Consider the following 223,951-nt stretch of genomic DNA (forward strand, 5'->3'; position numbering starts at 1 on the left):
AAGCCGAGCTTCCGGAAGCCGGCGGACAGCAGGTACATGGACATCACGGGCCCGCCCGCGTTGGCGACCATGGTGGTGAAGCCGCCGAGCACCCCGTACGAGCCCGCCTTGACGCGGGCCGCGCGGGTGGGCGTCGCCTCCACCTCCGGGGTGGCGGCGACCTTGCGACGCCAGACCGTCACGCCCGCCATGACGAGCAGGATCGCGCCGATCGACATCCGTACGGCGCCGTCCCCCGCGAAGCCGAGGAAGACGGTGCCGAGGACCACTCCGGCGCCGACGGCGGGGAACAGCCGCCACAGCGTGGGCCAGTGGGCGTGCCGGCGGTAGGTGAGGACGGCGAGGATGTCGCCGCAGATGAGGATCGGCAGCAGCACCCCCGTGGAAGCGCGTGCGGGCAGGATCGCGGCGAACACCGCGAGGCTGACCGTGTTGGCGCCGCTGACGGCGGTCTTGGAGAACCCCACCACCATGGCCGCGGCGGCCAGGGCGGCGAACTCCCAGGGCGTGATCCCGAATATGTCGTGCATGGCGAGGACAGATGCTAGACCCAACTATCTGGCCTGCGTCAGCGGCGCCACATGGTGATACGCGTGGCGCGCTTCATCCCCGCTTCAGCCCGCATAGGTGTCGCGCAGTTCGCGCTTGAGGACCTTCATGCTGGGGCCGAGCGGGAGTTGGTCGGTGAACTCCACGCGGCGCGGGTACTTGTGCTTGCCGAGGTTCTCCTTGGACCAGGAGGTGAGTTCGGCGGCGTCGAGGGTGGCGCCGGGCTTGGGGACGACGACCGCGCAGACCTCCTCGCCGTGCACGTCGTCGGGCAGGCCGATGACGGCGACGTGGTCGATGCCGGGGTGGCGCATCAGCACCTCCTCGACCTCGCGCGGGTAGACGTTGTAGCCGCCGCGGATGATGACATCCTTCTTGCGGTCGACGATGCGCAAGTAGCCGTCCTCGTCCTTGGTGCCGAGGTCGCCGGTGCGGAACCAGCCGTCGACGAGGGCCTCCGCGGTCTGTTCGGGGCGGCCCAGGTAGCCGGAGAACACGCAGTGGCCGCGCACGACGATCTCGCCGAGCTCGCCGGTGGGCAGCAGTTCGATGCGGTCGTCGAGTTCGGCGCGGGCGACCTCGACGTCGACGCCCCAGATGGAGTGGCCGATGGTGCCCGCCTTGGCGCCGTACCAGGGCTGGTTGACGGCGGCGACGGGCGAGGTCTCGCTCAGTCCGTATCCCTCGTGGACGGGGGCGCCGAAGAGCTCCTGGAAGCGTTCGAGGACGGCGACGGGCAGCGAGGCGCCGCCGGACACCGCGACGCGCAGGCGCGGCAGTTCGGTGCCCTGCTCGAGGGCCTGCGCGGCGGCCGTGAGCAGGTGCACGTACATGGTGGGCACGCCCTGGAAGACGGTGACGCCCTCGCGGACCATCAGCTCGACGGCCTTGGCGGCGTCGAAGCGCGGCATCAGGACGAGCGTCTTACCGGCGCGCCAGGTGGCGTGCATGGAGGCGGTCTGGCCGAAGGCGTGGAAGAGCGGGAGGGCGCCGAGGACGATGTCGTTCGGGCTGTGCTCGTTGCAGTCGAAGGCCTCCACGGTCGCGTTCATCACCAGGTTGAGGTGGCTGAGCACGGCGCCCTTGGGGACACCGGTGGTGCCGCTGGTGTAGAAGACGACGGCCGCGTCGTCGGCGTCGCGCGTGGCGTACGTGGCGATGGGCTCGGCGGCGTCGGTGAGCTTCTCCAGTTCGCCGTCGGCGCCGAGGACGACGGTGCGCACGCCGACGGCGTCGGCGGCGGCCCGGCCCGTCTCGGCCTGCGCGGGGTGGCACAGCAGGAGCGTGGAGCCGCTGTCCTCGAGGACGTGCTCCACCTCGTGCGCCGACAGGAGCAGGTGGACGGGGACGACGGTGGCGCCGGCGGCGATGGCCGCGTAGTAGGCGCGCGGGAACTCGGCGGTGTTGGGCGCCATGAGGGCGACCTTGTCGCCGGGGCGTACGCCGAGTTCGGCGAGGGCGGCGGCCTGCTTGCGGACCTCGAGCCACAGCTGCGCGAAGGTGAGGCGCCGCTCGCCCGCGACGAGTCCGGTCTTGTCGGGGTGCCGACGGGCGTTGTCGGCGAGGATCGCGGCGAGCGAGAGGGTGGCCATCGGGGTGCGCTCCGTTCCGTACTGACTGCTGGTGCGTCGGTGGACCAGGTCGGGAGGGCACAACAGCGGTCACCACAGCGGTAAATTAGCGCCGCTAGTTTTGCCGTCCTGGGGTGACTCTACGCCTCGTCCCCTACCGAGCGGTATGTGCCCTGGCTCACTTCCGGATCTCAGGGCTCACCCTGATGTCCCCGCCGGTCGGCCCGCCTACTGTGGAGGTCCGGCACCGCTCCGCGGACGACGTACGGGGGAGCACGGGGGCTACGGGGGAAGCACGTCGTCCGCCGGAGCGGGTAGCCGGGATCTTTGCCCCACCACGGGATGTGTCCCGCCACGGGATGTGTCCCGCCACGGGATGTGTCCCGCCACGGGATCCGCGCGTCACCACGCGCGCGGGAGGCGCGGTTCAGCCGCGCAGGAAGCGAAGCACCGCCATGACGCGACGGTGCTCGGCGGGGTCCGACTCCAGGCCGAGCTTGGCGAAGACATTGCGGACGTGGGTCTCGACCGTCTTGCCGCCGATGACCAGCTTCCGCGCGATGGCCTCGTTCGAGCGCCCCTCGGCCATCAACGCCAGCACATCGCGCTCGCGCCCCGTGAGGTCGTCGAGCGGCCCCGAGGCGCGCGGCGCGTCCATCAGGCGGGCCACCACCAGCGGATCCACCACGGTCTCCCCCGCGGCCACCCGCTTCAGCGCCCCGCTCAGCTCCTCGGCGTCGGCGACGCGCTCCTTGAGGAGGTAGCCGAAGCCCTCGGGCCGCTCGGCGAGCGCCCGCACCGACGCGTTCGTCTCCACGTACTGGGACAGCAGCAGCACCCCGGTGCCGGGGTGCGCGGCGCGCACGGCCGCCGCCGCGATCAGGCCCTCGTCGGTGTGCGTGGGCGGCATGCGGATGTCGAGCAGCACGGCGTCCGGCTCGTGCTCGGCGACCAGAGCGAGCAGCGGCGCGGTGTCCGCGCACTCGGCGGCCACCTCGATGCCCTCGTCCGTGAGCAGTCGTACGATCCCGAGCCGAAGGAGTGCCGAGTCCTCGGCGACGATCACCCGCACGGCAGCTCCGCCCTGATTCTGGTTCCGCCCCCGGCGGGGCTGTGGATGTGCAGTACGCCGTCGACGGCGGCGAGCCGGTCGGCGAGTCCGCGCAGCCCCGTGCCGCGCGCGAGGTCGACGCCGCCGACGCCGTCGTCGACGGTCTCCACCACCAGGCGCCCTTCGTGGTGCCGTGCGGAGACGCTGACGGCGCGGGCCTCCGCGTGCTTGGCCGCGTTGCTGAGGGCCTCGCAGACGGTGAAGTAGGCGGTGGACTCGACCAGGGGGTCGTAGCGGCGCGGTTCGGCCGCGACGACGACCGGGACGGTGGCCTCCTCGGCGAGCGCGCTCAGCGCGGCGGCGAGGCCCTCGCGGGTGAGGACGGCGGGGTGGATGCCGTGGGCGATGCCGCGCAGCTCCTCGATGGCCAGGCGCAGGCTGGACTCGGCCTCGTCGGCGGCCTCGCGCAGCGTCGCGTCCGGGTGCTCGGCGAGGCCCTTCTGCACACGGCGCACCGACATCAGGGCGAACACGAGGCGGGTCTGCGCGCCGTCGTGCAGATCGCGCTCCAGGCGTCCGCGCTCGGCGTCGGCGGCCTGCACGATGCGGGTGGCGACGTCCTTCGCGCGCGTACGGAGCCAGACGTTCTCCAGGGCGAGGCGCAGGGCGGCCGCCACGGAGGCGAGCAGGTCGGGGTCCTCGTCGAGCGCCGGGTCGTGGTGCAGCAGGGCGAGCGGGCGGCCGTCGGCGGCGGCGACCGGGGTGCGCCCGGCGCCGCCCTCGGCGACCTCGCGGCCCGAGCCGTCGACGTACCGGCCGCGCTCCTCGTCCCACAGGCCGAGCCGCAGCGTCGGATCGCCGAGGACGCGGACGAGGGCCTCGCGCAGCCGGGCCGGGTCGGAGTCGGTGCCGATGTCGATGACGAGGCCGCTGACCTCGGCGCGCTGGAGCCGCATGCGCAGCAGTCCGCCCAGGAAGGCGAACGGGACGGCGACCTGGGCGAGGTCCGAAAGGAGGTACACGGCCTGTTCGGCGATCGAGCCGACGCCGCCGAACCACGGCACCACGTAGAACAGCATGTCCCACATGAGGAAGACCGTGGCGACGCCGATGCCGATCCAGGCGGGCAGCAGGGCGCGCCTGCGGGCGGCGGACGCCTGCCGCCAGCGCTGCACGATCGCGACGGCGGCGACGGCCGAGATCACCCAGCCCGCCGCGTGATAGGCGGCGTCGAAGGGACCGAAAAGGTCGTCCCAGGCGGGCACGTGCAGCAGATTGGGGCCGCAGTCGCGGCAGTCCAGGTACGTCGCCCCGGTCGCGGTCGCCGGGTCGAACAGGAGCGTGCGCACGAATCCGCCGACGGCGACGAGCCCGTACGCGATCTGCACCAGGCGGCGAGTGAGGACCGTGGTGAGGCGGCCTTCGGGGAACGACAGGATGAGGTGCAGCAGGATCGCCATGTTCAGCGCCTCCCACCAGGCGCCGAAGGCGAACAGGGCGGGCACCGCGGTGCCCTGGAGGTTGCCGAAGAACCAGGTGATGCCCTCGAGCACCATCAGGCGGCCGGTGTGGTTGGCGGGCCTGCGGCGCCAGGCGAGGAGGCCGGCGACCGCGTACGCCCAGCCCACGGCGAGGTCCCGTACGAGATCCCCCGCGGAGGCGCCGCTGCGCGCGTACGCCCATGCTCCCGCCCCGCCCGATACTGCGGCGAGGACCGCGGCCCCGGTCAGGCGCAGCCGAACCGCCCGCTCACCCTGACTGTCCACGGCCACACGGTAAGGCATTTCGGGGTCGTCGCGGGACTCGGGCCGGGAGCGCACCGGCACTGATTGTGGTCATGGAGGCGTGGGCCTAGGCTCGCTCGAAGCCGGTGACCGCGGTTCGTGATCGCGTCGCCCCGACGGCTGGAGGCCGTGCCATGTCCCGTGTGAGGGTCCACAATTTCTCCGTCTCCGTGGATGGCTTCGCCACCGGCGAGGGCCAGAGCCTCGAAGCGCCGTTCGGTCACGCCGGCGAGCGGCTCCACGAGTGGTTCTTCCCGACGCGGACCTTCCAGCGGATGATCGGCAAGACCGGCGGGAGCACGGGGGTCGACGACGCCGTCGCCGGCACCTGGGCGGACGGCATCGGGGCCGAGATCATGGGGCGGAACAAGTTCGGTCCCCAGCGCGGGCCTTGGGAGGACGAGGACTGGACCGGCTGGTGGGGGCCGAATCCGCCGTTCCACACACCGGTGTTCGTCCTGACCCATCATCCGCGGCCTTCGGTGGAGATGGAGGGCGGCACCACGTTCCACTTCGTGGACGCGACGCCGCAGGAGGCACTGCGGCAGGCGCGGGAAGCCGCGGGCGGGCTCGACGTACGGATCGGCGGCGGCCCCTCCACGGTCCGCGCGTTCCTCGCTGAGGACCTCGTCGATCATCTTCACGTCGCCGTCGTGCCGATCGTCCTGGGTCGGGGCGAGCGCCTGTGGGACGGCCTGGAGGATCTCGAGAAGCGCTTCCGAATCGAGTCCGTGAGCACGCCCGGCGGGGTCACGCACATGACGTTCACCCGGCCGTAGCGGATTTCGTCGGCGCCTCCGCTTCGTGAACCACGCGTGCGCGGCTCTCCGTCTCCATCAGCGGGCAAGGGTGTTGGCGCGATTCACAGCGCACTCTTTGCTTGCACGGCACGTGGGACGTGTCCCGGCCTGCCGTGGGGCGAGTGTTGCGATGATGACTGATGAGACAGTCAGAGGCTCAATGGCCTGCGTCTTCACGCTATCCATGACCGCGATGTTGAGTTCTTCTCAACGCATGGTTAGGGTCGTGCCCCGTGGAATCCAGCAACGAGGCATCCCCTGCCGACACCGCCGCCCGCGTCCGTGAGGTCATCACGGCGGCCGGTGTCAGCCAGCGCGAGTTCGCGCGCCGCATCGTCATGGATCCGTCGAAGCTCTCCCGCTCGCTGAGCGGGACCCGCCGGTTCACGGTGGCCGAGCTGGCGCGGATCGCCGACGAGGGGCGCGTCGACGCGGGCTGGCTGCTCGGCGCGCGCCCGCTGGAGGCCGAGGCCGAGCCGCCCGCGCCCGTCGAGGGCGGCAGGCCGCTCCAGATCGTGCAGGCGACGGTCCGGCTGATCGCCGAGCACGGGTTCCACGCGGTGCGGGTCTCCGACATCGCCCGCGCCTGCGCCACCAGCACCGCCGCGATCCACTACCACTTCCCCGGTCGCGCGGACCTCCTGGAGGCCGCGGTGCGCTGGTGCATGGACGAGGACACGCAGCACCGCGCCGCGCGCCTCGCCGAGGCGGACGACGCGGCGGCTGAGCTGCGGCAGCTCATCGAGTTGCAGACGCCGCGCACGGAGCAGCAGCGACGCCAGTGGAAGGTGTGGCTCGACCTGTGGGCCGAGGCAGCGCGCTCCACGACGGTGGGGCGGCTGCACACCGACTACTACCGGCAGTGGCGGTCGACCGTGGCGGACGTCCTGCGGCGCGGGGTCGACCAAGGGGTGTTCCGGTCGAGCGTTGATCCGGAATCCGTCGCGTATGCGCTGACCGCGCTGATCGACGGACTCGCCACGCAAGTCCTGGCGTCCCGGCCTGGGGACGGCGGGGCCGATGCGATGCATGCGGCTCTGCTGTCCTACGTCGAGCGCACCGTGCTGGTCCCCTGACCCCAGGCCTCGGGGCTCCGCCGGCCCTCGTCCCGGAACCGGGGCTCACAAGTACCCGCCCCACCCGCTCAAAACAGCCCGTCACATGCCCGTCACCTGGGAGGTCCCCCTATGCCCACCGAGAACGTCATCATCACCGCCGCGCTCACCGGTGCCGGTGACACCGTGCGGAAGAGCCCGCACGTTCCCGTCACCCCGGAGCAGATCGCCAAGAACGCCGTGGAGGCCGCGGAGGCCGGTGCTGCGGTCGTCCACATCCACGTACGGAACCCGGAGACCGGTGACCCGTCGCGCGACCCGAAGCTGTACCGGGAGGTCGTCGAGCGGATCAAGGAGACCGGCACCGACGTCGTCATCAACCTGACCGCAGGCATGGGCGGCGACCTGGTGATCGACCCGGACGACCCCACCACCCACCTGCCCGGCACCGACCTCGTGAGCGGCCTCGAGCGGCTGCCGCACGTCGAGGACCTGCTGCCCGACATCTGCACGCTCGACTGCGGTTCGCTGAACTTCGGCGACGGCTCGAACCTGTACGTGTCGACGCCCGACATGCTGCGCCAGGGCGCCAAGCGCATCCAGGAGCTGGGCGTGCGGCCCGAGCTGGAGATCTTCGACACCGGCCAGCTGTGGTTCGCCAAGCAGCTCCTCGCGGAGGGGCTGCTCGACGACCCGACCGTGTTCCAGCTGTGCATGGGCATTCCGTGGGGCGCCCCCGCCGACCCGGGCGTGCTCCAGTCGATGGTCAACATGCTGCCGGAGGGTGCCCGCTTCGCGAGCTTCGCGCTCGGCCGGATGCAGATGCCGTGGGTCGCACAGTCCATCCTGCTCGGCGGCCACGCCCGCGTCGGCCTGGAGGACAACCTGTACCTCGGCAAGGGCAACAAGGCGACCAACGCCCAGCTCGTCGAGCGCGCCGTGACCATCACGGAGTCCATCGGCTCGCGCGTCGCGACGCCGGACGAGGCCCGCGAGATCCTCGGCCTCAAGCCGCGCTCCTGACGCCCCGTCCCCCGCAACATCCGCCCCACCGGAAGGCAACACCACCCTCATGACCTCCCCCCTCACCGCTCCCGAGGACGTCCGCCGGGTCGCCTGCGTCGGAGCCGGCGTCATCGGCGGCGGCTGGGTCGCCCACTTCCTGGCCCGCGGCTACGACGTGACGGCCTGGGACCCGGCCCCCGACGCCGAGCAGAAGCTGCGCCGCCTCGTCGACGCCGCCTGGCCCGCGCTCACCGAGATGGGCCTCGCCGACGGCGCCTCGCGCGACCGCCTCACCGTCGCCCCGACGCTCGAAGAGGCCGTCGCCGACGCCCAGTTCGTACAGGAGAGCGCCCCCGAGGACCTCGACCTCAAGCGCGACCTGCTGTCCCGCCTGGACGCGGCGGCCCCGGAGGGCGTCGTCATCGCCTCGTCGACGTCCGGCTACCCGATGACCGACATGCAGACCACGGCCGCGAACCCGGCGCGCCTGGTCGTCGGCCACCCGTTCAACCCGCCGTACCTGATCCCGCTCGTCGAGGTCGTCGGCGGCGAGAAGACCGACGCGGACGCCACCGCGTGGGCCTCCCGCTTCTACGAGGTCGCCGGCAAGTCCGTGATCACGATGGACCGCGAGGTGCCCGGCTTCATCGCCAACCGCCTCCAGGAGGCCCTGTGGCGCGAGGCGCTGCACATGGTCGCCAACGGCGAGGCCACGGTGAAGGAGATCGACGACTCGATCACCGAGGGCCCCGGCCTGCGCTGGGCGTTCATGGGCCCGATGCTGACGTTCGCGCTCGCGGGCGGCGAGGGCGGCATGGCGCACATGCTCGACCACTTCGGCCCGTCCCTGAAGTCGCCGTGGACGCGTCTCGAGGCCCCGGAGCTGGACAAGCAGCTGTACGACTCCGTGGTCGCGGGCTGCGACGTCGCCGCCGACGGCCGTTCCATCGCCGACCTCGTGGCCGAGCGCGACCAGGGCGTCATCGATGTGCTGCGTGCCACAGGCCGGTTGAACAAGAACGGCAGTGGGAAGGCGGATCCGCGATGAGTACCGCAATCACCGCACTGCCCCTGCTGCACCGCACGGTGCGCCCCGAGTGGATCGACTACAACGGCCACATGAGCGAGGCGTTCTACGTGCTCGCCTTCGGGCACGCCACGGACGCCATGATGATCGAGACGGGCCTGGACTCCACGTACCGGGAGACCACGCACTGCTCGCTCTACACGGTCGAGTCGCACATCCGCTATCTGCGGGACGTGCCCGAGGGCGCCCATCTCGCCATCCGTACGCGGGTGTTGGGTGTGGCGTCGAAGAAGGCGCGGTTCACGCACGAGATGTTCGTGGTGGACGACGAGGCCGGTGAGCCGGCGCCGAACGCGGCTCCGGTGGCGACCACCGAGCTGCTGGCGATCCACGTCGACCAGGAGGCGGGGAAGGCGGCCGAGTTCCCGGCCGCGGTCCGCGACCGCTTCACCGAGCTGACGGAGCCCGCTCCCGAGTGGGCGGGCCGGTCGATCGCCGTCGTCTGACGACGCGCTCGTCCGCCTGACGTACGAGGGCCCCGGACCGTGTGTCCGGGGCCCTCGTCGGCGTACGACGCGGCACAGGGATGTCGAGGCGGCGGCGTCAGCCCAGGAACGAGATCGGCGATCCCTCCGAACTGATCGTGCCGGTCTTCAAGACCTTCGCCGGGTCGATGCCCTCGTCCGCGTCGGAGGAGTCGCCCGCGGTGGGGGCGGCGGGCGGGGGCGCGGACTTCGCGGAGATCGCGTCCGGGCTCGGGACGCCTTCAGTCGCTCCGTCGGCCACGGCCGGAGTGGCGAGGGACGCCGCCGAAGCGGCCAGGAACAGAGCAGCGGCGATGCGCTTCGTGGTGCTGTGCATGCCCCGCCCAACGATCATGATTCGGCGAGGGCACGGTCGTCACGGCTGACGTGGTGTCATCAACGGTTCCGTCGGTGCCGCTTCCTCCTCTCGCAGGCCGATCCGCTCGTGCAGCCCGCGCAGGGCGCGGGGTGCCCACCACGCGCGCGTGCCGAGCAGCGCCATCGTCGCGGGGACGAGCAGCATCCGGACGAGCGTCGCGTCGATGACGACCGCCAGGGTGAGGCCGAGGCCGATCTCCAGGATGGGCGCGAAACCGCCGGTCATGAAGGCGCCGAAGACGACGGCGAGCAGCAGCGCGGCGCAGCTCACGACGCGTCCGGAGCGTCGCAGGCCGGTCACGACGGCCTCCCGCGCGTCCCCCGTGGCGAGCCACGACTCGCGCATCCGGGCGAGGATGAACAGCTCGTAGTCCATGGCGAGCCCGAAGGCGATCGCGACGATGAGCGGGGGCGCGGTCAGGCTCAGCGCGCCGAGCCCTTCGCCGCCGAGCCAGGACGCGAGGTGGCCGTCCTGGAAGACGAGGACGACGATGCCGAGCGCGGCGCCCAGGCTGAGCAGGGTCGTCAGGACCGTGCGCAGTGGGATGAGGACGGAGCCGGTGAACGCGAAGAGCAGGGCGAGGATGCCGCCGAGGACGGTGAGCGCGGCCCACGGGGCGCGGTCGGCGAGCATCTGCCGGAAGTCGACGAGCCGGGCGGCGACGCCCGCGACGGTCACCGGGTCGCCGTCCCTCAACTCCCTTACGTTCTCGACGAGTCGGGTCGCGGTGGCGCCGTCGACCGGGCCCGACGGGGTGAGGTGGAGGACGCGGGTGCCGTCGTCGAGGGTGGTCGCCTCGGTCGACGCGACGCCGTCGAGGCGCCGCACGCGGGTCTCGAACGTCGGGTCGGTGCCGGGGCGCGCCACGACGACGACCGGGTCGACGCCGACGCCCTGCGGGTAGTGCGCGCGCACGGTGTCGTAGAGCTGTCGGGCCTCGGTGGAGGCGGGGAGCTGGCGGGCGTCGCCGATGTCGATGCGCAGGTTCGTGACGGGCAGGGCGAGCGCGAGCAGGGCGAGGACGCCGACCGTCATGACGGCGACGGGGCGGCGGATCGCGAACCGGGCGATGCGGGCGAAGACGCGGCCTTCGGCGCCGGGTTCGCGGCTCTTGGCCGGGGCGATGCGCCCGCCGAAGCGGGTGAGCAGCGCGGGCAGCAGAGTCAGCGCGGCGAGCATGTCGACGACCACGACGGCGGCGACGGCGAGGCCCATGCTGCGCAGGAACGGGCTCGGGAAGACGAGCAGTCCGCTGAGGCTGACGGCGACGGTGAGTCCGGAGAAGAGGATGGTGCGGCCCGCGCGTTCGACGGTGCGGTGCACGGCCTCGGTGACGTCCGCGCTGGTCCTGCGCTCCTCCCGGAACCGCATCACCATCAGCAGTGCGTAGTCGACGGCGAGGCCGAGGCCGAGCATGGTCGTCACCTGGATCACGTACACGGAGATCTCGGTGATCTGGCTGAAGCCGAACAGGGCGAGGAACGCGCCCGCGACCCCGCTGACCGCGACGAGCAGCGGCAGTCCGGCGGCGCGCAGCCCGCCGAAGATCAGCAGGAGCAGCCCGAGGACGACGGGCAGGGAGATCAGCTCGGCGCGCTGCACGTCCTCCTGGGCCCGCTCGCCGAGCTGCTTGCCGAGCAGGGGGCCGCCGCTGACGTGTACGCCGGCGCCGTCGATCTCCTTGGCCCGCTCGGCGACCGCGTCGACGGTCCGCTCCTCGGCGTCGTCGTCGAGGCCGCCCTTCAGGGTGACGGGCACGATGAGCGCGCGTCCGTCGCCGGAGGCCAGGCCACGGGTGGTGTACGGGTCGGGGACGGCGGCGACGCCGGGGACGCGGCGCAGCTCGTCGACGGTCCGCTCGACGCGCTCGCGCAGGGCGGGGTCGGTGACGCGGGGCGCCTCGACGACGGCGCTGAGGGACTCGCCGCGCGGGTCGATGTCGTCGAGGAGTTCGGCGGTGCGGTCGGACTCGGTGCCCGGTACGTCGGGGACGGAGTCGGAGAGCCGGCCGAAGACGCCGGTGCCGAGCCCGAAACCGAGCACGATCAGGGCGAGCCAGGTGAGGATCACGGTACGGGGACGGCGGGTGGCCGTCCGGGCGAGTGCGCTGAGCACGGCGCCTCCTCGGAGGATTCCGATGGGTCCCCGTCAGCGTCGTCGCCTACCGGGTTCGGCGGATCGCCGGTGCGGGTGGTTCGCGGCTCGCGCGCGGGAGGGAGGCGGGGCGGCCGGCATGGGTCGCGGGGGTGAGGGCCGGACACCGGCCGCCCCGGCACACCGGCGGGCCCGAGGGGAATTGATCAAGGGCGACGGCTCCGCATAGGGTCTCCGGAATGCCGCTCGTCGAAGTGACCCACGCGCCCACCGTCCCCGAGGCCCGGCTGCGCGAGCTCGGCTCCGTTCTGCCGCACCTGGTGTCGCTGGCCGTGGAGTGCCCCGAGGAGCCGTACGACGGGGACCTTCAGCCAGGGGACGTCGAGATCCGCTTCCGGGCGTTGGGCCCGCTGGACCGCAGCGGGCTCGCGGTGGTGATCGAGGTCAAGTCGAAGTGGACGGCCACCAGGGAGGCCGACCGTCAGGAGCGCGTGGACGCGCTGCATGCGGCCGTCCGCGCCGCGACGGGGCTCGACGACGTCGGCGTCTACCTGTCGCTGCCGTGCGCCGCCTGGTCCCAGGGCGACTGATCCCCCGCGTCACTCCCCCGGCGCCACCAGCCCCGACTCGTACGCGCGGATGACCGCCTGGACCCGGTCGCGCAGATGCAGCTTGCTCAGGACGTTGCTGACGTGGGTCTTGACGGTGTGTTCGCTGACGTGGAGGGTCGCGGCGATCTCCGCGTTGGTGAGGCCGCGGGCGAGGTGGCGCAGGGTTTCCGTCTCGCGGGCCGTGAGGGCCTCGAGGGTGGACGGCTGCGGGGGCCTGGGCCTGCGCCGGGCGATGTCGGCGACGAGGCGGCGGGTCACGGACGGGGCGAGGAGCGAGTCGCCGGCCGCCACGACGCGGACCGCGTGCACGAGGTCGTCGCGGCGCACGTCCTTCAGGAGGAACCCGGACGCGCCCGCGTACAGCGCCTCGTAGACGTACTCGTCGAGGTCGAAGGTGGTGAGCATGACGACGCGGCAGCCGGACTGTTCGCAGACGCGGCGGGCCGCCTCGATGCCGTCCATGTGCGGCATGCGGATGTCGAGCAGGAGGACGTCGGGGGCGTGCCGGCGCACGGCGGTGACGGCCTCGGCGCCGTCGGCCGCCTCGGCGACGACCTCGATGTCGGGCTGCGCTTCGAGGATCATGGCGAAGCCGCTGCGCACGAGTTCCTGGTCGTCGGCGACGACGACGCGGATGCTCATGGCGCGTGCTCGGCGGCCGGTCTGCGCGCGGCGGGAAGCCGGGCGGTGACGCGGAACCCGCCGTCGGGCGCCGGGCCGCTGTCGGCGCTGCCGCCGCAGGCCGCGGCGCGCTCGCGAATGCCGATGAGGCCGCGGCCCGCACCGGCTCCTGGCGCGGCAGGGCCGGCCCCGTCGTCGGTCACGGTGATCGCCAACTCCGTGTCCCCCCAGTCGAGTTGTACGTCCGCTCGGGCAGCGTACGCGTGCTTGACGGTGTTGGTCAGGGCTTCCTGGACGATGCGGTAGGCGGCGGTCTCCGTTTCGGTGCCGATGGGGCGGGGGTGGCCGGTGGTGCGCAGGGTGACGGTCACGTCGGTGGTGGCGGTGACCTGCCGTACGAGGTCGGGGAGGCGGTCGAGGCCGGGGACGGGCGCCGCGGGGGCGGTCCCGCCGTTGCCGGTGTCGGTCAACACGCCGAGGATCAGCCGGAGTTGCTGCATGGCCTCGCGTCCGGCGCCCGCGATGGCATCGAAGGCGGCCTCGGCGCGTGCGGGGTTGCTGCGGACCACGACGGGGCCCGCTTCGGCCTGGACGACCATCAGGCTGACGGCGTGGCCGACGACGTCGTGCATGTCGCGGGCGATGCGGGCGCGTTCACCGGCGACGACCCGCGCGCGATCGATCTCGCGCTCGCGCTCCAGGGCGCGGGCGCGCTCCTCCAGGGCGGTGGTGTACGCGCGCTGCGTGCGGGCCAACAGCCCGAACCCGTAGGCACTCAGGAGGCTGAGCAGATGGAAGGCGTACTCGAAGGGTTCGGCGTGCTCCTTCATCGACATGGTCGCCGACGCGCCGATCAGCCAGCCGACGAACATGATGCGGCGCGGCACCCGCTCCGCGTACGCGGCCATCGTGTAGAGCACGACGAGCCCGCCGTACACGACGTCGGGCGGCGGCGCGTGGTACAGCGCCATCGCGGGCGTCGCGCAGGAGACGGCGGCCGCGGACAGGATCGGCGCGCGCCGCCGCCACACGAGCGGCACCGCCGTGCCCGCGCCCAGCAGGAAGCCCTGCCAGGAGAGCGGGTCGCCGCCCTCGTCGGGGAACAGGAACTGCAGGGACACGGCGAACAGGACGAGCGCGGCGAGCGCCCCGTCGACGAGGTACGGGCTGGTGCGGCGCGGCAGACGCATGGTGCGGCTCCTCGTGGCCTGGTCCCTGAGCGGAGCGGCACGGCTCCGCGGGGCCAGTATCGAGGGGCGGCCCGGCCAACACCTCGCCGGTGCGAGGGATTTCGGGCCGCCCGCACCGGTGCCTCAGAAGGGGCGGTCCCCCGCGATGGCGACGCGCTCGGCGACCCGGCGTGCGTCGCCGTAGTCGGCGACCGCGTAGTGCTGGGTGGCGCGGTTGTCCCAGAACGCGATGTCGCCGGCCTGCCAGTGGAACCGCACCTGGAACTCCGGCACATGGGCCTGCTGGTACAGCAGCCGCAGCAGCCGGTCGCTCTCGGCGCGCTCCATGCCGAGGATGCGGGTGGTGAACGACGTGTTCACGAAGAGCATGCGGCGCCCGGTCTCGGGGTGACGGCGCACCACGGGGTGGACGACCGGCGGGAACAACTCCTGCCACTGGGCGAGGCGTTCGGGCCCGTAGAAGCGGCGGAAACCGGGCAGGAAGTCGTGCTCGGCCTCGGCACCCTCGATCCGCTCCTTCACCTCGTCGGACAGGTTGTCGTACGCGGCGGCCATGTCGGCCCACATGGTGTCACCGCCGAACGGCGGGACCTCGCGCAGCTGGAGCACGGCGCCCAGGGCGGGGCGCTCGCGGAAGGTGACATCGGTGTGCCACACGTTCTCGAAGCTGGGGACGCCACCCGCACCCTTGTCGAAGCGGACGACGTCGGCGCTGTCACCGCGCTCCAGGATCGGATTGGTCTCCAGCTCGCCCCAGTTGAGGGCGAACGCGCGCTGGCGTTCGCTCGTGAGGTGCTGGCCGCGGAAGAACAGAACCTTCCATTCGAGCAGCGCCCGGTTCAGCTCCTCGCGCAGTTCCGGGGAGAGCGGGAGGTTCAGGTCGACGCCGCGGATCTCGGCACCGATGGTGGCGGCCTGCGGGACGAGGTCGAAGAGTTCGTAGGGGCGGTCCTGCCAGCCGTCGGGGGTGCGGCGCAGGACGCGGCGCCCCTCGTAGAGGCCGTCGGCGGGGATGTGGGCGGGGCGCAGCGAGAGAGCAGGGGGCATTTCGGTCACGGACAAGGGGAGCCTCCACAGGCACGCGGGTGACGAGGGGAACGCGAACGCGCTGAACGCGAGGGGATCCGTACGTGCGCGGCCGACGCCCTACGGGGCGGCGGCTGGTGCTACGGGAGCTGCGGGACGTACGGGAGAGTGCGGCGAGGGGTCTGGAGGCCCACTACAAGCCGCTGCGCGCGCAACCACATCGATCCGGAACGGGGGCCGTTCCGAGAGCGTGGGCGCGATGAGTGAGCATGGCCCCATCCTGCTCCCCCGTTGATCAACTCGTCAAGTGCCGTGTCACGTGCCGAGATGTGCCGAGAGGCCGGCCCCGCCTGCTGCGGGACCGGCCTCTGGACATGTGTCGTACGTCGGTGTCGTACGCCAGGTGTGGTGCGTCACGCGGAGGGCGCCGGGAACGTCGGGTACTCGACGCCGGAGATGTGCTGGACGACGCGGACCACCTGGCACGAGTAGCCGAACTCGTTGTCGTACCAGAGGTAGAGGATCGCGTTGTCGCCGTCGACCTTGGTGGGGCCGGCGTCGACGATCGAGGCGTGCCGGGAGCCGACGAAGTCGCTGGAGACGGCGTCGGGCGAGTCCGTGAAGTCGATCTGGCGGCGCAGCGGCGAGTTCAGCGACACGTCGCGCAGGTAGTCGAGGACCTCGTCGCGGTTGGTCTCGCGGCCCAGGCGCAGGCTGAGGATCGCGATGGAGACGTCCGGGACGGGCACGCGGATCGAGGAGCCGGTGATGGGCGCCTTGAGGTCCGGCAGGGCCTTCGCGACGGCGGAGGCGGCGCCGGTCTCGGTGATGACCATGTTGAGCGGCGCGGAGCGGCCGCGGCGGTCGGCCTTGTGGTAGTTGTCCAGCAGGTTCTGGTCGTTCGTGAACGAGTGGACGGTCTCCACGTGACCGCGCTCCACACCGTACTCGTCGGCCATCGCCTTGAGCGGTGGCACGATCGCGTTGGTGGTGCAGGAGGCGCAGGACAGGATCTGCTCGTCGGGCTTGATCGTGTCGTGGTTCACGCCGTGCACGATGTTCGGCACGTCGCCCTTGCCGGGCGCGGTGAGGACGACCTTGTCGATGCCGGGGCGCAGGTGCTGCGACAGGCCCTCGCGGTCGCGCCACTTGCCGGTGTTGTCGATCAGGATCGCGTCCTTGATCCCGTACACCGTGTAGTCGACCTCGGACGGGTCGTTGGCGTAGATCACCTTGATCACGTTGCCGTTGGCGTTGATCGTGCTGTTCGCCTCGTCAACGGTGATCGTGCCCTGGAACTGGCCGTGGATGGAGTCACGGCGCAGCAGGGATGCGCGCTTGACGAGGTCCTGCTCGCCGCCGCCGCGCACGACGATGGCGCGCAGCCGCAGCCCGTTGCCGGAGCCGGCCTTCTCGATGAGGAGGCGGGCGACGAGGCGGCCGATGCGGCCGAAGCCGTAGAGGACGACGTCGCGGCCCTCGCCGCGCTCCAGCTTGAGGGCGCCGGTGGCACCGGCGACGGCCTCGGCGGTGAACTCCTCGACGCTCAGGCCCCGGTCGTCGGCCTTGTACGTCATGGCGAGGATGCCGAGGTCGATCTGCGAGGGCCCGAGGTCGAGGTCGGCGAGGGCCTTGAGGAACGGCATGGTCTCGGTGACCGAGAGCTCCTCGCCGGCGATCTGGCGGGCGAATCGGTGGGCCTTGAGCAGGCTGACCACCGACTTGTTCACCAAGGAGCGGCTGTGCAGCAGGACGTTCACGTCCCGCTCGCGGTGCAGCTTCCCGATGATCGGGATCATTGCCTCCGCGGTCTCCTCGCGGTGCTTCCAGTTGGTGAACGAGTCGTCGTTGACAGTCACGTGCGTCTCTTTCGAGCTAGGCGGCGCTCATATGCTAACCCGCCCGTTCGGCTGATCGATCAGGGGGCCGATCCCGAGCTCCGCGAAGCGCTTCCCGATGCGGCGGTGGGCGGTGGCGTCGGGGTGCAGGGAGTCCGGGAGCGGCAGCTCCTCGTGGTCCTGCTCGCCGTACAGCTCCCGGCCGTCGAGGTAGTGCAGGTGCGGGTCGTCGGCGGCGCGCTCGGCGACGATGCGGGCCAGCTCGGCGCGGATGGTCCGGAGCGTGAGCTTGCCCTGGGCGACCTCGTCCGGGTTGCCCATCGCCATGAAGCGCAGCTGTCCGCTCGCGAGGCTGCTGAAGTCGGGGACGCCGGGGCCGGGCGTCTCCTCGTGGATCGGGCACAGGATCGGCGAGACGACGAGGAGCGGGGTGGTCGGGTGCCCCTCGCGGATCGTGTCGAGGAAGCCGTGCACGGCGGGGGTGAACGCCCGCATGCGCATCAGGTCGGCATTGACGAGGTTGATCCCCATCTTGACGCTGATCATGTCGGCCGGGGTGTCGCGCAGGGTGCGTGCGGTGAACGGGTCGAGCAGGGCGCCGCCGCCGAAGCCCAGGTTGATCAGGTCCACGTCCGCGTGGGACGCGGCGAGGGCGGGCCAGATGGCCGTGGGGCTCGCGGCGTCGGAGCCATGGCTGATGGAGCTGCCGTGGTGCAGCCACACCTTGCGGCCCGAGCCGCGGCCGGGGCCGGGTGCGGGCTCGACGGGCGCGTCCGTGCGCAGGGCGACCAGTTCGGTGGTCTCGGTGTGCGGCAGCCAGATCTCGACTGTCTTCGGGCCGTCGGGCAGGTTCTCGAAGCGGAGCGTGCCGGGTTCGCCAGGCGTGTGCTCGAAGGTGCCCTTGGACATGTCGATGGTCAGGGTGTCGCCGCCGGTGACGCTGCCCTGCGCGGTGAGCCGACCGTCGACGAGCAGGTCGTACAGGCCGTCCGGGCGCGGGGGCACGCCCACGTAGGCGCGCTTGGTCGGCACGGTGTCGAGTTCGACGACGGTGGCGCGGGTGCGCAGGGCCAGGCGCACGCCGGAGGGCTGCGACTCGGCCATGGCCAGCTGGCCGTCCGTGTTCTGGGCGCGGGCCCAGGCGGGCAGGCGGTGCGGGAGGAGGCCGCGGGCGGTGTGCTCAATGTCGATCGCGCCATGGACGAGTTCGTCCGTCAACGGGACGTCGATCAAGCCGTGGCCGGAATCAACGGAGTCAGAGGTGCTCATGATGAAGTCAATCTGTTGATCAAAGGGTGGATGGCTGTCTCGCTGGATGCGGCGACGACGCCTCTGGATCAGCCTTGAGCGGGCCAGTTCCGCAGCAGCGCGTCGAGCGCGTCGAGGCTGCGCGCCCAGCTCTCGTCGGAGGCGGGCGCGCTGTGGCTGAAGCCCCCGGCCGCCTCGAGGCTGACGTAGCCGTGGAAGACGCTGCCGAGGAGCCGCACGGCGTGGGTCTGGTCGGGTTCGGTGAGGTCGTAGCCGCGCAGCACGGCTCGGGTCATCTGCGCATGCCGCGGGCCCGCGCTCGCGGCGGCCGCCTCGGGGTCGAGCCGGTACTGGCCCGCGGCGTAGCGGCCGGGGTGTTCGCGGGCGTAGTCGCGGAAGACGTTGCCGAGCGCGACGAGCGCGTCCTTCCCCGACCGCCCCGCGAGGGCGTCGGCGGCCCGGTCGGCCATCTCCTGGAGGGCGATGAGGGCGATCCGCGTCTTGAGGTCGTGCGAGTTCTTGACGTGCGAGTACAGGCTGGCGACCTTGACGTCGAAGTGCCGGGCGAGGGCCGAGACGGTCACCTGCTCGAACCCGACCTCGTCGGCGAGCTCCGCCCCGGCCCTGGCCAGTCGCTCCGCGGTCAACCCGGCACGTGCCATGACCGTGCGTCCTCTCCTTCGACCCCCGTCACTCTTACGAAACCGATTCTGCACCTGCCTAACACCTTTAGGCAAATCTGCGAACGCCTTAGCTTCTCAGTTTCGCGCCGTGAGCATGTTCAGCGAGATCGAGTCGGCGATCGCCTGCTGGCCGGCGATGTTCGCGTGGACGCCGTCCCCGTTGTCGTAGGAGGGCTCGATGCTGTTGGGGTGCAGCGGGTCCTTCAGGACCTCGTCGAAGTCCATGACGCTGTCACAGGTTCCGGCGCAGGAACTGGCCTTCTTCGTAAAGAGGTTGACCGTGTGGCGGTCCACGTTGTTGCGGTCCGTGTAGCCGGGACGGGGTGTGATGGGCGTGACGTACACGCGGACGCCGGCGTCGCGCAGGCGCTCGAAGACCTTCTTGTAGCTGGCGAGGATCTGTTCGCCGTCGCAGCCGAAAGCGAGGTCGTTGGTGCCGTAGTAGTACAGGACCGAGGTGACGCCGTGCAGGGCGAGGACGTCCCGCTCCAGGCGGGTGGCGGCGTCGAGGCCCTGGACGTTCGTCGGTGTGCCGGGGCAGTCGGCGGCGCTCGTCGTACCGCTGATCCCCGCGTTGGCGACGGCGACCTGCCGGGTGCGCGGGAGTTCCGCGTGCACGCGGCGCGCGAGGTCGTCGGTCCAGCGGCGGTTGGTGCCGGTCTCCGTGCAGCCGGGGCCGCAGTTGGTGCTGCCGACGCCGTCCACGACGGAGCTGCCGTAGGCGACCGCCGTGCCGCGCAGGCTCGGGTTGTGCACGTCGACCGCGCTGACCAGGTACGTGGCGTCGACGGTCTTCGTGTACGCGGCGCCGCCCGTGTCCCCGGTGTGGTCGCCGCTGCCCTCGGGGGTGAGGTAGTTGGTGCGCAGCGCGGTGCGGTGCTGCCCCGGCGTGGCGGTGCCCTTGACCGCGACGGAGACCGCCACGTCGGCCTGGGCCTTCGTGGTGAGGCCGGTGGGGTCGCTCCAGACCTCGCCGCCCGCGGGGACGGTCACGTGGGTCTTTCCGTCGAAGCGGACGGGGTGCGCCGCGCCCTTGAGCCCCGGTCCGCCGTCGCTCAGGCCCGCGGATGCGGCGGTGACGGGGAGGGGCGTGGTGCCGAAGGTGTTCTGGATGCGGACGCGGACGGCGTCCCCGCCCTGGCTGAGGTGGGTGACGGTGCGGACCGACTGGTCGCGCAGGGGCTGGGCCGCCGCGTCCTGCTGGGACTGCGCCCAGGACGTGAACCATGCGTCGCCGCCGCCCTGCCCGGCTCTCGCCTCGGCGCGGTGCGGGGCCCCGGCGAGGCCGCCTCCCGCGAGGGCGAGGACGGCGGCTGCGACGGTCGTGATCGTACGAAGTCGGGGCATGGGCACAACCTCTGCTTCCGGTGAACGGGAGTGTGGATGGTGCTGTGCTGAGGACCGCGCGTCGATCTTGCGGAAAAGAAGTGAGGGGCCGGGTGGGGCAGGACCGCACCGGCCCCACCCCACCCCCTGTAGGCCACCTCTGTCAGCCGCCGACCACCGCCCGCAGCGAAACGTAGAACAGCGAGGGGCCGAGGAGGCAGCCGACGCCCGTGTAGAAGGTCGCGGTCATCGCGCCGTACGGGACGAGGCGCTTGTCGGTGGCGGCCAGGCCGCCCGCGACGCCGGACGTGGTGCCGAGGAGGCCGCCGAAGGCCATCGCCGACTTGGCGTTGTTCAGGCCGATCAGGCGGGCCACCAGCGGCGTACCCACCATCACCACCACCGACTTGACCAGGCCCGCCGCGACCGACAGCGCGATGACGTCCGAACTGGCGCCCACCGCGGTGCCGGTGACGGGGCCCACGATGTACGTCGCCGCGCCCGCGCCGATGGTCGCGAGCGAGGCCGCGTCCCGGTAACCGAACAGGGCGGCGATGAGCGCGCCCGCGACGAAGGAGACGACGACGCCGAGCAGGATCGACAGGGCTCCGGCGGGGCCCGCCCGCTTGATCTCCTTCAGGTCGACGCCGTACGCGGTGGAGACGATCGCGAAGTCGCGGAGCATCGCCCCGCCCATGAGGCTCATGCCGGACAGCGCCGTGATGTCGGCGAGGCCCGCCTCTCCCCCGGTCGCCGAGCCGCCCCAGTAGGCGAGGGCCAGGCCGAGCACGATGGCGATGGCCGAGCCCTGGAGCCGCCCGCGGGTCAGCTTCTTCGACAGCCACGCCGAGACCAGCATCAACGTGCCGACCAGGGCGAAGGCGACTATGAGCCCGTTGTCCTTGCAGACGGAGACGAACGTATCCACGTCAGGCCCCCTGCTTCTGAGTGGCGGTCTCGGTGGCGGCCTCGGCCTCGTCCGGTTCGGGCAGCGGCTCCCCCGGCCCGCCGATCCGCGCGACGGCCGGCACCAGGGCGAACCCGGCGACGAGCGCGAGCAACCCGGCCAGAAGTGCCATCGGTCCGCCGGTGACGGCCTTGTACACGTTCTGCGTCGACGCCATCGCGATCACGATGGGGATGTACATCGCGCTCCAGAAGAGCACGCCCTGCTCGCTGGCCTCGGGGAACTTCCCCTTCTGCCGCAGCCAGTGGGTCACGAACACGAGCATGATCATGGCGAAGCCGACGCCGCCGACATTGGCGTCGACGCCGAGCGCCTCGCCCAGGTATTCACCGACGAGCGTGCCCGTGAGCATGCACACCGCCAGCGCTGCCACTCCATAGAGGACCATCGTCTTCTCCACATTGAGAGACCGGATTGAGGAAGCAAGAAACCAAGAACGTGCGGGGGGTTGGATCGAGGGATTGAGACCGGAGGGGGCCGGGATGGGTCAGGAGGTCGTGAACAAGTCCGCGTAGGTCTTGCGGAGTTCGGCCTTCTGGACCTTGCCCATGACGTTGCGGGGCAGCGCCTCCACGACGCGCACCGCGCGCGGGTGCTTGAAGCGGGCGAGGTCGCCGGAGATGGAGTCGATGAGGTCGCGCTCGCGCGGCTCCTGGCCGGGTGCGGGGACGACGACGGCGACGACCGTCTCGCCGAAGTCCGGGTGCGGCACGCCGATCACGGCGGATTCGAGCACCGTGGGGTGGGCGTCGAGGAGCGTCTCGATCTCCTTGGGGTACACGTTGTAGCCGCCGGAGATGATGAGGTCCTTGCCGCGTCCGGAGATGCAGAGGTATCCGTCCTCGTCGATCAGGCCGAGGTCGCCGGTGATGAAGAAGCCGTCCTCGCGGAACTCGGCCGCGGTCTTCTCCGGCATCCGCCAGTAGCCGGCGAAGACGTTCGGGCCGCGCACCTCGACGCTGCCGACCTCGCCGTCGGGCAGCGGCTTCCCGGTCTCGGGGTCGACGACACGGATCTCGGTGCCGGGCAGCGCCTTGCCGACGGTGCCAGGCTTGCGGGGCCCGCCCTCGTACGGGTTGGTGGTGTTCATGCCGGTCTCGGTCATGCCGTAGCGCTCGAGGATGGCGTGGCCCGTGCGGGCCTCGAACGCCTCGTGGTCGCTGGCGAGCAGCGGCGCGGAACCGGAGACGAACAGGCGCATGGAGGCGCAGGTCTCGGGGGTGACCTTCTCGTGCTTGAGCAGGCGCGTGTAGAAGGTGGGCACGCCCATGAGCACGGTGGCGCGCGGCAGGAGTTCGGCGATCGCGTCGGCGTCGAACTTCGGCAGGTAGTACATGGAGGCGCCCGAGGTGAGCACCATGTTGGCGGCGACGAACAGTCCGTGGACATGGAAGATCGGCAGCGCGTGGATCAGCCGATCGTCGGAGGTGAACCGCCAACTGTCGATCAGCGCGGCGCAGTTGGAGGCGAGGTTCTCGTGCGTGAGGACGGCGCCCTTGGAGCGTCCGGTGGTGCCGGAGGTGTAGAGGATGGCGGCCGGGTCGTCCGCGGCGGCCTCGTGCACGTCGTCGTGGCGGGTGTCGCCTTCGAGGAGGCTGCCGTCGCCTTCGGTGCCGAGGGTCTCGACGACGAGGTCGGGGCCCTCGCGGTGGGCGTGGTCGGCGCGCCGCCGCGGCGGGCAGACAAGGACGCGCGGTTCGGCGTCGCCGATGAAGTAGTCGATCTCGGCGCCGGTGTAGGCGGTGTTGAGCGGCAGGAAGACGCCGCCGATCTGCAGGGTCGCGAGGTAGAGGGCGATGGCCTCGACCGACTTGTCGACCTGCATGGCGACGCGGTCGCCGGGCCGCACGCCGTCGGCGACGAGGCGGGCCGCGATCCGCCGCACGAGGTCGGCGGTCTCGCGGTAGGTCACGGGCCGCCCGTCGGGCAGCTCGAAGAGCGCCTTGTCCGGCCGGAGCTCCGCCTGCTCGACGAAGGTCCTGTGGATGGTGCGGAAGGGCGCGGTCGAGGGGCTCGGCTGCGTGCTCATCGGGGGTGTTCCTTTCTGGTTTCCTGCCGGGGCCTTGTCGTACGGGGCCTCGTGCTGCGGGAAGTCTGCTGCGAGCGGGCCGCCGACCGCGACGGCTCCGCGGCGCACGAAGTCCTCGTGGCGGCGCTCCAACTCGTCCGGTTCGTAGCGGTAGTTGATCATCGCTCCGTAGGACTGGCGCCAGGCGTCGGGCGAGGCGTTGGCGGGCCAGTCGAGCTGCCAGGCGGCGGCGCCGTTGCCGAGGTGGAAGCGGGCGACGGGGTCGAGGGGCCGCCCGTCGGGGCGTCGTTCGGCGGTGATGTAGCGAGCGAGGACGGGCAGGAAGCGGGGCCGGATCCGCTCGGCGTCGTCGAGCGCGCCGGGAGTGTTCAACTCCGCCACGAGGTCGGCGAGTTCGGTCTCGTGCTCGGCCCGCTTGTCCAGCCAGGCGCGGAAGCCGGGGATCGGCGAGAGGGTCGCGAACTGCGTGAGGTGCGGGAGCTGTTCGCCGACCTGCTCGATGACCTGCTTGATGAGGAAGCTGCCGAAGGAGACCCCGGCGAGGCCGTCGAGTGCGTTGTTGATGGAGTACAGCGCCGCCGTGTCCGCGTCGGCCGGGCTGAGCGCGGGCCCGGGGTCGAGCAGCGGAGCGATGCTGTCGGGCAGCCCGCGGACGAGCGCGACCTCCACGAAGATGAGCGGTACGTCGCCGGTGGCCGGGTGGAAGAAGGCGTAGACGCGGCGGTCCTCGGGTTCGATGCGGCGCCGCAGCTCGGCATCGGACGCCATGGGGTGCACCTGTTCGCCGCGCAGCAGGTGGTGGTGCAGCTCGGGCGGCGAGTCGGCGGTGACCTCCTGCATGCGCAGGAACCCGCGGTTGAACCAGGACGTCAGCAGGTGGTGGAAGTCGTGGTCGAGCGGGCGAAGTTCGGGGTGGGCGGGCAGCAGGCGGCGCAGGTCGGCGCGCATGTGGACCAGGGCGAGGGTGGCGTCGGGCGCGTGGTTCATGCGGCGCAGGAGCTGCTGGCGGGCCGGCTCGACGACGTCGAAGAGGCCCACGAGCTCGGACTCACCCTGTGAGCCGGCGGCGCGTGCCTCCTCCCAGCGGCGGTACGCGGCACGGACCTGCTCGGCGTCGGCGTCGTACGTCCTGGTGATGTGGGCGAAGAACGCGAGTCGCCCGTCGTCGTCGAGGGCGTCGTAGGCGGCGAGGGCGCGGGCCGCGACGGCGCGCATGGACGCCTCGCCGACGTCGCTCATCAGGACCTCGCAGGCCACGAGCAGCTGGTCGAGCGGCGCGTCGGACTCCGGGTCGTGGTGGCCGGTGCGCCGCTCTCCGAGCGCCCGGTACAGGTCGGACAGCAGCCAGCCGTCGTGCCGTTCCATCCGCGCACCTCTCCGTTCCGTCGCCATGCCCGTGTTCGTCCCCATGCCACGTACCGCGTGAGGCTTGATATGCATCGTGGGCCGTGATGTATATAACAGCGCACCGTAGAGGACGGGAAGCACCCGCGCCACCCCCTGGAGCGTGCGGATAACCTGGGGTTTCGGAGGTGGAGATGGCGCGAGTCCCGGAGGCCAGGCGTGTCCGCGACGCCCTGGAGAACGCTGTGGTGGACGGCCGGTACCGGCCGGGGGAGCGGCTCGACCCGGCGGAGCTCGAGCGCGAGTTCGGCTGCTCGCGCACGCCGGTCCGCGAGGCGTTGCAGGCCCTGGAGCGGTCGGGCCTCGTGCAGATCCGCCCCAAGCAGGGCACGTACGTCACCGAGCTGAGCGTGTCCGAGCTGGCGGAGCGCTTCGAGGTGATGGCCGAGCTGGAGGGGATGGCCGCGCGGCTCTCGGCGCGACGCATCGAACGGGACGCACTGGCCGAGCTGGAAGACGCCCTGCGGGAGTGCGAGCAGCACGCGCTCGCGGGCGACGCGGACCCCTATTACTACGCCAACGCGCGCTTCCACGGGGTCGTCTACGACTCGTGCGGCAACGAGTATCTGCGGCAGCAGGCGCACGCCCTGAAGCGAGCGCTTCAGCCGTACCGGCGGTTGCAGTTGCGGGTGCCCGACCGGATGCGGCGGTCGCTCGCGGAGCATCGGGAGATCGCCGACGCGATCGCCTCCGGCGCGGGCGAGCGGGCGGAGGAGGCGGCGCGTGAGCATGTGCTGGTGCAGGTGAAGGAGTTCTCGCAGCTGGTGCGGACGTGGCGGCATGTGACGGAGCCGGCGGCGGGGTGAGGGCCACGGGCGCTCACATGGCTCCCAGCAGCCTCCGCGCCCGGTTCGCCAGGCCGTCCGCGCCGCACGTTTCCGCCAGGGTGAGGGCGCGGCGGGCCTGGGTGGGGTCGCTGGTCGCCTCGGCCAGGTCGAGGCGGGCCGCCGCCTCCTCGTACGCCGCCGGGGACGCGGCGAGTTCGTGCACCGCCCGTGCCAGCAGGGTGCGGGCCCGTTCCGGTGGGGCCGTGGCCGCCGCCCGGCGCAGGGACTCGCCGACGGCGCTGTGGGTGCCGAGGACGCCCGCCCAGTGGCGTGCGTCGGCGATCAGCTCCGCGGCGCGTACCGGATCCTCGTCGGCGACGAGGTCCGCGAGGTCGTAGGGCCAGGGCGCCCACTGCACGTTGTGGCGGCCGCGCCTGATGGTGGACGCGGCCGTGGCCTCCAGTTCGGCCCTGGCGTCCTTGGTGCGGCCGAGCGCGAGCAGCAGGCGGGCGCGCACCGAGCGGGCGTCGGGGAGGATCAGCGCGTCCGGGTAGGGGGCGCCGAAGCCGTGGCCGTCGGCGAGCCGGTGGGCCTCGTCGACGTGGCCGCGGGCGAGCAGCGTGTCGAGGAGGAGGCAGACGGCGTCCCACCGGACGGTGGAGCGTCCGCCGACGCGTTCGGCGAGCCGCAGTCCTTCGCGCAGGTAGGCCTCGGCCTCCACGAGCCGCCCGCGCCTGCGCTCGACGGCCCCGCACAGGATGTGCGCGAAGGCGAGGTGGGCGCCGCTCCAGCCGCCGAGTTCGAAGGTGCGCAGCGCATCCGTGAACAGGCTCTCCGCTTCGCGCAGCCGGTCGATGTAGGCGAGCGTGATGCCGAGCAGGGCGGGGATCTCGAAGCCCCATTCGGTGTCGGTCCAGCCGAGCCCCGGCGCGAGTCGGCCGTCGAGGAGGGCGCGGTCGCACAGGTCGCCGATGTGTTCGGCGGGTTCGCCGCGCAGCATGGCGTCGAAGGCGCGGAGGGTGAGCAGGGCTCGTTCGGCGTTCTCGGAGCCGGGCAGCGTGTCGGCGAGCAGCACGAGCTGTTCGGAGCGGGCGGGCCCGTCGTCCTCCTCGGCGAGAAACGACTCGTACATGAACCGGGCGGCAAGCAGCCGCAGTTGCTGGATGCCGGGCGGGGTGACGACGGCGGCGTCGGCGACGACGCGGGCGGCGTCCCGCATCTCGTTGCCGTGCGCGAGGGCCTGGGCCAGGCGAAGGGTGGCGTCGATGCGCAACTGCTCGGTGAGGCCCGGCAGTCGGAGGGCGGCGCGCAGGTGGCGGACCGTGGTGGCGGGCGAGGAGAGCAGGCAGGCGCAGCCGAGTTCGTGGAGGACCTGGGCGCGGTCGACGACGGACGGCGGTTCGCGCAGGGCCCGCTCCAGGCAGCGCCGGGCCGCCTCGGGTGCTCCTACGGCGAGGTGTTCGGCGGCGGCCGCGCGCAGCAGGCGGACCGCCTCGTGGTCGTCGTCGGGGTGGATCTCCAGGAGGTGCCGGGAGATCGCGGCGGGGCCGTGGCCCTGGCGGGTGAGCGTCCAGGCGGCCTGGCCGTGCAGGGCGGTGCGGGTGGCGGGCGGGACGGCGCGGTAGACGGCGGTGCCGACGAGGGGGTGCTGGAAGTCGAGGGGCTCGTCGAGACTTTTGGCGGTTCCAGGGCCCGTCGCTCCGGCGGTGCCGCACGGCGCCAGAATGCGGGCCTCACGCAGCCGTTCGACGCACCAGGTGGCCCGTTCCGGCGGCAGGCCCGCCAGCGCGGCCGCCGCGGCGAACGTGATGTCGGTGCCGAGGACGGCCGCGGCCCACGCCAACCGGTTGCAGTCCGGGTCCAGTTCACCGAGCCGGGCCACGATGCCGCCGCCGCGCGCGGTGGTGCCGAAGGCGCGCAGCACCGGGGCGGCGTCCTGCGTGGGGGCGACGCCGCGCGCGGTGCACTTGGCGAGCAGTTCCACGGCCTCGTACGGGTTTCCGGTGGTGACCGCCCACACCTCGCGGCAGAAAACGTCGTCGGCGAGGTCGCCGAGCACGCTCCGCACCAGGTCGCCTGTGGCCTCGCGGGTCAGGGCCTGGAGGGTGACGTGCAGGCGGGAGGCGTCGGCGAGCACGGCCAGGTCGCGGGCTGAGTCGGGCGCCGTGTCGGTGAGTTCCGCGGGGCGGTGCGCGACGACGAGCAGGACGGGCAGCGCGGCCAGACGCGGGGCGAGGGAGGCGAGCCAGGCGAGGCTCTCTCCGTCGGCCCAGTGGGCGTCGTCGGCGAGCAGCACGAGGGGCTTCGGCCCTTCCGGCGCGGTGATCCGCTCGCGGGCGTGGGCGACGAGGAGGGCGTCGAGCGCGTCGCGGACGCCCTGCGGGTCGGCAGGGAGGGCGCCGGGGGCCGTGAGCCCGAGGGCGGGTCCCGCCACGTCGAGGGCCGGTCCGGGCGCGGCGGACTCGACGGCGGGGCCGAGCAGGTGCCGCGCCAGGTGGAAGGGCTGGTGGGTGGTGGACTCGCCGGACCGGGCCGTGTGCACGGTGCAGCGAGGGCGCGCGGCGTCGGCGATCCGGTCGAGCAGCGCGGTCTTCCCGACGCCCGCCTCGCCGCGGTAGACGACCACTCCCCCGGCGTGCCGCGCGCCGCACAGCGCGTCCAGAGCCCGGGTCGCCGCGGCCATTTCGAGGTCGCGTTCGAGGAGGCGCTGTCCTGGAGGTGGCGCAGCCATGCCGGTCCCTGTGGTCGCCCTGTATTGCCTTGTCCGGTCCGCGGTACGTGCTGCTGGAAACGGTTCGCGGAATGTGCCCACGGCACACGTGGGCGTTTTGAACGGACTTCGAGGCTAGTACCGGTCCCGTACGGCATGGGAGCGGTTCGACCGAGATTCCTCCTCGTTGGGGGCGCGCGAATACCGGTTGGACGCCGGGCCGTTCCGTCGGAGGATGGGGCGCGTGACGGAGACGAAGGACGCCGCGGGCATGAGGGCCTTCCACGACGCGGTCGGCGCGTGGGCCGCCGGTGGCCCCGGCGAGTCCGCGCGGGAGCTGGCCGGGCGCCTCGGGGTGACCGGGGCCGTGCTCCTCGAAGGGCTGAGCGATGTCGCGGCGCTCGACGCGCTCGCCGGGCGGCGCGGCCGGAACCTCGCGGCCGAGGGCGTGTGCGTCGTCAGCATGGGCGGCGCGATGAACGTGGGCCGCTATGCGCGCCTGCTCGGTCCCGAGGGGCTCGGGCTGCGGCTGACCGGGCTGTGCGACGAGCGGGAGCGTCGCTACTACGACCGGGCGCTCGGCGCGGACAGCGACGGCGACGACGCCGCCGTGTTCGTGTGCGTCGCGGACCTGGAGGACGAGTTCCTCCGCGCGCTCGGCACGGCACGGGTCGAGGAGATCGTGCGGGAGGCGGGCGAGCTGCATCCGTGGGAGACGTTCGCACGCCAGCCGGCCCAGCGGGGCAGGTCGGCGCACCAGCGCCTGCGCCGCTTCCTCGGCACCAAGGCGGGCCGCAAGATCCGCTACGGGCGGCTGCTGACGGAGGCGGCCTGCGACGCGGGGCGGGTGCCGGAGCCGCTCGAGGCGCTGTTCGCGCACGCGTAGCCGTACGCGCGCGCAAGGGCCCTTCGGTCGATCTTCGCGAGGTGGCCGGAAGTTATCTTGGCGCCATGCAGTCCTACACAATCGGCCAGGCCGCGCGGCTGCTCGGCGTCAGCCCCGACACCGCGCGGCGGTGGGCGGACGCCGGGCGGATCACCACGACCCGCGACGCGAGTGGGCGCCGGGTCGTCCAGGGCACGGATCTCGCCGCCTTCTCCGTGGAGTTGGCCGCGGGCGACGACGCCGACGACCACCCCTCGTACACCTCGGTGCGCAACGCGTTCCCCGGGATCGTCACCGCCGTGAAGCTCGGGGACGTCGCCGCGCAGGTGGAGATCCAGGCCGGACCGCACCGGCTGGTCTCGCTGCTCACGCGGGAGGCGGTGGAGGAGCTGGGGCTCGAGGTCGGGATGGAGGCCACGGCGCGCGTGAAGTCGACGAATGTCCATGTCGACCGCACCTGACGCCCCCACGCATCGCCTGAGACCCGTGTCCGTACGAACGCACATGCGCACCTGCACCGTCCACCTGCCGGGATCATGCGAACCCACAGGGGACTTCCGCCTGGCAGATGCGGCAGTATGGTCGCCGTACACGTTCCAGGACACGCAGGGGAGCCGCACCGTGACCACCCGTTCCGCGCGCAGCACGACGACCCGTCGGACGCTCCAGGTGACCGGCGTCGGGGCGGTGGCGGTGCTGGCGCTCAGCGCCTGCGGCTCCGGCAGTGACTCGTCGTCCGGGTCCGCGTCCGCCGGCTCCTCCTCCGGTGACAAGAAGATCTCCGGGACGGTGAACGTGTTCGCGGCTGCCTCCCTCAAGGAGAGCTTCACGAAACTGGGCAAGCAGTTCGAGAAGGAGCACCCCGGCACCAAGGTCACCTTCAACTTCGGCGGCAGCGACAGCCTCGCCGCGGGCATCACGGGCGGCGCGCCCGCCGATGTGTTCGCGGCGGCGAGCCCCAAGACGATGAAGACGGTTACGGACGCCGGGGACGCGGACGGCGAGCCGAGCACGTTCGTGCGCAACCAGCTGGAGATCGCCACCCTCCCGGGCAACCCGCACAAGGTGTCGTCCCTGAAGGACCTCACGAAGCCCGGCCAGAAGGTCGTGCTGTGCGCAAAGGAGGTGCCGTGCGGGGCGGCGGCTCAGACGGCGCTGGACGCGAGCAAGCTGAAGCTCACCCCGGTCTCGTACGAGCAGGACGTCAAGAGCGCCCTGACGAAGGTCGAGCTGAAGGAGGCCGACGCGGCGGTCGTGTACAAGACGGATGTGCACGCGGCGGGTGACAAGGTGGAGGGCGTGGAGTTCCCCGAGTCCAAGGACGCCATCAACGACTACCCGATCGCCCCGCTGAAGAAGGCGCCGAACGCCGCCGGGGCGAAGGCCTTCATCGAGCTGGTCAAGTCCGCCGACGGGCAGAAGGCGCTGACCGAGGCCGGGTTCCTCAAGCCGTGACCGTGGTCGACGACACCGTGGAGGGAGGTGTGCGGAAGCGGCGCGGCCGCATTCCGCCGCTTCCGCTCCTCGTGCCCGCGCTCGTGGGTCTCGCGTTCCTGGTGGTGCCGCTGGTGGCGCTGCTCGTACGGGCGCCGTGGACGCAGCTGCCCGAGCAGCTGACGAGTCCCGAGGTGTGGCAGGCGCTGCAACTGTCGCTGGTGTGCGCGACGTTGGCGACGCTGGTGAGCCTGGTGCTCGGGGTGCCGCTGGCGTGGCTGCTGGCGCGTACGGAGTTCCCGGGGCGCGGTCTCGTACGGGCCCTTGTGACGCTGCCGCTGGTGCTGCCGCCCGTGGTGGGCGGTGTCGCGCTGCTCACGGCGCTCGGCAGGAACGGGGTCGTCGGCCAGTACCTGGACCAGTGGTTCGGGATCACGCTGCCGTTCACCACGACGGGGGTCGTGATCGCGGAGGCGTTCGTGGCGATGCCGTTCCTGGTGATCAGCGTGGAGGGCACGCTGCGGGCGGCCGATCCGCGCTACGAGGAGGCGGCGACGACGCTCGGCGCCTCCCGGTTCACCGCGTTCCGGCGGGTGACGCTGCCGCTGGTCGCGCCCGGGATCGCGGCGGGCGCGGTGCTCGCGTGGGCGCGGGCGCTCGGCGAGTTCGGCGCGACGATCACCTTCGCCGGGAACTTTCCCGGCCGCACCCAGACCATGCCGCTCGCCGTGTACCTCGCCATGCAGAGCGATCCGGCGGCGGCGATCTCCCTCAGCCTGGTGCTGCTCGCCGTGTCGATCACGGTGCTCGCGGGGCTGCGCGACCGTTGGATGACCGCGTCATGACCGACCTCCAGAAGACGGCGCCGTACGAAGACGTGGCGGAGGCCGGGCTCGACGCGCGGCTCGTCGTGGACCGGGGGGCCTTCCGGCTCGACGTGTCCCTCACGGCGCGGCCCGGTGACGTCGTGGCGCTGCTCGGTCCGAACGGGGCGGGCAAGACGACGGCGCTGCGGGCGCTCGCGGGCCTGGCGCCGCTGGACGGCGGGCACCTGCGGCTCGACGGGGCTGCCCTCGACGGCACGCCTCCGGAGTCCCGCCCGGTGGGCGTGGTGTTCCAGGACTACCTGCTGTTCCCGCATCTGACCGCGCTCGACAACGTGGCGTTCGGGCCGCGCTGCCAGGGCGCCACCAAGGCGGAGGCCCGGACGCGGGCGCAGGCGTGGCTCGACCGGATGGGGCTTGCGGCGCACGCGGGCGCGAAGCCGCGCCGCCTGTCCGGCGGCCAGGCGCAACGGGTCGCCCTGGCCCGCGCCCTCGCCACCCACCCGCGCCTCCTGCTGCTCGACGAACCCCTCGCGGCCCTCGACGCCCGCACCCGCCTCGACGTGCGGGCGCAGCTCCGCCGCCACCTGGCCGAGTTCGAGGCGGTCGCGGTCCTGGTCACGCACGATCCGCTGGACGCGATGGTGCTGGCCGACCGGCTCGTGGTCGTCGAGCACGGCCGCGTCGTCCAGGAGGGCGCCCCCTCCGACGTGGCCCGCCGCCCCCGCACCGACTACATCGCCCAACTCGTCGGCCTCAACCTGTACCGGGGCCACGCCGACGGACACACCGTCCACATCGCGGACGACGGTCCCGCGATCACGACGAGCGAGGAGCTGCACGGCCCCGTGTTCGTCGCCTTCCCGCCGAGCGCGGTCACCCTCCACCGCGAACGCCCCACCGGCTCCAGCGCCCGCAACCTGTGGCGCTGCGAGGTCACCGGCATGGAGACCCACGCCGACCAGATCCGCGCCGCCCTCTCCGGCGCCCTCCCCCTGGCCGCGGACCTCACGACGGTCGCCGCGGCCGAACTGGGCCTGCACCCCGGCGCGGAGGTCTGGGCCACGGTGAAGGCGACGCAGACGCATGCGTATCCGGCGTGACGGAGCCCCCACCGCTCGCCTAACGTTCCGCCCATGACCACCCCGGAATTGGGCACCGACACACCCGGCCTGACGGTCCGCTGCCAGGAGAACAGGGCCGTCAGCGTGCGCTTCCGAGACCGATTCAGCTTCGATGCGGACTCCGTCCACTACGCGGTCGAACTCGAAGCCCCGGGGCTGACCGCCCGGAACGACGAGATCGTCGCCTGGATCTGGGACCGCGACCTGCCCTCCTTCCTGGAAGAGCTCACCGCCGAATTCCGGAGGTGGGACGGCGAACGGGTGTGGCACACCGACAACCACGACCTCACCGTGGCGGCGGTCTTCCGTGCCGGCGGCCACATCGGACTCACCTGGACCCTGCGGCCGTGGGTCCGGGCCAGTGGCGGTTGGAGCGCCTCGGTGACCACCGTGCTCGAGGCCGGAGAACAGTTGTCGTCCCTGGCGGCGGATCTGCGCCACTTCCTTGCCGCCGAGGCGCGGTGACCACGGGCGCAGCCACCAGGTGGACGGTTCCACGCTCGCGATGTGAGACGCCGTCTCACGCATGTCCGGACGCGGCCTAAAGTGGCGCGTATGTTCGGACCCGCTCGGCTACTGGCTCTCGCGCTCTTCGCGGCCACGACGTGGAGTGTCGACGACGCGCTCTGTCGTCGTTGACGTCCCCCACCGCGCCCGAACGTTTCCCACTCCACCTGCCGGAGATCTGCCGTGACCACCGCTCCCCCCGCCGGGGCGCCGCCGCGCGTCGCCCTGCTCAGTCCGTCTCCCACCTCGTCGCCCGCCCCGGTCGCCGAAGCCGCGCCGCCCACCCGGTGGGGGCCGCTCGTCGGCGCGGGGGTCGTCGGGGCGGCGCTCGCCGTCTATGTGTTCGCTCAGCACGGCGCCAAGCCGGGTGTGCTGTTGCTGCTCGGGCTCGGGCTCGGATTCGCGCTGTTCCACTCGCGGTTCGGGTTCACGTCCGCGTGGCGGCAGCTCGTCGCCGTCGGCAACGGCACCGGGCTGCGCGCCCACACGTTGCTGCTCGGCACCACCGCGACGCTCTTCGCCCTGATCATCGGCACCGGCAGCGGGCTTTTCGGTTCCGTGCCCGCGCCGAGCGCCGGGCCGATCGGCTTCGGGCTCATCATCGGCTCGTTCCTGTTCGCGATCGGCATGCAGCTCGGCGGCGCCTGCGCCTCCGGCACCCTGTTCGCCGTCGGTTCGGGGCAGACCTCGATCGTCCTCACCCTCTTCGGGTTCATCGTCGGCTCCACCCTCGCCGCCTGGCAGTTCGGCCTCTGGAGCGATCTGCCGGCGCTCGACCCGTACCTGCTGTCCGACCACGTCGGCTGGTTCGGCTCCTGGGCCATCACGATCGTGGCGCTCGCCGCGATCTGGTTCGTCGCGCGCGCCGTGCAGGCCCGCCGCAATCCCCCGCCGGTCGGCACCCCGCCGTCGGCGAAGGGCGCCCTGCTCCGTACGGTCCGTGGCTCCTGGCCGCTGGCGGCGGGCGCGATCGTGCTCGCCGTGCTCGGCGCGGGCGTGCTGCTCGTGTCCGGCGGCGCGTGGGGCGTCACCAGCGCGTTCGCCCTGTGGGGCTCGAAGGTGGTGGGCGCGCTCGGCGGCTCCCCCGAGACCTGGGCGTTCTGGCAGCAGCCGGGCAGTGCCGCCCAATTGTCGGGCCCGGTGCTCGCCGACAAGACCAGCCTCACCGACATCGGCATCATGGTCGGCGCCGCGGTGGCCGCGGCGGCGGGCGGCGTGTGGAAGCTGCACCGCGGCATCCCGGCCCGTACGGCGATCGCCGCGGTCGTCGGCGGCATCCTGATGGGCATCGGCGCGCGCCTCGCGGGCGGCTGCAACATCGGCGCGTACCTCGCCGGCATCGTCTCCGGTTCGCTGCACGGCTGGATCTGGGGCGCGGTCGCCATCCTCGGCACGTGGGCCGGTCTGCGGCTGCGCCCGCTGTTCGGCCTCGGCAACCCGAAGCCGTCGGACAGCGTCTGCTGATCCCCGTACGCACAAGGGAAAGCGGGTCCGGGAGCGTGCTCCCGGACCCGCCGTCGTTCTCGGCGCCGGGGTGTCAGCGCGCCATCAGCGCGAACACTCCCCAGCCGAGCAGCTCCCGCTGGTACCGCGTGTAGCTCGCGGGCTCCGTGGTCAGCTCGGCCCGTACCTCGGCGGCCAGTTCGTCGTCGGGGTGGGCGTCGAGCCAGCGGCGGAGGTTGAGCCACTGGGCCGCCCGGTAGCGGTCCCAGCTGTCCTGGTCGGCGTGGACCATCTCGACGACGTCGTAGCCGAGGTCGCCGAACCGTTCGACCAGCTCCGGCAGCGGCAGGAAGTCGTCGCTGCCGCCCGCGCCGCAGTGCCGCGCGGTCTCGTCGTCGGGGACGTCGCGGCGCCAGTACGGTTCGCCGATCAGCATCAGGCCGCCGGGGCGCAGGCTCTTGGCGAGGAGGTCGACGGTTCCCGCCACCCCGCCTCCGATCCAGGTGGCGCCCACGCACGCGGCGACGTCGACGGGTTCCGGCGCGACATGCCCAGCGGCGTCGCCGTGTACGAACGCGACCCGGTCGGCGACGCCGAGTTCGGCGGCGCGGGCGCGGGCCCGCTCGGTGAAGACGGTGCTGATGTCGACGCCGGTCCCGGTGATCCCGTGGTCACGGGCCCAGGTGCACAGCAACTCGCCGGAGCCGCTGGCGAGGTCGAGCACCCGCGCGCCGGGCGCCATGCGCAGCGCCCGCCCCAGGTCGGCGAGCTTGCCGGCGCTGAGCGGATTGTGGATGCGGTGGCTACTTTCGCGAACGGTGAAGATGCGTGGCAGATCCACGAGTGTTGTCCTTCGGATTCGATGAGGTCAGGGCCTTCGCGGGGGACGGACGAACGGAGTCGACCGCCGTGACACGGACCGTCATCGAGCACACCTGCTTCTGAACGCGTTTCAACAAGGAACGCGCCCAACCTAGGCGTTCGTGTCCCGGGACTCCACCGAATTACGCGCCAGGACCACACGCGCCCGGACTACGCTCCCGGCCCCTCGCCGAGCAGCCCTTCGAGCGCCACCACCGCGTGCTCCCTGTGCCCGTCGAGGAGCGCCACCGCGTCCTCCGTGCGGCCGTCGCGCAGCGCCACGAGCACGGCCCGGTGCTCGGCGACGACGTGCTCGCGGCTCGCCCCGTCGGCGTAGTAGAGCGACCGGTACGCGTCCGTGGCGTCCCACAGCGTCGCGATCAGGCTCACCAGGCGGTGCATTCCGGACGCCTCGAAGAGGACGAAGTGGAATCTGCGGTTGGCGGACGCCATCGCCGCGACGTCCCCGGCGACGGCCTGCGCCTCGACCTCCGCCTGCGCCTCCTCCAGGACGTCGAGCACGGCGCCGCCCGCGCGCACCGCCTCCCGTACGGCCTCGGCCTCGAGGATCTCCCGGATGCGGTACACCTCGCGCAGCTCCGCGAGCGAGAGTTCGGCGACGAAGTAGCCGCGGTGCGCGTGGTGCACGACGAGGGACTGGCCCTCCAGGGTCTTGAGGGCCTCGCGCAGCGGGACACGACTGACGCCGAGCTGCTCGGCGAGCGCGTCCTGCCGGATGGGCATGCCGGGCCGCAGCTCCCCGCTGGTGATGGCCCGGCGCAGCTCCTCGAGCACGAACTGCTGCGCCGTGGGGGGCCGCCGCCTGCTCGCGGGGGTCGTCATGGCGGCTCCTCTTCCTCTCTGCCGGGCGTCGGCAGCACGTCGTGAATGGCGTCCATCCTACGGAGCGTCACTGACATCGCCCGCCTCACCTGCGGCGGAATTCCCCGAGAGCCCCAGCTCGGCGAGGATCTGCTCGGTGTGCTCCCCGAGCCGCGGCGGCGCCGTGACGTACGCGGCGGGGGCGGCGCTCAGCCTGATCGGGTTGGCGACCTGGGCGGCGGGAGTCTCGCGGTTCGGGTCGTCGATGTGCACGCGCGGGTCGAGGCCGAGCCGCTCGGCGAAGGCGAAGGCCTCCCCGAGGTCGTTGATGGGGCCGCAGGGCACACCGACGGCGGTCAGGGTCTCGAACCACTCGTCGGCGCCGCGCTCGCGCAGCCGCGCGGTGAGTTCGGCGAGGAGTTCCTCGCGGTGGGCGACGCGCGCGGTGTTCGTGGCAAAACGGGCGTCCTTGGCGAGGCCCGGCACGCCGAGCTCCGCGCACAGCGCCCCGAACTGCCGGTCGTTGCCGACGGCGAGCGCCAGCGGCCGGTCCTTGGCGTCGAGCACCTCGTACGGGGCGATGCTGGGGTGCTTGTTGCCCATGGCGCGCGGCACCACTCCCCCGGCGACGTGCGCCGACGCCTGGTTGGTGAGGGCGGAGAGCAGCGAGGTGAGCAGGGAAACCTCGACCTTCTGGCCCTCGCCGGTGCGCTCGCGGTGCCGCAGCGCCGCCATGACGCCGAGCCCGGCGTGCATCCCGGTGATCACGTCGACCAGCGCGACACCGGCCTTCGTGCCCTGGCCGCCGGGTTCCCCGGTGACGCTCATGAGGCCGCCCATGGCCTGCACGAGGAGGTCGTAGCCGGGCAGCGCGGCGCCCTCTGCGGTGCCGAATCCGGTGACCGAGCAGTACACGAGGCCGGGGTTGAGGGCCCGCAACTCCTCGTAGCCGAGGCCGAGTCGCTCCATCGTGCCGGGCCGGAAGTTCTCGACGAGGACGTCGGCGCGGGCGGCGATGGCGCGGGCGGCCTCGCGGCCCGAATCCTCGCCCAGGTCGAGGGCGACGGAGCGCTTGTTGCGGTTGACACCGAGGAAGTAGGTGGCCTCGCCGTCGGCGAACGGCGGGCCCCAGGAGCGGGTCTCGTCGCCGACGCCCGGACGCTCGACCTTGATGACCTCCGCGCCGAGGTCGGCGAGGAGCATCGTGAGGTACGGGGCGGCGAGCACCCGGCCGAAGTCGGCGACGACGAGCCCCGACAGGGCTCCCTGGACGACAGGGGCGGCGGACGCGGCGGACGCGGCGGATTCGCCCGGCGCGGCGGACTCGACGGGCCTTGTGGCCGGCATACGGCTCTCCTTGTGGAACCTTGGCAAGCGGTGGGCGTGCGGCTACGATCCGAGACGTAAAAGTTGGATCCAAAATCCGATATCCGTGACCGCACCCTAGTGTGCTTTCGCGTATCTGTCAGCAGTCAGCAGTCAAGGAGCCAGCAATGCCGTCGTCCTCAACTCCCCTCCACCCCTTCGACCTTGTCGACATCGACGGCATGTTGAGCGACGAGGAGCGCGCCATCCGCGACACCGTGCGCACCATGGGCGAGCGCGAGCTGCGCCCGAACATCGCGGAGTGGTTCGAGAACGGCTCGATCCCGGCCCGCGAGCTCGCCCGTGAACTGGGCAAGCTCGGCGTGCTCGGCATGCACCTGGAGGGCTACGGCTGCGCGGGCACCAGCGCCGTCTCGTACGGTCTGGCCTGCATGGAGCTGGAGGCGGTCGACTCGGGGCTGCGCAGCCTGGTCTCCGTACAGGGGTCGCTGGCGATGTACGCGATCTGGAAGTACGGCTCCGAGGAGCAGAAGCAGCAGTGGCTGCCTGGTATGGCGGCGGGCGAGAAGATCGGCTGCTTCGGCCTGACGGAGCCGGACGCGGGCTCCGACCCCGGTTCGATGCGCACGAACGCCAAGAAGGACGGCGCGGACTGGGTCCTGAACGGCGCCAAGATGTGGATCACGAACGGTTCGGTGGCGGACGTCGCCGTCGTGTGGGCCCGCACCGAGGAGGGCGTGCGGGGCTTCCTCGTACCGGCGGGCACGCCCGGTTTCTCGGCGCCCGAGATCAAGCGCAAGCTGTCGCTGCGGGCCAGTGTCACCAGCGAGCTGGTCCTGGAGGACGTCCGGCTGCCCGCCGACGCGATGCTGCCGAACGCGCGCGGCCTGTCGGGGCCGCTCGGCTGCCTGAACGAGGCCCGGTTCGGCATCGTGTTCGGCGCGCTCGGCGCCGCCCGCGACTGCCTGGAGGCGGCGATCTCCTACGCCGGTGACCGTACGGTCTTCGAGCGTCCGCTGTCCTCGTACCAGCTCACCCAGCAGAAGCTCGCCGACATGACGCTCGAGCTCGACAAGGGCATGCTGCTCGCGCTGCGGCTCGGCCGCCTCAAGGACGAGGGGCGCGGCACGCCGGAGCAGATCAGCGTCGGCAAGCTGAACAACGTGCGCGAGGCCATCCAGATCGCGCGCGAGTGCCGCACGATCCTCGGAGCGAACGGCATCACGCTGGAGTACCCGGTGCTGCGGCACGCCAACAACCTGGAGTCGGTGCTGACCTACGAGGGGACGAGCGAGGTCCACACGCTGGTCATCGGCAAGACCCTGACGGGCCAGCCGGCCTTCCGCTGAGCCCCCGCCCCCACTCCACCTCGCCGTCGTGCCACCGCCCCGTGGGCCGGAGCCCGCAGGCGGCGGCGACGGCGGCCGAGGCGCGGTGCTCGGGGTGGATGTGTGCGCGCAGCGCCCCGACGCCCCGCTCCCCGAGCCACGCGACGAGCCCTCGCGCGGCCTCGGTGGCGATGCCGCGGCCCTGCCACGGGGCACCCACCACCCATGCGAGTTCCGCGACACCGTCGCCGACGGTCGCCTGCACGGTGCCCACCAGGCGTGTGTCGGCGCGGAGTTGGACGACCCAGTTGAGCCAGTCGACGCCCGGCTCCGGTGAGCCCGCGAGCATCCGCCGGTAGCGGGCCCGCAGTTCCTCGATCGTGTCGGGCGCGCCGCCGATGTAGGTGTGCAGGGCCGGATCGTCGAGCACACCGGCCATCTCGTCGGCGTGCTCGACGCGCAAGGGCAGCATGGCGAGGCGTTCGGTGGTGAAGCGCGTCGGTGTGATCACGCGCGCGACCGTAGCCCAAGGCGCGCGCGAGCGGTCCCGTCGCGCCCCGTACCATCCAGTCGCATGTCTGCATCGCACACCTTGCCCGCCGGGGACCCGTACGCCGACGACACGGAGAGCTGGGTGGCGCCCACGCACGTCGAGAGCGCGCTGTTCGCGGCCAAGTCGCGCGGGGACTGGTGGACTTACGTCAAGGTCCTGCTCACCGAGGACGTGTTCACGGTCCTCGACAAGGAGGAGTACGACCGGCGGGGCGACAAGGCCGCGATGCTCGTCATGGACAACCCGGCGGGCGGTCGGTCGGTGCCGCTCTATACGCGCGGGATGCTGCCGCGCAGGGACGGCCTGGTGCTGTGCAAGCTGCCGTTCCCCATCGCCAGGACCAAGGCCGACGACGGCAATTGGGCGGGCGTGTACGTCAATCCGCACAGCCCCTGTTCGCTCAGCCTCGGCTTCGACGACAAGCGGTACGCGGAGTGGCGCAAGCTGGGCCGCCGCGTCGAGCAGCGCGGGCATGACGACGACGAGCTGCTCACCAAGCGCACCGGACCGCTGTCGGGCCCGCTCGCCCACGGCCTGGCCTGCGGAGGCCATCTCGCGGTGCACAACCAGACGCTGTGGAACGAGGTCGGCGAGGTGTACGCCGACTACGCGCAGGACGTCCGGGTCCTCCGCTCGTCCTGGGGCGTGCGGGACCGCGCGGGCTGGCAGGAGCAGCTCACGTATCTGCTGCGCGGCGAGAACAGCCCGCCGCACCCCGAACTCGCCCTGCGCGTCCGCCGCGAGCTGCTCGAAGTCCGACCGGGCCATCACGACCTCGACCCTCGGGAGTGGGCCGACGCCGCGCTCTCCGCGGTGCGCGGCTTCAGCGGCGACGTACGGGACGAGCGGGCCGTCCTCGACGCCGTCGACCGCATCCCGCGCTACGAGGCGCGCTTCCGGGCCGACGGGCTCCTCGACGCCGAGGGCCCCGGCTCGATCGTGACGTCCGCGGTCGGCTACGACTACGGGCGCGCGGTCAACTTCGCCCGCTGGGGCCTCGGCGCGCGCTACGCGGGGCAACAGGAGACGGAAGAGGCGATCGTGCGGGCGGGCGAACTCTGCCGCGCCGCCTACCCGTCCTGGCAGTCCTTCTCGGCGGGCTACACCCTCGGCCGCGCCCTCCGCTTCGACGACGACGGCTTCGGGCACATGTACACCTCGGCGCTGCGCCCGCACACCATCCTGACGACACACCCCGAAAGCCCGTGGCGCACCATCCCGTTCACCACCGCCTGACACCCCCGGCTAGAAGAGCTGCTCCACCAGCAGGAAGCCACCGATCGCGATCATCATGACGCCGGAGACCCGCGTCACCGCGCGGGCCGCCGTCGGTCGCGTCTTCAGGACCGTGCGGGCCAGCACGCCGACCGTCAGGTAGACGACGGCGCAGGCGGTCATGTGGACGGTGCCGAGCACTCCGGTCTGGACGGCGACCGGCCAGCCCGTCGCCGGGTGGATGAACTGCGGGAAGAGGGACAGGTACAGCAGCAGCGCCTTGGGGTTGAGACCGCTGATGCCGATGCCCTTGAGCATGACCTGGCGGCGGGACGCGCCGACGGGCTCCTCGTCGGCGGTGAGCGTGGCGGGCTGCCGCAGCACGTTGCAGCCGAGCCACACCAGGTAGCCCGCGCCCGCGACCGTCAGGGCCGCGAGGAGGGTCGCCGAGCTCGCCACGAGCACGGCCAGGCCCGCGACGGCGAGCAGCGTGTATCCCACGTATCCGGTGATCAGCCCGGCCACCGCCGGGACGACCGAACGGTCCCGCAGACCCGCCGCGATCGCATAGGCCCAGTCCGCCCCCGGCGTGAACACCAGAAGAAGGTCCACGGCCAGGAATGCCGCCAGCGTGGTCGTGTCCATGTGTGTCGTTCCCTCTCACGTGCAGTTGTACGCGAGGAAGGCTAGGTCGGATTCGCCCGTAAGTGTTCCCTTCTTTACTTCATGATCGCGCGATGTGAGGGAGAATCTTCTCCATGGACGCCATGGATCGGAAAATTCTTACCGAGCTGCAGCTGGACGGCCGCCTGACCATCACGGAGCTGGCAGCGCGGGTGCAGCTGAGCGTGTCGCCGTGCCACCGCAGGCTGCGTGACCTGGAGCGTTCCGGTGCGATCCGCGGCTACCGCGCGGACGTCGATCCGTCGGCGCTCGGCCTGGACTTCGAGGCGCTCGTGTTCGTCACGCTGGGCTGGGAGGACCGGGACACCGTCGCCTCGTTCGAGGAGGCGGTGGCGGCGGTGCCGCACGTGCTCCAGGCGCAGCGCCTGTTCGGCGACCCGGACTATCTGCTGCGGGTGGCCGCCGCCGATCTGACCGCGTTCCAGCAGCTGTACGACCAGCAGTTGGCCCGGCTCCCCGGGGTGCAGCGCCTGAACTCGACGCTGGTGATGAAGAACGTGGTGACGCACCGCCCGCTGCCGGACTGATGTTGTGCACTTTATTGACCACAGTCACGCTCGCGCATACATTCACGGGCACCCTTCCCCTGCCCAAGGGAGCCCGCGATGTCCCAACACACCAAGCAACTTCGAAGAGTTGCCCTCTCGGGGCTGCTCGGCACCGCTGTCGAGTTCTACGACTTCCTCGTCTACGGGACGGTCGCCGCCGTCGCCTTCGGTGAGCTGTTCTTCCCTGGCGCCGAACCGGCCGTCGGCACCATCGCCGCGTTCGGCACCTTCGCCGCCGGCTACGTCGCCCGCCCGCTCGGCGGCATCGTCTTCGGACACTTCGGCGACCGGCTCGGCCGCAAGTCGATGCTGCTGCTCACGATGGGCCTGATGGGCGGCGCCAGCTTCCTCATCGGGCTGCTGCCGACCTACGACACCGTGGGCGTCTGGGCGCCGCTGCTGCTGATCACGCTGCGCGTGGTGCAGGGCGTCGCCATCGGAGGCGAGTGGGGCGGCGCGACCCTGATGGTCGTCGAGCACGCGGGGGCGCGGCGGCGCGGACTGTGGTCCTCCTTCACGCAGTTGGGCGCGCCGCTCGGCTCCCTCCTGTCCGCCGCCGTGGTCGCCCTCGTCGTCACGCTTCCCAAGGAAGAGTTCCTGACGTGGGGCTGGCGGGTGCCGTTCCTGCTGAGCGTCGTGCTGCTCGGCGTCGGCCTCTTCGTCCGCCTCAAGGTCGTGGAGAGCCCGCTGTTCACCGAGGCGAAGCAGGAGCAGGGCACCGCGCGCCTGCCGATCCTCGACGTGTTGCGACGCCCGCGCCCGGTCCTGCTGGCCGCGTGCGTCGGCATCGGCGCCTTCACCGCGCAGTCCCTGCTGACCAGTTACCTCATCTCGTACGCCACCGACATCGGCTACGCACGCCCGCAGGCCCTCACCGCGCTCACGGTGTCGTCGTCGGTCGCGCTGGTCGTGCTGCCCTGCGCCTCCGTGCTCTCCGACCGGGTCGGCCGCCGTCCCGTCGTCCTCGCGGGCGCCCTCGTCTCCGCGGCGCTCGCCTTCCCGGTGCTCGCGCTCGTCGACTCCCGGAAGCCAGGCCTGCTGATCCTGGCCGTGGTGCTGGGACACGGTTTCGCGCAGTCGCTCATGTACGGCCCGCTGGGCGCCCTGTTCAGCGAGATGTTCGGCACGCGCGTGCGCTACACGGGCGCCTCGCTCGGCTACCAGGGCGCCACCCTCATCGGCGCCGGCTTCTCCCCCATGATCGCCGGTGCGCTCGTGGCGGGCAGCGGCGACGGCACACCCGTCGCGCTGCTGCTGTGCGGCGGCTCGCTCATCACCGCGCTGTCCCTGTGGTTCGTCCGCGAGACCGGCAAGGACGCGCTCGACCACATCCCGGAACCCACCGCCGCCCGCGCCAAGGAGGCCTCCGCATGAGGACATCCCGATCCCGTACGCGTGTCGCCTGCGCCGCAGCCGTCGTCGCGCTGGCCACCACCGCGCTGCCCGCGCCCGCCGTCGCCGCCGGTTCGGACACCGGGCACGTGGAGGGCAGCCTGCCCTCCGGTGCCGCGTACGTGATGGACGTACCCGCCGACTGGAACGGCACGGTCCTCCTCTTCAGCCACGGCTACAACGACGTCGGCACGCCGAACCCGGCCGAGAACGCCCCGGACGACGCCACCAAGTCGCTGCTCCTGAAGCGGGGTTACGCGCTGATCGGCTCCTCGTACGCGACCACCGGCTGGGCCCTTCCGGGGGCTGTCGACGATCAGCTCGCCACGCTGTCGGCGTTCACGGACCGATTCGGCGCCGCCCGGCGCACCGTCGCCTGGGGGCTCAGCTACGGCGGGATGGTCACCACCGCGATCGCCGAGCGGCACCCCGGGCGCATCGACGGTTCGCTGTCCCTGTGCGGGCTCGTGCACGGCGGCGTCGCCAACTGGAACAACACGCTCGACCCCGTCTTCGCCCTCAAGACGCTCCTCGCGCCCGGCTCCGACGTGCCCCTGGTCGACCTTCCGGACCAGCAGGCGGCCACGCGCGCGGCGGACACCATGGTCGCGGCCGTCGACAAGGCACAGGCCTCGCCCGAGGGCCGGGCCCGTATCGCGCTGGCGGCCGCCCTGCACAACATCCCCGGGTGGAACCAGGAGTCGCAGGCCCGGCCCGCGCCGGACGACTGGGACGCCCAACAGGCCAACCAGTACACGGCGGTCAAGGGCCTCCTGAAGGTCGCGGCGTTCAACCGGCGGCAGGACTCCGAGGCGCGCTCCGGCGGCAACACCTCGTGGAACACCGGTGTCGACTACGCCCGGCTGCTCGCCCGGTCCTCCGTGCGCAAGGAGGTCACCGAGCTGTACCGCGAGGCCGGGCTCTCGCTGCGCTCCGACCTCGCCGCGCTCGACCGGGCACCGCGCGTTTCCGCGGACCCGGACGCGGTGGCGTGGCTGCGCCGCACCAGCACGTTCACGGGAAAGCTCGAGAAGCCGCAGTTCGACGTGCACACCATCGGCGATCCGCTCGTGCCGGTGCAGACCGAGAGCGCGCTGCGCCGCGCCGTCACCGCCGCCGGTTCCGCCTCCCGGCTGCGGCAGGCGTACACCGACAACGCGGGGCACTGCACGTTCAGCGCCGCCGAGCAGGTCGCCGCGCTGCACACCTTGGAGGACCGCATCGACACGGGCGCGTGGCACGGCACGGACCCGGACGCCCTCAACGCGCGCGCCGCGCAGGTCGATCCGTCCGGGCCCGCGCGTTACGTCGACTACCGGCCCGCCGTGTATCCGCGCCCGTACGACCGGGCGCATCCCGCCGATGGGCGGTGAACAGGCGTGGTCGCCCGCCGCGTTGTCGGTGGGCGACCGTACTCTTGCCCCTGTGGACGACACCGGCATCGACGACGCGACGCAGGACGCGGCGGACTCCCCGCAGCCGCGCCCGCAGTCGCTGCTGCTCGCCTTCTTCGGCAACCATGTGTTGGACGAGGAGGGCGACCTGTGCGTGTACTCGGGCAGCATCATCGAGGTGCTCGGCCGGGTCGGCGTCGGTGAGCAGGCGGTGCGCTCGACGCTGACGCGGATGGTCAACAGGGGCCTGCTGCACCGCAGACGCGAGGGCCGCCGCATGCACTTCGGGCTCACCGAGCAGGCCGAGCGGGTCCTCGAGGACGGCCGGTTCCGGATCTGGAAGCAGGGCGCGGTCAACGACGAGTGGGACGGCAGCTGGACGCTGCTGGCGTTCTCGCTGCCCGACGCCTGGAAGCGCAGACGGCACGAGCTGCGCTCCCGGCTCGTCTGGTCCGGCTTCGGCACGCTCTACAGCGGCCTGTGGATCGCGCCGGGGCACGTCGACGTGTCGGACGCCGTCGCGGAGCTCGACCTCAGCGAGTACGTGAAGGTGTTCCACGGCGCGGCCGGAGTGGCCACGGACATCGAGCGGATGATCCGCGAGACGTGGGACCTGGAGAGCATCGCGGGCCGCTACCGCGCCTTCGAGGAGCGGTGGAGCGCGGGGACGGCACCGGACGACCCGCTCGGCGCCCGGCTGCGTCTGGTCAGCGAGTGGCTCGACACGATCCGCGCCGACCCGCGGCTGCCGGCCTGCCATCTTCCGCTCGACTGGCCGGCCCGCTCCGCCCAGGAGACGTTCCGGCGCATCGCCGAGCGGACCGAGGCGCCCGCGCGTGCCATGGCCCGCGAGCTGCTCCAGACGACGACGGTGCGATGACGCCGCGATGACGGGGGCGTCCTGAGGAGGGGCCGGTGTTCGGAGGACGGGGCAGACGGTGGTGGGCCGCCGTCGTGGCGGCGGTGTGCGTGGTGCTGGTCGGACCGAGCGCGCCCAGCGGCGCCCTCGTGCCCGAGCCACTGCCCCTCCCCGTGGACGCCGCCAAGGACATCGTGCCGAACCGGGTGATGACGTGGAACCTGTGCAACCCCTGCGGCAGCTCCCAGAACCTCGGCAGGGCGGCGGACATCGCGACGTACGCGCCCCAGGTCGTCGGCCTCCAGGAGGCGTGCGTCCGTGACGTGGAGGAGATCCGCGCCTACCTCAAAACTTTCTACGGTCTGACGTACCACGTCGAGTACGGCTCGGTGCTGCGCAAATGGAGCCGCTGCGGGGGCCTTCCCTGGCACGCGGGCGGTTACGGCCAGGCGATCCTGTCCGCGACCCCGATGACAGACCCGGTCACCGTCGAGTACCCGGACGGCGGCTCCGAGGACCGCGGCTACCTGGCCGTCACGACGACACTGGCAGGCGGCCCGGTCCGCGTCTTCAACACCCACCTCGCCCAACGCCAACAGGAGTCGTACCGCACCCGCCAGGTCCGGTTCTTCGCCAAGGCCCTGGCCCGCCACGACCGCGCGCTCGCCCTCGGCGACTTCAACGCCACCCCGGACACCCCCGAACTCCGCCCCCTGTGGCCCCTCGCCACCGACGCCGACCCCGCCTGCCGCCCACCGTCCGACCTGGACTGCGCTCCGACGACGGACTGGCAGAGCAAGTTCGACTACATCTTCCTCCGCGACCTCACCGCCCGCGCCCAGTCCGTCCACCCCAGCCAGTTCTCGGACCACCACCCCTTCCGGGCCGACCTGGAGCCGACATAAGGGCTCGGGTGCGGTTACCGGTGCGCGGCCAGGAACGGCAGGAGCACGTCGGCCATCTCGTCGGGTACTTCCTCCGCGAGGTCGTGACCGGCGTCGAAGACATGCCCGGTGACATCGTCAGCCATGAGCCGCATCTGGGACTCGTTGCGGTCGCCGATGAACGCGGATCCGCCGAGCGCCAGAACGGGTATGTCCAGCTTCTTCTGCGCGGCCTGCCGGTTCTGTTCGGCGTCGACGAGCATCGCCCGGTAGATGGAGAGCATCGCGCGGATGCCGCCGGGCATGGAGTAGCAGCGGACGTATTCGTCGACCGCGTCGGGGGTGGCGGAGTCGGGCCTGCTGCGCTCGGACTTGATCATGTAGGTGATCAGTTCGCGCTCGTGCCCTGCGATCAGCATCTCGGGGACGTCGGGCTGGAAGTAGAAGCCCAGATGCCACAGGTGCATGCCGCTGGACACGTTCTCGGGCGTCAGGGCCGTGTGGTCCTCGAAGCCGAATCCGGGGAACAGCGCCTCGGCGAACACGAGAGCGCTGACGTGGTCGCGGTGGCGGGCGGCGAGCTGGTAGCCGATCACCGCTCCCCAGTCCTCACCCACCACGGCGTACGTCCGGTGTCCGAGGTGGGTCATCAGCTCGGCGATGTCGTCGCTCATCGTCGCGGAGTCATAGCCGTCCGACGGGCGGGCGGAATCGCCCAGCCCGCGCAGGTCCGGCACGACGACCGTGTAGCGGGACGTCAGCCGGGGAACGAGGTGGCGCCAGTGATAGCCGGTCTTGGGCACGCCGTGCAGGAGCACCACCGCCGGGCCCGATCCGGCTGTGCGGTAGTGCAGGCTCGTTCCGTTCACGGCGGCTCGGCCCGTGCGGACGGGCGTTCCTTCATGGTCGAGCATCACGATTTCCACCTTCTCGATGTGCGTCGATTTTCTGGATCAACTGATACAGATTCGGGGCATGAAGAAATCAGTCGAGGGCGGCCAGCACGACCTCCACAAGGGGTTCGAGGGCGCGGACATCCGGCGTGATCTTCGCGGACACCAGCAGCCCGTTGAGGAAGGTGACGAGGAAAGCGGCGAGGGTGTCCGGGTCGTGCCGCTTCGCGATCTCGCCCCGCTCCGCCGCGACCCGCAGCACGTCGGCGAGCGCGTCCCGGCCGGCGTCCTGCATGTCGCGCACGGCGCGCCGGGTCGCCGCGTCCTCCGGCAGGCGCTCGCAGGCGGCATTGACCACGAGGCACCCTCGGCCGTCGTCCTCCACGGCGATCCGGACCCGCTCGACCAGCATCGTTCGGATCGCCGACCGGGCGTCCGCCCCCTCTTCCAGGCTGCACAGGGCGGCCTCCGCGAGGGTGGTGCGGTAGTGCTCCAGCGCCGCCCGGTACAGGCCGTCCTTGCCGCCGAACGCGGCGTACAAGGACCCCTGCCCGATTCCCAGGTGCGCGGTCAGGTCGCGCACCGAGGTGGCCTCGTAGCCGCGCGTCCAGAACAGCTCCATCGCGCGGCTCACCGCCGCTTCCGTGTCGAACTCCCGCGTCCTCGCCATGACGCCACCGTAACCTATCTGGATCGTACGATCCAGAAATGGAGGCACCCCTGGCAGGTCAGCCCTTCGTGCGGAGGACCTCCCCCATGCTCTCCTCGCGCCACACCCGCAGGAGTTCATGGAACGCCACCGCCCCGTGCGGGTACGCGTTCGGGCCGTTGGGGCGGCCGCGGCCCTCGCGGTTGTAGTAGCCGGGGGTGCACTCGGCGTGGAACCACTCGTGGTCGGCGGCGCCGTCCGCGCAGGTGGCGCGCCAGGCGGCGACCGCCTCGGGGGTCGGTTCGAGGAGCGCGTCGTCGGACTCGGCCGCGGCGACGAGGGCCGCGGCGTGGACGGCCTGTTCGTCGAGGATGTGGCTGAAGTTGACGCTGGAGGCGTTCTGCATCGGGCCCAGCTGGATCAGGTTGGGGAAGTTCGGGGTGGTGAAGCCGTGCAGGGTGCGGGGGCCGAACTCGGCGAGGGAGTCGAGGAGTTGGATGCCGTCGCGGCCGGTCACCGGGAGCCTTCCGGACGTGACGCCGGAGACGCCGACGGAGAAACCGGTCGCGAAGATCAGGCAGTCGATCTCGTACTCGACGCCGCCGACGACCACGCCCCGCGGAGTCATCCGCTCGATGCCGTGGGTGTCGGCGGTGTCGACGAGCGTGACGTTCGGCCGGTTGAAGGCGGGCAGGTACAGGTCGGAGAACGTCGGGCGCTTGCAGGCGTAGCGGTACCACGGCTTGAGGGCCTCGGCGGTCGCCGGGTCGGTGACCTCGGCGGCGACGCGGTCCCTGATCCGGTTCATGGTGGCGTGGTCGGCGGCCTCGTACGCGGCCTCGAAGTCCGGTTCGCCGTCGCGGCGGAAGCTCGGGAGGAGCTTCTCGAGGAGGGCCGCCGACTCCGTCCAGCCGTCGGCGACCAGGTCGTGTTCCGCGTCCTCACCCGACACGATCCGCAGGAAGTTCTCGCGGCGCTCGGCCGCCCAGCCGGGCCGGCCCGCGCCCACCTCCTCCGGCGTCGTGCGCCGCTGCCCGCGGACGTCGACGGCGGACGGCGTGCGCTGGAAGACGTACAACTGCCGGGCGTCCTCGGCGAGTTTGGGGATGGCCTGGACGCCGGTGGCTCCCGTACCGACGACGCCGACGCGCTGGTCGGCAAGTCCCGTCATGCCGCCGTCGGGGCCACCCCCGGTGTAGCCGTAGTCCCAGCGCGAGGTGTGGAAGGTGTGCCCTTCGAAGTCCTCGATGCCGGGGATGCCGGGCAGCTTGGGCTCGGAGAGGGTGCCGGTCGCGGTGACGACGTACGTGGCCCGGAACTCGTCGCCGCGGTCCGTCGTAACCAGCCAGCGATGGGCGCGCTCGTCCCAGGTCAGGCCGGTGACGGCGGTCGAGAAGAGGGCGTCCTCGTAGAGGTCGAAGCGTTCCGCGATGCGCACCGCGTGGCGGCGGATCTCGTCGCCCGGCGCGTACTTCCACTCGGGTACGTAGCCGGTCTCGTCCAGCATCGGCAGATAGACGTGCGACTCGATGTCGCAGTGGATGCCGGGGTAGCGGTTCCAGTACCAGGTGCCGCCGAAGTCGCCGCCCTGCTCGACGATCCGGACCCGCGCCACGCCCCGCTGCCGCAGCCGCGCGCCCGCGAGGATGCCGCCGAAACCGCCGCCGACGACCGCGACGTCGACCTCGTCGCGCAGCGGTTCGCGCTCGACGACCGCCGTGTACGGGTCGGCGGCGAAGTAGCCGAACTCCGCGGTGGTGGACCGGTATTGGGCGTTGCCCTCGGGGCGGACGCGGCGCTCGCGCTCGGCGCGGTAGCGCTCGCGCAGCTCCGCCGTCTCCTGCGGGGTGGGCGGGGTGTCGCACTGCGGCAGGGTCATGCGGCGGGTTCCTCTCGTGGGGGAGACAGGGGCCGGCGCAGAGCCCTCGCTGGATGCTGCCGCGCGGCCACGGGTACCGTAACCCAACAACCGGACAACACTGTCCGGTAGGGGTCGGGTGCGGCGTCGCGCGGCCCCGGCACCACGACGCGAAAGGCCCGCGATGTCGAACCTCACCCCCGCATCCCCGCTGCGCGACTGGCTCGCGCACCCCGCCGCCGGGCAGATCCTGCGCGGCATGCCGGCCTCGCAGGGGCAGAGCGAGGAGGCCCTGGCCCCGGCCCTCGGCCTGTCGCTGGAACAGCTCGTCGAGATGTCCGGCGGGAAGTTCCCCGCGGAACTGGTCGACGTGCTCGTGACGGCAGCCGCGACCGGCGAGATACCGGAGGGTGTGCCGACCACTCCCCCGGCCGCCGCCACCTCCGCCGCGCCGCAGCCCGGCATCGAGATCGGCACGCCGGAGCCGTGGACGGAGCACATCACCCCGGGCCGCTTCGACGGCCAGACCGTGGTCGTCACGGGCGCCGCCTCCGGCATCGGCCGCGCCGTCGCCTCCCGGGTCGTGCGCGAGGGCGGCCGGGTGATCGCCGTCGACGTGACCGGCGACAAACTCGCCACCCTGGCGCAGGAGTTGGGCGAGGCGCTCGCGCCCGTCACGGCGGACATCACGGAACCGTCCGCCGCTGACGCCGTGCTCGCCGCGGCGGGCGGGCGCGTGGACGCGCTGGCGAACGTCGCGGGCGTGATGGACGACGACGCCGCCGTGCACGAGGTGGACGACACGATCTGGCGGCGCGTCATGCGCATCAACGTCGACGGCCCCATGTTCCTGATGCGCGCCGTCGTGCCGGGCATGCTCGCGGCGGGCGGCGGCCGGATCGTGAACATCGTCTCCGAGGCGGCGCTGCGCGGCTCGGCGGCCGGGGCCGCGTACACGACGTCGAAGCACGCGCTCGTCGGCCTGACGAAGTCGTCGGCGTACCAGTACGCGGGTACGGGAGTTCAGGTCAACGCGGTCGCGCCGGGCGCCGTCGCCACCGGCATCCAGGTGCCGCCCGGCGCCCCGTACGGCTCGGCCCGCACCGCGAAGATGCGGGTGGCGATCCCCGGTCTCGCGCGTGCCGATGAGCTGGCGGCGTCCATCACGTTCCTGCTCAGCCGGGACGCGGTGAACCTCAACGGCGTGATCCTGCCGTCGGACGGCGGCTGGTCCGTGGCGTGAGCCCACTCCACGCACCCGACCCGAGCCGACACACCCGACCAGGAAAGGCACACCCCACATGCCCTCCAGAACCGGAACCCGCACCCTCGCCGCCCTCGGACTCCTCACCCTCCTGACCGCCTGCGGCACCGAGAAGGCCGGCCCCGTGGACGCACGCCCCGCGGGCGACCGCACCCTCCACGCCACCCGTCTCTCGCACGTCACCGACCCGCACGAGGCCACCGGCATGACTCTCCTGGAGGGCCCGGTCCTCACCGAGGGCGGAGACCTGTACGTCGTCGACGTCACGGCGCCGCCCGGCGCGCCCAAGCTCATCTCCATCGACGTGAGAACGGGCAAGCACAAGGGCGTCTACACCGACAAGACCGGCGCGTACACATCGGCGCAGATCAGCCCGCACGACGGCCGCCTGTACCTGACGGAGTACCAGTCGGGCGACGTGCTGAGCATGGAGCAGGACGGTTCGGACGCCCGTACGTTCTTCTCCGGCGACGTGGACGGCTCGCCGATGAACCCGGACGACATCGCCTTCGACGACGACGGCAATCTGTACGTCAGCGATCTGCACGGCATGAAGACGGGCGAGGCCGAGGGCCGGATCGTCCGGATCGACCGGGACGGCGAGACGTCCACCGTGCTCACCGACGGGCTCGCACACCCCAACGGCGTGATGCTCGACCCCGAGCAGAAGGGCCTGTGGATCAGCGAACTGGCCGAGGACACGATCTCGTATCTGCTCCTCGACGCGGAGAAGACGAAGGTGACGTCGCAGCACGAGGCGATCCACGTCGACGGCGGCGTGGCGCAGACGGACTCGATCGCCGTGGACGCCGACGGCAATCTGTACCAGGCGCTGCACGGCCGCCCCGCCATGGCGGTGTTCAGCAAGTACGGGGAACGGCTCGGCACGGTCGAGGTGCCGGCGAAGGAGGCGAAGGGGCTCCAGTCGGCGACCAATGTCGCGATCGAGCCGGGCGGCCGGTCGGCGTACATGACGGTCAGCGGCCCGAAGGGCGGCTACGTCTACACGTTCGACGCGCTCGCCGACGGCATCCGCCTCTCGAACGGAGGCTGACGCGCGGAGCCCAGAAGGGAAACAGGCTCTCAGTCGTCGACGATCTCGACGGACCGCAGCGGCCCCACCTCCACGCCGAGCAGCCCCCAGGCGGCGCGCGCCAGGCGTTCGCGTTCGGTGGGGGTGGGGCCCGCGACGGCGCCGGACACCATGGCGATGGCGAGCATCAGCTCGTCGGCGGAGAGGCCGCGCCCTTCCGGCGGGCAGCCTTCGAGCGCGGCGCGCACGCGGGCGGACAGTTCGCGGGCCTGCTCGTCGTCGCCGCGCACGCGCAGCAGGTCGACGAAGGCGGTGGACCGGGTGAGGTGCCAGGTGACGACGCCGAGGACGGACTTCAGGGTGGCGTCGGGTTCGGCGGCGGCCCGTTCGATCTGCCGTACGTTCTCGTCGAGCACGGCGGAGGCGAGCGCGACGCGGTCGGCGAAGTGTCGGTACAGACTGCCCTGTCCGACGCCGGCCCGCCGGGCGACGCTGGACAGCGGCGCGTTCAGGCCCTGCTCGGCGAAGACCTCGCGGGCCGCGGCGATCAGCGCGGCCCGGTTGCGGGCGGCGACACGGCGACCCTGATTGGCCGGTCTGGCCCGGTCGGGCTCGGCGTGGTTCGTCACGTTGGCAGCGTAATGCAGTGGATTACGCGGATCACCCGACGTCCGCGCGCTCCAGGGGCCGGGTCGGGCGCGCCCGGCGCGCCCCGCCTTCTCCATCCCTTTTCACCCGATATGTATCGTGTATGACCGCACTGGTCCTCGCACACTTCGTCGTCGCGCTCTGCGCTGCCCCGCTGATCCGCCGGGCGGGCTCGCGCGGGTTCGTGCTGCTCGCGCTGCCGCCCGCCGCCGCCCTCGGCTGGGCGCTGTCCCGCTGGGGCGAGGTCAGCGGCGGCGGGGCGAGCGAGGAGGCGTGGTGGTGGATCAGGGACTACGACGTCCAGATCGCGTTCCGCCTCGACGCGCTGTCCCTGGTGATGGTGTTGCTCGCCGCGGGCATCGGGGCGCTGGTGCTGCTGTACTGCGTGCGCTACTTCGAGGGCGGGGCACGGCAGTTGGGCTCGTTCGGTGGCAATCTGCTCGCGTTCGCGGGGGCGATGCTGGGGCTTGTCCTGGCCGACGACCTGATGACGCTGTATCTGTTCTGGGAGCTCACCACCGTCCTGTCGTTCCTGCTCATCGGGTACGACAGCGAGAAGCGCGCCAGCCGCCGCTGTGCGCTCCAGGCACTGATGGTGACCTCGCTGGGCGGACTCGCCATGTTCGTCGGCTTCCTGATGTTGGGTCACCTGGCGGGCACGTACCGGATCTCCCGCATCCTCGAGTCACCACCGGCCGCGAGCGGCACCCTGTCGGCGGCGCTCGTCCTGATCCTGTGCGGTGCGCTCGCCAAGTCGGCGGTGTGGCCGCTGAGCATGTGGCTGCCGAACGCGATGGCGGCGCCCACCCCTGTCAGCGCCTATCTGCACGCCGCCGCGATGGTGAAGGCGGGCGTGTACCTGGTAGCACGCCTCGCGCCCGCGTTCGCCGACGTCACGCCGTGGCGTCCGGTGCTCCTGACGCTGGGTTCGGCGACGATGCTGCTCGCCGGGTGGCGGGCGCTGCGCCTGAACGACCTCAAGCTGGTGCTCGCCTACGGGACGGTGAGCCAGCTCGGCTTCCTGGTGGTGCTCGCGGGCGCGGGCTCGTACAACGCGGCGCTCGCCGCCATCGCGATGCTGCTCGGCCACGCGCTGTTCAAGGCGCCGCTGTTCCTGGTGACGGGGATCGTCGACCACGCGGCCGGGACCCGCGATCTGCGGAGTCTGTCGGGGGTGGGGCGGCGGCTGCCGTGGGTGGCGGGCACCGCCGTGTTCGCGGGCGCGTCGATGGCGGCGCTGCCGCCGCTGCTCGGGTTCGTGGCGAAGGAGACGGCGTTCGACGCGCTGCTGCGCGGCACCGTCGCCGACCGGTGGGTGCTCGCGTGTGTCGTCGTCGGCTCCGCGCTCACCACCGCGTACACGCTGCGCTTCCTGTGGGGTGCCTTCGCGCGCAAGCCGGGCGTCGCGGACACGGAGGTGCACCGGGTCGGTGTCACGTTCCTCGGTCCGCCCGCGCTGCTGGCGCTGGGGTGTCTGCTGCTCGGCCCCGGCATCGGCTGGACGGCACACCTCTTCGAGCAGTACGCGCGCCAGTACCCGGTCCCCGCGCACCCCTACCACCTCGCGCTGTGGCACGGGTTCGGCACGGCGCTCGGTCTGTCGGCGCTCGCGTGGGCGGGCGGCGCCGCGCTGTTCCTGGCCCGCGAGCCGGTGGTGCGGCTCGGGCGGCGGTTCGCGTGGCCGAAGGCGGACGAGGTGTTCGGCCGCTCGGTGCTCGGCCTCGAACGCTCGGCGCTCCAGGTCACGGGCGCCGTGCAGAAGGGCTCGCTGCCCTCCTACGTGGCGACGGTCCTCGGTGTCATGTTCCTCGGCCTCGTCTCCGTCCTCGCCACCGACCGCCCCTGGCACGGAACGCCGGCGCCGCGGCTGTGGGACCACCCGATGCAGGCCGCGGTCGGCGCCCTGACCTGCGCCTGCGCCCTGATGTGCCTGGTGGTGCAGCGCCGCATGAAGGCGGCGGTGCTGGCGGGCCTGACCGGGTACGGCACAGCGCTCCTGTACGTGGTGCAGGGCGCTCCCGACCTGGCGCTCACTCAGTTCGGCGTGGAGACGGTGTCGACGGTGGTCCTCGTCCTCGTCCTGCGGCGGCTTCCGGTGTTCTTCGGTGACACGCAGCGGACATGGCGGTGGGGCGTCAGCATGCTGATCGCGCTCGGCAGCAGCGTGGCGGTGGCGTGCGCGGTGTGGCTGGCGACGGGCGCCCGCACGGCGGAAGCCGCGGGGGCGTCGCACATCGAGGAGACCGCGCACCACGGCCTCAAGGACGTCGTCGCGACGATCCTCGTCGACTTCAGGGCCTGGGACACCATGGGCGAGTCCGCGGTGCTCGCCGTCGCCGTCCTCGGTGTGACGAGCCTGCTGTACGTGCACCGCAGACAAGGGCGGGCGAGCGCGCCGCCGCCCCGGCTGCCCGGCGGGGTGACCGCGTGGTCGCTGGCGACGTCGCGGCTCAAGGTGCCGGAGAAGTACCGGCAGGGCGCGCCGGAGCGCAGCTGGCTGGTGGCCGGTGACACCCTCGCGCCCGAGCACCGCTCGGTGGTGTTCGAGGTGATCGCCCGGCTCGTTTTCCATCCGATCCTGGTGCTCTCGGTGTATCTGCTGCTGTGCGCGGAGAACCTGCCGGGCGGCGGCTTCGTCGGCGGGCTCGTGGCGGGCGTCGGCCTGACCATCCGTTACCTGGCGGGCGGGCGACACGAGTTGGCGGTGGCGGCGCCCGTGCATCCCGGCTTCTTCACCGGGCTCGGGCTCACCCTGTCGACGTCCGTCGCGCTCGTCGGGCTCGCCGACGGGACGGTGCTGCACGGCTGGACCTGGCACGGACATCTGCCGCTGATCGGCGACTGGCACGCGGGCACCGCGGTCGTCTTCGACCTCGGGGTGTATCTGCTGGTCCTCGGCGTGGTCCTGGACGTCGTACGGGCGCTCGGCGCGAAGGTCGACCAGCAGACGGAGCACAGGGCGAGCCTGGCGCTCGCCGGGGAGGCGCAGAAAACGTGACGGTCAGTCTCACCCTGCTCGTCTGCGCGGTCGTACTGACCAGCGCGGGCGGCATCCTCATCCACACCCGCAGCCTCACCCGCGTCCTGGTCGGCATCATCGTGTGCGGCAACGGCATCAACCTGTTCGTGCTCGCCTCCACCGGCGCGGCCGGCTTTCCGCCGCTGCTGTACCCAGGGGTGGACCCGGCGCGGGTGACGGACCCGCTGCCGCAGGCCATCATCCTGACTGCCGTCGTGATCACGCTGGCCACGACGGCGTTCGTGCTCGCGATGGCGTACCGCAGCAGCCAGTTGACGGGCTCGGACTTCGTGCCGGACGACGTCGCGGACCGGCGTGTGGTGCTGCGCGCCGAGATCTCCGCCGAGCGGGCCGAGCTGCGCGAGATCCACCGCGACGAGGGCCCGAGCGCCTGGCGCGACGAGCGCCGCGAGCAGCGCCGCAGGCTGCGCGCCGACCGCGCCTACCAGGCCCGCGCCCGGGACGCGGACGGCGACCTGTGGGACGACGTCCTCGGCGCCGACCCTCCGGAGGCGTCCGGCGCCGACCCGGCGGAGTCCCCCGCGCCCCGACCGGAGGAGCCCCGGTGAACTCCCTTGTCCCGCTGCCCGTCGTGCTGCCCCTCGTGGTGTGCGGCCTGACCCTCTTCATCGGGCCGCGGCTGCGCTGGCTGCACCGCGTGATCACGGTCGGGGTGCTCGCGGGGGTCGTCGCGGTCGACGTGTTCCTGCTCGTCGAGGCCGACACCTCGGGTCCGCTGGTCGTGCACCTCGGTGACTTCGGGCCGCCGCTCGGTGTGACCCTCGTCGCGGACCGGCTGGCGGCGCTGATGCTCCTGGTGTCCGGCGCGGTCACCTTCATCGTGCTGGTCTACGCGATGAGCCAGGGCATGGCCGACCGGGAGGAGAACGCGCCGATCGCAGTGTTCCACCCGGCGTACCTGGTCCTCGTGGCCGGGGTGTCGCTGACGTTCCTCGCGGGCGACCTCGTGAACCTGTACGTCGGCTTCGAGATCATGCTGATGGCGAGCTTCGTGCTCCTCACGGTGGGTGCCACCGAGCCGCGGGTGCGGGCCGGGTCGACGTACGTCGTGGTGTCCCTGGTGTCCTCGCTGGTGTTCCTGTGCGGCATCGCCGTCACCTACGCGGCGGCGGGCACGGTGAACTTCGCGCAGCTCGCGCAGCGCATGCCGGAACTGCCGCTGGGTGTGCGCACGCTGGCGGAGGTGCTGCTGCTCACGGTGTTCGGGGTGAAGGCGGCGGCGTTCCCCGTCGCGGCCTGGCTGCCGGACTCGTACCCGACGGCGCCCGCGCCGGTGACGGCCGTGTTCGCGGGCCTGCTCACCAAGGTCGGCGTGTACTCGATGATCCGCGCCGACACCCTCTTCTTTCCCGGCAACCGGCTCTCCGGGGCGCTGATGGCCGTCGCGTTCGCCTCGATGGTGATCGGCATCCTGGGCGCGGTGGCGCAGACCGACCTCAAGCGGCTGCTGTCGTTCACGCTGGTGAGCCACATCGGCTTCATGCTGTACGGGCTCGCGCTCGGCAGCCGGGGCGGCATCGGCGGCGCCATCGTCTACACCGCCCACCACATCACCGTACAGACGACGCTGTTCCTCGCCGCAGGGCTGCTCGAAAAACGGTACGGGACGACGGAGTTGACGCGGCTCGGCGGCGCCATGCGGTCGGCCCCGCTGCTCGCGGCGCTGTGGTTCGTGCCCGCCATGAACCTCGCCGGGATCCCGCCGCTGTCCGGGTTCCTCGGCAAGCTGGGTCTGATGCGGGCCGGTGCGGCGGCCGGCGGCGCGTGGTCGTACACCCTGCTCGCCGCCGCGGCCGTCACCAGTCTGCTGACGCTGTACGTGATGGCGAAGGTGTGGAACCTGGTGTTCTGGCGGGCGGCGCCCACCCGGCCGCACGACGAGAGCGACGTTCTGGAGGAGAGCGACGACGAGTCGGAAACGGCGCCGGAGGGCGGCGGAGGTGACACGGTGGTGCTCACGAAGGTGTCCGTACGCACCACGGCGCGCATCCCCCGCGTGATGACGGCGGCGACGGCCGCCGCGGTCCTCCTCGGCCTCTCGTACACCCTCCTGGCCACCCCGCTGACCGGCGTCGCCGACCGCTCGGCCGCCGAACTCCTCGCCCGTACGCCCTACGTGGAGGCGGTGCTCGACCAGTGAACTCCTCACGCCCACGGGGCCGTTGGCGGCGGATCGACCTGCCGCTGATCGCCTGGCTCACCGTCGTCTGGACGCTGCTGTGGTCCGGCCTGACATGGGGCAACGTGATCAGCGGCATCGTCGTCGCGGTCGTCCTCTGCCTGGTGTTCCCGCTGCCCGCCGTCGAACTCGACCTGCGCCTGCGCCCGATCGGCATCCTGCGGCTCGCCGGGTACCTCCTGTACGACATGGTGTCCTCGACGATCACCGTGACCTGGCAGACCCTGCACGGCAGACCGGGGCCCGCGGCGGTGATCGCGGTGCCGCTGCGCTGCCGCACCGACCTGATGATCGCGGCGACGGCCGTCGCCGTGTCCTCCGTGCCCGGCGGCGCGCTCGTCGAGGTCAACGGATCGACCGCCACCCTGTTCCTGCACGTCGTGCACGCCGACGACCCGGACGCGGTGGAGCGGGCCCGCGCCGACGTGCGGCGCCTGGAGGGCCTCGCCGTGCGGGCCTTCGGCACCCGCGAGGAGATCGACCGCATCGCCGCTGCGCCGGACGGGGCGGCACCCGACGAAGGAAAAGAAGGAAAGGGGTCCGACGCGTGAAACTGGCGAACGACATCCTCCTCAACGGCGCGCTCGTCCTGATCGTGCTCGCGGGCGCCCTGCTGCTCGTACGCATCTGGCGCGGGCCCTCGATGCTGGACCGGGCCGTGTCCGTGGACATCGCGGCGGTCCTCATCATCGCCGCGATCGGCGTCAACGCGGCCATCACCCGCACCAGTTACTACCTGTCGATCATGCTGGTGATCGCCTTCCTCGGCTTCACCAGCTCCGTGGCCATCGCCCGCTTCATCGCGGCCCGCGACCGGCCGGGCACCCGCACCCGACCGGTACTCGCCGTACCGAAGCCGCCCGCGCGGCAGCAGCCCGACCCCAAGGAGCGCCCGTGAACTGGCACGACGTCACCGATCTCGCGGGCTCCCTCCTCCTGTTCGCGGGCGCGGCGGTCTGCCTGACCGGAGTCATCGGCATGCTCCGGCTCCCCGACGTGCTGACCCGCAGCCACGCGGCGACCAATCCGCAGACGCTCGGCATGCTGCTCCTGGTCGCGGGCGTGGCCCTGCGGCTGCGCTCGGGCGTCGACCTGGGCACGCTCGCGCTCGTCGCCTTCTTCCAGCTCCTGACGAGCGCGGTGGCGGCCCACCTGGTGGCGCGCGCCGCCTATCGCACGGGGCAGGTCGGCGACGCGGCACTGCTCCGCGACGAACTGGCGTCGGCGCCGCGGGAGTGATCCGGCACCGTCGGCTGCCCGCCCAGTTCAAGGACTCACCTCACGACGCCAGTTCCGCGCCGACCTCCTCCGCGACCTCCCTGAGCCACAGGTGGGTCGGGTCGTGGGTGTGGACGGGGTGCCACCACAGGGCCTCTTGCAGCGGCACGGACTCGTAGGGCGGCGCCAGGATGCGGACCGGCGCCGACGACGAGAGCAGTTCGGCGAGGCGGCGTTGAATGAGGGCGATCCGGTCGGTGCCCGCGACGAGGAACGGCAGCATCGCGAAGTGGTCGACGGACACCTCGACGCGCGGCTCGATGCCGAGCATCCCCAACTGCCGCACGGCGGGCGCGTCATAGGTGCGCTGGTACGTGACCCAGGGCAGCCGCGACAGACCGCCCAGGGCGAGCCGCTCGCCGACCTCCTCGTTGCTGTCGGCCACCAGGAACACCCACTCGTCGGCGAACAGGTCGGTGCGCGGCATGTCGCTGACGACACCGTGCGGCATCAGCAACCCGTCGGTCGTGCTGAGCAGAACGCCGAGATCCTCGACGACGGTGGGCGGCGTGCGGGTGAAGCGCAGCCGCACGTTCGGCGCCTCGGTGTGGATGCGGCGGGCGAGCGCGGTGCCGAAGACGGCGACGGCGTAGTCGGACGCCATCAGCGTGAAGGTGCGGCTCTCGGTCGCCGGGTCGAAGGCGGCCTGGCTGCTGAAGAGGCGCTCCAGCAGGTCGTACGCGGTGGAGGTGCGCTCGAGGAGCACCTGGCCGAGCGCGGTGAGCTCGTACTGGCCGCCGCTGCGCGCGAGCAGTTCGTCGCCGAAGTGGCGGCGCAGCCGGGACAGGGCCGCGCTCATGGCGGGTTGGCTGAGCCCCACGCGCTGGCCGGCGCGCGTCACGTTGCGCTCCTCCAGGAGGGCGCGCAGGGCGACGACGAGGTTCAGGTCCAGGCGCGACAGGTTCACGGGCGTTCCTCGGGGCTGGGCGGGCACTATTCGGCGGGTGGATGCCTCACATCCACACAATCTATTTCCCTGATCGGGGGTGCGGGGGTCAGATTAGTCCTGACGCCTACTGGAGGACACCTGTGAATCCTGAAGCAGCTTCCCCGCTCTTCGCGGGCCCCTACGCCCTGGGGACCCTGTCCGAGGCCGATGGCCCCGCCTTCCCCGCGCTGGTCCGCGCCGACGGCACCGTCGTCGATCTGCGCGCCGCGCTCGGCGACACCGGCCTGGCCATGCTCGATGTCCTCGACCGGTGGCAGGAGTTGGAGCCGCGGCTCACCGAACTCGCCGCGCAGGGTGCCACCGAGGGGCCCGCCGTCGACGCGTTCCGGGTGCACGCTCCGATCGCGCCCCGCCAGGTGCTCCAGTCGGGCGCCAACTACCGGCAGCACGTCATCGACCTGCACGTCGCGCACCGGGCCCCGGGCGACGACCGCCCGGAGGAGGAGCGGCGCGCCGAGGCCGCCGACCTCATGGACCGGCGGGCCGCCGAGGACCTGCCGTACGTGTTCATCGGCCTGCCGAGCGCGATCACGGGCCCGTACGACGACGTGGTGCTGCCGGCCTGGGCCGAGAAGCCGGACTGGGAGCTGGAGCTTGCGGCCGTGATCGGCAGGCCCGCGTACGGGGTGTCGGTGGAGGAGGCCCTGGAGTACGTCGCCGGGTACACGATCGCCAACGACCTCACCGACCGGGCCACCGTGTTCCGCCGCGACATGCCCGCCATCGGCACGGACTGGCTGCGCAGCAAGAACGCGCCGGGCTTCACGCCGCTCGGCCCGTGGATCGTGCCCGCGAGCTCGCTGCCCGCGACGGACGACCTTCGGCTCACCCTGAAGCTGAACGGCGAGACCATGCAGGACGAGTCCACCAAGGACATGATCTTCAACGTGGCGCGGATGGTGTCCTACGCCTCGCAGACCGCTCAACTCCTGCCCGGCGACCTGGTGTTGACCGGCTCCCCCGCGGGCAACGGCATGCACTGGGGCCGGCTGCTGCGCGACGGCGACGTGATGGACGGCTCCGTCACCGGGCTCGGCTCGCAGCGCACCCGCTGTGTGGCGGAGGTGACCTCGTGAGCCTGGACCCGCGCGACCCCGAGGGCGCGATCGCCGAGGCCGCCAAGGCGTGCTCCAACTGGGGGCGTTGGGGCGAGGACGACGTGCTCGGCACGCTGAACTTCCTCGACGAGGCCAAGCGCCGCGACGGCGCCGCGCTCGTGCGACGGGGTGTCAGCTTCTCGCTGTCGCAGCGCTTCGACATGGACGGACCACAGAAGGGCTGGCGGCGCCGCACCAACCCGGTGCACACCATGCTCGACACCGGCACCGACGCGGCGCTGGCCAACCAGGGCTTCCCGCACGGCATGGGCGGCGCCGACGACGTCATCGCGATGCCGCTCCAGTGCTCGACGCAGTGGGACGGCCTCGGCCACATCTTCGACCACGGCAAGGCGTGGAACGGGCGGGACGCCGCCCGCACCGTCACCTCCGACGGCGATCTCGTGACCGGCATCGAGCACATGGCCCCGCACGTGGCGGGCCGCGGTGTCCTCCTCGACGTGGGCCGCGTCGTCGGCGAGGACGGGGAGCTGCCCGACGGCTTCGCCATCACCGAGGACCACCTCGCCGCCACCGCGGAAGCGCACGGTGTCACGGTCGGCCGCGGTGACATCGTCGTCGTGCGCACCGGGCGCCTCGCCCGCGCCCGCCGCGAGGGCTGGGGCGAGTACGCGGGCGGCCCCGCGCCCGGCCTGTCGTTCACGACCGCCGGCTGGCTGCACCGTACGGAGATCGCCGCGATCGCCACCGACACCTGGGGCTTCGAGGTGCGGCCGAACGAGTTCGAGCACGCCTTCCAGCCGCTGCACCAGGTCGCGATCCCGAACATCGGCCTGCTGATCGGCGAGATGTGGGACCTCGACGCGCTCGCGGAGGACTGCGCGCGCGACGGCGCCTACGCGTTCTGGCTGACCGCCGCGCCCCTGCCGATCACCGGCGCGGTCGGCTCGCCGGTCAACCCGGTCGCCGTCAAGTAGCAGCCCCCGGGGCCCGACCCCCGTAAGGAACAGAGAGGTTCCCGAATGAGCACACCCCGTACCGTCCTCGTGATCGGCGGGGGCGCGGCCGGCAACGCCGCGACGATCCTGCTGCGCCGCGCAGGCATTCCGGTCGACCTGATCGAGGCCAAGGAGGACTGGAACGCCACCGCAGGATCCGGCATCACGCTCCAGGGCAACGCGCTGCGCGTGCTGCGCGAACTGGGCGTGTGGGACGAGGTCGAGAAGTCCGGGTACGGCTTCGACGCGGTCGGCATCACCGCCCCCGACGGCACCGTCCTGCACGTCTCCGAGGACCTGCGCACGGGCGGCGACGAGCTGCCCGCGACCGTCGGCATGCAGCGCCCGCAGTTGCAGCGCATCCTCATCGACGCGGTCCGCGCGAGCGGCGCCACCGTCCGCCTCGGCGTCCGCGCCGCGTCCTTCGAGCAGTCCGCCGACGGTGTCACGGTGACCTTCGACGACGGCACCACGGGCCACTACGCCCTCGTGATCGCCGCCGACGGCATGGGCTCCGCGACCCGCGCCGCCATCGGCATCACGGACCGTCCCGAGCCCACCGGCATGGCCATCTGGCGCGTGGCGACGCCGCGCCCGGCCACGCTCACCCGCACCGACCTGGCGTACGGCGGCCCCGCCTACATCGCGGGCTACTGCCCGACCAGCGAGGACACCATCTACGCGTACGTCGTCGAGGACAAGCGGGACCGCGCGTCGATCCCCGCCGACTCCTACGCCGACGAGATGCGCCGCCTGGCCTCGGCCTACGGCGGGCACTGGCCCGAGATCACCCGGCACATCACCGACCCGGCGCGGGTCAACTACACGTGGTTCGACCGGATGCTGGTGGAGGGCTCCTGGCACCGCGGCCGCGTGGTCCTGGTCGGCGACGCGGCGCACTGCTGCCCGCCCACCCTGGCGCAGGGCGCGGCCCTGTCCATGGAGGACGCCTGGGTGCTCACCCGGATGCTGACCGCCTCCGACACCTGGGACGACGCGCTGTTCCAGGCGTACTACGAGCGGCGGATCGCCCGCGTCCGTCCGGTCGTCGAGGCCTCCGTCCAGATCGGGCAGTGGCAGCTCGACGGGGTCCGCGACGCCGACCTGCCGGGCCTGATGGGCCGCACCATGACGATGCTGCGGGAGCTGCCGTGACCACGACACCCACCATCGACGTGCACGCCCACGTCCTCCTCCCGGAGATCGAGCAACTGGTCGCGGGGAAGCCCGGGTTGGACGAGGCGAAGGCGCTTGACGCCCGGCGCAACGGTCCCGACGCGCTCGCCGTGAGCGGCGCGATGATCCGCGAGCGGTTCCCCCGCCTCACGGACGTCACCGCGCGGCTCGCCGCGATGGACGAGCAGGGCGTGGACGTGCAGCTCGTCAGCCCCTCGCCGTCCCACTACCACTACTGGGCCGACGAGGAGACCGCCGAGAAGCTGTACCGGCTCGCCCACGAGTCGGTCGCCGCGCACTGCGCGCAGGCCCCGGACCGGCTGCGCGGCCTGGGGCTCGTACCGCTCCAGCACCCGGACCTCGCGGTCGCCGCGCTCGACCACGCGCTCGACTCCGGTCTGCTCGGCGTCGAGCTGTCCAGCCACGCCCCGGGCCGGGAGCTGTCGGACCCGGCGTACGAGCCGCTGTGGGCGCGGGCCGCGGAGACGGGGGCGCTGCTGTTCCTGCATCCGTTCGGCTGCTCCCTCGACGAGCGCCTCGACCAGTGGTACCTGTCCAACTCCGTGGGCCAGCCCACCGAGAACGCGGTCGCCCTGTCGCACCTCATCTTCTCCGGTGTCCTCGACCGCCACCCGGACCTGCGGATCGTCGCCGCGCACGGCGGCGGCTATCTGCCCACGCACATCGGCCGCGCCGACCACGCGTGGGCGGCCCGCTCGGACGCCTCCGCGGGCTGCGCGGAGCGGCCCAGCAGCTACCTGAAGCGGCTCTACTTCGACTCGCTCGTGCACGACCCGTACGTGCTGCGGGAGTTGGTGCGCGCGGCCGGGCCCGATCGGGTGCTGCTCGGCTCCGACTTCCCCTTCGACATGGGCAGCGAGGATCCGCTGGGCGCGCTGCGCGCCGCGGAGCTGCCCGCCGCCGACTTCGACGCCATCCGGGGCGGCACCGCCGCCGCCCTCCTCAGGAAGGACTGACCCATGAGTGGACGCCTGCTCACCCACCTCCGCCACGTCGACCTGGCGGTTCCCGACTACGAGAAGCAGCTCGACTTCTACTCCGGTGTCTGGGGCCTGACGAAGACCACCGAGGACTCCGGCCTGTCCTTCCTGGCCGCCGAGGGCTCCCCCGAGCAGTACGTGATCCGCCTGCGCAAGGCCGAGGAAAAGCGCCTCGACCTCGTCTCCTACGGGGCGGCCAACCCGGCCGACGTCGACACCCTCGCCGAACAACTCCTGGCCGGTGGAGTGCAGTTGATCTCGCAGCCGGGCAAGGTCGACACCCCCGGCGGCGGCTACGGCTTCCGCTTCTTCGACGTCGACGGCCGCACCATCGAGGTCTCCGCCGACGTCGAGGTGCGGCAGCATCGCAAGATCGAGGAGAAGGAGGCCATCCCCGTCAAGCTCTCCCACGTCGTCCTCAACTCCCCCGACCTCAACCGCACACGCGAGTGGTACGAGCGGCACCTCGGCTTCGCCCTCTCCGACACCCTGATGCACCCGAAGATGGGCGAGGCGATGCACTTCATGCGGATCTCCAACCAGCACCACTCGATGGCGATCGCACAGGGCCCGCACACCGCCCTGCACCACGTGTCCTTCGAGATGCGCGGACTGGACGAGTACATGCGCGGGTCCGGCCGTGTCATGCGGGCCGGGTTCAAGAAGATCTGGGGCCCCGGCCGGCACCTCGCGGGTGACAACACGTTCACGTACTTCCTCGACCCGCACGGCAACACCATCGAGTACACCACCGAGCTGGAGCTCCTGGACGAGGACACCTGGCACCCGCACGTCTACGACTTCTCCGATCCCGAGGTCAGCGACCAGTGGGGCACCGCCAACGCGATGAACGAGTTCGTCGCCAAGGAGTCCTTCAACGACGTCGACCGCGGCGTGTTCGTCGCCCCGCCGGTCTGATCCCACCCGCTCCCAGGAGTCCCGCATGCGCTTCGCCACCTACACGTACGAACACGAGACACGGGTCGCCGTCGTCGCGGACGACGACACCCTGCACCCCCTGCCCGGCACCCGCGGCCTCGCCGAGGTGATCGCGGCGGGCTCAGGACTGCCCGACCTGCTGGCCCTCGGGCGCGCGGCGCTCGACACACCTCCGGGCCCGCACGTCAGCGAGGTGCGGCTGCGCGCGCCCCTCCAGCCGCCGTCCGTGCGGGACTTCGTGGCCTTCGAGGAGCACGTCGAGGGGGTACGCCGCTCCGTGGACGGGGCGGTGGGCGTGCCCGAGCAGTGGTACGCGGCACCGACGTACTACTTCTCCAACCCGCACGCCGTGTACGGGCCGGGCGACGACATCCCGATGCCGCCGGGCTCGGCCGTGCTCGACTTCGAGCTGGAGGTGGCCGCCGTCGTGGGCCGCGAGGGGCGCGACCTCACGCCCGCCGAGGCCCGCGAACACCTCATCGGCTACACGGTGTTCAACGACTGGTCGGCCCGCGACCTCCAGTCGGCCGAGATGAAGGTGGGCCTCGGCCCCTGCAAGGGCAAGGACACGGCGACCACCCTCGGCCCGTACCTGGTCACCGCCGACGCGCTCGACCCGTACCGCGACGAGGAGGGCCTGCTACGGCTCGCGCTCACCGCCGAGGTCAACGGCGAGGTCGTCGGCAAGGACCTGCTCTCCAACATGAGCTGGACGTTCGAGGAGATGCTGGCGTACGCCTCGCGCGGCACCCGGGTCGTCCCCGGGGACCTCCTCGGCTCCGGCACCTGCGGCAACGGCGGGTGTCTCGCCGAACTGTGGGGTGTGCGAGGGGAGCAGACACCTCCGCCGCTCAAGCCCGGTGACACCGTCTCGCTCACCGTCGAGGGCATCGGAACCCTCACGAACACCGTGGTCCCCGGGGTCGCGCCGGTCGCGCTGCCTGCCGGGCGCCGCCGCCCGCGGGAGCGCCCGTGACCCAGCTCGACGGCAAGGTGGTCGTGGTGACCGGCGCCGCGCGGGGGCAGGGCGCCGCCGAGGTCGCCGCGCTCACGGCGGAGGGCGCCCGGGTCGTCGCGACCGACGTCCGGGAGGCGGCGGGCTGCCGCGTCCTGGACGTCACCGACGCGGCGGCCTGGGCGGCCCTAGCGTCCGAACTGCGGGACACGCACGGGCGGGTGGACGGTCTCGTGAACAACGCGGGCATCACCTGGCGGGCCCGGCTCGGGGAGGTGCGGGCCGAGGACTTCGACCGGGTGCACGCCGTCAACGTCACCGGGCCGCTCCTCGGCATCCAGCACCTGAGCCTGCTGATGCCCCCGGGCTCGTCGATCGTCAACGTCGGCTCGTCGGCCGCGCTGACGGCGCACTATCCGGTGGCGTACACGGCCAGCAAGTGGGGGCTGCGCGGCCTGTCGCAGAGCGCGGCGCTCGAACTCGGGCCGCGCGGCATCCGCGTCAACACCGTGCACCCCGGCTACATCGAGACGGAGATGACGGCGTCGGCGGCGCCCGCTTTCCGCGAGGCGAACCTCCGCGAGACACCCCTGGGCAGGACCGGGGGCGTCGAGGAGGTCGCCCCGCTCGTGCTGTTCCTGCTGTCGGACGCCGCGTCGTTCATCACCGGCGCCGAGATCCCGGTCGACGGCGGGCTCACCGCCCACGGCGGCGTCAAGTCCATCTCGGACGCGCTGCGGCCGCCGGCCTAGTGGGAACCCGGCGTGTGTCCGAACGCGCGCCGGAACACGTCGATGAACGCGCTCGGTGACGACCAGCCGCACAGGTTCGCCACGGTCGTCACCGGGGTGCCGTCGGCGAGCAGGATCAGCGCGCGGTGCAGGCGCAGTTGGGTGCGCCACTGCGGGAACGTCATGCCGAGGTCGGCGCGGAACAGCCGGGACAGCGTCCGGTCGCTCGCGCCGACCTCGCGGCCGAGCTCGGCCAGGGTGCGGCGGTCCGCCGGATCGGCGTGCAGCAGGTCGCAGACGGCGCGCAGCAGCGGCGCGGTGGGCGTCGGCAGGTGCAGGGGCTGCTGCGGGGACACCCTCAACTGGTCGAGCAGCACCGCGCGCAGCCGCTCGCGCTCGGGGCCCCGGCCCTCGGGTGTGCGCGTGTACTCGATGATCAGCTCGCGCAGCAGCGGGCCCACGGCGAGCACCGCGGGGGTGTCGAGGGCCAGCGGGTTCGTCGTCGCGGGCAGCCCCACGAAGTGCAACTCCACGTCGCCGTGCGCCTGGTGGGCGTGGACGGTGTCGGCCGGCACCCACAGGGCGCGGGTGCCGGGCGCGACCCACGATCCCGCGTCGGTGGTGACAGCGACGACGCCGCGGCCCGCGTAGACGATCTGGTGGTCGTCGTGCCGGTGCGCGTCGATCTCCGCCCCGTGCGGCATGTGCCGCGTGTACGTGGGGGCCACGGGGGTGTGCCGGACGGCCTGGCGGTTCTTCGACATTGTCTGGCAGGTTATCGGAAGCGGGACACGGCGGCCGGTCGCGACGATGGCCGGGTGCGAAAGAACACCTCGATCCCTCTGCTGTCCTTCGGGCACGCGTGCGTGGACGTCTATCAGGGCGCCGTCGCCTCCCTCGTGCCGTACTTCGTCGCCGAACGCGCCTACAGCTACGCCGCCGTGTCCGGCATCGTGCTCGCCGCGTCCCTCCTGTCGTCGGTGGCGCAACCGGTCTTCGGCCTGCTCACGGACCGCCGGGCGATGCCGTGGCTGCTGCCGCTCAGCACGCTCGTCGCGGGTGTGGGCATCGCGCTGAGCGGGGTGAGCGACGCGTACGCGGTGACGCTCGCGGTCGTCGCGGTGTCCGGGATCGGGGTGGCGGCGTACCACCCGGAGTCGGCGCGGGTGGCGCGGCTCGCGAGCCGGGGCAGCCACAGCGCGATGGCCTGGTTCTCGCTGGGCGGCAACATCGGCTTCGCGCTCGCCCCGCTGCTGGTCGCGGCGGCGATCGCGGCGGGAGGGCTGCGGTTCACTCCGCTCCTCGCGCTGCCCGCTGCGGTGGGCGCGGCGGTCTGCCTGCCGGTACTGCGGGCGCTCGGCCGTGGGGAGAACGCGTCACGAACCGCCGCCGCGGCGCCCTCCCCGGACGATGTCCCCTCCTTCGTGCGCCTGTCGCTCGCGGTGGTGTGCCGCTCCATCGTCTTCACGGGCCTGAGCACGTTCGTCTCCCTGTACGCGACGCAGCGCACGGGCGGCGGCCGGGCGGCCGGCACCGCGGCCCTGTTCGTCCTCTACGTCGGCGGGGCGGTCGGCAGCGTGCTCGGCGGGGCGCTCGCGGGCCGCTGGGACCGGGTGACCGTGTCCCGCTGGTCGTACCTGCTCACGGCCGTGTCGGTGGCGGGCGTGGTGTGGGTGCCGGGGCCCGCGCTCTACGGCTTCCTGGCCCTGACATCGGCCGGTCTCTACGTCCCCTTCTCCCTCCAGGTGACGCTCGGTCAGGACTATCTGCCCTCGCGGATGGGCACGGCGAGCGGCATCACGCTCGGCCTCACGGTGAGCATCGGCGGCCTCGCGAGCCCCCTGGTCGGCACCCTCGCCGACCACACGTCGCTGCGCACGGCACTGACCCCGCTGATCGTCATGCCGCTGCTCAGCTGGCTCCTCTTCCGTACGCTCCCCGAGCCCGGCGCCTCCCCCGCGGCGCCGAGCGCGCCCCTTCGAACTAGCGGGCCTCGGTCAGCCGATGCCCCGAGTTCTGCGCCGTGAGCACGGCGCCGGCCTGCGGCTCGGGAGCCGGGATCAGTGCGCGGGCCGTCACCGCCAGACCGTTCGTCGCGGTGAAGTACGGGCCGATGCGCACCTGGTGGCCGTCGGGTCCTGTGTGGAAGGCCGGGGGAACGAGGTCCGTGGCCTTGCGCTGGGCCACGTCGCCGCCGATCCGGCCGACGGGGATCCGGCCCTCGGCGTCGAGCAGGGACAGGTCCCACAGCTCCCGGTCCTCACCGTCCGCCCGGCAGCGCTCGGTGAAGCCGGAGTACGGCACGGCACACCAGACACGGTCGCCGGTCACCACGACCTCCGCCGACTCGAACGAGGCGGGTGTCTCGCCGCGCCGCGCCGCGACGACCACCGGATCACCGGCGGGCGGCCTGCCGAGCAGCCGCCCCTCGACGATGAGCGAGTCACCTTGCGTGTCGACGGTGCCGATCTCGAGGTGTGCGGGCCGGTCCCAGGCCCGTACGGCGAGGTGTCCCGAGGGCGTGGTGTACGGGATGTGGGAGACGACCCTGCCGTGGTCGGCCCGAGGTGTGCGGCCCACCAGCTCGGCGGTCTCGACGGTGCGGGTGTGCACCCGGCGGCGTACGCCGTCGTCGGCACGCTCCACGTACGCGTTCCACTGCCCCTCGCCCAGCGGGGTGCCGGGGCCGATGCGGACGCGCAGGGTGTCCTCGTCGTGGTGCAGCGGCAGCCGCAGTTCCTCGCCGTGTCCGCCGCCGGGGCGCAGCACGAGGGCGGCGTGCGGGGTGGGCACGCCGGTGACGTCGACGGTGATGTCTCCGTCGTCGGTGGCGCGGGTGCGGGCGACGGGGTGGAAGCCGGGGACGCGGGTGAGCCGCTTGGCGCGGGCGGGCATGAGGGCGCGGACGGCGGGGGCGAGGACGGGGGTGTGCAGGGAGGCGCGGAGCACGGGGCGTGCGACCGTGCCGGCGTGCTGCCGCAGCACTTCGCGCACCGGGCGGCGGACACGGACCGGCGTGGGCGGGACGCCGGTGGGGCCGCCGAGCTCGGCCACCAGGGCGAGGAAGCGTTCGGCCGCCGTGCCCGGGGTGAAGGTCAGCGCCTTCTCGCGGGCCGCCCGCGCCATCGCGTGCCGCCGGTCGTCGTCCTCGATGAGGTCGAGCAGCGCGGCGGCGTACGCCTCGGGGTCGCCGGGCTGCACCAGGTAGCCGTCGCGTCCGTCGTCGATGATCTCACCGGGGCCGTACGGGCAGTCGGTGGCGACGACGGGCAGGCCCGCGTGCATGGCCTCGACGAGGGTCATGCCGAAGGACTCGGCGTTCGAGGAGACGGCAGCGATGGAGCCCTTGGCCCACTCCGGCTCGATGGGCGACACGGCGCCCATGAGACGCACATGGTTGGCGAGCCCGGCCGCCATCACCTGACCGCGCAGCTGCCCCGCGAGGCGCCCGCGGCCGTAGAGCCGCAGCGACCAGTCGGGCCGCTTGGCGACCACGTGGCCGAAGGACTCGATGAGCAGCGCGTAGTTCTTCACGGGGATGAGCCGGCCGGCCGCCACGACCACCTTGTTGCGCCCGGACGAGGGGGCGACGTCGGGGACCGGCACGCCGTTGGGGATGCAGCGGATCTCGGTGTCGGCCCCGGGCAGCGCCTCGCGATAGCACTCGGCGTCGGCGTAGGACACGGTGGTGAAGGCGTCGAGGCCGGCGATCGCCCGGTCCTGGGCGGCCTGGATCACCGGCTTGTGCAGGCTGTGCGTGAGGTGCTCCTGCCCGATGCGCAGGGCACGGCGCGGACCGTGCTCGGCGAGCATGATGTTGATTCCGGGCCGTGTTCCCACGATCACGTCGGCGTCGGTGCGGTCGAGCCATTCGACGACGCGCCGGTCGGTGAGGGCGCTGGAGTGCTTGTACGGGCCGTCGGCGCGGAGATAGAGCCGCGACGGAAATTTCTCGGGATCGTGCTCCGGATCGAATTCGGGATGCCCCCGCCGCGCCTCGACGAGCGGCACGATTCTCACTCCGGGTGCCGGTTTCAACGCGGGCTGTTCTCTGGATCGCACCACCGACACGATGTCGACTTCATGGCCCGCTGCGGCGAGGGCTCCGGCGAGGTTCATCGTGGAGCGGATGGTGCCGCCGATTCCGTAGGCATTGAACAGCAGGAAGCCGATTTTCATCCGTGGGACGCCCGTTCTGTGGTGCTGGGGACTGACGCGCGGGTTGACGTCTCCTGTCAAATTAAATGCCCAAATCAGGACATTTGCGACTTCAGCTGCCGTGTCGCGCGCCAAGTTTTCCCAGCGAACCGGCAGTTGGGCGTCCGCCATGTGGACGCGGTGACGAACCGCGTCCGGGTGATTACGTGAGGGCCACGAGGATCTCTCCGTTCTCCTCCTTTGCCGGGTACACCTTGATGGGACTCACCGCGGGCGGTGACAGCGGCTCACCGGTCGTGAAGTCGAAGACGCTTCCGTGGCAGGAACAGAGCAGCCCGTCCTCCGTGACCTTGCCCGCCGACAGATGGCAGGCGAGGTGCGTGCAGTAATTGGCACTGACATAGACATCGCCCTCGAATCGGGAGACCGCGAGTTCGAGGTCGCCGACGAAGAAACGGCGCACCACTCCTTCGGGCACCTGGCCCGAGCGCGCCACTTTCACGTACGCGAGTTCCGTCGCCATGTCAGTTCCCCCCTGTCCCGGCCGCGTCCCCGACCGGCTCCGCGTGCTCCATGAGATCCGTCAGGTCCGTGTCCTCGTCGGCGAGGCGGTCCGGGTCCGGACGCGCACCGCGGGCGATCAGCTCCTTCGCCGCGTACACGTCGCCGCCGCGTTCGGCGGCGAAGGCCGCCTTCAGCACTCCTTCGGAGAGGTAGAAGGCGATGAAGTCGCGTTCGGCGAGCGAACCACGCACCACGAGACGATCCCAGGCGTGCGGGTCGCCGCAGTGCTGGAGATTGAGGCCGAACTGGTCGGACCAGAACCAGTGAGGTTCGCCGTGCACGGCGGCGCGGCCGATGATGTTCTTGGCCGCGACCATGGCCTGCTTGTTGGCGTTGTCGAAGTGTTCGACGCGCACGCACCGCTCGTACAAGGGGTGCTTGTGGCACGCGACGTCGCCCGCCGCGTAGACGCCGGGAACGCTGGTGCGGCCGTGCTCGTCGACGAGTACGCCGTTCGAGACGGACAGTCCGGAGGCGCGGGCCACCTCGGTGTTGGGCAGCGCGCCGACCGCGACGACGACGGCGTCCCCGGCCACCTCGAGCCCGCTGCGCGTGGTGACCACGACGGTTTCCGGCGTGGTGTGAACGTGACTGACGGTCTCCCCGGTGTGCAGTTCGACGCCGCTGGTGCGCTGGACGTCGGCGCAGAACGCGCCGATCCGCGGCCCCAGCACCCCGGCGAGCGGCACCTGCGCCTGTTCGAGGACGACCGGGGTGGCGCCGCGGGCGAGCGCGCTGGAGGCGACCTCCGAGCCGACGAAACCGGCGCCGACGATCACCACGCGGCCACCTGGGCGCAGCAGTTCGCGCAGCCTGAGCGCGTCGGCCATGCCCCGCAGGTGCACGATCCGTTCGTCGTCGGGGACGCCGGGCAGCCGCCGGGCGCGAGCACCGGTGGCGAGCAGCACCCGGTCGGCGGGGACACGGGAGCCGTCGGCCAGCTCCACGGCGCGTGCTGCCGTGTCGATGCGGCGGGCCGCGGCGCCGAGGCGGAGCACGATGTCGTTGTCGCGGCACCAGTCCTCGGAGAGCAGGACGGCGCCGTCGGCCGTCTGCGAGCCGTCGAGGATCTCCTTGCTGAGCGGCGGGCGCTGGTAGGGGGCGTACGGTTCGTCACCGATGAGGGTGACGGCGCCGGTGAAACCGCGCCGGCGAAGGGTGCGGGCGGCGACCGCGGCGCTCTGGCCCGCGCCGACCACGGCGACGCTGCGGGGGATGTCTGCCTTCTCGGGCATGGGGCTCACTCCTGTACGGGCAGGGCCGCGGCGGTGGCGCCGGCGGTGAGGGACTCGGCGTCGACCTGGACCCGGCCCTCCGCGATCCGCACCGGGTAGCCGGGCTGGCACGCGTCCTGGTCGTCGGCCCGGCCGGTGCGCAGGTCGAAGGCCCACTGATGGCCGGGGCAGATGAGGCGGCCGTTGAGGACGGTGCCGCGGGACAAGGGCTTGCCCTTGTGCACGCAGGCGTCGGCGAAGGCGTAGACCTCGCCGCCGTCGTGGAAGAGCGCGATCCGGGTGTCGCCGACGGTCACGAGCTTCTTGCGGCGCCTGCTGAGATCGGTGAGTTCGGCGACGTCCACCCAGTCGGACATGGGCTGCCTCCCTGTGGTTCGGTCCAGGTGTGCGCGGGCTCGGCGGGGCGGCGCGCGCCGCCCCGCCGTTCGGCGTTCCGCTACGCGGCCGCGGCCTGCTCCAGGTCCGGGCGGACGTAGGTGTCGTACAGCGCCTTGGTGTAGGCGAAGCGCATCTCCGCGCCCCAGCGCACGAATTGGAGGCAGCGCTGCTGCAATTGCGGGGTGTCGGCGTGGTCGAGCACGATCTGATATCCGCGTTCGCCGTGCACGACGTCGGACGTGATGTGGAGTTCGAAGAACTCGATCTCGTCCTCGGTGAATCCGTAGGAGCCGCGCAGCGGAACGATCTGCTTCTTGTAGATGCTGGGGACCTGCGATTCGAGGCCGACGACGAGTGCGGCGGTGGCGACGACGAAGTGTTCGCGCATGGCCACGGCGTAGCACCAGGACTGGAGTCCGCGGGTCACCGCGTTCATGTTGGACGGGTCCTCGACGCGTTCGCGGGTGGTGCCGCAGGCCTCCGCGAAACGGATGAGGAGGTCGGTGTGGCGGATGTCCGCGATCTCCTCCTCGTACATGTTCTGGAGGGTGAAGTCCTTGGCGCCGGTGAATTCGTCCGGAGTGTTTCCGTAGATGTAGCCGAGGTAGTCGGCGAACGGGCCGACGTAGTGATAGTGGTTCTCGGCCCAGCGGGCGAAGTGTTCCCGCTTGAGTTCGCCGTCCGCCCATGCCTTGCTGAAGGAGGCGTTCTTCGCCTCACGGCCCTTGATGGCGTCTTCGAGAGCGCTGCGGAATTCGTCCCTGGAGAGTAGCTCGGTCATGTTGCGGCGTCCTTTCCGCTTTCCGGGTAACCCCAAAGTAGGCGCGGGGAGTTGAGGGGTGGATGGTGTTTGTGCACAGGCCCCGCGGCGATCTCTGTGCACAGTGCCGGACGGCTGTGCGCGCTTCAGAAGATGACCGTGGCGAGCGCCGTCGCCGCCGCGAGCCCGGCGACCACGGGCAGGAAGCAGTGCCGTACGAGTTCCTGCACCGGCACCCGGGCCACCCCTGCCACGGCGAGCAGCGAGGACCAGGCGATGAGGGTCCCGCCACCCGTCCACACCGAACCCATCTGGCCGACCGCGGCGAGGGTCGCGGGGTCGGTGTGGGCGGCGGGGCCGAGCGCTCCCGCCAGCGATCCGGTCAGCGGCAGGCCCGCGAACCCGGAGCCCTCCAGACCCGTGATCATGCCGATGAACAGGATGGCGAAGGACAGCATGAAGCCGTTGTCGGGGATGTGCTGGTCGACGGAGGCCACCAGGTCGAAGAGGAGCGCCGGCGGCTTCGCCTCGTGCACGCCCGTGATCTGCGAGATGAACTCGGCGTTCCCGAGGAAGAAGAAGCCGGCGATGGGCACGACGACGCCCATCGCCTTGAAGGCGAACACCAGCCCGTCCACGACGTGCGAGGCGGCGGTGGTGAGCCCGTGGCTGCCGTCGATGCTGAAGACCGCCGCGAACAACAGCAGCATGGCGACACCGCCGACGAGCCCGGCCGCCTCGTCGCCCTGCACCTCTCCGACCACGTCCGTGAACTTGCCCAGCAGCATGTAGCCGACGATCGCGGCGAAGGTGACGGGGACCAGCACGGCGAACAGGCGGGAGCGGCGCACCGGTTCCGTCCTGTCGGGCGCGCTGACGTCGGCCTCGGTCTCGGCCAGGACCTTCGTGGCGGTGTCGGCGGATCCGCTGGTGGACGAACCGGTGGCGGCGCGGGTGGCGGCCGCCGCTGCCGTGCCCTTGCCGATGCCGCGGGCGCCGGGCGAGCCCCCGAGCCCGACCTCGGCTCCGCCGTCGAGCCCGTTCTCCTGCGCAAGCCAGCGCAGTTCGTTCTCGTCGCCGGCCGTTACGAAGGAGCGTCGGCCGCGCAGGTACAGATACGCGAGGGCCACGGCGCCCGTGATGAGCGACAGCACCATGGCCCGGTCCGCGACCGCGCCCGTGCCCACCCCGGCGGCCTTCGCGGACAGCCCCGGCGCGACCTGGATGACGTAGTCGCTGGAGAGCGCCATGCCCTGCCCGGCGACGGCCATCACGGCGCCCGCGGTCATCGCGGGCAGACCCGCCCGGATGGCGGCCGGCAGCAGGATCGCGCCGATGAGGGGCACGGCGGGCGTCGGCCAGAAGAACAGGCTGATGAAGTACGTGGCGGCCGCGATGGTCAGGAACGCGGCCCTGCCACCACGCATGAGAGCGCGGAACGGACGCACCATGCGCTGTTCCGCGCCCATCGCGCGCAGGCCGCCGAGCAGCGCGGTGATGATGGCGATGATCAGGAAGATGGAGAAGAGTTCACCGGCGGCCGTCAGGCTCGCCGTGAAGATCGAGGCGAGCCCCTTGACGAGGTCGCCGCTGTAGGCCCAGGCCGTCAGGAAGGTGGCGAGAACGGCAGGAACGACGATGTTCCGGCGCGCGATCATCACGCCGATGATGACGACTACCCCCGCGAGATACGTCCAGTGCGCAGCAGTGAGGTCCACGTCCGCACTCCCTACCCGGCGCCCGACGCTGCGGGGCCGAAGTCCGTTGGTTGTCGGGTGGTTGACGGGCATGCTGACGACCCCGGCTGCCTGGCCACAGGGGGACGATGCACATTGTCGGCGACATTATTTGTGCAGTGTGCGGGCCCGTGGCACCCTCCGTTTCGCCGCGGTTTCGCGCCGGTCACGCCCCGGTGGCCGGTTGCGGCGACTGTGCGAAGTGCCCTCGCGCGGCCCGCGTTCGAGGGCGGTGTGCACGTGGCTCGCGGCGGGCCCCTGCGGGCATACTCCGGGCATGATCGCCACCCGCCTCGGTCTGCTCCCCCTGCTCACCGCGACGTTGACCACGACGATGGCGAACACCGTGGTCAACGTCCCCATGACGGCGATCCTGGCGGAGCTGCACGCACCGCTCGGCCAGGGCGTGCTGGTCGCGACGGCGTTCCCGGTGACACTCGCGGCGCTGATGCCGCTGTCGGGGTGGCTGGGCGACCGGTTCGGGCACCGGCGGGTGCTGTGCGCGTCGATGGCCTCGATGGTCGCCGGCGCGGCGGGCTCGGCGCTGGCCCCGAACCTGCAGCTACTCGTGGCCTTCCGTATGCTCCAGGGCCTGTCGGCGGCGCCCGTGCTGCCGGTCGTGATGGTCCTGGTTGTGCAGGTCCTCGGCGAGGAAAGACGGGGCAGGGCCCTGTCGTTGTGGGCGGCGGCGAACGGGGCCGGGCAGGCGCTCGGCCCGACCACCGGCGGACTGCTCTCCGAACTCCTCGGCTGGCGCGCGGTGTTCTGGCAGATCGTGCCCCTCTCGGTGCTCGTGGTGGTCGGCGGGTGGCTGCTGCTCCCCCGCGACGACCTGACGCGGGGCGGGCCGCGTCTCGACGGGGCGGGGGCGGGGACGCTGACGTGCGGCGCCGCGCTGCTCCTCGTGGCGGCCTCCGCGCTGCCCTCGCAGGGGGCGGGGTCACCCGTGGTGTGGGGTGCGGCGGCCGGCGGTGTGCTGGCCCTCGGGGTGTTCCTGCTGGTCGAGCGTGGTCGGCCCGAGCCCTTCCTGCGCCCTCGGCAGCTGGTGGAACTCCGGTACGTACGGGCGTCGTTCGCGGCGGCGGCCCAGATGTTCGTGCTGGGCGCGGTGCTCCTGGCCACACCCGCGTACCTCGTCGGCACGCGGGGCCTGTCGCAGTCCCGTACCGGTCTGGCCCTGCTCGCGCTGCCGCTGGCGATGGCCTCGCTCGCTCCAGTGGCCGGGCGGTGCACGGAGCGGTTCGGGGGCCGGGGTGTGATGCGGTGCGGGCTCGTGGCACTGCTGAGCGGGACCGTCCTGCTGGCCGTCGGGGCGGGGCTGCGGGTCGGGGTCCGGCCGGTGGTGGTGGCGCTCGTGGTGACCGGGGCCGGTATCGCGTTCGTGCAGACACCGGCGGCGACGGGTGCCTCGCGCTCGGCCGCCGGGCGGACCGGCGCGGGGCTCGGCCTGTTCAGTCTGGTCAGGTTCGGTGCCACGTCGCTGGGCGCGGCGTCGGTGGCGCTCCTCGGCACCGAACCGGCCGGCCTTGTGCGGGTGTTCGGGGTGTGCGCGGGGCTCGCCACGGTGGCGGTGGCCGTGGCCTCTGTCGGCCGCGACGGAGGACCGCTCACGCCGGCGGTGTCAGCTCCGCCTGCAAGACGCGCAGCGAGTCGTTCAGTGTCTCGATCCGATGGGCGAGCCACACCGTGAACTGGGTCTCCGCGACCCGTACGTCCATGCCGAGGGCCCGCGACGCCCGTTCCAGCTTGTAGAGCATGGTGTTGCGGTGCAGTTGGAGGCGTCGGGCCGCCGCGTTGAGGTTCCCCGACTCGGCGATGTACGCGAGCACCACCTCCTCCAGGTTCCCGGTCTGGCCGTCGGCGCGGCGCAGCGGCTCGAGCACCTCGTGGGCGAACTCGCGGCCCTGCGCCGAGTTCGCCGCCGCCTCGACGGCCGCGAAGACCTGAAGCTCGTCGTAGCCGCACACCTCCGCCACCCGCACCCGTCCCGACAGCTCCAGGGCGATCCGCGCCTCCCGGTAACTGGCCGCGACACCGGCCGCGCCGAGCGCGGGCCGCCCGTACGCCACCTGCACACCGCTCGACATGCGCTCCGACACGAGTCGCTGGAGCTGTCGTCCGAACCGCGCCTGCGCCCCCTTGCCCGCGTCGGGAGCGAACTCGGCCACCACCACGAGCAACTGGCCCATCAGCGCGGCCATAGTGAAGCCGGGGCCGCCTCGCAGCGCGGTCACCGCGCGGGGCAGGGACTGCGTCCTGACCGGGCCCGCGTACGGCACGGAGGCGACGAACACCGCGTGCTCGGCGTCGGTGTCGAAGCGGTAGTGCCGTGACCTGGCCTCGAGTTCGTGGGCGTCGGTGAACCGGCCATGCACGAGGGTGTCGAGGAAGTCGTCGCGGGAGCGTTCCTCCGCCTCGGCGACCGAGCGCTGCCGCAGGATCTCGGAGGCGACCAGTGGCGCGCCCTGTTCGACGATCACGCGGTGTTGGGCGAGGTCGTGCGCATCGGGTGCGGGCCCCGGCTCCACAACGGCGACCGTGCCGTACGGCTCGCCCGCCACCCGCACCGGGGCGGCCACCACATGCACCCGCTCGCCGGCCCAGGGCACGTCATGGTCGGTGGCGGTCGCATGGGTGTGGCCGTGGTGGGATGCCGCGGGCGGGCGCTGCTCGGCGTGCACGGCGGCGGCCAGCTCCTGCCACCGAGTGTCGTCGGGCGCGGTGCGCTCCCGCTCGGCACGGGACAGGAGTTGGCCCTCCTCGTCGAGGATGAGGACGGATGCGCCCGCGAGGGTGGCCATGGACCGGGCGAGCGCGGGCAGCCCGGATCCCGATGCGAAGACCTCGCCCAGGGTGCGGTGCACCCGCACGCCGTACTCCAGGACGTGCGCGCTGTCGGCGATCGTCTTCGTCGCGATCAGGCGCCCGATGTGGTGGTAGGTGGCCTCAGGCGCGAGCCGCACCAGCGGCAGCCCGGCGGCGTCCGCGGCGCGCATCAGCGGGCCGAGGTCGGGTTCGGTGCGCGGCAGGGGGCGCGCCAGGACGGCGGCGGCGCCGCGGTCGGCGAGCCCGGCGAGCAGCCTCCGTCCCTCGGGCGCGCAGGTCAGTTCGGCGACCGGGGCGTACACCACGATCCCGGCGAGGTCCGCGCCCGTGTCGGGCCGCTCTGGTCCCGGTCCCGGGGGCAGTTCGGCGAGCGGCAGACACCAGGTGACCGCGTTCCGCAGGCCGGCCTTGCCTCCGAGGAGCCGTCCGCCGACGGCGGGCTCGGCGAGCAGCCTTTCGACGGTCAACTCCCTTTTGTCCGGTGCGTCGTGTGCCATCTGCCTACATCCTCCTGCGGCGAAGGTGCGGATTGTACGAAGCCGCCCGGCACCTTCGCGACGAATGCTGGGGGCACGGGAAAACGCCGATGACGCGGTCGGGGCCGACGAGAACGTGGAGGTCATCTTGACTCAGAAGCCACTTGCGCACCAGACCACCGCCGAGGACGGACCACCAGCCACGGTGACGTCCTTCGACCCGGCCGCCCCGCACCGCCGGGTCACCGAGGCCCCTGCGGCGACCGCCGCGGAGGCGGCCGACGCGGTCCGTTCGGCGGCGGACGCGTTCCCGTCGTGGGCGGACGCGACGGCGGGCCGACGTGCGGAGGCGCTGCACGGCGCGGCGGCCTCGCTCGCCGACGACGCTGCCGGGATCGCGGCGCTGATCTGCGCGGAGGAGGGCAAGACGCTCGCCGCAGCGCGCGGTGAAGTGGCCAAGACGGTCGAGCAGTTCCGGCTCGCGGCGCAGCTGGCGTTCCTGGTCGAGGGCGCCACGTACCCCGCCGAGTCGGCCGGTGTCTCTGCCTGGACGCTGCGCGTGCCGCTCGGCGTCGTCGTGGCGGTCACGCCGTGGAACTTCCCGCTGTCCCTCGCGGCCCGCAAGGTGGCTCCGGCGCTCGCCGCGGGCAACACGGTGGTGTTCAAGCCGTCGCCGGTGACACCGGGAGTCGGGGCGCGGCTCGTCGCGGCGTGCCACCGCGGCGGGGTGCCGGAGGAGGCGCTGCGGGTGGTGCAGGGCGACGATCCGAAGGCGATGGCCGCGCTGGCCGGCGCGCCGGAGGTGCGGGCCGTGAGCTTCACCGGCTCGGACCGGACCGGCGCCGTACTGCATCGCACGGTGCGCCCCGGGGTGCGGACGCAGTTCGAACTCGGCGGGCACAACGCGGCGTTGGTGTGCGCCGACGCCGACCTGGAGCACGCTGCGACCGAGGTGGCGGCGGGCGCCTTCGGCCTCACGGGGCAGGTGTGCACGGCGACCGACCGGATCCTGGTCGACCGGGCGGTGGCCGCCGAGTTCACCGAACTCCTCGCCGAGCGCACCGCCAAGCTGACCGTGGGGCCGGGCGACGACCCGGCAGCATCGATGGGCCCCGCGGCCACCGCGGCGCAGCAGGAACGGGTGGCGGGACTCCTGGACTCGGCGCTCGCCGCCGGGGCGCGGGCCGTCGCGCAGGGCACCCTGGTTCCCGGCGCCGATCCGGCGGGCCACTGGTTGCTGCCCACCCTTCTCACCGACGTCCCCGCGGACCATCCCGTGAACACCGCCGAGGTGTTCGGACCGCTCCTGTCGGTCGTGCCGGTCGAGGGCCCCGACGCCGCGCTGGCGGCACTCAACGGCGACGCGCACCGCCTCGTCACCGCCGTCCACACCCGCAACCTCGGCACCACCGCCCGGTTCGTGCGGGCCTCGCGGCACGGCATAGTCAAGGTCAACCAGCGCACGACGGGCAACGGCGTCGCGCCTCCGTTCGGCGGCTGGGGCGCATCCAGCTCCGGCGCGTTCCCCGAGGGCGGGCGCGGGGCGCTCGACTTCGTGACGGACACCAAGACGGTCTACTGCGACGCCCTCACCGCCCGCTGACCCACATCTCCCGGAGGACCGCATGCACACCATCCACCGCCTCACCCTGGAAGACGCCCTGATCATGCTGGAGGCCGCGGAGTCCGAGGCCGTGCGGGTCGGCGTTAAGCAGACGATCTGCGTCGCCGACGACGGCGCCCACCCCATCGCCCTGCACCGCATGACCGGCGCCCGCCTGACCGGCGTAGAGATCGCCATCGCGAAGGCGTTCACGGCGGCGGGCCACCAGCGCGCCACCCACCTCTTCAACGAGACGCCGAAGGGCCCCGCACTCCCCGGCAACGAGGCCTTCGGTATCCAGCACATGCACCCGGGCCGCTTCGCCGCCTTCGTCGGCGGATTCCCGATCGTGTACGAGGGCCAGGTGATCGGCGCCGTGGGCGTCAGCGGGGGCAACGGGGAGCAGGACAAGGCGGTCGGCGCGGCGGCGCTCGCCGCGTTCGAGGAGAAGGTGGCGGGGCGCGCTCGCTGACCCGTACGAACCCCTCCGGTTGATAGGCAAGCCGAGACTTGCCTATGCTGAGGTCGTGGCCGATGACCTTTTCAAAGCCTTGGCCGACCCCACCCGCCGGACGATCCTCGACGAGCTGACGGAGAAGTCGGGGCAGACGCTGTTCGAGATCTGCTCGCGGCTCGCCATGAAGCATCGGCTCGGGATCTCCCGGCAGGCCGTCTCGCAGCACCTCGCGGTGCTGGAGGCGGCCGGGCTCGTCGAGACCAGGCGGGAGGGCCGCTACAAGTTCCACGACCTGAACACCGAGCCGCTGCGGGAGATATCCCGGCGGTGGCTCGAACCAGGCAGCACGGGGCCCCAACCGGAAGAGAGCACCCCATGAAGATCAACATGACCAGTGTCTTCGTCGACGACCAGGCCAAGGCGGAGCGCTTCTACACCGAGATCCTCGGCTTCACGAAGAAGCACGACGTGCCCGTGGGCGAGACCGACCGCTGGCTGACCGTCGTCTCCCCCGAGAACCCAGGCGGCACCGAGCTGCTCCTGGAGCCCTCGCACCACCCGGCCGTCAAGCCCTACCGCGACGCCCTCATGGCGGACGGCATCCCGCTCGCCCAGTTCGCCGTGGACGACGTCCAGGCGGAGTACGAGCGACTGAAGGGCCTCGGCGTGCACTTCACGCAGGAGCCGCTGGAGATGGGTCCGGTCACCACCGCCGTGCTCGACGACACGTGCGGGAATCTGATCCAGATCTCGACCGAGCCCACGGAGTAGTCGCCGCGGGTCGGGCGCGCCGCCGGCCGACGACGCGCCCCTCTGGTGCCGTCGGCGGCGGCGAACCCGTCAGTGGCTGCCCGTGAGTTCGCCGCTCAGCCTGCCGTGCAGGGCGGCGCTGTCCGGGTTGAAGCCGACGATCTCGACGCTCTTGCCGCGCTCGGCGTACTTGGTCTCGATGGCGTCGAGCGCGGCGACCGACGAGGCGTCCCAGACATGGGTCGCGGAGAGGTCGATGACGACCTTGTCGGGGTCGCCCGCGTAGTCGAACCGGGTCACCAGGTCGTTGGAGGACGCGAAGAAGAGTTCGCCGGTGACCGAGTAGACGACCTGGCCGCCGTCCGGGTCGGTGACCGAGGTGACGTTCGCGACGTGGGCGACGCGCCGGGCGAAGATGACCATCGCGGTGATCGAGCCGACGACGACACCGATCGCGAGGTTGCTGGTGGCGACCACGACGATCACGGTCAGCACCATGACGACGATCTCGCCGACGGGCATCCGCTTCAGCGTCTTCGGGGCGATGGAGTGCCAGTCGAAGGTCGCGAAGCACACCATCACCATCACGGCGACGAGGGCCGCCATGGGGATGTCGGAGACGACCGGGCCGAACACCACGCACAGGATCATCAGGAAGACACCCGCGAGGAACGTCGACAGCCGGGTCCGCGCCCCCGACACCTTCACGTTGATCATCGTCTGGCCGATCATGGCGCAGCCGCCCATGCCGCCGAAGAAGCCGGTGACGATGTTGGCGATGCCCTGACCGATCGACTCACGCGTCTTGGACGAGCGACTGTCGGTCAGCTCGTCGACCAGCTTCGCCGTCATCAGCGACTCCATCAGACCGACGAGCGCCATGGCGAGCGCGTACGGGGCGACGATCTTCAGGGTCTCCAGGGTGAACGGCACGTCCGGAAGCCCCGGCATCGGCAGCGAGGACGGCAGCGCGCCCTTGTCCCCCACCGTCGGCACCGCGATCCCCGCGGCGACGGTGATGACGGTCAGGACGATGATCGAGACCAATGGGGCGGGCACCACCTTGGTGACCTTCGGGAAGAAGACCATCAGGGCGAGACCGCCGACGATCAGCGGGTAGACGGCCCACGGCACGTCCGTCATCTCCGGCACCTGGGCCATGAAGATCATGATGGCCAGCGCGTTGACGAAGCCCACCATCACGCTGCGCGGCACGAACCGCATCAGCTTGGCGACACCGAGCGCGCCGAGCACGATCTGGAAGACACCGGCCAGGATGACCGCCGCGACCAGGTACCCGAAACCGTGCTCCCGGTTGAGCGGCGCGATCACCAGGGCCACCGCCCCGGTCGCCGCCGAGATCATGGCCCGGCGCCCGCCGACGACGGAGATGGTCACGGCCATCGTGAAGGCCGCGAAGAGACCGATCTCCGGGTCGACGCCCGCGATGACCGAGAACGAGATCGCCTCGGGGATCAGCGCGAGCCCCACCACGAGCCCGCCCAGGATCTCGGTGCGCCACACCTTCGGGTCGGACCACCAGTCGGGGCGCAGCCCCCGCAGCCGGGCGGCCGGGGACGGGGCGGAAGGGGCGGAGGAGGGGGACAAGAGCACGTAACCTGTCGTGGTCGGGCGCACCGGCGTCGTACGGCGTGTGCGGACGGGAAGAGGGACGGCGGACCGCCGTCCCTGACGACCAGCAACCCTACCCTGACGTAAGGGTAGAGATGGGCGTTGCCGACTGTGGCCTCGGTGACACCCCGCAGACACGGAGAAAGGCGCCGCGTGAGCAGCGAGCACATGCAGATCGGCGAGGTCGCCGCGCGGACCGAGCTGTCGTTGCGCACCATCCGGCACTACGAGGAGACCGGCCTCGTCATCCCCTCCGCGCGTTCGCAGGGCGGTTTCCGCCTCTACACGGAGAACGACGTGGCCCGTCTCATGGTGATCCGTCGCATGAAGCCCCTCGGCTTCACCCTCGACCAGATGCGCGACCTCCTCGATGCCACCGACCGCCTGGACGCAACGCCGCCCCCCGAGGGCGCCGAGCGCGAGCAGCTCCTGGACCGGGTGCGCCACTTCGAGCGGGCGGCGGCCGACCGGGTCGCGGACCTCCGCAAGCAGCTGGGCCGTGCGGAGGAGTTCGCGGGAACACTGCGCGAGCGCCTTCAGGGGGCGGGGGCCGAGGAGGCCTGAGCGGCTACGACCAGGGCAGCACCAGGATTCCCCAGGCGACGGCGGGGCCGATGGCCACGATGCCGCCGGTGTAGCCGATGACCTGCCGGTAGAAGCGGCGGGAGTCGACGCCCCGGGCGTTGGCGAGGACCAGGGCGCCGTTCGTGGAGAACGGCGAGGTGTCCACGATGGTCGTCGAGACGGCGAGCGCCGCGATGAGCCCCGCCGCGTTGAGGTGGCTGGACAGCAGCAGCGGTACGGCGATGGGGATGATCGCCGTGAGGATGGCGGTGGACGAGGCGAACGCCGAGGTGACGGCCACCGTGAAGCAGAGCAGCAGCGCGACGACGATCGGTGTGCCGAGCCCCGCCGCGTGTTCGGAGATCTCCTCGATGACGCCGGCCTTCTCCAGCATCGCGATGTAGGTCATCATGCCCGCGACCAGGAGCAGCGTGGACCAGCTGATGCCGTCGACGGCCTTCTCCTGGCGCTTCATGTCCACGAGCGACAGGACGGCGCCCGCGACGAGGGCCAGGAAGCCGATCTCCAGCTGGAAGCCGAGCGCGCCCACGACGAGGGCGACGAGGAAGCCGAGCGTCAGCCACTGCTTCCAGTCGGGCCGCCCGTCGGTCACCTGGTGCTCGTCCTCTGCGGCGGCCTCCGCGCTCTCGCTGAGCGGCACCTGCCGCTTGGCCAGGAACAGGTACGTGATCAGCGAGAGCGCCAGGTTGATGGCGAAGCTGGCGGCGAACAGGGTCACCGGCGAGACGTTCAGGTGCGTCTTGTCGACGAGCCCGAGGACCAGCGCGCCGGACACCGCGAGCGGCGAGAAGGCACCCGCGTGCCCGCCGCTGATCACCATCATGCCGACCATCAGCGGGTTGAGCTTGTAGCGGTACGCGAAGTTCATGCCGATCGGCACGAGCAGCGCGACCGCGGCCGGGGTGAAGGTGCCGAACGCGGTCAGCAGTGCCGCGATCAGGAACAGCACCCACGGGATGAGCGACACCTTCCCGCGCACCAGCTTGACCCCCGCGGTCACCAACAGGTCGATGGTGCCGTTGCGGCGGGCGACCGAGAACAGATAGGTGACCCCCACGATCGTCACGAACAGGTCCACCGGGAAGCCCTCGAAGATCTGGTCCTCGGTGAGGCCGAGCGCGGCGCTGCCGACCGCGAACGTCGCGACGAACGCGAGTATGCCCAGGTTGATCGGCAGCATGGTGCCGACGACGAACATCATCAACAGGGCGCCTATGGAGATCACTTCAGGAGACATCTTTGTCCTCGTCACGGGTTGGGCGGGTACAACGGGTGCGCTCTTCAGGAAGCTCGGCGGGCTTCCGGTACGTAGATGTGGGCGTCGGCGAGCAGGCGGGCCGCGCGCTGCACGGTGACCCGGCCGGGCACCCCGTCCCGGACGTCGTCGCAGCGTACGGCCACGACGCCCGCGGGGGTACCGATGCGCAGCCACGGACCGCTCTGTCCTTCGGCGGCCGCGGCCACGACGGAGCCCTCCCGGAGGCCCGCGGCGGCGACGGCGACCGCCGATGTCAGGCCGATGGCGGGGTGCGGGGAGTTCATGGAGAGCATCCGCACCGAGACGTCGTAGTCGTCGGCGCGGACCTTCTCGTCCGCCGTGGTGGTGTACGGGACCGGCGGGCCGACGAGGCCCACCTTGGGCACCGCGTCGCCGGGCTCCCCGTCCGGCGGCAGCAGGCCCATCAGCGGCGCGGCGGCGTGCCTGACCGCGCGCAGCCACGGCACGTCGGCGCGCACCCGGGCCAGGTCCTCGGCGCCGGTGCGGCCCGCGGAGCCCGCGTCCACGAGGACCACGGGAGCGCCCGCGTCGACCATGCTCACGCGCGGCGACTCGGCGCCGGTGAGCGTCAGGTCGTCGGCGGGGCTGCCGGTCGGCAGGAGCTTTCCCGTGGTGCCGCCGGCCGGGTCGAGGAAGGTGAGGCCGACCGCGACGCCACCGGCCCGGGTGCCGGGCACCCGCTGCTCGCCGAACTCGTGGACCCGGCCCCCTGTGGTGTCGACGACGCCTTCGAGGACCGCGCCGGTGTTGCTGTTGCGCATCACCACGCGGGTGCGGTCGCCGGTGATCGGCACCAGGCCCTTGGCGACGGCGTACAGGGCGATGCCGGTGGCGCAGTTGCCGCAGTTGCTGGTCCACTCGACGGTTCCGGTGCCGATGCCGACCTGCGCGAAGAGGTAGTCGACGTCGACGCCCGGGGCGCGCGAGACACCGACGACCGCGGCCTTGGAGGTGGTGGGGGTGGCTCCGCCGACGCCGTCGAGCACCACGGGTTCCGTGGATCCGTACGCGGCGACCAGCAGTTTCTCCAGCTCGCCGCGGTCGGCTGGGACATGCACCTGGCTGAACAACCAGCACTTGCTGGTGCCGCCACGTACGAGGGTCGCGGGAGTGTGCACAGCTTCGAGCTCTTTCTGATCGCACCGAGGGGACGCCGGTCACGAGGGCCTCGGGAGCGTCGCGCTCGACGGGCCGGGCCGGCAATGGCCAAGACCTTCGCAGAGCCACGGGTTGGGCACAATGGCTGTTTCCTTCACCAGGCTTTAGCTGAGCTAAAGTCGCAGCCATGCTGAACGTGCGCCGTCTGCTTCTGCTGACCGTGGCCGCCGAGTGCGGTTCGCTCACCGCCGCCGCGGCGGAACTGGGCATGACCACCTCCGCCGCCTCCCAGCAGATGTCACTGCTGGAACGGGAGGCGGGCCAGCCGCTGATCGAGCGTCTGCCGCGCGGCATCCGCACCACCGCCGCGGGCGCCGCGCTGGCCGAGCGGGGCCGCACCATCCGCCGTGAACTCGGCGCCGCCGAGGCCGACTTGCAGTCCTTCGCCGACCTCGACCAGGGCACGCTCAGACTCGGCTCCTTCCCCACGGCGAGCGCCTCGCTGCTGCCGCTCGCGCTCACCCGGTTCCGCCGCCGCCACCCCGGCGTACGAACCGTGGTGCGGGCCGGGGTCCTCGCCGAGCTGCGCGAGATGCTGCACACCGGCGAGGTCGAGCAGGCGCTGCTGTGGGACTACGAGTGGAACCGGGTCGACGACGACGCGCTGGTCCTCACCCATCTCCTGGACGATCCGACGGTCCTGGTGGTCCCCGCCGACTCACCGCTGCGCACGCGCCGCGCGCCCCGCCTCGCGGACCTCGCGGACCAGGAGTGGATCATCCGGGCGGACAACCACCCCGTCGCCGACGTGCTGCGCCGCTCGTGCCGCCGCGCCGGTTTCGAACCGCGGATCGCGTACGCCTCGCACGACTACCAGGAGGCGCAGGCCATGGTCGCCGCGGGTCTCGGCATCGCGCTCGCGCCGCGGCTGGCCCTGACCAGCCGCCGCAGCGACGTACGGCTGCTCGCGCTGACGGCCGACAATCCCCCGCCGACCCGCCGCATCCTGCTGGCGCGGGCCGCCTCGCGTGCCACGACGCCGCCCGCGGACGCGATGGCCCGGCTGCTGCGCACGGTGGCGCAGCGGTTCACGACGGCCGACCTGGACCGTACGCAGTTGGGGGCGGTGCGCAGCGCGGGGCAGGGCCGCGGGTAGCCGCCGGGGAAATGCCGCGCGGGGCGGCCCTGCCGCGTGCCAGGATCACGCCATGACCCGCACCGACATGCCCGCGTCCTGGGACGAGCACACGATGCTCACGACGTTTCTCGACTACGCGCGCGCCACGGCCGTCGCCAAGTGCGCGGACCTCGCGCCCGAGCACGGGGGCGCGGCGCCGCTGCCGGGCTCGCCGCTGATGACGCTCGGCGGCCTGATCAACCATCTGCGCTGGGTGGAGTACCACTGGTTCCAGGTGATCTTCCTCGGCGAGGAGGACGCGGGCCCGTGGACGGACGAGGACCCGGACCGCGAGATGCGCCTCGGCGCGACGACACCGCTGCCCGAGCTCATCGCGGAGTACGAGGAGCAGAGCGCCCGGTACCGCGAACTCGTCGCCGGAACCGACCTGTTGGCGACGGCGAAGCGCCCGGTCATGGACGGCACCCATGTCACCCTCGGCTGGATCCTCATGCACCTGATCGAGGAGACGTCGCGGCACAACGGCCACATCGACATCCTGCGCGAGATGGCCGACGGCACGACGGGCGACTGAGCGCCCCGGTCAGTCCTTGAAGCGGTCGTCGTCCATCCCCGCCATGAGGGCCTGGTGGCTGCGCCGGACATGTTCGCGCATGACGCGTTCCGCGCCGTCGCCGTCCTTGGCGAGGATGAGGTCGAGCACGCGGTGGTGCTCGTGGTCGGACTCGCTGAGCCGGCCCGGCTGGGCGAGCGAGGTGCGCACCAGGCGGGCGTAGGCGAGCTGGTTCATCAGGGTGCGGTAGTGGGCCTCCAGCTTGGAGTTGTCGGCCCCGACGATGATCAGCTCGTGGAAGTCGTGCACCAGCTTCTCGTACGTCTCCGAGTCACCGGCCCGCACCGCCTCGTCGGCCTCGCGCATGGTGGTGGCGAGGCGCTCGACCTCCGGTACGTTGCCCCGGAAGGCGAGGAGGCGGGCGGCCGCGCCCTCGAGGAGCTCCTTCATCTGGAAGAGCTCCGTGATCTCGCGCCGCGAGGGGACGGCGACGAAGGTGCCGACCCGCGGGCGCACCTCCACCAGGCCCTCGATCTGGAGCTGCTTGAGCGCCTCGCGGATCGGGGTGCGGCTGACGCCGAAGGTCTGCGACAGCGTCATCTCGGAGAGGCTGGAGCGCGGCGGCAGCTCCCCACTGATGATCATCCGGCGCAGCTCTTCGGCGACCTTCGCCTGCATGCTGGTCTGTTGCAGGGGCCTGGGTGCGGGTCGGTTGGGCTCTTGCATGGCACGTGAACCTAGTCTTCGGGGACGCGTGGCGTCAATCGACGGGGGAACCCGGAATTGCCATGCAAGGCGGCGGCAATGCCGTGGAGGTGCTCCGGCCTACTGGAAGGCCGGGACGACCTCCTTGATGAACAACTCCAGGGACTGGCGCTTCTCCTCGTGGGAGAGCGTGTTGTCGATCCAGAAGCTGTACTCGTCGACACCCAGTTCCTCGTAGCCGCGCAGCCGCTCGATGACCTCGGCGGGCGTGCCGATCATCGCGGTCCTCCGCAGGGCCTCGGGCGCGAACTCGGGGCGCTCTGCGAACTTCTCCTGCGGGCTGGGCTCGAGGAAGCCGTTGACCGGCGTCTCCTTGTTGCCGAACCAGGCGTCGAAGGTGCGGTAGAACTTGTTGATGCCCTCGGCGGCGGAGCGCCAGCCCTCGGTGTCCTCCGGGGCGTGCACATGGGTGTGGCGCAGCACCATGATGTCGGGGCGGCGCTCCACCTCGGGGTGGTTGGCGACGGCGGTGTCGAACTTCTCCTTGAGCGCTGCCACCTCCTCGTCGCCCTTCATCAGCGGGGTGACCATGACGTTGCAGCCCTGGGCGACGGCGAAGTCGTGGGAGGCGGGGTCGCGGGCGGCGATCCACATCGGCGGGGTGGGCTGCTGCACCGGCTTGGGCACGCTGGTCGACGTCGGGAACTGCCAGATCTCGCCGTCGTGCGCGTAGTCACCCTGCCACAACGCCCTTACGGCGGGCACGAGTTCGCGCAGATGCCTGCCGCCGTCGCTGGCCTTCAGGCCGTCGGCGAGGCGGTCGAACTCGATCTGGTAGGCACCGCGCGCGATGCCGACCTCGGCCCTGCCGTTGCTGATGACATCGAGGAGCGCGGTCTCCCCCGCGGCCCGGATCGGGTGCCAGAACGGGGCGATGATGGTGCCCGCGCCGAGCCGGATGGTGTCGGTCTTCGCCGCGAGGTGGGCCAGGATCGGCATCGGGCTTGGCGCGATGGTGTACTCCATGGCGTGGTGCTCGCCGACCCACACCGTGCTGAATCCGCCGGCCTCGGCCATCTGCGTCAGCTCGGTGAGGTTCTCGAAGAGCTCGCGGTGCGAGGTCTCCTCGTCCCAGCGCTCCATGTGCACGAACAGCGAAAACCTCATGACGACTCCTTCGCGGTGGTGGCCCGCATCTCGGCGAGCGTGGTGTCTCCTGTGGACCAGTGCGTGGCGGGCACCTCGTGGACGACGACCCGGATGTACTCGGGGCGGGTGTCGACCGAGCGCAGCACGGCCTCGTGGACCTCGTGCTGGAGGGTCCTGATCTGCTCAGGGGTGCGGCCCTCGGCGAGCGTGACGGTGATCTGTGGCATGGCGGGCGTCAGCTCCGCATCGTGAACGGGTCGGCCACGGGCTCCTCGCTCGTGTTGATCCATACGCTCTTGAGGCGGGTGTACTCCTTGATGGTCTCGGTGCCGTGCTCGACGCCGACGCCGCTGGCCTTGAAGCCCTGGCGCGGGGACATCGGGGACATGGCCCGGTAGGTGTTGACCCACACGGTGCCCGCGTCGAGGCGGTCGGCGATCCGGTGGGCGCGGGACAGGTTCGTGGTCCAGATGCCGGCGGCGAGGCCGTAGTCGGTGTCGTTGGCGAGGGCCACGACCTCGTCCTCGGTGTCGAACGGCATGATCGCGACGACCGGGCCGAAGATCTCCTCGCGCACCACGCGCATGCCGTTGTGGACGTCGACCAGGACGGTCGGCTCGTAGAAGCAGCCACCCGTGCCGCCGTCGGTGGCGGCGCCGCCGGTCAGCACCCGGGCACCCTCCTCGCGGCCGAGTTCGACGTACGCGGCGACCTTGTCGCGCTGCGCCTCGAAGGCGAGCGGGCCGAGTTCGGTGGCCTCGTCGAGGGGGTCGCCGATGCGGATGGACTTGGCGCGCTCGCAGACCCGCTCCAGCAGTTCGTCGTAGACGGAGCGGTGGGCGAAGACGCGGCTGCCCGCGATGCAGGTCTGGCCCGCCGCGGCGAAGACACCGGCGATGACTCCCATGGCGGCGTTGGCGACGTTCGCGTCCTCGAAGACGATCTGCGGGGACTTGCCGCCGAGTTCGAGGGTGGTGCCGATGAAGCGGCCCGCGGCCGTGGTGGCGATCCGCGATCCGGTGGCCGTGGAACCGGTGAAGGAGATCTTGGCGAGTCCTTCGTGGTCGACGAGGGCCTGCCCCGCCTCGGCGCCGTAGCCGGTGACGACGTTGACGACGCCGGGCGGGAACCCGGCCTCCAGGGCGAGTTCGGCGAGGCGGAGGCCGGTCGCTGAGGTGTACTCGGAGGGCTTGACGACGACGGTGTTGCCCGCGCACAGGGCGGGGGCGAGCTTGCTGGTGGTCAGGGTCAGCGGCGAGTTCCACGGGGTGATCGCGCCGACGACGCCGAGCGGTTCGCGGGCCGTGTAGTTGAGGACGGCGCGGTCGGAGGTGGGGATCGTCTCGCCGTGGATCTTGTCGGCGAGGCCCGCGTAGTAGTGGAAGTACTCGGGCAGCGTGGCGAGTTGGCCGCGCATCTCGCGCAGCAGCTTGCCGTTGTCCCGGGACTCCATGAGGGCGAGTTCCTCGGCGTTCTCGGCGATCAGCTCGCCGAGGCGGCGCAGCAGGTGGCCCCGCCTGGTCTGGCTGAGGTCGCGCCAGGTCGGGTCCTCGAAGGCGGCGCGGGCCGCCTTCACCGCCTTGTCGACGTCGGCGGCGGTGCCGCGGGCCGCGCGGTAGAGGACGCGTCCCGTGGCCGGGTCGGTGCTCTCGAAGTACTCGCCCGCGGCCGGCTCGACCCAGCGGCCGCCGATGAAGTGCTGCCACGTGGTGCGGCCCGTGGAAGCCGTGGGGTCAGACATGTGCGATCTCTCCGGTGGCTGTGCTCTCTTCGACAAATCGGGTGAGGGTGTCGGCGAACGCCGCCGGTCGCTCCACCGGCAGCATGTGCCGCGCGCCGGGCACGACCACCGCCCGGCAGTCGGGCAGCGCCGCCGCCAGCCGGTGTGTCATCTCCGGCGTGGACCCGGGGTCGTCCTCCCCGGTCACGGCGAGCGTCGGCACGGTGATGTCACCGAGGTGCGGCCCGAGTTCGGCGTCGGCTTGTGCGAACACCCGGTAGCAGCCGAGGAAGGAGCCGACGTCGTTGGCGGCGAGGGTGGCCCGCGTCCGCTCGACGGTCTCCCGCCGCACGGCGGTGCCCGCGTACCAGCGCTCGATGGATGCCTCGGTGCTCGCCGCGAAGTCCCGCTCGGCGGTGCGCAGCCGGGCCCGGACGGCCGCCCGCTCGTCGGGGGTGCGGCGGCACACGGAGCTGGCGAAGGTGAGTGTCCGGGTCAACTCGGGGCGGTGCAGGGCGAGGTGCTGGGCGACGAGCGCGCCGAGCGAGAACCCGACGACGTGCGAGCCCGCCGGGATGTGCTCCGCGACCCCGTCGGCCAGCTCCGCGAGGGTGATGTCGCCGCGCACGGGCGGCCGGGCGCCGTGTCCCGGCAGGTCGGGCGCGAGGACGGTGAACCGGTCGGCGAGCAGGGCGGTGACGGGCTCCCACATGGTGCGGTCGAGGCCGACGCCGTGCAGCAGTACGAGGGGCGGCTTGTCCATGGCGGTGCCTACTGCTCGGTGGCGAGCGGGGCGAGGCGGGCCTGCGGGCGTCCCTGCGCGGCGGCGGCGAGCCCGACGACGATCTCGTCGGCGCGCGGACCGTCGGGGACGCGTACCTCGATGCTCTGGTGGTGGGAGCGGATGGTGGCGTCGGTGATGTGCTTGAGCGGGATGTCGAAGACACCTCCGGCGACCGCGCGCTTCTCCACGGCGGGCAGCAGCGTGGTGGCGTTCGCCGCCTTGCGGAAGTGGTCGCCGAACTTGAGCGTGTGGATCAGGGCGCTGCCGTGCTCCACCTCACCGTCGAGGCCGACGATCGCGGCCTTGCCGTACGCCTCGACGGGCGCGCCGAGCGCCTCGACGACGCGGGGCGCGAGCAGCTCGCCGAGCCGGGGTGCCACCTCGTCGATGCCGGGCAGCAGGTCGTCGACGAAGCCCTGGCCGGCCCACGGGTTCTCGATCACGGCGAGCACGACGGCGGTGCGGGCCACGGATTCGACGGGGCGGCCGCCCTCGGCGTGGACGTCTTCGACGTAGGTCAGGATCTTGCGGAGGTTCATCGGGCGGTCTCCAAGTCGGCGAGGCGGACCACGGGGTCCTGGCGGCGGTCTCCGATACGGGCGTTGGGGCGGGGCCCCGACGAGGCGGCGGCCACCACGACGATCTCGTCGGGGCGTGGCGCGTCCGGCACCCGGATCTGCACGGTCTGGTAGTGGGAGCGGGTGGCGGCGGCGGTCTTGTGCCACACCGGGACGGTCAGCGGTTCGCCGGCCGCGAGCCGGTCGTCGCTGAACACGATGATCGAGGTGCCCTCGGTCAGCTCCCGCAGCACGTTGCCGAAGTACGGGGTGTGAATCAAGGCCCCGCCGTGCTCGATCTCGCCGTCGAGGCCGACGACGGCGGCCTTGCCGAACGCCTCGACGTGCTCCACGCCGCCCAGCGTCTCGATCAGCCGGTCGGTGAGGAGCCTGCCGATTCCGGGGGCGATGTCCTCCACCTCCGGCTGGAGGTCGGCCACGAATCCGCGCCCGGCCCAGGGGTTCTCGATCACGGCGGCCGCAGCGACCCGTCGTACGGGGATGGCGACCGGTCGGCCGAGCTCCAGGAGGACTTCGTCCACCACGGTGACGACCTTGCGCAGTCGGCCTCTTGAGGGCGCGGCCCACGAGTGGTGGCCCGCTGAAGGTTGCTGTGCCATGGCAGTGACACTAAAAGTCGCCCCGAGGGCCGTCAAGGGTCATCCGCAAATACGCGCCCCTGACCTAGGCATACACAAAGAAGCGCCTAGAAGGGCAAGGAATTCCGTCCGAACCATTGACACGGCGGATGGCCGATTCCTACGGTCCTCTGCCATACAACAGATCTGCCATGCAAGAGCCGCAGATCCGAGCGAGGAGCCGCCATGTCACTCACTCTGGAACACGCCACCGACCGGCCCGCCCGCCTCCGCGCCGCCTGGGACGCGGCCTGGAACCGGGGCGAGGTGGACGCCCTGGACACCGTCCTGAGCCCCGGATACGTACGCCGCCGCGGCCCCGCGGGCAACGCCCAGGACCGGGCCGGGTTCAAGGAGAGCATCAGCGCCGTGCGCGCCGCGTTCCCCGACCTGCACACCGAGATCGAGGACCTCGTCGAGGACGGGGACCGGCTCGCGATCCGCTGGCGCAGCACCGGCCGGCACACCGACACCTTCCTCGGTGTGCCGCCCACCGGCCGCCCCGTCGAGGTGTCGGGAGCCACCTTCGCCCGCTTCGACGGGGACACCGTGGCCGAGGAGTCGGTCACCTTCGACTCCCGGCAGCTCCTGGAGGCGCTGGGCATCATCACGACGGCGCACGAGGCAGCCGTCGACGCCGACCTGGTCAAGGGCGTGCACCGCAAGTTCATCACCGGTGTCACCGTGGTGACCACGGACGACGGCGGCACCCCCAAGGGGCTCGCCGTGAACGCGTTCTCCAGCATCTCGCTGGATCCGCCGATGGTCCTGGTGTGCGTCCAGCGCAGCTCCTCGACACACCCCGCGCTGCACCGGGCCACCCACATCGGCATCAACATCCTCGCCGCCGACCAGCTCGACGTGGCGAAGGTGTTCGCGAGCAAGGGCACCGACAAGTTCGCCGCCCTCGACTGGGCGCCCGGCGAGCACGGCGCGCCGCTGCTCGACGGGTCCGCCGCCCAGCTGGAGGTGGAGATCGGCGAGCGCCTGGAGGCCGGCAGCCACACCGTGTTCACCGGCCGCGTGGTCTTCGCCCGGCACGAGGAGCGCGCCCCGCTCGTCTACAGCGGCGGCGGCTTCTTCGACATCTCCGCCACGGCCCCGCTGCCGTGGTGACACCCCTCTCCCCCGATCCCCGGAGCACGCCATGACCCAGGCCTCCCAGGAACCCGTGTACGGCAGCTCGGTCACCAAGGTCGAACCGTTCGGCGTCGACCACATCCCGGACAGTGAGCGGCACGGGAAACCCAGTTCCCAGTTCTTCGTGTGGTTCGCGGCGGGGCTGAACTTCCCCGTCATCCTGCTCGGCTTCAGCGCCGCCTGGTTCGGCCTGAGCTTCCCCGTCGCCGTCGGCGCGATCGTCGTCGGCGCCGCGGTGGGCTCCGCGCTGATGGCCGTGATGTCCCGGATGGGCGTACGGCTCGGTGTGCCGCAGCAGATCCAGGCGCGCGGGCCGCTCGGCTTCTTCGGCAACTTCGTGCCGGTCGCCTACATCAACGTGTTCTCCGGTGTGGGCTGGGCCGCGGTCACCGTCATCCTCGGCGGCAAGGCGTTCGCCGAGCTGAGCCATCTGCCGTTCTGGCTGTGCGCGCTGCTGCTCACCCTGGTCGAGCTCGTCGTGGCCATCTTCGGCTACAACATGATCAATTTCCTTCAGCGGGCGCTGACGTACGTCCTCACCCCGCTGTTCGTGCTGATCACGGTCGTGGCGGTGGCCCGCGGCGGCACCCTCTTCGAGGCGAATCCGCACGCGGAGGGCTATGTCGGCGCGGCCGGCGGCTCGATCACGCTCGGCGGCTGGTTCCTCGCGTTCCTGGTGGCGTGGGCGCCGTTCGCCTCCGACTACTCGCGCTATCTGCCGGACACGGCGCAGGTCGTCCGGCAGACCACCTGGTACACGGGGCTCGGCAACTTCCTCACCATCGCCTGGCTCGGCATCCTCGGCGTCGTGGTCGGCGCGTCCGCGTCCAGCTCGGACACGATCACCGCGCTGCATCAGCTGATGGGCCCGTTCGCGGTCCCGGCCCTCGTCGCCGTCGGCCTGTCGGCGCTCGCGCAGAACTTCCTCAACGTCTACGGCGGCGCGATCTCCGTCCAGACCCTCAAGATCCCCGTCACCCGTACCCAGGCGGTGGCCGGCATCTGCGCCCTCGCCTACGCGATCAGCCTGTGGGGCGCCTCCGGCACGGAGGACAAGTTCAAGGTCTTCCTCAACCTGACCGCGTACTTCATCGCGCCGTTCGCCGCCGTGCTCCTCATCGACTTCTACCTGGGCGGGCGCGGCGACCCGCGCAGGATCGCCGAGCTGTACGACCGGACCAGGATCGTCGACTGGGGCCTGGTGGCGTGGGCGGCGGGCGTCGCGGGATCCGTGCCGTTCTGGGTGTCCGACCTCTACACCGGTGCCTTCGCGGCGGCCCACCCGGGCGCGGGCGACCTGAGCATGCTCGTCGCCGCGGGCGTCGCGGTCGTCGTGTACCTCTTCACGTACCGTCTGAAGCCCCTGTGGCGCCGGGAGGTGGCCACCGAGGACGGGGCGGGCCAACTCGCCGAGCGCACACCGGACTTGATCGGTCGCGGCTGATCGTGACGCCACCGCGGCGGGTGTGTCCGTCGCGGTGGCGGGTACGACACTTCCCGTGCAGGATGTCGCGGAAGCGACCGATGAGCGAGGAGTGTCCGAAGTGATTCGAAAGTTGCAGGCCGTGGCCCTGGACTGCGCCGACCCGGTCCGGCTCGCCGAGTTCTACGCGGAGCTGCTCGGCGGCCGGGTGGAGGTGGACCCCGACGACCCCGACTGGGTCGACGTGGTCGGCTTCGAGGGCACCCCCCTGGCCTGCCAGCGGGTCGACGGGTACCGGCCCCCGCAGTGGCCGGGCCAGGAGCATCCGCAGCAGCTGCACCTCGACTTCGACGTGGACGACCTGGAAGCGGACGAGAAGCGGGTCCTGGACCTCGGCGCCACCCTCCTGGAACGCACGGACCAGCTCCACCCCGGCACCAACTGGCGCGTCTACGCGGACCCGGCCGGCCACCCGTTCTGCCTCTGCCTGCATTGATCGGCGCGGGTCGCCCGGCCGCCGCCTCACGTGGTCGGCGCGACCCGCTCCAACGCGTCGACGCTCCCTGCCATGACCTCGCGCAGATGCGCGGTGAGATGCTCCAACGGCCAGTCCCACCACGCCACTTCGAGCAGTCGATCGACGTCGGCATCGCTGTACCTGCGCCGGATCAGCCGCGCCGGGTTCCCGCCCACGATCCCGTAGTCGGGCACGTCGTCGACGACGACCGCCCCGGAGGCGATGACCGCGCCGTGCCCGATGCGGACGCCCGGCATCACCGTCGCCCGGTACCCGAACCACACGTCGTGCCCGACAACGGTGTCACCACGGCCGGGCAGACCGGTGATGAGGTCGAAGTGCTCGCTCCAGTCACCGCCCATGATCGGGAAGGGGAACGTGGAAGGGCCGTCCATCCGGTGGTTGGCGCCGTTCATGATGAACCGCACCCCCTCCCCCAGCGCACAGAACTTCCCGATGACCAGCCGCTCGGGACCGTAGTGGTACAGCACGTTGCGGGTCTCGAACGCGGTCGGGTCGTCCGGGTCGTCGTAGTAGGAGAACTCACCGACCTCGATGAGCGGTGACGTCACCAGCGGCTTGAGCAGCACCACCCGCTCCTGCTCGGGCATCGGGTGCAGCACGGTCGGATCGGCGGGAACGTTCGCGGGCACCGAGCGGCCTCATTCCTGGGGCTCCGGTGGGCGCCCATGCGGCCGACCACCCATTGACAGGACATTTGAACAAGGACGATCGTACTCGGGCCGGAGCGCGCCAGAAGGTCGGAGCGAAGGGACGCCAGCCGAGATGCCGTTGGATGTGTTGACCATGGGCCGCGTGGGGGTGGACGTGTATCCGCTCCAGACGGGTGTCGGGCTCGCGGAGGTGTCGTCGTTCGGGAAGTACCTGGGTGGCAGCCCGACGAACGTGGCGGTCGCCGCGGCCCGCTACGGACGGCGCAGCGCCGTGATCACGAAGACCGGCGACGATCCCTTCGGTGTGTTCGTGCGAACGGCGTTGGAAGGGTACGGAGTTGATGCCTCGTATGTCGGGACGTCGGATGTCGCGCCGACCCCGGTGACGTTCTGCGAGATCTTTCCGCCGGACGACTTCCCGCTCTATTTCTACCGGCTGCCGAAGGCGCCTGATCTGGACATCCGGCCCGACGAGCTCGACCTCGACGCGGTGGTGGGCGCCTCCGTGTTCTGGATGACCGGTACCGGACTGTGCGAGGAGCCCTCGCGGGCGGCGACGCTCGCGGCGCTCCAGCACCGGGCCGAGCGGGGCACGACGGTGTTCGACCTGGACTGGCGGCCCATGTTCTGGTCGGACCCGGCGCAGGCCCGCGTGTACTACCGGGAGGCGCTCGCCCACACCACCGTCGCGGTCGGCAACCTCGACGAGTGCGAGGTCGCGACCGGCGAACGCGAACCGTACGCGGCGGCGAACGCGCTGCTGGCGGCGGGAGTCGAGCTGGCCGTCGTGAAACAGGGCCCCAAGGGCGTGCTCGCCATGGACCGCGAGGGCGCGGTCGCCGAGCTGCCGCCCGTCCCGGTGGACGTGGTGAACGGCCTCGGCGCGGGCGACGCGTTCGGCGGCGCGCTCTGCCATGGCCTCCTGTCCGGGTGGGACGTGACACGCACAGTGGCGTTCGCGAATGCCGCAGGGGCCCTGGTGGCGGGCCGTCTCGCCTGCTCGGACGCGATGCCCACGGCCCCCGAGGTCGAGGCCAAGCTGCGGGAGGTGCGCGATGCCGGCTGATCGGCGGACTGTACGGATCGGTGTCATCGGCGCCGGCTGGATCGGCCGGGAGCACATCCGACGGCTCACCGACGTGGTCGTGGGCGCCCGGGTGACCGCCGTGACCGACATCGACGCGGAGCGCGCGGCGGAGGCGGCCCGGTACCCCGGCGCGGCCGTGCACCCCGACGGCGCCTCGCTGATCGCCTCCCCCGACGTGGATGCCGTTGTGGTCACCTCGTCGGGCCCGAGCCACGCCGAGCACGTCCTGACCGCGATCGCCACGGGCAAGCCGGTGTTCTGCGAGAAGCCGCTCGCCACCACGGCCGCGGACTGCCTCAAGATCGTCGAGGCGGAACGGGCGCACGGGCGACGGCTCGTCCAGGTCGGCTTTATGCGCCGCTTCGACCTGGGATATCGGCAGATGAAGGAGGTCATCGACGCGGGCCGGATCGGCACGCCCCTGATGGTGCACTGCGCGCACCGCAACGCGTCGTCCGCACCCGCGTACACCTCCGACATGGCCGCCCTCGACACCGCCGTGCACGAGATCGACGTACTGCGCTGGCTCCTGGCCGACGAGATCGTCTCCGCCCAGGTCATCCTGCCGCGCCCGACGACGAAGAAGCCGGCGCACCTCGTCGACCCCCAGTTCATGCTGTTCGAGACGGCGAAGGGGGTCCGCGTCGACCTGGAGGTCTTCGTCAACTGCCGCTACGGCTACGACATCCAGTGCGAGGCCGTCGGCGAGGACGGGCTCGTCCGGCTGCCTGACCCGGCGGCGGTCGGCGTGCGCACCGCGGGCGCGCACAGCACGGCCGTGCTGCCGGACTGGACGGGCCGCTTCGCGGACGCCTTCGACACCGAGTTCCGCGAGTGGGTCGCGGGCCTGCGGGCGGGCCACGCGTCCACCGGGCCCTCGGCGTGGGACGGCTACGCGGCCACCGTCATCACCGGCGCCGCCGTCGAGTCCCGCGCCACGGGCCGGGTGGTCACCACCGACATCCCGCGGCGTCCCGACTTCTACGACGCGTTTGCCGGGTAGCACGCGGGGCAGGTGCATCGGCCGACGAACATCGCTCGACGCGGAGACTCTGCGCAGGCCGAAGAGATCGGGGTTCATGTGTCAGTCAGGCTCGAGGCCCAGCACCTGTACAAGGTGTTCGGCAGGCGACAGGAAGAGGCGGTGGACCGGCTCCGCCAGGGCGCCGACCGCGAGGAACTGCGGTCCGAAGGGACCACAGCGGGCGTGATCGACGCCTCGTTCGAGGTGGAGACCGGGAAGATCTTCGTCGTCATGGGCCTGTCGGGCTCGGGCAAGTCGACGTTGCTGCGCATGCTGAACGGTCTTTCGGAGCCGACGGCCGGGCAGGTGCGGTTCGACGGCGACGATCTGACGGCGCTGCCCGCGAAGGAGCTGCGGGACGTCCGCTCCCACAAGATCAGCATGGTGTTCCAGCACTTCGCGCTGTTCCCGCACCGCAGCGTGCTGGAGAACGCGGCGTACGGTCTCGCGGTGCAGGGCGTGCCGCGCGCCGAGCGCGAGCGGCGGGCCACGGAGGCCCTCGAACTGACCGGCCTCAAGGGCTGGGAGGCGTCCTTCCCCGACGAGCTGTCGGGCGGCATGCAGCAGCGCGTGGGCCTCGCCCGCGCCCTCGCCACGGACGCCGAACTGCTCCTGATGGACGAGTCGTTCAGCGCCCTCGACCCGCTGATCCGGCGTGACATGCAGGACCAGCTGCTGGTGCTGCAGCGGAAGCTCAAGAAGACCATCGTCTTCATCACGCACGACCTGAACGAGGCCATGCGCCTGGGCGACCGCATCGCCGTCATGCGCGACGGCCGCATCGTGCAGAACGGCACCCCGGAGGACATCCTGATCCGCCCGGCGGACGACTACGTCGCCAACTTCATCCAGGACGTGGACCGTTCGCGCGTGCTCACCGCCGGCGCCATCATGGAGTCCTCCGAGACGCTGCGCACCACCACGGCCGGTCCTGGGCCCACCGACACCGAACTGCTCGCGCGGGCCAGCGCCCGGGTCTCCCCCGACACCCCGCTCGCCGACCTGTTCGCCCCGTGCGCGGCGCGCGCCGCCGAGCCGGTCGCCGTCGTCGAGGACGAGGTGCTGGTCGGCGTGGTGAGCCAGCGGCGGCTGCTCGCCGTGCTCGGTGAGGCCGCGAACCCCGCGGCCCCACCGGAGGCGGCCACCGCCTAGGGGTAGAAGTGCGTGAGGGACTCCGCCACGCACGCGGGCTTCTCGGAGCCCTCCAGCTCGAACGTGAACGCCCGTGTCATCTGCACCCCGCCCCGCGCGACCTCCTTCACCTCGGCGACGGAGGCGTGCAGGCGGACTCGGCTGCCGACGGGCACCGGCGCCGGGTAACGCACCCGGTTCACGCCGTAGTTGAGGGCGCGGCCCACGCCCTCGACCCGGAGCAGCTCGGCGAACATCGGGATGCCCCAGCTCAGCACCATGTAGCCGTGCGCGATGGTGCGCCCGTACGGTCCCGACGCGGCGCGCTCGACGTCGGTGTGGATCCACTGGTGGTCCCCGGAGACATGGGCGTACGCGTCGATGAGCTCCTGGGTGATCTCCTTCCACTCGGAGCGCCCGAGGTCGCGCCCGGCGAGGGCGAGGATCTCCGGGATGCCGTGCACGGTCAGGGGCATGGGGTGGGGCTCCGTTCGTCGTTCTCTTCGGGTCAGGCGGACGCCGCGACCGCGCGCGGCGCGGGCTCCGGGTCGGCCGCGAGCTCGTCGTGGTTGGGGCGCTTGAGCAGGAGCAGCATGCAGCCGAGGGTGAGCGCGACCTGGAACAGGGCGTAGGCGATGACCGCGGTGATGGAGCCCGTCTTGTTGAGCAGGAACTGGCCGACGATCGGGGTCGTGCCGCCGAGGAGCGTGCCGCACAGCTGGTAGCACAGGGAGATGCCGGTGTAGCGCAGGTGGGCGGGGAAACGGCTGGCGAGCATGCCGGCGAGCGCCGCGTAGTACAGGCAGTGCGGGATGGTGGCGACGGCGACGCCGAGCATCGCGAGGCCGTAGTTGTTGGTGCCGATGAGGACGAACATGACCGGCAGCAGCACCAGTTCGGGCACCAGCATGACGGTGACCGCTCGCGCCCAGCTCTTCATCTTCGTGGCGAGGACGGCACCGAAGGGCTGGACGAGGACCTGCGTGATGTTCGCGACGAGGATGATCGTGAGGAACGAGCTGCGGTCGAAGTCGAGCGAGGTGGTCGCCCAGGACAGGGCGAACGTCGACTTGAAGTACGTGGCGGACAGGCCGATGGTGCAGGCGCCGATGCCGAGGGCGATCAGGCCGGGGTGGCTGCGCAGCACCTCGGTCAGCGGCAGCTTGGCGACTTCCTTCTTCTCGATGAGCTTGGCCATGGCCGGGGACTCGGCGACCTTGAGGCGGACGAGCAGGCCCACGAGGACGAGGACGGCGGAGGCGAGGAACGGGATGCGCCAGCCCCAGGACACGAAGGCGTCGTCGGGCAGCCGGCTGATGGCGAGGAAGCTGAGGGTGGCGAGGGTGTTGCCGACGGGCGAGCCCTGCTGGGCGAACGCCCCGTACAGCACCGACTTGCCCTTGGGTGCGCTCTCGGAGGCGATGAGGACGGAGCCGCCCCACTCGCCGCCGAGGCCGATGCCCTGGATCATGCGGATGCACACCAGGAGGACCGGCGCGGCGACGCCGATGGACGAGTAGCCGGGCAGCAGGCCGATCGCGGTCGTGGACAGGCCCATCATCAGGAGGGTGATGACGAGGGTCTTCTTGCGGCCGAGGCGGTCGCCGAAGTGGCCGAAGACGATGCCGCCGAGCGGGCGGGCGAGGAAGCCGACCCAGAAGGTCGCGAAGGCGACCAACGTGCCGATGGCGCCGTCGAGTTCGGGGAAGAACACCTTGTCGAAGGCGAGCGCGGCCGCGGTGCCGTAGATGTAGAAGTCGAACCACTCGATGGTGGAGCCGACGAAGGCGCCGAATCCTGCTCTGTTGGCGGCTCTGGTCTCCGCGCGCGAGGTGGCGGTGGACGCACTCATGGGTCGCTCCGTGAACGTCGTTGATCAAGCGGATGGGGACGAGTGGGGGGGTGTGGTGCGGGGAGTTGTCAGGCGGCGACGCGCTCGAAGACCGCGGCGAGGCCCTGGCCGCCGCCGATGCACATGGTCTCCAGGGCGTAGCAGGCCTCACTGCGCCGCATCTCGTGGGCGAGCGTGGCGAGGATGCGGGCGCCGGTGGCGCCGACGGGGTGGCCGAGGGAGACACCGGAGCCGTTGACGTTGACGCGCTGCTCGTGGTCCTTCTCGCCGAGGCCCAACTCGCGGGTGCAGGCGAGGACTTGCGCGGCGAACGCCTCGTTGAGCTCGATCAGGTCGAGGTCGGCGAGGGTGAGCCCGGCGCGCTCCAGGGCGGCGCGGGTGGCGGGTACGGGGCCGATGCCCATGGTGGCGGCGGGGACGCCGGCGCGGGCGAAGGAGACGAGGCGGACCAGCGGGGTGAGGCCGAGGCGCTCGGCGGTGGCGGCGCTGGTGACGAGGCAGGCGGCGGCCGCGTCGTTCTGGCCGCTGGCGTTGCCCGCGGTGACGGTGGCCTCGGGGTCGGCCTTGGCCATGATGGGCCGCAGCTTGGCGAGTTGCTCGGCGGTGGTGTCGGGGCGCGGGTGCTCGTCGACGCTCACGACGGTGTCGCCCTTGCGGCCGCGTACGGTGACGGGCACGGTCTCCGCGTCGAAGCGGCCCTCCTGCATCGCGCGGGCGGCGCGCTGTTGGGAGCGCAGGGCGAGCGCGTCCTGGTCGGCGCGGCTGATGCCGTACTCGCGGCGCAGGTTCTCGGCCGTCTCGATCATGCCGCCGGGCACGGGGTGGTGGACGCCGCCCGCGGTCACCCGGCCGCGCGCGAGGGAGTCGTGGAGCTGGAGCCCCGGGCCCTTGATGCCCCAGCGGCCTTCGTGCGTGTAGTACGGGGCGGCGCTCATCACGTCGACGCCGCCCGCGATGACGACGTCGCTGAAGCCCGCGCGGATCTGCATGGCGGCGTCGAGCACGGCCTGCAGTCCGGAGCCGCAGCGCCGGTCGACCTGGGAGCCGGTGACGGTCTCGGGGAGCCCGGCGTCCAGGGCGGCGACGCGGCCGATGGCGGGGGCCTCGGAGCTGGGGTAGGCGTGCCCGAGGATCACCTCGTCGACGCGGTCGGGGTCGATGCCGGTGCGGGCGACGACCTCGGCGACGACGCGGGCCGCGAGCGCCGCGGGGGTCTGCCCTGCGAGGGCGCCGCCGAAGCGTCCGATGGGGGTGCGGAGCGGTTCGCAGATGACGACATCGGCCTGTTCGGGCACGGCGGAACACCTTTCGGGCGGCTCAGGGGGTGAGGCGACCATCGCACCCCACCGCTGAGTCGGTCCAATACCAAGTTTTCAGCGGATCAAGACGCGAGCCGTCTCAATCGCGGCTCTCCGGCGTCGGCAGTGCCTCCTCGCACACCGCGAGCACGGCCCGCAGCGCCGCAGAGGGGTTGTCGGTCCGCCAGGCCAGGGCCGCCTGCCGCCGGATGGTCGGGCCGGCGAGCGGCCGGTAGACGAGCCCGGTCTGCTGGATGTGGCGCACCGACGACACCGTGAGCGTGACCCCGACACCCGCCGCGACCAGCGCGAGGATCGTGTACGAGTCGGGGGCCTCCTGCACCACGCGCGGGTTGAAGCCGGAGGCCTCGCAGGTCTCGACCATGGCGTCGCGGACCGTGGACCCGGCGTTCGCGGGGAAGGAGACGAAGGGCTCGTCGGCGAGGATGCCGATGGGGATCTCGTCGAGCCCGGCGAGGTGGTGGTCGGAGGGCAGCGCGCACAGCAGCTCCTCCTCGTCGATGACCCGGTGCGCGACGCCCGGCTGGGTCACGGGGAGACGGACGAAGCCGAGGTCGAGGGTGCCGTCGGCGACCCGGTCGAGGGCCACGTTCGCGTACGTCTGGCCCTTCATGACCAGCTCGATGGCCGGGTGCGCGGCCCGCACCGCACGCGTCAGGCGGGGCAGCGTCTCGTGGCTGGACGCGCCGGCGAACCCGATGGTGACCCGGCCGAACTCGCCGCGCCCCGCCGCCTTCGCGGCCCGCACCGCCGTGTCGAGATCGGCGAGCACGGTCCGTACGGGTTCGAGGAAGGACTCCCCCGCGCTGGTGAGCCGCACGGAGCGGGTGTTGCGCTCGAAGAGCTGGACGCCGAGCTCCTTCTCCAGCTGCCTGATCTGCTGGCTGAGCGGCGGCTGGGCCATCTGGAGCCGCTTGGCGGCCCGGCCGAAGTGCAGCTCCTCGGCGACGGCGGTGAACGCGGTGAGATGACGCAGCTCCACGAGCCCCGCCCCCATTCATTAATCAGAGGTCTTGATCCGACCTTAATTTGGTATTGGACGGCAATCAATGGGCGCTGACACGGTAGGGCGACCACTACGCACTCACGGAGGAGCACCGTGTCACCAAAGGTCATGTCGATGAAGGAGGCCGTCGCCGCCTTCGTGCACGACGGCGCCACCGTCAGCATCGAGGGCTTCACCCATCTCGTCCCGACCGCCGCGGGGCACGAGATCATCCGGCAGGGCCGCAGGGACCTCACGGTGGTCCGGATGACGGCGGACATCGTCGTCGACCAGATGATCGCCGGAGGGTGTGTCTCCCGCCTGGTCTCCTCCTTCGTCGGCAACTCCTCCGCCGGTTCGCTCGGTGAGCTGCGCCGCCGCATCGAGAAGGCCGACCCTGCGCCGCTCGCCTTCGAGGAGTACAGCCACTACGGCATGATCTGCCGCTATCTGGCGGGCGCCCAGCGCCTGCCGTTCTACCCGCTGCGCAGCTACGGCGGCAGCGACCTGCCGGGCATCAACGACGCGCTGCGCAAGGTGACTTCGCCCTACCCCGGCCCGGACGGCGAGCCCGAGCAGATCTACGTCGTGCCGCCCGTGAACCCGGACGTCACGATCATCCACGCGCAGCGCGCCGACCGGCTGGGCAACACCCAGATCTGGGGCCTCACCGGCATCCAGGCCGAGGCGGTGTACGCGGCGAAGAAAGCGATCGTCGTCGTCGAGGAGCTCGTCGAGGACGACGTGGTCCGCTCGGACCCCAACCGCACGCTGGTGCCCGCGCACGCCGTGGACGCCGTCGTGGTGTGCCCGCGCGGCGCGCACCCCTCGTTCGCGCAGGGCTACTACGACCGGGACAACGCCTTCTACCGCGCCTGGTCGGGCATCAGCAAGGACCCCGAGCGGCTCCAGGAGTGGCTCGCCGAGTGGGTGTACGGGACGGCCGACCACGCCGAGTACGTCGCCAAGCAGGGCGCGGAGTTCTGGGAGGGGCTCGCGGTCGGCGAGGCCCTGAGCGAACCGGTGAACTACGGACGGCGACTGTGAGCGCGACACACGAGAGGGAACTGACCACCATGACTGCCACCGCACCCGACACGGTCACCTCGTCGGAGCTGCTCTCCGTCGTCGCCTCCCGCGAACTGGCCGCGCGCCGCACGGTGTTCGCCGGCATCGGCCTGCCCACGCTCGCCACCGAACTGGCCCACCTGACGGTCGCCCCGCAGATCGAGGTGGTCTACGAGTCCGGGGTGTGCGGCGCGCACCCCTCGCACCTTCCGGAGACCATCGCCGACGCCGTCCTCATCACGGGCGCGGAGGCGGTCCTCTCGATGCCGACCCTGTTCGGCAGCGTCCTCCAGGGCGGGCACATCGACGTGGGCTTCCTCGGCGCCGCGCAGATCGACCGCTGGGGCAACCTCAACACCTCCGTCATCGGCGACTGGGACAGCCCGCAGGTACGCCTTCCCGGCTCCGGCGGCGGCATCGAGGTGATGGCCAACTCGCGGGAGGTGTTCGTCGTGATGCGCCGCCACAACCCGCGCTCGTTCACCGAAACCCTCGACTTCTGCACGACGCCGGGCCCCGACCGGGCGCTCGCCGAGGGCATCAGGCCGCTCGGCGTCGGTGTCACCCGTGTCATCACCGAGCTGGGCATCCTGTCCCGCGAGGGCATCGGCCAGGAGCTGCGGCTGACCGCCGTGCACCCCGGTGTCACCGTCGAGCAGGTCAGGGCGGCGACGGGCTGGGACCTGAAGGTGGCCGACCGCGTCGAGACCGTGGAGCCGCCGAGCGCGGCCGAGCTGCGGCTGCTGCGCGAGGACGTCGACCCCGGCCGCGTCTACCTCCGCTGACCCGCCCTCGTACACCCTTCTGCGAGAGACACCCCTCCTACGAAAGGTTCCCTCTGTCATGCGCATCAGGATCGTCGGCGCCGGAGCCATGGGGCGCGGCATCGCCCAGTGGGCGGCGAGCGCCGGACACACCGTCGAGCTGGGCGACGTACGCACGGAGGCGGTGCGGGAGGCCGTCGACTTCGTGCGGTCGATGCTGGACCGCGCGGTGGCCAAGGACCGGATGAGCGCGGAGGACAGCGCGGCGGCCGTGGCGCGGCTCGTCCCGCTGGACGATCCGTGGGCGCCGGGCCCCGACGTCGAGCTGGTCGTCGAGGCGGTGCGCGAGGACCTGGACACCAAGGCGGAGGTGTTCGGCAGGCTCGCCCAGGTGCTGCCCGCCTCCACCGTCTTCGCCACCAACACGTCCTCGCTGTCGGTGACGCGGATCGCCGCGACGCTCGACGACCCGTCGCGCCTCGCGGGCCTGCACTTCTTCAACCCCGTGCCGCTGATGAGGATCGTCGAGGTGGTGCCGGGCGCCGCCACGCGCCCGGAGATCCCGGCGGCGCTCACGGAGCTGGTCGAGGGCTGCGGGCACCGCGCCGTCACGGTCTCCGACACCCCGGGCTTCCTCGTCAACCACGCGGGGCGCGGCCTGGTGACGGAGGCGCTCGCACTCCTGGAGGAGTCGGTGGCGCGGCCCGTCGACATCGACCGGATCGCCCGTGACGTCCTGGGCCTGCGGATGGGCCCGTTCGAGCTGATGGACCTCACCGGGCTCGATGTCACGGCGGCGGTCATCGACTCGATCTGGCAGGGCTTCCGCCACGAGCCCCGGCTGCGCCCCTCGTACCTGACACCGAACCGGGTCGCGGCGGGCCTGCACGGCCGCAAGACCGGGCAGGGCTGGTACGCGTACGGACCCGAGGTCGAGGACACCGTCGAGGAGCCGGTGACCGGTGACGCGGACCGTGCGGTGCACGTGCCGGGCGACGGCGCGGACGCGCGGGCGCTGCGCGAGGCATTGACGGCGGCGGGTGCCCGCGTGCGGGACGACCTCTCCCCCGAGGCCGTCGTCCTCGTGCCGGTGTGGGGCACGAGCGTGGCCGACGCCGTGGCCGGCCAAGGGCTTCCCGCCGCACGCACCTTCGGCGTGGACCCGCTGTCCCTCGCGGGCGGCCGACGGGTGCTCTCAGTGACCCCGGCGGCCGATCCGGCGGCGGCCCGCGACGCCCGCGCGGTGCTCGCCCGCGCCGACCGTGCCGTGACCCTCGTACGGGACACCGCGGGTTCGGTGGCGCAGCGCCTCCTGGCGTCCGTGGTGTCGGTCGCCGCGTCGATCGCCGAGCGGTCCCTCGCGACGCCCGCCGACATCGACCTGGCGGTGACGCTCGGCCTCGGCTACCCCGTGGGCCCGCTGGCCTGGGGCGACCGGATCGGCGCCGCCCGTCTGCTGGAGCTGCAGCGGGCGCTGCACACCACGACGGGCGACCCCCGGTACCGGCCGACCCGCTGGGTCGCGGAACGGGCCGCGCTCGGCCTGCCGTTGACCGCTGCGGGGACGTCACCGGAGGACTGCGCCGGCTGACCTCACCAGTCGTGCACGGCCCCGTCCCGCAGCCGGTTCACCGGCAGGTACCTGCGCTCGTACGGGAACCGCTCGGCGGCCTTCTCGTCGAACTCGACGCCGATGCCGGGGCGGTCGCCCGGATGCATGAGGCCGTCCTCGAAGGTCCAGGACGTCCGGAACACCTCCTCGTAGCCGGGGAGGTGGGCCATGTACTCCTGCATGCCGAAGTTCGGGATCGTCAGGTCGAGGTGGAGCGCGGCGGCGAACGACGCCGGGGAGAGGTCACCGGCGCCGTGCGAGCCCGACCGCACCCCGTACAGCTCCGCGAGGGAGAAGATGCGGCGCAGGTGGGTGATGCCGCCGGCGTGCGACACGGAGGCGCGGACGTAGTCGATCAGGCGGTTGGTGATCAGGTGCTGGCAGTCCCAGATCGAGTTGAAGATCTCGCCGACCGCGAGCGGCGTCGTGGTGTGCTGCCGGATCAGGCGGAAGGCCTCCTGGTCCTCGGCCGGGGTCGGGTCCTCGATCCAGAACAGCCGGTACGGTTCGAGGGACCTGCCGAACCGCCCGGCCTCGATGGGGCTGAGGCGGTGGTGGACGTCGTGCAGCAGGTGGAAGTCGTAGCCGAACTCCTCGCGGACGGCGGCCATGTACCGCGGCACGAAGTCGAGGTACGCGCCGGTGTCCCAGACCTCCTCGGTCGGCAGCGAGCCGTCGGCGGGCTCGTAGGTGTCCCCGCCGCCCTTGCGCATGCCGTAGACCCGCTCCAGGCCCGGCACCGCCGCCTGGGCGCGGACGGCGCGGAAGCCCTTGTCGCGGAACCGGCGCACGTCGTCGAGGAGTTCGGGGATCGTGTTGCCGCTGGCGTGGCCGTAGACGGTGACACCGTCGCGGGCCGCGCCGCCGAGCAGCTGGTAGACGGGCAGGTTCGCGACCTTGCCCTTGATGTCCCACAGGGCGACGTCGACGGCGGCGATGGCGGTCATGGTGACCGGGCCGCGCCGCCAGTAGGCACCCTTGTAGAGGTACTGCCACAGGTGCTCGATGCGGGCCGGGTCCTGGCCGATGAGCGTCGGGCAGACGTGGTCGCGCAGGTAGGAGGCGACCGCCAGCTCCCGGCCGTTGAGGGTGGCGTCGCCGATGCCGGTGACACCGTCGGACGTGGTGATCTTCAGGGTGACGTAGTTGCGGCCGGGGCAGGTGACGAAGACCTCGGCGGAGGCGATGGTGGAGGGCATGCGGTGCCGTTCTCCTTGGTGTGCGTCGTCGGATGGTGTGTCAGGCGCGGGCGGCCCGCAGCGCGGCCTCGGCGCCGTGCGCGTCCAGGATCCGGGCGGACTCGGCGACCGCGGCGGCGAACTCGGCGTGCTGTGCCACCTGTTGGGGCACCAGACCGCCTTCCGCGAGGAGCAGCCGGACTTTCGCCTCGGGTCCTGCCGCCCGTGACACCAGGTCGGTGAGCCGGGTGCGGGCGCCGTCGCGCACCGCGCCCAGGGCCCGCTCGTCGTACGCGCCGTCGACGGTCAGGACCCGTGCGTACGCGGCGAGGCCGAGCGCCAGCACGCGCGGCACGCGCCCGGCGGCCAGCGACTCGGCCAGGGGCCCCGCCCAGCGCACCGGGATCTTCAGGGAGCCGTCGGAGCCGACCTGCGCGGTGCGGTGGCCGAGCGCCGGATTGGCGAAGCGGTCGAGGAGTTGACCGATGTACGCGGCGCCGGCCAGGCCGTCGGGTTCGCGGACGGTCGGCAGGATCTCCTCCCGCATCGCGAACTCGACCGTGCCGCCGAGGAGTTCGTCGGTCACGGCCGCGTCGATGGAGCGGTGGCCGCGCAGCAGTCCGAGGTAGGCGAGCAGCGAGTGCGCGCCGTTGAGGAGGCGCAGCTTCATCAGCTCGTACGGCGCGACGTCCTTGGTGAACACGGCGCCCGCGTGCTCCCAGGCGGGCCGCCCGGCGCGGAAGTCGTCCTCCATCACCCACAGCTTGTACGGCTCGGCAGGCACTGGCACGGTGTCGCGGACGCCGAACGCGCGGGCCGTCAGCGCGCGGTGCTCGTCGGTGGTGGCGGGGGCGATGCGGTCGACCATGCCGTTCGGCGTCGACACCGAGGCGTCGAGGTACGCCTGGAGGTCGTCGCGCTCCCCGGCGGGCAGCGCGGCGGTGAACTCCCCCAGCAGGGCGCGCAGGCGGTTCCCGTTCTCCATGAGGTTGTCGCAGCTCAGGACGGTGACAGGTGGTGCGCCCGCACGCAGGCGGCGTTGCAGACCGCGCGCGATCAGGCCGATGGCGGTGCGCGGGGCGCCGCCCGCGAGGTCGGCGCGGACCAGCGGGTCGTCGAGGTCGAGGCGGCCGTCCGCGCCGAACGTGTAGCCCTTCTCCGTGACCGTGAGGGACACGATGCGAGTGGTGGCACTGCCGATGAGGTCGACCACCTCCGCGCCCTGCCCGTCGGCGACGAGCCCCCGGTGGTGCACGCCGGGCACTCCCGCGGCGACGGCGCCGTCGCGGTGCAGGGTGAGCACGGTGTAGAGGCCGTCCTGCGCGGCCATGCCCTCGATCACCGGCCGGGGCCCGGCGCCCGGCGTGGTGGACACACCGGTGATGCCCCACGGGCCCTCGGTGTGCCGCAGCGCGTCGGCCGTGTACACCGCCTGGTGGGCGCGGTGGAAGTTGCCGAGGCCGAGGTGGACGATGCCCGCCTCGGGGGTGGGCGGCGGAAGGCGCAGGCCCGGGACGGGCAGCGCGCCACGGGTCAGGCGCGGCAGCGCGCGGTGCTGCGCGCTCACGCGTCCGCCCCGCCGGGCGTGACGAGCACCTTGAGCTGGGTGCGGTCGGTGAGCGCGGTGCGCAGCGCCTCGTCGGCCCGCTCCAGCGGGAACTCGGCGGTGACCAGCCCGTCGAGGCGGACGCGGCCCGCTCCTGCCAGCCGTACGGCCGCGGCGAAGTCCCCTGCGGCGTACCGGAAGGAGGTGAGCAGGGTCAGTTCCTGGCGCTGCATCCAGGCCAGTGGCAGTTCGGTGTCCGGGTGGACCGGGTTGCCGACGACGACGGCGGTGCCGCCGGGGCGCAGCGCGCGGATGCCGGAGACGAGGGCGGGGCCCACGCCGGAGCAGTCCAGGACGGTGTCGTACCCCTCGGGGGCGGCGAGGGCGTGCGCCCGCGCCGGGTCGGGGGTGAGCGCGGCGGCGTCGACGCTCGCCAGGCCGAGCCGCTGCGCGAACTCCCGCCGGGCGGGCGCCACGTCGGACACGGTGACCGTGGCTCCGCAGGCGGCGGCGACCTGCGCGACGAGCACGCCGATGGGCCCCGCGCCGGTGACCAGGACCCGCTGCCCCGGCTCGACGGCCGCGCGGCGCACGGCGTGCACGGCGACCGCGAGGGGTTCGACGAGCGCGCCCAGCTTCACGTCCATGCCGTCGGGCAGCGGGTGCACGAAGTCCCGTGGTACGGCGACGAGTTCGGTGAGCGCGCCGTCGGTGGGAGGCGAGCCGAAGCAGGTTCCTTGCGGGCAGAGGTTGTAGCGGCCGGCGCGGCACAGGGCGCAGCGTCCGCAGGGGTGGGCGGGTTCGATGGCGACAGGTGTGCCGGCGGGCAGGCCGTCCGCGTCGCCGACGGTGTGGCCCGCGGGTTCGTGGCCGAGGACGGTCGGCCGCCGCAGCACGTTGGGACCGTTCTCGCCGTGCTCGTAGTAGTGCAGGTCGGAGCCGCACAGGCCGACGGCGCGGACGGCGACGAGGACCTCGTCCGCGCCCGGCTGGGGCACCGGACGGTCCTCCACGCGCAGATCCTTGGGGCCGTGCAGCACGGCGGCGCGGTGCGTGGTGGTGGCCACGGGGTCACCCTTTCTCTCGTGTCGACCGTACGGGCATGTCGTTCGTACGGACGGTGTGTCGGCAGGTTCTCAGGCGCGCACCGGCAGCGGTTCGACGCGCTTGATGACGAACGCGTAGGTCAGGGCGCCGACGACGGACAGGCCTCCGGAGACCAGCAGCGGCACCAGGTACGAGCCACCGCCCGCCGCGAGCAGGAAGCCGGTGACGATCGGGCCGAGGAACCCGGCGACGTTCGACGCGAAGTTCTGGATGCCGGCGAGGGAGGCGACATGTCCCGCCGTGGGCGCGACGTCGGCGGGCAGCGAGGCGACGGACGCGGTGGCGAAGGTCAGCGAGGCGTAGCTCAGGGAGAGCAGCGCGAGCGCCCCCGAGGCGGTCGGGACGACCACGGCGAGCGCGATGACCGAGGAGCACAGCGTGCCGGAGATCAGGCACGTCTTGCGGACCTTGGTGGTGGACCAGCCCTTGCGGAGCAGCCGGTCCGCGGTGAAGCCGCCGAGCAGCGAGCCGAGGATGGCGACGAGTCCGGGGACCGTGCCGAAGAAGCCCAGGGAGAGCAGGTCGAAGCCGCGCTCGTCGACGAGGTAGCTGGGGAACCACGTGATGAAGAAGTAGATGACGTAGTTCAGGCAGAAGAAGCCGAGCATCATGCCCCAGACCGTCCGGTACCGGAACAGGTCCCGCCAGCGCACCTTGGGCGCGTCCGCCGCCTCGGCGGGCGTCTCTTCGACGCGGGCGCCGCCGGCCTCGATGTAGGCGCGCTCCTCGTCGCTGAGCTTCGGGTGGTCGGCGGGCTCGTGGTAGAGCCGCCACCAGCCGATGATCCACAGGAATCCGAGCAGTCCGCAGGCGATGAACGCGACCCGCCAGTGGAAGGCGGAGACCAGCGCCGTGACCAGCGGCAGGGCGATGGCGGTGCCGACGCGCGCGCCGTTGTCCCACACGCTGTTGGCGAGGGTGCGCTCGTGCCGCGGGAACCAGCGCGAGACGGCCTTCGCGGGCGCCGGATAGCCGGCCGCCTCGCCCGCGCCGAGCAGCATCCGCGCCCCGACGAGCGAGCCCACGCCGCGCACCAGGCCCATGCCGACGGTGGCCACCGACCACCAGATCGCGCCGAGCGCGAAGACCCGCTTGACGCCGTACTTGTCGAGGAGCGCGCCCGCGGGCAGCTGGCAGATCGCGTACGTCAGGAAGAACGCGCTGAGGACGAAGCCCTGGGTCTCGGGACCGATGTGCAGGTCCTTGGACATGGTGGGCAGCGCGACGCTGAGGGTGGAGCGGTCGAGGTAGTTGACCGCGAGGCCGCCGAAGCAGAGCACGGCGATGCCCCAGCGGACGTTCTTGCCGCGGCCGCGCGGGCGGGGCGGCGGGGTGGTGCCGGACGGCTGCGTCACCTCGGTGCCGGTGACGGGGTGGCTGGTCATCGTTGACCTCCGGTCGGAAGCGGACCCGCCACTTTCTACCCGCGCCGGAGCTTACATACAAGGCTTGTATGTAAGAATTTCCGCAGCTGAGGTGAGAGGGTGAGCGGCATGCGGGACGAGCAGCGACGCAGCGGGCGGACGACACGGCACACGACGGCGGGCACGACGCCCCGGGAGTCCAACCGGGTGCGGGTGCACGCGCTGCTGCGCGCCCGCATCACGTCCCTCGAACTGCCGCCGGGCGCCCCGCTGTCGGAGAACGAGCTGGCCGCCGAGCTCGATGTGAGCCGCACCCCGGTGCGCGAGGCGCTGATCCTGCTCGGCGAGGAGTCGCTGGTCGACATCTTCCCGAAGCTCGGCACGTTCGTGTCCCGGATCAGCGTCGACGCCGTCCTCGAGGCCCAGTTCATGCGGGAGGCGCTCGAACTGGCCGCGCTGCGGGAGGCCGTGAAGCGGGCGAGCGACGAGGACGTCGCCGCGCTGCGCGCGATCCTCGACGCGCAGCGGGCCGCGCTCGACGCGGGGGACGACGACACGTTCTTCGAGGAGGACGAGGCGTTCCACCGCCGCCTGATGGAGACCAGCGGTCACCGTACGCTGTGGCGCACGGTCACCACGGCCAAGGCCCACCTCGACCGCGCCCGCCGGCTCAGCCTGCCGCTCCCCCACCGCATCGAGCACCTCATCGACGAGCACCGCCTCGTGGTCGACGCACTGGAGGAGCGCGACGCGGCCCGCGCCGAACAGGCCCTGCGCGGCCACCTCCAGACGGTCTTCGTCGACATCACCACGATCCGCGCGCAGCGCCCGGAGCTGTTCGTGGGCACCGACGAGCCGGAGGCCCCGGCGCGACCGCGCAGCCATCCGGGCCCGAGGGCCTGAACGCTCAGGCCGTACGCCGGAGTCCGTCCAGGGTGAGGTCGAGAAGCCGCTCGGCCTGCGCGCGCTGCTCGGGCCTCGCGGACGTCAGGGCGATGCCGGCGAGCGCCGCGAAGATGTCGCTCGTGGGGATGTCGGTGCGAATGACTCCGGCCTTCGTGCAGGCGCCCATCAACTCGGCGATGGACGCCTCGATCATGTCGCGGCTGTGCCCGTACGGATCGCCGCCCTCGGCCGCCATGGCGCGCAGCGCGTCGGCCATGCCGTGCTTTGCGGACGCGTAGTCCATGAAGCGGCGGGTCCATGCACGCAGGGCCTCGTATGGCGGATGCGTCGCGAGCAGGTCGGTGGCGGCCTCGCACAGCCGGGCCACCTCATTGCGGTAGGCCGCCTCGATCAGCGCCTCGCGGGTCGGGAAGTTGCGGTACAGGGTCGCGCTGCCGACGCCCGCGGCCCTGGCGATGTTCTCGAACGGCACGTCGAGGCCGTCCTCGGTGAACATCCGCACCGCGGCGGCCAGGATCCGCTCCCTGTTGCGCCGCGCGTCCGCCCTGAGCGGTCGCGCCGCCTCTCGGTCCGCCATCGCTCCCCCTTCCGCCCGTCTCCTGCGCGCTTGCCAAGTGGAGGATCCCCCACTTAGGGTCGCACGGTCCACTTAAGTGGGGGATCCCCCACTTGCCTCGCGTTGCTCCAGGGAAGGACCGCCCCATGTCGCACGTCCCGGGAATCGAGGGCAAGGTCGTCGCCGTCACCGGCGCCGGCAGCGGGATCGGTGAGGCCACGGCGCTGCTGCTCGCAGAGCGCGGGGCGCGGGTCGTCCTCGGGGCCCGCCGCACGGAGCGCCTGGCCGACCTGGCCGGACGCATCGAGGCGGCGGGCGGCCGGGCGGCGTGGCTCCGCACGGATGTGACGCGCCGCCAGGATGTCGCCGCCCTCGTCCAGTTGGCGCGCGAACGCTTCGGCCGGCTCGACGTTCTCGTCAGCAACGCCGGCATCGGACCGATCTCCCCTCTGGACGACCTCCGGGTCGACGACTGGGAGAACATGGTCGACGTCAACTTCAAGGGCGTCCTGTACGGGATCGCGGCCGCGCTGCCGGTCTTCCGCGAGCAGGGCACGGGCCACTTCGTCAACGTCGTCTCCACCGCCGGACTGCGCGTCGTCCCGAACCAGGCGGTGTACGCCGCCACCAAGAACGCCGTCCGCACCCTCTCCGAGGGCCTGCGCCAGGAGGCCGGTGACAGCCTGCGCGTCACGGTCGTCTCGCCGGGCGTCACGCGTACGGAGTTCGCGGACCACATCGCGCCGGAGGTGAAGGAGCAACTCGCCTCACGTCTGGGCGACATCGGCATCCCGCCGGACGCCATCGCCCGCGCCGTCGCCTACGCCATCGAGCAGCCCTCCGACATCGACGTGGGTGACATCGTCGTGCGCCCCACGGCACAGGGGTAGCCGGACCGACCTCCTGTTACCGTGCGCCGATGGACGCACTGGAGCTCGCCGTCCGGCCGCCGGACCCGATCAGGACGGAGCGGCTCGTACTCCGGGGCTCCGAGGCCCGCGACCGCGAGGCGTTCCTCGAACTTCTCGCCTCGTCGCAGGCGCACACCTACCTCGGCGGGCCCCGGCCGCACGATGCGCTCGAGCGCGAGCTGCCCGCGGTGCCCGAGCGATGGCCCGGGAGCTTCGTCGTCGAACTCGACGGGGCGATGATCGGACAGATCCTGCTCCGGAGGTCGCCCGCACACCATCGCCCGGCCGCGGCGGGCAGGCTCGACCTCGGCTATCTGTTCCTGCCGCGGGCCTGGGGGTCGGGGTACGCGTCCGAAGCGTGCGCGGCGGCGCTCGACTGGGTCACCGACGCGTTCCCTGGCGAACCGGTGCTCCTCACCACCCAGACCGCCAACACCCGCTCGATGCGGCTCGCGGCAAGACTGGGCTTCACCGAGGTCGAGCGGTTCGAGGCCTGGGACGCCGAGCAATGGCTCGGCATGCGGCCTCCGGTCGCGCCAACCCTCTGAGCCGCCCTCGTAACACCTCGTCCGCCCCGAGGGGTTGACCCCGTTCCGCTTCCTGCTTACGGTGCTCGCACCCCACAGGTATATCGATATACCTCATGCGACAGGAGGCCTCCCGCCTTGCGCTCCCCGATGAATCGACGTGGCTTCATGGCTCTGGGTGCGGGTCTTGCGGCAGTGCCCGCGCTCAGCGCGTGCGGCCCGTTCTCGGGCTACGGCTCGGACCCGGACACCCTGGTGATCCACAGCCAGATGGGCGGGAACGCCCCGGGCTCCCCCACGTTCCGCGCGGTCGTGAACCAGTTCCGCAAGGAGAATCCGGACCTCACCGTCAAGAACCTGATCAACGGCGACGACCTGGGGCAGGTCTACGAGACCTCGCGGCTCGCGCGGGCCGAGGCCGATGTCGTGATGGTCAACCTCTACGACAAGACGCTGTCGTGGACCGAGGTCGGGGCCACCGTGCCGGTCGGCGAGTACCTCGACGACTGGGGGCTGCGCGAGCGCGTCATCCCGAAGGCCGTCACCGAGTGGACCGACACCAAAGGGCGGCTGCGCGCCTTCCCGTACATCGGGACGAACTGGCCGATCGCCTTCAACCACGCCCTCCTGGAGCGGGCCGGGGTCGAGACCCCGCCGAGCACCTCGGACGAACTCGTCGCCGCCGCCAAGAAGTTGCGCGGCAAGGGCATCACCCCGTTCACGGTGGGCGGCAACGACTGGACGGGGCAGAAGCTGCTCGCCCAGGTCATCCAGACGTTCCTGACCCCCGCGGAGGCCCAACACCTGTTCCGCGAAGGCGACTTCAGCGGATCGCGGGGAGCGCAGGAGGGCATCGCGTACTTCGTCGACCTGCGGAACGCAGGGGTGTTCGCCGACAAGGCGCAGGGGCTGACGTCGGACGCGATGACGACGCAGTTCAACACCGCGCACGCGGCCATGCAGTCGGCGATGTCATCGGCCCTCGCCAGCGTTCCCGACAACGTTGTCAAGACCACCTCCGTGGGCGGTTTCCCGCTCCCCGACGGCGCGGTCCAGAAGAAGCCGACGATCCTGCGCACGTACACCGTCTCCGGCTTCTGGATCAGCCCGAACGGCGTGCAGAAGATCGAGACGGTGGAGCGCTTCATCCGCTTCATGTACCGGCCGGAGGTCGTGGACCGGTTCGTCACCGAGGGCGGCCGGGACATGTCGGTGCTCACCGACGCGCTCAGCACGGACTTCCCGCTGGTGGCGAAGGCGCAGGAACTCGGCGACGACGTCAGCCAGGTGGTGCTGCCCGACCAGTACATCCCGGCCGCCGCCGCGCAGCCGCTCATCCAGGCCACGTCGACGGCCTTCACCCCCGGGACCTCCGCGCGCGCCGTCCGCGCCGCGCTGGAGTCCGCGTACCGGTCCGCCTGAGCCCGCCGAACGCCGAGAACGGAAAGCCGCCAACGATGACCATCACGACGCCCCGGCCCGCCGTCGGCGCGGGCCGCGCCCCCTCCTCCGAGAAGACCCGCGCGAGCCGAAGGCGCCAGGGCAGCACGATCCTGGCGCTGCCCGCGCTCGCCTGGTACCTGCTGTTCATGGTCGGCCCGATGGTCGCGATCTTCGTGATCGCGGCGCTGCACTGGCCCGGCATGCTCCAGCCGGTGTCCTTCGCGGGCCTCGACAACTTCCGCACGGTCTTCGACGATCCGGCGTTCTGGGCGGCCGTGCGCAACACCGCGGTCCAGCTCGTCATCGCGCTGCCGGTGATGATCACCTGCGCGTACATGATCGGCTACTACGTCGCGCAGCGGCCGCCGGGCCATCGCGTCATCCGGTATCTGCTGTTCGTGCCCGGCCTGATCTCGACGCCGGCGAAGGCGATGGTGTTCTACGCCGCGCTCTCCCCCGACGGCCTGCTGAACGGCGCCCTGTCGGGGCTCGGCCTCGGCTCGCTCACCGACGCGTGGCTGGCGAGCCCGTCGACCGCCCTGTACTGCCTGATCGCGCTGGACGTGTGGGCGGGCATCGGCTTCACGGCCGTGCTGTTCGCGGCGCGCCTGTCCAGCGTCCCCGAGGACCTCGGCGAGGCCGCGCAGCTCGACGGGGCGGGACACTGGCGGACGATGTGGCGGATCCACTTCCCGGTCGTGCGCGACTACGTGGGCGTGGTGACGATGCTTCAGCTGCTGTGGACGCTGTTCGGCTCGGCGCAGCACGTGCTGCTGCTCACCCAGGGCGGCCCCGGCACCTCGTCGACGACGCTGTCCTTCCTCGTGTACCAGAAGGCGTTCATCGAGGCGGACCTCGGCTACAGCCAGGCCGTCGGCGTGATCCTCTTCCTGTCGGGGCTCGTGGGCCTGCTGGCCGTCCGCCGTGTCTTCCGTCCCAGCCACTGAGCCCTGAGCCGATCGGAGCTGTTTCCCCATGAGCAAGAGTCATGCGAAGTTCGGCCGGTCGTGGTGGCCCGCGCACATCCTGGTGTGGCTGTACGCGGTGGTGCTCGCGGTGCCGCTCTACTACTTCGTCGTCTCCGCCTTCAAGTCCAACGACGCGATCTTCGGCAGTCCGCTGGCGCCGCCGACGTCGTTCGGGTTCGACAACTTCACCACGGCGTTCCGCACCGCGGGCCTGGGCACCGCGGTGTTCAACTCCGCGCTCGTGACGGTGTTCTCGCTGGTCCTGACGCTCGGCCTGGCCATCCCCGCGGCATTCGCGCTGGCCAGGGCCGAGGGGCGTCTCGCGTCGGCGATCGAGAAGGTGTTCTCGCTCGGGTTCCTCATCCCGACGTTCGCCGCGCTGTTCCCGACGTTCCTGCTCGCGGCCGCCGCGGGCCTGTTCCACACCCGTACGTTCATGGTGCTGCTGCTCCCCGCGACCGCGCTGCCGCTGTCGGTGGTGATCCTCGTGCAGTTCATGCGGACGATCCCGAAGGAGATGGAGGAGGCGGCGCGGATGGACGGCGCCTCGACGTTCGCGGTGCTGCGGCACATCTACACGCCGATGTGTCTGCCCGGCATCGCGACCGTGCTGCTCCTGAACTTCCTGACGTTCTGGAACGAGTACCTGTACTCCCTCGTCCTCATCGGCCCCGACCCCGACCTGCGCACCATCCAGGTCGCCCTGCCCACCCTGAAGTCGGTGACGGGCACCGACTACGGTGTGCTGACGGCGGGCACGGTGCTCACCCTCGTCCCGGTGTGGATCGTGTACACGGTGTTGCAGAAGCGGATGCAGACGGCCCTGGTCAGTGGCGCGGTGAAGATGTGAGTACCCGTACGTCGGGCAGGCGGCCCACCATCAAGGACGTGGCGGCGGAGGCCGGTGTCTCCCCCGCGGCGGTGTCGAAGGTGTTCAACGGCACCGGCAGGATCTCGGAGCCGACGCGGCGGCGTGTGCAGGACGCGGCGGCCCGCCTCGGCTGGTCGCCGAACGCGGCGGCGAGCGCCCTGCGCCGCTCGCGCAGCCACACGATCGCCCTCGTGGTGCGCCGCCCCAGCGATGTCCTGGGCACGGACCCGCACTTCAGCGAGCTCATCAACGGTCTGGAGAGCGAGCTGGCGCCGCGCGGCTACGGCCTGCTGCTCCACCTCGTCACGGACGTCGCCGAGGAGGGCCGCCTCTACGAGCGGCTCGCCGCCGAGGGCCGGGTGGACGGTGCGGTGCTCACCGAGAGCCGCATCGACGACCCGCGCCCCGCTCGACTGCGCCGTCTGGGCCTGCCGTTCGTGCTGCTCGGCGGCCCGGACGGCGTGATGCTCAGCCACCAGGAGAACGGTGTCACGGAGGCCGTGGAGCATCTGCTCGCGCTCGGCCACCGCCGGATCGGCTACGTGTCCGGGCCTCCGGAGCTGGTCCACTCCCGGTTCCGGCAGGGCGTCCTGACCGACGTCCTGGCCCGCTCCGGTCTCGAGCCGGCCGCCGTGATCCCCACGGACTTCAGCGCCGAGGCCGCGATCGCCGCGACGGAACGGCTCCTGGCTCTCACGCCCCGGCCCACCGCGATCGTCTACGCGAACGACTCGATGGCCATGTGCGGCATCGGCGCCGCCCAGCGCGCCGGGCTCACGGTCCCCGGCGACCTGTCCGTCGTCGGCTACGACGACCTGCCGCTCGGCCGCTGGCTGCACCCCCGGCTCAGCACCGTCGACCAGCGGGTGACCGTGGTCGGCGCGGCGGCGGCCCGCGTGCTGCTCACGCAGGTCGGCGAGGAGGACGTGCCCGCGCCCGACCTCACGGAGCGCCCCCGGCTCGTCGTCCGCGAATCGACGGGACCGGCGGCCTCGTAGCCCTCAACTCCCCTTTACTTCAGCACCTTTTCGGCACCTTCGTCTGGAGCACCATGCGTCGCCACAGCGCCCAGCTGTCCCACCACCCGTCCGTCCTGCCCTGGCTCGGCGCCAACTACTGGTCCCGCACGGGCGGCCCGCTGATGTGGCGGAACTACGACCCGGTCGTCGTCCGCGAGGAGCTGCGCACGCTCCGCGACCACGGTCTGAACATGACCCGCTCGTTCTTCTATTGGCCCGACTTCCACCCCGAGCCGCACCGGATCGACGAGGAACTGTGCGCGCGCTTCCGGGACTTCCTCGACGCGCACGAGGAGCTCGGCATGGGCTCGGTGCCGACGTTCATCGTCGGCCACATGTCGGGCGAGAACTGGGACCCGGCCTGGCGCGGCGGTCGCGACCTCTACGAGGACGTGTGGATGGTCGGCCGTCAGGCGTGGTTCGCGAGTGAGATGACGCGGCGGTTCAAGGACCACCCGGCGGTGACGGGGTGGCTGATCACCAACGAGATGCCGGGCTACGGCCGCGTCTACCAGGTCGACCCGCCGTCCTCGGACGTGGTGACGGCCTGGGCGCAGTTCATGTGTCAGGCCGTGGTGGCGGCGGGCGCGACGCAGCCGGTGTCGCTCGGCGACGGCGCGTGGGGCATCGAGGTCACCGGCAAGGACAACGGTTTCTCGCTGCGCGACACCGACCCGTACGTCGACTTCGTCGGCCCGCACGTGTACCGCTCGGACACGGACCGGCCGCGCCAGCACTACCGGGCCGCGTTCGAGTGCGAGCTGGCGGCGGTCACCGGGAAGCCGGTGGTCCTGGAGGAGTTCGGCCTGTCGACGGACACGGTGTCCGCGCGCAACGCGGGCGTGTACTACCGGCAGACGCTGCACAATTCGCTGTTGGGCGGCGCCACCGGCTGGATGGCGTGGAACAACACGGACTACGACGAGCTGTGGGAGCAGTCGCCGTACGACCACCACCCGTTCGAGATGCACTTCGGCATCACCGACAGCAAGGGCCGTCCGAAGGAGCCGCTGCGCGAACTGGCCGCGTTCGCGGAGGTGTTGAAGGAGGTCGACTTCCCGCGCTGCCGCCGCACGGACGCGGGCGCGGCGCTGGTGGTGCCGGCGTTCCTGGAGAAGGGCTACCCGTACAGCCGGCCCGCCGACCGGCCGCTGATCTTCACCTCGCTCCAGCAGGCGTACGTCGCCGCGCGCGGCGCCGACCTCCCCGTGGGCTTCGCGCGCGAGGCCGACGGGCTGCCGGAGCCCGGTGACGTACAGCTGTATCTGCTGCCGTCCACACGGCAGTTGACGACGCGCACCCGCCGGGATCTCGAGTCGCGGGCGCGGGAGGGCTCGACGGTGTATCTGTCGTTCTGCTCGGGCGAGCACCCGGGGACCCGCGGGCCGTGGTTCCACGACCTGGACGGCCTGTTCGGGGTGGAGCTGCAGCTGTCGTACGGGGTGGCGGAGCCGATCGAGGACGAGGTCCTGGAGATGACGTTCACCGAGGACTTCGGCGGTGTGCGGGCCGGGGAGACGCTGCGCTTCCCCGTCGCGGGCAACGAGGACAGCCGGGCGTGGCTGCCGGTCGTCCCCGACGGCGCGCGGGTCGTGGCGAAGGACGCGCACGGCCGTCCGGCGCTGCTTGTGCACGAGATCGGCGCGGGGCGGACCATCCTCGCGACGTACCCGCTGGAGCACATGGCGGCGCGCACGGCGCGCGTGAACCCGGAGGAGACGCACCGGCTGTACGCGGCGCTCGCCGAGGTCGCGGGGGCGGCGCGCCCGGTGACGGTGGACACGCCGCTGGTCAGCGCGGACACCCTCGTGCACGAGGACGGGCGACGGTTCCTGTGGCTGGTCAGCCAGGCCGAGGAGGAGATGACCGTGCGCCCCTCCGACCACCTGGGCAAGCCTCTGAACGAGGTGACGCTCGCCCCGTACGGGGTGCGGGTCGTCGAACTGGGCGCGGAGGCCTGACCCATGGAGCTCTACAAGGACGCCGCCGCGCCGGTCGCCGACCGGGTCCGCGATCTGCTCGGCCGGATGACGCTCGTCGAGAAGGTCGGCCAGGTCAACCAGCGTATGTACGGCTGGAACGCGTACGAGCGGACCGAGCAGGGGCACCGGCTCACCGACGCGTTCCGCGACGAGGTGACACGCTTCGGCGGGATGGGCGCGCTGTACGGGCTCCAGCGGGCCGACCCGTGGTCCGGTGTCACCTTCGCCGACGGCATCACGGCGGCGGACGGGGCACGGGTCTCCGACATGGTGCAGCGGCACGTCGTGGAGGAGTCGCGGCTCGGCATCCCGGTGCTGATGGTGGAGGAGGTGCCGCACGGCCATCAAGCGCTCGACGGCACGGTCCTTCCGGTGAACCTGGCGGTCGGCGCGACCTGGGACCCGGAGCTGTACCGGGAGGCGGCGGCAGCGGCGGCGGCCGAGCTGCGGGCGCGTGGCGGACATGTGGCCCTGGTGTCGGCGCTCGACCTGGTGCGCGATCCGCGCTGGGGTCGCAGCGAGGAGTGCTTCGGCGAGGACCCGTACCTCGCGTCGCGGCTCACCGAGGCGCTGGTGTCCGGGATGCAGGGCACGGGCGACACGTACGGGCCCGGGAACGCGGCCGTCGTCCTCAAGCACTTTGCCGGGCAGGGCAGTTCGGTGGGCGGACGGAACAGTGCCGCCACCGAGATCGGCGCCCGCGAACTGCACGAGATCCACCTCCCCGCCGCCCTCGCGGGGGTGCGGGCGGGCGCGGCCGGGCTGATGGCCGCGTACAACGAGTTCGACGGCCTGCCGTGCGCGGCCTCCCGCGAGCTTCTGACCGCGCTGCTGCGGGAGCGGTGGGGCTTCGACGGTCTCGTGATGGCGGACGGCTGCGCGCTCGACCGTCTCGTGCGGCTGACCGGCGACCGTCCTTCGGCGGCGGCGCTCGCGCTGTCCGCGGGCACGGACCTCAGCCTGTGGGACGAGGTGTTCCCGGAGCTGGGGACGGCGGTCGAGCGGGGCCTCGTCCCGGTCGAGGCGCTGGACGCGGCGGTGTCCCGTGTGCTCGCCCTGAAGTTCCGCCTCGGCCTGTTCGAGCACCCGTACGCGGGCGATGCGACCCAACAGCCCTCGGCCACGCGGGAGTTGAGCGCAAGAATCGCCCGCGCCTCGGTGACACTGCTGCACAACGACGCGGCACTGCTCCCCCTCTCCCCCGCCGCGCGCATCGCGGTCGTCGGCCCCAACGCCGACTCGATCCCGCAGCAGATCGGCGACTACACGGCGCCGCAGCGGGCAGGCAGTGGTGTCTCGGTGCTCGCCGGGCTCCGGGAGGCCGGTGCGGAGGTGTCGTACGCGCGGGGCTGCGATCTCGTCGGCGACGACACGTCGGGGATCGCGGAGGCCGTGGAGCTCGCCGCGGCGGCCGATGTCGCGGTGCTGGTGCTCGGTGGTTCCAGCGCGCGGGAGCACGACACCGTCTTCGACGCCAACGGCGCCGCGATCGTCGCGACCGGCAACCCCACCGAGATGACATGCGGCGAGGGCGTCGACCTCGCGGACGTGCGGCTCGGTGCCGGGCAGCGGGCGCTGGTCGACGCGGTGACGGCCACCGGGACGCCCTGTGTGGCGGTGCTGGTGCAGGGGCGCCCGCATGCCGTGCCCGAACTCGCCGAGAAGGCAGGGGCGTTGGTGAGCGCCTGGTATCCGGGGCCTTGGGGTGGCCGGGCGGTCGCCGATGTGCTGCTCGGCGCGTGCGAGCCGGCCGGACGGCTTCCGGTGTCGGTGCCGCGCTCGTCCGGCCAGCTGCCCGTCTTCTACAACAGCAAGGACCACGGCTACGGGGGTTACGTCGACGAGCCGGTGGCACCCCTCTACCCCTTCGGTCACGGCCTGTCGTACACCACGACGGAGTTCGGCGCGCCGCGTGTCGCCGACGGGGTGTGCGAGGTCGAGGTCGTCAACACGGGGCGCAGGCCGGTCCGCGAGACCGTGCAGCTGTACGTGCGCCGGGTCGGCGGCGCGACGTCCTGGCCGCGCGTCCGTGAGCTGCGCGGGTTCCGGCGGATCGACCTCGCGCCGGGCGAGCGGGCCACGGTCGCCTTCCCGCTCGACGACGCCGTCCTCACGTCGGTGACCCGGTCCCTGGACCTGGCGGTGGAACCGGGCACGTACGCGATCGAGACGGGGCGTTCGTCGGCGGACACCCGGTCGACGACGCTGACCGTCGGGCCTCCTGCCGTCCGCTAGCCGAGCGGGCAGGAGGCGCGCAGTTCGGCCGGGGTCGCGTCGGCCGGGCGCGGGATCGTGCGGCTCGCGGGTGGGCGGTTCTTGCCGTCGAGCCACCGTTCCATGGCGGAGAAGGCGGAGCGGTGGCACGGCACCATGGGGCGGAGCTTGTCGGGGAAGGCGTCGACGAGGGAGTCGACGTGCGTGCCGTCCTCGACGCGGTAGTAGCGCAGCAGGCCGCCGCGTCCGGCGTCGCGCACCATGGCCGCGTACACGTCGGAGTCCTCGCTGATGGGGAGCAGCACGTCGAGGGTGCCCTGGAGGGTGATCAGGGGTTTGCCGATGCGTCCGGTGAGGGCGATGCGGTCGACGGCGCGGTGCACGGATGCGGGCCGGGCGGCGTAGTCGTAGTCGGCGTCGCAGGACGGGGTGCCGGGCGCGCAGTAGGGGGTGCCTGCCTCGGTCGGGCCGTCGAAGTCCGGGTCCATCTCCTCGCGGTAGATGCGCTGGGTGAGGTCCCAGTAGACCTGGTGGTGGTAGGGCCACAGGAATTCGGAGCCCGCGGGGAAGCCGGCCTTGTGCAGGGCGCGGCGCGCGTCCTCGGCTCCGGGTCCTCCGGCGGCGTACGTGGGGTAGTGGCGCAGTGCGGGCGGCAGATGGGTGAGCAGATGGGGCCCTTGGGTGCGCCAGAGGGTGCCTTCCCAGTCGACGCCGCCGTCGTACAGCTCGGGGTGGTTCTCCAGTTGCCAGCGGACGAGGTAGCCGCCGTTGGAGAGGCCGGTGGCGAGGGTGCGGGCGGGCGGCCGGTGGTAGCGCTGGGCGACGACCTTCTTGGCGGCGCGGGTGAGTTGAGTGACGCGGTCGTTCCACTCGGCGATGGCGTCGCCCGGCCGGTCGCCGTCGCGGTAGAAGGTGAGGCCGGTGTTGCCCTTGTCGGTGGCGGCGTAGGCGTAGCCGCGGGCGAGGACCCAGTCGGCGATGGCGCGGTCGTTGGCGTACTGCTCGCGGTTGGCGGGGGTGCCGGTGACGACGAGTCCGCCGTTCCAGCGGTCGGGGAGCCGGATGACGAACTGGGCGTCGTGGTTCCAGCCGTGGTTGGTGTTGGTGGTCGAGGTGTCGGGGAAGTAGCCGTCGATCTGGATGCCGGGGACGCCGGTCGGGGTGGCCAGGCCCTTCGGGGTGAGTCCGTTGTAGTCGGCGGGGTCGGTGTGTCCGGTGCGGGCGGTGCCCGCGGTCGTCAACTCGTCCAGACAGTCGGCCTGTTGGCGTTCCGCTCCGGGTACGTGGATGCGGGCGCGGCCCGCGCAGTGCCCGGCGTCGTCCGGCGCGGCGGACACGGGCGTGACGGTGAGCGCGCACGCCCCGGCGAGGGAGAGCGCGGCGAGTGCGGTGCGTCTGGGGCGCGGGGGCATCGGTTTCCTCCGGTTCGCGGTCGGCCGTGCCGGCACGGTAGGCCCCGCTCGCGGTGCCGCCCCACGTGTGCGAACCCCAGTGTCGGCAGCCCGGGCATGGCGTGCGGCACCATGCGCGGCGGAACGCGTGGGGGCTCCGACACGTCACAGGGGTGGTGGGACCGGGTGCTTGCCGTCCAGGAGGTCACATGCGCGCGAGGGCAGTCCGCCGGGTCGGGCTCGCGGTGATCGTCGTCGGCACGGTCGGCTGCGGCGGCGGGAAGGTGGCGGGAGACGGGGGCGGCGGAGCCGGTGCGCTCGGCGAGCGGGCCCGGCGGGTGGCCGAAGCCTGGGACGGGTCGAAGGCCGCCGCCGTCTGGCGGGCGGGGTACCACCCTGTCGGGGAGGAGACCCGGCTGCCGCGCGGTGGGCTGCGGGACGAGGATCAACAGGCCTACGAGCGGCGGAACCTGACGGCCCGTGGGGCGCTGCCGGACGGCGGCCCGGAGGACGGCGAGGTGGCGTGGGCCGCAGGTGGTTCCGGCGCGCGTCCGGTGGTGAGTGCGCGGGAGGCGTACGAGGCACTGGCCGGGCCGCGCGCGGCGGGCACGCCACGGCTCGTGGTGGAGGAGGTGGCCGCCGGGCGGATGCGGATCGACACCACGCGCGGGCCCGCCTCGGTTCCCGCATGGGTGTTCACGCTCGACGGCTACGCGTCGCCGCTCGTGCGGGCCGCCGTCGAACCGTCGCCGACGCCGCGCTCCCCCATCGGGCCCGCCCACGACCTGCCGGGGCGCCGCCTGGACCGACTGCTCGACATCGCCGACGACGGGCGGTCGGTGACGGTGGTCGCCGTGCACGGCGTGTGCGACGACGGGCCGCGGGTGCGGGCGCGGGAGACCCGCGGCAGCGTCGTGCTCACCACCTCCGTGGTGGACCGCGAGGGCGAACAGACCTGTACCGCGCAAGGGAAGCTGGAGCGTGTCGTGGTGAAGTTGCGGGCGCCGCTCGGTGACCGCGTGCTGCTCGACGCGGTCAGCGGCGGGCCCGTGCCGTACCGCGGCCCCGTCCCCGGGTGGTGACGGGGGACGGGGCCGCGGTGCGGGTCACTTCTGCTGCTCGTCCAGGGCCGCCACCACCTCGACGGCGTCCGCGACGGCGCGGTGGTCCTTCTTCAGGATCGCGCCGTGATTGCTGGCGACCTTGGCGTGGATCTCGATGTGGGCGTTGCGGGCCGTGACATCGGCGAGGGCGGCGCGGATGACCTCCTGTTCGTCGCCGCGGCTGCCGAAGGACGTGCCGGAGGCCAGGACGTAGCGGGTGGGCACGGTGACGGCGTCGAGCACCGGGCCGAGCGCGTCCGCGCCGCCGAGCCGGCCGAGCTCGATGTTGCTCTCGGCCATCTGCGCGGCGGACATGCGCGGCAGCAGTCCGGTCGGGCGGATCAGCGGGGCGATCCATCCGATGCGGCGGAACATGGTCCTGATCCGCGCCTCCATCGCCTCGTCCAGCCAGTCGTAGGGCTGCGCGCCGTCGACGAGGACCGCGCCGATGGTGCGCTCCGGGTTGCGGTTCGCCCAGTGGGCGCCGATGTACGCGCCGTAGGACCAGCCGACGACGATCGCGCGGTCGACCCCGCGGGCGTCGAGGACGGCGGTGACGTCCCGGACGGCGGCCTCGAAGGAGTAGTCGGCCGAGCGGCCCGACTTTCTTCCGCGGGCCCGCTCGTCGTAGGTGATGTGTCGCCATCCGGGCCCCAGGTCGTCGAGGACGCGGCGCCAGTAGCCCTGGGTCGCGAACTGGCCGTTGAGGTAGACGACCGGGGTGCCGGGGCCGCCGGTGTCGGTGACGGCGAGTGCGGTGTCGTCGACGGGGACCATGCCGGTCCACGCGGTGGCGGTGGTGGGTGCGCTGCGGTCGGTCATGGTGTCCCTTTCGGTGCGGCGGGCCGGGTGGCCCGCCTTCGGCCGTGTGTGTGGTGGCGGGTGTGGAGGTGTGTCAGAGGCTGCGGGCCGTGATGTCGCCCTGGTCGGTGCTCGCGTGGATGGTGAGGCCGGCCGCGGCGCCTTCGGTGTTGAGCAGCGTGTTGTGGATCCGGCCGTGGCCCGTGCCCGCGTCGAGGGTGGCGGAGACTCCCTGGGCGGCGTCGACGGTGATGTCGCCCATCCGCGTGCGGAGTTCGAGCGCGCCGGCGGTGGCCTCGGTGACGCGGATGTCGCCCTTCTGCACCGAGATGTCGGCGGGGCCCGTGAGCCGGCCGACGGTGACATCACCGGCGTGGGAGGCGAGCCGCAGGCCCGCGGCCTCGTCGATCTTGACGGTGCCGTGCGCGGTCTCGCAGACGACCTCGCCGAGCCGTCCCACACCGCGGAACTCGACGGCTTCGGAGACGGCCTCGACGCGGGAACCCGCGGGGAGTTGGACGGTGATCTCGACGGACCCGGAGGCGCCGACGAGCTGGTTCTTCCCGGTCGGCGCGTCGACCCGCAGGACACCGTCGGCGAACGTGACGGCGGTCTGCTCGGCGGCCCGCTCGTCGCGGCTCTTCGAGGGGTCGGCGGGGCGGACGTCCACGGTGGTGTCGGCGCGGTCGGCGGCGATGACCTGGACGCGTCCGGCGGGCAGGCGCAGGACGGCGGAGACGGCGGCGGGGGTGTCGAACTTCTGCATCGTGGGCTCCTTGACTCGGCGGTGTCGTGCTGTTTCCGATGAAGGAAAAGCTACGTTGCGTTTCTTGATCCATCAACGCACTTGTTGCACTTCGGCCCTCAACTCCCAGGCCAGAGCTGCTATTTCGTTGCAACGAGACTGGAGCTAACGCAACAGAAGGCGGCATTCCGTTGCAATGGCCTGACGCTGAACGCTACGCTGAGCCTCAGACCCGACCGCCCGACCAACAGACGAGGAGCGTGCGCGATGCCGGGAGGCCGCCTCACCCAGCAGGAACGCCAGCAGATCGCGGTCGGCCTCGCCGACGGCCTCGCGTACGCCGAGATCGCCCGCCGCATCGAACGCCCCACGTCGACCGTCACCCGCGAGGTGATGCGCAACGGCGGACCCACCTCATACCGCGCGGAGATCGCGCACCGCGCCACCGAACGCCGCGCGCACCGCCGCAAGCAGCCGGCCGCTCCGCAGGGACCCGCGCGCACGACGGGGCGCGACGACGAGGCGGTGCGCGCGTACGAGGAGACGTTCACGACGCTGCTCATGCAGCAGGGCCTGCCGAAGATGACGGCGCGCATCCTGACCTGCCTGTTCACCAGCGACTCCGGCAGCCTCACCGCAGCCGACCTGGTGCGCCGCCTGGACGTCAGCCCGGCGTCCGTGTCCAAGTCGGTCACGTTCCTGGAGGAGCAGGGCCTGCTCCGCAGGCAGCGGGACGCCGGGCGCCGCGAGCGCTATCTGGTGGACGACGACGTCTGGTACCAGTCGACGATCGCGAGCGCCCGCGGCACCGCACAGGTCGCCGAGGTGGCCCGGCAGGGCGTGAGCGTCCTCGGCCGCGAATCGCCCGCCGCCGCACGCCTGGAGAACATCGCCCGGTTCAGCGAGTTCATGAGCGAGAGCATCCTGCGCGCCGCCGATCAGGTGCGCGACATCCTGCATACGCGGCCGGAGACGGGCGAGGAGGACGGACCGGAGGTACGGTGACCGACCGTTCCCGCCCACCCGAACAGGAGCCCAGGTGCAGAACGCGCAGCCCCAGCGGATCGAGTACATCGGCGCCGACGAGCTGACGGAGCTGCTGCCGCCGCGCGCCGCCGTCGCCGCGCTCCGTGAGGCGCTGACCGGAGGCCTCGACCCGGCCGACGCGGGCCCGCCCCGCTCGATCCTGCACCTGCCGGACGAGCAGGGCCAGTTGCTGGCGATGCCGTCGGCGTCCGCGTTCGGCGTCGGTGTGAAGGCGATCTCGGCGGTGCCCGGCAACGCCGACCGCGGCCTCCCCCGCATCCAGGGCGTCCACCTCGTCTTCCGACCCCCGTCGTACGCCCCCGCGGCCGTCGTCGACGGGGCGGCACTGACCACGCTGCGCACGCCCGCGGTGTCGGTGGCGGCGGTGCTTCCGCTGCTGACCCGGCCGGGGCGGCGGTGGCACGTGGTGGTGTTCGGTGCGGGGCCGCAGGGCGCGGGACACGTAAGGACGCTGCGCGACGTCGGCGCCGAACTCGCCGATGTCACCTACGTCGTACGCGACCCGTCCCGCGTCGATCCCGCCCTCGTAGGGGACGACCGCGTGGTGTCCGCGCGGGGCGCCGATACATGGCTGCGGCGCGCGGACCTCGTGGTGTGCGCGACGCCCTCCCCCGCCCCGCTCTTCGACTCGGCGCTGCTCGGCGACGACGCGCTCGTCCTGGCCGTCGGCTCGCACGCCCCCGACGCCCGCGAGGTGGACTCGGCGCTGACCGCCCGCGCCCAGGTGATCGTGGAGGACCGGGACACGGCGCTGCGGGAGTGCGGGGACGTCGTGATCCCGGTGGCGGAGGGCGTGCTGTCGGCCGGGGCGCTGCTGCCCATGGCCGATGTCGTACGGGACCCGTCCCTGTACGCCGCCGACCGGCCCGTGCTGTTCAAGGGGTCGGGCATGGCCTGGCAGGACGCCGTGGTGGCGGACGCGGCGGTGCGGGCGTCCGCCGGGCGGGTCACCGCCTGACGTCGAAGGCGAGGTCTCCCCGGGTCACCGCGCGCATGTGCTCACCGGCGAGCATGTCGTGCGGGTAGCCGAGTGCGACGGCGCTCGCCTCGTCGAGGCGGGCCAGGTGGTCGGCACCGAGGTCGACGCCCAGGGCCCCGAGGTTGTCCTCCAGCTGCTCGGGGGTGCGGGCGCCGATGACGGGCGCGGTGACGCCCGGCGCGTGCAGGGTCCAGGCGAGGGCGATCTGCGCCGGGGTGCGGCCGAGCTCCGCGGCGACCTCGCGTACGGCGTCCGCGACGGCCAGGCGGCGTTCGTCGAGGGCGCCGACCGCGAGGTTGAAGCTCTTGCGGCTGCCGTCGGCAGCGGCGGGCGCGAGGTCGTCGCGAACGTACTTGCCGGTGAGCACGCCGCCGCCGAGCGGCGAGTACGGGACGACGCCGAGGCCCAGCTCGCGGGCCATGGGGATCAGGTCGCGCTCCCCGTCCCGCTGGACGAGGCTGTACTCGATCTGCAGCGCGACCAGCGGCGACCAGCCGCGCAGCTCGGCGACGGTCTGCATCCGCGCCACCCGCCAGGCCGGGGTGTTGCAGATCGCGACGTAGAGGACCTTGCCCTGCCGCACCAGGTCGTCCAGGCCGCGCAGGATCTCGTCGACCGGTGTGGTGTCGTCCCACACGTGCAGGTAGAGCACGTCGATGCGGTCCGTGCCGAGGCGGCGCAGGCTCTCCTCGACCGACGCGAACAGGTTCTTGCGGTGGGCGCCGCCGGAGTTCGGGTCGCCGGGGCGGCGCAGCGTCGAGTATTTCGTGGCGAGGACCAGGCGGTCGCGGTCGGTGCGGGCGAACTCGCCGAGCAGCCGCTCGGAGCTGCCGTCGGTGTACGTGTCGGCGGTGTCGAGGAAGTTCCCGCCGCGCTCCACGTACAGGTCGAAGAGCTTGCGCGCCTCGGCCCGTTCGGCACCCCAGCCCCACTCGGTACCGAAGGTGGCGGTGCCGAGGGCGAGCGGGGAGACCCGAAGTCCGGAGCGGCCGAGGAGTCGGTAGGTGTCGAGGGTGAGGGACATGGTGGCGTCCTCCTGGTTCATGTGTGATGCGTGGTGTTCGGACGCGCACCAGCCGTGCGCGTCATCCGTGGACGCACACCAGGCTCGGCCCGTCGCGGGCCGCGCATAAGGGAGGGCCGATCCTGGGAAGGCCGGTACCACCCTCGTTGTTGCACCCACCATGACGACGCACATCGTGGACCCCGCGCAGGAGCTGGCCGCGTTCCTGCGCACCCGGCGCGAGCGGCTCGACCCGGGCGCGCTCGGACTGCCGTCCCGCCCCCGGGCCAGGCGGACCCCCGGCCTGCGCCGCGAGGAGGTCGCCGAGCTGGCCGGGGTCAGCGTCGACTACGTGGTGCGCCTCGAACAGGGCCGCGGCACCCGCCCCTCCGCCGACGTGGTGGAGGCACTGGCCCGCGCGCTGCGCCTGCCGCCCGTCGAGCGCTCCTACCTCTTCGACCTGGCCCGGCAGCGCCCCCGCACCGCCGCCGCACCGTCCGCCGCGGCCCCGGACCCCTCGCTCGCCCGTCTGGTGAGCGACCTGTCGCCGCTGCCCGCGATGCTGATGAACCACCGCTACGACATCCTGGCCTGGAACCACGCCATGGCCGCGCTGCTCCTCGACTTCGACACCCTCCCGCCCGCGCGCCGCAACGCGATGTGGCTGTGCCTGGCGCACCCGGCGATGCGCGGGTTCTACGTAGACCGGGAGCGCGTCGTACGGGAGGGCGTGGCCCATCTGCGGTCCGCGTGGGCGGCGCACCCGGAGGACGCGGCACTGGGCGACCTCATCGGTGAACTCCTGGCCAGTGAAGAGGAGTTCGCGCGGCTGTGGGACGAGCGGGACATCCGGGTCGGCGGTCGCGGCGACAAACAGGTGCGCCATCCCGACGTCGGTGTCGTCACGCTTGGCTTCGAGGTGCTCGCGCCCGTGCAGGACCCGGACCAGCGCCTGCTGGTCTTCCGCGGGGCGGACGAGGAGAGCCGGGCGGCCCTCGACCGGCTGTCCGCACGGACCGTTTCATAGTCTTTGCCGCAGGTACCTCGGGCGACGACAGGAAGGCATGTTGTGATCACTCTGGAAGACGTCGAGTCGGCGGCCCGGCGTGTCGAGGGGCGGGTGCGCCGCACGCCGCTCGTCGAGGTGGCTCCCCGCGAGCTCTCCCCGGAGGCGGGCCGTCTCTGGCTGAAGCTCGAACTGGTTCAGCACACCGGTTCCTTCAAGGCACGCGGCGCCTTCAACCACCTCCTGACCGCCCGCGCCGACGGCCGGCTCACCGACGCGGGTGTCGTCGCCGCGTCCGGGGGCAACGCGGGTCTCGCGTTCGCGTACGCGGCGGCCGAACTCGGCAGCCGTGCCCAGGTGTTCGTGCCCGAGACGGCTCCCGCCGTGAAGGTGGCGCGGCTGCGCGAGCTCGGCGCGGACGTCGTGCAGGTCGGCGTCAAGTACAACGACGCCTACGAGGCGGCGACCAAGCGGGCCGCGGACTCCGGCGCCCTGTTCTGCCACGCCTACGACCAGCCCGCGGTGTGCGCGGGGCAGGGCACCATCGGCCTGGAGCTGTGGGAGCAGACGGCGGGCGCGCTCGACACCGTGCTCGTCGCCGTCGGGGGCGGCGGGCTCATGGCGGGTGTGGCGACCGCGCTCGCGGGCCGGGCGAAGGTCGTCGCCGTCGAGCCGGAGAACGCTCCGACGCTGCACGAGGCGCTCGCCGCGGACCGCCCGGTGACCGTGCCGGTCTCCGGCGTCGCCGCGGACTCGCTGGGCGCGAGCCGGGTCGGTGACATCGCCTTCGAGGCCGCGCGCGGCACGGGTGTCCACTCGGTGCTCGTGAGCGACGAGGACATCGTGCGGGCGCGCCGCGCGGTGTGGGACCGGTACCGGGTCGTCGTCGAGCACGGCACGGCGGCGGCCGCCGCGGCCCTGCTCTCGGGCGCGTACGAGGCCGCGCCGGGCGAGCGCGTCGCCGTGCTGCTGTGCGGGGCGAACACCGATCCGTCGGACCTGGCGGGCCCCGCCTGAGCGGAAACTCGGTGGCCGTCCGCGCCCGTCCTGCCTACGGTCGACCGCATGGCTGACGCATGCTTCGCACATCCCCGGCTGGCCGCGGTGTACGACCCGCTGGACCCGGACCGCAGCGACCTCGACGCCTACCTCGCGATGGCGGCCGAGTTCGGGGCGCGTCAGGTGCTCGACATCGGGTGCGGCACCGGGGTGTTCGCGCTGCTGCTGGCCGGGCGCGGCATCGACGTCGTCGGCGTCGACCCGGCCACCGCCTCCGTCGACGTGGCCGAGTCCAAGCCCGGCGCGGAGCGCGTGCGATGGGTGCGCGGCGACGTCTCGGACCTTCCGCCGCTCCAGGCCGACCTGGCCACGATGACGGGGAACGTCGCGCAGGCCATCGCCGACCCGGCGGCGTGGCAGACCACGCTGCGGGGCGCGTACGAGGCGCTGCGCCCCGGCGGCCGGCTCGTCTTCGAGACCCGCGACCCGGCCCGCCGCGCCTGGGAGCGGTGGACGCCCGAGCACACCCGCGGCGCGGCGGACATCCCCGGCGTGGGGCGGGTCGAGAAGTGGATCGAACTGACCGATGTCACCTGGCCGTTGGTCACCTTCCGGCAGAGCTACGCGTTCGCTTCCGACGGCCGGACCCTCGCATCGGACTCGACGCTGCGCTTCCGCGAGCGCGACGAGGTCGAGGCGGACCTGCGCGCGCACGGTTTCGTGGTGGACGACGTCCGGGAGGCGCCCGACCGGCCGGGCCTGGAGTTCGTGTTCGTGGCGCGTCGCCCGGCCGACCGGTAGCCCGGAGCGTCAGCTCGGTGGGGTGTACCGGCCGTCGATCGCCGTCCAGCCGCCGTCCACGAACAGTTGACTGCCCGTCACGAACGACGAGGCGTCGGAGGCCAGATAGACGACCGCGCCCGCCAGCTCGTCGGGGCGCGACCAGCGGCCGAGCGCGCTCTTGTGCGCGTACGCGTCGGACCACTCGGGGACGGCGCGGATCTGCTCGGTCAGCGGGGTCGACACGACGCCGGGCGCGATGGTGTTCACGCGCACGCCGGACGGGCCGAGTTCGGCCGCCGCCGTCCGGGCCAGCTGGACGAGTCCGGCCTTGGTCGCCGCGTACACGCCCTGGCCCGGCTCGACCGTCACCGAGCGGATCGAGCTGAAGCCGATGATGCTGCCGCGGCCGCGCTCCGCCATGCCGCGCCCGAACGCCCGCACCAGATCGAACGAGGCGCGCAGGTTGAGCTGGACGACCCGGTCGAACTCCTCGGACGTGTAGTCCAGTAGACGCTTGCGGACGTTGGTCGCGGCCGTGAAGACCAGGACGTCGACGGGGCCGAGGTCGTCGGCCGCGCGGGTCACCGCGTCCGGGTCCAGGACGTCCAGGGTGTACGCCGACATGTTCGGGGCGAGCGCGGCCGACTCCTCCGCGGCCTTGGGGTCGCGGTCCGCGCACACCACGTGCGCGCCGTGCGCGGCGAGGGCCAGGGCGCTCTCGCGGCCGATGCCGCCGCCTCCGCCCACGACGACCGCCGTGCGTCCGTCGAGGCGGAACAGGCCCGCGTAGTCGGTGGGTTGGGTCGGGTGCGGCGTCGTCACGGTGTCACCGGTCCTTCTTCGTCGTCGGGCGGATCACGGCCATCCGGGTCACCGTCAGCTCGTCGATGGCGAACCTCGGGCCCTCGCGTCCGGCCCCGGAGTCCTTCACGCCGCCGTACGGCATCGTGTCGGAGCGGAAGCCGGGGACCTCGTTGACGACGACGCCGCCCGCCTCGACGCGCTCCACGGCGGCGAACGCGGTGTCGAGGGACGCGGTGAAGACACTGGCGTGCAGCCCGTACCGCGAGTCGTTGGCGAGGGCGATCGCCGCGTCCATGTCCGGGACCGAGCGCAGACACACCACCGGGCCGAACACCTCCTCGCTCCACACCGGCAGGTCGGTGTCGGGGTCGAGCAGCAGCGTCGGCTCCAGGACACCCTCCGGGGTCCGGCCGCCGCCCGCGGCCACGGCCGCGCCCGCCTTCACCGCCTCCTCCACCCACGCGTGGACGCGGGCGGTCGAGGCGGGGTCGATGAGCGCCGAGACACGTGTCTCCTCGTCGCGCGGGTCGCCCGTCGCGATCCCCGGGACACGTGCCTTGAGCCGTGTCACGAACGCGTCGCGCACCGCCTCCTCCACGATCACCCGCTGCACGCTGATGCAGGCCTGCCCCGACGCGTAGTACCCGCCGCGCGCCACGGCGTCGGCGGCGGCGTCGAGGTCGGCGTCGGCGGCCACCAACAGGGCGGCGTTGGAACCGAGTTCGAGGAGCGTCTTGGTCGGCGCCGCGTCCCGGGCGATGCGGTGGCCGACGGCGGCGGAACCGGTGAAGGACACCGCGCCGATCCTGCGGTCCGTGGTCAGCGTCTCCCCCACGTCGGGCCCGCCGGTGACCAGTTGCACGGCGGCCCGCGGCGCCCCGGCCCCGGCCAGCGCCTCGCGCAGCAGGTGCACGAGCCACAGCGTGGCCAGCGGTGTCTGCGGCGCCGGCTTGGCGATCACCGGGCAGCCCGCGGCGAGCGACGGGGCGATCTTGTGGGCGGCGAGCAGCAGCGGGTAGTTGAACCCGGCGATCCCGACGACGACACCGATCGGCTTGCGGGTCCAGAAGCCGAGCAGCCCCTCCCCTGATGGCAGCAGGTCGAGCGGCACCGTCTCGCCGTGCAGCCGCGCCACCTCCTCGGCGGACGTACGCAGCGTGAGGAGCGTGCGGGCCACCTCCACCCGGCAGTCGACCAGCGGCTTTCCTGTCTCCAGGACGAGGAGCCGTTCGAAGTCGGCGCGGCGCGCGGCGATCGCGTCGTGCGTCTCCTGGAGGGCCGTGCTCCGTACGTGCGAGGGGAGTTCGGCGACGCGGGCGCGGACCGCGACGGCCTCGTCGAGGGCGCGGCGGGCCAGCGCGGTGTCGCCGACCGGCGCGTGGCCGATCACCGACCCGTCGTAGGGGAAGCGCACCTCCTCGGTGGTGGGCGCCGGCAGCCAGGTGTCGCCGACGGGCAGGCCTGCGGGGAACTCTGTCGCCCACTGTGCGTTCACGCGCGGTACTCCTCGTGCTCCTGGGTGAGGTCGGCCGCCGTCACTCCGGCCAGCGCCTTCTCCAGCGTCGGCACGGCGGCGATCAGCCTGCGGGTGTACGGGTGCTGCGGGTCGTCGTAGAGCCGCTCGGTGGGGCCGCTCTCGACGATCTCGCCCGCCCGCATGACGGCGACGTGGTCGCACACGTGCCGTACGACGGACAGGTCGTGGGAGACGAAGACGAGGGTCAGGTCCAGCTCGTCGACGAGGTCCGCGATCAGGTTGAGTACCTGGGCGCGCACCGACACGTCGAGGGCGCTGACCGGTTCGTCCGCGACGAGGATGCCGGGGCGCGGGGCGAGGGCGCGGGCGATGGAGATCCGCTGACGCTGGCCGCCGGAGAACTGGTGCGGGTAGCGGCGGGCGGCCTCCGCGCCGAGGCCGACGGCCTCGAGGAGTTCGGCGACGCGCTCCTTGCGCCCGCCGACGCCCTGCGCGACGAGGGGTTCGGCGATGATGTCACCGACCCGCATACGGGGGTCGAGCGAGCTCATCGGGTCCTGGAAGACGAGCTGCAGGCGTTCGCGGACGAAGCGGAGCCGCCGCTCGCGCAGCCGCGTGATGTCCCGCCCCTCGATCTCGACGGTACCGCTCGTCGGCCGGTCGAGCCCGGCCAGGATGCGCAGCAGCGTCGACTTTCCGCAGCCCGACTCCCCCACGATGCCGAACCGTTGGCCGCGCGGCACGGAGAAGCTGACGCCGCGCAGCGCGTGCACGGGCGGGGCCGGGGTGCGCAGCGAGGTGCGGGGCCGGTGGTAGTCACGGGTGACGTCGGTGACGCGGAGGGCGTCGCCGCCTGTGTGCTGCTCAGCCACGGCGGGCCTCCTGGTGGTCGGTGGTGTCCGCGGCCCGTACGCCGCCGTGGCCGCGGGGCACCGGGTGGAAGCAGGCGTAGCCGGCGTCGGGGCCCGTCCCGGTCCAGGCGGGGCGGGTGGCGCACAGGTCGGTGGCCTTGGCGCACCGGTTGCGGAACACGCACCCTTCGGGGAAGTCCCCGGCCGCGGGCACCGATCCGGCGATGGTGGCGAGCCGGCCGCGGTCGTCGACGGCGGTGAGGTCGGACGCGGCGATCAGGCCCTGCGTGTACCGGTGCCGGGGCCGTGTGAACACCTCGCGCACGGGCCCCGACTCGACGATCCGGCCGCCGTACATCACCATCACGCGCTCGCAGGCGGTGGCGACGACGGCGAGGTCGTGGGTGATGAACAGGAGCGCGGCGCCCCGGTCGGCGACCCCGCGCACGATGAGGTCGAGGACGCGGGCCTGCACGGTGACGTCGAGCGCGGTGGTGGGCTCGTCGCAGACCAGCAGGGCCGGGTCGTTGGCGAGGGCGATGGCGAGGACGACGCGCTGGCGCTGGCCGCCGGAGAACTGGTGCGGGTAGGCGCGCGCCGCGGCCGCCGGGTCCGGCAGGCCGACCTGGTCGAGGAGTTCGACGGCGGCGGCGTGCGCGGAGGCCCGGTCGGGGCGGGCACGGTGCACGAGCAGCACCTCGGCGATCTGCCGGCCGATCCGCATGGTGGGGTTCAGGGCGGTCATGGGTTCCTGGAACACCATGGCCAGGTCGTTGCCGCGGACGCGGGAGAGCCGTTTCTCGTCGGCGCCGATCAGTTCGTGGTCGACGCCCGCGAGCCGTACGGATCCGGTGGCGCGCAGCCCTTCGGGGAGCAGCCCCATGATGCCGAGCGAGGTCAGCGACTTGCCGGAGCCCGACTCGCCGATGAGCCCGACGCGCTCGCCTGCCCGGATGGTGAATCCGACGTCCTTGACGAGCGGCCGGCCGTCGGCGGTGCTCACGTCGAGCCCGTCGACGCGCAGCACGTCGTCCGGCGGTGTGTCCACTGCGGCGGTCATCGGCGGTCCTCCACCTTGGGGTCGAAGCGGTCGCGGAGGCCGTCGCCGAGCAGGTTGAAGCCGAGGACGGCCACGGCGATGGCGAGGCCGGGGAAGACGGCGAGGCGGGGTGCGGTGCCGAGCAGTTCCTGGCTCTCCTGGAGCATCCGGCCCCAGGACGGGGTGGGCGGCGGGGTGCCGAACCCGAGGAAGGAGAGGGCGGCCTCGGCGAGCACGGCGAGGGCGAAGCCCACGGATGCCTGCACGATGATCAGGCTGCTGACGTTGGGCAGCACGTGCCGCAGCGCGATGGCGAACGGTCCGCGTCCGGCGGCGCGCGCGGCCGTCACGTACTCCGTGCTCATCACCTGGAGGGTGCCGCCGCGGATCAGGCGGGCGAAGCTGGGGATGGCGGCGATGCCGATGGCGATCATCGCGACGCCGGTCCCCGCCCCGTACACGGCGGCGAGCATGATGGCGAGGAGCAGGGCGGGGAAGGCGAGGATCAGGTCGTTGCCGCGCATCAGGAACTCGCCGAGGCGGCGCGAGCCCATGCCGGCCAGGATGCCGAGCGGGACGCCGATGAGCGCGGCGACGCCGACCGCCACCAGACCCACGTAGAGCGTCGTCCGGGAGCCGATCATGATCTGGCTGAAGACGTCGCGGCCGAACTTGTCGGTGCCGAACCAGTACTCGGAGGACGGCGCCTGCATGCGCACCGCCGGGTCGACCAGGGTCGGGTCGTGCGGCGTCCACACGAAGGAGAGCAGCGCCGTGGCGAGCACGAGCGCGACGACGGCGCCGCCGACGAGCAGTGAGCCGGGCAGCGGCCTGCGGCGGCGCCGAGCGGGCGCGGCCGGGGCGGAGGTGTTCGCAGCAGCCATCATCCACGCACCCTGAGTCGGGGATCGATCAGCAGATAGGCCAGGTCGACGAGGAAGTTCACGAGCAGCACCGCCGCCGCGACGATCATGACGACGTCCTGGACGACGATGAGGTCCCGGCTCGCGACGCTGTCGAGCAGCAGGCTGCCGAGGCCGGGGATGACGAAGACGCGCTCGATGACGACAGCGCCGACGAGGAGCGTCGCCAGTTGCAGGGCGAGGACGGTGACCACGGGGACGGACGCGTTGCGCAGCCCGTGCCGGACGAGGGCCCGGGCCGGGCGCAGGCCCTTGGCGCGTGCGGTGCGCAGATAGTCCTCGCGGAGCACGTCGAGGACGGAGCTGCGGACGTAGCGGGTGAGGACGGCGGCCTGGACGAGGCCGAGGGAGAGCGCCGGCATGAGGAGCTGTTTGAGGAAGAGCACGGGGTCGTCGTCGGGTGGTGTCCAGCCGTTCGCGGGCAGCCAGCCGAGGCCCACGGCGAACACCGTGATCATGAGGATGCCGGCGAGGAATGCCGGTACGGCGACGCCCACTTGGGACAGCGCGGAGAGCACGAGCCCCGACGGCTTGCGGTGCCGCACCGCCATCAGCGTGCCGAGCGGCACCGCCACGAGGCAGGCGATCGCCATGCCGGTGCCGACGAGCCACAGGGTGACCAGGAGGCGGTCCGCGAGCTGCGGGCCGATCGGCGTGTGTGAGATGTAGGAGTCGCCGAGGTCGAAGGTGACGAGGTCGTGCAGCCAGCCCAGGTACTGGTCGACGAGGGAGCGGTCGAGGCCGAACTGCTCGCGCAGTTGGGCGACGGCCGTGTCGGAGGCGCCGGTGCCGAGGGCGACGCGCGCGGGGTCGCCGGGCAGCACGGCCATGAAAGCGAACACCACGAGGGAGCTCACGAACAGGCTCGCCAGCAGGATCGCGAGCCGCCGCGCGAGACTGACGATCATCGGTTCCCTTCCGTCGATTTCCGGCTCAGGCCGGTGAGGTCCAGGGATTCGGTGACGCTGTTGACCGGAAGGCCGGTGATGTCGGCGTCGGCCACCATCAGGTTCGGCAGCAGGAACAGCCAGTCGGCGGCGGCGTCCTTCGAGAGCATCCGGGCGGCGGCGCGCATCGAGGCGATCTGCTCCTTCTGGCTGCCGGTGTCCGCCTTGGCGAGGAGCGCGCGGAAGTCGGGGTTGTCGTAGCGGGTGTAGTAGTTCTTGTCGCCGAACACGGCGGGCATGTCGCGGGGTTCGACATGGGACATGATCGTCATGTCGTAGTCGGCGTTCTTGAAGACGGTCGACAGCCAGGCCGCGGGGAACTCCAGCTGGCTCAGCTCGACCTTGAAGCCGGCCTGTTCGAGCTGGCTCTTGACGACGGTGCCGCAGGCGGCGGCGTACGGCAGCGTGGGGATGCGCAGCCGCAGGGTGCGCCCGGCCTCACCCGACTCCTTCAGGAGCCTGCGGGCCTTGTCGCGGTCGTACGGGTACAGGTCGGTGAGGTCCTGGTACCAGGGGTCGGTCGGCGGCACCATGCTGCCGATGAGCTTGCCGCGGCCGCCCCAGCAGGTGTCGACGAGGGCCTTGTGGTCGATCGCGTACCGGGCCGCCTGCCGGGCCTTCCTGCTCTTCATCGGCCCCGACCCGTTGTTCATCGAGAGCATCACCTCGCCGTTGGTGGAGCCCTCGATGACGCGGTACTTGGGGTTGTTCTCGAACCGGTAGAGCGAGTCCGGCGACTGCATGGCGCCGATGACGTCGATGGTGCCCGTCAGCAGCGCGTTGTTCATCGCCGTCGGGTCCTTGAAGTACTTGAGCGTGACCGTGTCGAAGTGCGGTGCGCGGCCCCAGTAGCCGGGGCGGCGGACGAGCGTGATCGAGTCGCCGCGGTTCCACTTCTTCAGCTCGTACGGGCCGGTTCCGACGGGGTCCGTGGCCAGCTTGTCGACGCCGGTGCGGCTGAACATGGAGCCGGTGCGGGTCGTCATCCGGTACAGCCAGTCGTTGCTCGGCTTCTTCAGCGTCACCTTCAGCTCGTCGCGTGACACGGCCCGTACGTCGTCCACGACGGCCATCTGGGCCTTGAGCGCCACGGTCCACTTGGGGACGACGCGCTCGATGGAGAACTTGGCGTCCTCGGCGGTGAACGGCGCGCCGTTGCTGAACTTCGCGTCCTTGGTGAGGTGGAAGGTGTAGGTGCGGCGGTCCTTCGACAGCTCCCAGGAGCGGGCGAGGGCGGGCCTGATCCGGCCGTGCTGGTCGAGCTTCACGAGGTTCTCGTAGACGTTGTAGAGCAGCGCCTGCGGGATGGCGGCGCCGTCGGTCTTCGTGAAGTCGAGGTTGGCCGGTTCGGCGGTGAGGCCGATGGCGAGCGCGTCGCCGGGCCCTTCGGGCCGCGAGCCGGCCGCGGTGGAGCCCGCGGAGCAGCCCGCCGCCGCGAGACAGCAGGCCAGCAGCGCGGCGGCGGCCCGGACGACCCGTCCGCGTCGTCGGTCCTTGCTCATGCACGACACCTTCCGCCGTAACTGGCCAGACCAGTAAGCTCACTTGACAGGTACCGTGACGACTGACGCGGTACCTGTCAAGAGGTCGGTCGCTGTCGCCTCAGGCGGCGCCCGTTTCGAGGAGAGGGTGCGGATGCCCACCGAACAGAACCTGGCCACCATGTCCGCCGTCGAGATGACCGCCCGTTTCGCCGACCGCTCGCTGTCGCCCGTCGAGGTGCACGACGCGGTCCAGGCGGTGATCGAGGCGCGCGAGGACGTGCTCAACGCGTTCTGGGTGCGGGACCCCGCCGAGTCCCGCAAGGCGGCGCAGGCGAGCGAGGCCCGCTGGGCGGCGGGCGAGCCGCTCGGGCCGATCGACGGCGTGCCGGTGACCCTCAAGGAGAACATCGCCCGCAGAGGCGTCCCGATGCCCTCGGGGAACGCGGGGGTGGAGCCGGTGGTCCCCGAGCGGGACGCGCCGATCACCGAGCGGGTCCTGGAGTCGGGCGGCGCGGTGCTCGGCTCCACCGTGATGCCGGACTGGGGCATGCTCTCCTCCGGCGTCTCCAGCCGGCACGGCTTCACGCGCAGCCCGTGGAACCCGGACTGGACGACGGGCGGCTCCAGCTCGGGGGCGGGCGCCGCGGCGGCGGGCGGGTACGGGCCGCTGCACGTCGGCTCCGACATCGGCGGCTCGATCCGGCTGCCCGGCACCTGGCTGGGGCTCGCCACGCTGAAGCCGAGCGACGGACGCGTGCCGCTCGACGCCCCGTACCTGGGGCGCGCGGCGGGCCCGATGGCGCGCACGGTCGGCGATCTGGCCCTGTTCATGCGGGTCCTGAGCCGGCCCGACGCGCGCGACTGGACGAGCCTGCCGCCGCAGGACGTCGACTGGTCGGACCTGGAGGGCGATGTGCGCGGGCTGCGGGTCGGCCTGCACCTGGACGCGGGCTGCGGCGGTGAGCGCGATCCGCAGGTCGTCGCTGCGGTGCGCCGGACGGCGGAGGTGTTCGAGGCGGCGGGCGCGACGGTCGAGCCGCTGGAGCCCTTCCTGACGCAGGAACTCCTGGACGACCTGGACCTGTTCTGGCGGGTGCGCTCGTGGAACGACTTCCGCGCGCTGCCCACCGAGGCCGCGCTCCGCGTCCACCCGTACGTCATGGACTGGTGCCGGGCGGGCGCCGACGTGGCGGGCGCGCGGGTGTTGCACTGCTACCAGCAGATCATGCGGATGCAGTCCGCGACGGTGGCGGCCACGCTGCCGTACGACATCGTGCTCTCGCCGGTGGCGCCCGTCGCGGCGTTCGCGGCCGAGCAGCCGATGCCGTTCATGGAGCCGGGCCGGACGATGGCGCACATCGGGTTCACCGCCCCGTACAACATGTCGGGACAGCCCGCCGCGACGGTCAACTGCGGCATCACGGCCGACGGCAGGCCCATCGGCGTGCAGCTCTCCGGCCGCCGCTTCGACGACATCGGCGTGCTGCGGGCGGCGGCCTGGTACGAGCGGAACCGGCCCGCCGACGCGGTGCCGCGGTGGCCGGACGTCGCGGTCGCGGGGACGACGCGGAGGGAGGCGCCGTGACGCCGGAGGGGGCACGGTTCCAGCAGGTCGCGCCGGTCCGCCTGTACCAGCGCATCGTGGAGCAGATCGAGGAGGCCATCGCCTCGGGCGACCTGAAGCCGGGTCACCGGCTGCCCAGCGAGCGGGAGTTGGTGACGCAGTTCGGCGCGAGCAGGCCCACCGTGCGGGAGGCGCTGCGGGTCCTGGAGAGCAACGGCCTGATCCGGTCCCGACCCGGCGATCCGCGCGGCCCCGAGATCCTGCCGTTCAGCACGGCGGGCCTGGCCAAGGAGATGACGCGCCTCGCCCGCTTCGACTCCGTGTCGATGGCCGAGCTGATCTCCTTCCGCATGATCCTCGACGGCTCGGCCAGCCAGCTCGCGGCGCGGCTGCGCACGGACGAGGAGCTGTCCGCGATGCAGGACACCGTGACGGAGATGGAGCGGGCCATCGACATCGGCTACGAGGAGTTCAGCGCGGCCGACGTCGCGTTCCACGAGGTGGTGGCGCGGGCCAGCCGCAACGCGCTGATCGAGGTCTCCAACCAGGTCGTCCGGGGCGCGGTTCTCACCCTGATCGCCGACAAGGTCGCCCACGCCGACAACCGCGAGGCCCTGATGCGCACCTCGCTCCGCCACCACCAGGAGGTCCTCGCCGCCATCCGCACCCGCGACGGCCTCGCGGCGGCCCGCATCTCCCGGCAGACGTTGTACGACTACTACGCGGGGTATGTGCCCCAGGAGCAGCGGGGGCCGCTGCTGGCGCTGGTGGAGGGAGAGGGGGCCTGAGGGACGTGTCGCCGGAAGGTGTCGGTGCGGTGGCCGTGGTCGGTGTCGGGGTGGTGGGCGCCGCGGTGGGCTGGAACCTGGCGCGGCGAGGGGTCCGCGTCGTCCTGGTCGACGCGGGGCGGCCGGGCGAGGGCGTCACCAACTGGTCGTTCTCATGGGTCAACGCCAGCAACAAGACGGCCACCAGGGCCTACTTCGACCTGAACGTCGCCGGGATGGCGGCGCACCGTGACCTGGCGGCGCGCATCGGCCCGGAGGCGTGGTGGCATCCCAGCGGCCATCTGCGGTGGGCGGACGAGATCGAGGCCGAGGCGCGGCTCTTCAGGACCGGGGAGCTGCTGACGCGGTGGGGCTACCGGGTCGAGCCGTGCACGGGCGCCGACGCGCGCCGCCGCTTCGAGCCCGCGCTGGCGGTCCCCGACGACACCCGGGTCCTGTTCTACCCCGACGAGGCGTGGGTGCACGGGCGCCGGCTGGTCGGCCGGCTCGTCGACGAGGCTCTGGCGTGCGGCGCCGAGCTGCGGACCGGCGCCGCCGTCCGCGACATCGCCACCGGGCCCGAGGGCCGCGTCCGGTCGCTCGCCCTCTCCGACGGCGCCACGCTCCCCGTCGACGCCGTCGTGAACGCAGCGGGGCCCGACGCCGCCCGCGTCGCCGGGCTCGTCGGGCGGCGGCTGCCGATGCGCGAGGAGCCCGGCGCCGTCACCCGCCTCGACTGCGCCGAGTCCCCCGTCCGCCGGGCCATGCACACCCCGCACGTCGAGATTCGCCCCGACGGCGACGGTTCGGTGGTGCTGCACAGCCGCGAGGTCGACGCGCTGATCGGCGCCTCCGATGCCGAGCCGGAGTCCGAACTCGGGCTCCGGCTGCACGCGTTGGCGCGCCGTGTCGTCCCCGACCTCGACCACGCCCGCATCGCACGGACCCGCGTCGTGCACCGCCCGGTCCCCGGCGACGGCTTCCCCTCCGTGGGCGCGCTGCCGTCCGTGCCCGGCTACCACGAGGCCGTCACGCACAGCGGGATCACGCTCGGCCCCGTCCTGGGGCGGCTGCTCGCCGACGAGGTCGTCGGCGGGCGGCGCGACCCGCTGCTCGCGGAGTACCGGCCGGACCGGTTCTGACGGGCCGTTTCAGCGCATGAACAGGCCGCCGTTGGCGTCCCAGCAGGCTCCGGTCACCGCGTCGGCGTGCTCGGCGGCCAGCAGGACGACCATGTCGGCGACGAACTGCGGGCGGCCGAGGCGCCCCGCCGGGATCGACGCCTCGACCTGCGCGAGCTTGGCGGGGTCGACGGTGCGGCGCACCACCGGCAGGTCCTGCGGTCCGGGCGACACCGCGTTGACGGTGACGCCGCGCGGGCCGAGGTCGCGGGCGAACACCTTGGTGAGGGTGGCGACGCCGCCCTTGGCCGCCGCGTAGTGCGCGCCGGTCGCCGTGCCGCCGTTCTGGCCCGCCAGCGAGCCGACGTTGACGATGCGTCCGTAGCCGCGCTCGGCGAAGTAGGAGCCGAAGACCTGGCAGCCGAAGAACGTGCCGTTCATGTTGGTCTCCACCACGGACGCGAAGCTCTCCGGGGTGATGTCCATCAGCGATTCGACCTTGGAGTGCCCGGCGTTGTTGACGAGGACGTGCACCGCGCCCCACCGCCCGACGAGGTGGTCGCGGGCGCGGGCGAAGGCGTCCTTGTCGCGCACGTCGAGGCCGAGGCCGACGGCGTTCTCGCCGCTCGGATCGAGTTCGGCGGCGGCCTTGGCGGCGGCCGACGCGTCCAGGTCGGTCAGGGCGACCCGGTACCCGTGGTCGTAGAAGCGGGCCGCGATGCAGCCGCCGAGGCCGCCGGCCGCTCCGGTGACCAGGACCACGCGGTGCGTGTCGTCCTCCCAGCGCTCCCCCGTGCCCTGCGGGCTCACTTGGTCACGTCCGGGAGCGGGCGGCCGACGCGGGCCTCGATCTTCATGTACCGCCACAGGCCGTGCTCGCCGACCTGCACGGTGCGGAACAGGTTGCAGGCCGCGGCGACGGTCGGCTGGTCGACGACGTCGGCGAGGACGTAGCTGGTCCACGGCCAGGAGCCGGAGGGGCCGACCATGTGCTGGTCGTCGTCGATGGTGCCGATGACGTTCACGCCGGGCAGCTCGTGCAACTGGCGGAGCATGCTGGTGAAGCCGTCCCAGACCGCCTTGCCCTGCCCGGTCGGCAGATCGAAGAAGTTCTGGTTGACGCCGATGCAGAACAGCACCCGCAGCGGGGCCTGGGGGGACGTGGACATGCGGTCACACCTTTCGTGAACGGGGGTTGCGGGGGCGGTGGTTCTCTTTTTTCTGGGGGCTCAGAGGTAGCCGGGGAACGGGTCGACGCCCATGAGGACGGCGCCCGCCCCGTCGTACAGGCCCTCCTGGAGGAAGGCGTGTTGCGGCACCACCGAGGCGTCCCGCAGATAGCGCTGCATCGGGCTGCCGTCGGCGATGGCCCGGATACCCGCGAGCTGGTAGGCGGTCTGCGTGACGGCGAACGACTCGTGGGCGAGCGTCGTGGAGGCGAGGCGCAGCAGGCTCGCCTGGTGGGCGGTGGCCGGGTCACCGACGACGACGGTCTCCCACACCTCTTCGGTGATGTCGTAGAAGAAGGCGCGGGCCGAGCGCAGCCGGGCCTCGGCGCGGCCGACCGCGATCCGGTACGCGGGCCGGTCCGCGGCCACCGGTCCGCCGGTGTAGCTGGCGCGGCCGCCCTCCGTGATGACCTGGTCGAGCGCGGCGCGGGCCACGCCGAGGCCGACGACGGCGAGGACCTGGGCGGCATAGGGCACGGCCGGGTAGCGGTAGAGGGGTTCGTCGACGGTGGGTTCGCCACCGCGCACGAAGGTCCACTGCTCGGGGACGACGACGCCGTCGACGGCGAGGTCGTGGCTGCCGGTGCCGCGCATGCCGATGACGTCCCAGTTCTCGACGATCTCGACGTCCTCGGGGCGCAACACCGCGGTGCGCGGGCGGCCCGCGCGGTCCTCGCCGACCTTGATGCCGACGCCGAGGACGTCGGCGCCCTTGCAGCCGCTCGCGAACTTCCAGCGGCCCGACACCCGGTAGCCGCCGTCGACCGGTTCCGCGGCCTGGACGGGGAAGAGGCCGCCCGCGAAGGCGACGTCGGGACCGTCGGCGTAGAGCAGCTCCTGGGTCTCCAGCGGGAGCGCCGCGAGGTAGATCAGCGAGGAGCCGAAGCTCGCGACCCAGCCGGCCGATCCGTCGACCTGGGAGATCCGCTCGATCAGGCGGAGGAACTCGGCGGGCGGCAGCGGTTCGCCGCCGAAACGGCGGGGCGCGCTCGCCCGGTAGAGGCCCGCCTTCTTGAATTCGGCGATCACATCGCGTGGCACGTGCCGTGCGGTCTCGAATTCGGCCCGGCGGGCGGCCACCAGGTCGAGCACGTTGTCCAGTGAATGCGTCATGCGTAAATCCCCTGCCTGACCGTCGAGTTGATCGCTCGAACTCGCTTCGCCGTCAAACCTAGGCGCGGCCCCATGCGCCAACAATTGGGAATCGGTGGGGACGTGTAGGGGATTTCCCTGATCGCTCACGCGTCCGCGGGGCGCAGGGGCAGGCCGAAGCGGAAGACGGTGCCGCGCGGGGTGTTCGGGAAGGCCTCGATGTCTCCGCCGTGCCGCGTGATGATGCGATGGCTGAGGGCGAGCCCGATGCCGTGGCCGTTGCCCTTGGACGTGAACGCGCCGTCGAAGATCCGGCCGTCCGCCGTGTCCGGCAGGCCGCCGCCGGTGTCGCGGACCTCGACCTCGGCGCGATCGCCGCGTCTGCGGGTCGCGATGGTGACCTCACCGGGCTCGTCGGGCCTGCGGGCCAGCTCCTCCAGGGCGTTGAAGGCGAGGTTCATGACGACCTGCCCGATGAGCACCTTCTCGCAGCTGACGGGCAGCGGTGTGCCGGTGTGCTCCCAGCGGACGGCGACCCGGTGCGCCTTGGCCCGTACGTCGACGAAGTACGCGCAGTCGGTGACGACGTCGTTGAGGTCGACGGAGCGTTTGGCGTCCTCCAGGCGCACCACGTAGGCGCGCAGGCTCGACAGGATGGTGGTGGCCCGCTCCAGCTGGCGGGCGGCGTGGTCGAGTCCCCAGCGCAGCGGGGCCGCGCCCTCGGTGTGCTCGATGCGGCCGACGGCCCCGGCGACGAAGTTGTGGGCCGCGGCGATGGGCTGGCTGACCTCGTGCGCGATGGCCATCGCCATGTCACCCATCGCGTTGTAGCGGGCCAGGTGGTTGAGGTACTGGGCGTCTCGGCGGTGTTCCTCCTCGGTGTGCACCGTGTCGGTGATGTCGTGGAAGAGGAGCAGCAGTCCGCGCAGGTCGTTCTCGATGTCGATGTACTGGCAGCGCGCGGCGAACCAGCGGTCGGGGCCGCCGCCCGCCTCGTCGGGGACCGCGAGCCGGTAGCGGGCGTCGGTGGGGCGGCCTCCGCGTGGTGTCTCGCGCAGCACACCCCGAAGCACGGCGGTGGAGTCCTCGGCGAGGAAGTCCGTGAAGTCGGTGCCGAGCAGGTCCTCCGGGTCGCGGTCGAGGAGAATGCCGGCGGACTCGCCCGCGAACAGGACCCGCCCCGCGTCGTCGAGCACCACGATGCCCTCGTCGAGGTTGCGCAGGAACGCCTGGAGGCGGGCCTCGGTGCGGGTCAGGTCGCGGCGCGTCGCCTTCTCCTCGGCGATGTCGCGGAACTGCACCATGACGACGGGCCCGACCGACAGTTCCACGCGCACGGCGAGCGCCTCGCTGAGGATGTCGGTGCCGTTCTTCGACCGGTAGCACCACTCGATGCGGCTGCGGCCCAGGTCGGCGGCGCGCTGGAGCCAGGCGACACCGATGTGCCGGGCGTACTGCGCGGCGTTGGAGCTCATGTCGGGTGCCTTCAGCGGCTTCAGCTCGTCGAGGGTGAAGCCGAGGGCGGTACGGGCCGCGGGGTTGGCCCACAGGATGTCCTTGGTGGCGGCGTCGTGCACCAGCACGCAGCCGTCGATGGCCTCGAAGAGGCGGGCCAGGTCGGCGGTGGCGGGCACCGGTGTCACACCTCCTCGGGGCGCAGCCCGCAGCGCATCATGTCGCCGATGAGCGCGCCCAGGGTGTCGGCGCTGGTCTTCTCGCGGATCCGGGCCCGGTGCGCGTCGACGGTCTTCAGGCTGATGCCGAGCTGCCGGGCAATCCCCTTGCTGGGCACGCCGTCGACGACCTGCCGCAGGATCTCCCGCTCGCGCGGGCTGAGGTGGGTGATGCGCTCGCGCAGGGCGCGCTGCTCGGCACGCCGGGCGTAGCGTTCGCCCGCCACCCGCAGGGCCTTCTGGAGGATGTCGAGCAGCCGCTGGGGATCGTACGGCTTCTCCAGGAAGTCCACGGCTCCCGCCTGCAACGCCCGTACCGACATGGGGATGTCGCCGTGCGCGGACACGAAGACGACGGGCAGCGCCGCGTCCTGCGCGTTGAGGATCTCCTGGACGTGGAAGCCGCCGATGCCGGGCATCCGGACGTCGAGGACGAGGCAGGCCGGTGTGTCCGGGTCGAAGGCGTCGAGGAAGGCGTCGGCGTCGGTGAACCACTCGGTTCTGATGTGCACGGACTCCAGCAGCCAGGCCAGCGAGAGGCACAGCTCCTGGTCGTCGTCGAGTACGTACACGAGGTCGGCCGCCGGTTCGCCCGTCATCGTTCCCCACTCCCTTCGTGTGACCTGCCAGATCCTTTCATCGGGCCGGTTCCCGCGGAAGAACGCGATCAGGGCGTCCGGTCACGCCGTCAGCGACGTGGGGATGGCGTGGAAGCCGCGGCGGAAGTACACGAGCGCGCCCGCCTCCTCCTCGCCGACGAGGACGCGCTCCGCCTCGATGAACATGACGGTGTGCGAGCCGCGTTCGGCGGTGCCGGTGACCCGGCCCACGACGGACGCGGCGCAGCCCTTGAGCACCGGAACGTCGGCGAGGGTGTGGTCCCACACGTCGCCGCAGGCCTCGAAGCGCTGGTCGGCGGGCACACCGCCCGCGAACGCCCTGGCGACGTCGGCGTGGTCGGGCCCCAGGACGTTGACGCAGACCCGGCCGTTCTCGGTGAACAGGTCGTGGCTGCGGCTCGACCTGTTGATGCAGACGAGCATGGTGGGCGGCTCGTCGGTGACCGAGCAGGCCGCGCTGACCGTGATGCCGGCGCGGCCGCGCGGTCCGTCCGTCGTGACGATGTTGACGCCTGCGGAGAGGTTCGCCATCGCGTCGCGGAACGCTCGCTGGTTCGGGGTGAGTTGGTCCACCGCTGCTCTGCGTGTCACGGCTGTCATGCATGTCACCGTAGGACGCGCCGGGCGGTCGGCGGTATCGAGAGTTCCTTCCCGCTCCCTAGGGATTTCCCCTACGCGGGGCCGTGCGCGAGGGCGCCCATCGGGTCCCACGCGGGCAGCACGATCGGGGGCTCGTCGAGGGCCGCGGCGAGCTCGGGCGGGAGCGCGGAGCGGCGGACCGCGACCTCGAAGACGTGCTCGCCGAACCACGAGTCGTTCATGGTCCAGAAGCCCTTGTCGGCCTTCTCGTCGCCCCAGCTGTTCTCCACCCGCCAGCGGCGCGGCTCCCCGTCGACGACGTCGACGCCGGTGAAGAGCATGGCGTGGGTCATCTGCGTCTCGTGGTGGACGAGCCGCTCCGCCTTGTCGAGCTCGAAGGCGGTGCCGTAGACCGCTTCGTAGTCGAAGAGCGCGGCGTCCCAGATGCCGAGGTCGGAGCGCATCTGCTGGGCGACGTCGCAGCCGAACCAGACGGGTTCGCCGCCGACGACCGCCTCCATGGTGAGCCGCTTGAGCAGGTCGATGTCGGCGTTGAGGTAGACGACGGGCGGGGCCTCGACGATGTTGCCGAGGTGTTCGACGGTGAAGGTGCGGCCCACCGGGCTGGACTCGCGCGGGTCGTGGACGAGGCACACGTACTCGTCGAGGGGTATCCGCACGTACGCCTCGGCGAACTCGGCGGGGGTCAGCCAGCCGTCGCGGTGGAACTCCTGGTCGCTGTCGCGCCACTGCCACAGGAACCTCTGCGGCGGTGTGCCGAGGTGGATGCTGAGCACGCGGTGCACGGCGCCGAGCACCTCGGCCTTGCGGGCGCGCTGCGCGTCGACGCCGTCGGTCGCCGCGCGGCGCAGGTCGCGGGCGCCCTGCCGGAGCACGGTCATCAGCGCGCGGTTCATCGGCCCCGTCGCCGACGAGCTCTCGGTCTCGGGCATCGCCGACTTGGGTACGAGGCCGTGCTTGGCGACCAGCGCCACGAACATGTTCCACTGTCCGCCGTCGCTGATCGGGTCGCTGAGCAGATGGGCCACCGTGCGGTCGTCGACGTCGCGGTCCGATGTGTCGATGACGCTCTCGAGGAAGTGGTTGGCGCGCTCGAACTTGTCCCACCACAGCACGTAGTTCTGGGAGAACTCGAAGTCCTTGACGCCGAGTTCGCGCGCGGCGCCCACGCGCAGCAGGTTGAGCCCGGCGAACATCCAACAGCGGCCACTGCGCTTCTGGTTGGTGACCTTCCAGTCGTCCAGGTGGTGCGAGACGGAGTGGTCGATGGCGGTGACGATCCGCCGGTCGAGGGCGATGTCGTCCACCGGCGTCTGCGTCACGGCGTTCTGCATCAGCCGGTTCGCGGGGCGGGCGGCGAACTCCTTCTCGTAGTGCTCGAGTTGCGCCGGGGTGAGAGCGCGGTCGCCGCCGTCCTGGGCGTCGGTGGGCTGAGAGGTGTGCGCGGGTCCGAGCGTCACAGTATCCGCTTCCAGTTCTCGAAGAGGCCCGTGGTCGGGCGGGCCTTGGCAGGCAGAAGGGGGAACGCGCTCTCACCGTCGCACGGCCGTTCTAGCCCAGTCAACGAGATTGCGGAGGGACGTCCTGAACCGGCGTTCAGTCCTCCGCGTCCTGCGGATACCAGCGCAGTTCCACGGTGTTGCCGTCCGGATCCTTGACGTACACGGACTGCGCCTGGCCCCGCGCGCCCCACCGCGGCACCGGTCCCTCCAGTACGTCGAAGTCGCCCGAGTCGATGACCTCCTGCCAGTCGAGGGGGTCGACGACGAGGCAGAAGTGGTCGACGTTCGACTCGACGCGGGGCGCGGCGAAGAGATCGATGACGGTGGCGGCATCGATCCGCACGGACGGGAACGGCACCTTTCCGGCACGCCACTCCTCGACGCGCTCGGGGGCGAGGCCGAGGCGGCCCGTGTAGAACTCCAGAGATTTGTCGACGTCGGCCACGTTCAGCACCAGGTGGTCGAGAGCTTTCACGCGCATGATCCGGTCCCCGTTCCTGTCGGTTGTTCTCGCAGGGTCTGCCTAGCCGAGAACCGGGCGGACGGCAAGTGTGCCGAGCGCAGTTCGGCCGTCTCGGCGGGCAAGAAATGTACGTACAAGCTTGTCCGGAATCCCCGTAGCGGCTTGAATCCCTGGCGGGCAGCGTCCTAGCGTAGATGTACGTACATTCTTGGGAGGGGGTTCGTTGGTGGGTTCCTCGGCAGGTTCCTCGGTGGCCAGGCAGCACCACCGCACGGTGATCGTCGGCGGCGGCTCGGCCGGGATCTCGGTCGCGGCGCGGCTGCGACGGGCCGGTGAGCGGGACGTCGCGGTGCTCGACCCGAGCGAGCGGCACTACTACCAGCCGCTGTGGACGCTGGTCGGCGGCGGGCGCGCCCCGCTGAAGGAGAGCGTGCGGCCGCAGGAGTCGGTGATCCCCAAGGGGGTGCGCTGGATCCGGCGGGCCGCGGTCGCCGTCGATCCCGAGGCCCAGGAGGTGACGCTCGACGACGGCGGTGTCGTGCGCTACGACCACCTCGTCGTCTGCGCAGGCATCCAGCTCGACTGGAACCGTGTGCCCGGCCTGGAGGACGGCCTGGGGCAGGGCGGCCTCTCCAGCAACTATCTGCCCCACACCGCACCGCTGACCTGGCGCTTCATCCGTGAGACCCGCTCCGGCAGCGCCGTGTTCGGCATGCCGTCCGGGCCCATCAAATGCGGCGGCGCCCCGCAGAAGATCGCCTACCTCGCGGCCGACCACTGGCGGCGCCAGGGCGTGCTCGGACGGATGGACGTGCACCTCGTCGTCCCCACCGACACCATCTTCGGCGTGCCGGAGTTCGCCCACGTCCTGGAGGGCGTCGCCCGCCGGTACGGCATCCACGTCCACTACGGCAGCGAGATCACCGAGGTCCGTCCCGAGCACCGGGAGGTCGTCGTCACCGACATCGGTACGGGCGGCAAGACCACCCTGCCGTACGACATGGCCCACCTCGTGCCGCCGCAGAGCGCCCCCGACTGGATCAAGCGGAGTCCGCTCGCGGACGCGGCGAACCCGGCCGGCTACGTCGAGATCGACCGGCACACCCTGCGGCACGTCCGCTACCCCAACATCTGGGCGCTCGGCGACGCCGGGTCGTCACCGAACTCCAAGACCGGCGCGGCCGTCCGTAAACAGGCACCCGTGGTCGTGGAGAACCTCCTCGCGACCATGCACGGCAGGGAGCCGCTGTCCGTCTACAACGGCTACTCGTCCTGCCCGCTGACCACGGCCCGCAACAAGATGCTGCTCGCCGAGTTCGACTACAGCGGGCGCCCCGCCCCGTCGATCCCGCTGATCGACACGGTCCGCGAGCGCACCGACATGTGGTACCTGAAGCGGCACGGACTGCCGTTCCTCTACTGGAACCTCATGCTCCGCGGGCTCGCCTGACCCGCACGCCATCACCCCCACAGCCCTGTGACCCAGGAGTCCGTCATGCCTCAGGAGCCCGTCGTCCACGACGGCGCGGGACCGCTCATGTTCGAGCAGTTCTATCTCGACTGCCTCTCGCACGCCTCGTACCTGATCGGCGACCGCACCACGGGGCGCGCGGTCGTCGTCGACCCGCGCCGCGACGTCAACGACTGCCTGGCCGCCGCCGAGCGGCACGGCCTCACCGTCGAGCGCGTCATCGAGACCCATGTGCACGCCGACTTCCTCTCCGGCCACCTGGAACTCGCCGCGCGCACCGGCGCCGTCATCTCCTACGGGGACGCCGCCGAGGTCGACTTCGCCGTCGACCCGCTCGCCGACGGCAGGCACCTGTGCCTCGGCGAGGTCGACCTGGAGATCCTCCACACCCCCGGCCACACCCTGGAGTCGGTGTGCGTCGTCGTCCGCGAGCACGCCGACGACCTCGTGCCCTACGGGGTGCTCACCGGCGACACCCTGTTCATCGGCGACGTCGGCCGACCCGATCTGCTCGGCGCCCGCGGCAGGTCGGCCGAGGAGATGGCCCGCGCCCTGTACCGCTCCACGCGCGAACGGCTGCTCACCCTCCCCGACGAGACCCGCGTCTTCCCCGCGCACGGGGCGGGGTCCGCATGCGGAAAGAACCTGTCGGCCGCGCTGAGTTCGACCATCGGCGAGCAGCGGCGCACCAACTACGCGCTCGCGGAGCTCTCCGAGGAGGCGTTCGTCGAGGTCGTCACCGCGGGGCAGCCCGCCGCGCCCGCCTACTTCCCTTACACGTCCGCGCGCAACCGCGAGGCCCGAGCGGTGCTCGACGAGGACGCGCCGGTCCCCGCCCTCGCGCCGGACGACCTGCGGCGGGTCCGCACGGGCGGCGCACTCGTCCTCGACACCCGCGCCCCCGACCTGTTCGCCGCCGCGCATCTGCCCGGAGCCGTCAACGTGCCGCTCGGCGGCCGGTTCGCCGAACTGTGCGGGGAGGTGCTCCCGGCCGGCGCCGACCTCGTGCTGTGCGCCGACGCCGACACCGCGCGCGAGGCCCGCAACCGGCTCGCCCGCATCGGCTACGACCGGGTGCTCGGCGCCCTGCCCGCCGACGGCGCGCACGACTACGAGCCGCTCACCTCGACGCCGCGCGTGGAGGCGGCGGCGCTCGCCGAACGCCTCGCCGAGGAGGCCGGCACCTTCACCGTCCTCGACGTGCGGGGCCCCGGCGAGATCCGGGACACCGGCACCGTGCCGGGCGCCCTGACCATTCCGCTGCCCGAACTGGTGGCTCGCGCGGACGAGTTGCCGCGCGACCGGGACATCGTCGTGGTGTGCGCGAGCGGCAACCGCTCCTCCGTGGCCGCGTCCGTGCTCCGGGCCCGCGGACTCGACGCGGACGACCTGCGCGGTGGCTTCGCCGCGTGGCGCGGCCCGGTCGAGCACCCGGCCGACGGGGGCGGCGTCCCCGCGTGAGCGTCCTGATCCTCGCCGTGCTCTGCGGCGCCGTCGTCGGCCTCGCCCTCGGCGGACTCGGCGGCGGTGGCGGCGTCCTCGCGGTGCCCGCCCTCGTCTACCTCCTCGGCGTCGACCCCGCCGACGCGGGCACCGCGAGCCTGCTCATCGTCACCGTCACCTCCGCGACGGCCCTGGCCCGGCATGCGGGCACCGGCGCGGTCCGCCGGCGCACGGGCGCGCTGTTCGCGGCGGTCGGCGTGCTCCCGACGGTCGCCGCGTCGATGCTCGCCCACCGCCTCCCGCAGCCCCTCCTCACGGGAACGTTCGCGATCCTGGCGGCGGTGGCGGCGACCTTCATGCTCCGCGGCACACGGGGCACGGCCGCGAACGAGTCCCGCCCCATGCCTCCCACCCCACCGACGACACACCGCGACACCCTGCTACGAGAGCCACGCACGGCGACCGCCACCTCCACCGGTCCGCTGCGCACCGCGGGGGCCGGAGCCGGGCTCGGTGCGGTGACCGGACTGCTCGGGGTCGGCGGCGGCTTCCTCGCCGTGCCGACGCTGGTGTCGGTGCTGCGGCTGCCGATGCGGGCTGCGGTCGGCACGAGCCTGGTCGTCACCCTGCTCAACTCGCTGGTGTCACTCGCCACCCGCCTCACGACGGAAGGTGTCTCGATCGATCCCGCGGTGCTCGGCCCGTTCGTCGGGGCGGCGGTCCTCGGGGCGTGGGACGCCAAGCGGCTCACGGCGCGGTTCTCGGGCCCGGCGTTGCAGCGCGCGTTCGCGGTGCTGCTGCTCGCGACGGCGACGTTCATGCTGGTGGACGCGGTCGTGTGAGCGGGGCCCGGGGTTTGCGCGGCCCCCGCAAATCGACGAGCATGCATCCCGTGCCCACCAGCAGCTCCCAGTCCGGCCCCCGTCCGCTCACCCGGACGAAGGGCAAGCCGCTCTGGTCCCAGCTCCGCGCCGACCTGCTGCGCCGCCTCGAGGACGGCGAGTTCCGCGACGTCTTCCCCGGCGAGCACGACCTCGTCGCCGAGTACCGGGTCAGCCGGCACACCGTCCGCGAGGCGCTGCGCACACTGCGCGCGGAAGGCCTGGTCACGGCGCAGCGCGGCCGGGTGTCCCGGTTCGCGGCGAGCCGCCCGCTGGAGCAGAAGGTCGGCGAGGCGTACAGCCTCTTCCGCTCGGTGGAGGAGGTCGGCGCGGTACAGCGCAGCGTGATCCGCCGCCTCGACGAGCGCGCGGACGGCGTGATCGCGGCCCGCCTCGGCCTGGAGGAGTCCACTCCCCTGGTCCACCTCGAACGCCTCCGCCTCGCCGACGGCGAACCGCTCGCCGTCGACCGCGTCTGGCTCCCCGCGGACGTCGCCCGCCCCCTCCTGTCGGTCGACTTCACGCACACGTCGCTCTACGACGAGCTGGAGCGCCACTGCCGTACGCACATCAGCGGCGGCTGGGAACGCATCCGTGCGGTCGTCCCCACCCGCGGCGAACGCCGCCTCCTGGACTGCCCCGAGTCCACGGCCCTCTTCGCGATCGACCGCCTCGGACACGACGCGACGTCCCGCCGGGTGGAATGGCGCCAAACCCTGGTCCGCGCCGACCGCTTCACGGTCTCCGCCGCCTTCTCCACGAACGACGGCTACCGCTTGGGGGGACCGGTTCCGACGCCGTGACGGCTACGGGCGCACGCCCCGCCGCACCGACCTCGGCCGGTACTCCACCACCGTCAGGGCCAGGGACACATAACGTTCGATCAGTTCCGTGGGGGTGACCTCGCCGTCGGGGCGGTACCACTGTGCGATCGCGTTGCACATGGCGATGACCGCGCGGCGGGCGTCGTCGGGGTAGGGGGTGAGGAAGACGCCGGTGGCGACGCCGCGTTCGATGACCTCGCGGAACTGTTGGGTGCCGCGCTCCTCGTTCTTGCGGTAGCGGGCGAGGTGTTCGGGTTCGAGGCTGCGGCCCTCGGTGAGCACGATGCTGCTCTTGACCGGGTGCTCGATGCGGAACTGAACGGTCGCCGTGACCAGGGCCTCCAGCTGCTCGGCCGGGTCGTCGCCGGCCTCTTCGAGCGCGGTGCCGCAGGCGCCGAAGTAGGCGTCGAGGCCCTCTTCGAGGATGGCGACGAGGAGTTCCTGCTTGCCCTTGTAGTAGTAGTACAGGGCGGAGAGGCTGACCCCGGCGCGCTTGGCGATGTCGCGGATCGACGTGGCGCCGTAGCCCTGTTCGGAGAACTCCTCGCGGGCGGCCTCGATGATGGCCTTGTGACCTGCGGGTCGAGTGGACACGATGCTCCGATCTGCTGGGCCGCTCCGTCCGCCCCGCAGCTGAACATTCGTACAGCGGGCGACGGCGGCCGTCATCGTAACGCCGTGCGTGCCCGTCGCAGAACGGCCGGAGAGCCGCTCCGCTCGGCGGCCCGCCCCCCGTGCGGGCCGCCGAGCGAGGCGGCTGGTCGGTGCCGGCCCGTCAGTCGGCGATCTCGATGTGGCCGTTCTTCGAGGCGGCCGCCGGCTCGGCGGCCTTGCCCGCGGTGATGTTCTTCAGGAGCGCGGCGAGGTCGACACCGGTCGTGGAGTTCAGGAGCTCCACGCCCTGGGCGACGTTGTCGGCGACCGTGCGGGACAGCTGGCTCGCGCCGTCCGTGGAGATCACCGTCATCTTGTCGACGGCGCCCAGCGGCTCGGACGCCTTGGCGACGACCTGCGGCAGCACCTCGACCAGCATCTGGAGCACGGCCGCGTCGCCGTACTGCGCGAACGCGTCGGCCTTCTTCTGCATGGCCTCGGCCTCCGCGGCGCCCTTCGCCCCGATCGCCGCCGCCTCCGACTCGCCCTCGAGGCGGACCGCGTCCGCGAGCGCCGCGCGGTGCGCCTTCTCGCCCTCACCGGTCAGGCGGGCCCGCTCGGCGTCCGCCTCGGCCTGCTTGACGAGGCCGATCCTGCGGGCCTCCGCCTCCTGCTCGGCCTGATAGCGGGCGGCGTCGGCCGGCTTGCGGACCTTGGTGTCCAACTCGCGGTCGGTCAGGGCCGCCTGACGCTCCGCCACCTTCTCCTGCTCGGTCAGCACCTCCTGCTGACGGGCCGCGTCGGCGAGCGGTCCCGCCGCGTTGGCCTGCGCGGCGGCCCGATCGGTCTCCGCCTTGATCTCGGCCTGCTTCAGCGCGAAGGTGCGCTGCGCGATCGCGATCTCCTCCTCGGCCTTGAGCCGTGCCTGCTCGGAGGCGCGGCGCGCGACGGCCTCGGCGATGTCGGCCTCCTGCTTGGCGCGGGCGGCCTCGGGCCTGCCCAGGTCCTCCAGGTAGGAGCCCTCGGTGGTGATGTCCTGGATCTGGAACGCGTCGAGCACCAGGCCCTGCCCGGACAGCGACGCCTCCGCCTCCTCGGCGACCTGCCCGGCGAACGCGGCCCGGTCCCGGATGACGTCCTCGACGGACATCCGCCCGACGATGGAGCGCAGCGCGCCGGACAGCACTTCCTGCGTGAACCCTACGATGCCGTCCTGCTGCATCAGGAAGCGTTGCGCGGCGGCGCGGATCGAGTCCTCGGTGCCGCCCACCTTGACGATGGCGACCCCTTCGAGGTTCGCCTTCACACCGCGCAGCGTGACCGCGCCCCGTACGGCGACGGGGATGTGCCGCGACGACAGGTCGAGCGTGAACTTCTGCTGCACGAACGGAACGACGAACACACCGCCGCCGACGACGACCTTCTGGCCGCTGTTGTCCGTGACGGTCCTGCCGGTCTCCGGATCGGTGGACTTCTTGCCGCGCCGCCCGGTGACGATGAACGCCTCGCTGGGCCCCGCGACCTTGTAGCGGGTGATGACGACGAGCGCCAGCAGCACGAGGAGTACGACGACTCCGGCCACGGCGACGGTGACTGGGCTCATGATGGCTTCCCCCTCTGCCTCCCAGGGGGTGGCAGTCGGTTGCTGGAGCGGGCGGCACGGGGCCGACCGCTCACGGGTCGTGCGTGCGGAACGGTGGCGCTACGGGACGTCAGCGCTCGACGGCGCGGACCGCGACCGAGGTCGGCGACAGCACGTCCTCGACCCACACCTCGGTGCCGCGGGCGACGGCGATCGCGCTCTTCGCCGCGTACTTCACGGGCTGGCCCGCGAGGTGCAGCAGCACCTCTCCGTACCCCTCGCCGGGGATCGCGGTGACCACCGTGCCGGCGCTGCCGACCAGGTCGTCGCCGCGGGGCGTGATCGCGGTCTGGTCCCGCATCAGCGCCCGGGTCAGCTTCCACGTGAGCCACCCGGCTCCGACTCCCGCGCCCGCGCCGATGGCGGTGGCGGGCGCCGCGCCGAGGTCCGTGCTGCCGAGGACGATCGCGCCGCCGAACCCGAGCATCGACACAAAGCCGGCGATCACCGGCAGCGACAGCAGCCCGTCGAACACGCCGTCAAGGGCCCCGACCCCGTCGAAGATCCCCTCGAGCACCCCGTCGAGCACCAGCGAGAGGACGAGCAGGACGACTCCCGCGATGCCGAGGCCCAGAAACCACGTCATGTCACTGACCTCCCCGGCTTCCCTGTTCCGCTTGCGTGCCCTGAATGTTGCCAGGGACAACCACCTGGTGTGACTGCCGGTTTCCGGCAATCTTTACGCGATTTTGATGCCTGCTTGTTCATCGGCTAAGAATGCGGAAGGGGCAGGGACACGACATCGCGACGGGGGTGGGCATGGCGCCGCAGCAGGACGTTCCCGACGAGTACCTGGACGGGTACGTGCGGGTGGTGGCGGACGCCGCGGCCACCGGGCGCCGCCTGACGCGGGACGAACTCGACGCGCGGCGCGCTCTGGGTGAGCGCGCGGCGGAGGCGGGGCTCGGGCTGCGCGCCCTGGTCGCGGCACACCTCGCGCGGACACACTCCGGCAACCTGGGCGCCCGGCTCACGGTCGACGCCGTGGTGGCGGCGGGCGCGCAGGCCATCGACGCGTTCGCGGAGGGCTACGAGCGGGCACAGCGGCAGACGATGCGCCAGGAGGAGGCGGCCCGCCGCGAGTTCATCGACGACCTCCTGTACGGGCGCAGCGACCTCGGCAAGCTCGCCGAGCGCGCGGAGCGTTTCGGGCTGCGCCTGTCGTACGAGCACGCCGTCGCGGTGGCACGCGGCGAATCGGCGTACGAGGAAGGGGGCACGGTCGCGCGGGACATCGAGCGGGCCGTGATCGCGCGCTTCGGCGACCGGAACATCCTGGTGACGACGAAGGAGGGGCGGCTCGTCTGCATCGCGCCCGGCGACCAGGACGAGGTCCTCGCGCACTTCGCGAAGCAGGCGTACGCGGCGACCGACGGCGGGCAGGTCGCGATCGGCCGCCCGCAGTCGGGTCCCGGCGGGGTCGTCCAGTCGTACGAGGAGGCGCTGGGCGCGCTCGACCTGGCGACCCGGCTCGACCTGGACACTCCGGTGCTGCGCGCCTCCGACCTCCTCGTCTACCCGGTCCTCACCCGCGACCGGCAGGCCATGACGGACCTGGTCCACAACACGCTGGGACCGCTGCACCGGGCACGCGGCGGCGCCCGCCCGCTCCTGGACACGCTCGTCGCCTACTTCGACGCGGGCTGCGTGTCGGCGGAGGCCGCCCGCCGACTCTCGCTCAGCGTCCGCGCGTTCACCTACCGCCTGGCCCGCATCCACCAGCTCACCGGCGCCGACCCCACGGACCCGACCGACCGCTACACCCTCCAGACGGCCGCCATCGGCGCCCGCCTCCTGGACTGGCCGACGGAGCCCTGACCAGCGGGTATCCAGTGCTCTTGTGGGGTGACGCACAGGTTGTGTTGGCGGCGGCCCGGAACGGCTGCCTAGGGTCGGCAGCGGGAGTGATCAAAGGGGTCACTCGCTCCGATATCTGGAGGTGCCGGACATGGGTGCGCACACGCTCGAGGGCAAGGTCGCGGTCGTCGGTGGTGGCGAGAAGAATCTGGGCGGGCTGCTCAGCAGGACGTTCGCCGATGCCGGGGCCAAGGTCGTCGTGCACTGGCACACGTCGGAGAAGGAGGCCGAGGAGACCGTACGGGCCGTCCAGGACGCGGGCGGGCAGGCCGTGGCCGTGCAGGCGGACCTCACGGACGTGTCCGGGGTGCGGCGGCTGTTCGACGTCGCGGTGGACACGTACGGCGGCGTCGACGTCGCGGTGAACACGACCGGGATGGTGCTGCGCAAGCCGATCCTGGAGACCACCGAGGAAGAGTACGACCGCATGTTCGGCATCAACGCCAAGGCGGCCTACTTCTTCCTCCAGGAGGCCGGGCGCCGCCTGAACGACCACGGCAGGATCATCAGCCTCGGCACGTCCCTGCTGGCGGCCTTCACCGACGGCTACTCCACCTACGCGGGCGGCAAGGCGCCGCTCGAGCACTTCACCCGGGCGGCGGCGAAGGAGTTCGCCGACCGGTCGATCTCTGTCAATGTGGTGGCGCCGGGGCCGATGGACACCCCGTTCTTCTACCCGCAGGAGACCCCCGAGCGAGTGGAGTTCCACAAGTCGCAGGCGATGGGCGGCCGGCTCACCCACATCGAGGACATCGTCCCGCTGATCACCTTCCTCGCCACGGACGGCGGCTGGATCACCGGCCAGACGCTCTTCGCCAACGGCGGCTACACCACCCGCTAGCCCCCCGTCAGCGCCTCAAGGAGACTGCCATGACTGCCCAGCCGATCGATCCCGCCGTCGCCGCGTTCGTCGACGCGGTGAACGCGGGCGACAAGGACGCGTTCCTCGCCGCCCTCACCGACGACGCCACGATGTCCGACGACGGCACGGAGCGGGACCTGCGGGCCTGGACCGACCGGGAGATCTTCACGTCCGACGGCCGGATGGACGTCGAGGACGTCTCCGCCGACGGCCGTACTCTGACGGCCACGTACACCAACTCCACCTGGGGCAGCATGCGCACCCGGTGGACCTTCACCGTCACCGGGGACCGGATCAGCCGCTTCGAGACCGGCCAGGCCTGACGGCCGATCCGCCCGCACCGCCACAAGGGGTCGAACCGAGCCGTGGGCCTGGACCTGAACAAACTGGAGCACCTGATCGCGGTGGCCGAGGAGGGCACCGTCACGCGCGCCGCCGCCCGCCTGCACCTCTCCCAGCAGGCGCTCTCCACCTCCATCCGCGTCCTGGAGCGCGAGGTGGGCGTCCCCCTCCTGGAGCGCACCGCCACCGGGATGACACTGCTGCCCGCGGGCGCCGCCCTCGTCGAGGACGCCCGTGTGCTGCGGGGCGCGGCGCGATCCGCCCTCCAGCGGGCCCGCCGGATCGGCCGCGGCGAGCAGGAGCTGCTGCGCCTGGGCCACACCCCGGCCGTCACCGGCGAGGAGATCATCACGCTGCTGCGGCAGGTGGGCGCCGCCCACCCCCGACTCGCCACCGACGTCAACCAGCGTTACCCGGCCGAGCTGGCGGACGCCCTGCTCGCCGGGGACCTCGACATCGGGCTGTGCCGGGCGATGACCCCGCCGCACGGCCTGGCCCGCGCCACGCTGGGGCAGCAGCCCCTCAACATCGCGGTCGCCGCGGACCACCCCCTCGCGGTACGTGCGTCCGTGGCCCTGGCGGAACTCGCCGACCAGCACTTCATCGTCTGGGGTCAGGCGGGTCGATCCGGCTACACGGACCTACTCATCGGCCACTGCCGCGCGGCCGGCTTCGAACCCCGCACCGAGCGCACCACCCTGCAGGGGACCCCGCCCGCGACCGCCGTCATCGGCACCGACCACGTCGCCTTCGTGACCGCTCCCCCGGGCCCCACCGCCAACGGCGCCGCCCGCATCCTCGCCGTCGACCCACCCGTCCACGCGCCGCTGCACGCTCTCTACTCACCGCACCTCACCACCCCGGCCAAGGACGCCTTCCTCACCACGGCCTCCGTGAGCCCCGACGATCCACGTACGGACCACTGAACCCACCGGTCCCGTACGTCACTTGAGAGCCGCCCGTCGCGACGGGCGGCTCTCCTGTTCTGTTGCGTCCCGTACAACCCTTCCGGCCGATCCCGTGTCAAACGGTGCGCCGGACAAGGAACGGGCCCTTTCCGGCCGTCCCCCCGCGCTGCCCGGTCTTCCTTCAGTCAAGGAGCCGCACGTGCGCAAGAACCGTTCGGCCGCCCTCGCCGCGGCCTCGTTCCTGCTTCTCGCCGGTACGTACATCGCCGCCGCCCCGTCCGCGTACGCGGGCACTCCGGGCGGCACCCGCGCAAGCGACCGCAACACCGACTTCAACGGCGACGGCTACGACGACGTGCTCGTCGGCGCCCCCGGGGCCACCGTCGGCGGGCAGTCCGGGGCCGGCCTCGTCACCGTCCAGTACGGCGCCGCGAGCGGAATGGGCACGTCCCGCTCGGCCGTCCTCAGCCAGAACACGACCGGCGTGCCGGGCGCCGCCGAGAAGGGCGACGCGTTCGGGCAGGCGGTCGCCACCGGTGACCTCGACGGGGACGGCTACGACGACGCGATCGTCGGCGCGCCCGGCGAGGACGTCGGCACGGTCACCGACTCGGGCGGCGGCGTGGTCCTGTGGGGCACGCCCAAGGGCCTGGTAGGCAGCGAAAGCCAGTGGATCGAGGCCGACGAGCCCGCCGCGGGCGGCAGGTTCGGCCAGTCGCTGGCCGCCGCCCGCTTCACCGACGGCGGCGACGGCGACCTGCTCGCCGTCCTCGACTCGGTGGGTCTCTCGATCTACCGCTACGAGGCCGCGCCCGCCGCCAGATCCACCGCGGGCACGGCCAAGAAGGTGGTCCGCGACTCCCGGACCGACTTCGCGCCCAAGGCACCGAAGGCCGAGGAGCCGAACGGCAAGGCGCCGACCGCCACCTCGCGGGCCGCCGCCCTGGACGCACCGACCGGCATCCAGCCCAAGTCCCTGACCACCGGCGACTACGACGCCAACGGCTTCGCCGACCTCGTCGTGTCCGGCCTCTCCGTCGGCGACGAGTCCGGCGACGGCTGGTCGTACGTCATCCCCGGCACCGCCGCCGACGCCGAACCGCTGCCGAACCTCACTCTGCGCGGCGGCCCGGTCGCCGCCTCCGGGGACGTCAACGGCGACGGCAAGGACGACCTCGTCACCGGCGAGCCGAACAGCCCGGACGACGGCGGCCCGTGGACGACGGGCGGCATGGTCGGCGTGCACTACGGCTCGGACTCGGGCCTCACCGGGGAACCGCAGTGGTGGACGCAGGACTCCGACGGCGTGCCCGGCACCGCGGAGAAGGGCGACGGCTGGGGCGCCGACCTGTCCGTCGGCGACACGAACGGCGACGGGTACGCCGACGTCGCGATCGGCGCGCCCGGCGAGGACATCGGCACAGTCGTCGACGCGGGCGCCGTGACGGTGATGCGCGGCACCACCCTCGGCCTGCGGACCAGCGACGTACGGGACTTCAACCAGAACTCGGCGGACGTCCCCGGCGCGGCCGAGAAGGGCGACAAGTTCGGCGGCCAGGTGTCCTTCACCGACCCCAACGACGACGGCCGATTCGGCCTCCTCGCGGCGGCGCCGGGCGAGAACACCAACGACGGCGTCGTCTGGGTCTTCTCCGCGGGCTCCGGCGGGGTCACGGCGGCGGGCTCGTGGACGTACGGCGCGGGATCGCTGTCCGCTCCGTCCCTGGACGCACGGTTCGGCGCCGCGATCGACGACTGACCGTCACACCTCGTACACCACGGCCACTCCGTCGCTACCGGCGGAGTGGCCGCGGCACCGCCCGCTACGCATGCGTCCACCGGTCCGGGCCACCGCCGCGCCACTCGATCAGAGCGGAGTAGGCGACGCGCGTCTCGTCGAAGGACCGCAGCCCGGCCTCGTGCAGGATGGCGACCACGTCCTTCACGGACAGCGCCCGGCCGAGGATCGCGCCGTCGATACGAATGCGCCGGCCACCGCCCTCGTCGGGCGGATAGATCACGACAGGCTGTGCAGAAGACATGCCGCCATCGTGCGACCACCACGGCCTTCACGCAGCCGGGCGTGGGCTACTCGGGGGCGAGGTCCGACGTGGCACACCTGTCAGGTCCCAACGGGTGCCCGATACGGCTCCTGCGCCGATACTGGCGGGTGGACGCCGCACCTGCCCACGCCACTTGGAGGTACCAGTGCACATGCTCATCAACGTCCCGGAGACCGTCGTCTCCGATGCCCTGCGCGGGATGGCGGCCGCTCATCCCGAGCTGACCGTGGACGTCGAGAACCGGGTGGTGGTGCGGCGGGACGCGCCCGTGGCCGGGAAGGTGGCGCTGGTGTCGGGCGGCGGGTCCGGGCACGAGCCGCTGCACGGCGGGTTCGTCGGGCCGGGGATGCTGGCCGCCGCGTGTCCGGGTGAGGTGTTCACGTCGCCCGTGCCCGATCAGATGGTGCGGGCCGCCGCCGCGGTGGACAGCGGTGCGGGCGTGCTGTTCATCGTGAAGAACTACACCGGTGACGTGCTGAACTTCGACATGGCCGCCGAGCTCGCCGAGGACGAGGGCGTGCAGGTCGCGAAGGTGCTCGTCAATGATGACGTCGCCGTGACGGATTCGCTGTACACCGCCGGGCGGCGCGGCACCGGCGCGACCCTCTTCGTCGAGAAGATCGCCGGCGCCGCCGCGGAGGAGGGGCAGCCGCTGGAGCGCGTCGAGGCGATCGCCCGGCAGGTCAACGAGAACGCGCGGAGCTTCGGTGTCGCGCTCAGCGCGTGCAGCACGCCCGCCAAGGGCACACCGACCTTCGATCTGCCCGCCGGCGAGCTGGAGTTGGGGATCGGCATCCACGGCGAGCCGGGGCGTGAGCGGCGGCCCATGATGACGTCCGGGGAGATCGCGGACTTTTCCGTGAACGCCGTTCTGGAGGATCTCGATCCGAGCAGCCCTGTGCTGGTGCTCGTGAACGGGATGGGTGCCACGCCGCTCCTGGAGCTGTACGGGTTCAACGCCGAGGTGCAGCGCGTCCTGGAGGAGCGCGGCGTCCCCGTCGCCCGCACGCTCGTCGGGAACTACGTCACGTCGCTCGACATGGCCGGCGCCTCCGTCACCATCTGCCAGGCCGACGAGGAGCTGCTGCGCCTGTGGGACGCGCCCGTCAGCACCGCAGGGCTGCGCTGGGGCATGTGAGCCTCCCCGACCACCGCACCACGTCAACGAACCTGAACAGCAAGGAGATCACGTGCTCGACGCCGCATTCTTCCGGCGCTGGCTGACGGCGGCCGCGGCGGCCGTGGACCGCGAGGCCGACCGGCTGACCGACCTCGACTCGCCGATCGGCGACGCGGACCACGGCAGCAACCTTCAGCGCGGCTTCAACGCCGTGCGCACCGCCCTCGACAAGGACGCGCCGGACGCCCCGGGCGCCGTGCTCATCCTGGCCGGAAAGCAGTTGATCTCGACCGTGGGCGGCGCTTCCGGGCCGCTGTACGGGACGCTGCTCCGCCGCACCGGCAAGGCGCTCGGCGACGCCACCGAGGTGAGCGAGGCGGACTTCGCGCAGGCCCTGAAGGCGGGCGTCGACGCCGTCGCCGCGCTCGGCGGCGCCGCCCCCGGCGACAAGACGATGCTGGACGCCCTCGTGCCCGCGGTGGAAGCGCTAGGCGACGGCGACTTCGCGGCGGCGCGGGCGGCGGCGGAGCACGGCGCGGAGGCCACCACCCCGCTCCAGGCCCGCAAGGGCCGGGCGAGCTACCTCGGCGAGCGCAGCATCGGGCACCAGGACCCGGGCGCCACGTCGTCGGCGCTGCTGATCGGCGCGCTGGCCGAGGCGGCGGGAGGCGCGGCATGAGCGACACGGGCAAGCAGGTCGGCATCGTCCTGGTGTCGCACAGCAAGGACGTCGCGGAGTCCGTGGCCCGGCTCGCGACCGGCCTCTCCGGCGGCGGCACGGCGCCCGTCGCGGCGGCGGGCGGCACGGAGGACGGCGGCCTCGGCACCAGTTCGGACCTGATCGCCGCGGCCGCGGCGAAGGTCGACGGCGGCGCCGGCGTCGCGGTCCTCGTCGACCTCGGCAGCGCCGTCCTGACCGTGAAGGCGCTGCTGGCGGAGGGCGACGAACTCCCGGACGGCACCCGCCTGGTGGACGCCCCGTTCGTGGAGGGAGCGATCGCCGCGGTCGTCACGGCCTCCACCGGCGCGGACCTGGACGCGGTCGCCGCGGCGGCCTCGGAGGCGTACACGTACCGGAAGGTCTGAGGCACCCGACAGCACCAACGAGCCATTGGTACGGACCTGTTGGCGCGCACCTCTTGAGGAAAGCGCATCCCGCATGCCATACAGGTCTGTACCAATCCGCTCGAACGGAAGGCTCTCCGTGCGACGCCTCCCCCCACGTGCCCTTCTCGCCGTCTGCGCCGCCGCGCTCGTGCCCGCCCTCGCCTCCTGCGGACTCCTCTCCGACAGCGCGAACGCCGAGGGGCCCGCGCTGTCCGCCCCGGTCGGTGTCACCGCGCAGGCCGGCAGCGCGACCTCCGTGCACGTCATGTGGAACCGGCCCACGAGCACGGCGCGGGTCGAGCGGTACGAGGTGTACCGGGGCGGGAAGCTCGTGCGGAAGCTGCCCGCCGAGCGGCACATGGTCGACGTGACCGGGCTGCGCGCCAAGACCCGCTACGCGTTCACCGTGCGGGCGCGCGGCACCGACGGTTCCCTCGGACCGGCGAGCGCCCGCGTCACCGTCACCACCCCCGCGTCCCTCGCCCGTGACCGCACCGCGCCGACCCGGCCGACGGGCCTGCGCGGCACGGTCGACGGCGGCCGGGCCGTGTCGCTGGAGTGGCGGCGGGCGACGGACCACAAGGGCGTCGTGTCGTACGACATCTACCAGGGCTCCGCGAAGATCCACAGCGTCGGCGGGAAGGAGACGCGGGCGCTGGTCACCGGGTTGCGCCCGGACACCGCGTACGTGTTCAGCGTGCGCGCGAGGGACGCCGCCGACAACACGTCGGAGGCCAGTGGGACGGTGCGGCTGCGGACCGCGCGCGGCAAGGCCGAGACAGGTCGGGGCACCGCGCCCTCGGGGTTCGAGGCGTCGACGCGGCGCGCGAAGGGCGCGTACTACATCGACCTGGCGTGGACGCCGCCGCGCACCGGCGGGGAGGTCCCGGCGTACCAGGTGTTCCTGGACGGCCGGGAGGCCACGACGGTGGCGTGGGGCGAGAGCGCGCCGACCGGTTCGGCGACGTACGGCTTCTACATCGGCAAGAAGGCGCGGGAGACGCACCGGGTGAAGCTGCGGGCGCAGTTGCCGGACGGGACGTGGGGCGCGTTCTCGGCGGAGCGGACCGTGGTCACCGGGGAGGACTGAGGGGCTGAGGGTCAGTCCAGTTCGGTGAGGGTGCGCTCGAGCCAGTCCACCCAGAACCGTTCGAGGTCGATGCCCGCGCGCAGCACCGCGTGCTGGAGCCGGTCGGCCTCGCTGTTCTTGCCGGGCGGGAAGTCCCGCTTCTCGATCTCCTGGTACGTCGTCAACTGCTCGCGGTGCAGGGCGAGATGGCGGCGCAGGTCGTCGGCGATGCCCTCCGTGCCGACGACCGCCGCGGAGCGCAGGCGCAGCGGCAGCGGGTCGCGCAGCGGTTTGGGGTCCTGGGGTGTGGCGGTCCAGCGGGCGAGTTCGGCGCGGCCCTCGGGCAGCACCTCGTACTCCTTCTTCTGGCCGCGCGCGGGAGTCTCGGTGGGCAGCGCCCTGATGAGTCCCTCGCGTTCCAGTCTGCCGAGCTCCCGGTAGATCTGCTGGTGCGTGGCCGACCAGAAGTAGCCGATGGACTTGTCGAACCTGCGGGTCAGCTCGAGGCCCGACGACGGCTTCTCCAGGAGCGCCGTGAGGATCGCGTGCGGGAGTGACATGTCGCCCAGACTACGAGGAGGTGAGGAGACAGGGGGTGGTCACGTGTCCGGCGGGCCCGGACACGTGACCACCCGGTCTCTGGCGGGCCGCGGCCTACAGGGCCGCCGCGACCTCGGTGCCCTGCTTGATGGCGCGCTTGGCGTCGAGCTCGGCGGCGACGTCGGCGCCGCCGATCAGGTGCGGGGTGCGTCCGGCGGCCAGCAGGTCGTCGTAGAGCGAGCGGTGCGGCTCCTGGCCCGCGCACAGGACGACGGTGTCGACGGGGATCAGGGTCTGCTCGCCCTCGACGGTGATGTGCAGGCCCGCGTCGTCGATCAGGTCGTAGGTGGCTCCGGGCACCATGGTGACTCCGCGGTGGCGCAGCTCGGTGCGGTGGATCCAGCCGGTGGTCTTGCCGAGTCCGGCGCCGACCTTGGTGGTCTTGCGCTGGACGAGGTGGACCTGGCGCGGCGGGGTGGGCCGCTCCGGCTCGGTGAGGCCGCCGCGGTCGGCGTAGTCCATGTCGACGCCCCACTGCCGGAAGTACGTGGCCGCGTCGAGGCTGGCCTTCTCGCCGCCGTCGGTGAGGTACTCGGCGACGTCGAAGCCGATGCCGCCCGCGCCGATGACGGCGACGCGCTCACCGACGGGCGCCTTGTCGCGGAGCACGTCGAGGTAGCTGACGACCTTGGGGTGGTCGACGCCGTCGATGGCCGGGGTGCGCGGGCTGACACCGGTGGCGACGACGATCTCGTCGTAGGAGTCGAGGTCGTCGGCCTCGACGCGGGTCTCCAACTTCACCGTCACGCCGTGGAGTTCGAGCTGCGCGCGGAAGTAGCGCAGCGTCTCGTCGAACTCCTCCTTGCCCGGGACCTGGCGGGCGATGTTGAGCTGCCCGCCGATCTCGGGGGCGGCGTCGAAGAGGGTGACGTCGTGGCCGCGCTCGGCGGCGCTGACGGCGCAGGCGAGTCCGGCGGGGCCCGCACCGACGACGGCGACGCGCTTCTTCAACCGGGTGGGCGCCAGGACCAGTTCGGTCTCGTGGCAGGCGCGCGGGTTCACCAGGCAGGAGGTGATCTGGAGGCTGAAGATGTGGTCGAGGCAGGCCTGGTTGCAGCCGATGCAGGTGTTGATGGTGTCGGAGCGGTCGGCCGCGGCCTTGTTCACGAACTCCGGGTCGGCGAGCATCGGGCGCGCCATGGACACCATGTCGGCGGCGCCGTCGGCGAGCAACTCCTCGGCCAGTTCCGGGGTGTTGATGCGGTTGGTGGTGACGAGCGGGACGTTCACCTCGCCCATGAGCTTCTTCGTGACGAAGGTGTACGCGCCGCGCGGCACGGACGTCGCGATGGTGGGGATGCGGGCCTCGTGCCAGCCGATGCCGGTGTTGATGATGGTGGCGCCGGCCGCCTCGATCTCCTTGGCGAGGTGCACGACCTCGTCGAGGGTGGAGCCGCCGGGGACCAGGTCCAGCATGGACAGGCGGTAGATGAGGATGAAGTCGGGGCCGACCCGCTCGCGCACGCGCCGCACGATCTCGACGGCGAACCGGATCCGGTTCTCGTAGGGGCCGCCCCAGCGGTCGGTGCGGTGGTTGGTGGGCGCGGCGATGAACTCGTTGATGAGGTAGCCCTCGGAGCCCATGACCTCGACACCGTCGTACCCGGCGGCCTTGGCCAGTTCGGCGGCGCGCGCGTAGTCCTCGATGGTCCGCTCGACGTCGGCGTCGCTCAGCTCGTTCGGCACGCAGGGGCTGATGGGGGCCTGGATCGGGCTGGGGGCGACCAGGTTCGGGTGGTAGGCGTACCGGCCGAAGTGGAGGATCTGCATGGCGATCCGCCCGCCCGCCGCGTGCACGGCGTCGGTGATCTCGCGATGCTGCTCGGCCTCCGCCTCGGTGGTCATCTTGGCGCCGCCCTCGAAGGAGCAGCCCTCGGCGTTGGGCGCGATGCCGCCGGTCACGATGAGGCCGACGCCGCCGCGGGCGCGGGTGGCGTAGAACTCGGCCATCCGCGCGAAGCCGTTCGGCGCCTCCTCCAGACCCACATGCATCGAGCCCATCAGGACGCGGTTCGGCAGGGTGGTGAAGCCGAGGTCGAGCGGGGCGAGCAGGTGCGGGTAGCGGCTCATGGGGCCCTCCGTGAGCGGTGAACGGTCGAAACAGTTGTAGAGGACACCGCCCGGGTTTTGCAACAAGTTGCATAAGAGATCCGCGCCACGTACCAGGCCCTCTTGACCTGGGGGTTGTAGAGTGCAACGAGCACCCCGAAAGGAACCGCCGTGGCACAGCCAGATCGCGCGACCGACCGTGAGGCGGCCGTGGAGACCATTCAGCGCGAGCTGACCTCGTTCGCCCGGCGCGCCCGGGCCACCGCCGCGCGCATGCACCCGGAGCTGTCGCTCGTCTCGTACTCGCTGCTCGCCCACCTCGACGAGCGGGGCGGCTGCCGGGCCACGGACCTCGCGGCGCACTACGCCCTCGACAAGTCGACCGTCAGCCGGCAGGTGGCCGCGCTCCAGCGGGCGGGCCTGGTGATCCGCCGCGTCGACCCCGACGACCACCGCGTGCAGGTGCTGCATCCGACGGAGGCGGGCGCCGAGCTGCTGCGCCAGGTCACGGAGAACCGCCGCCAGATCTTCGGCGACCGTCTGGCGGACTGGCCGGAGGAGGACCTGGAGCGGTTCGCGGACTATCTGGTGCGCTACAACGACGCGGCGCAGGACTGACGCCGGCTAGCGGGGCGCGCGCACCGTCCTGAAGCGGGTGGTGTTGCGCAGGTGGAAGCCGAGGGACTCGTACAGCCGGATCGCGCTCGTGTTCGCGGCGCCGGTGTGCAGGAACGGCGTGTCGCCGCGCTCCTCGATGACCGCCGAGACGGCCTTGATCAGGCGGCCCGCAAGGCCCTGGCCGCGCTGCGACGGGTCGGTGCACACCGCGCTGACCTCGGTGTACCCGGGCAGGTGCAGGCGCTCCCCCGCCATCGCGACGAGCGCGCCGCCGCGCCGGATGCCGAGGTACGTGCCGAGTTCGATCGTGCGCGGCGTGAAGGGTCCGGGCTGGGTGCGGGCCACCAGGTCGAGCATCTCCGGCACGTCGTCGGCGGTGAGCAGCACGGCCTCGGGGTCGGGCGCGGCGACCACCGCGTCGCCGACCATGCGCACGCCCGGGACGTCGACCGTCACCTCCCAGCCCTCGGGCACCTCGATGTCCGTGCCGAGCAGCGGCAGCGTGCCGTCGGCCTCGGCGAACGCCGCGAGGTCCGCCCAGTCCGCCGGGCCCGGGTCGGGCGGCAGCGCGGTCCACGGGGTGACGGCCGCGGGGTAGCGCAGGGCCCGGCCGCTGCGCTCGGCGAAGTGCGCGTGCGGTCCCGTGAGCGCGGCGTACGCGGGGTGGTCGAGGGGGTCGAAGCCGGGCGCGGCGGGCGCCACGGGGCCGGTCGCGTCCTCGTGTGCTTCGTACGTCTGCGTCTGCGCCTGCGTCATGCGTCGGAACCCTCGAAACCTTTTCCTGTGCCACCGCCGACCCGTTCGTCGGAGTCGGCCACAAGATCAGAACCTCCGGCGACTCCCCCGCATTCCCGGCCCCCGGACGACGCGAGCGGGATCACGCTTGGCATGCTGGCGCGATGCCGTTCACGTCACTGAGTGATCACGTCGAGTCCCTGCTCGCCGCCGAAGGACCGCTGCCGATCGTCGCGGCGGGCGACCCGGTGCTGCGCCGCCCCGCCGAGCCGGTCGACGGACAGCTGTCCGACGAGCTGCTCGCCCGGCTGATCGCCGCGATGCGGGCCGCGATGCACGCGGCGCCCGGCGTGGGTCTCGCCGCGCCGCAGATCGGCGTCCCGCTGCGGCTGGCGGTGATCGAGGACGCGGCGAACGTGAGCGAGGAGGTGCGCGCGGCGCGCGGCCGCGTGCCGCAGCCGTTCCGGGTGCTGGTCAACCCGGCGTACGAGGGAGTGGGCGCGGGCCGCGCGGCGTTCTACGAGGGGTGCCTGAGCGTGCCCGGGTACCAGGCCGTCGTCGCCCGGCACGAGCGGGTGCGGCTGCGCGCCCTCGACGAGCGGGGACGCGCAGTCGACGAGGAGGTCACGGGCTGGCCCGCCCGGATCGTGCAGCACGAGACGGACCACCTGAACGGCACGCTCTACCTGGACCGGGCCGAGCTGCGGTCCCTGTCGTCCACGCAGACCCCGGAGGCGGTGGAGCGCTGGGCGCAGCCGACGCCCGAACGCGCCGCGCGGGAGCTGGGGTTCGGACTGCCGGGGGCCGACTGACCGTCAGGACATGTTCGGCATCTCGCCCTTGGCCTTCGACACGTCGATGACGGAGAACGCGGCGCCCTGCGGGTCGCCGACCGCCGCGAACCGGCCGAACGGGGTGTCGACGGGCCCGAAGTGCAGCGCCCCGCCCAGCCGTTGGACGGTGGCGACGGCGTCGTCGCAGTCCTCGACGACGAAGTACACATTGACGTACGAGGGGACCTGCGGCGGGAAGTCGTCGGTCATCTGCATGCGGCCCATGGCGGGCTCACCGTTCAGGTCCCAGACGTTGAAGTCGATCTGGTCGTCCTCCATCTTCTTCACGCCGTAGCCGAAAACGGCAGGGAAGAAGGAGTCGGTCTTCGCTGCGTTGCGGGTGTTGACCTCGGCCCAGCAGAAGGCGCCCGGTTCGTTGACCTTCTCGAAGCCCTGGTGGGTGTCGGGCTGCCAGACGCTGAAGACGACGCCCGCCGGGTCCTGGGCGGTGACCATCGTGCCGAACGAGCCGACCTGCATCGGGTCCATCATGAGGCTGCCGCCCGCGTCGTTGATCCGCTCGGCGACCGACGCGATGTCGTCGGTGGCGAGATACAGGTTCCAGGCCGGGTGCACGCCCTCGGCGCCCGGCATCTGCGGCACCAGCGCGGCGACGTGCTTGCCGTCCGCCGTGCGGGCCTGCGTGTAGTTGCCGAACTCGGGGCTGCCCTCGTCGTAGCTCCAGCCGAACAGCTCCGCGTAGAAGGCCTTCGCGGCCTCCAGGTCGGGGAACATGGCGTCGGCCCAGATGGGCGCGCCTTCAGGACGAGCGGACATGACGCGACACCCTTCCGTCGGTCGCCGGGCACGACGCCGCCCGGCAGTTATGGATACACGCTAGGCGCGGCGGGCCCGCGGCGCGATCCGGCGGACGGCAAGCGGGAGGCGTGATTCCGGGCCGCGGGGCGGAGCCGCCGTGGCAGGATGCGCACGCCCTGACCAGCCGCGCCCCAGGAGGCCCCGCCTTGCACTGGAGATCCGTCCTACGCGCCGTCGCCCTCCCCGCCGTCCTGTGTGCGGCCGTCCTCTCCCCGGCGGGCCCCGCGCCGGCCGCCGCCCAGGCCGTGGGCACCGAGGCGGTCTTCAACGATCCGGTCGGCACGGCCGCCGAGCAGCAGGCGATCGTGACCCGGCAGGTCGAGCTGATAGCCGGCGCGCCGGCCGGATCCAGGATCCGGCTTTCGCTGTTCTACGCGGACGACCCGACGGTCACGGACGCGCTGATCGCCGCTCACGCGCGCGGGGTCGCCGTGCAGGTGATCCTCGACAACAAGGCCGTGACCATGGCCCCGTACCAGAGCCTGCTGAGCGCGCTCGGCGGTGACACATCGAAGGCGTCGTGGGTGATGAACTGCGGGGCGGGCCGCGGCTGCGTCGGCACGCGCACGCTCGGCACCGTCGACGCGATCAACCACAACAAGTTCCTGCTGCTGTCCAGCACGCAGGGCACGGCGAACGTCGTCGTCCAGTCGTCGGCGAACCTGCACAACGGCCGCGACGGCACGAAGGGCTGGAACAACGCCCTCGTCCTGACCGGCAACGACGGCATCTACTCCGCGTACAACGCCTACTTCGACGACCTGAAGTCGCGTACGGCGAACAACAATTACTACGACACCGGCAGGCCGCCGGTGACGTCGGGCAACGCCAAGGCGCATTTCTATCCGCGCGCCGAGAGCAACGGGCAGCCCTACAACGACCCGTCAGAGGACACCGTCGCGACGGTGCTCGACCACGTCGAGTGCTTCGGGAACACCAGGGTGGGCACCACCGACAACCACCGCACCCGGATCCGCGTCGCCATGAACATCTTCAGCCGCCCCTACCTGGCGCAGCGGCTCGCCGCGCTCGACGCGCAGGGCTGCTACGTCGAGGTGTCGCAGAACTACAACCCGGCGAGCGCCCTGGAGCAGCAGTCCCTCTCGGCGCTGCTGGCGAAGACGTCGAGTGTGTACGGCGGCGTGATCGCCCGGTACTACTGCCAGGCCGACTCGACGTGGATCCACGACAAGTACCTGCTGGTCGAGGGCAAGTACTACGGCGTCCCGGACCGCGAGATCGTGTGGACGGGCAGCCACAACTGGAGCGGCAACTCGCTGCGGCAGAGCGACGAGACGATGCTCCAGCTGGAGGACCCGGCCGTGCACGACGCGTACGTCGCGAACTTCAACCAGGTGCGGGCCGCGACCACGCACCAGCCGGCGAACGGCGCGACGCCGTCCTGCTGACGCCCGGTCAGCGGCGGGTGGCCACGACGAGCCGGCAGCGCGGGCTGCCGTCGGGCCGCCCGCCGAGCTCGGGCAGCGCGTACAGCGTGACGTCGAAGCCCGCCCGGTCCAACTCCCGGCGTACGTCGCCGAGTCGGAACGGCCGGTAGTACATGACGAAGGGGGGCCGCCACACCGCGTTGCGCACCCGCATCACGGTGTCGAAGCCGAGCATCGCCCAGTAGCCGACCGTGTCGGGCCCCGCGGGCGCGGGCAGCGGAAACGCGAACTGCCCGCCGGGGCGCAGGACTTGGCGCACCTCGGAGAAGAGGCGCGGCCACTCGCGCGGCAGGAAGTGCCCGAACGCGCCGAAGCTCACGACGAGGTCGAAGGCCTCGCCGAAGGGCAGCGCGAGGGCGTCGCCGCGGACATGGCCCGCGCCCGGCTCGGCGCGCCGCGCCACCTCCAGCATGCCGCCGCTGAAGTCCACGCCGACGGCCCGCCCGACGCCCGCGTCGCGCAGCACACGCAGGCCCGCGCCGGTGCCACAGCACAGGTCGAGCCCCGTGCCGTACGGGCCGAGCCCGGCGAGCGCGCGGCCGACCGCGTCGAGCACGGCGTCGGGGGTGCGGAACGGCGTGTGGTCGAACTTCGGCGCCAGCAGGTCGTAGCCGCGCTCGACCGAGGACAGCGCCTGGACGGCCAGCTCGCGGAGGGTGGGCCCCTGATCGGTGAACATGGCCGCTCAGCATAGGGCGGCGGGGCGCCGCGGGCGGGCCCTGCCGCGCGGGGCCGGGGCTTCACGAGAACCGGGTCTTGCCGCGCGACGGAGTCCGGGTGGTACGGTCAAGGCGGTACATGTGCTCGCCCGTTCCGAGGCGCCGGTACCGATCTCCTTTTCTCAGCGCCCTTCGGCCGATGGTTCCCCCTTCACCGTACGGCGTATGTCATCCCTGGTCAGCGGCTTCTGGCGGGCTCTTCACCCGTTGCCGCGAGCCCAGGTTCTCCCCGGCCGCGGGGCGCGCTCCGTCGCCCTCGCCTCTTCGCCGGATCCCACCCCTTCCCTGCCCCCATGCCACTCGGACCCGCGGCCCAGGCCGCGAAAGGACCCGTGATCACCATGACCACCACGACCCTGAACCCGACCACCACCACCCGTGAACCCCGTGAGGCCGATGAACCCCGGAGGACCGAACCCGTCCGCGCCGCAGGCTTCCTCGACATCGGCGGCAACGGGCACGGCTTCCTGCGGGCGCCCGACCTGATCCCCACGCCGCACGACGTGCAGGTGCCGGCCCACCTCGTGCGCCGAATCGGCCTGCGCAAGGGCGACTTCGTCGAGGGGACGTGCGGCGCACAGCGCGGCCTCACCCACGTCGAGGCCGTCGAAGGTTCCCCCGCGCAGGCGGCGGGCGGCCGCCCCCGCTTCGCCGACCTCACCCCACTGCACCCGAGCGAGCGGTTCCGCCTCGAGCACCCGGCGGCCGGGCTCGCGGGACGCGTCGTCGACCTGTTCACCCCCGTCGGCAAGGGGCAGCGCGGGCTGATCGTCGCCCCGCCGAAGACCGGCAAGACGGTGCTGCTCCAGCAGCTCGCCGCCGCGTTCGCCGCGAACCACCCCGAGGCCCACCTCATGGTGGTGCTCGTCGACGAGCGCCCCGAGGAGGTCACCGACATGCGCCGCTCGGTGCGCGGCGAGGTCTACGCCTCGACGTTCGACCGCCCAGCCAAGGCGCACATCGCGCTCGCCGAACTCGCCGTCGAGCGCGCCAAGCGGCTCACCGAGCGGGGCCGCGACGTGGTGATCCTCCTCGACTCCCTGACCCGCCTGTGCCGCGCGTACAACAACGCCGCGTCGACCAGTGGCCGCACCCTGTCGGGCGGCGTCGACGCGGCGGCCCTGCACGGGCCGAAGCGGTTCTTCGGCGCGGCCCGCGACGCCGAGGAGGCCGGATCCCTGACGATCCTCGCCACCGCCCTCGTCGACACCGGCTCCCGCGCCGACGACTACTACTTCGAGGAGCTCAAGAGCACCGGCAACATGGAGCTGCGCCTCGACCGCACCCTCGCCCAGCGCCGCGTCCACCCCGCCGTCGACCTCACCCCGTCCGGCACCCGCCGCGAGGAGCTGCTGCAGCCGGCAGCCGAGCTGTCCGTCGTCCGGGGCCTGCGGCGGGCCCTGCAGACCCGGGACCCGTACGCGTCGTACGAGGCGCTGATCGAGAAGCTGCGGCAGAGCCCGGACAACGCCGCGTTCCTGCGCCAGGCGCACTCCACGGTGCCCGGGGCCAGGCCCTGACCCCGGATGCGTAATACTCGACCCATGAACGCGCGCGTTACACGCCGCGGAGGAGCACCGGCCGTCACGGTCCGGCGGGCCACCGCACAGGACGCCCGGCGCCTCACCCGCCTCGTGCGTGGCTCCAGCGCCTACCGGGACCCGTACGCCTCCATGGTCGCCGGGTACCGGGTGGGCCCGGACTACATAGAGGCGCACCCGGTGCATGTGGCCGTGGACGAGGCCGACGGGCGGGTGCTCGGTTTCTACGCGCTGCTGCTCGCGCCGCGGGAGCTCGACCTGATGTTCGTCGCGGACGAGGCGCAGGGCCGCGGCATCGGCCGGCTGCTCATCGCGCACATGCTGGCACAGGCCGTCGGCGCGGGCCTCGACCATGTGCGGGTCGTCGCGCATCCGCCCGCCGAGGGCTTCTACCGGAGCATGGGCGCGCGCCGGACCGGCACGGTGGCCGCCCGCCCGCCGGCCGTCGCCTGGGACCGGCCCGAACTCGAATTCGCCGTTCCCCCGGCGGCCTGAGGGGTTCCGCCCTTGCCCGGCACGGCGCACACTCGTGGTCGTCGGGATGCGGCAAGGAGGCCACATTGGGCAGCAGTCAGGCACGCGCCGAGGCGTTCGACGTCATCGTGGAGATCCCCCAGGGGTCCCGGAACAAGTACGAGATGGACCACGACCTCGGCCGGATCCGGCTCGACCGGATGCTGTTCACGTCGACGCAGTACCCCGCGGACTACGGCTACGTCGACGGCACGCTCGGCGGCGACGGCGACCCGCTGGACGCGCTCGTCCTGACCGGCGACGCGACGTTCCCCGGCTGCGCCATCGAGTGCCGCGCCATCGGGATGTTCGTGATGAGCGACGAGAAGGGCCCGGACGAGAAGATCCTGTGCGTGCCCGCGCACGACCCGCGGCACGACGCGACCCGGGACATCGAGGACATCCCGGAGTTCGACCGCCTGGAGATCACCCATTTCTTCGAGGTCTACAAGGACCTGGAGCCGGGCAAATCGGTCGACGGCTCGCACTGGGAGGGCCGCGAGAAGGCCTACGAGGAGATCCGCCGGGCCCGGGAGCGGGCCGCGCGGTAGGTAGTAGGGTGGTCGGGCCGTGGTGCTCGGGAAGACCGGTGACAGCCCTTCAGGGGCCCATTCCGGAGCGGCCCTCGCCACTGTGATCGGGTTCCGGACAGCGACGTCCGGGGCGCGTCGTTCCATCCTGTGCGCCACTGGCGGCCGTCGGCCGCTGGGAAGGCCGGAGCGACGGGCACACCCGTAAGCCAGGAGACCGGCCACGGCATCTCACGAAGTGATCCACGAGGTGCTGGAGCGTGATCGACGCATGACCCTGCCCGGGAACTCCCCGAATCTCCTGAATTCCCCCTCCCCTGCCTTCCGTTGGCGCCGCGAGGACACGCTGCGCACGGCGGGCCTGATCGCGGTGATCGCCGCGCTGCACGTCGTCGCGTTCGGCGTGCTCTTCCTGCTCGTCGTCCCCGAGCACTACGAAGTGGGCAACAAGGCCTTCGGCATCGGCCTCGGCATCACGGCGTACACGCTCGGCATGCGGCACGCGTTCGACGCCGACCACATCGCGGCCATCGACAACACCACCCGCAAGCTGATGGCGGACGGCAAGCGGCCCGTCTCTGTCGGCTTCTGGTTCGCGCTCGGCCACTCCAGCGTGGTGGTCGTGCTCGCGGCCCTCGTCGCGGGCGGCACGGCGCTCGCGACCACCCTGACGAGCGACGACTCCCCCACCCACCAAGTGCTCGGCGTCGTCGGTACGACCGTCTCCGGCACCTTCCTGTACCTCATCGCCGCGCTCAACCTCGTCGCCCTGATGGGCATCCTCAAGGTCTTCAAGGCGATGCGCGCGGGCTCGTACGACGAGCGGAAGCTCGAGCAGCACCTGGACTCGCGCGGGTTCATGAACCGGATCCTCGGCCGCTTCACCAAGTCCATCACCCGCCCCGGGCAGATGTTCCCGCTCGGCTTCCTCTTCGGGCTCGGCTTCGACACCGCGACCGAGGTGACGCTGATGGTGATGGCGGGCAGCGGCGCCGCGGCGGGCCTGCCCTGGTACGCGATCCTGTGCCTTCCGCTGCTGTTCGCCGCGGGCATGAGCCTGTTCGACACGCTCGACGGCACGTTCATGAACTTCGCCTACCAGTGGGCGTTCTCGAACCCGGTGCGCAAGGTGTTCTACAACCTCACCATCACCGGTCTGTCGATCGCGGTCGCGTTCTTCATCGGGACGATCGAACTCGTGGGCGTGCTCCACGACAAGCTGGACCTCAGCGACGCGGTGACCGGCTGGATCGCCGGTCTCGACCTCGACAACGTCGGGTACGTCATCGTTGGCCTGTTCGTCGTCGTGTGGGCGGCGGCGATCGCCTACTGGCGGCTGGCGCGGGTCGAGCAGCGATGGTCGGCGCGGGTGGCCGACGCCGGGTAATTCGGTTGCCGGGATGCGCGGCGCGCTGCTGCACTGATTCCCGTGCGGCACGAGTCGCGCATCCCGACCGTGAGGACCGATCCATGCGCGCTGCAGTCACGTTCCTTCCGAGGGCCACCGCGGATTCCGCCGCCGTGGCATTCCCTTCCTTCGAGGACTCGACTGCCCGTGGCATTGCTGAATCTTGGAATTCTCGCGCACGTAGACGCCGGTAAGACCAGCCTGACCGAGCGGCTCCTGCACTCGGCCGGGGTGATCGACGAGCTCGGCCGGGTCGACGACGGGAGCACCCGCACGGACTCCCTGGACCTGGAGCGCCGGCGCGGCATCACCATCAAGGCGGCCGTGGTGTCGTTCCCGGTCGGCGGCACCACCGTCAACCTGGTGGACACACCGGGTCACCCGGACTTCATCGCCGAGGTCGAGCGCGTGCTCGGCGTGCTCGACGGGGCGGTGCTCGTCGTCTCCGCCGTGGAGGGCGTCCAGGCGCAGACCCGCGTCCTGATGCGGACGCTGCGCCGACTGCGCATCCCCACCGTGGTGTTCGTCAACAAGGTCGACCGGCGCGGCGCCCGGGAGGCCACGCTCCTCGACGACCTGCGCCGCAAGCTCACACCCGCCGTGGTCCCGATGAACACGGTGACCGGCGGCCTCGGCGACCGCTCCGCGCGCTGCGTCCCGTACGCCGCCGGGGACGCGGACCACCGCGCCCGCCTGGTCGACGTGCTCTCGGCCCGCGACGACGGCCTCCTGGAGGCGTACGTCAAGGACGAGGAGTCGGTGACGTACGGCAGGCTGTGGGACGCGCTCGCCGAGCAGACGGCGCGGGCGCAGGCCCATCCGGTGTACTTCGGCTCGGCGATGACGGGCGCGGGGGTCGACGCCCTCGTGGACGGCGTCACGCGGCTGCTTCCGGCCGCGGAGGAGCGGCACCGACTGCCGCTCTCCGCCCGGGTGTTCAAGGTGGAGCGCGGACCGGCCGGCGAGAAGATCGCGTACGCCCGTGTCTTCACCGGGACGCTGCGGGTGCGCGAGCGCCTCGCGCTGCCCGGCGGCGGCGAGGAGCGGCTGACGGGAGTACGGGTCTTCGCGGACGGGGCGGACGTCCCGGCGGCGGAGGCCGGGCCCGGGAGGGTGGCGCGACTGTGGGGGCTCGGCGGCGTGCGCGTCGGCGACGACCTCGGAGAGCCTCGAGCACCGGTCGAGGAACACCACTTCGCGCCGCCGACCCTGGAGACGGTCGTCGAGCCCGAGCGGCCCGGCCTGCGCGGCGCCCTGCTCGCCGCGCTCACCCAGCTCGCCGAGCAGGACCCGCTGATCGGCCTGCGCCAGGACGACGTCCGCCAGGAGATCTTCCTGTCGCTCTACGGCGAGGTGCAGAAGGAGGTCGTCCAGGCCACGCTCGCCGAGGAGTTCGGGCTCGACGTCACGTTCCGCGCGACGACGCCGCTGTGCGTCGAGCGGCCGACGGGATCGGGCGAGGCGGCCGAGGCCATGAAGGACGAGGGCAACCCGTTCCTCGCGACCATCGGACTGCGCGTCGACCCGGCGCCGGTCGGCTCCGGCGTCGCGTTCCGGCTCGGCATCGAACTCGGCTCGCTGCCCATGGCGTTCATCAAGGCCGTCGAGGAGACCGTGCACGAGACCCTGGGCCAGGGGCTGCTCGGCTGGCGGGTCACGGACTGCACGGTGACGCTGTTCCGCTCCGGGTACGCGCCGCGGCAGAGCCACGCGCACGCCGTCTTCGACAAGTCGATGTCGAGCACCGGGGCGGACTTCCGCGGCCTGACACCACTGGTCCTGATGAGCGCCCTCGAGCGCGCGGGCACGACGGTGTGCGAGCCGATGCACCGCTTCCGCCTCGACATCCCGGCCGATCTGTACGGGGCGGTGCTGCCCGCCCTGACCCGGCTGCGGGCCGTGCCGACCGGGCAGCGCACGGCGGACGGCGGGGCGTGGGCCACGGTCGACGGGCTGATCCCCGCGGCGCGGGTGCGGGACCTGGAGCGCCGGCTGCCGGGGCTCACCCGGGGCGAGGGCGTCCTGGAGGCCGCCTTCGACCACTACGCCCCGGTCCGCGACGACGCGCCGCGCCGTTTCCGCACCGACCACGATCCGCTGCACCGCAAGGAGTACCTGCTGCGGGTCGTGCGCGGGGCGGGCGTGCGGCAGGGGTGACGCGGCGCGCGGGGACCGTGGGTGGCGGCGGGGCGCCAGGGGCCCGAGCGGCTGGTTGAATCCGGGCCGTTCGGCCCACCGTGAGGGCCCGTTGGCCCCGTCCCCCACGGGGGCCCGCGCTGAGATGCTGCGGTATCGAGCCTCCCGTGCCCTCGCCCTCCCGCCGCGGCGCACGGTCGAGGCCGAGCCCGGGCCCGCCGTTCGCAGAAGGGGGAGCCGCGAATGGCGGGCCCGTCCGTTCCGGGCCCGCGGCCCGGCCGTTCCCCCTTCGCACGCGTGTCCGGCACGCCGCCGCGGCAACTCGCGCGCAAAACACCCTAATCAGAGCGATAAAGTGGCTCGTCAACCCGCACGTGCCCGATCACTCAGGAGTGCCTACGTGTCCGTAGCCATCGACTCGTCCGACGCCGCTGTCCAGTCCGGCGCCGAGGCCACCGCGGAGCCCGTGCCCGCGCCGGCCGTCGCCCCGGACGGCGCCGCCGCCGTGCCCGCGAACGAGGAGACGGCCGAGCCCGGGGACACCGCGAACATGTGGACCCCGCCGACCACCGCCGAGACCGAGGCGTCGGACGCCGAGGTCCCCGCCCCGGCCTCCGCCCCGCAGGACGCGTCCGACGACGCCTCCGGCAGCTTCTGGACCCCGCCCACCGAGGTCCCCGTGGTCGCCGACGCCGATGCCGACTCCGAGGCGGAGGCCGACGACGACCCCGCCCCCGGCGACGTACCGGAGGCCATCACCCGCGACGCCCACGAGTTCGGCGTCTACGCCCGCACCGGCGGCTGGGCCTTCGCCCTGAAGGTGGCCCGCAGCGTGCGCCCCGGCGGGCAGCCGGCCGGCGAGTCGTCGAAGGTCTCGGCGCGGAAGTTCGCCGAGCTGGCGGGCTGCTCGGCCGACCGCGTCATGCGCTTCTACAAGGCGTGGGACAGCGCGGCGGACGACGGCCTCGTCCCCCAGTTCGAGGCCCTCACGCCCGGCGAGGACGTCGAACTCCCCGAGGCCGACGTCTGGTTGTCGTACTACGTCTCCCGCAACAGCGCGACCTCGGTGCGCGGCCAGGCGATCACGGAGGCCGCCGAGGCCGAGGGCATCCGCCCGACGAAGGCCCTGGAGGTCGCGGAGAACCCGACGGCGCTGCGGGCCGCGATCCTCGCCGACCCCGGCACGGCGGAGGCCGCCCGCAAGGCGCTGATGGACCGCCTCGACGAGGACCCGGCGCTGCGCACGGGCCTGGCCCGCGACATCGTACGCACGGACGACCTGAAGAAGGCCGTCGCCGAGGAGACGAAGACCGGCGGCCAGCTGGAGTACGTCCGGAAGATCGCGGAGGAGGGCCAGGTCAAGACCCCCGCGGGCCAGACCATCGACGCCTCCCCCGAGCTGCGCGAGGAGGCCGAGCGGCACCTCTCCCTCATCGACGAGCTGGACGAGGACGAGGAGGCGGGCGAGTGGGCCCGCGAGGCGTACGACACCGTGCGCACCCTCGTCGCCGAGACCGTCGAGAAGGACCCCGAGCTGCGGGTCCAGGAGCGCCGCGCCAAGTTCTACAGCAGCCTCCAGAAGGCGACGAAGGCGTTCGAGGAGCTGACGTTCGACGACGTCGAGGAGATCGACGACATCGTCGAGGACGACATGCTCCAGCGTCTCGAGGAGCTTCAGGCCGCGATCGCCACGTGCATCACGGCGCTCCAGTCGGCGGCCCAGAAGAAGGACTGACCCGGCCCGACCGGCCCACCCGGCGCCACCGCGGGGCGCTCCGCGGTGGCATCGTGGGCCCCATGGCTGACACCCCCCGCACCCCCCGCTCCACGGGCCGCCCCGCGCACCAGAACATCACGTTCGAGAGCGGCGGCGGCACCGCCCACGGCTACCTCGCCCTGCCGGCCTCGGGACAGGGCCCCGGCGTCATCGTCATCCAGGAGTGGTGGGGCCTCACCGACCACATCGCCGATGTCGCGGACCGGCTCGCCGCCGAGGGCTTCGTGGCGCTCGCCCCCGACCTGTACGGCGGGAACGTGGCGCACGACTCCCAGGAAGCGTTCCGCATGATGCGGGAACTGCCGGTCGAGCGCGGCGTGGAACTGCTGTCCGGCGCGGTCGACTGCCTGCTCGCGCTCCCCCAGGTCACGACCGACACCGTGGGCGCGGTCGGCTTCTGCATGGGCGGCGGCTTCGTCCTCCACCTCGCGGCTGAGGACCCGCGGGTGAGCGCGGCCGTCCCGTTCTACGGCGTCATCCAGGGCGCGGTCCCCGACTTCTCCCGCCTGAAGGCGCGCGTCCTGGGCCACTACGGGGAGCGCGACGAGGCGATCCCGCCGGCCACCCTCGACGGACTGCGCGCCACGATCGAGGCCCAGTCGGGCATCACCCCCGACTTCCGCATGTACCCCGCGGACCACGCCTTCTTCAACGACGGCCGCCCCGAGGTCTACGACGAGACCGCGTCCCGCGCGGCGTGGGCGTCGACGGTCGACTTCCTGAAGTCGGCCCTCGCGCCGTAGGGCCGGACGGTCGCGACCGTCCGGCCCTGGCTCAGGAACGCCTCACCAGATCCGCACCCGATCCGCCGGGTCGACCCACAGTCCGTCCCCGACCGCCGTCGAGAACGCCTCGTGGAACTCGTCCAGGTTCCGCACGATGTTCGCCCGGAACTCCGGCGGCGAGTGCGGGTCGATGGTGAGGTACTGCTGCTCCTGCTCCTTGCGCCGCTTCGTGCGCCAGCAGTACGCCCAGTTCATGAACAGCCGCTGCGTGCCGGTGAGTTCACCGTCGCTCGGCACCTCCGCGTCACCGAGGGCGATCTTGTACGCGGTGTGGCCGATGGTCAGCCCGCCGAGGTCGCCGATGTTCTCGCCGACGGTCAGCGACCCGTTGACGAACTCGCCCGGCAGATTGCGCGGCGAGAACCCGTCGTACTGCTTGATGAGCGCCTTCGACTTGGCTTCAAAGGCGGCCTTGTCGGCCGCGGTCCACCAGTCGTTGAGGTTGCCCTGGCCGTCGTACTGGGCGCCCTGGTCGTCGAAGCCGTGTCCGATCTCGTGGCCGATGACCGCGCCGATGCCGCCGTAGTTCTCGGCCGCGTCGGCGTCCGGGGAGAAGAACGGCTTCTGGAGGATGCCCGCCGGGAAGCAGATCTCGTTCGTGCCCGGGTTGTAGTAGGCGTTCACGGTCTGCGGCAGCATGAACCACTCGTCGCGGTCGACCGGCGCGCCGATCTTCGCCATCTGCCGGTCGTGCTCGAAGGCATCGGCCGCGTACGCGTTGGCCAGCAGGTCGTCGGGGACGACGGTGAGGCCCGAGTAGTCGCGGAACTCGTCCGGGTAGCCGATCTTCGGCCGGAACGTGGCGAGCTTCTCGTACGCCCGCTCCTTCGTCTCGTCCGTCATCCAGTCGAGCCGGGAGATGGACTGCCGGTACGCCTCCAGGAGGTTGGCGACCAGCTCGTCCATGAGTGCCTTGGAGCGCGGCGGGAAGTGCCGGGCCACGTACTCCTTGCCGACGGCCTCGCCGATGGCACCCTCGACGAACGCGACACCGCGCTTCCAGCGGGCCCGCAGCTCCGGCGTGCCGTTCAGGGTGCGGCCGTAGAACTCGAAGTTGACGCGCACGAACGGCGACGACAGGTAAGGGGCGGCCGAGCGCAGCACGCGCGCGAGCAGCCAGTCGCGCCACTGCTCGATCGGCACCTCGGTGAGCACGGCTGACAGGTGGGTCAGGTACGAGGGCTGGCGCACGCACGACTCGGCGAGCGTCTCGTCCTTGCCGCCGAGCCCGGTGACGTAGCCCCGCCAGTCGAACGCCGGGGCGAGCGCGGTGAGTTCGTCGAAGGTGGTGAGGTTGTACGTCTTCTGTACGTCGCGGGTCTCCGCGCGCTCCCAGTGGCCCTCGGCGAGGCGGGTCTCGAGGGCGAGGACGGTGCGCGCGGCGGCGGCCGGGTCCGCGTGCTCGCCGAGCGTGAACAGCTCGGTCAGGTACGCCTCGTACTTCTCGCGGATCTCGGCGAACTTCTCTTCGCGGTAGTACGACTCGTCGGGCAGGCCGAGGCCGCCCTGGAGGATGTTGAAGAGGTAGCGGTCGGAGTTCTTGTCGTCGGTGTCGATGTAGGCGCCGAAGAGGCCGGAGCCGCCCTTGCGCTCGAAGCGGCCGAGGAATCCGGCCAGCTGCCGTACGTCGCCGAGCGCCGCCACCTCGTCGATCAGCGGGCGGACCGGATCGAGCCCGCGGGCCTCGACGGCGTCCTCGTCCATGAACGACGCGTACAGGTCGGCGATCTTGCGCGCCTCTTCCGCGTCCAGGCTCGTGGGCCCGCCGGCCGCGATCTCCTGAATGATGTCCTTGACCCGCTGCTCGGCCACGTCCACGAGCTCCACGAAGGGGCCCCAGCTGGAGCGGTCGTCGGGGATGGGCTCGGTCGCCAGCCACTGGCCGTTGACATGCCCGAAGAGATCGTCCTGCGGTCGGATCGCCGGGTCCATGCCCGGGCGTGCGTCATCCAGAGTGCTCATCAATGCACCCTACCCAGGTCAGGGCGTAGGAAGAGCGTCAAATACGGCGCCTTCCGCGCTCCGTGAACAGCTCCGCCCCGGTCGGCGCGGGCCGACCGGGGCGGAGCTGTCGGTGAACGGGATCAGGCGAGCGAGGCCAGCGCCTCGTTCAGGGTCTGCGACGGGCGCATGACCTTGTCGGCCTTGGCCGGGTCGGGCTGGTAGTAGCCGCCGATGTCGGCCGGGGAGCCCTGGACGGCGATCAGCTCGTCGACGATCTTCTGCTCGTTCGCGGCGAGCTTCTCGGCGAGCGGCGCGAAGGCCTTGGCCAGCTCGGCGTCCTCGGTCTGCTTGGCCAGCTCCTGGGCCCAGTACAGGGCGACGTAGAAGTGGCTGCCGCGGTTGTCGATGCCGCCGAGGCGACGGGTCGGCGACTTGTCCTCGTTGAGGAAGGTGCCGGTGGCGCGGTCCAGCGTCTCGCCGAGGACCTTCGCACGGGCGTTGTCCGTGGAGGTGGCGAGGTGCTCGAAGGAGACGGCCAGGGCGAGGAACTCACCGAGGGAGTCCCAGCGCAGGTAGTTCTCCTTGACGAGCTGCTGGACGTGCTTCGGGGCGGAGCCGCCGGCGCCCGTCTCGAAGAGGCCGCCGCCGTTCATCAGCGGGACGACCGACAGCATCTTGGCGCTGGTGCCCAGCTCCAGGATCGGGAAGAGGTCGGTCAGGTAGTCACGCAGCACGTTGCCGGTGACCGAGATGGTGTTGAGGCCCTGACGGATGCGCTCGACGGAGAGCTTCGTGGCGTCGACCGGGTTGAGGATCCGGATGTCCAGGCCCTCGGTGTCGAACTCCGGCAGGTACTGCTCGACCTTCTTGATCAGCTGGGCGTCGTGGGCGCGGCCCTCGTCCAGCCAGAACACGGCCGGGTCGCCGGTGGCGCGGGCGCGCGTGACGGCGAGCTTGACCCAGTCCTTGATCGGGGCGTCCTTGGTCTGGCAGGCGCGGAAGATGTCGCCCTCGGAGACCTGCTGCTCCAGGACGACGTCGCCGGCCTGGTTGACCACGCGGACGGTGCCGGAGTTCTTGATCTCGAAGGTCTTGTCGTGGGAGCCGTACTCCTCGGCCTTCTGCGCCATGAGGCCGACGTTCGGGACGGTGCCCATGGTCGACGGGTCGAAGGCGCCGTTGGCGCGGCAGTCGTCGATGACGGCCTGGTACACACCGGCGTACGAGGAGTCCGGGATCACCGCGAGGGTGTCCTGCTCCTGGTCGTCCTTGTTCCACATGTGGCCGGACGTGCGGATCATCGCCGGCATGGAGGCGTCGATGATGACGTCGGACGGCACGTGCAGATTGGTGATGCCGCGGTGCGAGTCGACCATGGCGAGATCCGGACCGGCGGCCAGCTCGGCGTCGAAGGAGGCCTTGATCTCGGCGCCGTTCGACAGCGACTCGAGGCCCTTGTAGATGCCGCCGAGGCCGTCGTTCGGGGTGAGGCCCGCGGCGGCCAGGTCGGCGCCGTAGCGGGCGAAGGTCTCCGGGAAGAAGGCGCGCACGACGTGACCGAAGATGATCGGGTCGGAGACCTTCATCATGGTGGCCTTCAGGTGCGCGGAGAACAGCACACCCTCTTCCTTCGCGCGGGCGATCTGCGCGGTGAGGAACTCGCGCAGCGGCGCGACGTGCAGCACGGAGGCGTCGACGACCTCGCCGGCGAGGACCGGTACGGACTCGCGCAGCACGGTGGTCGTGCCGTTGTCGGCGACGAGCTCGATCTTCAGCTTGTCGTCGGCCGGGATGACGGTGGACTTCTCGGTGGAGCGGAAGTCGTTCTCACCCATGGTGGCGACGTTGGTCTTGGAGTCGGCGCTCCAGGCACCCATGCGGTGCGGGTGGGCCTTGGCGTAGTTCTTCACCGAGGCGGGGGCGCGCCGGTCGGAGTTGCCCTCACGCAGGACCGGGTTCACGGCGGAGCCCTTGACCTTGTCGTAGCGGGCGCCGATCTCGCGCTCCTCGTCGGTCTTCGGCTCGTCCGGGTAGTCCGGCAGCGCGTATCCGTGCTCGCGCAGCTCTTCGATGGCGGCCTTGAGCTGCGAGACCGAGGCCGAGATGTTCGGCAGCTTGATGATGTTGGCCTGCGGCGTCTTGGCCAGCTCGCCGAGCTCGGCGAGGGCGTCCGGGACGCGCTGCTCCTCGGTCAGGTACTCCGGGAACTGGGCCAGGATGCGCCCGGCCAGGGAGATGTCACGGGTCTCGACGCCGACGCCGGCGGTGGACGCGTAAGCCTCGATGACCGGCAGGAAGGAATACGTCGCGAGGGCCGGGGCCTCGTCAGTGTGGGTGTAAATAATGGTCGAGTCAGTCACCGGGTGCTCCGCTTCCACGTCTTCCACGTCGTCTGCAGTCTTGTATCGGATTGCTCGACATCAAGATATCTCCTTCGGGGTGCGGATCCGAAAGGGGCCCGCTCGCCAAGATCGCGGCCGGCCGCCCGCGCGGGTCACTCCGGGACGCAGACGGGTCACTCCGGGACGCAGACGGTGAGCCATTCGGCGTCGCGGGGCCGGTATCCGTGGCGCTGCCGGAGGCCGGCCACGATCGCCGGTACGTGCCCGGCCCCGTAGACCACCGCGACCCGCAGCGCTTCCGCGTGGTGCCGGGCGTGGATCTCGTCGAGGGCGTCGAGCAGCCGCAGGTCACGGCGGTCGGTCATGGCGCGCGCCACCGGATCGTCGGCGATCAGCTCGGCGCGCAGTGTCGTCGGCAGGTCGTCGACCTCCAGGTCCTCGTCGAGGAAGGCGCGCGGTCCGCGCAGCGCGAACACGAGGCCCATGACGGGCGCCGCGAGCAGCATCAGGAGATACGTCGACCGGGGCAGCGCCTTGAGGTCCGCGACCGCCTCGGCGGCGGTCACGTCGGGGTGGCACACCGGCACGCCCGCCGGGAGCAGCAGGTCGTCGCTCTGTTCGCGCAGGCCGTTGCGGCTCCTGCGTGGGGCGAACCGGTACGCGAGGGTGAGCGTGCTCGCGGCGGCCGACCTGCCGCGGATGCCCTCCATGACGACGAGGTCGCACGCGGCGAGGCGCAGCCGGACCTGCTTGTAGAAGGTCGGCGACGCGATGTGGAGCATCGGGAAGACGACGAATTCCATGGGTGTGCCGCGGCGCCGCAGTGTGATCACGGCGGAGCGGACGGCGTATCCGGTCACCTCGATGATCTGCATGGCGCCCCCGTGGCCGGCCGATATCGATACCGGTGACACGCGGCCGACCGTGGGTTCGGTTCCGTTCTTCGGGCCCTTGTGGAGATGGAGCGGCGGGGTCCGGCTACGCGGGGTGCCCGGCGTGGCCTCCGCTCCACTCGAGCAGCCGTTCCACCGGCCACGTGGTCACCACCCGCTCCGCGGGAACCCCGCAGTCCTCGGCGCGGGCGCAGCCGAAGAGCTGCCAGTCGAGCTGGCCGGGCGCGTGCGCGTCGGTGTCGATCGCGAACAGCGTGCCCGCCTCGACCGCCTTGCGGAGCAGCCGCCGGGGCGGGTCGAGGCGTTCGGGGCGGCTGTTGATCTCCACCGCGGTGCCCGCGGCCGCGCACGCCGCGAACACCTCGTCGGCGTCGAACTGCGACTCGGGCCGGCCCCTGCCGGTGACGAGGCGGCCGGTGCAGTGCCCCAGGATGTCGGCGTGCGGATTGCCGACGGCGGCCACCATGCGCCGGGTCATCGCGGCGGCGTCCATCCGCAGCTTGGAGTGGACGGACACGACCACCACGTCCAGGCGTTCCAGGAGTTCCGGCTCCTGGTCGAGCGAACCGTCGTCGAGGATGTCGCACTCGATCCCGGTCAGCAGCCGGAACGGCGCCCAGGCCTCGTTCAGCTCCGCCACCACGTCCAACTGCTCCCGCAGCCGCTCCGGCGAAAGCCCCCGGGCCACGGTCAGCCGCGGCGAGTGGTCGGTGAGCACCGCCCACTCGTGACCGATGTCCCGGGCGGCGCGGCCCATCTCCTCGATGGGGCTGCCGCCGTCCGACCAGTCGGAGTGCAGATGGCAGTCGCCGCGCAGCAGAGCCCGCAGCGCCACGCCCGCCTCCCCCTCCACCGGCACGGTGCGGGCCAGTTCCTCCTCCAGGTGCGTGAGGTACTCGGGCACCTGCCCCGCGGCGGCCTGCCGGATGACGGCGGCGGTCTTGGGGCCGATGCCCTTGAGCTGCTCCAGGGAGCCCGCGTCGATCCGCCGCGCGACCTCGGCGTCGCCCAGCTCCGTGACCACGCTCGCGGCGGTGCGGAAGGCGCGCACCCGGTAGGTCGGCGCGCCGTCCCGCTCCAGCAGGAACGCGATCCGCTCCAGCGCCCGCACGGGCTCCATCGCCACCTCCGGCCGGCTCGGCATCCGCCTCCAGCCTGCCGCAGGACCCGCGGCCCGGCATCCGTGCGTCTGCGCGGACGCCCGCCGGGGCTCAGAGGTGCTTGTCGAGCGCCTGCTGGGCCTGCCCCGGGAGCGCCCGCACGTGGTCGGCGGCGTCACGCACGCTCTTGCCGGCCGTGTGGGCCGAGCCGCGCACGCTCTTCGTGGCGGCCTCCGTCGTGCCCCGCAGCGTCCGGCGCGCGTCGCGTCGTGCCCGGCGGGCCGACCCGCGTCCGGACGCGGCGGCGCCACGGACCCGGTAGGCGGCGGACGGCTTGCCGTGCGTGTCGGCCGCCGTGATGAGCAGGCCGCCCATCAGCGACAGGTTCTTCAGGAAGTGGGTGCGCTGCTGGGCGCGCCGCTCGGGATCCTCCTCCTTCCACCAGGCGTGACCCGCCAACGTCGTCGGTACGAGCGTCCCGGCGAGCGCCAGCGCCGCGAGGCGCGGCATCACCCCGGCGGCGAGCAGGAGCCCGGCCCCGATGTGCACGGCGCCGTTGATCCTGACCAGCTGCTCCGGGTCCTCCGGAAGCCGGGGCACGCGGGAGGCCACGGGGACCGCCACCGGCTCGGCCGCCGGCGCCACGTGCTCCGGGGCGCGAACGGTGGACAGCCCACCGGCCACGAACGCGGAGGCGAGCATCGGACGTGCGCATTTCCTCAGTACAGCCATGCGTCACCGCGTTCCCCGACTGCGCGCGGTCAGTCCAGCTCGGTCCAGGATCGTGCCGACATCCGTCAGTGGCGGCCTCCGGCCCGGCGCCCCGCGGCGTACGACGCGGCACCGACGGCGGTGACCCCGGCTCCGACGCCCATCACCAGCGCCTTCCGGTGCGCCAGCGCCGTCCAGGCCGTCCTGGCCACGGTCGCCACCTGCCCGGTCGCCGCGGCGGCGGTCTCCTGCGCGGTCGATGCCACCTCCCCGGCCTTGGCCCCCGCCTTCCCGGCCTTGGCACCTGCCGTCTCGGCGACGTCGCCCGCCTTCCCGACTGCGTCACTCGCCTTCCCGACTGCGTCACTCGCCTTCCCGACGGCGTCGCCCGCCTTCGAGGCGGCGTCGCTCGTCTTCTGGGCGGCGTCGCTCGTCTTCGAGGCGGCGTCGCTCACGGGAGCCGTCGCCTTGTCGGCGCCCGCGCGTGCCCGGGCAGCGGTCTTCCGCTGCGTCGTCCCGTCCTGCTGATCCGTTCCCTTGTTCGTTCCCTTGCTCGTTCCCTTGCTCGTTTCACCACTCATGACTCCCGGTTAGCCCTCAACGGTCGCCACAAACCCGCACCGCGCCCCCAACTCCTCTCCGCCGCCTCGCACTTCTGCGCTCCTTCCGTCCTCCTTCCGTGTTCAGCGGCCACAGTCCGCGGCGAAAGTATGGTGTCCCGCCACATGTGCCGCTGACCTGCGTGTTCCTACCTTGTGCCAGCACGTACCCGTCCCCACCAACGCCTGGAAGTGGTCCACATGGCCTCCGCAGCAACCGCTCCGCCAACACCCGGACACCTCAAGCGCATTGTCGCGGCGAGTCTCATCGGCACCACGATCGAGTGGTACGACTTCTTCCTCTACGGCAGCGCCGCCGCGCTGGTCTTCAACCAGCTCTTCTTCCCCGACTCCGACCCGCTCGTCGGCACCCTCCTCTCCTTTCTGACGTACGCCGTCGGCTTCGCGGCCCGCCCGCTCGGCGCGCTCGTCTTCGGGCACTACGGCGACCGGCTCGGCCGCAAGAAGCTGCTGGTGGTGAGCCTGCTGATGATGGGTGGTGCCACCTTCGCCATCGGTCTGTTGCCGACCCACGCCACCGTCGGCACCGCCGCGCCCGTGCTGCTCACGGTGCTCCGCCTCGTCCAGGGCTTCGCGCTCGGCGGCGAGTGGGGCGGCGCCGTGCTCCTGGTGTCCGAGCACGGTGACGCGCGGCGCCGCGGCTTCTGGGCGTCCTGGCCGCAGACCGGCGCGCCCGCGGGCCAACTCCTCGCGACCGGCGTCCTCTCGGCCCTGACCGCGCTGATCTCCGACTCCGCGTTCACCGACTGGGGTTGGCGGATCCCGTTCCTCCTCTCCGGCGTGCTGGTCCTGGTCGGTCTGTGGATACGTCTGTCCGTCGATGAATCCCCCGTCTTCAAGGAGGCGTTGGCCCGCGCCGAGGCCCGCAAGGCCGCAGCTGACACCGTGGAGAAGATGCCGCTGGTCGCCGTCCTTAGGCACCACTGGCGCGATGTCCTGGTCGCCATCGGCGCCCGCATGGCCGAGAACATCAGCTACTACGTCATCACCGCCTTCATCCTCGTGTACGCGACCACGTCGGCCGGTGTCTCGAAGCAGACCGCGCTGAACGCCGTCCTCATCGCGTCCGCCGTGCACTTCGCCGTGATCCCCGCCTGGGGCGCCCTCTCCGACCGGATCGGCCGCAGGCCCGTCTACCTGCTGGGCGCTGCCGGCGTCGGCCTGTGGATGTTCCCGTTCTTCTCCCTCATCGACTCGGCGGACTTCGGTGCCCTCCTCCTCGCCGTGACCGTCGGCCTGGTGCTGCACGGCGCCATGTACGCGCCGCAGGCCGCCTTCTTCTCCGAGATGTTCGCGACGCGGATGCGCTACTCCGGAGCCTCGATCGGCGCGCAGTTCGCCTCGGTGGCGGCGGGCGCGCCCGCGCCGCTCATCGCGACGGCCCTGCTGTCCGCGTACGACTCCTCCACGCCGATCTCCCTGTACGTCATCGCGGCCGCGCTCCTCACGCTGATCGCCGTCGGCGTGGCCAAGGAGACCCGGCACCGCGACCTTGCTGACATCGACGCAGGGGACACCGGCGAGGGGGCGGCGGACGGCGACCGGTCCGCGAAGGTCCACCGCGTCTGACCGCCCCCGGTCTGCCCGGACTGCCCGGCCGGGATCTACCCGGCCACGCCTGCCCCCGCCCGGCCCCGTCCGGCCCCGTCCGCCCTCGCGGACGGGGTCAGGCCATGTCCGGGCCCGCCAACCGGTGCAGCCGCAGAGCGAGTTGTATCTCCAGGGCTCGCTCCGGCGTCTGCCAGTCCTCGCCGAGGAGCCTGCCGATCCGCTCCAGGCGCTGCGCGACCGTGTTCACGTGCACGTGCAGCGCGTCCTTCGTGCGGGCCGGGCTCATGCCGGACGCGAAGTAGGCGTCGAGCGTGCGCAGCAGGTCGGTGCCTCTGCGCTCGTCGTAGGTGACCACTTCGCCGATGGTGCGGGAGACGAAGCCCGCGACGTCCCGGCTGTCCGCGAGCAGCAGCCCGAGGAACCCGAAGTCCTCGGCCGCCGCGCCCTGCCCGGTTCTGCCGAGCAGCCGCAGCGCGTCGAGGCAGCGGTGCGCCTCCGCGTAGGCGGCGCCCGCCCGCTCGGTCCGCTCGGCCAGGCCGCCGACCGGGGCAGAGGCGCCGACGGTGACGCTCTCGTGGATCGCGTCGGAGAGCCGGCCCGCGACGTGCGCCGCCAGCGCCGAGGCTTCGGTGGCGCCGGCGGGCAGCAGCAGGACCGTGCCGCCGTCCCGCGCGGCGGCCAGGCCGTGTCTCGTCGCCGCGAGATGGTTGGCAGCCGACCACAGGCGCCGGCGCGCGGCGGCCTCCTGCTCGGCGTCACCCGTGCTCTCCGGGCGGGCGGCGAGCACCACATGGGTCGCGTCGAGGTCGGCGTGGAGCCGCTCCGCCCGCTCCCGCAGCAGCCGCGGGTCGCGGTCCCGGCCGTCGAGCAGGTCGTCAAGGAGTTCGCCGCGCACCCGCTGCTCGGCGTCGGCGGCGGACCGCCGGGCGAGCAGCAGCAGCGAGGTGACCATGGCGGCGCGCTCCAGGGTGCGCTGGTCGACCGGGTCGAGGCCGGGGTGGCCGCGCAGCACGAGGGCTCCGAGCAGCTCACCGCCCGCGGCGACGGCCGCCACCCAGTCGTCCCGGTGCCGCACCGCGTGGCCGTCGGCGCGGGACGCCTCCAGGGCGCGGGCGGGCGCCGCCTCGGCGTCGGTGAACTCCACGGTGCCGTCGAGGACTTGGGAGACGGCCGCGGCCACGTCGTGCACTCCCCCGCCGCGCAGCACGAGCTCGGCGAGCCGGTCGTGCACGTCGGATGCGCGCTCGATGACGCCGCTGCGGTCTCTGATGATCTCGTTGGCCCGCTCCAGCTCGCCGAGCGCCTGCCGGGTCTCGGTGAGCAGGTTCGCGGTGTCGATGGCCGCCGCCGCGAGCGCCGCGAACGAGCCGAGGAGCGCGATCTCCTCGCGCTCGAAGACCCGTGCGCGCCGGTCGGAGGCGAAGAGCACGCCGATCACCTGCGCCCCGAGCATGAGCGGCACGCCGAGGATGGCGACGAGCCCCTCGTCCCCCACGCCCGCGTCGATGGTGCGGGTGTGCTGGAAGCGCACGTCCTGCCCGTAGTTGTCGGTGACGTACGGGCGGGCCGTCTGCGCGACGAGGCCGCCGAGGCCCTCGCCCATGCCGAGGCGCAGCTGCTGGAAGCGCGCCGCGACGGAGCCCTCGGTGACCCGCATGTAGGTGTCGCCTCTGACCGGGTCGTTGAGCGTCAGGTAGGCGACGTCGGTGCCGAGCAGGGAGCGGGCCCGCTGGACGATGGCCTGGAGCACCGCGTCCAGATCGCGCAGGCCCGCGAGATCGTGGGCGGTCTCGAAGAGCGCGGACAGCTCTGCCTCGCGGCGTCGCCTGCCCTCCATCTCCGCGCGGACGCGCAGCGCGAGCGCCTTGGCCGCTTCAAGTGCCGCTATCCGCTCCGGCGCGGCGCCCTCGGCCCGGGCGAGCAGCACGGGCTGTTCGTAGGCATCGGCGGAGGCGCCCCTGGCGAGCAGCTCCAGGAACGGGGCCTGCGGGTCCTCGGTGGTCACCGGGCCGGAGGCGGCGGATGAGTGCGGTTGGCGCGACATGCAGAACAGGATTACCCGTCGGGCGGTCGGGCCTGCCAGCCCTGTGGACAACTCGGACCGTCACGGAATCGCCGTCACCCGGCCGGGGGACCCCGATCCCGGATGAAAGCACCCATAGCCTGGCAAACGGCGGGCGAGGTCAGTGGGCGGACCAGCCGCCGTCGAGCACGAGGGACGTGCCGGTCATGAACGAGGCCTGCGGCGTGCACAGGTACGCGACGGCCTCGGCGACCTCGGCGGGTTCGATGAGCCGCTTGATGGCGCTGTCCTGGAGCATCACCTCGCCGAGCACCCGCTCCTCCGGGATGCCGTGGGCCGCGGCCTGGTCGGCGACCTGCTGCTCGACGAGCGGCGTGCGCACATAGCCGGGGTTCACGCAGTTCGAGGTGACGCCGTGCGCCGCGCCCTCCAGCGCCGCCGTCTTCGACAGGCCCTCGAGGCCGTGCTTGGCGGCGACGTACGCGGACTTGTAGGCGGAGGCCCGCAGCCCGTGCACCGACGACACGTTCACGATGCGGCCCCACCCCTGCCCGTACATGTGCGGCAGCGCGCCGCGCAGCAGGCGGAACGGGGCCTCCAGCATCACGGTCAGCACCGTGTGGAAGACCTCGGGCGGGAACTCCTCGATGGGCCGCACCAGCTGAATGCCCGCGTTGTTCACGAGCACGTCGGTGCCGGCCGCCGCCTCCTCCGCCGCGTCGAGGTCGGTCAGGTCGAGGACGTACGGCTCGACGCCGTCGGCCTCGCCCGCCAGCGCCGCGAGCCCCTCCGCGTCCCGGTCCACCGCCCTGACCTTCGCACCCGCCGCGGCGAGGCGCAGGGCGCAGGCCCGGCCGATGCCGCTGGCGGCGCCGGTGACGAGGGCGGTGCGCCCGCCGAGGTCCAGCTCGGGGGCGGTGGGTGCGGTCAGCGGAGTGTGCGGCGTCATGACTGGCACCCTAGGCAGCCGACCCACGCCACCCGATGTGGGCAGCACCCATAGTTCAGCGCTCGGTCATGGTCTCGAACCATGTGGGTCCCTCCGACTGCGCCTGCTTGATCCGGAACAGCGAGAACTCGTCGAGCGGCGGCAGCGCGTCCAGGGCGAACCAGGCGACGTCGAGCGACTCGTCGTCGTTGACGCGTGCCTCGCCGCCGGTGGCACGGCAGCGGAAGGAGGTGTCCATGAACTGGCAGCGGTCGCCGTTGGGGTACGTGATCGGCTGCAGGGCCTGGACCAGCACGACCCGCTCGACGACGCACTCGACGCCGGTCTCCTCGAACACCTCGCGTGCGGCGACGTCGGCCGGCTGCTCGCCCGGCTCGGGGATCCCGCCGATGATCGACCACTTGCCGGTGTCCGCGCGCCGGCCGAGCAGCACCCGGTCCTCGTCGTCGAAGACGACGGCACTGACTCCCGGCAGAAGCAGCAGCTGGTGGCCCGCGGAAGCCCGGATCGTACGGATGAATTCAGGAGTCGCCATGCCCGCGACCCTACCTGTACGGCGCAACGAACCGGCTGGCCAGCGCCGCCGTCAGCCCTCCGAGCGACGTCCCGCGCGCGAGCGCGTGAAGGCCCATCCGAGGCCTCCCACGCCGATGACCACCAGCAGCGTCTCGGGCCAGGCGCCCACGCGCGTGGCGAGCGTCTGCGAGGTGCGCTTGGGGACGTCGGCGAGCAGCGTGGCCGGTTCGAACATGCCGGTCTGCTGCTCGATGGAGCCGTCAGCGCGGATCACGGCGCTGACCCCGCTGGTGACCGGGACCATCACGGACCGGCCGTGCTCGACGGCCCGCACCCGGTCCATGGCGAGCTGCTGGTAGGTCATCTGGCTGCGCTCGAACGTCGCGTTGTTGCTCGGCACCGACAGGATCTGCGCGCCCTCGCGGACCTGGTCGCGCACGGTGTCGTCGAACGCGGCCTCGTAGCAGGTGATGTTGCCGATCTTCGTGCCCGCCATGTCGAAGACGACGGGCTTCTTGCCGGGCACGAAGTTGCCCGCGCGGTCGACGTCCTTGCTGAAGATCCGGAAGAAGCTGCGGTACGGCATGTACTCGCCGAAGGGCTGAAGGTGCCGCTTGTCGTACACCGCGCCGGGACCGGTCTTGGGGTCCCACTGGATGAGCCGGTTACGGGGCGTCCCGTCCTTGGCGGTGACGACGGCGCCCACGGAGATGGGCACGCCGACGGCCTGGGCGGCCTTGGTGATCTCGTCGTACGCGTCCTGGTTGACGTACGGGTCGATGTCCGAGGAGTTCTCCGGCCACAGCACCAGGTCGGGGCGCTTCACCTCGCCCGACTTGATCTTCGCGGCGAGCTTCATGGTCTCGCGCACGTGGTAGTCGAGGACGGCGCGGCGCTGGGCGTTGAAGTCGAGGCCCATCCGCGGGACGTTGCCCTGGATGAGGGCCACGCGCGCGGTGCCGGCCTCCGCGCCGGTCGCGACGAACGGCATGGCGACCGCTCCGGCGACGACGGGGGCGACGGTGAACGCGGCAGCGGCCGCGACGCCCTTGTCCTTCAGGAAGGCCGCGCCCTTGAGCGGCGGCACCTCGTGGCGGGCCTTCCTGACGCGCAGGACGAGCGAGCCCAGTCCGAAGCCGCACAGCACCACGCCGAAGCCCAGGAGCGGCGTGCCGCCCCACGAGGCCAGCGGCAGGAACACACCGCTGGGCTGCCCGAACGCGACCTTCCCCCACGGGAACCCGCCGAACGGCGCCCGCGCGCGCAGCGCCTCGGAGGCGATCCACACCCCGCCGGCCCACAGCGGCCACAGCGGCAGCCGCGCCACGTAGGCGATGCCCATGCCCGCGAGTGACACGAGGAGCGCCTCGGCGGCGGCGAGCGCCAGCCACGGCAGCGGGCCGACGTCGACGCCGGTCCAGGAGAGCAGCGGCACCAGGTAGGCGAGCCCGAAGGCGAGGCCGAGCCCGAAGCCCGCGCGCAGCCGCCGCCCGTGCACGGCCAGGCCGAACAGCGCGAAGGAGATCGGCGCGAGCCACGGCAGCTCGCGCGGCGGGAAGCTGACGTAGAGCAGCAGCCCGGCGATCACCGCGAGCGCGAGAGGCACGAGCCGCCGCAGGTGGGAGCGGCGCCCGGGGTGCTCTGCGGGCTCGTCCGACGGGGCTACGGGAGGTGCGGTGGCGGTCACTCGGGGAGTGTACGGCGCGTCACTGTCAGGCCGACATGACGGTCCGCACGCTCCTGGGACCCGTCTCCGGTCCCCGTCAGCGCCGCGCCGCCCGGCCCGTGCCCTGACACGGAAGCATCGTTCCTGCGCAACACCGGCCCGGCGCGGTCCACCAGCGGTTACCGTGTGCCCCGGTTCCCGACGGCGCGGCCGCGTCCGGCCTCGCGTCCGGGGATCGGCTACGTCGGGGGGCGACGGGTGGATGCGACGGGGTGGTCGGCGGGCGCGGGCACGGACAGTGCCCTGCGCGGTCATCGAGGGGCTTCGGACGCCGTGGGCGTCGCGGTGCTGGGCTGCTGCGCGGCCTGGGCGCTGATCAGCGCGACCGCGCGCGCGGGCAGGCCGGAAGGGGCGCTCCTGGCTGTGCTCGCCGTGGTCGCCGGGTACGCGTGCGGGCGCATCGGCGGGGCGCTCGTCCCGGTCGCGGCGGCCTGCACGGTCGGGCTGGGTGGCCTGGGGCTGGCGCTCACCGCCCCGTACGCGGCCCCCGCGCCGGATGTGATCACCCCGCTCGGCCGGGTCGGCGCGACCGCGGCGCTGCTCGCCCTGTCGACGGGGGCGCTGTGCTGCGCGGCGTGGTCGGCCCGCCGGCCGGGCCTGCGCAGCGCGCTGCACGTGGGGGCGGCGGGCAGCGTGGTGGTGGCCGCCATGGTCGACTCTCCCGTGGGCATGACGGTGTGCGCGGGCGTCGTCCTGTGCTCGCTGGCGGCGGCGCGCCTGCACAGCCGGGCGACCGGTCTGCTGGGCCTCGGCCTCGCCACGGCGGTCGTGGCCGCCCTCGGGGTGGCGCTCGCCAAGAACGCCCTGCCCGCCGGGCCGACGGCCTCCCTGGAGACGTTGCTCTCGCACCGGCGGATCCTGCTGTGGCGCGACGCCGTACGCCTTGCCGAGGGGCATCCCGCGCTCGGCACGGGGCCGGGGCGCTTCGAGGACCTCAGTCCGACGCTCGCGCAGTCGCCGCTCTCCGACGGCAAGCCGCACTCCGCCGTCCTCCAGATGGCGGCCGAGCAGGGGCTCGTCGGCGTCCTGCTGCTGGCGACGGCCTACTGCTGGCTGCTGTACGTCCTGTGGCGCTCGACGCGCTCGACGCAGGTGGTGCTCGCGGCGGGCGCGGCGCTGACGGCGGTGGCCGCGATGGCGACGGTCGGCAACGCGCTCAGCTTCACGACCGTGACGGCGGGCGTGGGCCTGCTGGCCGGTCTCGCCACGGCCCGGCCGCTCGCCGAAGGACCGCACGACGACGGGCCGCCGGACGACGACGCGGCCGCCCCGGAATTCCTCCGGGACGGCCGCGAATGACGGTCGGGAGCGGGCTCAGACGGCCGGGCCCGCGGTCGGCTTCGGCTTCAGGCGGTCGCGGATGTGCCGCACGGCGGCCTCCGCGTCGTCCACGGTCACCGTGAACCTGCGCCCGTCACCGAGGCGGAGCACGACGCCCTCGCCGCGCCGCACCACGACGGCCGTGCCGATCTCCGGGCGCCAGCGGTAGCCCCAGCCGCCCCACTGGCGGGGCGTGACACGGGGTGCGAAGTCCGCCTCCACGACATGGTCGAGCGGGATGCGGCGGCGCGGCAGGCCCACGTGGCCGCAGCGCACCTCCAGGTGGTCCTTGTCGACCTTCACCGCGACATGGAGGAAGGCGAGCGTGCCGAACAGCACCAGCAGGCCGACGGCGATCAGGCCGACCACGGACATGGCCAGGGCGAGTATCCCGGTGGCCCACGAGTTGTCCACGGCCAGTTCGATGCCCAGGGCCAGGCAGGCCAGCCCGCCACAGGCGAGCAGCCACTGCACACGGTTGTGTGCGCGGCCGGTCCAGATGTCGGTCGCGGAGGCGGAAGAGTGCCGCCTCGAGTGCTCGTCGGGGGCGTGTTCCCTCATGCACTCGAGACTACTCATGTTCCGCCGGGACGGCACGGCCCTGCGGGCCGGAAGGCCGCCCCCGCGCGCGGGTGGTCAGCCCGCGTGGCTGAGCGCTTGCAGGTCACGGCCCTCGGCGTAGGCGAGCGCCTCCCGCGGAAGCGTGTCCTCCCGGCCGCTTAGGAGCACGGTGAGGCGTCCACGCGCGTCCGAGGCGGGCCGCGGGGTCTCACCGATCCGGCGCAGGGCCTGGGCGGCGACGGCGCCCGCGCTGCTGTGCAGGACGAGCGGCTCGGCGTCCGGACGCTGCACCGCGGCCCTGATCCGCTCCGCCACCAGCTCGTAATGGGTGCAGCCCAGGACGACGGCCCTTACGTCACCGGGAGTGAGCGCCGCGGCGGCCTCGATCGCGCGGTCGATGCCCGCCTCGTCGGCCCACTGCACGGCGTCGGCGAGGCCGGGGCAGGGCACCTCGGTGACCTGGGCGTCGCCCCCGAAGTCGCGGATCAGCGTCTGCTGGTAGGGGCTGCCGGTGGTCGCGGGCGTCGCCCAAATGGCGACCGGGCCGCCGCCCGCCGCGGCGGGCTTGATGGCGGGGACGGTGCCGATGACCGGGATCGCGGGCTCGAGGCGGGCGCGCACCGCGGGCAGCGCGTGCACGGAGGCCGTGTTGCAGGCGATGATCAGCGCGTCCGGATCCTGCGCGGCGGCGGCCTCGGCGACGGCGAGGGCCCGCTCGGTCACGTCATCGGGCGTGCGCGGCCCCCACGGCATGGTGTCGGGGGCGGAGGAGAGCACGAGGTCGGCGTCCGGGCGCAGGCGCCGTACCGCGGCGGCGGCCGCGAGCAGTCCGATTCCTGAGTCCATCAGCGCGATCTTCACGCCAAAACCATAGACGATGAGTCCGACAATGCCCGTGCGGGTGGGGCAGACTGCGGCGGATGGACGTCGTTGTGTGGATCACCGCGGCTTCGCTCGCCGCATGGCTGTGGCTGCTGCTGTGCCAGGGCTTCTTCTGGCGTACGGACCTGCGGCTGCCGCCGCGCACCGAGCCCGTGAGCTGGCCGGACGTGTGCGTGGTGGTGCCAGCCCGGGACGAGGCGGCCGTGCTGCCGGACAGCCTTCCGTCGCTGCTCGCGCAGGACTATCCCGGCCGGGCGGAGATCTTCCTGGTGGACGACGGCAGCTCGGACGGCACGGGCGAGGTGGCGCGGGAGCTGTCGGACCGGTTCGGCGGACTCCCGCTCACGGTGGACTCGCCGGGTGAGCCGCCGGCCGGCTGGACCGGGAAGCTGTGGGCGGTGCGGCACGGCATCGGGCTCGCACGCGCGCGTGGACCGGAGTTCCTGCTGCTGACCGACGCCGACATCGCGCACGAGCCGGACAGCCTGCGCGAGTTGGTGGCGGCGGCCCGCACGGGCGGCTTCGACCTGGTGTCGCAGATGGCGCGGCTGCGGGTGGCGAGCGTGTGGGAGCGGCTGGTCGTGCCGGCGTTCGTGTACTTCTTCGCGCAGCTGTACCCGTTCCGCTGGATCGCCAAGGAAGGCTCGCGCACGGCCGCGGCGGCGGGCGGCTGTGTGCTGCTGCGGACCGAGGCGGCCGAGCGGGCGCGGATCCCGGACGCGATCCGGCAGGCGGTCATCGACGACGTGTCGCTCGCGCGGGCCGTGAAGCGGTCGGGCGGGCGCATCTGGCTGGGCCTTGCCGAGCGGGTCGACAGCGTGCGGCCCTATCCGCGTCTGGCGGATCTGTGGCGCATGGTGTCGCGCAGCGCGTACGCGCAGTTGCGGCACAACCCTCTGGTGCTGCTCGCCACCGTCGTCGGGCTCGCCCTGGTGTACCTGGTGCCGCCCGCGGCGCTGATCGTGGGCCTGGCCACCGGCAGCGCGGCGACGGCGCTGCTCGGCGGGCTCGCCTGGGCGGTGATGGCGGGCACGTACGCCCCCATGCTGGGCTACTACCGGCAGACGCTGTGGCTGGCGCCGCTGTTGCCGTTCACGGCGCTGCTGTACCTCCTGATGACGGTGGACTCCGCGGTGCAGCACTACAGGGGGCGCGGCGCGGCCTGGAAGGGGCGCACCTATGCCGCTCCCGAGCGGGGCTGAATCTCCTGGGGCGGGCCGCTGTTCGAAGCCGCTATTTGCGGCCGCGCGTCCAGTTCATGTTCCACCCGTAGGCGCGGTCCACGGTGCGCTGCGGGCTCACGCCGCGGTCGGGGACGAGGTAGCGCGCCTCGCGGCGCACCGTCAGATCGCCGCCCTCGTTCGTGAGCAGGGCCAGCGCGCACACGTTGGAAGGCACCGTGCACTCGTCCAGGGAGAAGTCGATCGGCGCCCCGTGGGCGGGCCGGAGGGTGACCGTCGCGTGAAGGTCGGCGAAACTTCGCGCGCCTTCATAGATGGTCACGAAGACGAGGATGCGGCGGAACGCGTCGGTGCGGTCGAGGTTGACGGTGAGGTTCTCGCCGGTGGCGAGGCCACCGCTGCGGTCGTCGCCGTCGAGGTGGATGTACGGGGCCTGGTGCAGCGATCCGAAGGCGTGGCCGAGCGCCTGGACAACTCCCTTGGTGCCGTCCGTCAGTTCGTACAGGGCGCACAGGTCGAGATCGAGGCCGCGGGCGCGCCTGCCGGCCCGGCCGCCGAGCTGTTTGCGGACCTCCCAGTTGAGGTTCACGCGCAGCGCTCCTGAGGTGCCGCCCTGTTTGGCGAGGGAGACGGTGGGCGCGGACTTCGTGAGGGTCACTTTCGTCAACGGGGCGGGAGGCGGGGCGTGCTGCGGTTCGTCGACGGTGATGCCGTAGTCGGTCGCGAGGCCTTCGAGGCCGGTGTCGTAGCCCTGGCCCACCGCCCGGAACTTCCACGCTCCCTGACGACGGTAGAGTTCGCCCAGGACGAAGGCCGTCTCCACCGTGGCGTCCGCGCTGTCGTAGCGGGCGAGTTCGGTTCCGTCCGCCGCGTCGACGACGCGCACGTACAGGCCGGGCACGCGCCCGAAGGTTCCGCCGTCGGCCGACGCCGCGAGGATCACCTTCTCGATGGCGGGCTCCACGCGCGCGAGGTCGAGGTGGAGGGTGTCGGTGGCCGTGCCGTCGCCCGTGGTCCTGCCCTCGTACCGGACCGCTCCGGACGGGTGCGTGGGCTGGTTGTAGAACACGAAGTCCGCGTCGGAGCGGACCTTTCCGGAGGCGAGCAGGAGGGCCGAGGCGTCGACGTCGGGGACACCGGGACCTGAACGTCTGCCCAATTCGACGCGTACGGCCGGAGCGTGCAGCTCGACATTCGCCCCTTTAGCCATTGTCATGTCCGCCCCAAACCCGCGACGTCGGCTTAGCGACCAACATATTCCCTGGACCCTTCCGGCTCCCAGAGGCCGGTTCGAAGATCACTGGCCAACCGCCGGTAACCCCCTGAAATCTTGGGCCCTACAGGAAACGGAGGCCGAGCGACGACCGTTTTCCCCAAGTTCGCTCGCATTGAGGAAGCGCGGTCACACACGACACGCAAAAGAACCCTCTTATCGGTCTACCCCAACGACCACATCGTGGGCTTAACTTATGTGTCATGACCTCCCCCCGCTCCACATATGGCGGCGGTTACTACTCCGCGCCGTCCTTCCCGGACACTCCGATCTACGACTCTCTCGTCGCGGAACGGGGTACTCCGCAGATCGCCCCGATCCGGGTCCCTTCCGCGTACGACAGCAGCAGTCATCTGCCCGCGCTGCCGGCCGCGCTGCCCGCCCTGCCGTCGGCGTCCTCCGCGCCCGCGCCGCAGTACGGCTATCCGCAGCAGCAGTCGGCCCCGATGCAGCCGGCCCAGTCCGCGTACATCCCGCAGCAGGCGAGCGCCCCGCGCGGCTACCCGGGCCCGCAGGCCCAGCAGCAGCCGCAGCGCCCGATGCCCGGCTCCCCGACCGGCTACGAGTCGATGCGCCCGGCCACGCCGCGCCCCGCCCCCGCGCCGTACGAGGATCCGTACAACCGCCAGCAGTACCGCGGTTACTGACCCGACACGGCCGGAGCGCTCCGGCCCACCCCGCGGCCACGGACGATGTCCGTGGCTGCTGGCAGAATTGCCGCCATGTCGCAGCCAGCAGCACTCAGTTCGATCCATGTCCACCCGCTCAAGGCGGTCCGGGGGCACGCCCCGCGCGAGGCCGTCGTCGAGCCGTGGGGCCTGGCCGGGGACCGGCGCTGGGTGCTGGTGGGCACGGACGGCAAGATCGTGACGCAACGGCCGCATCCGCGCCTCGCGTTGGCCGCCGCCGAGCTGCTGCCCGGCGGCGGCGTTCGTGTGTCGGCCCCCGGCATGGACCCGCTCACCGTCGAGGTCCCGGAGCCGCGCGAGACGGCCACCATCGAGGTCTGGTCGGACAAGGTCGAGGCGGTCGCCGCCGCCCCTGAGGCGCACGCCTGGTGGAGCGCCTACCTGGACACCGGGATACGCATGATGCACCTCGACGACCCGGCTACCCGGCGCCCCATCGACCCCGCGTACGCGCGTCCCGGCGAGACGGTGAGCTTCGCCGACGGGTACCCGCTGCTCCTCACGAGCCTCTCCTCCCTCGACGCACTCAACTACTTGATCGGTCAAGGAGATCACTCCGACGAGGGCCCACTGCCGATGGACCGGTTCCGGCCTAATGTCGTCGTCTCCGGCACTCCCCCGTGGGCCGAGGACGACTGGTCGCGGATCGCCATCGGAGAAGTCACGTTCCGTATCACCAAGAAGAGCGGCCGCTGCGTGGTCACGACGACGAACCAGCAGACAGCGGAGCGTGGCAAGGAACCGCTGCGCACCCTGGCCAGGCACCGCCGCTTCGGTGACCAACTGTGCTTCGGCACCAATCTCGTGCCCGAGACGACCGGCACCATCCGAATCTCAGATCCCTTGACGATCCTCGAATAACCGTCACCCGGTCGGGGAACCCGGCGCCGCGGCATGCTCGTTGAGAGACAATGGCAGTGTCGGAAGCGCCGGTGAGCAGGGGCGAGCAAGCCAGGTGACGTCGCTCTCTCTTCTCTCCTCCGGCATGCGGGCGCTGCCGTTCGGGGTTAAGACAGACCCGGAAGGGGGTGCAGACCGTGCGAGCGTTGATCGGGCTCTGGCGCTGGCGCCACAATCCGGTGTGCCGCGGGACCGACCTGGCCGAGGCCTGGGTCGCCCTGGTCGCACTGGTCCTCATCGTCGTCGCCGCGCCGCTGGCCGGCGTCGTCGCGGGGTCCCTGTCCCGTGACGCTCTGTACCGCTCCGTGGAGGAGCAGCGCAGCGCGCGGCACGAAGTGACGGCGACCGTGGTCCGCAAGGTGGCCCAGCCACCTCTCGACCCGGACCCCGAGACGTCGACGGCGCGCGACGCGCACACGCGCGTAGTGGCGTCCTGGAAGGCGCCTGACGGCACGCCGCGGCACGACCGCGTCGTCGCCCCGCTGACCACCCCGCACCGCGGCGACACGTTCCCGGTGTGGACCGACGACCAGGGCCGTGCGGTCGGCAGGCCGCTCGACAAGCCGACGGCCGCCACGCACGCGGCACTCGCCGGTTTCGGCGCCGCCGTCGCCGTGACGGGCCTGGTGGAGGGCTCTCGGCGGCTGGTCCTGTGGCGCATGATGCGCCGCCGGTACGCGCGCTGGGACAGCGCCTGGGACATCGCGGGACCCGACTGGGGCCGGACCGGCACGGGCAGCTGACGAGGGTCGGCGGGCTCGTGGCTCTGGTCAACCCCCGTGCTCCGCGCACGCTACGGTGGACCCACCTTTTGGCAGGCAGAGCGCAGGAAGCGCCGGTGACGCCGCGCGAGACGCGCACAGGTCCGGCGTACGACGAGGTGGGGGCAGATCAGCGCCATGGCACAGGGCTCGGTCCAGGTGACGCACACCAGCACTTCGCGGTGGCGGCGCCGCACGGGTGAGTACTCCTCGCTGGCCGCCGCCCTGGACGCGGCCACCGACGGCGACGTGCTGACCGTGGCCCCGGGCACGTACAGAGAGAACCTGGTGCTGCGGCGCGCGGTGACGCTGCGTGGCCCCGAGGGCTCCCCCGGCTCCGTGCGGATCGTGCCCTCCGAAGGCGTCGCCGTCACCGTCCGTTCCTCCGCGACGGTGCGTGATCTGCACGTCGAGGGGCAGGACGCGGCGGCCCCCGCGCTGCTCGTCGAGGAGGGCGCGCCCGAGATCGTCGGCGTCCGCGTCGTGACGCGGTCCGCGACCGGGCTCGAAGTGCGCGGCGGCGCGCGCCCCACCGTGCGCCAGTGCACCGTCGACAACGCCGGAGGCATCGGCATCGCCGTGCTCGACGGCGGGGGCGGTGTCTTCGAGGAGTGCGAGGTCGTCGCGGCCGGGCAGGCGGGTGTCGCGGTGCGCGGCGGCGCGCATCCACGCCTGGAGCGCTGCCGCGTGCACCACACCTCGGGCGCGGGCATCTCCGCGACCGGCGAGCACTCCGGCCTGGAGGCCGTGGGCTGCGAGGTGTACGAGGTGAAGGGGTCCGGTGTGCAGATCACCGGACGGGCCACCGCACACCTGACCGACTGCGATGTGCACCGCACGACGGCCGACGGCGTCACGCTCGACACCGACGCGGTGCTCACGCTCGCCGACTGCCGCGTGCACGACATCCCTGAGAACGCGATCGACCTGCGCTCCCGGTCCGTCCTGACGCTGACGCGTTCCACCGTGCGCCAGTTCGGACGCAACGGCCTGTCGGTGTGGGACCCCGGCACGCGCGTGGACGCCAGCCAGTGCGAGATCCACGACAGCACGGGCGACTATCCGGCCGTGTGGGTCAGCGACGGCGCGACCGCCGTGCTCGATTCCTGCCGGGTGCACGACGTGCCGGACGCGCTGTTCGTGCTCGACCGCGGCTCGCGCGTGGACGTCCTCGACAGCGACCTGTCGCAGGTGCGCAACACGGCGGTGTCGGTGAGCGACGGCGCGACCGCGCAGCTCGACGACTGCCGCATCCGGGAGGCCGCGACGGGCGCCTGGTTCCGCGACCACGGCAGCGGCGGCACGCTCGCCAACTGCACCGTGGACGCCACCCAGACCGGCGTGATCGTCACCAAGGGCGCCGACCCCACGATCGAGCGCTGCACGGTCACCTCCCCCGCCGAGGCCGGCTTCTACGTGTCCGCCGGCGGCCGGGGAAGCTTCCACGGCTGCCGCGTCACGGGCAGCGGCGGCTTCGGCTTCCACATCATCGACGGCTGCCGCACGAGCCTCAAGAAGTGCCGTACGGAGCGGTGTTCGCGCGGCGGCTACGAGTTCGCCGAGGACGGTCCGCTGATCGAGGACTGCGCGAGCGACGAGAGCGGCGGCGTGCGGCCGGGCGCGTCGGCGGCGCCGCAGGCCGCCCCGCAGCCCGCCGTGCAGACCGCGACACAGACGGTCGGCCTCCTCAGCGGCGTGCCCGACCAGCGCCCCTCGGCGGCCCCTCAGGAGCCCGCGAGGGATTCCCGCACGTCCAAGGACGTCCTGGGTGAACTGGACGCTCTGGTGGGCCTGGAGAGCGTCAAGCGGGAGGTGCGGGCGCTCACGGACATGATCGAGGTCGGCCGCAGGCGCCAGGAGGCGGGCCTCAAGGCGGCCTCCGTACGGCGCCACCTGGTGTTCACCGGCTCCCCCGGCACCGGCAAGACGACGGTCGCGCGCCTGTACGGCGAGATCCTGGCGTCGCTCGGCGTCCTCGGCCAGGGCCACCTCGTGGAGGTGTCCCGGGTGGACCTGGTCGGCGAGCACATCGGCTCCACCGCGATCCGCACCCAGGAGGCCTTCCAACGCGCTCATGGCGGCGTGCTGTTCATCGACGAGGCGTACGCGCTGTCCCCGGAGGACTCCGGTCGTGACTTCGGCCGCGAGGCCATCGACACGCTCGTCAAGCTCATGGAGGACCACCGGGACGAGGTCGTCGTGATCGTCGCGGGCTACACGGCGGAGATGGAGCGCTTCCTGTCCACCAACCCCGGGGTGGCGTCGCGCTTCTCACGGACCATCACGTTCTCCGACTACGTGCCCGAGGAGCTGCTGCGCATCGTGGAGCAGCAGGCCGACGAGCACGAGTACCGGCTCGCCGACGGGACGCCGGAAGCACTCCTCAAGTACTTCACGGCGCTCCCGAAGGGGCCCGCTTTCGGCAACGGCCGTACCGCCCGCCAGACGTTCGAGTCGATGGTGGAGCGGCATGCCGGCCGGGTTGCCCAGCTCGACGCCCTGGACACCGACGCCCTCACGCTGCTCTACCCGGAGGACCTGCCCGAGCTGCCCTGAGCCCGCGCCGCGTCGGGGCGCTGCTGCGGCACGCCCGGCTTGAGGCGGGCGAGCAGCCGGGCCCGCTCCTCGGCGAACACCGGGTCGGCCTGGTAGTCGCTGTGCCCCAGGATCGGTGCGGGGAGCGGGTGTTCGGCCGTGCGCCCGTACGCGAGCGGGTCCAGGAGCGCCTCGTGGTCGACCTGGGGGCCGCACTCGCCGGTCAGGTTGATGGGCCCGCCGATGGGGTCGGTCTCGCGGTGCAGATTGCGCCAGCAGTCGACCTGGCGGTGCAGCGAGGCCAGCGCCTCGGGGCCGAACTGGGCCGGGAACCAGCGCCCGTACAGGCGCTCCAAGGGCGATCCGTAGGTGAGCAGTCCGACGCGCTTCCTTACGGAGGGGTGCAGTTGCCAGGCGGCGGCCGCCGCGAGGACGCTGCCCTGGGAGTGCCCCGACAGGATGAGGCGACCCCCGGTTGACTGCGTCCAGGTGGCCATGCGCCAGGTCAGGTCGGGGACGGCGCGCTCGGCATAGCACGGGGGCGCGAAGGGGTGCGCGGCGCGCGGCCAGAAGGTGCCCACGTCCCACAGGATGCCGATGGTGCGGCGCGCGGACGCGTCCTTGTAGGCGCGGCGCCCCCAGGTGACGAACAGTATGAAGCCGAGACCGATCAGCCAGGAGCCGAGCGCCTGCGCGGACTCCGCGGCACCCTCCACGATCGCGTACGAGCCCCGGAACGCGGTCGCCGGCACCTTCCCCGTGGTCCACGCGCCGACCACGGCCAGCGCGCCGAGCAGCAGCGTCACCGAGGACACCACCCCGATCATCACCGGCGCCTTGTCCGTGAGGGCGGCACGCGCGCGCGTGCCCGCGATGCGCGCCGTGCGGTGCGCGTCCGGGGGTTCGGCGGTCGCGCCCGGCTTGTCGTCGAGGTGGTAGTCGACCGCCACTTGGGCCGTCTCCCGCTTCTTGATAAGGGCCGTGCGCAGCGCGAGCGCCCCGCCCAGGACGGCGAGCACGACCAGCAGCGGCGGGATGACGGATGCCTGCCAGGACAGCAGGACGGGCGGGCCCTTGATGAGGCCGCTGGTGCCGTCCAGCCAGTCGGCGACGCGCTGCGCCACACCGCCCGTCATGACGCCGCCGAGGGCGCAGGCGAGCATCGCGGTGGCGGGTCCGCCGAGGCCGCGCAGGGCGGTGCGCGGGTCGCGGGCGGTGCGGTAGATGGCGTGCGCGACGACGGCGATGACGAGCACGAGCGCGCCCTGGACGAGAGCGATGCCGCCGAACGTCGCGTCGCCGGGCAGCCGCCCCGACGACTGCCAGCCGGGGCGCGACCAGGCCGCGTACACCATGGTCACGACGAGCAGGGCCAGCGCGCCGTACGGCAGCACGCGCACGAGGGCGCGGTCCACCCTGTCGTCGACGCGGTTCTCGCTGCGGCCTCGGCGCACGACGACGGTGACGACGGCGAGGACGCCGACGACCAGGGCGCCGACGATCACCCAGCCCACCGCGGCGAGCAGGGCGGGCCCGCCCGCCGCCCGGTCGAAGCGGGCCGCCGAGGTGCCGACGGCCGCGGCCACGGTGAGCAGCGCGGCGGCGGTGTGGGCGGCGCGCAGCCGGGCCACCAGGCGGCGCCCGTACCAGAAGCCGGGCCTGCCCAGGGCGTTGTCGATCTCGCCGTCGGTGGGCTCGGGCATGTGCGGCAGCGGGCGCTGCGTCTCGTACGCGCTCCAGGTGCGGTGCGAGAGGTACCAGAGGAGGCCCGCCAGGGCCGTCGGGACGAGCGCGGCGAGGGCGAGGCGGCGGCCCGGCTGGCTCCACCAGCCCTCGGCGAGGAAGCCGAGCCACGAGTGGCGCGCCGCGCAGGCCGAGGTGCCGGCGCACTGCCAGGCCGTCAGGTCGAGGGCGACCTCGCAGGCGGCGGCGACCAGGAGCACCGTGAGGGTGAGCGAGACGAGGCGGACGAGCAGCCCGTACAGGCGCACGGTGCGGGTCCAGCGGCGGGCGTTGGGCCGCATCCAGTGCGACAGGTTCACCACCATGAAGGGCAGCAGCAACAGCCACAGCGCCCGTGAGCCGTTGCCCGACGTGAGGTTGCACCACACGTACGCCTCGGGGACGGGCTTGCCCCGGTAGTCGTCGGGCCGGGCCTCCGCGTCGACGTCCTCGCCGCGCCGGAAGACGGCGGCCGTGTCGTCGCCCGACACCCGCACCGTCTGCGGGTCGTCGAGCATCTCTTGCGGGGTGGTGCCGCCGACTCCGTGGACGAGGAGTTCCAGGGCGGTCTCGTCGGCCGTCGTGGTGGGCGCGTCGGCGGTCGTCGCGGCGGCCTCCCCATGAGGGTGGCCGTGGTCCTTGTCGTGCTCGTGCGTCGTGCTCATGTGTCCCCCGTTCCTGAACACGATCAGGATCCCGGCCCCACGGCCCCTCGGGCACCCCTCGTCACGGAATCTCCCCGAGGCGCCCCGCCCCATTCACCCCGTTGCGCGCGGACCGTCCTCGCGGGCGGTGGTCCCGGTGTCGGTGGCGCGTGCGAGGATGACGAGAAAGCGCTGGCCGGTACGCCGGTGGCAGGCGGGACGAGTCGAAGGGATCCGACGGACGTGAGCGAGAATCAGAACCTGCTCGCGGAGCAGCGCCGCGCCCTGATCATCGACGAGGTCCGTCGCCGCGGCGGCGTCCGGGTCAACGAGCTGACCAGGAAGCTCGGCGTCTCCGACATGACGGTGCGGCGCGACCTCGACGCGCTGGCCCGGCAGGGCGTGGTCGAGAAGGTGCACGGCGGCGCGGTGCCCGTGGTCGAGGCCAGCACCCACGAGCCGGGGTTCGAGGCCAAGTCGGGCCTGGAGCTGACCGCCAAGGAGGACATCGCGCGGGCCGCGGCGCCGCTGGCCGCGCCCGGCACGGCGATCGCGCTGTCCGGCGGTACGACGACGTTCGCGCTGGCCCAGCAGCTGCTCGACGTACCGGACTTGACGGTGGTGACGAACTCGGTGCGGGTCGCCGACGTCTTCCACGCCGCGCAGCGCGGCGCGGCGTCCCGGCAGGGAGCGGCCACGGTGGTGCTGACCGGCGGGGTGCGCACGCCGTCGGACTCGCTGGTGGGGCCCGTGGCCGACCAGGCGATCGCGGCGCTCCACTTCGACGTGCTGTTCCTCGGGGTGCACGGCATAAGCCCGGAGGCGGGCCTGTCGACGCCGAACCTCGCGGAGGCGGAGACGAACCGGCGGCTCGTGCAGTCCGCGCGGCGCGTCGTGGTGGTGGCCGACCACACCAAGTGGGGGACGGTGGGGCTGAGTTCCTTCGCCTCGCTCGACCAGGTGGACACGTTGGTCACGGACGGCGGGCTGCCCGTCGAGGCGCGGGCCGAGGTTGCCGAGCACATGCGGCTCGTCGTGGCCGACGAGCCGGAGGACGGTGCAGACATCTGACGGGGTGCCAGTTATGGTGGCGCCGAGCCAACAGCTGGAGCACGTCGACGTCAATTCGCTTGCGCGCGATGCCCGTTGACCCGGGCGTCGCGTCCGATTCAATCTTGGGGGCTGAACCTTCATGGCACGCCGTCTTCGTCCCGTCCAGCTCGACTTCGTCGAGAGTGCGCCGCTGCGGCTCGTGTTCGCGCGTGAGGTGTCGGCGTCGCCGGACGCCGTGTACCGGGCGCTCGCCGAGGACGTCGTGGGGTGGCCGCAGTGGTTCTCTGCGGTGACGCTGGCTCGGCCGATGGACGGTGGCGCGCGGCGGGAGGTGCGGCTCAAGGGCGGGACGCGGTTCCTGGAGACGATAGTCGCGGCGGAGCCCGGTGAGGTGTACGCGTATCGAGTGGACGAGACGAACGCGCCGGGGGTGCGGGCGCTGCTGGAGGAGTGGCGGCTCGAGGGGATTCCCGGCGGGGGGACTCGGGTGCGGTGGACGTTTGCGGTGGATGCGCCTGCCGGCGTGCGGGCGGGGATGAAGTTCGGGCGGGCCGCGATGGGGCGGGCGTTCCGGGGGGCCGTCGCCGCGCTTGATCGGCGGCTTGCGTCCACGCCCGCGTGAAGGTGCGGTCGGCCGTTTTTCGTTCCCCCGACCCGCCCCCTTCCCGGAGGGTGCGCTGCGCGCCACGGGGGTGACGTCTCGGAGCTCTGCCCCGGACCCCGCTCCTCCATCGCCGGAGGGGCTTGCCGGAGGGGCTTGAATGCCACAGGAGCAGCGCTGCCATGTCGCCGTCAGCGGGCTGATCAGGCAGGCCACTCCCCCGTCTCCAGCAGCCTCGCGATGGTCTGCGCGTACGGGGCGATGTCCAGGCCCTGGGTCGCCAGCCACTCGTCCGAGTAGTACTTGTCCAGGTAGCGGTCGCCCGGGTCGCAGATGAGGGTGACGACGCTGCCGGTGCGGCCCTCCGCCACCATTTCCGCGACGATCTTGAGGGCGCTCCACAGACCCGTACCGGTCGAGCCGCCCGCGCGGCGGCCGATGGCGGACTCCAGGGCGCGGACCGCCGCGACGCTCGCCGCGTCGGGGACCTTCATCATGCGGTCGATGGCGCCCGGCACGAAGCTCGGCTCCATGCGGGGGCGGCCGATGCCCTCGATGCGGGAGCCGCAGTCGCTCGTGGCGTCGGGGTTGTCCGTCGTCCAGCCTTCGAAGAAGCAGGAGTTCTCGGGGTCCGCGACGCAGATGCGGGTGTCGTGCTGCATGTAGTGGACGTAGCGGGCGAGCGTGGCCGATGTGCCGCCGGTGCCGGCGGTGGCGACGATCCAGGCGGGCTCGGGGTAGCGCTCCAGGGCGAGTTGGCGATAGATCGATTCGGCGATGTTGTTGTTGCCGCGCCAGTCCGTGGCCCGCTCCGCGTACGTGAACTGGTCCATGTAGTGGCCGCCGGTGCGGGACGCGAGGGCCGCGGACTCCGCGTACATGGTGCGGGGGTCGTCCACGAAGTGGCACTGGCCGCCGTGGAATTCGATCAGTCGGCACTTCTCGGCGCTGGTCGTACGCGGCATCACCGCGATGAAGGGCACGCCGATCAGCTTCGCGAAGTAGGCCTCCGAGACGGCGGTGGACCCGCTGGACGCCTCGATGACCGTGCGTCCCGGCCGGATCCAGCCATTGCACAGGCCGTAGAGGAAGAGCGAGCGGGCCAGGCGGTGCTTGAGGCTGCCCGTGGGGTGCGTCGACTCGTCCTTGAGGTAGAGGTCGATGCCCCACTGCTCGGGGAGCGGGAAGAGCAGCAGGTGCGTGTCGGCGGAGCGGTTGTTGTCCGCCTGCACCTTGCGCACCGCCTCTTTGAGCCACTCACGGTAGCCGGGGTCGGTGTGATCGACGTCCAGCGTCGGCAGGGGCCCCGACGGCACACCCTCGGCCATGATCCTGCCCTCTTCCGTGGTGCTCACCGCGTGGCTCCTTCACGTCGTGCCCGGGTGTCGTTCCGGGCGCCGGTCCGGGGCGAAGACGGCGGCCGGACACCTCGATCATAAGCACCTTGCGCACGCTTCTCACCTGCATAAATGCATCTTTGAGCGCCTCAAAGGCACGCCTGGGAGGAGACGGGAACACGCGTCCGGAGCACGAAGGAGGCGCGAGAATACGCGTGCGAGGGGGCGCACGTTCAAGCTGCCCCCAATGCTTCACAGCACGTCCACATGCGTACTGGTGTTCCTGGCCAGGTGCGTGCAGACTGCACCGCACACACGCACTCGAGGGGGCGAATCGGCATGGCGGAGCCGGAGTTCACGGCGACGGGCGTGCGCATCGGCAGAGGCCTGCGGTCCCTGACCCGGGCGGGACAGGTCAGGATCGCGGGCGGCAGGCTCGAGCTGCTGACCAGCTACGGCAGCGAGATCGACAGCGCCCCCCTGGGTGAAGTGCGGGCGGGCAGGCCCTGGTTCGGCTCCGACGACCGGGCGACGGCCGATGTGGACGGGCGGCGCTATCTGCTGCGCCTCGGCGCGCAGGGCGGCGACGCGGGACCGCCCACGGCCCGCCGCTTCATCGAGGCCGTACGCGCCGCGGCCTCGCGCACCGGTTAGCACAGGACAGCCACGCGGCAGCGCCCGACAGGGACCCGCATCGACAGCGGAGAGTCGCCGAAGTTGCACGCCAACGCCCCCTGGGTCAGGCTGGTCACACATCACTACTCAGGGTTTACCGGCGATAACGCTGCGAACCAGCCCGCCGGACACGGAGCGGGCAGTCCTGTCACAGCGCGGTCGCACCGCTCGATCCGATTCTCGTCTTCTTCCGGACTCAACTTCGGGGAGTCGCAGCCGTGATCAGCCAGCCGAACAGGCATTGCACGGTGGAGCTCCAAGCCCTGCCGTCGCGGATAGGTCAGGTCCGCAGAATCGTATCGGCGCAGTTGCGCTACTGGCATCTCGATCCGTTGATCGAGCTCGCCGCGCTCGGGGTCACCGAGCTTCTGACGAACGTCCACCGGCACGCCGAGCCGGACAAGCTCTGCACCGTGGAGATCGAGCTGCTCAGCGGCACGCTCACGGTCTCGGTGCACGACCACGACCCGAGGCTCCCCGAGGTCAGGGACGCCGACGCCCTCGCCACCTGCGGCCGCGGCCTCGCGATGATCGCCGCGATGTGCGAGAGCTGGGGCGTGCGCCCGGACGGCAAGGACGGCAAGGTCGTCTGGTTCGCCCTGCCTGCCCCCGCCGCCACCATGGCCATCGCGCCGTACCCGGTGTACGCGAAGAAGCCCGCGCGCCGCGCCGAGTCCCACGAGCGCCGGATGCCCACCCATGCTCCCGCCCGGTCGGCCGTCGCAGGCTGACCGGGCGGTGATCCCCGTACGTACGCGGTTCACTCGGTGGCGATGGCCCGCAGCACGTCGAGGCGGGCCGCCCTGCGCGCGGGGCGCAGTCCGGCGAGCGCGCCCGCGGCGAGTCCGACGAGCGCCACGACCACCAGCTGGAGCGGCGGCAGCGCGAACGCGAAGGCGCTGTCGCTCGCCCCGTCCGAGGCCTTCACCAGGACCCAGCCGAGGAAGCCGCCGAGCACGAGACCGCCCGCGGTGCCGAACGCGTCGACGAGCACCGACTCCCAGCGGACCATGGCCCGCAGCTGCCCGCGCGTCTGGCCGACGGCGCGCAGCAGGCCCAGCTCCCTGGTGCGTTCGTGCACCGCGAGGGTGAGCGTGTTGGCGATGCCGAGCAGGGCGATGACGACGGCCAGGGCGAGCAGCGCGTAGACGAGCGTGAGCATCATGTCGATGCCGGACGCCGAGGACTGCGCGTAGTCGTCGCGGGTCTGCACCTCCGGATTGCCGTACGCCGCCGCGACCTTCTCGACCGCCTTCGTGCCGTCGGCCGTGGAGACGCCGTCCTTGAAGGTGACGGAGACGAGCGTGTCGGCGTCCTGCGTGCGGTGCGGGGCCCAGGCCTCGCGGGAGATCACGTAGTCGCCCGCCAGTTCGGACTGGCCGTAGACGGCGCGGACCGTGAACGTCTCCTTCTGGCCGTCCGTGAAGGCGAGCCGGGCCGTGTCGCCGACCTTCAGGTGCTGCTTGTCGGCTTCGGCGCGGGTGATCGCGATGCCGCGCGTCCCGAGGTCGTCCATCGTGCCGCTGACCGTGCCGAGGTCGAAGGACGTGGCGAGCGCGGCCGGGTCGGTGACGGTCAGGGCGCGGCCCTCGCCGTCGACCGTGGCGACGCCCCGGCCGAGGCCGACCGCCGTCGCCACCTCGGGACGCTCGGCGATCGCGGGCGCGAGCTTCGGGCTGAGGCCGCTGCCGCCCGCGCCGAACGACGGGGTGGAGACGGCGACGTCGCCCGCGAAGGAACGGTTCACGGTCTGGTCCATGGTCGCCTTCAGGGAGGCCCCGAAGACGGTGAACAGGGAGACCACCGCGACGCCGATCATCAGGGCGCTCGCCGTGGCGGCGGTGCGCTTCGGGCTGCGCAGGGCGTTGCGCCGCGCGAGCCCGCCGGTGACGCCGCGCAGCCGGTCGAGGGGCGCGCCCAGGGCCCGTACGGCGGAGGTGGACGCGACCGGGCCGAGCACCACGAACGACGCGAGGACCAGGACGGCGCCGATGCCCGCGAGGGTGATCGACGGGGCGGCGAGGACGCCGGCGAGGGACGTCGCGACGGCCGCCGCGCCGAGCACCCCGCCGATGAGCGCGCGGCGCCGCGAGGCACCGGAGTCGTCGACGGCGCTCTCCCGCAGCGCGGCGAGCGGCGCGGTGCGTCCGGCGCGCAGGGCGGGCAGCAGGGCCGAGCCGAGACACACCACGATCCCCACCGCCAGTGGCAGCAGCATGGACAGCGGGCCGATCACCAGATCGCCCTCCGGGAACGGGAATCCGATCGCGGGGAACAGCGCCTGGAGTCCGGACGCGATGCCGATGCCGCCCGCGAGCCCGGCGACCGACGCCGCCACGGCGACCGCGGCAGCCTCGACGAGCGTCGCCGCCGTGACCTGGCGGCGGTCCGCGCCGAGCGCACGCAGCAGCGCGTTCTCGCGGGTGCGCTGGGCGACGACGATGGCGAACGTGTTGTGGATGGAGAAGGTCGCGACGAGCAGCGCGACACCCGAGAAGACCAGCAGGAACGTGGTGAAGAGGCTGAGGAACTGGCCGGAGATCATGTCGGTGTTCTCCTGCGCCGACGCCTCACCGGTGATCGCCTCGACGCTCTTGGGCAGATGACTGCTCAGCGTGTCGACGAGTTCCCGCTGATCGACGCCGGGCCCCGCCCTCACCTGGATAGTGGACGCCTCACCCGGCTTCGGGGTGAGGTACTTCTCGGCGTCGGCGCGGGTCATGCCGGTGAAGGTGGTCTGCGCCATGCCGTCCTCGCCGCCGAAGGTGGCCAGGCCCACGATGGTGACCTTCACGGGGTCGGGCGTGCGCAGTGTCGTGGTGTCACCCACCTTCAGGTCGCCGGTCTTCGCGGCGCCGCGGTTGACGACGACCTCGCCGCTCTTGGCCGGGGTGCGGCCTTCGGCGAGCTGGTACGCGTTGAGCTCCGGGTCGTCGATCCAGTTCCCGGCGAGGGTGGGCGGGCCCTGGCCTCCGATGGGCTTGCCGTCGGCGCCGACGAGTTGGCCCGCGCCCTGGATGTTCGGCGCGGCGGCGGCGACGCCGGGGACCTTCGCCAGGTCGTCGGCGAGCTTCGCGGGGACCGGGCTGCGGGTGCCCTGGCTCTCGCCGGGCGTGGTGATGACGTCGCGGGAGCGTACGACGGCATCGGTGCCGCTGCTGGCGCCTGCGAACATCGAGTCGAAGCTCGCGCGCAGGGTGTCGCCCATGACGAGGGTGCCGGTGAGGAACGCGACGCCGAGCAGGACGGCGGTGAACGTTCCGGCGAAGCGGCGCTTGTGGGCGCGCAGGGAGGTGAGGCTGAGGCGGACGGAGGCGTTCATGACGGGCCGCCTTCCTGGGTGCGTGGTCCGTCGAACGCCTTCATCCGGTCGAGGACGCGGTCGGCGGTGGGCCGTTCCATGCGGTCGACGAGGCGGCCGTCGGCGAGGAAGACGACCTCGTCGGCGTGGGCGGCGGCGACCGGGTCGTGGGTGACCATGACGACGGTGCGGTGGGCCTGGCGTGCGGTGTCGCCGAGGAGGCGGAGGACCTCGCCGCCGGAGCGGGAGTCGAGGTTTCCGGTGGGTTCGTCGGCGAAGACCACGTCGGGCCGGCCGGCGAACGCGCGTGCCACGGCGACGCGTTGCTGCTGTCCGCCGGAGAGTTCGGCGGGCCGGTGGTGCAGCCGGTCGCGCAGTCCGACGACGTCGACGAGCGCGTCGAGCCACTCGGGGTCGGGGCGTTCGCCCGCGAGGTCGATCGGGAGCGTGATGTTCTCGGCGACGCTGAGCGTGGGCACCAGGTTGAACGCCTGGAACACGAAGCCCACACGGTCGCGCCGCAGCAGGGTGAGCCGGCGGTCGTCCAGGGCGCCGAGGTCGGTGTCGCCGATGTACGCGGCGCCTTCGGTGAGGGTGTCGAGCCCGGCCGCGCAGTGCATCAGCGTCGACTTGCCCGAGCCGGAGGGTCCCATGATCGCGGTGAACCGTCCGGCCCGGAAGCCGACGCTCACGCCGTCGAGGGCGCGGACGGCGGTGTCACCGGAGCCGTACACCTTGACGGCGTTCTCGACGCGCGCGGCGAGCGCGGTGGGGGTGAGCGTCGCGGCGGTGCTCATGACGCCCCGCCCTTGGTCCTGCCGTCGGCGGCGTAGTGCCCGAACTCCTCGTTCAGGACCGTCAGTCGGCGCCAGTACTCGTCCTCGTCGATCTCACCGGCGGCGAACCGGCGGCCGAGCACGGCGATCGGCGAGTGCTCGTCGACGCGCGGTCCCGGCCTCCAGGGTCCGCGCCGGCCGCGCCACACCGTGCGGCGCAGCAGGGTGATGACACCGACGACGACGGCCGCCCAGATCAGCGGGAAGAACAGAATCCAGGGGCCCGGTCCTTCGCCGGGCCCGAACGCGGCGAGTGTCTGCATCTCACTCATCTCCTGTGGGTGGGTGGCGCCCGTCCGGTGTGTCGGGCGTCCGCTTGTGGTGATGTCTCGAGCGTCGCTCCGCAAAGGGGTCGAAGTCGTCGTACGACCAGCGGCACCCGACATACCTCCGCGGGAGTACGTGACGGGGTCCGGCCTGCTCCTCGCACCCGCTTCACGCGGGTCGGTGTCAGGGTTCGGGTCAGGGTCGGCTCCGGGGCGACCCCGATGGTGCGGTGCCTTTCGGCGCCGGAGGATCGGCCCGTGACCACACCGAGACGAGACACCTTCCGCCACCTCCTCGCCCCCGCCGTCTGGGCGGTCGTCGTGCTGTCCGTGGGCGCGGCGCTGCTGTCACCCCGGGACACCGACCCCGGCCTCGACCCGCTCTCCCTCACGGTCAGCGACTTCGCGGCGCTCGACCGCGGCGGCCCGATCGAGACGGCGATGGCCTCCCTCGGCCTGATCTCCCTGCTGCTCCTGGCGGTGGCCCGCCGCCGTCTCCCGGCGTTCCGTGGCCTTCCGTCCGTACTGCTCGCGGTGTGGGGCACGGGACTCGTCCTGGCCGCGGTGGTCCCGACGGACCCCCTGACCACGACCCTGACCGGCTCGGCCTACGTCCACCGCTACGCCTCCGTCGCGGCGTTCGCGGCCCTCCCCCCGGCGTGCCTCCTCCTGTCCCACCGCCTCACACCGACCGCACCCCGCACGGCCCTCTGGCTGCGCCTCCTGTCCTGGACTGCCCTCCTGGGCGCCGCGCTGATGGCCTACTCGGCGGGCCCGGGCGACCGCGAGCTGATCGGCCTGGTGGAACGGGTGCTGCTGGGGTGCGAGGTGGTGATGGTGGGGGTGCTGGGGAGGTATGTGCAGGGCCGCATCCGGCGCGACGAGGCCACGCCGCGCGGCCAGGAAGCCGGTATTGCACTGGCCGTTCCAAAACGTTAGCGTGCTCCCATGGCCCGACCGAGAAAGTTCGACGAGGAGCGGGCCCTGGACGCGGCCATGCACGCCTTCTGGGAGAACGGCTACGAAGCCACCTCCACCCAGGACCTGTGCGAGGCCACCGGCCTGGGTCGCAGCAGCATCTACAACACGTTCGCCAGCAAGCACGACCTGTTCACGCGCTCACTGACCCGGTACATCGAGCGCATGACGGCGAACCAGATGGCGATCCTGGAGGACACCGAGCGGTCACCGCTCGACCGGCTCCGCGCGTTCTTCGCCATGACGGTCGACACCGAGGCCGCCACCCGCAAGGACGGGCACAGTCGGGGATGCCTCACCGTGAACACCACCGTCGAACTCGCGGGCCGTGACCCCGAGTCCGCGCGCCTCGTCGAGCGGGATCTGGACATCCGGCTCGCGGCCCTGCGCGCCGTGATCGCGGCAGGACAGAAGGACGGTTCGATCACGTCGAAGCGCCCGCCCGCGGAACTGGCGCGCTTCCTCAACACCGTCGTGGGCGGGATGCGCGTCTCCGGACAGGGCGGCGCCGACCGCGCCACCCTGGAGGCCACGGCCCGCGTCACTCTGGACGCCCTCACCGGCTGACACCCACTGCACCACCCGCTCCGCCGCGTCCACGCATGGCCGCGTTTTGTACTGACCAATCCAAAACAGCAATCCGTACGTTCCCGTACGTACCGAGAGGACACCCATGCCACGCGCCGTATACGTCCTGGCCCTCGGCATCTTCGCCATGGTCACCAGCGAGTTCGTCGTCGCCGGTCTGATGCCGCAGATGGCGGACGGCCTCGACGCGACCGTTCCCCAGGTCGGATATCTGATCACCGCGTTCGCCGCCGCCATGGCGCTCGGCGGCCCGTTCCTGACCGTCGCACTTCTGAAGGTGCCTCAGAAGCGGGCACTCATGGTGCTGTTCGCCGTGTTCCTCGTCGGGAACGTGCTGGCCGCGACCGCGTCCACGTACGCCGTCATGCTCGCGGCGCGGATCGTCACCGGGGTCGCGTCGCAGGCCTTCTTCGGGATCGGGCTCGCCCTGTGCGCGCGGCTCACCCGCCCCGAAGTGCGCGGCCGTGCCGTCTCCGTGGCGCTCAACGGGCTGATGCTCGGCACGCTGCTCGGACTTCCGCTGGCCACGTTCGTCGGCGACCGGTTCGGCTGGCGCGCCGCGTTCTGGGTGATCTCGGGGATCGCGGTGCTCGCCGCCGGGGCCACGCTCGCCGGCGTGCCGGATGTCCCGAAGGGCGAGGACACCGGCCGACTGCGGGACGAGTTCGGGGTGTTCAGGTCGGCGCGGCTGTGGTTCACGCTGTCGACCAGCACGCTCGTCATCGGCGCGACGTTCGCCGCGTTCAGCTATCTGGGCCCGATCCTCACAGAGGTCTCCGGCTTCGGCGCGGGCGCCGTACCGCTGCTCCTGGTCGCCTACGGTGCCGCGACCGTCATCGGCAACACGGTGACGGGGCGGCTCGCCGACCGGCACACCCTGACCGTGCTGCTCGCCGGCCTCGGCCTCAACTCCCTCTTCCTGCTCGGATTCGCGCTGTTCGCGCAGCTCAGTGCCGTGGCCGTGGTGTGCATGCTCGGCATCGGTCTGGTGGGTGTCACCATGAACCCGGCGATGGTGGTCCGCGTGCAGCGCAGGGGGAACGCGGGCGCGCTGGTGAACACCGTGCACTCGTCGTTCATCACGCTCGGCATCGTCGTCGCCACGTCGGTGGGCGGTGTGGTCATCGACGCGTACGGGCTGCGGGCGCCGCTCTGGGTCGGCCTCGCGCTCGCCCTCGCCGGGATCGCCTCGCTCGTACCGGACCTGACGCCACGTAAGAAGCAGCCAGTCGCCCCGCAGCCCGTCGAGGTCAGCCTGTAGTCAGGGCCGCCAGAGGGTCGTCGAGGACGGGTTGCCAGGCGAGTTCGGCTGCGCCCACCAGGCTGTTGTGGTCGAGGGTCGAGGCCAGGATGGGGACTCCGCCGCTGCGGCCCCACAGGCTGCGGTCGGCGACCACGGCGCGGAGGCGTTCGGGGTCGGCGTCCAGGAGGGTGCGGTGCAGGCCGCCGAGGACGATGCGGTCCGGGTTGAGGATGTTGACCAGGCCCGCGAGGCCCAGGCCGAGGCGGTCGATGAGCAGGGCCGTCGCGGTCCGTACGTCCGGGTCGTCCTTGGCCTCGGCGAGGAGTCCGCGGGCCTGGGACAGGAGCGAGCCGCCGGGGTCCGGGGTGCGGCCCGCCGCCGTGAGGAAGGCGAGCGGGTCGGCCTCGACGTCGAGGCAGCCGCGGCTTCCGCAGTGGCAGGGCCGCCCCTCGGGGTTCACCGCGAGGTGCCCGACCTCCAGGGCGAGGCCCGAACTGCCGGTGTGGAGGTGGCCGTCGAGGACGAGGGCGCCGCCCACGCCCCGGTGGCCCGTCGCCACCAG

General features: G+C 72.2%; 211 protein-coding genes and 1 riboswitch (2 of these 212 only partly in view). Of the genes, 109 read left to right on the top strand and 102 right to left on the bottom strand.

The window, feature by feature from the left end; all coding sequences use genetic code 11:
• The 4 genes from ACTWJ8_RS05260 to ACTWJ8_RS05275 all read right to left on the bottom strand — a co-directional run.
• Positions 1–530 carry the 5' portion of a sulfite exporter TauE/SafE family protein gene (locus tag ACTWJ8_RS05260; RefSeq protein WP_443263105.1) on the bottom strand. It extends 235 nt beyond the left edge of the window, so 530 of the gene's 765 nt are visible here — the first part of the coding sequence; its start codon is at positions 528–530; its stop codon lies off the left edge, out of view.
• Positions 531–614: 84 nt separating this feature from the next.
• Positions 615–2,141: a long-chain-fatty-acid--CoA ligase gene (locus ACTWJ8_RS05265; protein ID WP_443263106.1), complete on the bottom strand. Its 1,527-nt coding sequence runs from the start codon at positions 2,139–2,141 to the stop codon at positions 615–617.
• A gap of 406 nt (positions 2,142–2,547) precedes the next feature.
• Positions 2,548–3,186 (bottom strand): response regulator transcription factor, encoded by a 639-nt coding sequence (locus ACTWJ8_RS05270; protein WP_356381648.1) that lies wholly within the window; start codon positions 3,184–3,186, stop codon positions 2,548–2,550.
• The gene (locus tag ACTWJ8_RS05275; RefSeq protein WP_443263107.1) at positions 3,183–4,937 is read right to left on the bottom strand and encodes a sensor histidine kinase; all 1,755 of its coding nucleotides are present in this window, start codon (positions 4,935–4,937) and stop codon (positions 3,183–3,185) included. Before ACTWJ8_RS05275 ends, ACTWJ8_RS05270 begins: the two co-directional genes overlap by 4 nt.
• Before the next feature lie 152 nt (positions 4,938–5,089).
• Here ACTWJ8_RS05275 and ACTWJ8_RS05280 point away from each other — a divergent pair, with 152 nt between their 5' ends.
• The 5 genes from ACTWJ8_RS05280 (at position 5,090) to ACTWJ8_RS05300 (ending at position 9,348) form a co-directional block, all read left to right on the top strand.
• Complete coding sequence (locus ACTWJ8_RS05280) at positions 5,090–5,734, top strand: dihydrofolate reductase family protein (RefSeq protein WP_356380974.1); 645 nt, start codon at positions 5,090–5,092, stop codon at positions 5,732–5,734.
• Positions 5,735–5,988: 254 nt separating this feature from the next.
• Positions 5,989–6,831, top strand: a complete 843-nt coding sequence (locus ACTWJ8_RS05285) for a TetR/AcrR family transcriptional regulator (RefSeq protein ID WP_356380977.1) — start codon at positions 5,989–5,991, stop codon at positions 6,829–6,831.
• Positions 6,832–6,942: 111 nt separating this feature from the next.
• Positions 6,943–7,833, top strand: a complete 891-nt coding sequence (locus ACTWJ8_RS05290; protein ID WP_356380980.1) for a 3-keto-5-aminohexanoate cleavage protein — start codon at positions 6,943–6,945, stop codon at positions 7,831–7,833.
• Positions 7,834–7,882: 49 nt separating this feature from the next.
• Positions 7,883–8,863 carry a 3-hydroxyacyl-CoA dehydrogenase NAD-binding domain-containing protein gene (locus tag ACTWJ8_RS05295; RefSeq protein ID WP_356380983.1) on the top strand — a complete coding sequence of 327 codons (981 nt, stop codon included), beginning with the start codon at positions 7,883–7,885 and terminating at the stop codon, positions 8,861–8,863.
• Positions 8,864–8,871: 8 nt separating this feature from the next.
• A complete protein-coding gene (locus ACTWJ8_RS05300) occupies positions 8,872–9,348 on the top strand; it encodes a thioesterase family protein (protein ID WP_443264812.1) in 477 nt (158 codons plus the stop codon).
• A gap of 97 nt (positions 9,349–9,445) precedes the next feature.
• On the opposite strand, the gene ACTWJ8_RS05305 is transcribed toward ACTWJ8_RS05300, so the two are convergent.
• Positions 9,446–9,703, bottom strand: a complete 258-nt coding sequence (locus ACTWJ8_RS05305; RefSeq protein WP_443263108.1) for a hypothetical protein — start codon at positions 9,701–9,703, stop codon at positions 9,446–9,448.
• 39 nt (positions 9,704–9,742) lie between these two features.
• Entirely contained in the window at positions 9,743–11,860 is a 2,118-nt protein-coding gene (locus ACTWJ8_RS05310; protein ID WP_443263109.1) for an MMPL family transporter, read from the bottom strand.
• 218 nt (positions 11,861–12,078) lie between these two features.
• On the opposite strand from ACTWJ8_RS05310, the gene ACTWJ8_RS05315 reads away from it, so the two are divergent.
• The gene (locus ACTWJ8_RS05315; RefSeq protein WP_443263110.1) at positions 12,079–12,429 is read left to right on the top strand and encodes a hypothetical protein; all 351 of its coding nucleotides are present in this window, start codon (positions 12,079–12,081) and stop codon (positions 12,427–12,429) included.
• Between the two features lie 9 nt (positions 12,430–12,438).
• Here ACTWJ8_RS05315 and ACTWJ8_RS05320 read toward each other — a convergent pair whose 3' ends face one another.
• From ACTWJ8_RS05320 to ACTWJ8_RS05365, 10 genes are all read right to left on the bottom strand, one after another.
• On the bottom strand, positions 12,439–13,092 hold the full coding sequence (locus tag ACTWJ8_RS05320) for a response regulator (RefSeq protein ID WP_443263111.1): 654 nt from the start codon (positions 13,090–13,092) through the stop codon (positions 12,439–12,441).
• Complete coding sequence (locus tag ACTWJ8_RS05325; protein WP_443263112.1) at positions 13,089–14,261, bottom strand: sensor histidine kinase; 1,173 nt, start codon at positions 14,259–14,261, stop codon at positions 13,089–13,091. Before ACTWJ8_RS05325 ends, ACTWJ8_RS05320 begins: the two co-directional genes overlap by 4 nt.
• A gap of 123 nt (positions 14,262–14,384) precedes the next feature.
• Positions 14,385–15,308 carry a TauD/TfdA dioxygenase family protein gene (locus ACTWJ8_RS05330; RefSeq protein ID WP_443264813.1) on the bottom strand — a complete coding sequence of 308 codons (924 nt, stop codon included), beginning with the start codon at positions 15,306–15,308 and terminating at the stop codon, positions 14,385–14,387.
• 392 nt (positions 15,309–15,700) lie between these two features.
• Entirely contained in the window at positions 15,701–17,146 is a 1,446-nt protein-coding gene (locus ACTWJ8_RS05335; RefSeq protein WP_356380998.1) for a glyceraldehyde-3-phosphate dehydrogenase, read from the bottom strand.
• Positions 17,147–17,173: 27 nt separating this feature from the next.
• Positions 17,174–18,394, bottom strand: a complete 1,221-nt coding sequence (locus tag ACTWJ8_RS05340) for a GDSL-type esterase/lipase family protein (protein ID WP_443263113.1) — start codon at positions 18,392–18,394, stop codon at positions 17,174–17,176.
• A 68-nt stretch (positions 18,395–18,462) separates the two neighbouring features.
• Positions 18,463–19,035: a TetR/AcrR family transcriptional regulator gene (locus ACTWJ8_RS05345; protein ID WP_356381003.1), complete on the bottom strand. Its 573-nt coding sequence runs from the start codon at positions 19,033–19,035 to the stop codon at positions 18,463–18,465.
• Positions 19,036–19,131: 96 nt separating this feature from the next.
• The gene (locus ACTWJ8_RS05350) at positions 19,132–20,403 is read right to left on the bottom strand and encodes a GDSL-type esterase/lipase family protein (RefSeq protein WP_443263114.1); all 1,272 of its coding nucleotides are present in this window, start codon (positions 20,401–20,403) and stop codon (positions 19,132–19,134) included.
• Between the two features lie 142 nt (positions 20,404–20,545).
• On the bottom strand, positions 20,546–21,310 hold the full coding sequence (gene madM / locus ACTWJ8_RS05355) for a malonate transporter subunit MadM (protein ID WP_356381009.1): 765 nt from the start codon (positions 21,308–21,310) through the stop codon (positions 20,546–20,548).
• 1 nt (position 21,311) lies between these two features.
• Positions 21,312–21,737: a malonate transporter subunit MadL gene (madL, locus tag ACTWJ8_RS05360; protein WP_443263115.1), complete on the bottom strand. Its 426-nt coding sequence runs from the start codon at positions 21,735–21,737 to the stop codon at positions 21,312–21,314.
• Between the two features lie 99 nt (positions 21,738–21,836).
• Positions 21,837–24,743, bottom strand: coding sequence for an AMP-binding protein (locus tag ACTWJ8_RS05365; protein ID WP_443263116.1), 2,907 nt, complete (start codon positions 24,741–24,743; stop codon positions 21,837–21,839).
• Positions 24,744–24,916: 173 nt separating this feature from the next.
• Between ACTWJ8_RS05365 and ACTWJ8_RS05370 the strand changes: the two genes are divergently transcribed.
• Positions 24,917–25,588 carry a GntR family transcriptional regulator gene (locus ACTWJ8_RS05370; protein ID WP_356381018.1) on the top strand — a complete coding sequence of 224 codons (672 nt, stop codon included), beginning with the start codon at positions 24,917–24,919 and terminating at the stop codon, positions 25,586–25,588.
• 13 nt (positions 25,589–25,601) lie between these two features.
• Here ACTWJ8_RS05370 and ACTWJ8_RS05375 read toward each other — a convergent pair whose 3' ends face one another.
• The gene (locus ACTWJ8_RS05375; RefSeq protein WP_443263117.1) at positions 25,602–28,280 is read right to left on the bottom strand and encodes an ATP-binding protein; all 2,679 of its coding nucleotides are present in this window, start codon (positions 28,278–28,280) and stop codon (positions 25,602–25,604) included.
• Positions 28,281–28,530: 250 nt separating this feature from the next.
• Here ACTWJ8_RS05375 and ACTWJ8_RS05380 point away from each other — a divergent pair, with 250 nt between their 5' ends.
• From ACTWJ8_RS05380 to ACTWJ8_RS05410, 7 genes are all read left to right on the top strand, one after another.
• Positions 28,531–29,145: a TOPRIM nucleotidyl transferase/hydrolase domain-containing protein gene (locus ACTWJ8_RS05380; protein WP_443264814.1), complete on the top strand. Its 615-nt coding sequence runs from the start codon at positions 28,531–28,533 to the stop codon at positions 29,143–29,145.
• Positions 29,146–29,210: 65 nt separating this feature from the next.
• A complete protein-coding gene (locus ACTWJ8_RS05385) occupies positions 29,211–29,606 on the top strand; it encodes a TOBE domain-containing protein (RefSeq protein ID WP_356381024.1) in 396 nt (131 codons plus the stop codon).
• Between the two features lie 160 nt (positions 29,607–29,766).
• Complete coding sequence (gene modA / locus ACTWJ8_RS05390) at positions 29,767–30,600, top strand: molybdate ABC transporter substrate-binding protein (RefSeq protein WP_356381027.1); 834 nt, start codon at positions 29,767–29,769, stop codon at positions 30,598–30,600.
• Positions 30,597–31,424: a molybdate ABC transporter permease subunit gene (modB, locus tag ACTWJ8_RS05395; protein ID WP_443263118.1), complete on the top strand. Its 828-nt coding sequence runs from the start codon at positions 30,597–30,599 to the stop codon at positions 31,422–31,424. The genes modA and modB overlap by 4 nt, the downstream gene beginning before the upstream one ends.
• On the top strand, positions 31,421–32,506 hold the full coding sequence (locus tag ACTWJ8_RS05400; protein ID WP_356381032.1) for an ABC transporter ATP-binding protein: 1,086 nt from the start codon (positions 31,421–31,423) through the stop codon (positions 32,504–32,506). Before modB ends, ACTWJ8_RS05400 begins: the two co-directional genes overlap by 4 nt.
• Before the next feature lie 33 nt (positions 32,507–32,539).
• Positions 32,540–32,992, top strand: coding sequence for a DUF6228 family protein (locus ACTWJ8_RS05405; protein ID WP_443263119.1), 453 nt, complete (start codon positions 32,540–32,542; stop codon positions 32,990–32,992).
• A gap of 225 nt (positions 32,993–33,217) precedes the next feature.
• Positions 33,218–34,498 carry a YeeE/YedE family protein gene (locus ACTWJ8_RS05410; RefSeq protein WP_356381038.1) on the top strand — a complete coding sequence of 427 codons (1,281 nt, stop codon included), beginning with the start codon at positions 33,218–33,220 and terminating at the stop codon, positions 34,496–34,498.
• 73 nt (positions 34,499–34,571) lie between these two features.
• On the opposite strand, the gene ACTWJ8_RS05415 is transcribed toward ACTWJ8_RS05410, so the two are convergent.
• From ACTWJ8_RS05415 to ACTWJ8_RS05425, 3 genes are all read right to left on the bottom strand, one after another.
• The gene (locus ACTWJ8_RS05415) at positions 34,572–35,318 is read right to left on the bottom strand and encodes an SAM-dependent methyltransferase (protein WP_443263120.1); all 747 of its coding nucleotides are present in this window, start codon (positions 35,316–35,318) and stop codon (positions 34,572–34,574) included.
• Positions 35,319–35,509: 191 nt separating this feature from the next.
• The gene (locus ACTWJ8_RS05420; protein WP_443263121.1) at positions 35,510–36,181 is read right to left on the bottom strand and encodes a GntR family transcriptional regulator; all 672 of its coding nucleotides are present in this window, start codon (positions 36,179–36,181) and stop codon (positions 35,510–35,512) included.
• A 57-nt stretch (positions 36,182–36,238) separates the two neighbouring features.
• Entirely contained in the window at positions 36,239–37,507 is a 1,269-nt protein-coding gene (locus ACTWJ8_RS05425; RefSeq protein ID WP_443263122.1) for a CaiB/BaiF CoA transferase family protein, read from the bottom strand.
• 146 nt (positions 37,508–37,653) lie between these two features.
• Here ACTWJ8_RS05425 and ACTWJ8_RS05430 point away from each other — a divergent pair, with 146 nt between their 5' ends.
• Complete coding sequence (locus tag ACTWJ8_RS05430) at positions 37,654–38,835, top strand: acyl-CoA dehydrogenase family protein (RefSeq protein ID WP_356381049.1); 1,182 nt, start codon at positions 37,654–37,656, stop codon at positions 38,833–38,835.
• Here the strand turns inward: ACTWJ8_RS05430 and ACTWJ8_RS05435 are convergent.
• Positions 38,795–39,286, bottom strand: a complete 492-nt coding sequence (locus ACTWJ8_RS05435; RefSeq protein WP_443264816.1) for a GNAT family N-acetyltransferase — start codon at positions 39,284–39,286, stop codon at positions 38,795–38,797. The genes ACTWJ8_RS05430 and ACTWJ8_RS05435 overlap by 41 nt on opposite strands.
• A gap of 102 nt (positions 39,287–39,388) precedes the next feature.
• Between ACTWJ8_RS05435 and ACTWJ8_RS05440 the strand changes: the two genes are divergently transcribed.
• On the top strand, positions 39,389–40,603 hold the full coding sequence (locus ACTWJ8_RS05440) for a DUF1266 domain-containing protein (RefSeq protein WP_443263123.1): 1,215 nt from the start codon (positions 39,389–39,391) through the stop codon (positions 40,601–40,603).
• A gap of 9 nt (positions 40,604–40,612) precedes the next feature.
• Here ACTWJ8_RS05440 and ACTWJ8_RS05445 read toward each other — a convergent pair whose 3' ends face one another.
• Complete coding sequence (locus tag ACTWJ8_RS05445) at positions 40,613–41,227, bottom strand: LysE family translocator (RefSeq protein ID WP_443263124.1); 615 nt, start codon at positions 41,225–41,227, stop codon at positions 40,613–40,615.
• Positions 41,228–41,340: 113 nt separating this feature from the next.
• On the opposite strand from ACTWJ8_RS05445, the gene ACTWJ8_RS05450 reads away from it, so the two are divergent.
• The 5 genes from ACTWJ8_RS05450 to ACTWJ8_RS05470 all read left to right on the top strand — a co-directional run bounded on the left by ACTWJ8_RS05450 (position 41,341) and on the right by ACTWJ8_RS05470 (position 46,364).
• Complete coding sequence (locus ACTWJ8_RS05450; protein WP_356381061.1) at positions 41,341–41,793, top strand: Lrp/AsnC family transcriptional regulator; 453 nt, start codon at positions 41,341–41,343, stop codon at positions 41,791–41,793.
• Positions 41,794–41,871: 78 nt separating this feature from the next.
• Positions 41,872–43,188, top strand: coding sequence for an MFS transporter (locus ACTWJ8_RS05455; RefSeq protein WP_443263125.1), 1,317 nt, complete (start codon positions 41,872–41,874; stop codon positions 43,186–43,188).
• Positions 43,185–44,579 carry a prolyl oligopeptidase family serine peptidase gene (locus tag ACTWJ8_RS05460; protein WP_443263126.1) on the top strand — a complete coding sequence of 465 codons (1,395 nt, stop codon included), beginning with the start codon at positions 43,185–43,187 and terminating at the stop codon, positions 44,577–44,579. Before ACTWJ8_RS05455 ends, ACTWJ8_RS05460 begins: the two co-directional genes overlap by 4 nt.
• Positions 44,580–44,631: 52 nt before the next feature.
• Entirely contained in the window at positions 44,632–45,480 is an 849-nt protein-coding gene (locus ACTWJ8_RS05465) for a PaaX family transcriptional regulator (RefSeq protein ID WP_356381070.1), read from the top strand.
• Positions 45,481–45,515: 35 nt separating this feature from the next.
• Positions 45,516–46,364: an endonuclease/exonuclease/phosphatase family protein gene (locus tag ACTWJ8_RS05470; protein WP_356381073.1), complete on the top strand. Its 849-nt coding sequence runs from the start codon at positions 45,516–45,518 to the stop codon at positions 46,362–46,364.
• 14 nt (positions 46,365–46,378) lie between these two features.
• Here the strand turns inward: ACTWJ8_RS05470 and ACTWJ8_RS05475 are convergent, their stop codons facing one another.
• The 3 genes from ACTWJ8_RS05475 to ACTWJ8_RS05485 all read right to left on the bottom strand — a co-directional run bounded on the left by ACTWJ8_RS05475 (position 46,379) and on the right by ACTWJ8_RS05485 (position 49,764).
• A complete protein-coding gene (locus ACTWJ8_RS05475; protein WP_443263127.1) occupies positions 46,379–47,260 on the bottom strand; it encodes an alpha/beta fold hydrolase in 882 nt (293 codons plus the stop codon).
• A gap of 67 nt (positions 47,261–47,327) precedes the next feature.
• On the bottom strand, positions 47,328–47,906 hold the full coding sequence (locus ACTWJ8_RS05480; RefSeq protein WP_443263128.1) for a TetR/AcrR family transcriptional regulator: 579 nt from the start codon (positions 47,904–47,906) through the stop codon (positions 47,328–47,330).
• A 58-nt stretch (positions 47,907–47,964) separates the two neighbouring features.
• Entirely contained in the window at positions 47,965–49,764 is a 1,800-nt protein-coding gene (locus ACTWJ8_RS05485; protein WP_443263129.1) for a flavin-containing monooxygenase, read from the bottom strand.
• A gap of 163 nt (positions 49,765–49,927) precedes the next feature.
• On the opposite strand from ACTWJ8_RS05485, the gene ACTWJ8_RS05490 reads away from it, so the two are divergent.
• On the top strand, positions 49,928–50,986 hold the full coding sequence (locus ACTWJ8_RS05490; RefSeq protein ID WP_443263130.1) for an SDR family NAD(P)-dependent oxidoreductase: 1,059 nt from the start codon (positions 49,928–49,930) through the stop codon (positions 50,984–50,986).
• 58 nt (positions 50,987–51,044) lie between these two features.
• Entirely contained in the window at positions 51,045–52,061 is a 1,017-nt protein-coding gene (locus ACTWJ8_RS05495; protein WP_443263131.1) for an SMP-30/gluconolactonase/LRE family protein, read from the top strand.
• Between the two features lie 29 nt (positions 52,062–52,090).
• On the opposite strand, the gene ACTWJ8_RS05500 is transcribed toward ACTWJ8_RS05495, so the two are convergent.
• The gene (locus ACTWJ8_RS05500) at positions 52,091–52,669 is read right to left on the bottom strand and encodes a TetR family transcriptional regulator (RefSeq protein WP_443263132.1); all 579 of its coding nucleotides are present in this window, start codon (positions 52,667–52,669) and stop codon (positions 52,091–52,093) included.
• A gap of 122 nt (positions 52,670–52,791) precedes the next feature.
• On the opposite strand from ACTWJ8_RS05500, the gene ACTWJ8_RS05505 reads away from it, so the two are divergent.
• From ACTWJ8_RS05505 to mnhG, 6 genes are read left to right on the top strand one after another with little or no spacing between them, the layout of a single operon-like run.
• Positions 52,792–55,686, top strand: a complete 2,895-nt coding sequence (locus tag ACTWJ8_RS05505) for a Na+/H+ antiporter subunit A (protein WP_356381090.1) — start codon at positions 52,792–52,794, stop codon at positions 55,684–55,686.
• On the top strand, positions 55,683–56,276 hold the full coding sequence (locus ACTWJ8_RS05510; protein ID WP_356381093.1) for a Na(+)/H(+) antiporter subunit C: 594 nt from the start codon (positions 55,683–55,685) through the stop codon (positions 56,274–56,276). The genes ACTWJ8_RS05505 and ACTWJ8_RS05510 overlap by 4 nt, the downstream gene beginning before the upstream one ends.
• Complete coding sequence (locus tag ACTWJ8_RS05515) at positions 56,273–57,868, top strand: Na+/H+ antiporter subunit D (protein WP_443263133.1); 1,596 nt, start codon at positions 56,273–56,275, stop codon at positions 57,866–57,868. The genes ACTWJ8_RS05510 and ACTWJ8_RS05515 overlap by 4 nt, the downstream gene beginning before the upstream one ends.
• A complete protein-coding gene (locus tag ACTWJ8_RS05520) occupies positions 57,865–58,458 on the top strand; it encodes a Na+/H+ antiporter subunit E (protein WP_356381099.1) in 594 nt (197 codons plus the stop codon). The genes ACTWJ8_RS05515 and ACTWJ8_RS05520 overlap by 4 nt, the downstream gene beginning before the upstream one ends.
• Positions 58,455–58,805, top strand: coding sequence for a monovalent cation/H+ antiporter complex subunit F (locus ACTWJ8_RS05525; RefSeq protein WP_356381102.1), 351 nt, complete (start codon positions 58,455–58,457; stop codon positions 58,803–58,805). The genes ACTWJ8_RS05520 and ACTWJ8_RS05525 overlap by 4 nt, the downstream gene beginning before the upstream one ends.
• Complete coding sequence (gene mnhG / locus ACTWJ8_RS05530; RefSeq protein WP_356381105.1) at positions 58,802–59,146, top strand: monovalent cation/H(+) antiporter subunit G; 345 nt, start codon at positions 58,802–58,804, stop codon at positions 59,144–59,146. Before ACTWJ8_RS05525 ends, mnhG begins: the two co-directional genes overlap by 4 nt.
• Before the next feature lie 40 nt (positions 59,147–59,186).
• Here the strand turns inward: mnhG and ACTWJ8_RS05535 are convergent, their stop codons facing one another.
• A complete protein-coding gene (locus ACTWJ8_RS05535; protein WP_443263134.1) occupies positions 59,187–60,092 on the bottom strand; it encodes a LysR family transcriptional regulator in 906 nt (301 codons plus the stop codon).
• Positions 60,093–60,214: 122 nt separating this feature from the next.
• On the opposite strand from ACTWJ8_RS05535, the gene ACTWJ8_RS05540 reads away from it, so the two are divergent.
• The 7 genes from ACTWJ8_RS05540 to ACTWJ8_RS05570 are packed head-to-tail and all read left to right on the top strand — an operon-like array spanning position 60,215 to position 67,013.
• Positions 60,215–61,210 carry a fumarylacetoacetate hydrolase family protein gene (locus ACTWJ8_RS05540; protein WP_443263135.1) on the top strand — a complete coding sequence of 332 codons (996 nt, stop codon included), beginning with the start codon at positions 60,215–60,217 and terminating at the stop codon, positions 61,208–61,210.
• A complete protein-coding gene (locus ACTWJ8_RS05545; protein ID WP_443263136.1) occupies positions 61,207–62,169 on the top strand; it encodes a cyclase family protein in 963 nt (320 codons plus the stop codon). Before ACTWJ8_RS05540 ends, ACTWJ8_RS05545 begins: the two co-directional genes overlap by 4 nt.
• Before the next feature lie 45 nt (positions 62,170–62,214).
• Complete coding sequence (locus ACTWJ8_RS05550) at positions 62,215–63,345, top strand: FAD-dependent oxidoreductase (protein ID WP_443263137.1); 1,131 nt, start codon at positions 62,215–62,217, stop codon at positions 63,343–63,345.
• On the top strand, positions 63,342–64,343 hold the full coding sequence (locus ACTWJ8_RS05555; RefSeq protein WP_443263138.1) for an amidohydrolase family protein: 1,002 nt from the start codon (positions 63,342–63,344) through the stop codon (positions 64,341–64,343). The genes ACTWJ8_RS05550 and ACTWJ8_RS05555 overlap by 4 nt, the downstream gene beginning before the upstream one ends.
• A 3-nt stretch (positions 64,344–64,346) precedes the next feature.
• A complete protein-coding gene (locus ACTWJ8_RS05560) occupies positions 64,347–65,285 on the top strand; it encodes a VOC family protein (protein WP_443263139.1) in 939 nt (312 codons plus the stop codon).
• Positions 65,286–65,310: 25 nt separating this feature from the next.
• A complete protein-coding gene (locus ACTWJ8_RS05565) occupies positions 65,311–66,282 on the top strand; it encodes a fumarylacetoacetate hydrolase family protein (RefSeq protein ID WP_443263140.1) in 972 nt (323 codons plus the stop codon).
• Positions 66,279–67,013 (top strand): SDR family NAD(P)-dependent oxidoreductase, encoded by a 735-nt coding sequence (locus ACTWJ8_RS05570; RefSeq protein WP_443263141.1) that lies wholly within the window; start codon positions 66,279–66,281, stop codon positions 67,011–67,013. Before ACTWJ8_RS05565 ends, ACTWJ8_RS05570 begins: the two co-directional genes overlap by 4 nt.
• Here the strand turns inward: ACTWJ8_RS05570 and ACTWJ8_RS05575 are convergent.
• On the bottom strand, positions 67,010–67,756 hold the full coding sequence (locus ACTWJ8_RS05575; protein ID WP_443263142.1) for an AraC family transcriptional regulator: 747 nt from the start codon (positions 67,754–67,756) through the stop codon (positions 67,010–67,012). The genes ACTWJ8_RS05570 and ACTWJ8_RS05575 overlap by 4 nt on opposite strands.
• A gap of 54 nt (positions 67,757–67,810) precedes the next feature.
• On the opposite strand from ACTWJ8_RS05575, the gene ACTWJ8_RS05580 reads away from it, so the two are divergent.
• Positions 67,811–69,019 carry an MFS transporter gene (locus ACTWJ8_RS05580; protein ID WP_443263143.1) on the top strand — a complete coding sequence of 403 codons (1,209 nt, stop codon included), beginning with the start codon at positions 67,811–67,813 and terminating at the stop codon, positions 69,017–69,019.
• On the opposite strand, the gene ACTWJ8_RS05585 is transcribed toward ACTWJ8_RS05580, so the two are convergent.
• From ACTWJ8_RS05585 to ACTWJ8_RS05610, 6 genes are all read right to left on the bottom strand, one after another.
• Complete coding sequence (locus ACTWJ8_RS05585) at positions 68,976–71,171, bottom strand: glycosyltransferase (protein ID WP_443263144.1); 2,196 nt, start codon at positions 71,169–71,171, stop codon at positions 68,976–68,978. The genes ACTWJ8_RS05580 and ACTWJ8_RS05585 overlap by 44 nt on opposite strands.
• 181 nt (positions 71,172–71,352) lie before the next feature.
• Positions 71,353–71,673 (bottom strand): Rieske (2Fe-2S) protein, encoded by a 321-nt coding sequence (locus tag ACTWJ8_RS05590; RefSeq protein WP_443263145.1) that lies wholly within the window; start codon positions 71,671–71,673, stop codon positions 71,353–71,355.
• A 1-nt stretch (position 71,674) separates the two neighbouring features.
• On the bottom strand, positions 71,675–72,949 hold the full coding sequence (locus tag ACTWJ8_RS05595) for an NAD(P)/FAD-dependent oxidoreductase (RefSeq protein ID WP_443263146.1): 1,275 nt from the start codon (positions 72,947–72,949) through the stop codon (positions 71,675–71,677).
• 5 nt (positions 72,950–72,954) lie between these two features.
• The gene (locus ACTWJ8_RS05600) at positions 72,955–73,305 is read right to left on the bottom strand and encodes a Rieske (2Fe-2S) protein (protein ID WP_356381144.1); all 351 of its coding nucleotides are present in this window, start codon (positions 73,303–73,305) and stop codon (positions 72,955–72,957) included.
• Positions 73,306–73,385: 80 nt separating this feature from the next.
• Complete coding sequence (locus ACTWJ8_RS05605) at positions 73,386–74,108, bottom strand: TenA family transcriptional regulator (RefSeq protein ID WP_356381147.1); 723 nt, start codon at positions 74,106–74,108, stop codon at positions 73,386–73,388.
• A 125-nt stretch (positions 74,109–74,233) separates the two neighbouring features.
• On the bottom strand, positions 74,234–75,805 hold the full coding sequence (locus ACTWJ8_RS05610) for a hypothetical protein (protein WP_443263147.1): 1,572 nt from the start codon (positions 75,803–75,805) through the stop codon (positions 74,234–74,236).
• Positions 75,806–76,100: 295 nt separating this feature from the next.
• Here ACTWJ8_RS05610 and ACTWJ8_RS05615 point away from each other — a divergent pair, with 295 nt between their 5' ends.
• Positions 76,101–77,513: an MFS transporter gene (locus tag ACTWJ8_RS05615; protein WP_356381153.1), complete on the top strand. Its 1,413-nt coding sequence runs from the start codon at positions 76,101–76,103 to the stop codon at positions 77,511–77,513.
• Here the strand turns inward: ACTWJ8_RS05615 and ACTWJ8_RS05620 are convergent.
• Positions 77,431–79,146: a helix-turn-helix domain-containing protein gene (locus ACTWJ8_RS05620; protein WP_356381156.1), complete on the bottom strand. Its 1,716-nt coding sequence runs from the start codon at positions 79,144–79,146 to the stop codon at positions 77,431–77,433. The two genes, ACTWJ8_RS05615 and ACTWJ8_RS05620, sit on opposite strands and share 83 nt — an antisense overlap.
• A gap of 127 nt (positions 79,147–79,273) precedes the next feature.
• Between ACTWJ8_RS05620 and ACTWJ8_RS05625 the strand changes: the two genes are divergently transcribed.
• The 4 genes from ACTWJ8_RS05625 to ACTWJ8_RS05640 are packed head-to-tail and all read left to right on the top strand — an operon-like array spanning position 79,274 to position 81,956.
• Positions 79,274–80,728: an aldehyde dehydrogenase family protein gene (locus tag ACTWJ8_RS05625; RefSeq protein WP_356381159.1), complete on the top strand. Its 1,455-nt coding sequence runs from the start codon at positions 79,274–79,276 to the stop codon at positions 80,726–80,728.
• Positions 80,729–80,750: 22 nt separating this feature from the next.
• On the top strand, positions 80,751–81,200 hold the full coding sequence (locus ACTWJ8_RS05630) for a GlcG/HbpS family heme-binding protein (protein ID WP_356381162.1): 450 nt from the start codon (positions 80,751–80,753) through the stop codon (positions 81,198–81,200).
• Between the two features lie 55 nt (positions 81,201–81,255).
• Positions 81,256–81,564 carry an ArsR/SmtB family transcription factor gene (locus ACTWJ8_RS05635; protein ID WP_356381165.1) on the top strand — a complete coding sequence of 103 codons (309 nt, stop codon included), beginning with the start codon at positions 81,256–81,258 and terminating at the stop codon, positions 81,562–81,564.
• Positions 81,561–81,956 carry a VOC family protein gene (locus ACTWJ8_RS05640; RefSeq protein ID WP_356381168.1) on the top strand — a complete coding sequence of 132 codons (396 nt, stop codon included), beginning with the start codon at positions 81,561–81,563 and terminating at the stop codon, positions 81,954–81,956. The genes ACTWJ8_RS05635 and ACTWJ8_RS05640 overlap by 4 nt, the downstream gene beginning before the upstream one ends.
• Positions 81,957–82,025: 69 nt before the next feature.
• Here ACTWJ8_RS05640 and ACTWJ8_RS05645 read toward each other — a convergent pair whose 3' ends face one another.
• Positions 82,026–83,543, bottom strand: coding sequence for a SulP family inorganic anion transporter (locus tag ACTWJ8_RS05645; protein ID WP_443263148.1), 1,518 nt, complete (start codon positions 83,541–83,543; stop codon positions 82,026–82,028).
• Between the two features lie 177 nt (positions 83,544–83,720).
• Here ACTWJ8_RS05645 and ACTWJ8_RS05650 point away from each other — a divergent pair, with 177 nt between their 5' ends.
• Complete coding sequence (locus ACTWJ8_RS05650) at positions 83,721–84,131, top strand: MerR family transcriptional regulator (RefSeq protein ID WP_356381174.1); 411 nt, start codon at positions 83,721–83,723, stop codon at positions 84,129–84,131.
• A 4-nt stretch (positions 84,132–84,135) separates the two neighbouring features.
• On the opposite strand, the gene ACTWJ8_RS05655 is transcribed toward ACTWJ8_RS05650, so the two are convergent.
• Together ACTWJ8_RS05655 and ACTWJ8_RS05660 are read right to left on the bottom strand one after the other, a co-directional pair.
• Positions 84,136–85,389 (bottom strand): SLC13 family permease, encoded by a 1,254-nt coding sequence (locus tag ACTWJ8_RS05655; RefSeq protein ID WP_443263149.1) that lies wholly within the window; start codon positions 85,387–85,389, stop codon positions 84,136–84,138.
• Between the two features lie 44 nt (positions 85,390–85,433).
• Positions 85,434–86,549, bottom strand: a complete 1,116-nt coding sequence (locus ACTWJ8_RS05660; RefSeq protein WP_443263150.1) for a PrpF domain-containing protein — start codon at positions 86,547–86,549, stop codon at positions 85,434–85,436.
• A 167-nt stretch (positions 86,550–86,716) separates the two neighbouring features.
• On the opposite strand from ACTWJ8_RS05660, the gene ACTWJ8_RS05665 reads away from it, so the two are divergent.
• On the top strand, positions 86,717–87,685 hold the full coding sequence (locus tag ACTWJ8_RS05665; RefSeq protein WP_356381183.1) for a LysR family transcriptional regulator: 969 nt from the start codon (positions 86,717–86,719) through the stop codon (positions 87,683–87,685).
• Between the two features lie 52 nt (positions 87,686–87,737).
• Positions 87,738–88,241, top strand: a complete 504-nt coding sequence (locus tag ACTWJ8_RS05670) for a DinB family protein (protein WP_443263151.1) — start codon at positions 87,738–87,740, stop codon at positions 88,239–88,241.
• A 9-nt stretch (positions 88,242–88,250) separates the two neighbouring features.
• Here ACTWJ8_RS05670 and ACTWJ8_RS05675 read toward each other — a convergent pair whose 3' ends face one another.
• The 7 genes from ACTWJ8_RS05675 to ACTWJ8_RS05705 all read right to left on the bottom strand — a co-directional run bounded on the left by ACTWJ8_RS05675 (position 88,251) and on the right by ACTWJ8_RS05705 (position 93,755).
• The gene (locus ACTWJ8_RS05675) at positions 88,251–88,946 is read right to left on the bottom strand and encodes a GntR family transcriptional regulator (protein WP_356381188.1); all 696 of its coding nucleotides are present in this window, start codon (positions 88,944–88,946) and stop codon (positions 88,251–88,253) included.
• A 99-nt stretch (positions 88,947–89,045) separates the two neighbouring features.
• Entirely contained in the window at positions 89,046–90,092 is a 1,047-nt protein-coding gene (locus ACTWJ8_RS05680; RefSeq protein WP_443263152.1) for an LLM class flavin-dependent oxidoreductase, read from the bottom strand.
• Positions 90,089–90,301, bottom strand: coding sequence for a tautomerase family protein (locus ACTWJ8_RS05685; protein WP_356381194.1), 213 nt, complete (start codon positions 90,299–90,301; stop codon positions 90,089–90,091). Before ACTWJ8_RS05685 ends, ACTWJ8_RS05680 begins: the two co-directional genes overlap by 4 nt.
• 8 nt (positions 90,302–90,309) lie before the next feature.
• The gene (locus ACTWJ8_RS05690) at positions 90,310–91,815 is read right to left on the bottom strand and encodes an aldehyde dehydrogenase (RefSeq protein ID WP_443263153.1); all 1,506 of its coding nucleotides are present in this window, start codon (positions 91,813–91,815) and stop codon (positions 90,310–90,312) included.
• Positions 91,808–92,557, bottom strand: a complete 750-nt coding sequence (locus tag ACTWJ8_RS05695) for an alpha/beta fold hydrolase (RefSeq protein WP_443263154.1) — start codon at positions 92,555–92,557, stop codon at positions 91,808–91,810. Before ACTWJ8_RS05695 ends, ACTWJ8_RS05690 begins: the two co-directional genes overlap by 8 nt.
• 8 nt (positions 92,558–92,565) lie before the next feature.
• Positions 92,566–93,117, bottom strand: a complete 552-nt coding sequence (locus tag ACTWJ8_RS05700; protein ID WP_356381203.1) for an amino acid synthesis family protein — start codon at positions 93,115–93,117, stop codon at positions 92,566–92,568.
• The gene (locus tag ACTWJ8_RS05705; protein WP_356381206.1) at positions 93,114–93,755 is read right to left on the bottom strand and encodes an amino acid synthesis family protein; all 642 of its coding nucleotides are present in this window, start codon (positions 93,753–93,755) and stop codon (positions 93,114–93,116) included. Before ACTWJ8_RS05705 ends, ACTWJ8_RS05700 begins: the two co-directional genes overlap by 4 nt.
• 204 nt (positions 93,756–93,959) lie before the next feature.
• Between ACTWJ8_RS05705 and ACTWJ8_RS05710 the strand changes: the two genes are divergently transcribed.
• From ACTWJ8_RS05710 to ACTWJ8_RS05720, 3 genes are all read left to right on the top strand, one after another.
• Positions 93,960–94,889 carry a flavin reductase gene (locus tag ACTWJ8_RS05710; RefSeq protein WP_356381209.1) on the top strand — a complete coding sequence of 310 codons (930 nt, stop codon included), beginning with the start codon at positions 93,960–93,962 and terminating at the stop codon, positions 94,887–94,889.
• A 31-nt stretch (positions 94,890–94,920) separates the two neighbouring features.
• A complete protein-coding gene (locus tag ACTWJ8_RS05715) occupies positions 94,921–96,357 on the top strand; it encodes a purine-cytosine permease family protein (protein WP_443263155.1) in 1,437 nt (478 codons plus the stop codon).
• 100 nt (positions 96,358–96,457) lie between these two features.
• Entirely contained in the window at positions 96,458–96,832 is a 375-nt protein-coding gene (locus tag ACTWJ8_RS05720; protein WP_356381215.1) for a VOC family protein, read from the top strand.
• Between the two features lie 26 nt (positions 96,833–96,858).
• On the opposite strand, the gene ACTWJ8_RS05725 is transcribed toward ACTWJ8_RS05720, so the two are convergent.
• Complete coding sequence (locus ACTWJ8_RS05725) at positions 96,859–97,464, bottom strand: CatB-related O-acetyltransferase (protein WP_443264817.1); 606 nt, start codon at positions 97,462–97,464, stop codon at positions 96,859–96,861.
• A gap of 175 nt (positions 97,465–97,639) precedes the next feature.
• Here ACTWJ8_RS05725 and iolC point away from each other — a divergent pair, with 175 nt between their 5' ends.
• The 3 genes from iolC to ACTWJ8_RS05740 all read left to right on the top strand — a co-directional run bounded on the left by iolC (position 97,640) and on the right by ACTWJ8_RS05740 (position 100,790).
• Positions 97,640–98,593, top strand: coding sequence for a 5-dehydro-2-deoxygluconokinase (gene iolC / locus ACTWJ8_RS05730; RefSeq protein WP_443263156.1), 954 nt, complete (start codon positions 97,640–97,642; stop codon positions 98,591–98,593).
• Positions 98,583–99,617, top strand: a complete 1,035-nt coding sequence (locus tag ACTWJ8_RS05735) for a Gfo/Idh/MocA family oxidoreductase (protein WP_443263157.1) — start codon at positions 98,583–98,585, stop codon at positions 99,615–99,617. The genes iolC and ACTWJ8_RS05735 overlap by 11 nt, the downstream gene beginning before the upstream one ends.
• Positions 99,618–99,695: 78 nt before the next feature.
• Positions 99,696–100,790, top strand: coding sequence for a quaternary amine ABC transporter ATP-binding protein (locus ACTWJ8_RS05740; RefSeq protein WP_356381226.1), 1,095 nt, complete (start codon positions 99,696–99,698; stop codon positions 100,788–100,790).
• Here ACTWJ8_RS05740 and ACTWJ8_RS05745 read toward each other — a convergent pair.
• The 4 genes from ACTWJ8_RS05745 to ACTWJ8_RS05760 form a co-directional block, all read right to left on the bottom strand.
• The gene (locus ACTWJ8_RS05745; protein ID WP_443263158.1) at positions 100,787–101,245 is read right to left on the bottom strand and encodes a MaoC family dehydratase; all 459 of its coding nucleotides are present in this window, start codon (positions 101,243–101,245) and stop codon (positions 100,787–100,789) included. The two genes, ACTWJ8_RS05740 and ACTWJ8_RS05745, sit on opposite strands and share 4 nt — an antisense overlap.
• A gap of 32 nt (positions 101,246–101,277) precedes the next feature.
• Positions 101,278–102,621, bottom strand: a complete 1,344-nt coding sequence (locus ACTWJ8_RS05750) for an MFS transporter (protein WP_443263159.1) — start codon at positions 102,619–102,621, stop codon at positions 101,278–101,280.
• Between the two features lie 68 nt (positions 102,622–102,689).
• A complete protein-coding gene (locus ACTWJ8_RS05755; RefSeq protein WP_443263160.1) occupies positions 102,690–103,916 on the bottom strand; it encodes an acetyl-CoA C-acetyltransferase in 1,227 nt (408 codons plus the stop codon).
• 103 nt (positions 103,917–104,019) lie between these two features.
• Positions 104,020–104,922 (bottom strand): LysR family transcriptional regulator, encoded by a 903-nt coding sequence (locus tag ACTWJ8_RS05760; protein ID WP_443263162.1) that lies wholly within the window; start codon positions 104,920–104,922, stop codon positions 104,020–104,022.
• A 132-nt stretch (positions 104,923–105,054) separates the two neighbouring features.
• Between ACTWJ8_RS05760 and ACTWJ8_RS05765 the strand changes: the two genes are divergently transcribed.
• The 3 genes from ACTWJ8_RS05765 to ACTWJ8_RS05775 are packed head-to-tail and all read left to right on the top strand — an operon-like array spanning position 105,055 to position 108,348.
• Positions 105,055–105,972 carry a CoA transferase subunit A gene (locus ACTWJ8_RS05765; protein ID WP_443264818.1) on the top strand — a complete coding sequence of 306 codons (918 nt, stop codon included), beginning with the start codon at positions 105,055–105,057 and terminating at the stop codon, positions 105,970–105,972.
• Between the two features lie 29 nt (positions 105,973–106,001).
• Entirely contained in the window at positions 106,002–106,778 is a 777-nt protein-coding gene (locus ACTWJ8_RS05770) for a CoA-transferase subunit beta (protein WP_356381241.1), read from the top strand.
• Positions 106,779–106,836: 58 nt separating this feature from the next.
• Complete coding sequence (locus ACTWJ8_RS05775) at positions 106,837–108,348, top strand: 3-hydroxyacyl-CoA dehydrogenase (RefSeq protein WP_443263163.1); 1,512 nt, start codon at positions 106,837–106,839, stop codon at positions 108,346–108,348.
• Positions 108,349–108,350: 2 nt separating this feature from the next.
• Here the strand turns inward: ACTWJ8_RS05775 and manD are convergent, their stop codons facing one another.
• The 4 genes from manD to ACTWJ8_RS05795 form a co-directional block, all read right to left on the bottom strand.
• The gene (gene manD / locus ACTWJ8_RS05780) at positions 108,351–109,568 is read right to left on the bottom strand and encodes a D-mannonate dehydratase ManD (protein WP_443263164.1); all 1,218 of its coding nucleotides are present in this window, start codon (positions 109,566–109,568) and stop codon (positions 108,351–108,353) included.
• Positions 109,569–109,608: 40 nt separating this feature from the next.
• Positions 109,609–111,114: a mannitol dehydrogenase family protein gene (locus tag ACTWJ8_RS05785; RefSeq protein WP_443263166.1), complete on the bottom strand. Its 1,506-nt coding sequence runs from the start codon at positions 111,112–111,114 to the stop codon at positions 109,609–109,611.
• A complete protein-coding gene (locus ACTWJ8_RS05790; protein ID WP_443263167.1) occupies positions 111,111–112,160 on the bottom strand; it encodes an NAD(P)-dependent alcohol dehydrogenase in 1,050 nt (349 codons plus the stop codon). Before ACTWJ8_RS05790 ends, ACTWJ8_RS05785 begins: the two co-directional genes overlap by 4 nt.
• A 69-nt stretch (positions 112,161–112,229) precedes the next feature.
• Positions 112,230–113,585 (bottom strand): MFS transporter, encoded by a 1,356-nt coding sequence (locus ACTWJ8_RS05795; RefSeq protein WP_443263168.1) that lies wholly within the window; start codon positions 113,583–113,585, stop codon positions 112,230–112,232.
• A 108-nt stretch (positions 113,586–113,693) separates the two neighbouring features.
• Between ACTWJ8_RS05795 and ACTWJ8_RS05800 the strand changes: the two genes are divergently transcribed.
• Positions 113,694–114,467, top strand: a complete 774-nt coding sequence (locus ACTWJ8_RS05800) for a GntR family transcriptional regulator (RefSeq protein ID WP_443263169.1) — start codon at positions 113,694–113,696, stop codon at positions 114,465–114,467.
• Between the two features lie 4 nt (positions 114,468–114,471).
• On the opposite strand, the gene ACTWJ8_RS05805 is transcribed toward ACTWJ8_RS05800, so the two are convergent.
• On the bottom strand, positions 114,472–115,047 hold the full coding sequence (locus ACTWJ8_RS05805; protein WP_443263170.1) for a TetR/AcrR family transcriptional regulator: 576 nt from the start codon (positions 115,045–115,047) through the stop codon (positions 114,472–114,474).
• Positions 115,048–115,172: 125 nt separating this feature from the next.
• Between ACTWJ8_RS05805 and ACTWJ8_RS05810 the strand changes: the two genes are divergently transcribed.
• The 8 genes from ACTWJ8_RS05810 to ACTWJ8_RS05845 all read left to right on the top strand — a co-directional run bounded on the left by ACTWJ8_RS05810 (position 115,173) and on the right by ACTWJ8_RS05845 (position 124,982).
• A complete protein-coding gene (locus ACTWJ8_RS05810; RefSeq protein WP_443263171.1) occupies positions 115,173–115,916 on the top strand; it encodes an SDR family oxidoreductase in 744 nt (247 codons plus the stop codon).
• 29 nt (positions 115,917–115,945) lie between these two features.
• Positions 115,946–116,485, top strand: coding sequence for a GNAT family N-acetyltransferase (locus ACTWJ8_RS05815; protein WP_443263172.1), 540 nt, complete (start codon positions 115,946–115,948; stop codon positions 116,483–116,485).
• Between the two features lie 117 nt (positions 116,486–116,602).
• A complete protein-coding gene (locus tag ACTWJ8_RS05820; protein WP_443263173.1) occupies positions 116,603–117,886 on the top strand; it encodes an ABC transporter substrate-binding protein in 1,284 nt (427 codons plus the stop codon).
• 35 nt (positions 117,887–117,921) lie between these two features.
• On the top strand, positions 117,922–118,854 hold the full coding sequence (locus ACTWJ8_RS05825) for a carbohydrate ABC transporter permease (RefSeq protein WP_356381271.1): 933 nt from the start codon (positions 117,922–117,924) through the stop codon (positions 118,852–118,854).
• A gap of 28 nt (positions 118,855–118,882) precedes the next feature.
• Positions 118,883–119,725 carry a carbohydrate ABC transporter permease gene (locus ACTWJ8_RS05830; RefSeq protein ID WP_443263174.1) on the top strand — a complete coding sequence of 281 codons (843 nt, stop codon included), beginning with the start codon at positions 118,883–118,885 and terminating at the stop codon, positions 119,723–119,725.
• Positions 119,722–120,744 carry a LacI family DNA-binding transcriptional regulator gene (locus ACTWJ8_RS05835; protein ID WP_356381281.1) on the top strand — a complete coding sequence of 341 codons (1,023 nt, stop codon included), beginning with the start codon at positions 119,722–119,724 and terminating at the stop codon, positions 120,742–120,744. Before ACTWJ8_RS05830 ends, ACTWJ8_RS05835 begins: the two co-directional genes overlap by 4 nt.
• A 53-nt stretch (positions 120,745–120,797) precedes the next feature.
• Positions 120,798–122,726 carry a cellulase family glycosylhydrolase gene (locus tag ACTWJ8_RS05840; RefSeq protein ID WP_443263175.1) on the top strand — a complete coding sequence of 643 codons (1,929 nt, stop codon included), beginning with the start codon at positions 120,798–120,800 and terminating at the stop codon, positions 122,724–122,726.
• A gap of 3 nt (positions 122,727–122,729) precedes the next feature.
• Positions 122,730–124,982 (top strand): glycoside hydrolase family 3 N-terminal domain-containing protein, encoded by a 2,253-nt coding sequence (locus tag ACTWJ8_RS05845; protein ID WP_443263176.1) that lies wholly within the window; start codon positions 122,730–122,732, stop codon positions 124,980–124,982.
• Here the strand turns inward: ACTWJ8_RS05845 and ACTWJ8_RS05850 are convergent.
• Positions 124,979–126,373, bottom strand: a complete 1,395-nt coding sequence (locus ACTWJ8_RS05850; protein WP_443263177.1) for a 3-hydroxybutyrate oligomer hydrolase family protein — start codon at positions 126,371–126,373, stop codon at positions 124,979–124,981. The two genes, ACTWJ8_RS05845 and ACTWJ8_RS05850, sit on opposite strands and share 4 nt — an antisense overlap.
• A gap of 188 nt (positions 126,374–126,561) precedes the next feature.
• Between ACTWJ8_RS05850 and ACTWJ8_RS05855 the strand changes: the two genes are divergently transcribed.
• The gene (locus ACTWJ8_RS05855) at positions 126,562–127,434 is read left to right on the top strand and encodes a hypothetical protein (RefSeq protein ID WP_443263178.1); all 873 of its coding nucleotides are present in this window, start codon (positions 126,562–126,564) and stop codon (positions 127,432–127,434) included.
• A gap of 24 nt (positions 127,435–127,458) precedes the next feature.
• Here ACTWJ8_RS05855 and ACTWJ8_RS05860 read toward each other — a convergent pair whose 3' ends face one another.
• Both ACTWJ8_RS05860 and ACTWJ8_RS05865 read right to left on the bottom strand, forming a co-directional pair.
• Positions 127,459–128,277 carry an alpha/beta fold hydrolase gene (locus tag ACTWJ8_RS05860; protein WP_443263179.1) on the bottom strand — a complete coding sequence of 273 codons (819 nt, stop codon included), beginning with the start codon at positions 128,275–128,277 and terminating at the stop codon, positions 127,459–127,461.
• Positions 128,278–128,350: 73 nt separating this feature from the next.
• Positions 128,351–129,022, bottom strand: a complete 672-nt coding sequence (locus ACTWJ8_RS05865) for a DUF4097 family beta strand repeat-containing protein (RefSeq protein WP_443263180.1) — start codon at positions 129,020–129,022, stop codon at positions 128,351–128,353.
• Positions 129,023–129,268: 246 nt separating this feature from the next.
• On the opposite strand from ACTWJ8_RS05865, the gene ACTWJ8_RS05870 reads away from it, so the two are divergent.
• Together ACTWJ8_RS05870 and ACTWJ8_RS05875 are read left to right on the top strand one after the other, a co-directional pair.
• A complete protein-coding gene (locus ACTWJ8_RS05870; protein ID WP_443263181.1) occupies positions 129,269–130,006 on the top strand; it encodes a helix-turn-helix domain-containing protein in 738 nt (245 codons plus the stop codon).
• Positions 130,007–130,040: 34 nt separating this feature from the next.
• On the top strand, positions 130,041–131,006 hold the full coding sequence (locus tag ACTWJ8_RS05875; RefSeq protein WP_443263182.1) for an ornithine cyclodeaminase family protein: 966 nt from the start codon (positions 130,041–130,043) through the stop codon (positions 131,004–131,006).
• On the opposite strand, the gene ACTWJ8_RS05880 is transcribed toward ACTWJ8_RS05875, so the two are convergent.
• Positions 130,996–132,051 carry an aldo/keto reductase gene (locus tag ACTWJ8_RS05880; protein WP_443264819.1) on the bottom strand — a complete coding sequence of 352 codons (1,056 nt, stop codon included), beginning with the start codon at positions 132,049–132,051 and terminating at the stop codon, positions 130,996–130,998. The two genes, ACTWJ8_RS05875 and ACTWJ8_RS05880, sit on opposite strands and share 11 nt — an antisense overlap.
• Before the next feature lie 160 nt (positions 132,052–132,211).
• On the opposite strand from ACTWJ8_RS05880, the gene ACTWJ8_RS05885 reads away from it, so the two are divergent.
• The 3 genes from ACTWJ8_RS05885 to ACTWJ8_RS05895 are packed head-to-tail and all read left to right on the top strand — an operon-like array spanning position 132,212 to position 134,836.
• Complete coding sequence (locus ACTWJ8_RS05885; protein WP_443263183.1) at positions 132,212–133,057, top strand: helix-turn-helix domain-containing protein; 846 nt, start codon at positions 132,212–132,214, stop codon at positions 133,055–133,057.
• Positions 133,058–133,099: 42 nt separating this feature from the next.
• Complete coding sequence (locus tag ACTWJ8_RS05890; RefSeq protein WP_356381311.1) at positions 133,100–134,053, top strand: threonine/serine dehydratase; 954 nt, start codon at positions 133,100–133,102, stop codon at positions 134,051–134,053.
• 48 nt (positions 134,054–134,101) lie between these two features.
• Positions 134,102–134,836: a class I SAM-dependent methyltransferase gene (locus tag ACTWJ8_RS05895; protein ID WP_356381314.1), complete on the top strand. Its 735-nt coding sequence runs from the start codon at positions 134,102–134,104 to the stop codon at positions 134,834–134,836.
• 9 nt (positions 134,837–134,845) lie between these two features.
• On the opposite strand, the gene ACTWJ8_RS05900 is transcribed toward ACTWJ8_RS05895, so the two are convergent.
• From ACTWJ8_RS05900 to ACTWJ8_RS05930, 7 genes are read right to left on the bottom strand one after another with little or no spacing between them, the layout of a single operon-like run.
• A complete protein-coding gene (locus ACTWJ8_RS05900) occupies positions 134,846–135,640 on the bottom strand; it encodes an SDR family NAD(P)-dependent oxidoreductase (protein WP_443263184.1) in 795 nt (264 codons plus the stop codon).
• Positions 135,641–135,644: 4 nt separating this feature from the next.
• Positions 135,645–137,117 carry an aldehyde dehydrogenase family protein gene (locus tag ACTWJ8_RS05905; protein WP_443263185.1) on the bottom strand — a complete coding sequence of 491 codons (1,473 nt, stop codon included), beginning with the start codon at positions 137,115–137,117 and terminating at the stop codon, positions 135,645–135,647.
• Positions 137,114–137,971, bottom strand: coding sequence for an ATP-binding cassette domain-containing protein (locus tag ACTWJ8_RS05910; protein WP_356381323.1), 858 nt, complete (start codon positions 137,969–137,971; stop codon positions 137,114–137,116). The genes ACTWJ8_RS05905 and ACTWJ8_RS05910 overlap by 4 nt, the downstream gene beginning before the upstream one ends.
• On the bottom strand, positions 137,964–139,010 hold the full coding sequence (locus ACTWJ8_RS05915) for an ABC transporter ATP-binding protein (protein WP_443263186.1): 1,047 nt from the start codon (positions 139,008–139,010) through the stop codon (positions 137,964–137,966). Before ACTWJ8_RS05915 ends, ACTWJ8_RS05910 begins: the two co-directional genes overlap by 8 nt.
• On the bottom strand, positions 139,007–139,873 hold the full coding sequence (locus ACTWJ8_RS05920; RefSeq protein WP_443263187.1) for an ABC transporter permease: 867 nt from the start codon (positions 139,871–139,873) through the stop codon (positions 139,007–139,009). The genes ACTWJ8_RS05915 and ACTWJ8_RS05920 overlap by 4 nt, the downstream gene beginning before the upstream one ends.
• On the bottom strand, positions 139,873–140,820 hold the full coding sequence (locus tag ACTWJ8_RS05925) for an ABC transporter permease (protein WP_356381331.1): 948 nt from the start codon (positions 140,818–140,820) through the stop codon (positions 139,873–139,875). The genes ACTWJ8_RS05920 and ACTWJ8_RS05925 overlap by 1 nt, the downstream gene beginning before the upstream one ends.
• Positions 140,817–142,361 (bottom strand): ABC transporter substrate-binding protein, encoded by a 1,545-nt coding sequence (locus tag ACTWJ8_RS05930; protein WP_443263188.1) that lies wholly within the window; start codon positions 142,359–142,361, stop codon positions 140,817–140,819. The genes ACTWJ8_RS05925 and ACTWJ8_RS05930 overlap by 4 nt, the downstream gene beginning before the upstream one ends.
• A 133-nt stretch (positions 142,362–142,494) precedes the next feature.
• Between ACTWJ8_RS05930 and ACTWJ8_RS05935 the strand changes: the two genes are divergently transcribed.
• The 3 genes from ACTWJ8_RS05935 to ACTWJ8_RS05945 are packed head-to-tail and all read left to right on the top strand — an operon-like array spanning position 142,495 to position 145,816.
• Positions 142,495–143,928 (top strand): amidase, encoded by a 1,434-nt coding sequence (locus ACTWJ8_RS05935; RefSeq protein WP_443263189.1) that lies wholly within the window; start codon positions 142,495–142,497, stop codon positions 143,926–143,928.
• Positions 143,925–144,695, top strand: a complete 771-nt coding sequence (locus ACTWJ8_RS05940; protein WP_443263190.1) for a FadR/GntR family transcriptional regulator — start codon at positions 143,925–143,927, stop codon at positions 144,693–144,695. The genes ACTWJ8_RS05935 and ACTWJ8_RS05940 overlap by 4 nt, the downstream gene beginning before the upstream one ends.
• A 29-nt stretch (positions 144,696–144,724) precedes the next feature.
• Positions 144,725–145,816 carry an NAD(P)/FAD-dependent oxidoreductase gene (locus ACTWJ8_RS05945; RefSeq protein ID WP_443263191.1) on the top strand — a complete coding sequence of 364 codons (1,092 nt, stop codon included), beginning with the start codon at positions 144,725–144,727 and terminating at the stop codon, positions 145,814–145,816.
• Between the two features lie 9 nt (positions 145,817–145,825).
• Here ACTWJ8_RS05945 and ACTWJ8_RS05950 read toward each other — a convergent pair whose 3' ends face one another.
• The 8 genes from ACTWJ8_RS05950 to ACTWJ8_RS05985 form a co-directional block, all read right to left on the bottom strand.
• A complete protein-coding gene (locus ACTWJ8_RS05950; RefSeq protein ID WP_443263192.1) occupies positions 145,826–146,605 on the bottom strand; it encodes an SDR family NAD(P)-dependent oxidoreductase in 780 nt (259 codons plus the stop codon).
• Complete coding sequence (locus ACTWJ8_RS05955; protein ID WP_356381348.1) at positions 146,602–146,964, bottom strand: hypothetical protein; 363 nt, start codon at positions 146,962–146,964, stop codon at positions 146,602–146,604. Before ACTWJ8_RS05955 ends, ACTWJ8_RS05950 begins: the two co-directional genes overlap by 4 nt.
• Before the next feature lie 60 nt (positions 146,965–147,024).
• On the bottom strand, positions 147,025–148,137 hold the full coding sequence (locus ACTWJ8_RS05960; RefSeq protein ID WP_443263193.1) for an acyl-CoA dehydrogenase family protein: 1,113 nt from the start codon (positions 148,135–148,137) through the stop codon (positions 147,025–147,027).
• A 125-nt stretch (positions 148,138–148,262) separates the two neighbouring features.
• Positions 148,263–149,750: an ATP-binding protein gene (locus tag ACTWJ8_RS05965; protein ID WP_443263194.1), complete on the bottom strand. Its 1,488-nt coding sequence runs from the start codon at positions 149,748–149,750 to the stop codon at positions 148,263–148,265.
• A 5-nt stretch (positions 149,751–149,755) separates the two neighbouring features.
• Positions 149,756–150,388 (bottom strand): response regulator transcription factor, encoded by a 633-nt coding sequence (locus ACTWJ8_RS05970; RefSeq protein WP_443263195.1) that lies wholly within the window; start codon positions 150,386–150,388, stop codon positions 149,756–149,758.
• 81 nt (positions 150,389–150,469) lie between these two features.
• Positions 150,470–151,009, bottom strand: a complete 540-nt coding sequence (locus ACTWJ8_RS05975; protein ID WP_443263196.1) for a flavin reductase — start codon at positions 151,007–151,009, stop codon at positions 150,470–150,472.
• A gap of 71 nt (positions 151,010–151,080) precedes the next feature.
• On the bottom strand, positions 151,081–152,469 hold the full coding sequence (locus ACTWJ8_RS05980) for an aminopeptidase C (protein ID WP_443263197.1): 1,389 nt from the start codon (positions 152,467–152,469) through the stop codon (positions 151,081–151,083).
• Between the two features lie 136 nt (positions 152,470–152,605).
• Positions 152,606–152,992 carry a VOC family protein gene (locus ACTWJ8_RS05985; protein WP_443263198.1) on the bottom strand — a complete coding sequence of 129 codons (387 nt, stop codon included), beginning with the start codon at positions 152,990–152,992 and terminating at the stop codon, positions 152,606–152,608.
• A gap of 232 nt (positions 152,993–153,224) precedes the next feature.
• Between ACTWJ8_RS05985 and ACTWJ8_RS05990 the strand changes: the two genes are divergently transcribed.
• From ACTWJ8_RS05990 to ACTWJ8_RS06005, 4 genes are read left to right on the top strand one after another with little or no spacing between them, the layout of a single operon-like run.
• Complete coding sequence (locus ACTWJ8_RS05990; RefSeq protein ID WP_443263199.1) at positions 153,225–154,424, top strand: FAD-dependent oxidoreductase; 1,200 nt, start codon at positions 153,225–153,227, stop codon at positions 154,422–154,424.
• 45 nt (positions 154,425–154,469) lie between these two features.
• The gene (locus ACTWJ8_RS05995; protein WP_443263200.1) at positions 154,470–155,906 is read left to right on the top strand and encodes an MBL fold metallo-hydrolase; all 1,437 of its coding nucleotides are present in this window, start codon (positions 154,470–154,472) and stop codon (positions 155,904–155,906) included.
• On the top strand, positions 155,903–156,730 hold the full coding sequence (locus ACTWJ8_RS06000; protein WP_443263201.1) for a sulfite exporter TauE/SafE family protein: 828 nt from the start codon (positions 155,903–155,905) through the stop codon (positions 156,728–156,730). The genes ACTWJ8_RS05995 and ACTWJ8_RS06000 overlap by 4 nt, the downstream gene beginning before the upstream one ends.
• Positions 156,731–156,771: 41 nt before the next feature.
• The gene (locus ACTWJ8_RS06005; protein ID WP_443263202.1) at positions 156,772–157,572 is read left to right on the top strand and encodes a GntR family transcriptional regulator; all 801 of its coding nucleotides are present in this window, start codon (positions 156,772–156,774) and stop codon (positions 157,570–157,572) included.
• A 3-nt stretch (positions 157,573–157,575) separates the two neighbouring features.
• On the opposite strand, the gene ACTWJ8_RS06010 is transcribed toward ACTWJ8_RS06005, so the two are convergent.
• The 3 genes from ACTWJ8_RS06010 to ACTWJ8_RS06020 all read right to left on the bottom strand — a co-directional run bounded on the left by ACTWJ8_RS06010 (position 157,576) and on the right by ACTWJ8_RS06020 (position 160,415).
• Entirely contained in the window at positions 157,576–158,187 is a 612-nt protein-coding gene (locus ACTWJ8_RS06010; RefSeq protein ID WP_443263203.1) for a TetR/AcrR family transcriptional regulator, read from the bottom strand.
• A gap of 181 nt (positions 158,188–158,368) precedes the next feature.
• On the bottom strand, positions 158,369–159,790 hold the full coding sequence (locus ACTWJ8_RS06015; RefSeq protein ID WP_356381382.1) for a flotillin family protein: 1,422 nt from the start codon (positions 159,788–159,790) through the stop codon (positions 158,369–158,371).
• A gap of 109 nt (positions 159,791–159,899) precedes the next feature.
• Positions 159,900–160,415: a hypothetical protein gene (locus ACTWJ8_RS06020; protein ID WP_356381385.1), complete on the bottom strand. Its 516-nt coding sequence runs from the start codon at positions 160,413–160,415 to the stop codon at positions 159,900–159,902.
• Between the two features lie 173 nt (positions 160,416–160,588).
• Here ACTWJ8_RS06020 and ACTWJ8_RS06025 point away from each other — a divergent pair, with 173 nt between their 5' ends.
• The 5 genes from ACTWJ8_RS06025 (at position 160,589) to ACTWJ8_RS06045 (ending at position 165,557) form a co-directional block, all read left to right on the top strand.
• A complete protein-coding gene (locus tag ACTWJ8_RS06025; RefSeq protein ID WP_443263204.1) occupies positions 160,589–161,647 on the top strand; it encodes a PucR family transcriptional regulator in 1,059 nt (352 codons plus the stop codon).
• 130 nt (positions 161,648–161,777) lie between these two features.
• Complete coding sequence (locus tag ACTWJ8_RS06030) at positions 161,778–162,527, top strand: SDR family oxidoreductase (RefSeq protein WP_356381391.1); 750 nt, start codon at positions 161,778–161,780, stop codon at positions 162,525–162,527.
• A gap of 29 nt (positions 162,528–162,556) precedes the next feature.
• Positions 162,557–162,871: a nuclear transport factor 2 family protein gene (locus ACTWJ8_RS06035; RefSeq protein ID WP_443263205.1), complete on the top strand. Its 315-nt coding sequence runs from the start codon at positions 162,557–162,559 to the stop codon at positions 162,869–162,871.
• Between the two features lie 42 nt (positions 162,872–162,913).
• Positions 162,914–163,816: a LysR substrate-binding domain-containing protein gene (locus ACTWJ8_RS06040; RefSeq protein ID WP_443263206.1), complete on the top strand. Its 903-nt coding sequence runs from the start codon at positions 162,914–162,916 to the stop codon at positions 163,814–163,816.
• Positions 163,817–163,997: 181 nt separating this feature from the next.
• A complete protein-coding gene (locus tag ACTWJ8_RS06045) occupies positions 163,998–165,557 on the top strand; it encodes an esterase (RefSeq protein WP_443263207.1) in 1,560 nt (519 codons plus the stop codon).
• A gap of 64 nt (positions 165,558–165,621) precedes the next feature.
• On the opposite strand, the gene ACTWJ8_RS06050 is transcribed toward ACTWJ8_RS06045, so the two are convergent.
• Positions 165,622–165,840: a hypothetical protein gene (locus ACTWJ8_RS06050; RefSeq protein ID WP_356381401.1), complete on the bottom strand. Its 219-nt coding sequence runs from the start codon at positions 165,838–165,840 to the stop codon at positions 165,622–165,624.
• A gap of 166 nt (positions 165,841–166,006) precedes the next feature.
• Here ACTWJ8_RS06050 and dhaK point away from each other — a divergent pair, with 166 nt between their 5' ends.
• The 4 genes from dhaK to ACTWJ8_RS06070 all read left to right on the top strand — a co-directional run bounded on the left by dhaK (position 166,007) and on the right by ACTWJ8_RS06070 (position 169,178).
• Positions 166,007–166,999 carry a dihydroxyacetone kinase subunit DhaK gene (gene dhaK / locus ACTWJ8_RS06055; RefSeq protein WP_356381404.1) on the top strand — a complete coding sequence of 331 codons (993 nt, stop codon included), beginning with the start codon at positions 166,007–166,009 and terminating at the stop codon, positions 166,997–166,999.
• 52 nt (positions 167,000–167,051) lie between these two features.
• A complete protein-coding gene (gene dhaL / locus ACTWJ8_RS06060) occupies positions 167,052–167,660 on the top strand; it encodes a dihydroxyacetone kinase subunit DhaL (protein WP_443263208.1) in 609 nt (202 codons plus the stop codon).
• Positions 167,657–168,067: a dihydroxyacetone kinase phosphoryl donor subunit DhaM gene (gene dhaM, locus ACTWJ8_RS06065; RefSeq protein ID WP_443263209.1), complete on the top strand. Its 411-nt coding sequence runs from the start codon at positions 167,657–167,659 to the stop codon at positions 168,065–168,067. The genes dhaL and dhaM overlap by 4 nt, the downstream gene beginning before the upstream one ends.
• 118 nt (positions 168,068–168,185) lie before the next feature.
• A complete protein-coding gene (locus tag ACTWJ8_RS06070) occupies positions 168,186–169,178 on the top strand; it encodes a fibronectin type III domain-containing protein (protein WP_443263210.1) in 993 nt (330 codons plus the stop codon).
• An 11-nt stretch (positions 169,179–169,189) separates the two neighbouring features.
• Here the strand turns inward: ACTWJ8_RS06070 and ACTWJ8_RS06075 are convergent, their stop codons facing one another.
• Entirely contained in the window at positions 169,190–169,717 is a 528-nt protein-coding gene (locus tag ACTWJ8_RS06075; protein WP_356381415.1) for a PadR family transcriptional regulator, read from the bottom strand.
• A gap of 94 nt (positions 169,718–169,811) precedes the next feature.
• Positions 169,812–171,827 carry an FAD-dependent oxidoreductase gene (locus ACTWJ8_RS06080; protein WP_443263211.1) on the bottom strand — a complete coding sequence of 672 codons (2,016 nt, stop codon included), beginning with the start codon at positions 171,825–171,827 and terminating at the stop codon, positions 169,812–169,814.
• A gap of 150 nt (positions 171,828–171,977) precedes the next feature.
• Here ACTWJ8_RS06080 and ACTWJ8_RS06085 point away from each other — a divergent pair, with 150 nt between their 5' ends.
• The gene (locus ACTWJ8_RS06085) at positions 171,978–172,424 is read left to right on the top strand and encodes a MarR family winged helix-turn-helix transcriptional regulator (RefSeq protein ID WP_356381420.1); all 447 of its coding nucleotides are present in this window, start codon (positions 171,978–171,980) and stop codon (positions 172,422–172,424) included.
• Between the two features lie 6 nt (positions 172,425–172,430).
• On the opposite strand, the gene ACTWJ8_RS06090 is transcribed toward ACTWJ8_RS06085, so the two are convergent.
• The gene (locus ACTWJ8_RS06090) at positions 172,431–173,180 is read right to left on the bottom strand and encodes a GNAT family N-acetyltransferase (RefSeq protein ID WP_356381423.1); all 750 of its coding nucleotides are present in this window, start codon (positions 173,178–173,180) and stop codon (positions 172,431–172,433) included.
• A gap of 143 nt (positions 173,181–173,323) precedes the next feature.
• Here ACTWJ8_RS06090 and def point away from each other — a divergent pair, with 143 nt between their 5' ends.
• Positions 173,324–173,971: a peptide deformylase gene (gene def, locus ACTWJ8_RS06095; protein ID WP_356381426.1), complete on the top strand. Its 648-nt coding sequence runs from the start codon at positions 173,324–173,326 to the stop codon at positions 173,969–173,971.
• 3 nt (positions 173,972–173,974) lie between these two features.
• On the opposite strand, the gene ACTWJ8_RS06100 is transcribed toward def, so the two are convergent.
• Entirely contained in the window at positions 173,975–174,769 is a 795-nt protein-coding gene (locus ACTWJ8_RS06100; protein WP_443263212.1) for a VOC family protein, read from the bottom strand.
• Between the two features lie 188 nt (positions 174,770–174,957).
• On the opposite strand from ACTWJ8_RS06100, the gene ACTWJ8_RS06105 reads away from it, so the two are divergent.
• A complete protein-coding gene (locus ACTWJ8_RS06105) occupies positions 174,958–176,220 on the top strand; it encodes a phospholipase D-like domain-containing protein (RefSeq protein WP_443263213.1) in 1,263 nt (420 codons plus the stop codon).
• A gap of 7 nt (positions 176,221–176,227) precedes the next feature.
• Here ACTWJ8_RS06105 and ACTWJ8_RS06110 read toward each other — a convergent pair whose 3' ends face one another.
• Positions 176,228–176,938, bottom strand: a complete 711-nt coding sequence (locus tag ACTWJ8_RS06110; protein WP_356381435.1) for a class I SAM-dependent methyltransferase — start codon at positions 176,936–176,938, stop codon at positions 176,228–176,230.
• A gap of 381 nt (positions 176,939–177,319) precedes the next feature.
• Between ACTWJ8_RS06110 and rho the strand changes: the two genes are divergently transcribed.
• The 7 genes from rho to ACTWJ8_RS06145 all read left to right on the top strand — a co-directional run bounded on the left by rho (position 177,320) and on the right by ACTWJ8_RS06145 (position 185,626).
• The gene (rho, locus tag ACTWJ8_RS06115; protein WP_356381438.1) at positions 177,320–178,498 is read left to right on the top strand and encodes a transcription termination factor Rho; all 1,179 of its coding nucleotides are present in this window, start codon (positions 177,320–177,322) and stop codon (positions 178,496–178,498) included.
• 24 nt (positions 178,499–178,522) lie between these two features.
• The gene (locus ACTWJ8_RS06120; RefSeq protein WP_356381440.1) at positions 178,523–179,014 is read left to right on the top strand and encodes a GNAT family N-acetyltransferase; all 492 of its coding nucleotides are present in this window, start codon (positions 178,523–178,525) and stop codon (positions 179,012–179,014) included.
• Between the two features lie 65 nt (positions 179,015–179,079).
• Positions 179,080–179,583 carry an inorganic diphosphatase gene (locus ACTWJ8_RS06125; protein ID WP_356381443.1) on the top strand — a complete coding sequence of 168 codons (504 nt, stop codon included), beginning with the start codon at positions 179,080–179,082 and terminating at the stop codon, positions 179,581–179,583.
• 3 nt (positions 179,584–179,586) lie between these two features.
• Positions 179,587–179,802: riboswitch (cobalamin riboswitch) on the top strand.
• Between the two features lie 31 nt (positions 179,803–179,833).
• Positions 179,834–180,949: a HoxN/HupN/NixA family nickel/cobalt transporter gene (locus ACTWJ8_RS06130; RefSeq protein WP_443263214.1), complete on the top strand. Its 1,116-nt coding sequence runs from the start codon at positions 179,834–179,836 to the stop codon at positions 180,947–180,949.
• 168 nt (positions 180,950–181,117) lie between these two features.
• The gene (locus ACTWJ8_RS06135) at positions 181,118–183,127 is read left to right on the top strand and encodes a GTP-binding protein (protein ID WP_443263215.1); all 2,010 of its coding nucleotides are present in this window, start codon (positions 181,118–181,120) and stop codon (positions 183,125–183,127) included.
• Between the two features lie 379 nt (positions 183,128–183,506).
• Positions 183,507–184,841 carry a hypothetical protein gene (locus ACTWJ8_RS06140; RefSeq protein ID WP_443263216.1) on the top strand — a complete coding sequence of 445 codons (1,335 nt, stop codon included), beginning with the start codon at positions 183,507–183,509 and terminating at the stop codon, positions 184,839–184,841.
• A 62-nt stretch (positions 184,842–184,903) separates the two neighbouring features.
• Entirely contained in the window at positions 184,904–185,626 is a 723-nt protein-coding gene (locus tag ACTWJ8_RS06145; RefSeq protein WP_443263217.1) for a dienelactone hydrolase family protein, read from the top strand.
• 42 nt (positions 185,627–185,668) lie between these two features.
• Here the strand turns inward: ACTWJ8_RS06145 and ACTWJ8_RS06150 are convergent, their stop codons facing one another.
• From ACTWJ8_RS06150 to ACTWJ8_RS06175, 6 genes are all read right to left on the bottom strand, one after another.
• Entirely contained in the window at positions 185,669–187,630 is a 1,962-nt protein-coding gene (locus ACTWJ8_RS06150; RefSeq protein ID WP_443263218.1) for a M13 family metallopeptidase, read from the bottom strand.
• Positions 187,631–187,752: 122 nt separating this feature from the next.
• Positions 187,753–189,972: an NADP-dependent isocitrate dehydrogenase gene (locus ACTWJ8_RS06155; RefSeq protein ID WP_443263219.1), complete on the bottom strand. Its 2,220-nt coding sequence runs from the start codon at positions 189,970–189,972 to the stop codon at positions 187,753–187,755.
• 155 nt (positions 189,973–190,127) lie between these two features.
• Positions 190,128–190,829, bottom strand: coding sequence for a hypothetical protein (locus ACTWJ8_RS06160; protein WP_443263220.1), 702 nt, complete (start codon positions 190,827–190,829; stop codon positions 190,128–190,130).
• Between the two features lie 103 nt (positions 190,830–190,932).
• Positions 190,933–191,967, bottom strand: a complete 1,035-nt coding sequence (locus tag ACTWJ8_RS06165; RefSeq protein WP_443264821.1) for a PHP domain-containing protein — start codon at positions 191,965–191,967, stop codon at positions 190,933–190,935.
• Between the two features lie 91 nt (positions 191,968–192,058).
• On the bottom strand, positions 192,059–192,679 hold the full coding sequence (locus tag ACTWJ8_RS06170) for a DoxX family protein (RefSeq protein WP_443263222.1): 621 nt from the start codon (positions 192,677–192,679) through the stop codon (positions 192,059–192,061).
• A 65-nt stretch (positions 192,680–192,744) separates the two neighbouring features.
• The gene (locus ACTWJ8_RS06175) at positions 192,745–193,239 is read right to left on the bottom strand and encodes a hypothetical protein (RefSeq protein ID WP_443263224.1); all 495 of its coding nucleotides are present in this window, start codon (positions 193,237–193,239) and stop codon (positions 192,745–192,747) included.
• Between the two features lie 219 nt (positions 193,240–193,458).
• Between ACTWJ8_RS06175 and ACTWJ8_RS06180 the strand changes: the two genes are divergently transcribed.
• Positions 193,459–194,847: an MFS transporter gene (locus ACTWJ8_RS06180; protein WP_356381466.1), complete on the top strand. Its 1,389-nt coding sequence runs from the start codon at positions 193,459–193,461 to the stop codon at positions 194,845–194,847.
• 97 nt (positions 194,848–194,944) lie between these two features.
• Here ACTWJ8_RS06180 and ACTWJ8_RS06185 read toward each other — a convergent pair whose 3' ends face one another.
• From ACTWJ8_RS06185 to lnt, 4 genes are all read right to left on the bottom strand, one after another.
• Positions 194,945–196,873, bottom strand: coding sequence for a helix-turn-helix domain-containing protein (locus ACTWJ8_RS06185; RefSeq protein ID WP_443263225.1), 1,929 nt, complete (start codon positions 196,871–196,873; stop codon positions 194,945–194,947).
• Between the two features lie 139 nt (positions 196,874–197,012).
• Positions 197,013–197,801: a 3-hydroxybutyrate dehydrogenase gene (locus ACTWJ8_RS06190; protein ID WP_443263226.1), complete on the bottom strand. Its 789-nt coding sequence runs from the start codon at positions 197,799–197,801 to the stop codon at positions 197,013–197,015.
• A gap of 55 nt (positions 197,802–197,856) precedes the next feature.
• Complete coding sequence (locus tag ACTWJ8_RS06195; RefSeq protein WP_356381475.1) at positions 197,857–198,336, bottom strand: NUDIX hydrolase; 480 nt, start codon at positions 198,334–198,336, stop codon at positions 197,857–197,859.
• A 51-nt stretch (positions 198,337–198,387) separates the two neighbouring features.
• Positions 198,388–200,004 (bottom strand): apolipoprotein N-acyltransferase, encoded by a 1,617-nt coding sequence (gene lnt / locus ACTWJ8_RS06200; protein ID WP_443263227.1) that lies wholly within the window; start codon positions 200,002–200,004, stop codon positions 198,388–198,390.
• Between the two features lie 237 nt (positions 200,005–200,241).
• Here lnt and ACTWJ8_RS06205 point away from each other — a divergent pair, with 237 nt between their 5' ends.
• The gene (locus ACTWJ8_RS06205; RefSeq protein ID WP_443263228.1) at positions 200,242–201,342 is read left to right on the top strand and encodes an O-antigen ligase family protein; all 1,101 of its coding nucleotides are present in this window, start codon (positions 200,242–200,244) and stop codon (positions 201,340–201,342) included.
• A gap of 15 nt (positions 201,343–201,357) precedes the next feature.
• On the opposite strand, the gene ACTWJ8_RS06210 is transcribed toward ACTWJ8_RS06205, so the two are convergent.
• Both ACTWJ8_RS06210 and ACTWJ8_RS06215 read right to left on the bottom strand, forming a co-directional pair.
• Positions 201,358–201,924, bottom strand: a complete 567-nt coding sequence (locus tag ACTWJ8_RS06210; RefSeq protein WP_356381481.1) for a hypothetical protein — start codon at positions 201,922–201,924, stop codon at positions 201,358–201,360.
• Between the two features lie 75 nt (positions 201,925–201,999).
• The gene (locus ACTWJ8_RS06215) at positions 202,000–202,785 is read right to left on the bottom strand and encodes a glutamate racemase (RefSeq protein ID WP_443263229.1); all 786 of its coding nucleotides are present in this window, start codon (positions 202,783–202,785) and stop codon (positions 202,000–202,002) included.
• A 59-nt stretch (positions 202,786–202,844) separates the two neighbouring features.
• Between ACTWJ8_RS06215 and ACTWJ8_RS06220 the strand changes: the two genes are divergently transcribed.
• A complete protein-coding gene (locus ACTWJ8_RS06220) occupies positions 202,845–204,008 on the top strand; it encodes a glycosyltransferase (protein ID WP_443263230.1) in 1,164 nt (387 codons plus the stop codon).
• A 31-nt stretch (positions 204,009–204,039) separates the two neighbouring features.
• Here ACTWJ8_RS06220 and ACTWJ8_RS06225 read toward each other — a convergent pair whose 3' ends face one another.
• Positions 204,040–205,203 carry a TerD family protein gene (locus ACTWJ8_RS06225; RefSeq protein WP_443263231.1) on the bottom strand — a complete coding sequence of 388 codons (1,164 nt, stop codon included), beginning with the start codon at positions 205,201–205,203 and terminating at the stop codon, positions 204,040–204,042.
• Between the two features lie 260 nt (positions 205,204–205,463).
• On the opposite strand from ACTWJ8_RS06225, the gene ACTWJ8_RS06230 reads away from it, so the two are divergent.
• From ACTWJ8_RS06230 to ACTWJ8_RS06245, 4 genes are all read left to right on the top strand, one after another.
• Complete coding sequence (locus ACTWJ8_RS06230; RefSeq protein WP_356381493.1) at positions 205,464–205,907, top strand: DUF6643 family protein; 444 nt, start codon at positions 205,464–205,466, stop codon at positions 205,905–205,907.
• A gap of 75 nt (positions 205,908–205,982) precedes the next feature.
• Positions 205,983–206,810, top strand: a complete 828-nt coding sequence (locus ACTWJ8_RS06235) for an MOSC domain-containing protein (RefSeq protein ID WP_356381496.1) — start codon at positions 205,983–205,985, stop codon at positions 206,808–206,810.
• Between the two features lie 176 nt (positions 206,811–206,986).
• Entirely contained in the window at positions 206,987–207,592 is a 606-nt protein-coding gene (locus tag ACTWJ8_RS06240) for an Rv1733c family protein (RefSeq protein ID WP_356381498.1), read from the top strand.
• A gap of 156 nt (positions 207,593–207,748) precedes the next feature.
• Positions 207,749–210,166 carry a right-handed parallel beta-helix repeat-containing protein gene (locus ACTWJ8_RS06245; RefSeq protein ID WP_443263232.1) on the top strand — a complete coding sequence of 806 codons (2,418 nt, stop codon included), beginning with the start codon at positions 207,749–207,751 and terminating at the stop codon, positions 210,164–210,166.
• Here ACTWJ8_RS06245 and ACTWJ8_RS06250 read toward each other — a convergent pair.
• Positions 210,136–212,532, bottom strand: a complete 2,397-nt coding sequence (locus ACTWJ8_RS06250; RefSeq protein WP_443263233.1) for a hypothetical protein — start codon at positions 212,530–212,532, stop codon at positions 210,136–210,138. The genes ACTWJ8_RS06245 and ACTWJ8_RS06250 overlap by 31 nt on opposite strands.
• A 222-nt stretch (positions 212,533–212,754) precedes the next feature.
• On the opposite strand from ACTWJ8_RS06250, the gene ACTWJ8_RS06255 reads away from it, so the two are divergent.
• Both ACTWJ8_RS06255 and ACTWJ8_RS06260 read left to right on the top strand, forming a co-directional pair.
• The gene (locus tag ACTWJ8_RS06255) at positions 212,755–213,582 is read left to right on the top strand and encodes a DeoR/GlpR family DNA-binding transcription regulator (protein ID WP_356381507.1); all 828 of its coding nucleotides are present in this window, start codon (positions 212,755–212,757) and stop codon (positions 213,580–213,582) included.
• A gap of 121 nt (positions 213,583–213,703) precedes the next feature.
• Positions 213,704–214,186, top strand: coding sequence for an SRPBCC family protein (locus ACTWJ8_RS06260; RefSeq protein ID WP_356381510.1), 483 nt, complete (start codon positions 213,704–213,706; stop codon positions 214,184–214,186).
• 182 nt (positions 214,187–214,368) lie between these two features.
• On the opposite strand, the gene ACTWJ8_RS06265 is transcribed toward ACTWJ8_RS06260, so the two are convergent.
• The gene (locus ACTWJ8_RS06265) at positions 214,369–215,493 is read right to left on the bottom strand and encodes a PLP-dependent cysteine synthase family protein (protein WP_443264823.1); all 1,125 of its coding nucleotides are present in this window, start codon (positions 215,491–215,493) and stop codon (positions 214,369–214,371) included.
• A gap of 348 nt (positions 215,494–215,841) precedes the next feature.
• Between ACTWJ8_RS06265 and ACTWJ8_RS06270 the strand changes: the two genes are divergently transcribed.
• Positions 215,842–216,156, top strand: a complete 315-nt coding sequence (locus ACTWJ8_RS06270) for a hypothetical protein (RefSeq protein ID WP_356381512.1) — start codon at positions 215,842–215,844, stop codon at positions 216,154–216,156.
• Positions 216,157–216,395: 239 nt separating this feature from the next.
• Entirely contained in the window at positions 216,396–216,908 is a 513-nt protein-coding gene (locus ACTWJ8_RS06275) for an ATP-binding protein (protein WP_356381514.1), read from the top strand.
• A gap of 29 nt (positions 216,909–216,937) precedes the next feature.
• Here the strand turns inward: ACTWJ8_RS06275 and ACTWJ8_RS06280 are convergent, their stop codons facing one another.
• The 3 genes from ACTWJ8_RS06280 to ACTWJ8_RS06290 are packed head-to-tail and all read right to left on the bottom strand — an operon-like array spanning position 216,938 to position 220,577.
• Complete coding sequence (locus ACTWJ8_RS06280; RefSeq protein WP_443263234.1) at positions 216,938–219,499, bottom strand: ABC transporter permease; 2,562 nt, start codon at positions 219,497–219,499, stop codon at positions 216,938–216,940.
• A complete protein-coding gene (locus tag ACTWJ8_RS06285) occupies positions 219,496–220,275 on the bottom strand; it encodes an ABC transporter ATP-binding protein (protein WP_356381519.1) in 780 nt (259 codons plus the stop codon). The genes ACTWJ8_RS06280 and ACTWJ8_RS06285 overlap by 4 nt, the downstream gene beginning before the upstream one ends.
• A complete protein-coding gene (locus ACTWJ8_RS06290; protein ID WP_356381670.1) occupies positions 220,272–220,577 on the bottom strand; it encodes an SHOCT domain-containing protein in 306 nt (101 codons plus the stop codon). Before ACTWJ8_RS06290 ends, ACTWJ8_RS06285 begins: the two co-directional genes overlap by 4 nt.
• A gap of 261 nt (positions 220,578–220,838) precedes the next feature.
• On the opposite strand from ACTWJ8_RS06290, the gene ACTWJ8_RS06295 reads away from it, so the two are divergent.
• From ACTWJ8_RS06295 to ACTWJ8_RS06305, 3 genes are all read left to right on the top strand, one after another.
• Positions 220,839–221,519 (top strand): DUF998 domain-containing protein, encoded by a 681-nt coding sequence (locus ACTWJ8_RS06295; protein ID WP_443263235.1) that lies wholly within the window; start codon positions 220,839–220,841, stop codon positions 221,517–221,519.
• 9 nt (positions 221,520–221,528) lie between these two features.
• Complete coding sequence (locus ACTWJ8_RS06300) at positions 221,529–222,125, top strand: TetR/AcrR family transcriptional regulator (RefSeq protein ID WP_356381523.1); 597 nt, start codon at positions 221,529–221,531, stop codon at positions 222,123–222,125.
• 106 nt (positions 222,126–222,231) lie between these two features.
• Complete coding sequence (locus ACTWJ8_RS06305; protein ID WP_443263236.1) at positions 222,232–223,407, top strand: MFS transporter; 1,176 nt, start codon at positions 222,232–222,234, stop codon at positions 223,405–223,407.
• Here the strand turns inward: ACTWJ8_RS06305 and ACTWJ8_RS06310 are convergent.
• Positions 223,397–223,951, bottom strand: the 3' portion of a protein-coding gene (locus ACTWJ8_RS06310) for an ROK family protein (protein WP_356381529.1). It continues 705 nt past the right edge of the window; the window shows 555 of its 1,260 coding nt (coding positions 706–1,260); its start codon lies beyond the right edge, outside the window — the gene reads right to left on this strand; the stop codon is at positions 223,397–223,399. The two genes, ACTWJ8_RS06305 and ACTWJ8_RS06310, sit on opposite strands and share 11 nt — an antisense overlap.

Source organism: Streptomyces sp. SDT5-1 (assembly GCF_052245995.1).
In the GTDB taxonomy this organism is placed as follows: Bacteria; Actinomycetota; Actinomycetes; order Streptomycetales; family Streptomycetaceae; genus Streptomyces.

What these genes read in the sequence shown, in the direction of transcription:
- ACTWJ8_RS05265 (WP_443263106.1), bottom strand. Translation starts at nt 2,141, where the DNA reads ATGGCCACCCTCTCGCTCGCCGCGATCCTCGCCGACAACGCCCGTCGG.
- ACTWJ8_RS05280 (WP_356380974.1), top strand. Translation starts at nt 5,090, where the DNA reads ATGTCCCGTGTGAGGGTCCACAATTTCTCCGTCTCCGTGGATGGCTTC.
- ACTWJ8_RS05290 (WP_356380980.1), top strand. Translation starts at nt 6,943, where the DNA reads ATGCCCACCGAGAACGTCATCATCACCGCCGCGCTCACCGGTGCCGGT.
- ACTWJ8_RS05295 (WP_356380983.1), top strand. Translation starts at nt 7,883, where the DNA reads ATGACCTCCCCCCTCACCGCTCCCGAGGACGTCCGCCGGGTCGCCTGC.
- ACTWJ8_RS05305 (WP_443263108.1), bottom strand. Translation starts at nt 9,703, where the DNA reads ATGCACAGCACCACGAAGCGCATCGCCGCTGCTCTGTTCCTGGCCGCT.
- ACTWJ8_RS05315 (WP_443263110.1), top strand. Translation starts at nt 12,079, where the DNA reads ATGCCGCTCGTCGAAGTGACCCACGCGCCCACCGTCCCCGAGGCCCGG.
- ACTWJ8_RS05320 (WP_443263111.1), bottom strand. Translation starts at nt 13,092, where the DNA reads ATGAGCATCCGCGTCGTCGTCGCCGACGACCAGGAACTCGTGCGCAGC.
- ACTWJ8_RS05325 (WP_443263112.1), bottom strand. Translation starts at nt 14,261, where the DNA reads ATGCGTCTGCCGCGCCGCACCAGCCCGTACCTCGTCGACGGGGCGCTC.
- ACTWJ8_RS05330 (WP_443264813.1), bottom strand. Translation starts at nt 15,308, where the DNA reads ATGCCCCCTGCTCTCTCGCTGCGCCCCGCCCACATCCCCGCCGACGGC.
- ACTWJ8_RS05340 (WP_443263113.1), bottom strand. Translation starts at nt 18,394, where the DNA reads ATGAGCACCTCTGACTCCGTTGATTCCGGCCACGGCTTGATCGACGTC.
- ACTWJ8_RS05345 (WP_356381003.1), bottom strand. Translation starts at nt 19,035, where the DNA reads ATGGCACGTGCCGGGTTGACCGCGGAGCGACTGGCCAGGGCCGGGGCG.
- ACTWJ8_RS05350 (WP_443263114.1), bottom strand. Translation starts at nt 20,403, where the DNA reads ATGCCCCGACTTCGTACGATCACGACCGTCGCAGCCGCCGTCCTCGCC.
- madL (WP_443263115.1), bottom strand. Translation starts at nt 21,737, where the DNA reads ATGGTCCTCTATGGAGTGGCAGCGCTGGCGGTGTGCATGCTCACGGGC.
- ACTWJ8_RS05365 (WP_443263116.1), bottom strand. Translation starts at nt 24,743, where the DNA reads ATGGAACGGCACGACGGCTGGCTGCTGTCCGACCTGTACCGGGCGCTC.
- ACTWJ8_RS05370 (WP_356381018.1), top strand. Translation starts at nt 24,917, where the DNA reads ATGGCGCGAGTCCCGGAGGCCAGGCGTGTCCGCGACGCCCTGGAGAAC.
- ACTWJ8_RS05375 (WP_443263117.1), bottom strand. Translation starts at nt 28,280, where the DNA reads ATGGCTGCGCCACCTCCAGGACAGCGCCTCCTCGAACGCGACCTCGAA.
- ACTWJ8_RS05380 (WP_443264814.1), top strand. Translation starts at nt 28,531, where the DNA reads ATGAGGGCCTTCCACGACGCGGTCGGCGCGTGGGCCGCCGGTGGCCCC.
- ACTWJ8_RS05385 (WP_356381024.1), top strand. Translation starts at nt 29,211, where the DNA reads ATGCAGTCCTACACAATCGGCCAGGCCGCGCGGCTGCTCGGCGTCAGC.
- ACTWJ8_RS05400 (WP_356381032.1), top strand. Translation starts at nt 31,421, where the DNA reads ATGACCGACCTCCAGAAGACGGCGCCGTACGAAGACGTGGCGGAGGCC.
- ACTWJ8_RS05405 (WP_443263119.1), top strand. Translation starts at nt 32,540, where the DNA reads ATGACCACCCCGGAATTGGGCACCGACACACCCGGCCTGACGGTCCGC.
- ACTWJ8_RS05420 (WP_443263121.1), bottom strand. Translation starts at nt 36,181, where the DNA reads ATGACGACCCCCGCGAGCAGGCGGCGGCCCCCCACGGCGCAGCAGTTC.
- ACTWJ8_RS05425 (WP_443263122.1), bottom strand. Translation starts at nt 37,507, where the DNA reads ATGCCGGCCACAAGGCCCGTCGAGTCCGCCGCGCCGGGCGAATCCGCC.
- ACTWJ8_RS05430 (WP_356381049.1), top strand. Translation starts at nt 37,654, where the DNA reads ATGCCGTCGTCCTCAACTCCCCTCCACCCCTTCGACCTTGTCGACATC.
- ACTWJ8_RS05435 (WP_443264816.1), bottom strand. Translation starts at nt 39,286, where the DNA reads ATGCTGCCCTTGCGCGTCGAGCACGCCGACGAGATGGCCGGTGTGCTC.
- ACTWJ8_RS05440 (WP_443263123.1), top strand. Translation starts at nt 39,389, where the DNA reads ATGTCTGCATCGCACACCTTGCCCGCCGGGGACCCGTACGCCGACGAC.
- ACTWJ8_RS05445 (WP_443263124.1), bottom strand. Translation starts at nt 41,227, where the DNA reads ATGGACACGACCACGCTGGCGGCATTCCTGGCCGTGGACCTTCTTCTG.
- ACTWJ8_RS05450 (WP_356381061.1), top strand. Translation starts at nt 41,341, where the DNA reads ATGGACGCCATGGATCGGAAAATTCTTACCGAGCTGCAGCTGGACGGC.
- ACTWJ8_RS05455 (WP_443263125.1), top strand. Translation starts at nt 41,872, where the DNA reads ATGTCCCAACACACCAAGCAACTTCGAAGAGTTGCCCTCTCGGGGCTG.
- ACTWJ8_RS05460 (WP_443263126.1), top strand. Translation starts at nt 43,185, where the DNA reads ATGAGGACATCCCGATCCCGTACGCGTGTCGCCTGCGCCGCAGCCGTC.
- ACTWJ8_RS05480 (WP_443263128.1), bottom strand. Translation starts at nt 47,906, where the DNA reads ATGGCGAGGACGCGGGAGTTCGACACGGAAGCGGCGGTGAGCCGCGCG.
- ACTWJ8_RS05485 (WP_443263129.1), bottom strand. Translation starts at nt 49,764, where the DNA reads ATGACCCTGCCGCAGTGCGACACCCCGCCCACCCCGCAGGAGACGGCG.
- ACTWJ8_RS05490 (WP_443263130.1), top strand. Translation starts at nt 49,928, where the DNA reads ATGTCGAACCTCACCCCCGCATCCCCGCTGCGCGACTGGCTCGCGCAC.
- ACTWJ8_RS05495 (WP_443263131.1), top strand. Translation starts at nt 51,045, where the DNA reads ATGCCCTCCAGAACCGGAACCCGCACCCTCGCCGCCCTCGGACTCCTC.
- ACTWJ8_RS05505 (WP_356381090.1), top strand. Translation starts at nt 52,792, where the DNA reads ATGACCGCACTGGTCCTCGCACACTTCGTCGTCGCGCTCTGCGCTGCC.
- ACTWJ8_RS05550 (WP_443263137.1), top strand. Translation starts at nt 62,215, where the DNA reads ATGAGCACACCCCGTACCGTCCTCGTGATCGGCGGGGGCGCGGCCGGC.
- ACTWJ8_RS05560 (WP_443263139.1), top strand. Translation starts at nt 64,347, where the DNA reads ATGAGTGGACGCCTGCTCACCCACCTCCGCCACGTCGACCTGGCGGTT.
- ACTWJ8_RS05565 (WP_443263140.1), top strand. Translation starts at nt 65,311, where the DNA reads ATGCGCTTCGCCACCTACACGTACGAACACGAGACACGGGTCGCCGTC.
- ACTWJ8_RS05575 (WP_443263142.1), bottom strand. Translation starts at nt 67,756, where the DNA reads ATGTCGAAGAACCGCCAGGCCGTCCGGCACACCCCCGTGGCCCCCACG.
- ACTWJ8_RS05585 (WP_443263144.1), bottom strand. Translation starts at nt 71,171, where the DNA reads ATGAAAATCGGCTTCCTGCTGTTCAATGCCTACGGAATCGGCGGCACC.
- ACTWJ8_RS05590 (WP_443263145.1), bottom strand. Translation starts at nt 71,673, where the DNA reads ATGGCGACGGAACTCGCGTACGTGAAAGTGGCGCGCTCGGGCCAGGTG.
- ACTWJ8_RS05595 (WP_443263146.1), bottom strand. Translation starts at nt 72,949, where the DNA reads ATGCCCGAGAAGGCAGACATCCCCCGCAGCGTCGCCGTGGTCGGCGCG.
- ACTWJ8_RS05600 (WP_356381144.1), bottom strand. Translation starts at nt 73,305, where the DNA reads ATGTCCGACTGGGTGGACGTCGCCGAACTCACCGATCTCAGCAGGCGC.
- ACTWJ8_RS05605 (WP_356381147.1), bottom strand. Translation starts at nt 74,108, where the DNA reads ATGACCGAGCTACTCTCCAGGGACGAATTCCGCAGCGCTCTCGAAGAC.
- ACTWJ8_RS05615 (WP_356381153.1), top strand. Translation starts at nt 76,101, where the DNA reads ATGATCGCCACCCGCCTCGGTCTGCTCCCCCTGCTCACCGCGACGTTG.
- ACTWJ8_RS05620 (WP_356381156.1), bottom strand. Translation starts at nt 79,146, where the DNA reads ATGGCACACGACGCACCGGACAAAAGGGAGTTGACCGTCGAAAGGCTG.
- ACTWJ8_RS05630 (WP_356381162.1), top strand. Translation starts at nt 80,751, where the DNA reads ATGCACACCATCCACCGCCTCACCCTGGAAGACGCCCTGATCATGCTG.
- ACTWJ8_RS05640 (WP_356381168.1), top strand. Translation starts at nt 81,561, where the DNA reads ATGAAGATCAACATGACCAGTGTCTTCGTCGACGACCAGGCCAAGGCG.
- ACTWJ8_RS05655 (WP_443263149.1), bottom strand. Translation starts at nt 85,389, where the DNA reads ATGTCTCCTGAAGTGATCTCCATAGGCGCCCTGTTGATGATGTTCGTC.
- ACTWJ8_RS05665 (WP_356381183.1), top strand. Translation starts at nt 86,717, where the DNA reads ATGCTGAACGTGCGCCGTCTGCTTCTGCTGACCGTGGCCGCCGAGTGC.
- ACTWJ8_RS05670 (WP_443263151.1), top strand. Translation starts at nt 87,738, where the DNA reads ATGACCCGCACCGACATGCCCGCGTCCTGGGACGAGCACACGATGCTC.
- ACTWJ8_RS05675 (WP_356381188.1), bottom strand. Translation starts at nt 88,946, where the DNA reads ATGCAAGAGCCCAACCGACCCGCACCCAGGCCCCTGCAACAGACCAGC.
- ACTWJ8_RS05680 (WP_443263152.1), bottom strand. Translation starts at nt 90,092, where the DNA reads ATGAGGTTTTCGCTGTTCGTGCACATGGAGCGCTGGGACGAGGAGACC.
- ACTWJ8_RS05685 (WP_356381194.1), bottom strand. Translation starts at nt 90,301, where the DNA reads ATGCCACAGATCACCGTCACGCTCGCCGAGGGCCGCACCCCTGAGCAG.
- ACTWJ8_RS05690 (WP_443263153.1), bottom strand. Translation starts at nt 91,815, where the DNA reads ATGTCTGACCCCACGGCTTCCACGGGCCGCACCACGTGGCAGCACTTC.
- ACTWJ8_RS05695 (WP_443263154.1), bottom strand. Translation starts at nt 92,557, where the DNA reads ATGGACAAGCCGCCCCTCGTACTGCTGCACGGCGTCGGCCTCGACCGC.
- ACTWJ8_RS05700 (WP_356381203.1), bottom strand. Translation starts at nt 93,117, where the DNA reads ATGAACCTCCGCAAGATCCTGACCTACGTCGAAGACGTCCACGCCGAG.
- ACTWJ8_RS05705 (WP_356381206.1), bottom strand. Translation starts at nt 93,755, where the DNA reads ATGGCACAGCAACCTTCAGCGGGCCACCACTCGTGGGCCGCGCCCTCA.
- ACTWJ8_RS05710 (WP_356381209.1), top strand. Translation starts at nt 93,960, where the DNA reads ATGTCACTCACTCTGGAACACGCCACCGACCGGCCCGCCCGCCTCCGC.
- ACTWJ8_RS05715 (WP_443263155.1), top strand. Translation starts at nt 94,921, where the DNA reads ATGACCCAGGCCTCCCAGGAACCCGTGTACGGCAGCTCGGTCACCAAG.
- ACTWJ8_RS05725 (WP_443264817.1), bottom strand. Translation starts at nt 97,464, where the DNA reads ATGCCCGAGCAGGAGCGGGTGGTGCTGCTCAAGCCGCTGGTGACGTCA.
- iolC (WP_443263156.1), top strand. Translation starts at nt 97,640, where the DNA reads ATGCCGTTGGATGTGTTGACCATGGGCCGCGTGGGGGTGGACGTGTAT.
- ACTWJ8_RS05735 (WP_443263157.1), top strand. Translation starts at nt 98,583, where the DNA reads ATGCCGGCTGATCGGCGGACTGTACGGATCGGTGTCATCGGCGCCGGC.
- ACTWJ8_RS05745 (WP_443263158.1), bottom strand. Translation starts at nt 101,245, where the DNA reads ATGCCCCTGACCGTGCACGGCATCCCGGAGATCCTCGCCCTCGCCGGG.
- ACTWJ8_RS05750 (WP_443263159.1), bottom strand. Translation starts at nt 102,621, where the DNA reads ATGAGTGCGTCCACCGCCACCTCGCGCGCGGAGACCAGAGCCGCCAAC.
- ACTWJ8_RS05765 (WP_443264818.1), top strand. Translation starts at nt 105,055, where the DNA reads ATGTCGATGAAGGAGGCCGTCGCCGCCTTCGTGCACGACGGCGCCACC.
- ACTWJ8_RS05770 (WP_356381241.1), top strand. Translation starts at nt 106,002, where the DNA reads ATGACTGCCACCGCACCCGACACGGTCACCTCGTCGGAGCTGCTCTCC.
- ACTWJ8_RS05775 (WP_443263163.1), top strand. Translation starts at nt 106,837, where the DNA reads ATGCGCATCAGGATCGTCGGCGCCGGAGCCATGGGGCGCGGCATCGCC.
- manD (WP_443263164.1), bottom strand. Translation starts at nt 109,568, where the DNA reads ATGCCCTCCACCATCGCCTCCGCCGAGGTCTTCGTCACCTGCCCCGGC.
- ACTWJ8_RS05795 (WP_443263168.1), bottom strand. Translation starts at nt 113,585, where the DNA reads ATGACCAGCCACCCCGTCACCGGCACCGAGGTGACGCAGCCGTCCGGC.
- ACTWJ8_RS05800 (WP_443263169.1), top strand. Translation starts at nt 113,694, where the DNA reads ATGCGGGACGAGCAGCGACGCAGCGGGCGGACGACACGGCACACGACG.
- ACTWJ8_RS05805 (WP_443263170.1), bottom strand. Translation starts at nt 115,047, where the DNA reads ATGGCGGACCGAGAGGCGGCGCGACCGCTCAGGGCGGACGCGCGGCGC.
- ACTWJ8_RS05810 (WP_443263171.1), top strand. Translation starts at nt 115,173, where the DNA reads ATGTCGCACGTCCCGGGAATCGAGGGCAAGGTCGTCGCCGTCACCGGC.
- ACTWJ8_RS05815 (WP_443263172.1), top strand. Translation starts at nt 115,946, where the DNA reads ATGGACGCACTGGAGCTCGCCGTCCGGCCGCCGGACCCGATCAGGACG.
- ACTWJ8_RS05825 (WP_356381271.1), top strand. Translation starts at nt 117,922, where the DNA reads ATGACCATCACGACGCCCCGGCCCGCCGTCGGCGCGGGCCGCGCCCCC.
- ACTWJ8_RS05830 (WP_443263174.1), top strand. Translation starts at nt 118,883, where the DNA reads ATGAGCAAGAGTCATGCGAAGTTCGGCCGGTCGTGGTGGCCCGCGCAC.
- ACTWJ8_RS05840 (WP_443263175.1), top strand. Translation starts at nt 120,798, where the DNA reads ATGCGTCGCCACAGCGCCCAGCTGTCCCACCACCCGTCCGTCCTGCCC.
- ACTWJ8_RS05845 (WP_443263176.1), top strand. Translation starts at nt 122,730, where the DNA reads ATGGAGCTCTACAAGGACGCCGCCGCGCCGGTCGCCGACCGGGTCCGC.
- ACTWJ8_RS05850 (WP_443263177.1), bottom strand. Translation starts at nt 126,373, where the DNA reads ATGCCCCCGCGCCCCAGACGCACCGCACTCGCCGCGCTCTCCCTCGCC.
- ACTWJ8_RS05855 (WP_443263178.1), top strand. Translation starts at nt 126,562, where the DNA reads ATGCGCGCGAGGGCAGTCCGCCGGGTCGGGCTCGCGGTGATCGTCGTC.
- ACTWJ8_RS05860 (WP_443263179.1), bottom strand. Translation starts at nt 128,277, where the DNA reads ATGACCGACCGCAGCGCACCCACCACCGCCACCGCGTGGACCGGCATG.
- ACTWJ8_RS05865 (WP_443263180.1), bottom strand. Translation starts at nt 129,022, where the DNA reads ATGCAGAAGTTCGACACCCCCGCCGCCGTCTCCGCCGTCCTGCGCCTG.
- ACTWJ8_RS05870 (WP_443263181.1), top strand. Translation starts at nt 129,269, where the DNA reads ATGCCGGGAGGCCGCCTCACCCAGCAGGAACGCCAGCAGATCGCGGTC.
- ACTWJ8_RS05880 (WP_443264819.1), bottom strand. Translation starts at nt 132,051, where the DNA reads ATGTCCCTCACCCTCGACACCTACCGACTCCTCGGCCGCTCCGGACTT.
- ACTWJ8_RS05885 (WP_443263183.1), top strand. Translation starts at nt 132,212, where the DNA reads ATGACGACGCACATCGTGGACCCCGCGCAGGAGCTGGCCGCGTTCCTG.
- ACTWJ8_RS05895 (WP_356381314.1), top strand. Translation starts at nt 134,102, where the DNA reads ATGGCTGACGCATGCTTCGCACATCCCCGGCTGGCCGCGGTGTACGAC.
- ACTWJ8_RS05915 (WP_443263186.1), bottom strand. Translation starts at nt 139,010, where the DNA reads ATGACCGCCGCAGTGGACACACCGCCGGACGACGTGCTGCGCGTCGAC.
- ACTWJ8_RS05920 (WP_443263187.1), bottom strand. Translation starts at nt 139,873, where the DNA reads ATGGCTGCTGCGAACACCTCCGCCCCGGCCGCGCCCGCTCGGCGCCGC.
- ACTWJ8_RS05925 (WP_356381331.1), bottom strand. Translation starts at nt 140,820, where the DNA reads ATGATCGTCAGTCTCGCGCGGCGGCTCGCGATCCTGCTGGCGAGCCTG.
- ACTWJ8_RS05930 (WP_443263188.1), bottom strand. Translation starts at nt 142,361, where the DNA reads ATGAGCAAGGACCGACGACGCGGACGGGTCGTCCGGGCCGCCGCCGCG.
- ACTWJ8_RS05935 (WP_443263189.1), top strand. Translation starts at nt 142,495, where the DNA reads ATGCCCACCGAACAGAACCTGGCCACCATGTCCGCCGTCGAGATGACC.
- ACTWJ8_RS05955 (WP_356381348.1), bottom strand. Translation starts at nt 146,964, where the DNA reads ATGTCCACGTCCCCCCAGGCCCCGCTGCGGGTGCTGTTCTGCATCGGC.
- ACTWJ8_RS05960 (WP_443263193.1), bottom strand. Translation starts at nt 148,137, where the DNA reads ATGACGCATTCACTGGACAACGTGCTCGACCTGGTGGCCGCCCGCCGG.
- ACTWJ8_RS05970 (WP_443263195.1), bottom strand. Translation starts at nt 150,388, where the DNA reads ATGACGGGCGAACCGGCGGCCGACCTCGTGTACGTACTCGACGACGAC.
- ACTWJ8_RS05975 (WP_443263196.1), bottom strand. Translation starts at nt 151,009, where the DNA reads ATGACAGCCGTGACACGCAGAGCAGCGGTGGACCAACTCACCCCGAAC.
- ACTWJ8_RS05985 (WP_443263198.1), bottom strand. Translation starts at nt 152,992, where the DNA reads ATGCGCGTGAAAGCTCTCGACCACCTGGTGCTGAACGTGGCCGACGTC.
- ACTWJ8_RS05995 (WP_443263200.1), top strand. Translation starts at nt 154,470, where the DNA reads ATGCCTCAGGAGCCCGTCGTCCACGACGGCGCGGGACCGCTCATGTTC.
- ACTWJ8_RS06005 (WP_443263202.1), top strand. Translation starts at nt 156,772, where the DNA reads ATGCATCCCGTGCCCACCAGCAGCTCCCAGTCCGGCCCCCGTCCGCTC.
- ACTWJ8_RS06015 (WP_356381382.1), bottom strand. Translation starts at nt 159,790, where the DNA reads ATGAGCCCAGTCACCGTCGCCGTGGCCGGAGTCGTCGTACTCCTCGTG.
- ACTWJ8_RS06020 (WP_356381385.1), bottom strand. Translation starts at nt 160,415, where the DNA reads ATGACGTGGTTTCTGGGCCTCGGCATCGCGGGAGTCGTCCTGCTCGTC.
- ACTWJ8_RS06025 (WP_443263204.1), top strand. Translation starts at nt 160,589, where the DNA reads ATGGCGCCGCAGCAGGACGTTCCCGACGAGTACCTGGACGGGTACGTG.
- ACTWJ8_RS06030 (WP_356381391.1), top strand. Translation starts at nt 161,778, where the DNA reads ATGGGTGCGCACACGCTCGAGGGCAAGGTCGCGGTCGTCGGTGGTGGC.
- ACTWJ8_RS06035 (WP_443263205.1), top strand. Translation starts at nt 162,557, where the DNA reads ATGACTGCCCAGCCGATCGATCCCGCCGTCGCCGCGTTCGTCGACGCG.
- ACTWJ8_RS06050 (WP_356381401.1), bottom strand. Translation starts at nt 165,840, where the DNA reads ATGTCTTCTGCACAGCCTGTCGTGATCTATCCGCCCGACGAGGGCGGT.
- dhaM (WP_443263209.1), top strand. Translation starts at nt 167,657, where the DNA reads ATGAGCGACACGGGCAAGCAGGTCGGCATCGTCCTGGTGTCGCACAGC.
- ACTWJ8_RS06075 (WP_356381415.1), bottom strand. Translation starts at nt 169,717, where the DNA reads ATGTCACTCCCGCACGCGATCCTCACGGCGCTCCTGGAGAAGCCGTCG.
- ACTWJ8_RS06080 (WP_443263211.1), bottom strand. Translation starts at nt 171,827, where the DNA reads ATGAGCCGCTACCCGCACCTGCTCGCCCCGCTCGACCTCGGCTTCACC.
- ACTWJ8_RS06090 (WP_356381423.1), bottom strand. Translation starts at nt 173,180, where the DNA reads ATGACGCAGGCGCAGACGCAGACGTACGAAGCACACGAGGACGCGACC.
- def (WP_356381426.1), top strand. Translation starts at nt 173,324, where the DNA reads ATGCCGTTCACGTCACTGAGTGATCACGTCGAGTCCCTGCTCGCCGCC.
- ACTWJ8_RS06100 (WP_443263212.1), bottom strand. Translation starts at nt 174,769, where the DNA reads ATGTCCGCTCGTCCTGAAGGCGCGCCCATCTGGGCCGACGCCATGTTC.
- ACTWJ8_RS06110 (WP_356381435.1), bottom strand. Translation starts at nt 176,938, where the DNA reads ATGTTCACCGATCAGGGGCCCACCCTCCGCGAGCTGGCCGTCCAGGCG.
- rho (WP_356381438.1), top strand. Translation starts at nt 177,320, where the DNA reads ATGACCACCACGACCCTGAACCCGACCACCACCACCCGTGAACCCCGT.
- ACTWJ8_RS06120 (WP_356381440.1), top strand. Translation starts at nt 178,523, where the DNA reads ATGAACGCGCGCGTTACACGCCGCGGAGGAGCACCGGCCGTCACGGTC.
- ACTWJ8_RS06130 (WP_443263214.1), top strand. Translation starts at nt 179,834, where the DNA reads ATGACCCTGCCCGGGAACTCCCCGAATCTCCTGAATTCCCCCTCCCCT.
- ACTWJ8_RS06145 (WP_443263217.1), top strand. Translation starts at nt 184,904, where the DNA reads ATGGCTGACACCCCCCGCACCCCCCGCTCCACGGGCCGCCCCGCGCAC.
- ACTWJ8_RS06150 (WP_443263218.1), bottom strand. Translation starts at nt 187,630, where the DNA reads ATGAGCACTCTGGATGACGCACGCCCGGGCATGGACCCGGCGATCCGA.
- ACTWJ8_RS06160 (WP_443263220.1), bottom strand. Translation starts at nt 190,829, where the DNA reads ATGCAGATCATCGAGGTGACCGGATACGCCGTCCGCTCCGCCGTGATC.
- ACTWJ8_RS06165 (WP_443264821.1), bottom strand. Translation starts at nt 191,967, where the DNA reads ATGGAGCCCGTGCGGGCGCTGGAGCGGATCGCGTTCCTGCTGGAGCGG.
- ACTWJ8_RS06170 (WP_443263222.1), bottom strand. Translation starts at nt 192,679, where the DNA reads ATGGCTGTACTGAGGAAATGCGCACGTCCGATGCTCGCCTCCGCGTTC.
- ACTWJ8_RS06175 (WP_443263224.1), bottom strand. Translation starts at nt 193,239, where the DNA reads ATGAGTGGTGAAACGAGCAAGGGAACGAGCAAGGGAACGAACAAGGGA.
- ACTWJ8_RS06180 (WP_356381466.1), top strand. Translation starts at nt 193,459, where the DNA reads ATGGCCTCCGCAGCAACCGCTCCGCCAACACCCGGACACCTCAAGCGC.
- ACTWJ8_RS06185 (WP_443263225.1), bottom strand. Translation starts at nt 196,873, where the DNA reads ATGTCGCGCCAACCGCACTCATCCGCCGCCTCCGGCCCGGTGACCACC.
- ACTWJ8_RS06190 (WP_443263226.1), bottom strand. Translation starts at nt 197,801, where the DNA reads ATGACGCCGCACACTCCGCTGACCGCACCCACCGCCCCCGAGCTGGAC.
- ACTWJ8_RS06195 (WP_356381475.1), bottom strand. Translation starts at nt 198,336, where the DNA reads ATGGCGACTCCTGAATTCATCCGTACGATCCGGGCTTCCGCGGGCCAC.
- ACTWJ8_RS06210 (WP_356381481.1), bottom strand. Translation starts at nt 201,924, where the DNA reads ATGAGGGAACACGCCCCCGACGAGCACTCGAGGCGGCACTCTTCCGCC.
- ACTWJ8_RS06220 (WP_443263230.1), top strand. Translation starts at nt 202,845, where the DNA reads ATGGACGTCGTTGTGTGGATCACCGCGGCTTCGCTCGCCGCATGGCTG.
- ACTWJ8_RS06225 (WP_443263231.1), bottom strand. Translation starts at nt 205,203, where the DNA reads ATGACAATGGCTAAAGGGGCGAATGTCGAGCTGCACGCTCCGGCCGTA.
- ACTWJ8_RS06230 (WP_356381493.1), top strand. Translation starts at nt 205,464, where the DNA reads ATGACCTCCCCCCGCTCCACATATGGCGGCGGTTACTACTCCGCGCCG.
- ACTWJ8_RS06235 (WP_356381496.1), top strand. Translation starts at nt 205,983, where the DNA reads ATGTCGCAGCCAGCAGCACTCAGTTCGATCCATGTCCACCCGCTCAAG.
- ACTWJ8_RS06245 (WP_443263232.1), top strand. Translation starts at nt 207,749, where the DNA reads ATGGCACAGGGCTCGGTCCAGGTGACGCACACCAGCACTTCGCGGTGG.
- ACTWJ8_RS06250 (WP_443263233.1), bottom strand. Translation starts at nt 212,532, where the DNA reads ATGAGCACGACGCACGAGCACGACAAGGACCACGGCCACCCTCATGGG.
- ACTWJ8_RS06260 (WP_356381510.1), top strand. Translation starts at nt 213,704, where the DNA reads ATGGCACGCCGTCTTCGTCCCGTCCAGCTCGACTTCGTCGAGAGTGCG.
- ACTWJ8_RS06265 (WP_443264823.1), bottom strand. Translation starts at nt 215,493, where the DNA reads ATGGCCGAGGGTGTGCCGTCGGGGCCCCTGCCGACGCTGGACGTCGAT.
- ACTWJ8_RS06270 (WP_356381512.1), top strand. Translation starts at nt 215,842, where the DNA reads ATGGCGGAGCCGGAGTTCACGGCGACGGGCGTGCGCATCGGCAGAGGC.
- ACTWJ8_RS06280 (WP_443263234.1), bottom strand. Translation starts at nt 219,499, where the DNA reads ATGAACGCCTCCGTCCGCCTCAGCCTCACCTCCCTGCGCGCCCACAAG.
- ACTWJ8_RS06285 (WP_356381519.1), bottom strand. Translation starts at nt 220,275, where the DNA reads ATGAGCACCGCCGCGACGCTCACCCCCACCGCGCTCGCCGCGCGCGTC.
- ACTWJ8_RS06290 (WP_356381670.1), bottom strand. Translation starts at nt 220,577, where the DNA reads ATGCAGACACTCGCCGCGTTCGGGCCCGGCGAAGGACCGGGCCCCTGG.
- ACTWJ8_RS06300 (WP_356381523.1), top strand. Translation starts at nt 221,529, where the DNA reads ATGGCCCGACCGAGAAAGTTCGACGAGGAGCGGGCCCTGGACGCGGCC.
- ACTWJ8_RS06305 (WP_443263236.1), top strand. Translation starts at nt 222,232, where the DNA reads ATGCCACGCGCCGTATACGTCCTGGCCCTCGGCATCTTCGCCATGGTC.